This is a genomic window from Nesterenkonia suensis (assembly GCF_054782935.1).
The window spans coordinates 683,499-913,668 of record NZ_BAAGRN010000001.1; the positions used below are offsets into that span (position 1 = coordinate 683,499).

Below are 230,170 nucleotides of genomic sequence, written 5' to 3' on the forward strand. Positions count from 1 at the left end.
CAGTCTCGTCGGGCGGTCGCGGAGGAGACCGCCGTCGAGCCCACCCAAAGCTCCGTCGAGGAGCCGACGCTGCCCTCGGAGTGGCTCTCCATCCTCACCGAGGCCTACGAGGACGAACGAAGCTATCTCCAGGAGCTCGCGCAGATCGAAGGCCTGAGCGCGCCCGACTTCGGTCACGAGATCGACGGCATTCCCACTCAGCTGGCCTGGAGGAGGCAGCGCGTCGTCGTCACCTACGAGGTGGACGAGGCCCACGAGCTGCAGAAGGCCGGCTGGACCGCCCTGCCCACTGACGACGTCCCCGGCGTCCTGAAGGCGCTGAGCATCGGCCAAGGAAGAGAGGACTGACCCGTGCCCTTCGTCTCCATGGCCTCCACCAAGAACAAGGTGGACGGCTCCATCAAGAAGCGGATCTACGACTTCCTGCAGAAGCTCCAGGCCGATGACACCACGCCCGGCCTGCACATCGAGCCCATGAAGGAGCCCCAGGACCGCCGCGTCCGCACCGGACGGGTGACCCAGGAATGGCGCGCCGTGCTCTACAAGATGGAGGTCCCCGGCGAGGACGCCCATTACGTCTACTACGGCACCTGGCACCACGACGAGGCCATCAGGATCGCCCGCTCCACCGTGCTGCGGCTCAACCCCGCCTTGGGGACCCCGGAGTTCGAGGATCGAGGCGCGGCACCGCAGCCGCAGGAGGCTGCGGCGCCCCAGCGGACCGAGGCCCCGCCGGTTCAGGAGACGCCGCCGGAGGAGCCTGCGCCGGCGGCGACGGCAGCGGCCGTTGTCTCCGCTGCGACGGTTCCTTGGACCAACGCGCTGAGCACCGGGTGGACGGCAGACGCGCTGCATGAGCAGGCCGGCATCAACCCGGACCTGGCCTCCCGCGCCTTGGCTGCCACCAGTCAGGCGGAGTTCTCTGGAGTGGTCGACGACGCCCCGGAGTCCCAAGGGCTGGTGCTGCTGGGGCTGGCCAGCGGGGAGAGTCTGGATCAGGTGCGAGAGGACCTCAACCTGAGTCCGGCGGGCGAATCGACAGATGCCTCGCCGGATGTACAGGTGGTGGACGCCATCCGCCGCGGCAGCGCCGGCTTCGCCTACGTCGGCGACTCGGACGAAGAGCTGCGCACCGCCCTGGAGTCCATGGACATCGACCGGTGGCGGGTCTTCCTCCACCCCGAGCAACGGGTCTACGCGGAGAAGGCCACCACGGGCGCCTACCGCCTGTCTGGCGGAGCGGGCACCGGCAAGACCGTGGTGCTGCTGCACAGGGCGCGGCACCTGCACCGGCAGAACCCGCAGGCTCGCATCCTGCTCACCACCTTCACCAAGACGCTGACGTCCTCGCTGACCGAGAACCTGCGCCGTCTCGACCCCGAGATCCCCCTGGTCGGACTCGGCGAACCCGGCGTGGCGATCCTCGGCATGGACCAGGTCTCGGCACAGATCGTCCGGGACGCCTCCCCAGAGGAGGTCGACGCCGCCGTCGCACGGGTCCTGGGGTCCGGCAGGAACCGGCTCAGCAGCCGAGTCGCCAAGACCGCGGAACTGTTCGACGCCGCCGTCGAGCGGGTCCGGCCGGACCTGGCGGAGGAGCTGACCGCCCCGGCGTTCCTGGAGCAGGAATACACCACCGTGGTGCTGGCCCACCAGATCACCTCTGAACGTGAGTACGTGCGGGTCCCCCGTGCCGGCCGGGGCACCGCCCTGAACCGCGCCGCTCGTCAGCAGCTGTGGAAGGTATTCGCCCAGTTCCGCCAGACGAACCAGCTCGACGACGCCGCGACCTTCCCGGAGCTGGCGGTCATCGCCGCGCAGATCCTGGACGACCGCGCCGCCCGCGGCGAACGGCATGCGGTGGACCACGTGCTGGTGGACGAGGGGCAGGACTTCCACCCCGGCCACTGGATGCTGTTCCGGGCGTTGGCGGCCGAAGGGCCGGACGATCTGTTCATCGCTGAGGACTCGCATCAGCGGATCTACGGGCAGAAGATCGCCCTATCCCGCTACGGCATCAAGGTCCGTGGCCGCGCCCGACGGCTGCGCCTGAACTACCGGACCACGGCGGAGAACCTCGCCTACGCAGTGTCCCTGCTCTCCGGGGACACCTACCTGGACATGGAGGAAGAGCTGGAGCGCTCCGACGACTACCGCTCGGTGCGATCCGGACCCGCGCCGGTGACCATCTCCGCCGCCGACGTCGCAGGGGAAGTGGACGCCGTTGCAGCACGGATCCGCGGATGGATGGAGGCCGGGCACCGGCCCTCCGGCATCGGAGTGCTGGTCCGCAGTGAGAGGGCCCTGACCACGGTCATCGAGGCGTTCGGAGCGGTGGAGCTGACAGACGGCAAGGAGCCGGTGCGTGTAGTGGACGCGCGCCGGGCGGCGAGGCTGCGGCCCGACGAGATCCCTGCGATGACCATGCACGGTGCGAAGGGGATGGAGTTCGAGTGCGTGGCCGTCATGGGGGTGGGGGAGCAGGACATGCCCGCTCGGTGGACCCTGAGCCGTATGCCCGAGGCAGAGCACCAGGACGTCCTCATGCGCGAACGGTCCGTGCTCTACGTGGCCGCCTCCCGTGCCCGGGACGAACTGGTCGTCACGTGGTCCGGTCAGCCCAGCGCCCTGCTGCCGGAGATGTGAGGCCCGGACTTGTCAGCGCAAAACCGTAGCGTGGAGGAGAGGTAGACAACGACATGCGACGCAATCCCTTGGCAACGTTGGTTCCCGTACTGGGCATCACGCTCCTGGCCACGTCCTGTGCGCCGGAGGCAACGTCGCAGGATGAAGATGCCACGTCTGCAGCTGGCGAAGCCCCGTCGGCCGACCATGCGGCAGACCGGAGCGGTGAGGAAGCACAGGAGTTCGAAGACGGGGGGCCACAACCTGACGATCTGTATGCGGCGCCCCGGCCTCCCGCCAGCGAGGACCCGCCCATCTATGACTATGCCTCGGTGCCGACGCCTGAATCCCCGTTCGACCATGCCCCGATGGAGCGCGCGTGGTCGGATGCACTCGGGAACGGGGCTACCCCCGATGACACAGGACTGATCGAGCTTGACGAGCCGGCCACAGAGCTCACCATCGATGGCGAGACCTACACGGTGGAGGGTGTCATCGACCCTGGCAGTGCCACACCCCTGTATGAGGACCAACTCACCCAGGATGGCGTCGGGCCGCTGGCAGAGGAACTGACGAACGTTCCGTGGCATGACAGGCGCGAGGACGTCCTCCAGGACAATGCCACGGCGACAAGCTGCGGTGAAGAAACACAGCACCTCTGGGTGGCTTTCGACACGGACGAAGGGCCCACCTGTTTTGAGGAGCCGGGTGGCGTGACCGACCCGTACTTCCGTGGGATCAGCGTTTTCTGCACCAGGGATGGTGCTCCAGGAGCCAGGACCGTCTACATGGGCTTCGGAGGCGAGCAATCGTTCAATGCAGAATGGGGCGACCAGACAGGCTGGGACATGATGTATCGAGGGCCCAGGCTGGAAGGCGACAACAGCTGCTATGCCTTCACGGTCCCCGTCCGAGGGGCCACCACAGAGTAGAGACCCGCCGCTGCAGCGCCGAAGGAGACAGATGGTTCGCACGCTCCGTCGGGTGACGACAGACCGTGCCGGGGACAGCCTTCAGCTGATCCCCATGCTGGACATGACGTCGCGCTCGTCCACGGCTTCTGGCACCACTACGGCGTCCTTCAAAGAGGTCTTCTCCGCCATGAGATGGTTCAGGTTTTCGTCGAAGGACACGATCTCCGGGTCCGGGTGGATCGCCATCGGCAGGTACACGTGCACCGGCTTCTGCTGGCCAATGCGATAGACACGGTCGGTCGCCTGGGCCTCCTTCGCCGGATTCCAGTGCCGTTCCAGGTGGATTGCGTGGTTGGCCCCCGTGACGGTCAGGCCTCGGCCCGCGGCCACCGGCGACATGATGATCACGTGGAAGCCAGGCACCTGTTCGAACTCGCGGATCAGCTCCCCGCGGCTCCCAGATCCGGCGGGACTGCTGGTGGCTTTGGTGTCTCCGTTGATGACGCGGACTTGTCGTCCGTATCGCCGGCCCAGCCAGAGCGCCAACCGACGCTGCACGGCCTTGTTAATGACGAAGACGATCGCCTTCTCACCGTGATCCCGGATCTCGTCGAGGACCTGCATGAGGGCGATCATGCGCGCACCATCCGTCCATTGCGGGTCTTTGGCGTCCCACGACGTCTCTGACGCGTCTGGGTGCAGACTGATGGTGCGCAGCTTGCCCAGCGTCTTCAGGGCGGCCCCCTTGGTGGAGGCCCGAGCCCGATGCCCACTCAGCACCTGCGAGTAGCATTGAGCTTGCTTGTCCGGCATGGCGATGCGCAGCCGTTCGGTGAACTCAGCGCCCGGTGCGTGTGCCCCGGCATGGATCGTCTTGGTGGGGAGGTCCTGGAGGTGGTCCTCCTTATTCCGGCGCAGTATCAGAGGACGCGTCGCTTCAGCCAGTCGCAGGCCCAGGCGCTGCTTCTCCTCCATTCCGGCACCCCGGAGAGGCTGGACCCACCTCTGTCTGAACTCCAGCCAGGTGCCGAGCGCACCCGGCTGTGCGGTGTCCATCAGACACCAGAGATCTTGGAGGCTGTTTTCCACCGGCGTGCCGGTGGCCACCAGCTTGAACCGGGCCTGCAGGCCCTTGGCCGCCCGCGTGCGCAGCGCTTCGGGGTTCTTGATGTCCTGAGCTTCGTCGAAGATCACCGCGCCCCAGTGCACGCTCCCGAGCGAGAGCTGGTAGGAGGCCAGGGTGTCATAGGTGGTCAGCACCACGCGCCCCGGCTTGTCGAGCCGGTGCTCTCCAAACTGGTCTCCGACAGCGAGTGAGAGGCGCACGTCGGAGGTGTTGAGCATGCCGTCATCGAGCTGCGCGGCGCTGACCTCCGTCTCCCGGCGGCGACCCTGGAGGCGGAACCGCGTCAGATCCGGTCCATGCAAGGTCAGGACATCGTCGAACGGATCGGAGGTGAAGGACTTCTTCATCTCGTCGGTCCAGTTCTCCAGGAGTGTCAGCGGCAGCACCAGCAGGTGCGGCCTCTCCGGCTCCCCTTCCGCGCTGCGGATGTCTTGGATGAACTGCCGCAGCGCCACCAATGTCATGAAGGTCTTGCCGAGGCCCATGTCGTCGGCCAGGATCGCGCCCTGCACGCGATCGGGATCGTCGAAGGGCCTCGCCAAGGAGGCCCGCATGCGGGAGACCAACCATTCGATGCCCTCCCGCTGATGCGGAAACGGGGAGTACTTCAGGTCGTTCAGGTCGACGCCGGCGGTGGAGGCCGCTACGGCACGGCGGGCCTCGTCGAAGCCGGGTGACGAGGTGTCGTCATCTATCAGGAAACCCACAGAGACGGCGTCGTCCGGCTTCGCAGGAGCGGAGACTTTGGGAGGAGTCAGACGCCGCCGACACTCCTCGAGGACCCCGGTCACCTTCTCCCGGTCCGAGACGTCGATGAGGTGCTCCTCGTTGTAGGGGATCACGCTGCCACCCCGCTCCCAGGTGCGCTCGATGGTGTCCTCATGCTCGATGAGCGTTTCCATGTCCTGGATGAGGTCCACCAGCTCTTCTGGCTGGATGACCTCCTCAGTCTCGGAGAACCACTCCTGAGGCGCGTCAGAGGCAGCTTTGAACGTGACCGGTTCCAGTCGGCCGATAGCTCGGACCCGGATGCTGAACGTTTCGAGGTCGACTTCGGGGACCAGGGTGTCATCCTGCGGGCGGAGGTAGTCGCCCGGGGCACGGAGAAACTCCTGAGACCTGTCAGGTGGGATGTGCTGGTTGGTGTGAATGGTACGGATGGCCTGCAGCTGACCTCCAGTGATGGGGATCAGAGTGTTGCCGACCCGGAGAACGCCTCCATCCTGAGTGGACGTAGTCCGTAGCTGACTCCACCTAGAATTCAACTCCTCGGGTGTGTGCCCGGAGCCCAGGTCCGGGGTCAGCAGCAGAGACCCATCGTCGTGCTGGTCCACAGTGACCCGCACCCGTTCCGGCACGTGGGTGGTGAACTTCTCGAAGTGGTGAAGATTCATGGGGAATCGCGTGCCGGCGGTGTCGTCAGAGTCCCCATCCAGGTGGCCGGTGCGGCGCACGTCCTCGGCGAACACCGTAGTGAACTCTGCCGCCGACTCCCTGGCCTGGTGAAGCCTAGCCACCAGCCGCACGTTCACTTGCTCGGAGCGCCGAGCAGGCGGGATCTGGTGATGATCCTCGACGGCCCTCAGCGCATCGACCAGCGGAGCGGTGAGGCGGTACTCCTGCACGTGTTCACCGTGGCCGAGACTGAGGATCGCACCGGTGCGTCGATACGGCTCGCTGCGCCGACCCCGGCGTGCCTCCATGGTGAACTCGAAACGCGAGGTCGTGGTGTCACCGGTGATGCGTGTGTCGAACTCGCCGGCATATCGCGGTGGCAGGCTGAGAAGTTCGGCGACGTCATCGTCCAGATGGCCGACTGTGGTGACATCGAGGTGGAAGCTCTGCCCCTCCTGGCGGGCCTGGCCACGTTCCTCCAGCATCTGCAGGATGATGTGACGTTCGCTTTCCACCATCGGGGCAGTGCCGCTCTCAAGAGCTGACCACAGCGGCTCGGGGAAGGTGATCGTCGCGCCGTGCTCGTCCCAGGTCGTCTGCGCAGAGGGCAGGTCTTGGTCCGGGTGAGTGCTGGGCGACTTGCGGCGACGGGGGAGGATCTTGTCCAGAAATGACATGGTGCGGTCCTCAGAGGAGCTCGTAGGGGGTGCCGTGGATACGTCGGTACTCGTCATACGACTCCGGCGACATCAGGCGCTTGAGGGAGGGAATCGGTATGTGCCGGACCGCGAGGAACTGCAACGCGTTGACCTGCCAGGTGCTTCCTCTGTGTCTGAAGCTCTGCCTGACTCTCAGGCGCCCGGGGGCCCGAAGGTCAGCAGCCTCCGGCACATCCTGCCGGAAGAACGCGAGGCGCACTCCTTCCTGTGACCGGTCGAACAGCTCTTCCACCCTCGGCCCCGTGTAGGCCCATAGTTGAAAGTTATGGCTCCCTTCCACTAACTGAAATTCACCGCAGTCCATAGCAATGACGACGAGGGTGGCGACCTCGCCGCGCGCACCGAGAAGTGGTGTGATCGACGAAGCCAAGGAGCGGTCCACAAGGGTTTTCACATAGTCCCCGGCGACTTGCCCCATGAAGAGGCGAGTCTCGCGGACCATCCCAGCCTCGAGCAGTCCCTTGATGAAGTACTTCCGGTCCTCAAACATCCGACGTTCGTCGTCCAGGTTGGTGCTCTCAATGAAGTTTTCGTAAGCGTTCAGGAACAGCTCCAAGTCCCGCCGGCTGAGCCAGGAGGTCACGGTTCCCCGCGCTCCGTCATCGATTTCGCGCCACCACTGGAACCAGCTGGAGGAGTTCCGCAGGCGAGGATCGCCAGCGATAGCGAGGATCGCCTCGATCCATGCGTCGCACGGCACTGCGGCGGGCCTGCTCATCGCCTCCACGGCGTGATGCCCTAGGGCACGGCCGTCTGACATGATCGTGCCGTGGAGCGCCGGTTCCACGAGCTCCTGGAGGAAATCGTGGGGGACTGAGGGATCCGCGGAGGCGATCCTGGCCAGGAAGTACTCCGCCGCGAGCGCCGCGCCGAACTCGCTGTGTCGGTAGGAGCCCAAGTTCCATGAGCTGATCAGCTCATCCAGGGCTCGACCCCGCTCCTGCGCGTGGCGGGCGAGTGTGCGCGGCGCGGCCGCCGAGGCCAGCACAGGGGCGTTGCTGCTCAGAGCCTTGAGCAATCCCGAGACACGGCTGCCGGGGAGACGGGCCGCCTGTGACTGCAGAGCGCTCTGGACCGCGCGAGCCAGCTGTGGATCCCACTGCTGCAACGAAGTGAAGTACTCCAGGTGGAGTGTGAGCAGCTGCAGGACCCCCATAGGGGAGAGGTGGCTGCGTCTCCCTGCGACAGCACGGATTCTCTTCACCGTCATAGTCTGGCGGGCCAAATCCTTGTCTTCTCCCCACGCAGCGAGGACTGCGCGTCTCATTCCGGGCCCCTGCGCGATCAGGGCCTGCACGTGCTCCTCATCGTCGCGTTCGAGAGCCTTACGTGCCTCGGCACGGGCATCGACCAGATGGCCGCCGCTGTGCACCCGTTCGCGCAGCTTACGCGAGGACTCGACCAGCGGAGTCCATTCTTCGGGCAGCGAGTCCCAGTCGGCGAAGCTCCTGGCGGACGGAGGCGCGGGCAGCCAGCTCATCCCTCCTCCTCCCGGGTGAACTGCTCGCTGAGGTCCTCCATGTCGTCAGAGGAGGGACGCACGATGGTGAAGCGGATGTCGATGCGCCGATTGGCGGCCCGCTGGGCGTCGTCGTCCTGTTCTTCAGTGGCGGGACGAGTCTCGGCGTAGCCGGAGACCGAGAACAGGTTGTCGCCGTGGGCGCTGCGCAGCTGGCTGAGCCGATCGTCGGCCGGCAGCTGGTCCTCCCACAGGGACCACAGGGAGATCGCCCGGAACGTGGAGAGTCCCCAGTTGCCGGTGCCCTCCAGTCCGTCGAACGCCATGTTGTCCGTGTGGCCCTCCACGAACACGGTGTCCAGGTGTTCGAACCGCTCATCCTTCTGGATCGCCTGAGACACGGCGGTGCCGATGGCGAGTGTCACGTTCTCGTACTGCTCGCTGATTTCATACTCGGAAGCGGCGAATCCGAGCTGCTCGTTCGGGATGCTGAGCACCGAGTTGTTCTCGGTGACGTGGACCTCGATACCCTGGCGCTCCAATTCGTCCCGGATCTCGTCCACCAGCTCGGCGCGGACCTGTTCAGCGGACTGCAGCTCCTCGATCTGCTCCTCGAAGTCCTCGTGCTGGTCCTCCAGGGCGAGCTGCTGATCCTCCAGGGTGAGCTGCTGACGGCCGAGATTGAGGGCCAGAATCACCACGGCCAACACAAATACGGCCAGCAGGGCAGCCATCAGGTCTGTGAAGGAGATCCAGTATGAGCTGCCGTCCGGGGAGTCACTGGAGCTTCTGCGGCGCAAGATCCGCATTCTTCATGCGTCCTTTCAAGTCAGAGATCTCCTCGAGGGTGCCCTGAAGGCCCTCAGCGATGGCCTGCATGTTCTTTGCGTATTCCCGACTGTGGACGTTCCAGGTGTTCATGCGGTCGTCAGTCTGGGACTTGACGGTGGAGCCGTACTCGTCGAGCCACTTCCGCATCTGCACCTGCAGGTCCTCCACGTTCTCCTTGACTCGGGTGAGGAACGCGTCCTGCTGTTCGTGCAGTGACGCGTAGGTCTGAGCCGCCTCCGCGGTGGCGGCTTTCTGCGTCTCGGCGGCTTCGAGCACGCCAGCGGCGACTTCCCGCAGGCGCTGCTCATGGATGTCGAGCTGCTGGATGGAGCTGCTCTGGGCCTCGCTGATCCTGGTGAAGTCGTCGGAGAACTGGACGCGGTGCTCGTCCATGGACTCGGCGGACCGGGCCCACTGGTCCCCGACGGTCCGCAGATCCTGCGTGCTGGACCTCAGCGTGGTGCTCGACTCCTTCATGGATTCACCGGCGGTGCCGACCACACCGGCCAGGCGCTCGGCCAGCTCCACGCTGTGCTGCCGCTCAGTGCGCATGGCTTCCAGCAGAGCCAGGAGTTGGTCCTCGAACTTCTGGCTGCGTTCTTCCATGACGGCGACGCTCTGCTGGACCGCCGATTGGACGGTCTCTTGAGTCTGGGCACCCTGCTGCTGGATGGAGGCCAGTGTGGAGGAGAGCGCGGAGTTGATGGCTTCTGCCGAGGTGCTGAGGTCCTTGGTCGCATCGGAGAGCTGTTCGGCCTGGGCCGAGCCGAGCTCACGGAAGCTGCCCTCGAACTCGCGCATGAGCGACTCGAGAGCGCCGTGAGTCTGCTCGCTGGAGCGGCTGGAGATGTCCTGCAGCACGGGGGCGATGGCACTCTCCAATGCCGTGGTGACTGCCGTCTGCATGTCCCCTGCCATGCCCTGGATGGCCTCTTGGAGCTTCATTCCGATCTTCTCGTGGAGCTCGTTCAAAGACAGCGCAGAGTCTTCGGTGGCATGCTCGATCTTGACCAACGAGCTTTCCGGTGTGTGTCGATTGAACAGGCCATCGATACGGGTCTGGAGCCCGGCGACCTTCTCATCGCAGGACGCCGCACACGCGAACCGAATGACAGCGGTGATCAGACTGGCCGCGACGCCGGCGATGGACGTCAGGAAGGCTGCCGAGACGCCGGAGATGAGCTGCTGGACACCCGTCTGGAGTTCAACGATGTCACCCTCGGTGCTGCCGCCCAGCTGAAGCCCGTACAGACCGATGGCCAGGCCGAGGAACGTTCCCAGGACGCCGAGGGCGGTCATCGCAGACGGCATGAAGGCCAACCCACGGGAGTGGACCAGTTCCTTGGCGAGAGACTCTGAGTTGAACACGTCTCGAGCATCGACGGTGTTGAGCAGTTGGCTCCCCGAGCGATCCTCGACGAACGTTTCATCGAACTCCTGCCACAGGTGGCGGACATCCGCAGGCACGTCTGACGACTCCGAGGCTGCCAAGGCGCTGGACCTGCTGGCTCGTAATGCGGCCATATCCAGCTGGTCCACGATGACGTGCAGAGCCTTCACCCGCCTCCTGCACACAGACGTCCGACGAGTGATGGCGCTGAGTGCGCCGAGGAGCATCGCGCCCACGACCACCAGGAACCCCAGCACGACGAAGTCAGGTGGATCCTCCGGCGGCCACGGAAGCCATGCCCCCAGCGAGAATGCGAAGTGAAAGTGCATTCGGTTGCCCCTCAAGATGAACGTACGTGGCCCAGACCTCGAAAGTCGGACGACGTGATTGTGCAGTGCGAGTGATTGCTGAGAGACCTCGAGACAAGAATGGACTCGTCAAGAGTGCTCTGAGCAGGTGGAGGACAGAATACTCCGATTATCAGGCTGTGTTAGATGGAATTAGCTGTGAATCGTGTTGGCCGTACCTCGGCAAGTCTAGGATCGTGTGTGCGCGCAGGGACGGTGCTGGCTCTAGCAATGCGAGCGTCCGTCCCCAGAGGTGCTGTGCTGGGCTCGCGCTGAGGCCCAGCACAGCAACGCTAGGATCGTCGTCACTGCTCTCAGCACGTCACTGACGGACCCACTCGCTGCATCGAGAGGTCTCGAAGGCAACGTCGGACTCGGCGATGGTGACGAACCCTTGGCCGCTGACGTTGTCGTTGGTGATGATGTCGTTGAGTTCGCCGCTGAGCCCCGAGAGTCGGGCCCAGTAACAGCTGCGATCGCCTTCGAGGTTCATCCGATAGGTGCCCGGCTGGATGTCCTCACCTACCAGGTAGACCCCGCTGCCCGGGATCGTGTTCTCCTCGATTTCCAGCTCAGTGGCTGAGACATCCTCTTCCCGGGTCTCGAGTTCGCCTTCCAGCTCCTCCAGCTCCTCGGCCCACTCCTCGAGTTCCGCTTCGCGGGTGTCGAGTTCCTCATCCCGCTCGTCCGCCGCCTCGCGCTGCTCCTCGAGGTCCTCCGGCTCCACCTCGACCTCGACTTCGACCTCCTCGGTGACGGGTTCGGTCACCGTCTCGGTGACCACCTCCGGCTCCGCCTCGGTGCAGGCGGTCAGGGCGAAGGACGCCGCCAGCAGAGGGAGGGATCCTGCGGCGAGGCGACGGGGCGCCGTCGTCATGGACTGCGTGGGGGTGCTGAACGCAGTGCTGATGGGGGTGAACATGGTCTTCTCCTCACAGATCGGTACGGTGCATCATGCGCGAAGACCCGTCGCCGTCGATGGGGAAGCGGGTGACGGAATCACTCTCGAGAACCCGGTTCCTCGCGTACAGAAATCATCAGGCCCACCTCTGACATGTCTGCATGAAGAACTCTTGCGCCGAGGTCAGCGCCACCGTGTAGCGTCGAGGCGTCCCGACGGTTCGCGGCGCCGATGGCGCGCGGTGAGGAGAGAGTTGTCCACCTCTACCCAGATGACCGACCTTGAGCAGCGCATCCGCGAGCTCACCTCTGCCCAGCCCTTCGCGGTCCACTGGCAGATCCGCGACCTGACCTCCGAGGAACCCACCACGATCGGCGACGGCGCCCACGCCCAGGTGCCCTCCTTCAGCACCCGTAAGGTCAGCGTCCTGCTGGCCTGCCTCGCCTTGGTCCACCAGGGCAGGCTTTGCCTTGACCAGCGACTGCCCATCACCGAGGAACTCAACGACGGCGTCCAGGCCGGCATCATGAAGGACCTCGCCCCCGGTGTCGAGCTCACCCTGGAGGACCACCTGAGGCAGATGATGATCACCTCGGACAACATCTGCACCCAGCTGGTCTTCGACGCCATCGGCCAGGCTGTCCAGCCGACCAGCATGAACCAGGGCGACAGGCAGGAGGGCCGCGCCGCCGCCGCGCTGCAGCAGGTCAACGACTACTGCGCCTGGGTGGGCCTGCGGAACACCCTCCACCGGGAGATCTTCCCCCGCAGCGGTGAGTTGACCTGGCACCACAGCATCGAGCAGATGACCGTCACCACCGCCGCCGACCAGGCCCACCTGCTCGCCCAGCTCGGCCGCGGCACCCAGGACACCGATGCCGCCGAAGCCCTGCACCTGACCCCGGAGCTGTGCCGCGTCGCCGTCGAACTCATGCACGGGCTCCACACCCCGCTGCTCGGCGCGCTGACCACCCGGCTGCGTATGGCCGAAAAGAACGGCCGTGGGCTGCGCAGCCTCTCCCAGGTCGGGCTCGCCACCACCGACGACGGCGCCCCGGTCGCCGCCGTCGCGGTCTACGCCGAGACCATCCCCACCGAGCTGCCCGACGGCACACCCGGCCGGATCGCCGCCTACGAGCTCTTCGGGCAGATCGGGCAGGAGATCGAAGGCTGGTACGACGGAGTCGGCCGCGGGGAGGGGCGGCGCGCTGAGTCGGACGCGCGGGGCACGCAGACTGTCCGCGTCCCCAGCCTTTTCCGTATCCCCGACGACGTCCCCGGCACTGACGCGCAGCTGGAAGCCACCGCGGCCCACCCCGGCGTCCTTTCCGCCATCGGTGGGGTCACCGGCGGAGGGCATGACGGCGGCACCGTGGGTCGCGACGTCCTCGGCCACCGCGACTTCCACCCGCTGGCCGGCACAGGCAAACTCCTCGCCGCGCTGGCCCTGGCCGAGGTCGATGCCGCCGACCCTGGCCTGCTGGAGATGCCGGTGACCATCACCGCCGCACACCGGCTGGCCGCCGTCGTCGGGCCCCTGCGGCTGCCGCCAGGCTCCAGGGGACACGCAGGCGAGGGTGCCGCCGACCTGACGCTGGGTCTGCATGACGCTCTCGGACTCATCATCGGCACGTCCGACGCGGCCACGTCCTTGGCCGTCCGGGACGCCCTGGAGACCAGGGGAGTGGACCTCGCGGCGGAGGCCCGGGCATTCTTCGACAGGTTCAGGCTCCGTGACGAGCCCTCGTTCCATACCCAGATCACCGGGTTCGAGGACCCCGAGACCGCCCGCGGAGACCTGCTGACCGGGGAGACCTCAGCCCACGAGCTGCGCCAGCTGCTCATGATGCTGACCGCCGGTGGCGGGCTCGTCGGCGAGGATGTGTCGGACCGGGGAAAGCTCGGGCTGAACCCTACCGCCGCACATCGCGTCCTGGGCTGGATGTCTCAGGTGTTCGAACCCTCCGGACTTGCCTGGGCCCTGCCCGGCTATGGACCGAAGAAGGTGCCCCAGTGGACGGTCTCCGGACTGGAGTCCCGGGCCGCCCAGCACGGAGCAGCAGTCAGCGAAGGCTGGACCTCGGTGCTCATCACCCGCCGGCCCGGCGTCGCACCGACCGACGGGGGAGTCCTCTGGATGGCCGCCCACGTGCCGGCTCGCACGGGCAGGGACGCCTCCCGGATCCTCGGCGAACTCGGGCTGACCCTCCACCGGCGCGGACTCAGTCGGCCCACGCGTCGAGGGAGCGTGTCGCCGATGTACATCAGCGACAGCTGATCGTCATCGGCTGAGCAGCTCCTCAGTGTCGGTCCCGGGCACGGCCACCGAGACCTGGGTGCCCCACGGGTCCTCGGTGACCACGCGGTGCCCCTCATCGGCGAAGCTGATCCCCTGCGCGCGATACCGGGCCACCAGGGCGTCCAGGTCCTCGCGGCCCGGCACAGTGATCGCCAGATCACCCAACCCCAGGCGGGAGGACCGGGGCCCGGCCCCACGGCTGTTCCAGGTGTTCATCGCCACGTGGTGGTGATACCCGCCGGCCGAGGCGAAGAGGGCGCTGTTCCAGCTGGCGGTCGGATCGAAGCCCACTGCGCCCACATAGAACTCACGTGCCCGGGCGACGTCGCCCACCTGCAGGTGCACGTGCCCCACCCTGCCGGCGCGGGCGGCGCCGGCGTCGAGCACCTCCTGGTCCAGGTGGCGGCGCAGGTACGCGTTCGGGTCCAGCGGCAGATTGTCCATGCGGACCTGCGTCCCGGTGACCTCCCAGGTCTCCCGGGGCCTGTCCCGGTAGAGCTCGATGCCGTTGCCCTCCGGGTCGGCGAAGTAGAACGCCTCGCTGACCAGGTGATCGGCCGAGCCGACATACCGGGACCGCGGGTGCTGCGCGGCCCGGTGGACGGTCGCCGCCAGGGAGGCCTCGTCCTCGAACAGGAACGCCGTGTGAAACAGGCCCGCCTCATGCGGGTTCACCCCGGGCAGATCCGGGGTATGGATCAGCCGCACCATCGGCGTGGCACCGCGGCCCAGCACCCGGTGGACCTCCCGGCCCCGAGTGCGCTCCTGCAACGGTTTCATGACCAGGGCGGTCTCGTAGTAGGCGGACATCGCCTCCAGGTCACCCACCCGCAGGGTGACCGCGTCCATGGCGGTGGCGGCGTTCAGGGTGCGGCCATCGGCGGCCGGGATGGAGTCGGGGGAGACGTTCGGCATGAGAGCTCATCCTCGCGGCGTCGTCGGTGGACGCAGTCCGGCCACCGGTTGGTTGTTGCTACAAGTGTGAACGCGGAATCAGGGTGGTTTGTTCCGTACGTGCCGAGGCGCGTCAGGGGAGTGCCGGAGTGTGTCTCACCCCAGTCCGCCGGCCGACATCGCCACCAGCGCCTGCACACAGTCCTCCTCGGACCACTCCTGATGGGTGGTGTGCTGTTCGATGCTCAACGTCACCGCCGCCGAGAGCAGGGAGGTCGCCATGATCTCCAGCCGAGCCGACGACGACGGCGCCTCCGCGAGACCTTCGGCTACCTTCGCCGCATCGAGGCGGGCCAGCCGGTCGGTCAGCAGACCCACGATGGCCTCCTTCTCGGCGCGCAGCTGCTGGGACTCGTCGTCCCGGCGTCGGGCCAACGCATAGGCCACCAGCCCGGTGAAGGAGGGGTACTCGCGCAGGAACGCGAAGGCCGCACGGATCTGCGCAGTGAGGCTGGCCCGGACAGCGGCCAACCCCTCGCCGTCGTCGAGCTCATCCATGATGCGCTGCAGCTCCTCCGCCCCATGCACCAGCATCTGGCGCACCAGGTTCTCCTTGGAGCCGAACTGGTAGTACACCGAGCCCTTGGCCACACCCGCGATCGCGGCCAGCTCGTCCACCGAGTGCTCCTGCACGCTGCGGTGATCGTCCAGGGACATCAGCGCCTGCAGCAGCCGCACCCGGGCCGAACCGCGGCGCACCCTCCCGGTGGGGTGCTCCACCGTGTTCGCGCTCATGCCGCCTCCTCGATGGCCGGCTGGAGCCGCTTCAGGCTCCACATCTTCTTCTTCCGGATCGCCAGCACCAGCAGGGTCAGCCCCACACCGGTGGTGGCCAGCAGCGCGGCGATCACCGTGGACAGGGTGGCCAGGTCGGCACCGTAGATCACATGCCGCAGCCCGTCGACCACGTAGCTCATCGGCAGCACCGGGTGCAGCGCCTGCAGCGGCTCCGGCAGGGTCTGGGGCGGGAATGTGCCCCCGGAGGCCACCAGCTGCAGCACCAGCACCAGGATCATCAGCATCTTGCCCGGGTTCCCTAGCAGCGCCACCACACCCTGGACCAGGGCGGAGAACGCCATGGAGGCGGCGAACAGCAGCGCCAGCGCCAGCCACGGATGCGCCGGGGTCAGGCCCAGCCCCAGCACCACGGCGGTGTAGAGCAGCAGGCTCTGCGTCAGAGACAGCAGCAGGAACGGAATCCAGGACCCCAGGGCGATCGAAGCCGACGGCGCATTCGAGGCCAACACCCGGGGGGAGGTGGGCCGAAGCACCTGCAGCATCACCAGTGCACCGATCCACAGCGACAGCGCCAGGAAGAACGGCGCCATCCCGGCCCCGTAGTTGCCGGCCTCCGCCTGCGCGGTCTGATTGACCTTCAGCGGATTGCCGATCACCTCGCTGATCTCCTGGCGCTCATCCTCGTCAGGGTTAGGCACCTCGTCCGCGCCGTCGTCGAGTCCCTCAGCCAGCTCCTGGGTGCCGTCGGTCAGCTCCACCGAGCCGTCGGAGGCCTCGGCGAGCCCGTCCCGCAGGGCGATCGCGCCGTCGGAGAGTGCCGTGGCGCCCTCGTTGAGCTCGCCGGTGCCGGTGATCAGCTGGCCCACCCCCTGGTGGGCCTCATCGGCCCCGTCGGACAGGTCCGAGGCGCCGGAGCTCAGTTGCAGGGCACCATCACGGGCGGTGCCCACACCGTCGGAGAGGTCCGGGGTGGAGGCCGAGAGCTCAGCGGCACCGTCGGCCAGCGCCGAGCTTCCGGTCAGCAGCTCCGAGGCGCCGTCGGCGACCTCGCGGGAGCCGGCGGCCAGAGCGTCGATGTTCTCCTGCGCCTCACCCAGCTCGCTGCGGGCCTCCTGGGCTCGGGTCAGCAGCTCCGAATCCTCGGCCACCGAGCCCAGCGCCTCGTGCGCCTCCTCCACCTGCTCCTGCTCGATCACCCCGGCGTCCAGCAGATCCTGGACCGCCTGATCCACACGCCCCTCGGCCGAGGCCTCGAACTCGGAGATGATGTCATTGGCCTCATGGGAAGCCGCGGACAGCGCCTCATTGCCGTCGGCCACCTGCTCGGCGCCGTCGTGGAGCGTGCTGATCCCGGTGTTCAGTTCGGAGGCGCCGTCGGAGAGCTGCCCGGCGGCAGTGTCCACCGCATCCGCGCCCTCCTGCAGGTCAGACATGCCGGAATACAGCTCCGAGGCGCCGGTGGACAGCTGGCTCGCACCGTCGGAGAGCTGCTCGGTGCCCTCGGAAAGCTGCCCCAGGCCCAGGGCGAGTTCGTCCACGCCGTCGTCCAGGTCCCCGGCGCCGTCGGCCAGATCCACCGAGCCGTCATGCAGCTCGCTGATGCCGTCGCGCAGCTCCCCGGCGCCGTCATGGAGCTGGGTGGCGCCGTCGGCGGCGTCCACCAGCTGCCGGTGGATCTGCCCGAAGCCGGTCAGCATCGCATCAGCGGTCTCCTGCCCGACCTCGCTGGAGACCGACTCATGGATCTCCGAGGCCAGCACCGAGACGATGTTGCTCAGCAGATAGTTGTTCGCCTCATTGGTGGTGATGTCCAGGATCGCCTGATCCGCAGACTCGAAGCTCGACGGCGAGGCCAGCGCCTCCGAGAAGTCCTCCGGGATGATCAGCGCGAACTGGTGCTTGCCCGAGGAGACGCCGGCCTCCGCGGCCTCCCGGGAGTCGACCTCCTCCCAGCCGAAGGAGGCGTCGTCGATCAGCTCCTCGGCGACGTCGTCACCGATGGTGCGGTGCTCGCCCTCGAAGTCCGCGCCCTCATCCAGATTCACCAGTGCGGCGTCCACGCCCTCGAGGTTCTCGTAGGGGTCCCAGTTGGCGTAGAGGTAGATGCCCGCATAGAGCACCGGCACCAGGGCCAGCCCGAAGATGGTGATCAGCGGGGTGAAGCTGCTGGTCATCCGGGCGAACTCGGAGCGCACCAGGCGCAGGAACGTCATCGCTTGTCCTCCAGCAGGTCGTCCAGGTCGGTGTCCGGGGTTGTCTCGTCCGGGGTTGTCTCGTCCGGTGATGTGTCGTCGAGGGCGACCACCTCCGCGGCAGCGGCCTCGACGTCGTCGTCGGCTGTCTGGGTCACCGCTTCTGTCTCGGCCGCGGTATCTGTCTCACCCGCCACAGCGGTCTCGCCGGCAGCCTCTGCCTCGAGGTCCTCAGAAGACTCCGCGCTGAGCAGGAACGGCCCCTCGTGGTGCCCGGCGAACCCGCAGGGGATGTCCTCCCGGGTGGGCGCCTCCTCGAGGACTGCCAGCACGGCACGGTCGTGGTCCACGCTGCAGCGGTCCTCCAGGAAGTCCAGCAGCTGGTCGCGGTCCACCTGATGACGGTCGGGGGAGTCCACGACGGCGAAGCGCACCTGCGGGTCGGAGAAGGCCAGTTCCAGCAGCAGCCCGACGCGCTCCAGGGGTTCCAGCGTGTCGATCCGGGCCCCGGCGAGGTCCTCGGCGTCGTGCTCGGCGAGCCAGGCGCGGACCCCGATGCGGCGGGCCTCCTTGCCCACCCGGCTGCGCAGCGGGCGCAGCGCCAGGAACTCGGAGACCACGTTCTTCACCGTCATGTGGTGCTCGGGTGCCGTGATGGTCGGCGCGTCCACCAGGGCCGTGCGTAGCCGCAGCGGGCGCAGCTCGGCGACCCCGTCGATGCGCACCTCACCTGCATCGGGCGCCATCCGGCCCGAGGCGATCAGTGCCAGGGCGGTGCGCATCATGGCGGTGGGCGCCTGCAGGACGGCGAGCCCGCCGTCGGGAACGGAGAAGGAGGTCGGCTCGACCAGGCGGCCGTGATGACCGTCGAAGGCGACGTCGTGGAGTTCCAACATGCTCCCCAGTATACTCTTAAACTGACTGGTCAGTATAAAAATGTGAGGAACGGGTCATCGCCCCAGGGCCCGCGGAGAGGGCGGCCCCGGTCCACGGCAGGGCCGCCGCCGGAGGAACGTCAGACGCTCGGCGCCCCTGTGACGGTGTTCATAGGCACCAGCGATGCACAGTCCTAGACTCAGCCCGAGGCGGCCTCCGCCGAGGATCCGGTGCGTAGAGGCCGCGATCCGTCACGGAAAGGGGCACCTCCCATGCCGACAGCCGCACGCCACATCGTCGACACCCTCCACGCCAGCGGAGTGCAGCGGGTCTACGGGATTCCCGGCGACTCGCTCAACGGCTTCACCGATGCCCTGCGCGCCGCCGACACCCTCGACTGGGTCCAGGTCCGTCACGAGGAGACCGCCGCCTTCGCCGCCAGCGCGGAGTCCCAGATCACCGGCGAGCTGGCGGTCTGCGCCGGCAGCTGCGGTCCGGGCAACCTGCACCTGATCAACGGGCTCTACGACGCCCAGCGCTCGCGCACCCCGGTGCTGGCCATCGCCGCACACATCCCCAGCGAGGAGATCGGCTCAGGCTACTTCCAGGAGACCCACCCGCAGGAGCTGTTCCGAGAGTGCAGCGTCTACGTCGAACACGTCACCGACGCCGAGCAGCTGCCGCGGCTGCTGCGCATCGCCATGCGCGAGGCCCTGGAGAAGCGCGGCGTGGCCGTGCTGGTGATCCCTGGTGACGTCGCCCTGCAGGAGATCACGGCCACTCCGGAGATCATCCGCGCCACCAGCTCCGCGGTCACCCCGGCCGACGATGCCCTGGCCGCCGCAGCCGAGGCCCTCAACGGCTGCGACCGGGTGACCATCCTCGCCGGAGCGGGCACCGCCGGCGCCCACCCGGAGCTGCTGCAGATCGCCGAACGGTTGCAGGCCCCCATCGTCCACGCGCTGCGCGGCAAGGAGCACGTGGAGTTCGACAACCCCTACGACGTCGGCATGACCGGCCTGCTGGGCTTCTCCTCCGGATACCACGCCATGGAGGCCGCCGAGACGCTGCTGGTGCTCGGCGCGGACCTGCCTTACCAGCAGTTCTACCCGGAAGACGCCACCGTGGTGCAGGTGGACCTCCGCGGCGAGCAGATCGGCCGCCGCACGCCGGTCGACGTCGCGTTGGTCGGGGGAGTCCGGGAGACCGTCACCGCACTGCTGCCCCGGCTGGACGCCCACGCCAGCTCCAAGCACCTGGATTCGGCCACCAAGCACTATCGGCGCACCCGGAAGGACCTGGACTCGCTGGCCACCTCCTCGAAGCGCACCATCCACCCGCAGTACCTGGCCCGGCTGGTGGACCAGGCCACCGCCGAGGACGCCGTCTTCATCCCTGACGTCGGCTCCCCGGTGGTCTGGGCCTCCCGCTACCTGACCATGAACGGCCGACGCCGACTGATCGGATCCTTCACCCACGGCTCCATGGCCAACGCGCTGACCCAGTCCATCGGCGCGGCCTCCGCGGACCCGCGCCGGCAGGTGGTGGCGCTCGCCGGCGACGGCGGGCTGACGATGATGCTCGGCGAGCTGCTGACCCTCACCCAGGCGCAGCTGCCGGTGAAGACGGTGGTCTTCAACAATTCCTCGCTGAACTTCGTGGAGGTGGAGATGAAGGCCGCCGGCTTCGTGAACTACGGCACCGGGCTGACCAACCCCAGCTTCGCCGACATCGCCGAGGCGATGGGCATCCGCGGCATCCGGGTGGAGTCCTCCGAGGAGCTGCCGGCCGCGGTGGAGGAGCTCTTCGCCCATGACGGGCCGGCCGTGCTGGACGTGGTCACCGAACGCCAGGAGCTGTCCATGCCGCCGACCATCACCGCCGAGCAGGCCAAGGGCTTCACCCTCTACGCCATCCGCACGGTGCTCTCCGGCCGCGGCGACGAGCTGGTGGACCTGGCGCGGACCAACTGGCGCCAGCTGTTCTGAGCGGCCGCCTGGCCGAGCGCTCCGGACCGACCACCCCTGTGCGGGGCCGCCGGGCTTCGGTAGGGTCGTGACATGGGAGAACTTCTCGATGACCTCGCCGCAGCCCGGGCGGACTGGACCGCCTGGCAGCTGCAGGACTGGTACACCCAGGAGCGACTGCTGGCCCAGCTGCGCATCGCCCTGGAGCCTGATGCCGAACGCGTCGCCGACGCCGCCTTCGGGGCCGACGTCCGTGACCTCGTCCGGGCCGAGGCAGAGGCCTCCGCAGACGAGGTCTCCGTGGACGTCGAGGATCCGCTGATGTGGGCGGACCGGCGGATCACCCACGACGACGGCTGGTCGGTCATCGGGATCCGCTTCCGTGAGCGTGACCTCACCCGCCCCTTCGTGGAGGTCATCGCCTCCTCGCTGAGCCCCACCGCCGAGAACATCGCCAGGATCGCCGCCGAGGCCGCCGCAGATCTGGCGGAGTTCCAGCCGCTGAGCGTCCGCTTCACCGTCGGGGACCCGGAGGCGAGCCTCGCCGAGGTCGCGCAGGTGCCTGAGGTCGGGCCCTGCGCGGTGGACCAGCATCTGGTGGCCGGGCTCATCCGGGGGATCAACCACCGCACCCGGGTGGCGTCCTACCGGCGGGTGAGCCTGGAGCCGATGGACCCCACCCTGGCCGCCGCCCGCGTCGCGGAGATCTACGCCGCCCACCCGGAAGGCACCCGCTGGGCGACCCCGGCGGACCGGGAGGAGCTCCAGGAGGCCGCCGAGGACGAGGCGCTGTTCGAAATCTTCACCGAGGGTGAGCCCGCCGGGGTGGTCTCCGCCCCGCGCGACGATGACCACGGCCTCAGCGGTCACCTGGTCCAGGAGATCTGCCTGGACGAGGAGCACCGCGGCCGCGGCTACGGCCCCGCGGTGCTGCAGCGACTCTGCGAACAGCTGCCCCACCCGGAGCCGGGGACGGTGCTGTGGGGCAGCATCCACCCCGAGAACGTCCCCTCGTTGCGCAACGCCTACGCGGTGGGACGCATCACCGTGGGCGGGCAGATCTGGGTCGCCCCGCCAGGGTTGGCCGGGATGCCCTCCGCGCTGGCCCGCCCGTGGTGAGCTCAGGACCCCTGTCCGACCGACTGTTCGAATCCGAGGATCTTCTGTGACCACATCTGCTCTCCGCTCGACCGCCGCCGTCGAACGTCAGGCCCTGGTGAAGGCCCTGCGGGAGAAGGGCCCGACCGCCGACACCCTCTGTGAGGGCTGGACCACCCATGACCTCGCGGTGCATGTGGCGGCTCGTGACGCCCGGCCCCACCTGGTGTTCGGTCAGGAGCTGCCGGTGGTCGGGGCGAAGGCCCTGGAGCAGTACCACCAGTTCGAACAGATGAACTTCGAGCAGCTGCTGGACCGCATCGCCGCCGGCGTGCCCTCCTGGCATCCGGCACGGACCCGGGCGGTGGATGACGCGGTGAACACGGTGGAGTTCTTCGTCCACACCGAGGACGTGCTGCGCGCCGACGTCCGGGTGGCCTCCGAGATCACACCGGCCGAGACCGGGGACGGCGGCACTGCCGAGGCCGGACCTGGCGAGGACGACTCACCAGACGACGACGCCTCAGCCGGTGTGGGCACCGCCCTGCAGCCGCGCCGTCGCCGGGTTCTGGAGGAGGTCCAGGGGCGGCTGTGGCGGCAGGCTGCCCGGACCCTGTTCCTGGCCGCCGCACGGAAGCAGCGACGGCGGATCACCTTCATCAGTCCTGGATTCGGCTCGGTCACCCACGGGTCCTCCAAGGATCCGATGATCTCCCTGGAAGGTGCCCCGGGGGAACTGATCCTCTGGGCCTTCGGCCGGGAGGACGCCGCCGACGTCGTGCTGCGACGGCACTGAGCAGGGCCAGGGGCTCGCGCCCCGGTGACCCGGTCAGCCGCGCATGCCCAGGGCGAAGGGGAGCACCAGCTCGGCCCCGGCACCGCGCAGCTCCCGGGCCGCCACGGTGAGCGTCCACCGAGAGACCACCTCATCGTCGACCAGCAGCACCGCGGCCCCCTGCACCGGGGACGCCATCTCCTGCGGGACCCGGAACCGGCCGAGCAGCCCGGCCAGCCGGAAGGCGCTGTTGGCCTCAGGCGAGCTGGACGGGCCGCCGTCGACCGGCTCGAGGGACCCTGCGTAGGGAAGCCGCCCCACCTGGGCGACGCCCCGGGCCAGGGAGTCCACCAGCCGTGGGTGCCGCCGGGACGGCACCGAGACCACCACATCCGGGCGGCGCGCCCAGTCCCATTCGGCGAGCACCCGCACCACCGCAGAGGCCAGCCGGTCCGGGACCTCGGCGTCCTCACCTTGGACGGCCTCCCGGACCGTCGGCCCCCAGCCCAGATCGGACAGCCGTGCCAACGCCCGCCCCTCCTCGGCCAGCTCGCCCGGGCCCAGCCGGCCCTTCAACGAGATCCCCAGGGCCCCCAGCCCGGTGGGCCACTGCTTCCGCGGGGCGATCTCCACCCCCACCCGGTCCATCGAGGCCCGCGCCTGGGAGACCGAGTCCTGATCCAGCCCGGTCGGATACCAGGGCCCGGCACAGGTGTCGCACCGGCCGCAGGGTCTGGCGGCGTCGTCGTCGAGCGCGGCGGCCAGGTCCACCATCCGGCACTGCCCGGCCGGCAGCCGCTCATAGTCCAGCATCGCCTGCTGCTCGGACCGGCGCAGCCGCAGGATCGTGTCATAGCGCTCGGCGTCGTACCGCCACCCCGCACCGGTGGTCACCCAGCCGCCACGCACCCGGTGCACCGCGCCGTCGACCTCCAGCACCTTCAGCAGCAGCTCCAGCGGGGAGCGGCGGATCTCCACCATCGCCTCCAGCCGACCCACCGAGAGCGGCTCGTCCGGGTGCTCGGCCAGAGCGGCCAGCACCGCATCCGCCCGCTCCTGCGTCGGCATGGAGGCCTGTGCGAAATGCTCCCAGATCCGCACATCCTCCCGGCCGGGCAGCAGCAGCACATCCGCGTTGTCCACGGCACGGCCCGCACGGCCGATCTGCTGGTAGTAGGACACCGGCGACGACGGCGCCCCCAGATGCACCACGAAGCCCAGGTCCGGCTTGTCGAACCCCATCCCCAATGCGGAGGTGGCGATCAGCGCCTTCACCTGGTTGTCCTTCAAGGCGGCCTCCAGCTGGGCTCGCTCATCCGGATCTGTCTGCCCGGTGTAGGCGGCCACCTGGTGGCCATGCTCCCGCAGGTGCCGCGTGAGATCCTGGGCTTGCGAGACCGTGAGCGCATAGACGATCCCACTGCCGGTCAGCGACCCCAGATGCTGGGTCAGCCAGGCGATCCGCTGCTCCGACTCCGGCAGCTTCAGCACCCCCAGCCGCAGCGAGTCCCGGCTCAGCCCGCCACGCAGCACCATGACCTCCTTGCCGCTGGCATCCCCGGCCGGGCTCAGCTGGGCGGCGACGTCATCGACCACCCGGGAGTTCGCCGTCGCCGTGGTGGCCAGCACCGGTACATCCGCCGGCAGGTTCCGCACGATCTCGCCGAGGCGTCGATAGTCCGGGCGGAAGTCATGGCCCCAATCAGAGATGCAGTGCGCCTCGTCCACCACCAGCATGCCCAGTCGGTCCAGCAGGCCGGGCAGCACCTCATCCCGGAAGCGGGGATTGGCCAGTCGTTCCGGGGAGATCAGCAGCACGTCCAGCTCATCGGCGGCCAGGGCCTCCAGCACGGTGTCCCACTCGTGGGCGTTGGCGGAGTTCACCGCCTGCGCCCGCACCCCGGCACGGGTCGCCGCAGCGATCTGGTCCCGCATCAGGGCGATCAGCGGGGAGACGATCAGACTCACCCCGCGGCCCCGGCGGCGCAGCAGATGCGCGGCCAGGAAGTACACCGCCGACTTGCCCCAGCCGGTCTTCTGCACCACCAGCACCCGACGCCGCTGCTCCACCAGGGCGGCGATGGCCTCCAGCTGACCGGGCCGGAAATCTGCGTCCCGTCCGGTCAGGGCGGTCAGGCGCTCGCGGGCCTCGGCATGGAAGGCCGGGTCGACGGGGACGTCGGAGACGGCCGCACCGGCGCCGATGCCGGACGGGGCAGGCTCGGCAGCAGCTGCGGCGGCATGGGGGACGGAGGTCATGGCGGGGTCTGTGCTCTGCGTGTCGCTCACGCCGTTCACTCTGCCACAGGGGCCTGACACGCTCCTGAGGGGCCCTGATTCCGCCCGCCCGCGTGAGCGGACCCGCCGCCGTCTGGGCATCCCGAGGAGGGGCCCGCAGTGGTAGATTCACCACAACGGGGAGCCGCAGCGTCACACCGGTGCGCAGGCGGCACATTCCAGTGCAGGGAGGCACGATGCCGCGCTTCGAGCAGGAGACCTACCTTCCCTTCGCCCGGGACGACGTCTTCGCCTGGTACACCCGGCCGGGTGCGTTGACCCGCCTGGTGCCGCCCTTCGCCGGCGAGGTCCTGGAAGAGCCCGTCGACGGACCCGTCGACGGGGCCACCTCCCGGCTGAGCCTCACCGTCCCCACTCTGCTGGGCACCGGCGCCGACGCCGCCGCGGGCATGCTCGGCACCGTGCTCCCCGGCAGGATCCCCCGCCGGGTGACCTGGGAGTCCCGCCACGAGGACTTCCGCCCCGGCCATGGCTTCACCGACGTGATGGTCTCCGGGCCGCTGCGCAGCTGGCGGCACGAGCGTCAGTTCCACGACGACGGCCCCGGCACGGTGCTCCACGAGACCATCACCTACGAGATGCCCGCCGCCCCACGGCTTCCCGGACCGGTGCGTCGCCGCGCCCAGCGGGTCTTCGAGGCCGAGCTGCGCCGCATCATCGACCACCGCGCGCATCAGACCGTTCAGGACCTGGCCTTCCACCAGAGCACCGGCCACCTGGCCTCCCAGCAGCGTGAACGCCGTGCCCACCTCGACGCCGACACCGAGGACACCACCCCAGGGCCCCAGGTGGTCGCCGTCTCCGGCGCCTCCGGGATGATCGGCACCCAGGTGTGCGCGCTGCTCGGCGGAGCAGGGCTGGAGGTGCGGCGTCTCGTCCGCGGGACGGGCACAGATCCGCAGGACCCTGCCGAGATCCGCTGGGACCCTGACACCGGGCTGCTGGACGAGGAGGCGCTGGCCGACGTCGACGCCGTCATCCACCTGGCCGGGCACCCGCTGGCCGCCCGCTTCACCGAGGAGCACAAGCGCAAGGTTCGGGCCTCCCGCGTGGACGGCACCACCCTGATCGCCGATGCGCTGGCCCGCCTGGAGACCGCCCAGCCGCGCGGCAGGACGCTGATCAGCGGCTCGGCGATCGGCTGGTACGGGGCGACCCCGGATGACAGGACCCAGCAGACCGAGCTGCTCACCGAGGACCTGCGCTGCGGCACCGACTTCCTGGCCGAAGCCTGCCGGGCCTGGGAGGAGTCCGCCCGCCGTGCGGAGAGCTCCGGGGTGCGGGTGGTCACGGTGCGCACCGGCCTCGTACAGTCCCCCTCCGGAGGGGCGCTGCAGCAGATGCTGCCCCTGTTCGCCGCCGGCCTCGGAGGCCCGCTGGGGACCTCGCAGTGGCAGAGCTGGATCAGCCTGGACGACATCGCCGCGCTCATCGTCCACCTCGCGCTGACCCCGGCGGCCCGTGGCCCCGTCAACGCGGTCGCTCCGGAGCCGGTGACGGCCCGCGAGTACGCCCGCACGCTCGGTGCAGTGCTGCGCCGCCCGTCTCTGGTGCCGGTGCCTGGGTTCGGACCGAAGCTGCTGCTCGGAGCCCAGGGCACCCGAGAGCTGGTCATGGCCGACCAACGAGCCAGTGCGGAGAAGGCGCTCGAGCTCGGCTACGCCTTCCGCCACCACACCCTCGCCGAGGCGCTGCGTCACGTGCTGGGGCGTTGAGAGCCACCGTCGACACCGTGCCGAAGCCCTCTGATGACCCCGACGACCCCGAGAGGATCCCCCGTGACCCCTGCACCTCGCACCGCTGAACTCGCCGAACGGGCCGAGACCCTGCTACGTCTCCACCACCAGGACGCTCCAGTCATCCTGCCCACCGCCTGGGACGTCTGGTCCGCCCGGCTCATCGCCGACGCCGGATTCGAGGCGCTCACCGTGGGCAGCCACCCCCTCGCCGACTCCCTGGGAGCGGCCGACGGCGAGGCGATGAGCCTGGCACAGGCGCTCGAGGCCGTCTCGCGCATCACCGCTGCCGTGGACATCCCGGTCTCCGCCGATCTGGAATCCGGCTATGACACCCCGCCCACTGAACTGGTGGAGCGCGCTCTGGTCGCCGGCGTCGTCGGTCTGAACATCGAGGACACCGTCCACTCCCGGGGCTCCATGCGGGCACCTGAAGAGCACGCCGACTACCTCGCCGGCATCCGGCGGGCCGCCGACGACGCCGGAGTGCCCCTGGTGATCAACGGCCGGACCGACGTCTACAAGCACGCGCAGGACTTCGAGGACCCGCTCGCCGCGACCCTGCACCGACTGAGGCTCATGGAGCAGGCCGGCGCCGACAGCCTCTACCCGGTGGGCCTGCCCTCGGAGGAGGTGCTGATCACCATCCTCGACGAGGTCAGCACTCCGGTGAACGTCACCGCTCACCCGGAGCAGGGAGCGATCCCTGACGGACTCGGCCTGGCACGGCTGGGCGAGCTGGGCGTCTCACGGATCAGCTTCGGGCCGCTGCTGCAGAAGACCCTGACGGAGAAGGCCGAGGGAGTGCTGGCCGGCTGGACCGGCCGGTGAACCTGGCCGACCACGCCGACGCGCCCACACCTGCGTTACCCTGGCACCTTCTGGCACCGTGCCGCCGCTCCCGACCCGCCGTCGGGCGCACCGTCGACCCAGCAGGAGCACCCCCACCCCATGCGCGTGACCATCGATCCCCGCACCGAAGGCATCCTGAACTCTGATGCCGGATCCACCGTCCGCCGCACTGTGCTGCCCTCCGGGGTACGGGTGCTCACCGAGGCGATGCCGGGTCAGCGATCGGTGACCATCGGCTTCTGGATCGCGGTGGGCTCCCGGGACGAGGCCGCGCACCAGCACGGCTCCACCCACTTCCTGGAGCACCTGCTGTTCAAGGGCACCCCCAACCGCTCAGCGTTGGACATCGCGGCCGCCTTCGACGCCGTCGGCGGAGAGTCCAACGCGATGACCGGCAAGGAGTCCACCTGCTACTACGCCCGGGTGCTCGACGCCGACCTGCCCATGGCCGTGGAGGTGCTCACCGACATGGTCACCTCCGCCGCACTGGACCCCCAGGAGATGGAGACCGAGCGCGGAGTCATCCTCGAGGAGCTCGCCATGGCCGAGGACGACCCCGACGACGTCGTCCACGAGCGCTTCGCCGCCCAGGTGATGGACGGCCACGAGTTGGGCCGGCCCATCGGCGGCACCCCGGATGACATCCGCGCCGCCACCCGTGAGGACGTCCAGGCCCACTTCAGTCACTGGTACCGGCCCGACGAACTGGTGATCACCGCCGCCGGCGGACTCGACCACGACCAGCTGTGCCGGATGATCGACGACGCCCTGGGCGCCTCCGCCTGGGACGCCACGATCACTCGCGATCCGGCCGCCCGCCGGGTGGGCCACGAGCAGCAGATCCCGGTGCGCCCCGGAGTGGAGGAGCACCTCAAACCGGTCGAGCAGGCGCAGGTCATCCTGGGCGGGCGCGGGCTCTCCGCCGCCGATGAGGACCGCTTCGCCCTGTCGGTGATGCACGCGATCCTCGGCGGCGGGATGTCCTCCCGGCTGTTCCAGGAGATCCGGGAGCGCCGCGGCCTGGCCTACTCGACCTACTCCTTCTCCGCGGCCTACACCGACGCCGGCTGCTACGGCCTCTACGCCGGCTGCCTGCCGGAGAAGGTCGACAGCGTGGTGGAGGTGATGACCGCCGAGCTGGAGCGCATCGCCACCGAACCGGTCACCGAGGAGGAGCTCACTCGGGCGAAGGGTCAGCTGCGCGGCGGCACCGTGCTCGGCATGGAGGAGACCGCCTCACGGATGTCCCGGTTGGGCCGCGCCGAGCTGGTCCGCGGCGAGTTCGTCGACGTCTCAGACACACTCGCCCAGCTGCAGGCGGTCACCGCAGAGGATGTGCGCCAGGTCGCCCGCCGGCTGGCCGACTCACCCCGGGCGACCACTGTGGTCCGCCCCGCCCCGGGCTCCTGATCGTCAGGTCGCCGGCCGGGCGGGGCCCTGGTGACTCAGGGACCGTCCCGCTCCTACACTGAAGCTCGGGGAGCCGGTGAGGTCGGGGGAACGCCGGTGAGGACCGGCCACGACAGCCCGGCAGGAGGGGAAGGAGGCAGGATGAGTGATCGGACCACAGGCCACCAGGGCCAGCAACTGATCAGCGACGTCGGCCTGTCCCGCCGGCAGCAGCTGATCGCCGGCTTCGCCGCCGTCGGGGTCGCGCTGCCCGCCCTGGCCTGGGGATGGTCCACCGCCAGCGCTCTGCCCCTCCTGGGCGGGATCCTGCTGGCCTGCCTGATCTGCGCCTGGTCCGCGTCGCTGCGCGTGCAGCTCAGCGTGGTCGACGACGGTCTGCGCCTGCAGGCCGGGTTCTGGGCGGCCGAGACCGTCCGGTGGGAGGCCGTGCAGCAGATCCGCACCGGTGGCCGCACCCAGCTGATCGCCATATGGGGTCGGAAGTCCGGCGCGGAGACCACCCAGTACGTCGTCGAGGGCCCCACCCTGCGTCTGATCACCACTGAGCGGGACTACGTGGTCAGCGTGGAGGACCCGCGGGCGGCGATGCAGATGCTGAGCGCCCACTGGCCCGGAGAACACACGCTGCGCACCCTGGACCCACAGCCGAGGAGACCCTGATGAATGCCCGAGGGCCGGCGCACCCCACCACGGCGCACCCCACCACGGAGACGCTCGCCGCGGCGCCGCTCGCCGCTTCCGCACAGGCTCGCGGCCTCGCGCTCGCGGTCCCGCTGCTCGGCGCCCTGCTGCTGTCCGCATGCGCCGGTGGGGGAGAGGACCAGGCCCCCGATCCAGGGGCAGAGCCGGATTCCGACATCGCCCAGACCGACCTCGATGAGCCGACCGGCCCCGAGGATGGCGACGAGGACGGCGAGCGGGACGACGGCGCGGACGGCGACACGTCGCTGCCGGAGCCGACGCCGAGCCAGGTGGACGAGGCACCCGAGCTCGTCGATGAGGTGCTGGCCACCTGGGAGGACTATGAGGAGCTCTCGGAGACCGAGCTGGAGGTCAAGTTCTACTCCGGGAACCCCAGCTGCTACGGGGTCCGCTCAGTGGTGGAGGAGGACGCCGAGGAGGTCCGCATCGCCACGATCTCCGGCCGACTGCCCGAAGCCGGCGACCAGCCCTGCACCCAGGAGGCGCTCTATGTCTCCGTGGTGGTGGAGTTGGAGGACCCGCTCGGTGACAGGGAGGTCGTCGAGCTGCAGGACGTCGACCTGGACTGAGCGAGCCCGCTGAGAGACCAGGAGTCAGAATCCAGTACACCTCGCGGCCCTAAGACGTGTCAGGTTCCCGGAGACGTCCGGGGAAGTGACCCCTGGGCAGGCGGATGCCCCGAGATCGGCTCAGCCCCCGGCGAAGGGCGGCAGTACGTCGAGCTGGTCCCCGGGGGCCACCCGTGTGGTCTCCTTCGCAGCCCGGACCCCGTTGACCAGGAACGAGCACCGCCCCAGCACGTGGGCCAGTTGTTCGGCATCGCCGCCGTGCGCGCTGACCGGCAGATCCCGGAGCACCTCGGCCAGCGACGTCGTCCCGGCCAGCGGCAGCGGCACCTCCTCGGCACCGGCGGCCTCGGCCGCGGCGGCGAAGAGCCGCACGGTCAGCGTCCCGCCGGTGGCGGGCGGCTCGGGCCGTGCGCCGGCTGGCACTGTGCCGACCGACTCTCCACCGGCCGATTCTGCACCGACCGACCGTGCGTCGGACGTCGGTGTGCGGGTCATCCGTCTCATCCTCCGATCGCGGACATCGAACGGTCCGGGCGGGTGAAGCTGTCCAGTTCGAATCCGGGACGGTCGGTGCCATGGGCGGCCGGCTTGAGCCACATCGCCTCGGCCCACCGGCGGGCGACGGCGTCGTCGTCGGCGTCCGGATCGCGCAGGAGGTGGGCCAGGTCCACCTCCTGGTGGGAGAACAGGCAGCTCATCACCTTGCCCTCGGCGGTGATGCGAGTGCGCCGGCAGTCCGCGCAGAACGGCTCCGTCACGGAGGCGATCACCCCGACCCGGCCCAACGGGACACCGTCGAGGCTGAACACGTCGAAACGCTCGGCGGGGGCGCCGTCGCGGGGCATGGCGTCAGGGCGCAGCTGGAACCTCTCGGAGAGCAGCGCCCGGGTCTCGGCGGCCGAGACCGTGCCCTCGCTGCGCCAGTTCTGGTCGCCGTCGAGAGGCATCTGCTCGATGAACCGCAGCTCATAGCCCTGCTGAAGCGCCCAGGCCAGCAGGTCGGGGGCCTCACGGTCGTTGATCCCGCGCATCAGCACCGCGTTGACCTTCAGCGGGGTCAGCCCGGCTGCCGCGGCGGCCTCCACACCGGTGAGGACCTTGTCCAGGGAGTCCCGGCGGGTCAGCTGGGCGAAGGTCTCCCGGTGCACCGAGTCCAGCGAGATGTTGACCCGGTCCAGCCCTACCTGGGCCAGGTCCTGCGCCTTGCGCTCCAGACCGATCGCGTTGGTGGTCATCGCGATGGGCAGCCCTGGGTGGTCGGCGCGGATGCCGGCGATGATGTCTGACAGGTCCGCGCGCACCAGCGGTTCGCCGCCGGTCAGCCGCAGCTCGCGCACACCCAGGGTGTTCACGCCGATGCGCACCAGCCGGCGGATCTCCGCAGCGGTGAGCAGCTTCTCCTTGGAGAGCCAGGGGAGCCCGTCGGCGGGCATGCAATAGGTGCAGCGCAGATTGCACTTGTCGATCAGGGAGATGCGCAGGTCAGTGGCGCGCCGCCCGAAACGGTCCATCAGCCCCCGGGTCGGATCGGCCTCCTCGGCCCCGGGCAGCGGTGCACCGGGCCGGGCGGGCAGGCCTGGCATGCCCAGCGGCACGGAGCGTGCTCCGTTCGCGGGCCCGGCGTCAGCGGTCTGGGCGGCCAGTTCCTCCATGTCCCCATGCTACGGGGTCGAGTGTTTCACGCGCATGACCCCGTCCGCCCAGCTGCCGCACCGCCCGGACGAGCGGTCACCTTCAGTTTCGAGCGACTGCGAGGTCACCCTCGTCACAGCCGGGGACTACACTCACACCCATGGCGCCATCACCAGCACCAGCCCATACTGCCGAACCCGCCGCAGCCGCTCCCGCCACCCGGCGGGCCTCTGTGACCGAGCATGTGGAGCGGCTCCGCGCCGTCCTCGCCGAGGCCCTGGAGGACCCGGCACGTCCGCGCACGGAACGACGCCGGGTCACCGACTCCGGGCTGGTGGGCCGTGTGGCCGCCGTCGACGTCGACGCCCCCGGCCCGCTGCCCAGCTTCGACAACTCACAGATGGACGGATTCGCCGTCCGCACCTCCGATCTCACCACCGGTGCCGAGACCACGCTGCCGCTGGCCGGGGTGGTCCCCGCCGGCTCGCCGGCCCCGGAGCTTCCGGAGGGCGCGGTGCTGGCCGTGATGACCGGTGCGCCCATCCCGGAGGGCACCGATGCGGTGATCCCGGTGGAATGCACCACCGCGGGCCGTTTCGAGTGCATCCTTCCCGCCCGTCCGGCAGCCGGTGGGCCTGACGACGACGGCACCCCGGTACCGGTGACCTTCACCGGCCTCACCGACGAGGACCTGCAGCCGGGGCGATTCATCCGCCACGCCGGCACCGACGTCCAGGCCGGAGACGTGGTGCTCCGCGAAGGAGACGTGCTGACCCCTGCGGTGCTCGGCCTGATGGCGGCGTTGGGGCTGCCTGACGTCCAGATCCGGCCGCGGGTGCGCGCGCTGGTGCTCTCCACCGGCGACGAGGTCCGCCAGGCAGGGAGCCCGCTGCATCCCGGGCAGCTCTACGACGCGGACACCCCGCTGCTCATCGCGGCCCTGGAGCACCTCGGCGTCGAGGTCCAGGCCGCCTCGGCCACCGCCGATGATGTCGAGATGTTCACCGATGTGGTCGATGCCCTGCTGGCCCAGCACGATCCCCAGCTGCTGATCACCGCCGGCGGGATCAGTGCCGGGGCCTTCGAAGTCGTGCGTCAGGGGCTGGGCAGCCGTGGCGTGGAGTTCGGCTCCGTCGCGCAGCAGCCCGGCGGCCCCCAGGGCTGGGGGCTGATCCCCTCCCAAGGGCGCCGCCCCGCGGTGGCCGTGATCTGCCTGCCCGGCAATCCGGTCAGCTGTGCGGTCAGTCTCGAGACCCTGGTGCGCCCGGCGCTCGCGGCACTCGATGCCGCCTGCCCGCCGCCGCACCGGCTGACCGTCCGGCTGCAGGAGCCGGTGGACTCCAAGCCCGGGGTGACGCAGTACCGTCGTGCGATCTTCACCGCCGAGGACCAGGCGCCCGCGGACCCCTCGGAGGGACCCGCCGTGCCGAGCGTGCGGCTCGTCGGAGGGCCGAGTTCCCATCTGCTCGGCCACCTGGCCCGTGCCGACGTGCTGCTCGAACTGCCCGAGGAGGACGCCCACGTGCAGGCGGGAGCCGAGCGCGAGGCTGTGCTGCTGACCGGAAGGACCACGCCATGACAGGGACTGACACCACCGACGAACCGGCCCTGCCGACTGCGGGCCTGACCCACGTGCGCAAGGACGGCAGCGCACACATGGTGGACGTCTCCGCCAAGGAGGTCACCGCCCGCACCGCCCGTGCCCAGGCAGTGCTGCGCACCCGCCCGGACGTCACCGCCCAGCTCGCCGACGGAGCCCTGCCCAAGGGCGACGCGCTGGCCACCGCCCGGATCGCCGGCATCATGGCTGCCAAGCGCACCCATGAGCTCGTCCCGCTGTGTCATCCTCTGCCGCTGAGCAAGATCACCGTGGATCTCGACGTCGACCGGCCCGAGCCGGGATCAGTGCAGATCACCTCCGAGGTCCGCACCACGTCGCGGACCGGAGTCGAGATGGAGGCACTCACCGCGGCCTCGGTGGCCGGGCTGACTCTCTACGACATGATCAAGGCGGTGGACCGTGCCGCCGTGATCACCGATCAGCAGGTCATTCACAAGGCCGGCGGACGACATGGAGAATGGACCAGACATGACTGACCATCAGCACCCGCCGCAGCAGAGCGCCGGCGACGCGGAGAAGCCGGATCACCAGACGCCCGACCACCAGACGCCCGACCGTCAGCAACACGATCACGGGCGGCCCGATCGAGAACAGTCCGGCTATGACTACGATCACGAACGTGACCTCGAGCGGCTCATCGCCCCGGTGATCGTCTCCACCCGCGCCGCCCAGGGCGTGCGGGAGGACCAGAGCGCTCCGATCGTCGCCGAGTTCGCTGAGGCGATCGGTTTCGGATGCCGCCCTCCGGTGATCATCCCCGACGGTGAGGGCGTGCTCGCCGCGCTCTCCGAGCTGCTGGTCCAGGTCGCACCGGCGGTCATCGTCACTTCCGGCGGCACCGGGCTCACCCCCGATGACCTCACCCCGGAGTACACCCTGCCGCTGCTGGACAAGGAGATCCCCGGGATCATGGAGGCTGTGCGTGCCCACGGCCGGGCGCACAACCCGCTGGCCGCGCTCAGCAGGGGAGTGGCCGGCGTCGCCGAGGGCACGGTGATCGTCAACCTTCCCGGATCGCCGAAGGCGGTCCGTGAGGGGATGGAGGTGCTGGTGGACATCCTGCCGCACCTGTGCGATCAGGTCGCCGACCTGCGCCAGCATGACGAGTGGGGATCCTCGAATGACCAGTGAGAACCACCTGGCCGATGAGCCTCGGGGGACCAGTGGGCCGTGTGGCGCCGCAGCCGCGGAGACGCCGCCTGCTGCCGGGCTGACCCGCGAGGGCGTCCCGCACGACGCCGCCCCGGAACCTGCCGCACACCGTGTGGTCCGCGCCTGGCTCAGCGCTGAGCCCCTCGAGCCGGCCCAGGCGCACCAGGAGGTCTGGGCCTCTGCGGCCGGGGCCGTGGTGGACTTCGCCGGCATCGTCCGCGACCACGACGACGGCCGCTCCGTGGACCGCCTGAGCTACACCGCGCACCCGACGGCGGAGCGGAGGCTCACCGAGGTGGCCCGCACCGTCGCCGCTGCGCACCCGAGCGTGCGGATCTGGGCAGGGCACCGGATCGGAGACCTGCGTATCGGAGACCACGCCCTGGTCGCGGCCGTCTCCTCCGCCCACCGGGCCGAGGCATTCGCCGCCTGCGCTGAACTGGTCGAACAGATCAAGGCGGAGGTGCCGATCTGGAAGGAGCAGTTCTTCTCCGACGGGGCGAAGGAGTGGGTGGGCATCGCCTGAGAGACGGCGCGTGACGCGCCGTGACCCGCCGCTGGAGCCGATCCGATACTGTTGCATCAAGCAACAGAAGGTCGACTGCCCGGCCCCGCGCGTCAGAAGACGCCCGGGCGGCCCCTCACGTCGAAAGGACCCCGCGCCGATGAGCACCACCTACACCCACGCTGAGACGGCCACGACCCGCCCCACTCTGGAGGGGCGGTTCGGGATGTCGGCCTCCACGCATTGGCTGGCCACCGCTGCCTCCCAAGCGGTGCTCGAACGCGGAGGAAACGCCTTCGACGCCGCCACTGCGGGGGCCTTCGTGCTGCACGTGGTGGAACCCCATCTCAACGGACCCGGCGGGGACATGACCGGACTCTTCGCCACCGCTGAGGACCCCGGTGCGCCGCGGGTCCTCATGGGGCAGGGACCTGCTCCGGCCGGTGCCTCCATCGAACACTTCCGGCGCCTGGGCCTGGAGACCGTGCCGGGTGCCGGAGCCCTGGCCGCCGCGGTGCCCGGCGCCGTCGACGCCTGGCTCGTCCTGCTCCGCGACCACGGCACCTGGAGTCTGGGCGAGGTGCTCGAGTTCGCCATCGACCTGGCCGAAGACGGCGCCCCCGTGCTGGAGCGGGTCTCTGCCGCCATCAGCAGCGTCGCCGAGCTGTTCACCCAGCACTGGCCGAGTTCGGCGGCGCTGTGGATGCCGGAGGGCGAACCGCCCGCACCGGGCTCGCGCATGCGCAACCCGGACTATGCCGCCGTGCTGCGCGGGCTGCTCGCCGCCGGGTCTCAGGCTCAGGATCGGGTCGAGCAGATCGAGGCGGCCCGCACCGAGTGGAAGACCGGACTGGTGGCGCAGCGGACGGCCGCGTTCGTCAGCACGCCGCACCGGCATTCCGACGGCGCCGACTACGCCGGGGTCCTCACCGCTGAGGACTTCGCGGCCTTCGACGCCGGCTGCGAGGCTCCGGCCACAGCACAGTTCCGCGGCCACACCATCGCCAAGACCGCCGCCTGGGGCCAGGGGCCGGTGCTCCTGCAGGCGCTGAAGATCCTCGAGGGCTTCGACGACGCAGAGCTCGACCCCGGCACCGAGCGGGGGGCGCACCTGGTGCTGGAGGCGCTCAAGCTCGCCCTGGCGGACCGGGACGCCCACTACGGGCACGAGGACATCGATCTGGACCACCTGGTGTCCTCCGACTACGCAGCCGCCCGACGGGAACTCATCACCGAAGAGGCCAGTGCGGAATTCCGACCCGGGGAGCTGCCCGGACGAGACACGGTGCTCCCGCCGCTGCAGGAGGTCACCGACACCTCCACCGGTGGGGCAGGCGTGGGGGAGCCCACGGTGAGCGGCGCAGGCCAGTCCACAGTGGACCCCTCGGTGACCGCCGCCGCGATCCGCGGCGACACTTGCCACATCGATGTGGTGGACCGGTGGGGCAACATGATCTCCGCCACGCCCTCCGGCGGGTGGCTGCAGTCCTCACCGGCCATCCCCGGGTTGGGCTTCTGCCTCGGCACCCGGTTGCAGATGACCTGGCTGGACGAACGATCGCCCTCCCGGCTGCAGCCCGGACGGCGACCGCGGACCACACTCTCCCCGACCCTGGTGCTGACGGAGGGCCAACCGGTCATCGCCCTGGGAACACCCGGCGGTGACCAGCAGGACCAGTGGCAGCTGCCCATGCTGCTGCGGATGCTCCTCGGCGGACACACCCCGCAGCAGGCGATCGACGCGCCGAGTCTGCACACCACCTCCGCGCCCGGCTCCTTCTGGCCGCGCACCTGGGAGCCGGGCGGCGCCGTCGTCGAGGACCGCCTCGGTGAGCAGGTCATCGAAGGCCTGGTGCGCCGCGGTCACCGGATCACCCGGGCCGGCGACTGGTCGTTGGGACGACTCTCCTGTGTGACCCGAGACCCGGAGACCGGCGGGCTGAGTGCAGCGGCCAATCCGCGCGGAGCCCAGGGCTACGCCGCCGGCCGCTGATCGGTCAGCGCTGGCCTGCAGACCGCTCGGACGCGCTCGGACGCGCTCGGACAGGGCCAGCGGGGCCGGACAGGGTCAGGGAAGCGGTCCGGACTGCCACCGGCCCAGCACGGCGGTGACACCGAGCAGGCCGAGGAGCACCGCCGGAGAGAGCGCCACGATCCACCAGGGCACCACGACCTGTGCGGGAGGGAGCACCGGTGCCGGTTGCGCCAGCCCCGCCTCCAGGATGACCGCCCCGGTGGCCGGACGGCTGAAATAGGTCACGTGCTCCGCCCACCACGGCTGCCGCCGGTGCGCGGGCACATAGCGGACGCACACCGGGCCGGGCCCGCCGTCGTCATGCTCGGCGGCGGAGCCGGTGGAGCAGCCTGGCTGCCGGTCCTGCGCCTCGAGGCGGGAAGGGAACACCGTGCCCCAGGAGACGGGGTCCAGCAGAGACTTCACATGCCAGATCCTGCTCTCCGGGACCTGTCCGACGTCGGCGGGGCGGCGGCGCAGCCAGCGGATCACCCCGGCGGTGAGCCCGCCGTAGAGCAGCGCCGCCAGCAGCAGCACCCCCGCGCCGGTGACGGCCCCGGTGACCGTCCCGGCGGCGCTGTGGGGAAGGAGACCGCCTCCGCGGGTCAGCGCCAGGTGCAGGACGATCGGCCAGCCCAGGACGAACGGCCAGGCCATCAGCGGCAACCAGCCGCTCACCGCCGCCATCCGCACCGTGTTGAGGTGATGCTCCCCGGAACCGACCCAGACGCATCGGGCGGCTGTGGTGCGCAGCGCCACCCGACGGCTCAGCTCGGCACCCTGCGAATGCCCCACCAGGGCGACCCGATCGGCACGCGCGGAGGCGGCCTCCACCAGCCGGGTGAGCTGCGGCAGCACCGTGTCATCGAGCACCGCGGAGCGATAGAGCCAGGCATCACCGACGATCTCCACCAGCGGGTGGCGCAGCCGACGCCGCCATGGCGGCACCAGCCCGGCCAACGGCAGTCCGACCAGCAGCACCAGGCAGATCAGCGGCACAGCGGCAAGCATGGCCGCCGTGGTCAGCAGCGCGGCCACCCGGCCGGCCGCCCGGCGCAGCGGACCGACGCCGTCGGGAGCCTCTCGCCACCGGTCCCCGTACCAGCCGCCGACACCGCTGATCAGCGCGAACGGGGCGACCTCCAGCACCCACAGCAGCACCACCCAGAACTGCGGGGCACGCAGCCCGGAGGACCACCAGCCGTCATGGAATTCGGCCAGGTACGGCTCGTGGCCCGGCACCTCGATGCGGGCCCGATGTGTCAGCGCCGCCGGTGCGGCGGCCTCGACAGGCAGCTCGGTGAGCGTGCCGCCGGCGGCCTCCGCCCCCCGCCGGACGGCGTCGTAGGTCCGATCGGCCAGGTCCCCGGAGTCCGGGGAACCGACCCCGTGGATGCACACGTAGGCGGTGGTGCTGATCCCCTCGATGGCGCGGCTCACCGCCGGCGGTCAGTCGCGGGCCTCGGCCCGCTGCATCCTGATGGCCCGGCGCATCGTCTTGCGGGCGCGGGCACGGTCCGAGGCGACGTCATAGGCCAGGGAGAGCCGGAACCAGCTGCGCCAGTCCTCCGGGGCGGCCTCGGCCTCGGCGGCGTAGCGGCGGAACTGTTCGTCCGCCTGCTCACGGTCGGCCCGCCCCCCGGGGGAACGCTCCACCGTGTCCTCCGGCAGGCCGCCTTCTTCGGCGAGGAGACGGCCGAGCCGTTCCGAACCGAACCCGAAGAGCAGCTCGCGCAGCAGCACCCAGACGCCCAGAGCCACCACCAGCACGGCGCCGAGGCCGATGAGCTGGGCGACGGGCTCGGCAGAGGTGATCAGCCGCCAGGAGTTGTAGCCGGCCGCGCCCAGGAAGATCGCCAGGATCAGGATGACCAGGGAGGTCCAGATCTTCGCCGTCATCGTCAGCGCCTACAGACCCAGGTCGAGGTAGCCGTCGAGGCCATGGGTGAGGCCCGGACGGGAGGCGACAGTGCGCAGCCCCAGCAGCACTCCGGGCATGAAGGAGGCCCGGTCGAAGGAGTCGTGGCGCAGCGTCAGCTGCTCCCCGGGGGAGCCCAGCAGCACCTCCTGGTGGGCCACCAGCCCGCGCAGCCGGACCGCGTGGACGTGGATGTCCTCCACCACAGCCCCGCGGGCGCCGTCGGGATCATGGGCGGTCGCATCCGGCGAGGGGGCGACGCCGGCCTCGCGCCGGGCCTGGCCCATCAGCTCCGCGGTCCGTGCCGCCGTGCCGGAGGGAGCGTCGACCTTGTCGGGGTGATGCAGCTCGACGATCTCGGCCGACTCGAAGTACTGGGCGGCCTTGGCGGCGAAGGCGGTCGCCAGCACCGAGCCCAGGGCGAAGTTGGGGGCGATCAGCACTCCGGTGTCCGGATGCTGGGAGAGCAGCCCCTGCAGGCGGGTCAGGCGGTCGGCGTCCCAGCCGGTGGCGCCGACCACTGCGTGGATCCCCTGCTCGACGGCGAAGCGGACATTGTCCTCCGTGGCGTCCGGGATGCTGAGGTCCACCAGGTGGGTGGCACCGGAGTCCCGCAGCACCTGCAGGGAGTCGCCCCGCCCGAGCTGGGCGACCAGCTCCATGTCCTCCGCGCCGTCGACGGCCTGCACAGCTTGGGTTCCCATGCGCCCTCGGGCGCCGATCACCGCCACACGAATCTCAGCTTGGCTCATGGTCTCCAGCGTATCGTCCAGCGGGGACACCGGAGGACGAGCACCGGGGGACGACGAGCCCCCTGGGCAGGATGACGCACGGCGGACGCGGCCGACCCGCGCAGCACCGGATCAGTCCGGGCGCCGACCGGCGACGGCGACCCCGGCGCCATGGGTGAGGGCCTCCAGCGGTCCGCGGCGCCCGAGCAGCTGCTGCAGCGCCCCTCCGGCCAGCGCCGCGAGCAGCAGCACCACCATCATCTCCACCGGCCCGATCGCGGAGGTGTTGAGCAGGCCGTCCTCGGCGTGCCAGAGGTGCAGCACCAGCAGGTGCCCCACATAGAGGGTCAGCGGCATGGCCCCGGCACCCACCACCGGCGCGGCCAGACGTCCGATCCGCCGGGTCACCAGCAGGCAGACCCCCAGGACCAGCAGCGAGGTCCCCACCGTATGGAGCACATCGATCGACGTGCCGGAGTGCGGCGTCGGCAGCAGGTACCAGCGGGAGTCCTCGATGATCGGCAGCAGAGTGCCGGTGAGCAGCTCGCCGCGGACCTCGCGGTCGGACAGGCTGGAGAACCTGGCCAGATCGGCCACCACGTCGCTGGTGGCCAGCGTGATCCGGCCCGCCAGCCAACTGACCCCGGCCAACCCGGCCCCGGCCGCTGTCAGCCCCACCACCACCGCGGTGCTGTCCAGTCGCAGCCGTCCCACGGCCATCCCGGTGAACAGGTACGCCGGCCAGATGATCAGCGGATAGTAGCCTGTCACCGCCAGGTCCATGCCCAACAGCTGCGGCTCGGCCAGATCGGCGAATCCGGGGGAATGCCACAGCCGCCACCCGGAGGGAAACTCGTCGAGCCTCTCGGCCAGGAGGGTGTGCACTCCGCGCAGCACCAGCGGAGCCAGCAGCACCCAGCCCGCTGCCAGGGCGAACAGGGCCCGGGCCCCCAGCGAGAGGAACGGCAGGGCGAAGAGGAACAGGATCCCGTAGTGGACCAGGATGATGGCCACGAAGGTCTCCAGCTCCGCGACGGCGAGACCGATGACCATGATCAGCAGCGCCCGGACCGCGACCACCTTCCGGTTCCAGACCACCCGCTCCCGCGAACCCGCGCCGAGAGCTCCTCCGCTGAGCAGGGCCAGGCCCACGCCGGCCAGCAGCGCGAACAGCGCGGACGGACGGCCGGTGAACAGCCATCCGGCGAGCGTCGGATCGCCGGTGGCCTCGTCCGTGGTGGACAGCACATGGACCGCCATCATCCCCAGCAGGGCGAGGCAGCGGGCGGCGTCGACTCCGGAGATGCGGGGGGTGCGCCGGGGGCGGCCGCGACGCGGCGTCGCACCGGCGGTGCTGGGGCTGTCCACAGACGGTAGGCTACTGCCCATGGCGAGCGACAACGAGCTGACACACGAGTTCGACCTCCACCTGACCGAGGGCGAGGTCAAGCACCCCGATCAGACGGATCCGTTCTTCGGGCATCTGATCACCGCGATGGTCACGCCCTTCACCCAGGACGACCGGGTCGACTACGAGGCCTTCGAGGCGCTCGCCGTCAAGCTCGTGGAGGAGGGCAACGACTCGCTCGTGGTCTCCGGAACCACCGGTGAGACCTCCACGCTGGAGGACCACGAGAAGGAGGGGCTGGTCCGGGCGGCGAAGTCCGCCGTGGGTGACCGCGCGAAGGTCATCGCCGGCACCAGCACCAACCACACCTCCCATGACCTGGAGATGGCCCGCCGTGCCGAACGCGCCGGCGCCGACGGTCAGCTGGTGGTCACCCCGTACTACAACAAGCCCAGCCAGGACGGCGTGCTGGCCCACTACGAGGCCGTCGCCAACGCCGCCGACCTGCCGCTGATGATCTATGACATCCCGGGCCGCTCCGGCATCGCGATCGAGACGGAGACCATCCTCAAGCTCGCCGAGCACCCGCACATCATGTCGCTCAAGGATGCGAAGAACGACATCACCGCCACCACCGAGGTGCTCACCAAGACCGAGCTGGAGGTCTACTCGGGCGACGACCAGAACGTGCTGGCCTGGATGGCCATGGGCGCGGTCGGCGTCGTCTCGGTGACCTCCCACGTGGCCAGCCCCCACTTCCGCCGGATGATCGACGCCGTGCTGAACTACGACCTCAAAGAGGCCCGCATCGTCCACGGCGAGCTCGGCCCGGTCATCCGCGGCATGATGACCCGGGTCCAGGGAGCGGTCTCCTCGAAGCTGGTGCTGGACTGGCTCGGCTTCCCGATCGCCCCCGATGTGCGCCTTCCGCTGGTGCAGGCCAACGAGAAGGAGAAGGAACTCGTCCTGGCCGACCTTCGGGAGGCCGGCTGGAACCTCTGAGCCCTCCTCGTCCCCTGGGCCGGGCAGATGGTCCGCCTAGGTGGGGAGTCCACCGAGCACGTAGGCTCGGGATCACGTATATCGCAGATCTGAACACCGACCCAGGAGGGCCATCACCTTGGCACCACAGCGCCTGACCACCCCGCCGAAGCTGAAGAACGGCACGATGCGCATCGTGCCCCTCGGAGGCCTGGGAGAAGTCGGGCGCAACATGGCGGTGTTCGAGCTCGACGGCAAGATCCTCATCGTCGACTGCGGGGTGCTCTTCCCCGAAGAGGAGCAGCCCGGCGTCGACCTGATCCTGCCAGACTTCAGCTACATCGAGGACCGGCTCGACGACGTCGTCGGCCTGGTGCTCACCCACGGGCACGAGGACCACATCGGCGCAGTGCCGTACCTGCTGCGCAACAAGCCGGACATCCCGCTGATCGGCTCCACGCTGACGCTGGCCTTCGTGGAGGCCAAGCTGGCGGAGCACCGGATCAAGCCCTACACCCTCGAGGTCCAGGCCGGCGACGTCGAGGCGTTCGGCCCCTTCGAGTGTGAGTTCGTCGCGGTCAACCACTCCATCCCGGACGCCCTGGCGGTCCACATCCGTACCGAGGCCGGGTCCGTGCTGCACACCGGTGACTTCAAAATGGACCAGCTGCCGCTGGACGGCCGCATCACCGACCTGCGCCACTTCGCCAAGCTCGGCGAAGAGGGCGTGGACCTGTTCATGACCGACTCCACCAACGCCGACGTCCCCGGATTCACCACTCCGGAGAAGGAGATCGGCCCGGTCATCAACCAGTTCTTCTCCGACTCGCGACGCCGGATCATCGTCGCGTCCTTCTCCTCCCACGTCCACCGCGTCCAGCAGGTGCTCGACGCCGCGGCCGCCCACGGCCGACGCGTGGCCTTCGTGGGCCGTTCCATGGTGCGCAACATGGGGATCGCCGCGAAGCTGGGATACCTCGATGTGCCCGAGGGGATCCTGATCGACATGAAGAAGATCGACAACCTCCCGGACCACGAGGTCGTGCTGATGTCCACCGGCTCCCAGGGTGAGCCCATGGCCGCGCTTTCCCGCATGGCCAACGGCGACCACCAGATCCAGGTGGGGGAGGGTGACACCGTCATCCTCGCCTCCTCGCTGATCCCGGGCAACGAGAATGCGGTCTTCCGCGTCATCAACGGGCTGCTCAAGCTCGGCGCCGAGGTCGTGCACAAGGGCACCGCCAAGGTTCACGTCTCCGGCCACGCCTCCGCCGGTGAGCTGCTCTACTGCTACAACATCGTCCAGCCGAAGAACGTGATGCCGGTCCACGGCGAGACCCGCCACCTGATCGCCAACGGCAACCTGGCGATCGAGACCGGCGTGGACCCGGAGCGGGTGCTGCAGTGCGAGGACGGCACCGTGGTGGACCTGCGCGACGGCGTCGCCCGGATCTCCGGCCAGATCGAATGCGGCTATGTCTACGTCGACGGCTCCTCCATCGGCGAGATCACTGACGCTGACCTGAAGGACCGGCGCACCCTCGGCGAGGAGGGCTTCATCTCGGTCATCACCGTGGTCAACCGGCAGACCGGGCAGATCGTCTCCGGCCCGGACATCCACGCCCGTGGTGTGGCCGAGGAGGACAAGGTCTTCAAGGACATCAAGGCCAAGATCGCCCGGGCGCTGACTGAGGCCATCCAGGACAACAAGGAGCACACCACCCACCAGCTCCAGCAGATCGTCCGCCGGACGATCGGCTCGTGGGTCAACCGCAAGCTGCGCCGCAAGCCGATGATCGTCCCGGTGATCGTCGAGACCTGATCCCGGCGCGCGTCGTCGGGTGTGATGGCGTCGTCCGGTGTGATTCGGGGCCAAAGGCGTGGCCATCACGCCGGTCGGCGCCTGCGCGCGGTAGGTTGGCGGGTATGGCGACACGTACTTCCCCCTCGCGCGCCGCCAGCTCGGACGGACGGAAGAAGAAGTCCACCACCGGTGCTGACAGCCGCGCGAAGACGTCGAAGAAGACCACCCACCAGGCCCCGGACCGGGGGAACCTGGTGGCCGCCGCGTTGCGCGGGCTCTGGATGGCCTTCGCGACGCCGGTGGCCGCTGCGCTCCGCGGCATCGGCCGCCAGGTCAAGGTCGACCCCGAGGACCGCCGTGACGGCGCCGCCCTGGTGTTCATCCTGCTGGCTCTGATCACCGCCGTCGTCGACTGGTGGGGGGTGCGACAGCATGACCACTGGAGCATCGACATCGTCCACAACGGGACCGCCGGGACCTTCGGCTGGGCCGCTTCGCTGCTGCCGGTGGTGCTGTTCATCACCGCAGTGCGCTACATCCGACACCCCCAGGAGCACGAGGACAACAGCCGCGTCGCCATCGGTCTGACCCTCATCCTCTGCTCGGCGGCAGGCCTGGCTCACCTGGCCCACGGCATGCCCACACTCAACGCCGCCTTCGAGGACATGCTGGCCTCCGGGGGGATCATCGGATACCTGGCCACGGTGCCGCTGGCCAGCCTGGTCACCCCCTACCCCGTCTGGGTGATCCTCGCCCTGACGCTGCTCGCGGGCATCCTGGTGCTCACCGACACCCCGTTACGCCGGATCCCGCAGCGCCTCGCCGTCGCCAAGGCCTATGTGGTCGGGGAACGCCCGGAGCCGCTGCCCGAGACGAAGCCGCTGACCGAGGAGACCTCCGCGGACAGGAGCGCCCAGGAGGGGACCTCCCGGAAGCCCCGGAAGGCGCGGGCACAGCACGCGTCCGGCGAGGCCGCCGAGGAGACCGCCGTCTTCGAGGAGGAGCCCGAGCGTCCGAAGAAGGGCCTGCTCGCCAAGATCCTCGGCGCCAAGGCCGAGACCGCACTCCCTGACGAACAGCTCAGCTCCGAGGACGAGCTGCCGTCCCCGGCCGCAGAGGGCGCCTACGACAGCTCCGCCCTGGAGGAGGACTCCGCGCCGTCGGCCCCTGCCGTCCCACCGGGAGTGCGCCGCCCCACGGCCCAGGAGCTGGCGATCCAGCGGGCCCGGGAGAAGGCCGCCGAGTCCGGCCAGGTTCCCGATGGTCCCGCACCGTCGGCAGACTCCGGGGCCGCCCCAGCGGCCGGGGCCTTCGAGGGTGTTCCGGCCCAGCCGGACCCGCAGCCGGACCCGCAGCCGAACCCGCAGCCGAGCCCTCAGTCGAGCCCGCAGCCGCGGGCGGCCGTCGCGCCGACTGCCGCCGCCGCGGAGACTCCGGCGCCCGCCACGGATCTCCCGGTGCGTTCCGAGCAGCTCGAGCTGGCCGGCGACGTCACCTACACGCTGCCTGACCAGGCGATGCTGCCTGCCGGACCCCCGCCGAAGGAGCACACCTCGGCAAACGACGAGATCGTCGAGGCGCTGAACCAGACGTTCTACCAGTTCAAGGTCGAGGCACAGGTCACCGGGTTCTCCCGGGGACCGACGGTGACCCGGTACGAGGTGGAACTGACTCCGGGCACCAAGGTCGAGAAGGTCACCTCCCTGGAGAAGAACATCTCCCTGGCCGTGGCCTCGAACGAGGTCCGCATCCTCAGCCCGATCCCCGGCAAGTCCGCCATCGGCATCGAGATCCCGAACAAGGACAAGGAGGTCGTCGCCCTGGGCGACGTCCTGCGCTCCAACGCGGCCCGGAAGACCGAACACCCGATGGTCATGGGCGTGGGCAAGGACATCGAGGGCGGCTACGTGGTGGCCAACCTGGCGAAGATGCCGCACCTGCTGGTCGCCGGTGCCACCGGCGCCGGCAAGTCGGCCTTCGTGAACTCGATGGTGACCTCGGTGCTCATGCGTTCCACCCCGGACGAGGTCCGCATGGTCATGGTGGACCCCAAGCGGGTGGAGCTCACCGCCTACGAGGGCGTGCCGCACCTGGTCACCCCCATCATCACCGACCCCAAGAAGGCCGCCGAGGCGCTGCAGTGGGTCGTCAAGGAGATGGACAACCGCTACGACGACCTCGCCCACTTCGGGTACAAGCATGTCGATGACTTCAACAAGGCCGTCCGGGCCGGAAAGATCCAGCTGCCGCCGGACTCGAAGCGCGAGCTGCGGCCCTACCCGTACCTGCTGGTGATCGTCGACGAGCTGGCGGACCTGATGATGGTCGCTCCGCGCGATGTCGAGGACTCCATCGTGCGCATCACCCAGCTGGCCCGTGCCGCCGGCATCCATCTGGTGCTGGCCACCCAGCGACCCTCGGTCAACGTCGTCACCGGCCTGATCAAGGCGAACGTGCCCTCCCGGATGGCCTTCGCCACCTCCTCCGCCACCGACTCCCGCGTGGTGCTCGACTCGGTCGGGGCGGAGAAGCTGCTCGGCCAGGGCGACGCCCTGTTCCTCCCGATGGGGATGAACAAACCCATGCGCGTACAGGGTGCCTGGGTCAACGAGTCCGAGGTCCACGCCGTGGTCGAGCATGTGAAGTCGCAGCTGAAGGCGCAGTACAGCGAGGACGCCGTCGCCGCGATGGAGCCGAAGAAGCGGGAGATCGATGCCGACATCGGCGATGATCTCGACCTGCTGCTGCAGGCCACTGAGCTGGTGGTCACCACCCAGTTCGGATCGACGTCGATGCTTCAGCGCAAGCTGCGCGTCGGCTTCGCGAAGGCCGGTCGCCTGATGGACCTGATGGAGTCCCGTGGCGTGGTCGGGCCCTCCGAGGGATCCAAAGCGCGCGATGTGCTGGTCACCCCGGAGGAGCTTCCCGGGGTGCTGGCGACCATCGGAGGGGAGGAGCCGCCGACGGCGGCGCCGTCCGAGGACGCCCCCGGCGCTTACGAGGGCGCCCCGGTGGACCTCGAGCCGGCCCCCGGCGTCGCCACCGGTGCCCCGGCCGGGACCGGACCCACCGAGGCCGCTCCGCACCAGCCCCCGCAGGCCTCGCCGACGGGCCACCAGCCCGCAGATCCCAGTCCTGCCGGGCACCAGCCCCAGCGTGGGGCCCCGCCGGCCGGCGGCTCCACCATGTCCGGGCTGAGCTCAGCGGACCTGATCGCCCGGGATCTGGCCGAGCGCACTGCCTCCCTGCCCGAGGCGAGCGACTATCATGACGGTCACGACTCCACTGCCGGAGAGGACGCCTGGCAGCTCACCGGACGGTGACCTGCCGGATCCTGATCCCGGCTCCGCGCCCCGCCCCGCCGAGAAGAGGAACTGCGTGAGCTCGTCCACCCCAGAGCAGACCGACCCGGAGAAGCCCCCGCTGCTCAACATCGCCAATGCGCTCACGATGCTGCGCATCGTGCTGGTGCCGCTGTTCGTCTGGTTCCTGCTGCTGGACGCCGCGCCGGCGACCGCGGGCGGCTTCGAGGCGACCAACGGAGGCTGGCGCTGGGCCGCGGCGGGACTGTTCGCCGCGGCGATGATCACGGACAAGATCGACGGCGACCTGGCCCGTGCCAGGAACCTGGTCACCGATTTCGGGAAGATCGCCGATCCGATTGCGGACAAGCTGCTCATCGGTGCCGGGCTGGTCATGCTCTCGGTGCTGGGTGAGCTGCCGTGGTGGGTGACGATCGTGATCCTGGCCCGTGAGCTCGGCATCACCGTGCTGCGTATGGTGGTCATCCGCTATGGCGTGATCCCGGCCTCCCGCGGCGGCAAGCTCAAGACGGTCCTGCAGGCCGCCGGTCTGCAGCTGATGCTGCTGCCGCTGGTGGTCATCGCCGGGTGGCTGGCGGACGTCGCATTCTGGATCATGATGGCCGCTCTGGTGGTCACCGTGCTCACCGGGCTCGACTATCTGCTCTCGGCGCTGCGTCTGCGCCGCGCGGCCCGCTGAACGGCCAGGGGCGATCAAGATCGCCGGGCCGCCCGACCTGATCAGCGCGTTCCGACCCAGCGCGTTCCGACCAACCGTGGAGGAGGTTCAGCCCGTGAGCGGAGGACCCGGAGCGATGCCCCGCTCCAGCCGGGGGGAGAGCCCCGGGAGCTCTGATGCCCGCCGGGGAGAGCCGGAGCCGGTGCGCGCGCACCGACCCGAGGCGGGGGTCGCCCATGAACGCTGGACCCGGGATCAGCAGGAGATCGCCGGCCCCGCAGATCAGGTGGCCGAGGCGGCTGAACGCCGCACGGACCCGGTGGAGATCATCCAGCGCTGTGCTCACCGCCAGCTGACTCTGTCCACGGCGGAATCGCTGACGGCCGGATCGTTGGCGGCCCGGCTCGCCGACGTCCCGGGGGCATCAGCGGTGCTGCGGGGCGGCGTCGTGGCCTATTGCAATCCGGTGAAACACGAGCTGCTGGGCGTGGACGAGCATCTGCTGGAAGCCCGCGGTGCCGTCGACCCCACGGTCGCGGCGGCCATGGCCCGCGGCGCGGCCTCGGCGACGGGATCCGTGCTGGGAGTCTCCACCACCGGCGTCGCCGGGCCCGAGCCCCATGAGGGCAAGGACGTCGGCACCGTCTACGTGGGTCTGGCCTGCTCCCAGGACGCCGCTGAGCGGGTCGGGCTGCGACTGCCGGAGGCCTGCGAGGCCGACGCCGGCGTGTCCTCCGGAGGTCCTTCCGGAGGGCCTGCGATGGTCGCGGGGGAGCACTGGATCTCCGGGGCGGTGCTGCTCGACCTCGACGGGGATCGGGCCGCCATCCGGGAGGCAACAGTGGAGGCTGCGCTGAAGCTCGTCGAGGAGCTGCTGCTCACAGAGCCCCCAGGTGTCGGTGATCCCCGCTAGAGTGGGGAACAAAATCCGGGGAGATCGAGTTGCTCCGGATGAGGCGTCTGCTCTCGCACCGTTCACGGTCAGGCCCCAGGGTCGGACCGAGGAGCAGACGCATGAGGGCCATCGGAGTCCACGAAGGAGAGAGACCATGGTGAGACAGCCAGTCACCGTCAACGGAGTCACCCGTTGGAAAGACCTGGACGTCGACGCCGCGCCGGCCGCCGAGTCCAAGGAGGCCAAGGCCGTGGTCCTGCGTCAGGAGATCGGCGATGTCCTGCGCAGCATCCGCCAGGCCGAGGGCCGCACGCTGCGCGATGTCTCGCATGGGGCGAGGGTCTCGTTGGGATACCTGTCCGAGGTCGAACGTGGACAGAAGGAGGCCTCTTCCGAGCTGCTGGCATCGATCTGCGCCGCGCTGGACGTGCCGCTCTCGTCGATGCTGGGCCAGGTGGCCGAGCGTGTCGCCGTGGCGGAGGGGCTGCATGTCCCGGACACTGTGCCCACCGAGTTCCAGCGCGAGTTCGGCCACGGTGTGGTGCCCGACGGCATCCCCGAGGACTTCACGCAGGAGGAGCTCGCCCGCAGCTGCGGATGACATCGCCCTGAGTGTCTGAGCACAGAGGGTCGGTCCCACGGGGCCGACCCTCTGTGACGTCGGCGTCCCGCCTGATCTGTGATCGGCCTCGCGACCCCTTAGACTGACACGCATGGATACGCCCGACCGCCCTGCCCTGGTCCGCGAGCTGGAACGGGAGTTCAACCGGCTGTTCGTCCGCCGTCGGTTCAACGCCCTGCAGCTGGCTCGTCGGATCGACCCTGAGATCGAGCCCGCGTCCTATTCGGTGCTGGCCACCCTGCAGAACGAAGGGCCCGCGAGGATGACCTCCATCGCGCGGCACCTCGGGATCGGCAAGCCCACATTGTCCCGCCAGCTGACGACGCTGGTCTCGCGAGGGTGGGTGAGCAAGGAGACCGACCCTGCCGACGGCCGTGCGCAGACGGTCTCGCTGACCGCCGAGGGCCGGGAACGCCTCGAAGCGGCCCAGCAGGAGCGTGCCGAACGCTACCTGACGATGCTGCAGTCCTGGGACCAGGAGGAGATCGAGGCGCTCTGGATGCTGGTGGCCAAGCTGAACCGCACCTACGCCGAACAGGACCCCGCCGGACCCGGCTTCCCCGCCTCCGGGCAGGGGGGAGAAGGCGGACAAGGAGGCACCCCTCCGCCCGCCGAGAGCGCCTGATGTCGCAGACCTGTGCGGAGCCCCGCCGAGGGAAGGGGCAGCGCCGATGCAGCTGAGCAGATTCTGGTTCCTCATGGAGGGCGAGTTCGGCACCCGCTATGCGCACGTCCTCGCCGGTTCCCTGGTGCTCACCGGCCATCAGAAGACGGCCTCCGAGGCCCTGGCCTCCGGAGTGAGCCCACGGGAAGTCTGGGAGGCGATCTGCCAGCAGCAGGAGATCCCGGACGACCGGCGCCTGGGACGCGACATCCCTCCGAAGCGCTGACCCCGATCTCCGGATCGACCCGCAGGACGGCGCCCGACACGCACCTCTGCTTCGAAGGTATGTTCGAGGACGTGCGGTAGTGTTCTCCACAGTAGGTGTCGCGCACGGTGACCGCCACGCCCGATGGTCCACAGACCAGCACTCCCTGCTGGGACGTGTCAGAGGTGGTGCATAGTGTCGGAGGCGTCATCACAGCACCGCACTGGTGCCACAGAATCAGCACAGACGACGTCACAGAGGTGAATCATGGCAGTCAGCCCAGACCGGGAGAAGGCGCTCGAAGCGGCCCTGGCCCAGATCGACAAGCAGTACGGCAAGGGCTCGGTGATGCGCCTGGGCGACGAGACCCGCGCACCGATCGAGACCATCTCCACGTCGTCCATCTCGATGGACGCCGCGTTGGGCATCGGAGGCTTTCCCCGCGGACGTGTCGTCGAGATCTATGGCCCGGAGTCCTCCGGCAAGACGACGGTCGCCCTGCATGCGGTGGCCAACGCCCAGAAGTCCGGAGGCATCGCCGCCTTCATCGACGCCGAGCACGCCCTGGATCCCACCTACGCGGAGAAGCTCGGAGTGGACACTGACGCCCTGCTGGTCTCCCAGCCGGACACCGGGGAGCAGGCCCTGGAGATCATGGACATGCTGGTCTCCTCCGGGTCGCTGGACATCGTCGTGATCGACTCGGTGGCCGCGCTGGTGCCGCGCGCCGAGATCGAAGGGGAGATGGGAGACAGCCACGTCGGGCTCCAGGCCCGGCTGATGTCGCAGGCGCTGCGGAAGATCGCGGGGCGACTCTCGCAGACCAAGACCACCGCCATCTTCATCAACCAGCTGCGCGAGAAGGTCGGCGTGTTCTTCGGTTCGCCCGAGACCACCTCGGGCGGCAAGGCCCTGAAGTTCTACGCCTCGGTCCGCGTGGACGTCCGCCGCATCGAGACCCTCAAGGAGGGCACCAACGCTGTCGGGAACCGAACCCGGGCCAAGATCGTGAAGAACAAGATGGCGCCGCCGTTCAAGCAGGCGGAGTTCGACATCCTCTACGGCGAGGGAATCTCTCGCGAGGGCGGTCTGATCGACGTCGGCGTGGAGAACGGCCTGGTGAAGAAGTCGGGGGCCTGGTTCACCTATGACGGCGATCAGCTGGGGCAGGGCAAGGAGAAGGCCCGCCAGTTCCTGAAGGACAACCCGGACCTCGCCGATGAGATCGAGCGCCGTATCCGGGAGAAGCTGGGCATCATCGATGCCGAGTCGGAGGACGGCGGCCCGTCGCTGAAGGCCGTCGACGGCCCGGCCTGAGTCTGACCGATGAGTGTCAGCGAGGACCCCGCACCCGCCTCGGGGACCGGCGGCCATCAGCAGGACACCATCGCCGCCCTGCGAGAGTCTCTGGCCCGCCTCGAGGCGGGGGAGTCGTCGTCATCGCCGGAGACGGAGGACCTCGGCGGCCCCGCTGGGGAGGTGTCCGCTGAGCCGGCCCGGCCCAGGATCTCCGATGACTGCGGCGACGACTACGACCGGGCGCGCAACGTAGTGCTGCGCAAGCTGACCGGCTCGGCCAAGAGCCGTCATCAGCTGGCGGAGGCGCTCCGTGCCAAGGAGTTCTCCGAGGAGGTCATCATCGCGGTGCTGGACCGCCTCGAGGAGGTTCAGCTGATCGATGATGCGGCCTTCGCCAGGATGTGGGCACGGACTCGGCATGAGAATCGGGGGCTGGGCCGAGCGGCCCTGCGCCGTGAGCTCACGGAGCGCGGAGTCGCCGACGCGGAGATCGAGGAGGCGCTCGAGCAGGTCAGCGCCGACGACGAGGACGCCGCGGCGCGGGAGCTGATCGCCAGGAAGCTGCGTGGCGTGGATCTTCCCCCGGGGCACGATGCCGCGGCGCGCAAGGAGCGGGACAAGCACACCCGTCGGCTGGTCTCGATGCTCGCGCGGCGCGGACACAGCCCCGGCGCGGCGTTCCAGCTGGTGCGCGAAGCCCTGGACGAGCACATCAGCGGGGCCACCGGTGGGTGAAGCCCGCGGCACGGGGGCGTAGAATTGACCGGCAGCGCGGGTCCGCCCCCGCGAGTGCGCCCGAGGATGCCCCCCGAGACCGACCCTGTGAGATCTGCGAGCGTGACGATGACCGAGACGACCCTGGACCGCCCCGCACACGCACCGGCCGCCCGGAGCTCCGAGGAGGAGCCGGCACCGGCCCGCACCTATGACGTGCGCACGTTCGGCTGCCAGATGAACGTCCACGACTCCGAGCGGATCTCCGGTCTGCTGGAGGACGCCGGCTACAGCGCCGCCGCACCGGACGAGACTCCGGACCTGGTCGTCTTCAACACCTGCGCGGTGCGCGAGAACGCCGACAACAAGCTCTACGGACACCTGGGTCAGCTGCGCAGCACCAAACGGGAGCGGAAGGGCATGCAGATCGCCGTCGGCGGCTGTCTGGCGCAGAAGGACCAGAACACCGTCCTGGAGAAGGCCCCATGGGTCGATGTCGTCTTCGGCACCCACAACATCGGCTCCCTGCCGACCCTGCTGGAGCGCTCCCGGCACAACCAGGACGCGGAGATCGAGATCCTCGAGTCTCTGGAGACCTTCCCCTCCACATTGCCCACCAAACGTGATGCGGTCTACTCCGGCTGGGTGTCCATCTCGGTGGGGTGCAACAACACCTGCACCTTCTGCATCGTGCCGTCGTTGCGCGGCAAGGAACGGGACCGACGCCCCGGCGAGATCCTCGCCGAGGTCCAGGCCCTGGTCGACGACGGTGCGGTCGAGGTGACCCTGCTGGGCCAGAACGTGAACACCTACGGCGTCGAGTTCGGCGATCGCGGGGCCTTCGCGAAGCTGTTGCGCGCCTGCGGCGAGATCGACGGTCTCGAACGGGTCCGCTTCACCAGCCCCCACCCGGCCTCCTTCACCGATGACGTCATCGAGGCGATGGCGGAGACCCCGAACGTGATGCCGCAGCTGCACATGCCCCTGCAGTCCGGCTCCGACACCGTGCTGAAGGCCATGCGGCGGTCCTACCGGTCCAAGAAGTTCCTCGGCATCCTGGACAAGGTCCGGCAGCGCATGCCCCACGCCGCAGTGACCACTGACATCATCGTCGGGTTCCCCGGCGAGACCGAGGAGGACTTCGAGGACACCCTGCGCGTGGTCGAGGCTTCACGGTTCGCCTCGGCCTTCACCTTCCAGTATTCGCCGCGCCCCGGCACCCCGGCGGCGACCATGGAGGACCAGATCCCCAAGCAGGTGGTCCAGGAGCGCTTCGAGCGGCTCATCGCGCTGCAGGATGAGATCACAGTGGAGGAGAACCGACGACAGCTCGGCACGGTGCAGGAGCTGCTGGTCACCGCCGACTCCGGGTCCAAAGGCGCGGAGACGGGACGACTCTCCGGGCGTGCTCCGGACAACCGCCTGGTGCACTTCTCCGTCCCCGAGGGCGCTGAGCGGCCCCGGCCCGGAGACTTCGTCACAGTGACCATCTCTGGGGCCGGATCCCATCACCTGCTGGCCGACCCGGCCTCGCGGGAGGAGTACCGGCTGCGTCGATCCCTCGCCGGTGACGCCTGGGATCGCGCTCAGGCGGAGTCCTGCGGCGTGGGCACCACCCAGGTCGGCGGGGACCAGCCGGGGGCGGTCTCGTTGGGGATGCCGACCATGCGCCCGAACGGCTGAGCCGGTGACCTCCGCGCCTGGGCAGCTGCCGCTGCTCGTGATCGCCGGAGCCACCGCCGTCGGCAAATCCGCTCTCGGGGTGGAGCTGGCGCTGCGCCTCGGCGGGGAGATCATCAATGCCGACTCCATGCAGCTCTACCGAGGCATGGACATCGGCACCGCCAAGGTGGCCGAACACCAGCGGCGCGGAGTGCCGCACCACCTTCTCGACGTCCTCGACGTCACGGAGGAGGCCTCGGTGGCCGTCTATCAGCGGCACGCCCGAGAGCTCATCGGCGAGATCCGGTCTCGCGGCCGAGTGCCGATCATGGTCGGCGGATCCGGCCTCTACGTGCGCGCCGCCGTCGACGTCATCGAGTTCCCGCCCACCGATCCCGAGACCCGCCGCACGCTCACCCGGCGTCTCGAGGACGAAGGCCCCGAACGTCTCCGTGAGGAGCTGCGCGCCGCCGACCCCGAGTCCGCCTCAGCGATCCGCGACGACCGTCGGCTGGTCCGTGCCCTGGAGGTCGTCCTGCTGACCGGCCGGACCTTCTCCTCCTACATGCCGCAGAGAGTCCACGAGCCCGCCGTGGGCCCGGTGCACCAGATCGGGCTGACCCTGCCGCGCGATCAGCTGCGGGGCAGGATCGACGCCCGCGTGGAGACGATGGTCGCCCAGGGTCTGCTCGAAGAGGTCCGCACCCTCGAGGCGCAGGGCCTGCGCCAGGGGCGCACGGCGTCCCGTGCCATCGGCTATCAGCAGTTCCTCGACGTCCTGGACGGCCGGCTCAGCGAAGCTGCCGCCGTGGAAGAGACAGCCACCGCCACCCGGCGCCTCGCGAAGCGTCAACAGACCTGGTTCCGCGCGGACCCGAGGATCACCTGGCTGCCGGTGGACCTGGAGGCCGACGACGTCGTCGGGCAGCTGGCCGACCAGGCCCAGCTCACACTCAGGGAAGCAACGCGCATCCGCTGACGTTGACCCACAGCAGAACCACACACCCCTCCGCCCAGGAAGGCACCACCGTGGCCCATCACCTCCCCGCACTCGACGCTGTCAGCGGCGCCCGCTTCACCAAGGCCCATGCGACCGGCAACGACTTCGTGATGCTCGCCGACGCCGACGGTGAGCTGTCGCTCGACGCCTCGGTGGTCCGAGCGCTGTGTGATCGCCACCAGGGGATCGGCGGTGACGGGGTGATCAGGGCTGTGCCTGCCCGGCTGGCCGCCGACGCACGCCGGGTCCTCGAGGCGGAGGAGATCCCGCACGAGCCCGCCGACCAGCTCTGGTTCATGGACTATTGGAACTCGGACGGCTCGGTCGCGGAGATGTGCGGCAACGGGGTGCGGGCCTTCGCCCATTTCCTGAGCTCCGAAGGTCTCGTCGAACTCGCCGAGGGGGACCAGCTCGCACTGGTCACCCGGGCGGGGGTGCGGACGGTGCGCCGTGTGCCGGAGGGCTACGCCATCGGGATGGGCATCTGGTCCTTCATCGACCCCGAGCTGGCCCAGGCCAACGCCTCGGACTCCCTGGTCATCGCCCAGGGGCTGACCGACCCGCGTCCGGCGCTGAGCATCTCCCTGGGCAACCCCCACACGGTGGTGGCCCTGCCCGAGGAGGACGCGTTGGAGGCCCTGGACCTCCACACGGCACCGCAGGTGGATCCGGTGCCCCCGCACGGCACCAATGTGGAGTTCGTCGTCCCCTCCGACCCGCTGGTCGTCGACGGCATGGGGCAGGTGCGCATGCGGGTGCACGAACGCGGAGTCGGCGAGACGCTGTCCTGCGGGACCGGAGCCTGCGCGGCGGCGGCAGCCGTGCGGGTCTGGGCCGCCGAGGACGGCGCCGACGCCTGGACCGTCCAGGTCCCCGGCGGGGAGGTCACGGTGCGATTCCTGGCCCGGGAGGACGGCGCCGAGGATGTGGAGCTGTCCGGTCCGGCCGAGAACGTCTACAGCGGGGTCATCGCCTGACAGCGGCTCCGCAGCCCTGACAGTGGCCCGGCTGCTCTGACAGCAGTCGCTCAGCCCTGGCTGCGCCGGACGCGCAGCAGGCGGAAACCCTTGGCCGTCTCCGGCCGGTCGGCGGTGAAGTCATCGCCGACCGCCGCGACCATCGAGCGGATCCAGGTCAGCAGCGAGTCCGCGCCGAGGTTCTTCTGCACCACCAGCCACGCCTCGGCCTCGTCCTCCAGGCGCGGCAGCCACTGCTCCAACAGTTCGTGGAGGACAGCCTTGCCGACGCGGATCGGGGGATTGGACCAGATCGTGGAGAACCGGACGCCGACAGGGACGTCTTCAGGGGCCATCACCTCGAGGTTCCCCAGACCCAGGCGTCGAGCGTTCTCCGCGCAGAGTTCACGGGCTCGGGCGTTGACGTCCACGGCCCACACGGTCGCGTCTGGGGACTGCAGCGCCATGGTCAGCGCGATCGGTCCCCAGCCGCAGCCGATGTCGAGCAGGTGCCCTTCCCCGGCGGGCTCCGGCGCGTGCTTCAGCAGCACGGCGGTCCCCTTGTCGATCCCGTCCGGGGAGAAGATCCCACCGGCAGTGACCACGGAGACCTGCCGTCCGGCCAGCTCGACGTCGACCTCTCGGCGACGTGCCGGGCCGGAGGGGGCGGAGGAGAAATAGTGCTGAGAGCTCACAGGGAGATGCTATCGCCTCCGCACCAGCTGACCCCTGTGGCGCCAGATTCGCACGGGCGCGCAGGACACCGTAGACTCCTCTGCCATGTGGATCTTCTTCCTCTGATGCTCTCGTGCGACGCGACCCTCGCGTCGTCCACGGTCGAGCCCGCGGGTCGCCCTGTCGGACACCCGCAGACCATCACCCTGTCACGCTCCGGCCATCGACGTGCTCGACCCGCCCGTCGGCCTGAGATGATCACCACCTCTTGACTCCGCCACCCCGCCTGGCGTGGACGACCAACGGGCAGGAATCCGCCACCGGCGGACCGCCCGAAGGCCCTGGTCGACAGCCTCGACGGGAGCAGCCCCTTCCTCCACAGCTGAGACAGGCACCGTCGTCGTACTCCACAGTCGGCGGCCTCGGCTAGTGCCGCTCCAGCGCGGAGCCGTAGGATGGAAGGACCCCTCACCGGGGTTGCCGGAGCCGAGACCCGGCACAGAGGGAGCCGCCGATGACAGGTGGCCCCGACGAGGAGATTATGACGAACACCCATCACGACGACACCACCCCTGGCACGGGGGACGAACCGCGCGAGGACGCAGGCGCTGAGGCGCCGGACGCTCCGGAGAGCCAGGCTGTCGATGACCAGGCCACCGTGGATGCCACTATCGAGCGCATTCTGGCCGCCGATCAGGCCCGTGCCGAGAGCGTCAGCCGTGCCGAAGCACCTCGCGGGACCGGGCGGACCCGGATCATCGCCGACGCGGCGCACCGCCGGGACGGCGACACCGCCGAGGGGGCTCGCGGTTCTGTGCTTGAGGGGCAGGCTCGGGAGCTCGCTGACCTGCGGACCCGCCATACCGAGGCGGACGGCGACCAGTTCGACCTGCTGGAGCGGCGCTCCCTGCGCCGGGTGGAGGGGCTCTCCACCGAGCTGGAGGATGTCACCGAAGTCGAGTACCGCCAGCTACGCCTGGAACGTGTGGTGCTCGCCGGGCTGTGGAGCACCGGCCCCGTCACCGAGGCGGAGCATTCGCTGCGGGAACTGGCCGCGCTGGCTGAGACCGCAGGCTCGACAGTGCTGGACGGCTTCCTGCAGCGCCGAGCCACCCCCGACCCCGGCACGTTCTTCGGATCAGGCAAGGCCGAGGAGATCCGCCAGGCGGTCGCGGACCTGGGAGCAGACACCGTGGTGGTGGACTCCGAGCTGGCGCCGTCCCAGCGGCGCGGTCTGGAGGACATCGTCAAGGTCAAGGTCATCGACCGCACCGGACTGATCCTGGACATCTTCGCCCAGCATGCCAAGTCCCGCGAGGGCAAGGCGCAGGTGGAGCTCGCTCAGCTCGAGTATCTGCTGCCGCGGCTCCGCGGCTGGGGTGAGTCGATGTCCCGCCAGGCCGGTGGGCAGGTCGGCGGCGCCGGCGCCGGAATGGGCTCCCGCGGACCGGGTGAGACGAAGATCGAGCTGGATCGTCGACGCATCAACACCCGGATGGCGAAGCTGCGTCGGCAGATCGCCGGAATGAAGCCGGCCCGTGAGGCCAAGCGCGCCAACCGCAAGCGCCACGCCGTGCCGTCGGTCGCGATCGCCGGCTACACCAACGCCGGGAAGTCCTCGCTGCTCAATCGGCTGACCGACGCCGGGGTGATGGTGGAGAACGCGCTGTTCGCGACCCTGGATCCCACAGTGCGCAAGGCGTCCACACCCGATGGGATCGGCTATACGCTCTCGGACACCGTCGGCTTCGTGCGGCAGCTGCCCACCCAGCTGGTGGAGGCGTTCCGCTCCACCTTGGAGGAGGTCGCCGATGCGGACCTGATCCTTCACGTGGTGGACGCCTCTCACCCGGAGCCGGAGGGGCAGATCAGCGCCGTGCGCACGGTGCTGGCGGAGGTCGACGCCCACGAGGTCCCGGAGATCATCGTGCTGAACAAGGCTGACATGGCCGACGACGTCGTCGTCGAGCGGATCCGGCGCCGGGAGCCGCGCACTGTCCTGGTCTCGGCCCACACCGGTCAGGGCATCGACGAGCTGCGCGAGCTGATCAGCGAGTCGATCCCGCGCCCGAATGTGAGCCTGGAGCTGCTGATCCCCTACTCCGACGGAGACGTGGTCTCTCGGCTGCACGGTGCAGACGCCGAGATCCTCAGCACCGAGTACCTGGCCGAGGGCACGCGGATGAGTGTGCGAGTCCGTCCGGACCTCGCCGCCGAGCTGCAGGAGCACGTCCTCACGGACGAGCCGGGCGCCGCATGAGTCCGCAGGCGCCGACCACCCGGTCCACCGGGCATCTGCGGTCCACTGAGCTCCTCGACCATGCCGTCACCGCCATGGGAGGGGTGCACCGGGAGGGCCAGATGGACATGGCACGCCATGTGGACCACGCCCTGCGTCGTCGGCGGCACCTGTTGGTGCAGGCGGGCACCGGGACCGGCAAATCGCTGGCCTATCTGGTCCCCGCCGTGGTGCACGCCCTGGACAGCGAACGTCCGGTGCTGATCTCCACCGCGACGCTGGCCCTGCAGGCCCAGATCATGGGGCGCGATCTTCCCCGGCTGCTGACGCATCTGGACGGGGAGCTGGAGGATGAGGTCAGCATCGCGCTGGTCAAAGGCCGGGCGAACTACCTCTGCAAGCACAAGCTCGACGGAGGCTTCCCCCAGGAGGATGAGGAGCAGGCGCTGTTCTCCTTCGGTGAGGAGCCTGTAGGGGAGTCCGCACCGGAACCGGGCTCCCGGCTCGGCCGGGAGATCGTCCGGCTGCGGGAGTGGGCCGAAGAGACCGAGACCGGTGATCGGGACGACCTGCCGGAGGGCGTCTCGGACCGAGCGTGGCGTCAGGTCTCGGTCAACGCCGTGGACTGCATCGGACCGCGGAAGTGTCCGATGGCCACCGAATGCTTCTCCGAGCTGGCCCGTGAGCGGGCACAGGACGCTGACCTGGTGGTCACCAACCACGCGATGCTGGCCATCGATGCCTTCGAAGGTCTGCAGGTGCTGCCTGAGCACGACGCGGTCATCATCGATGAGGCCCACGAGCTGGCCGACCGCGTGACTTCGGCGGTGACGGCCCAGCTGTCAGTGCAGATGATTCAGACGGCGGCCAGCTCGCTGCGCCGCCACACGAGCCTCAGCGGCGAGGACCTGCAGGCGGCCGCCATCGCGGTCGACGCGGCCTTCCATGCGAAGGAGTCCGGGCTGCTCACCCGGGGGCCGGACCCGCAGCAGACCCAGGCTCTGGAGATCACCCGCAATGCGGCCCGCACCGCCCTGTCGGACAGCAAGCCATCCGGTGAGTCCGAGGGGGACACCGGGCGCGCCACCGCCCGGGCCCGAGTGCAGGCGGTCCAGGAGACTGCGGAGCGGATGCTGCAGTCCGCGGAGACACCTGACGTCATCTGGCTCACCCGTCCCGGCAGCTTCACCCCTGGCGTCGGCTACCGGGAGGCCGACATCACCGAACCCCCGATCCTGCATGTGGCGCCCACCTCGGTGGCGGGTCGGCTGCGGGACGGGCTGTTCGGCGACAGGACGGTGGTGCTGACCTCGGCGACGCTGACGATCGGAGACAGCTTCGAGCCGGTGGCCGGAGCGCTCGGACTGGGCGGGGAGAAGGCCCCCTCCTGGGACGCCGTCGACGTCGGCAGCCCCTTCGAGTACCCGAAGCAGGGGGTGCTCTACGTGGCGAAGCATCTGCCCGCGCCGTCGCTGAAGACCGCCGAGCAGCAGCGTGACGAGCTGGCTGAGCTCATCGAGGCCTCACGGGGGGCCACATTGGCCCTGTTCTCCTCACGGCGCGCCGCCGAGGAGGCCGCGGAGGACCTGCGTGGTCGGTTGGATGTGCCGATCCTGTGCCAGGGTGACGCGACGATGTCCGCTCTGGTGCGCGAGTTCGCCGAGGACGAGGAGTCCTGCCTGTTCGGCACGATGAGCCTGTGGCAGGGCGTCGACGTCCCCGGCCGGTCATGCCGGATGGTGGCCATCGACAGGATCCCCTTCCCCCGTCCCGATGATCCGCTGATGAGCGCACGCACCCAGGAGGTGGCGCGCAACGGCGGCAACGGCTTCATGCAGGTGGCGGCGACCCATGCGGCGACGCGACTGGCCCAGGGGGCGGGACGGCTGATCCGCAGCGCCGACGACAGGGGAGTGCTGGCCATTCTGGACTCCCGGCTGGCGACCGCCCGCTACGGAGGGTTCCTGAAGAAGTCGATGCCGGACTTCTGGCCGACGGTCAGCGGCGACATCGCGCGCGGGGCCCTGCGCCGACTGGCGGATCAGCACACCGGAGACAGGTGAGTCGCCACCCGCTCCAGGTCGTGACGTCCGTGATGTCCGGCGCTGAGAGCTGCGTGCGGGTCAGAGGCTGCGCAGCACCGTGACGACCTTGCCCATGATGGTGGCCTCGTCCCCCAGAATCGGTTCGTAGCTGCGGTTCTGCGGCAGCAGCCACTGGTGACCGTCCCGTCGGCGAAGGGTCTTCACCGTCGCCTCGTCGTCGAGCAGCGCGGCGACGATGTCCCCGTTCTCCGCGGTCTGCTGCCGACGGACCACGACCCAGTCGTCCTCGAAGATTCCGGCCTCGATCATCGAGTCTCCCCGGACCTGGAGCATGAACAGCTCGCCTTCGCCGGTGAGCTGACGCGGCAGCGGCATGACGTCCTCCACATGCTGCTCGGCCAGGATGGGGCCGCCGGCCGCGATGCGTCCGACCACCGGGATGTCGGTGGTGCGGCTGTCGTTCTGCTCTCGGTAGGCATCCAGATCCACCACGGCGCTGTCGGCCCCCTGGGGGCGCGCCGTCGTCTCGTCCGAGCGTGCGGCGGCCTGCTCCGGCGCCACCTCGGAGTCCGGGGCCAGCAGGCGGCCTGCTGAGTCCCGGATGACCTCCATGGCACGAGGCTTGCCCGGCACACGGCGCAGATAGCCCATCTGCTGCAGGCGAGCCAGCTGGTGAGTCACCGAGGACAGCGAGGCGAGTCCGCAGGCGTCGCCGATCTCGCGCATCGACGGCGGGTAGCTGCGCTCGGCCAGGGACTGCTGGATCACATCGACGATGCTGCGCTGCCGATCCGTCAGGCGGGGAGCCTCCTCCTGCGTCCGCTGGGCGGCTCCGGTCTCCTCGGCTGGTCGCTTCTCCACGGCCATCACTCACGCCTCTCTGTGCAGGGTCTGGACTTGTCCGCCGCCTGGCTCGGCTCTGAGACACCCGATGCGGGACTGTCCATGTCAGAGGATCCTGATGGACTCTGAGGCATGGAGACCCGATCGAACATCGCATCCGAAACTGGGTTCGAACATGTGCTTCAGGCTACGGGACCACAGGTTGCCAAGCCAGCATATTCGAGCGCATGTCTGGCCTCATGTCGAACGAGTGTGCTAGAAATAGAACACAGATTCGAACAGTCTTCGATTCGGCAGCCAGCACGAGAGAGGTCTTTTCCCATGCGTCCCTCGCACGCCTCCTTCACCAGCAGTCGGTCCACTGCGTCTCCTGGCGACGCCGGGCACTCCGCGCCTGCCGGGCAGGGCACGACAGTGACGCTGACCCGCCGGGGGCGGCTGCTGTTCGTCGGGCTGCCGGCACTGGTGCTGCTGGCGGCAGCCTTGGTCGGCCTCGCCCTGCTGGTGGGCAGCTTCACGAACCTGGCTCAGGCCTCCGGCCAGGAGGCCCTCGGGGTCGAGGCGATCGAGGTGACCGTCACCCCCGGGGACACGCTGTGGAGCGTGGCGTCCCGTGTGGACTCCGAAGAGGACATCCAGGTGCTGATCACGCGGATCGCCGAACTGAACGATCTCTCCTCCTCGGAGCTGCACCCGGGGCAGACTCTCGATGTCCCGGTGGTGGACTGACCACCAGCATCCCGGAGCGGACGCGCAGAGAGGGCGATCCACCATGACGCGAGACGTCAAGATCGCGGAAGATGCTGACTCGGGTCCCAGCGCCGCGAGTAGGATGGCCGAGTGACTTCTCAGCAGAACGGGGCAGGCGGCGCGACGCCGTCGACGGCGACCCCCAGCCGATCCGAACGCCTGGCGCGGCTTCCGCTGCGTGACGAGTTGCGGGGGCAGGAACCCTATGGGGCGCCTCAGTTGACCGTGTCGGCGATGCTCAACGTCAACGAGACCACCTATGGCGTGCCCGCCGACGTCGTGGATGCGATCACCGCAGAGGTCCGCGCCGCCGCGCAGTCCCTGAACCGGTATCCGGACCGCGAGTTCACCCGGCTGCGGGAGAAGCTCGCCGACTACCTGGGGCACGGGCTCAGCGCCGAGAACATCTGGGCCGCCAACGGGTCGAATGAGATCATGCAGCACATCCTGCAGGCCTTCGCCGGTCCAGGGCGTTCCGTGATGGCGTTCCCGCCGACCTATTCGATGTATCCCCTCTATGCCCGCGGGACCTACAGCGAGTACATCGCCGGCACCCGGGCGGAGGACTTCACGCAGAGCCCCGAGGACGTGGCCGGTCAGATCCGCACCCACCGTCCCGATGTGGTGATCCTCTGCTCCCCGAACAACCCCACCGGCACTGCGCTGGGTCTCGACGTCGTCGAGGCCGCCTATGAGGCGGCCCTCGAAGGGGACACCATGGTCGTCGTCGATGAGGCCTACGGGGAGTTCCGGCAGAACGGCACCCCGTCGGCGCTGGAGCTGCTGGACGGGCGGGAGCGGCTGATCGTCTCGCGGACCATGAGCAAGGCGTTCGCGTTGGCCGGCGGACGGCTGGGCTACCTGGCCGCCGCCGAGGAGGTGACCGATGCGCTGCGTCTGGTGCGGCTGCCGTATCACCTCTCCGCGGTCACTCAGGCGACTGCGGAGGCCGCACTGGATCACAGCGAGACGCTGATGGCCAATGTGGAGCGCATCAAGGGTCAGCGGGACCGCATCGTGGAGGCCCTCACCGCGTTCGGCCTCACTCCCGCGCCGTCCGACGCGAACTTCGTCTTCTTCGGCGGTCTGCAGGACGAGAAGGCGGCCTGGCAGCATCTGCTCGACACCGGAGTGCTCATCCGAGACATCGGGATCCCCGGCCACCTGCGGGTGACCGCCGGCACCGAGGAGGAGACCACCGCATTCCTCGAGGCCCTGGGACGACACCTGGGCCGCTGACTCGGCGGACCGGTGACGGCCGCACCTCTGTCCAGCGGCTGAGACCGCCGCCGACGCCGCGGACCCCGTCTGCGGTGATGCGTAGACTGGAGGCGGCGTCATCAGACCCCACCCCCGTACCCACGAGCAGGAGCCATGGGAGCAGAACTGATCTCGGGCCGCACGGCCCAGATGGAACGAGTCACCTCCGAGTCGAGTGTGCGCGTGCGCATGGATCTCGACGGAACCGGCACCTCGGAGATCTCCACCGGCGTGCCGTTCTTCGACCACATGCTCACCGCGTTGTCGAAGCACGCCCTGATCGACCTGCAGATCGAGGCCACCGGGGACACCCACATCGACGTCCACCACACAGTGGAGGACACCGCCATCGTCCTCGGCGAGGTGCTGCGCACCGCCCTGGGGGACAAGGCGGGAATCCGCCGCTTCGGCGAAGCCACGGTTCCGCTGGACGAGGCCCTGGCCCAGGCGGTCGTCGACGTCTCGGGGCGCCCCTACCTGGTGCACAGCGGCGAGCCTGAGGGCCAGCAGTACCACCTCATCGGAGGGCACTTCACCGGGTCGATGACCCGGCACGCCTTCGAAGCGATCACCTACCACGCCGGAATCTGCCTGCACATGCGCGTCATGGCTGGCCGCGACCCGCACCACATCGTGGAAGCGCAGTTCAAGGCCTTCGCCCGTGCCCTGCGGGCGGCCGTGGAGTCCGACCCGCGGGTGGAAGGCATCCCCTCGACCAAGGGAGCGCTGTGATGGCGAAGCCCGAGGTCGTCGTCCTCGACTATGGCTCCGGCAACGTCCACTCGGCGGTCCGTGCCCTGGAGCGCGTCGGCGCCCAGGCGACCCTCACCCGGGAGCCCCAGCAGGTCCTCGCCGCCGACGGCCTCGTGGTTCCGGGCGTGGGCGCCTTCGCCGCGGTGATGGATGCGTTGAAGGAGATCGACGCTCCGCGCTGGATCGGGCGTCGGGTCGCCGGCGGGCGCCCTGTGCTGGGCATCTGTGTGGGGCACCAGATCCTGTTCGAGCGCGGTGTCGAGCATGGCATCGCCGCCGACGGGATGGGGGAGTGGCCCGGGGAGGTGACCGCCCTCCCGGAGGACGTCGTGGTCCCGCACATGGGCTGGAACACCGTCCGCGCCGCGGAAGGATCTGTGCTCTTCGACGGGCTCGCAGACGAGCGCTTCTACTTCGTACACTCCTACGCCGTCCAGCAGTGGGACTTCGATCAGACGGTCGACTCCATGGTCGCCCCGAAGGTCACCTGGTCCCACCACGGTGCGGACTTCATCGCCGCCGTGGAGAACGGTCCGCTGGCGGCGACCCAGTTCCACCCGGAGAAGTCCGGTGATGCCGGCATGCAGCTGCTGAAGAACTGGATCGAGAGCCTCTGAACGTCAGGCCGGCCAGCACCGATCCGGCCCTGATACCCCACCACCCGCAGGAACATCGCCGCAGGAAGAGAGACCCGACGCCATGGCCGAGAACGCCCCCGAGACCGCCACAGTGCCCGCCCTGGAGCTGCTGCCCGCCGTCGACGTCGCTGACGGTCAAGCCGTCCGCCTGGTCCAGGGGGAGGCGGGCTCCGAGACCGGCTACGGCGACCCGCTGGAGGCCGCACTGACCTGGCAGCAGCAGGGAGCAGAGTGGATCCACCTGGTGGACCTGGATGCGGCCTTCGGCCGCGGGCACAACCGCGATGTCCTGGCCCGCGTGGTGCGGGAGCTCGACATCAGGATCGAACTCTCCGGCGGCATCCGTGACGATGAGTCCCTCGACCGGGCCCTCGAGTTCGGGGCCACCCGGGTCAACCTGGGCACGGCCGCGCTGGAGGACCCGGAGTGGACGGCTCGAGCCATCGAGCGCCATGGCGAGGCCATCGCAGTGGGGCTCGACGTCCGGGGCGAGACCCTGGCGGCGCGCGGCTGGACGCAGGAGGGCGGGAACCTGTGGGAGGTGCTGGAGCGGCTGGAGGAGGCCGGCTGCCCACGGTATGTGGTCACCGATGTCACCAAGGACGGCACGCTGCGCGGCCCGAACACCGAGCTGCTCGCTGAGGTCTGCCGCCGCACGGCCAAGCCGGTGGTGGCCTCCGGCGGGATCTCCTCCGTCGAGGATGTCTCGGCGCTGGCGCAGATGGTCTCCCACGGTGTGGAGGGCGCAATCATGGGCAAGGCGCTCTATGCCGGACGATTCACCTTCCCCGAGGCGCTGAAGGCGGCCTCCGCCTCGGCATGACGCACCACCAGGGCGAGCACCACCAGAGCCAGCGGGGCCACTCCGCGTCCCGGGACGGCGCCGCTGAGACCTCGGGCCGTGCGCTGCCCGCGCACATTGCGAACCTGCTGGCCCGCCAGTCGAGTACCGCTGACGGCCGGGCCGGGGACTCCGCCGGGATTCCCTGGGACGGGCGGGACCTCTCCGGGGACGGGAACCCGCTGCACACCTTCGACGGTGACGACGGCCGGATCACCCGACAGGTCGCCGCGGCGCGCGACGGGCTGCTCGATGGCGCACTGGACGAGGCCGGGTTCGTCAATGCGTTGCGGGGCGAACGGTTGTTCGTCCCGGTGATCGCCACGGTCGCGGATCAGGGGCAGGCCCACGACGGCGCCCCGGCCGGGGACAAGGAAGCTGACATCGCGCTGGTGAGCATCACCTCGGCCTCCGGGCGCTCCACGATGCCGGCCTTCACCTCGGTGGAGGCGCTGACCGCCTGGCATCCTGAGGCGCGTCCGGTGGCCGCCGAGGCCGAACGGGTCATGCTCGCCGCGCTCGGGGAGAGCGCCGAGCTGGTCGTGGTGGATCCCGGAGCTGAGCTGACCTTCGTGCTGCGCCGCCCGGCCGTGGTGGCTCTCGCCCAGGGTGCACCGTGGACACCGTCGTACCAGTGCCCGCAGGTCGCTTCCGCGTTGGAAGGGATCGTGGGGCAGTGTCTCGGAGTGACCCGTCTGGTCATGGCACCGGGGAAGGGCGTGGGCACGGTGACCGCCTCTGGTGACCCGGTCTCCGGTGGTGGAAGCGGCCCGGAGCTGAGCATCGGTGTGGTGCTCGAGCCCGGACTGGATGCGGTCGACGCGCGCCTGGCGCTGGCCAGTGTGCAGGCGTCCCTGGAGCACCTGGAGGTGCTGGCCGAGCGCGCCGACTCGGTGGAGGTCGTGCTCGCCCGCGAATCCGGCTGACGGCTCAGGCGGCGGCACCGGCGGCACTGTCCGCTCTCGGTGACATCGCGCGGATCGTCAGGGTCAGGGCGTCACCGCAGTTCGGTCTCCCTGGCGGTCGCCAGCAACTGATGGCAGATCTGTTGCAGCGAGGCGGCCTCGGCGTCGTCGACGGAGTCGTGGAATATCTGCCGGATGTGCTGGGCGTGGACCTGGGAGGCTTCCTGGAAGATCCGTCGACCCTCATCGGTGAGAGCCGCAGTCATTCCGCGGCGGTCGGAAGGATCGGCGCACCGGGTGATGAGGCCCCGGGCCTGCAACGACTTGGCCTGGTAGGACAGCCGGGACGGAGAGAAGATCATCCGCTCGGCGAGCTCACCCATGCGCAGCTGGTTTCCCTCCGCCTCGGACAGGACCAGCAGCAGGTTGTAGTCGGCGAGGCGCAGACCTGTGGTGGCGTGAAGGCGCTTCTCCATCTTCACATTGATGGTCGCAGCGGTCTCCACGAACGTGCGCCAGGCGCGTGCCTTCGGAGAGGACCCGGTGAGGTCCCGGGCCGGGGGACGGGCCTCCGTAGAGTTCCCTGGGGCGCTGTGGCCTTCGACGGCGGTCACGCGGCCACCTCCTGCGTGCGTCGGTCGTGCGGGTGATGCGAGTCCGCTCAGTCTACGGCACCCGAGGGGACACCAGGATGTCGCGATGCCCGCCCGACGACGGCCTCAGTCGTCCACGTCGAGGACCTCGGCCGAGGTGACGTCCACCATGAGGTCGTGGCCATTGTCGAGCTCGATCTCCCAGACGACGACGCCGTCCTCGGTGTCGAGTTCGGCCTCGTCGATGAAGACCCCGGAGGCGTCATCGGCGTGCTCCTCGGCGGCTCGCAGAGCCTCGGCGAAGTCGACCTGGATCGCCTCGATCTCCCGCAGGTCGTCACCGTCCGGGGCGTCGTCGTCCTCGGTATGGACGATCTCCCCGGTCGCCTGGTCCGTGTGGACCTCGCGCTCCACTCCCTCGACGAGAACGTGCCACTCGTAGAGGCCGTCGTCGGCTTCCACCGCGAAGACCACCCCGTCGGGGTGCTCGGCCTGGACGGTGTCGAGCCCACCATAGGCCGGGTGGTCAGCGTCGGCGGAGTCTGAGGACGCTGCGTCGTCAGTGCCGTCGTCAGAGCCGTCCTGAGTGGTGTCCTCAGCAGTGTCGTCCCCGGCGTCGCTGTCTTCGCCGATCGTCACCGTCGTGTCCTCCCCCTCCTCGGCAGGGTCATCCGGTCCGCAGGCGGTCAGCGACAGCGCCATCAGCGTCGCCACGGACGCTCCGGTGACCGTCCTGGGGGCGAGCAGCCGGGAGGTCGGGGTCATGGGCAGGGGCATGCTGATCTCCTTCAGGGATGTGCTCCGGTGGATGCGGGAGCGGGTCGCGCACACCACGACCCGGGCTCGTCAGTCGGGCTCGTCAGTCGGTGTCGTCGTCCATGGTGTCGGGGTCGCCGCCGATGTTGTTCTCCTCCACGGGGCTGGGTCCCTCCGGCACGATGGCGCCGTTGCGTGCGTCGATGATCACGGTGTTCTCGGAGTCCGGACCTTCCACCGTGATGCTCCAGACGATGAGCTCCCCGTCACGGTCCTCCAGCTGGGCGCTGAGGACCAGACCCGAGGATTCGGTGCGGGCGATCTGCATGGCGCGCAGCAGGGGGACGTCGGCCTCGGCGGCCCGAGCCTGCAGGTCCTCGTCTGCCGCACCGCCGTCGTGGGTCTCGGACTCAGCGGTGCCCTCCGGATCGGTGACGACGATGCGGATCTCCTCTCCGCCGACCAGGACCTCGACGCTCATGCCACGCTCATCCGCACCGGTCTTGTCGAAGGCGACTGCTTTGCCCTCCTCCGCATCCACCGCGGTGTTGACCGCCTGAAGCGCCACGTCGAGGGTGAAGTCGATGTCATCGACGTCGTGGGGATGCTCCGCCGAGGGTTCGTGCGAGGGAGCGAGGGTGCCCTCCTCGTCGGCCGCCTCGGGCGGGTCGGGAGTGTCGTCAGGGGAGCCGCAGCCGGCCAGCAGACTCGCCGAGACGGCGATCGCGACCAGGGCGGCAGAGCTGCGGGATGTACTGCGCATGACTCCATCTCTATCGTCGCGACCTTCATGGATCCTGGACGTCTGCTCACCAGCTCCACCGATCAGGCGGTTCAGCCCGAAAGGGCCCACTGGACCATCCGGGGACCTTCCGGTCGCAGGTGGACGGCCCGGCCGGGGATGGGGCGCGGGAGCACCGGGACGTTCACCGCGAAGAAGTCCGCCTGAGACCGGTGGAGGGGGCTCAGCAGCATATTCGCAGGGGAGGACCGTGCGTGGTGTGACCAGGGGATCTGCGAGTACAGCGCGCTGCTGGGCTGCGCCGTGCCGACCACCCGCGTCCCCGACTGGATCCACTGGTCGATGATCCGGTGTTTCTCGGGCCCCAGTCGGTCCGCGTCGTCCAGCAGCACCGTCTGTGCTCCTGGACCGTCGGACCAGGCCGTCGCCGAGCTCAGCAGCACGGCGTCGTCGAGCTGCTGGGCCAGCACCTCCAGGCAGTTGGACCGTCCCGTGCCCGCGGCGCCGAGGATCAGCGTGACCGCGGCATCGTCCCACGCCACCGGTCGCCGGGTGAACTGCTCCACCCCGATCACGGCGCAACCTGCCCCGGCAGCGCCCGGCACCGTGTCCGCGGTCTGGCGCACCTGGTCGAGCCGGATGAGCTCAGGCAGGGGGTGCACGGTGATCTGTGGTCGCCTGATCCGTGGGTCCCCGGCGCCGACCGAGGTCCGCGCCGGCGGATCCGGCGCGGGGACGGTCACCAGCTGGATCTCCGTGCCAGGGGAGGGGTGCTCAGCGTCGAGGAGGACGCCGCGGCCCGGGATGGGGTCCACCGGTCGCAGCTTCGGCCACAGCATCCGGGTGTCCTGGGAGACGCCGTGCGGCAGATACACCCGACGTGGCAGCCGAGAACCGACCCTGCCGCTGGCCAGCTCGCGACCGCCTGCGAGGAGTACGGAGATCCCGACGTCGGCTCCCTCGCTGATGAGGGTGCCCAGCAGATGTTCCATCATCCCGCCGGCCGGCCCTTGGGCGGCCTGGTGCCATTGGGAATAGCCGCTGATGAGCACCACGATCTCGGAGTCGTCGGTGCGGTCTCGCAGACCGCGGGTGCGCCGGGCGGTGAGCTCCTCCTGGAGCCGCTGCAGCAGGTGGTCCACCTCTGCGGCGTGCTCGTCGGTGAGCCAGCTGCCCAGCCCGGGACGGTCGGCGAACTGCTGCAGGGAGCGGTCACCGTCGAGCAGGTGCACCTCCCATCCGGGATGATCGGGCCCGCAGGGGTCGCTGAGCAGCTGAGAGGCCAGGGCGACGACGGCCTCTCGACCTCCGGAGCCGCCCTCACCGATCAGGCCCAGGCTGCCGTCGCGGGCCGGGTCCCACCACAGGGGCCGTTGGTCCTGCTCTGGCGGGAGATCCAGCCGTCCCAGCACTGGTGGGCCCTCGGCGGTTCCGCGGGCTGTGGCGGGGTCGAGCTCCTCGACGAGCGGAGGCAGCAGGGGAGTGTGACGACGCGATCTGCCCGCCGCCCGGCAGGCTCGATCGAGAGCCTGGACCACGTCGCGGGTGGCCGCGCCGCCGGTCGCGGTCCCCGCCTCTGGGGCATGACGGGATCGGACCGGAATCAGGGTCAGCTCCTCTTCTGCGCTGGTCAGCAGACCAGTCTGGAAGAGGATCGGCGGCTCACCGGGGCGGCGCAGGATCCCCCGGCCGGGCAGGTGGCGGGGAAGCCTGCCGGCTTCCACAGTGCCCACCAGATCGCGAGACTCGTCCTCGCTGCGCAGCCGCAGGGTGACGATGCTGCCGATGTTGGCGCGGATGTCTGCGGTGACCACGCCCTGCGGACGCTGGGTCGAGAGCACCAGGTGCAGGCCCAGTGAGCGTCCCAGCGTGGCGAGCCGCATGAGCTCGTCCATGGTCTCCGGCAACTCATGGGAGAAGATGCGGAACTCGTCGATGACGACCAGGATCCTCGCCAGCGGCTCAGCCGGCCGAAGCCGACGGTATTCGGGGTAGTCCCCGGCCCCGGCGTCCAGGAACAGCCGCTCGCGTCGCACCAGCTCCGAACGGATGCCTGCCAAGGTGCGTTCCGCCTGAGCCTGGGAGAGATCGGTGATCAGCCCCAGGGAGTGCTCCAGCTCGGCCAGGTGCTGGAAGGTGGCACCGCCCTTGAAATCGAAGAGCACCAGGGAGAGCTCCTCGGGGCTGTACCGGGCGGCCCAACCCAGGATCAGGGATTTGAGCAGCTCGGACTTTCCCGAGCCGGAGGTCCCGGCGAGCAGAATGTGCGGCCCGTCCTCCACCAGGTCCAGGGGCTCCTCGCCGGAGACGCTGCGGCCCAGCACCGAGACCAGGGAATCAGCGGCGGACTGTGTGAGCATCTTGGACGGCAGCGGGATCTCCAGACGGTCCGGAACGGTTCCCTCGACGTCGAGTACCGCGCAGTGGGGCAGGGCCAGGCGCAGGTGCTCCTCCATGCTCGTGCGGGACAGACCGTCGACCACCAGTCCGTGGGCCCGCCCGGGCGCCGGCGCGGCTGCGGCGGCCTCCGTCGAGTCTCCCGGGGCGTCGGAAGGGACGCTCGTGGAGCTGGGGCTGCGACGAAGCATGCCGTCGTCGAGGTCGATGTCCCATCCGGATCGATCGCGCCATGGGACTGGTGCGGATTCGGGGGGATGGACGGCGAGGACGCACCATCGGTGGCGCAGTGCCTGATCGAGGACCTCTGCGGTGACCGACGCCTCGGCCACCAGGACGCCCGGTGCCTGGGCAGCGGCGAGGATGTCGGTGAAGGCCTCATCGGGGGAGTGGAAGGCCACACCATGGTCCTCCAGGAGCGACGACCAGCGGGCAGGATCCCCGACCACGTGGACCGCAGGGCGGGATGCAGCCTCTCGAACGACGAGCTGGACGAGAATCCAGCGCAGCAGGCGCCGGGCGGCGCGTCGAGGGCCATGGATCGTCACCTGTTCGCCGGGCCGCAGCGACATCCCGACGCTGCAATGGACGTAGACCTCCTCCTGCCGTCGGGTCGTGGTGGGCACATCCACCACCGGTACCACCACGCCGTGCCCCAGACGCACCACTGGCGCTGTCGGGGACGAGATGTCGTCGGCGGAGGGGGTCTGCTCCTGCGGCGAGGAGCTGACCGGTGCGCCGTCGTCCGGGCCGGTCGCACGGAGCCTGCGGATGAGCACACCGGGGGTGTCCAACTGCGCGTCAGCCAGGTCGGCCCACTGGGAGGCCGCCGTGTCCACCGCCGCGCGGAAGCGACGACGGCGGCGGGCTGCGTCAGCCATCGTGGCCGCAGCCACCAGCGCGGACACGGCGCTGAACAGCAGGAAGAACCACATTCCGGTGACGAACACCAGCACGATGCCGATCACCAGGGGGACGCAGGCCATGAGCAGCATCATTCGGTGCTTGCCCTCGGGAGGATCCTCACCCACCGGCACTTGAGGAGGAGGCCAGGAGCTCGGCGAGGCAGGAGCGGGACTCTCGGTCACCAGCCGCAGGACGGAGTCGCCGATCTGAAGCGGTTCACGGTTCGTCCACGGAGCCTGTCGGTGCTTCGACCGGCGGTCCTGGGCGGGGTGGGTGGACGAGACGGTCACGGCGCGGGCGCCGACGGCGATGGTGCAGTGCTCCCGGCCGATCCCGGGATCGGCCAGCGAGATGTCCACCGGCCCCCTGCCGACGGCATGGCTTCCCCGGGTCAGGGGGATGAGGCGGCCGGCGTCGGGGCCTTCGTCCACACAGAGCTGCAGGGGCAGGTGAGCGCCACGACCTCCCGCGGGGCCCCTCTCTGAGCCGTTCTTCGCCGTCGGCGAGTCCGCAGGGTGGAGGACCACCACCATGCCGGGGTGGATGCGGGGGGATCCGGAGGGCACTGTCGCCAGGGGGTGGCCGTTGACTGAGGCCCGGAGGGCCCCGGAGGACGTGCCCACCCAGGTGAGCAGAGCGTCTTCCAGCTGCTCGCCGGAGGGCCGGGACGCACCCTGCACCCGAAGTCTGGCGTCATATGCGCCATGCCCCGGCGCAGAGCGCCGCAGGATGTCCCACCGCTGCTGGCACAGAGCGCCGGGAGTCAGGGCAACTGTCAGGGTCAACGACATTCTTCCTCCTCAGCGGCGTCGGTGAATGCCTCAGCGGGCCCAGCGTATGTGCCAGAAGCCCACCAGGGCGCCCATCGATGAGGAGCCTGTGGATAACGCGGGGAGAGGCTCCTGTCGCGTGTGGTTATCCACAAGCTGTGTCATCTATCTGGTCCCGGTGCCCCCTGCTGGCTAGGGTGTTGCCCTGTGAAGGCCACTGGGAGCGGGCCGGGCCGCGACGGCGGGTGAGTCGCCATGTGGCCCTCGGTACGAGGCTCACCAGGTGTGCGAACACAGCACGCAGAGCACGAGAACGAGGGGGAGTGAGGCGTGGAGGCTCTGGCCATCGTGGAGGAGGAGGTGCGGGAGCAGGTCCGTCTTCGCGGACTGGACCCGTCCGAAGACCGGGGTGGTCTGCGGGAGCTGGTCGAAACGGCCGTCAATGAGTACGACAGGCGATCCATGGTCAGCGCCCTGCCGTTGATCGGTGGCCTCGACGCAGCGGTCAAGCACGTCGTGGACTCGGTGGCAGGGTTCGGGGAGCTCCAACCCCTGCTCGAGGACGACACCGTCGAGGAGATCTGGATCAACGGACCGCAGGAGGTCTTCGTCGCTCGAGGCGGACGCTCGGAGCTGACCTCGATCACCCTCACGGAGGAGCGGGTCCGTGATCTCGTGGAGCGCATGCTCAAGACCTCCGGGCGTCGTCTCGACCTGTCGTCGCCGTTCGTGGACGCGGCGCTGCCGGACGGCTCCCGCCTCCATGTGGTGATCCCGGACATCACTCGGCGCCACTGGGCCGTCAACATTCGTAAGTTCATCGCGAGGGCCTCGAGTCTGGACGGCCTTGTGCATCTCGGCTCCCTGTCACCGGCTGCGGCGCGGTTCCTCGAGGTCTGCGTGGCCAGCGGGATGAATGTGCTGGTCTCCGGCGCCACGCAGGCGGGAAAGACGACCCTGCTGAACTGTCTGGCCTCTGCCATAGGCCCTCGGGAGCGCGTCATCACCGTCGAGGAGATCTTCGAGCTGCAGCTTCCGCTGCGTGATGTCGTGGGTCTTCAGTGCCGCCAGCCGAATCTGGAGAACCAGGGGGAGATCCCGTTGCGGCGCCTCGTGAAGGAAGCGCTGCGCATGCGTCCCGATCGGCTGATCGTCGGTGAGGTCCGTGAGGCGGAGAGTCTGGACATGCTCATCGCACTCAACAGTGGACTCCCAGGCATGGCCACTGTCCATGCCAACGGTGCCCATGAAGCTCTGACCAAGATCTGCACGCTTCCGCTGCTGGCCGGGGAGAACATCGGCCGGGGCTTCATCGTGCCGACGGTGGCCTCCTGCGTGGACCTGGTGGTCCACTGTGCGCGTGACGGGCAAGGACAGCGGCAGGTGGAGCAGATCGTGGCCGTGGGGTCACGGGTGGAGGCTGAACGCATCGAGACCTCGACCCTGTTCGCCCGGACCGGTGGGGAGCTCGAGATCAGCCCGAGCGCGGCCTTCGAGCTGCCTAAGCTCACGGAGGACGGGCGCCGTCAGCTCAGGCGTGCCGGGGTGCTGGGATGAGCCTGCTGTGGGGGACGGCGCTGGGGATGGGCCTGCTGCTGATCTGGTGGTCATGGTGGCCGCGCCGGCCGGTCAGGATCCGCGGTGGCCTGAGGCGCCCGGGGCGCCTGCGCCGGCTGCTCGCCGAAGCCGGCCACCGACGGGTGGGAGTCTCCGGAGTCGTGACGGCCATCGTGGCCTGTGCGCTGGTCGCCTTCCTGCTGGTGATGCTGCTGACCGCCGCTGTGCCGGTCGCGCTGTGCTTCGCCCTGTTCGCCGCCGCCGTCCCTGTCGTGGTGCTGCGTTGGCAGGCGGCCAGACGCCGGGCGATGCTGCGAGAGATCTGGCCCGATGTCGTGGACCACCTGCGGTCGGCCGTGCGGGCAGGAATGTCTCTTCCGGAGGCCATCATGCAATCACGCATGTCAAGTAGACGTATGATGAAGTAATGCGAGCCGCGATCTACACCCGACTGTCGTACGACCGCCACGGCGACGAGTTCGGCGTCCAGCGACAAGAAGAGGACTGCCGCGCCATTGTCGAGCGCCGAGGCTGGACCCTGGCAGGCGTCTACTCCGACAACAGTCTCTCAGCCTACAAAGAGTCGGTGAAGCGTCCCGCCTACGAACAACTGCGCGAGGACTACGCTGCGGGCAAGTTCGACGCCCTGGTGTGCTTCGACCTCGACCGCCTGACCCGACAGCCCCGGCAACTCGAGGACTGGATCGACGCCGCCGAAAGGTCCGGCCTAGCCCTGGTGACGGCTAACGGAGAGGCGGACCTGACGACAGTCAACGGGCGCACGTTCGCCCGAACGAAGGCCGCATTCTCTCGCGGGGAAGTCGAGATGAAGTCATTCAGACAGAAACGCGCCGCGAAACAACGCGCCGAGCAGGGCAAGCCGTGGGGCGTTGAACGACCATTCGGATACTGCAAGGACAAGGTCACCCCCGAACCTCGGGAGGCCGAAGCCGTACGGCGCATGTACGCCGACTTCCTCGCCGGTGTCCCACAGCACGAGCTGGCCCGTCGTCTCAACGCACAGGGCATCCGCACGACACGCGGCTACGAGTGGACCCAAGGCGGCGTCCGTCGAGTGCTACAGAATCCGCGCTATGCGGGCCTGGCCCAGTACAAGGGACAGCTGACCGGCACAGAAGCGCAGTGGCCGGCGCTGGTGGAGCGAGACACCTGGGAGGCGGCTGTGTCGATGATGCAGCATCGCAGGGTCGGGCCGGGACACAATCGCGTGAAACATCTCCTGTCCACCGTCGCCGAGTGCGGTATCTGCGGGGCGGGCCTCCGCTCGAAGAACCGTAATGACAAGGTCCGCTACTACACCTGTCCCACTACCGGGCACGTCTCCCGGAAAGCCGACGCCCTCGACGTCATGGTGACCGAGTTCGTCCTCGGCTACATCCAGCGCCACGGACTCGCCGCCGCCCCACAGCCCGACGCGCCCGACCGAGAGGTCCTGGTCGCTAAGGCCGAGGTTCTGAGGAAGCGCGAGGCTCAGCTCGGAACGGAGTTCGCCGATGGAGAGCTGACCGCGCCTCAACTACGGGCAGCCAACGAACGACTGCGAGAACAGATGGAGGAGATCAACCAGCAATTGGCCGCGTCCTCGAAAGCCCCAGGACTAGAGGCCCTGGCGGACGCCGAGGATATACGCGCCGTCTGGGACTCTCTCGACCTCCACCGGCGGAGGGGAGTTGTGAAGGCGCTCGTGCGCGTCATCGTCAAGCCGCATTCCCGGCCCGGCTCCAAGCGGTTCATCCCCGAAGACGTCGACATAGTGGTGCGAAACTGACCCGCCCCAGCGAGACCGCCACAATGGTCGCTGCGTCCCCTTATCGGTTGCTGAATCACCAGCTGTCCCCTAGTATCTAACTAGGTTGTCAGACGTGGATAACGTCGCAACAGGCCCGTATATCCCTGACGTTCGCGTCTCGGCGGGCAGTCGGGAGGGTTATGCCTATCACCCGATGCAGGCCGCGCAACTGTTCGCAGCGCCCGTACACCCTTGGGTTCGTCCCTCGGCGGGCATGAGAGTAGTTGCGCCCGGCTCGCGTCCGCCGCGAGCGTAGAAAGGCTAAGGGGGCACCTGTGTCCCCAACCCAAGACGTCGACGGACGCCGGCCCTACGGCCGAGAAAGCCAAGTCGACGCGCCAAACAACTGCATGACCCCCGAGGGCTGACCCCACACGGTCGGCCCTTTTTCTATGCCCAAGCGAGCCCCGCCACACACGTGACGGGGCTCGACCTACTTAACGCCCCTGACCGATCCGGTCGGGGGCGCATCTAGTTAAGGGAGGTTCCCGTGACCACGACCGAAGAGACCCCCGGACGAGTCAGCCCGGAACAGCTGGCCGTCCGCTTCAACGTCCACCCCAAGCTGATCCGGCAGCTCGTCCACGACGGCACCATCCCCCACATTCGCCTCGGACCGCGGACAGTCCGCATCGACCCCGACGAAGCAATCGCCGCCCTGCAGGGAGACCACAGCCGTGACTGATCTCAGCATCCGCGACCACGTCGCAAAGCTCCTCGACGAGGCCCCGCCGCCCACCGAGCAGCAGCGGACCCAAGTCCGAGCACTCCTCACCACAACCTCAGAACAGAGAGCCGCCGCATGAAGTCCACGAACCCGTACGAGCGGATGGAGTGGGCATACTCCATCCCCGACCTGAGCCCCACGCAGAAGTCGGTTCTGCTGAACCTCGCGTTCCGGGCGAACAGCACCACCCGGAGGACCTGGCCGTCGCTCGGGAAGATCGCCGACGACGTGTTCAAGGCCGCGGAGGTGCTCGGCGTCGAGACTGCCGAGCTCGCCGAGGTCATCGCCCACGCCGAGGAGGTAGCGGCATGACGGAAACACACATCGTCCAGGTTGCCGACGAGACCCTGACAGACCTGCCGGTTGTGGTCTCACAGGTCCGCACGGCAGACGGATCGCCCCGCTACCAGCGCCGGGTGCATCTGACCCTGGCCAGCGCACAGCGGGCCGTGAGGCGGGCCCAGGAACGCGGCTGTGACGCCACGATCCGCCTCTGCCGCCTGGTGCCGGTCGATCCGGAAGGCGGTGCCCATGACTGAAATGCTCCCGGCCCCCAGCAGTGAGCGCGAGGTCTCGATCTACCAGACCGGCTATCACTTCGGAGTTGCTCAGGGCGTCCGCCTTGGCCGCGCACAGCTCACCGACGAGCAACTGGCGTTCCAGGCCGAACAGGCCCGTCTGAACCCCTTCCCCGCCGAGGACAAGATCAAGTCCCTACGCGCACACCGGGCACGGACGCAGGGCCGCACACGACGGGAGGCAGCATGACAGCAACTGAGACTGATCCGCTGAGCGGCGCGTTCTCCGCAGAATGGCTCATGGACCAGCAGTTCCCGCCGATCCAGTACGCCGTAGAGGGCATCATCCCAGAGGGGACCGTCGTGATCGTCGCGCCCCCGAAGCTCGGCAAATCCTGGCTGGTGCTGGACGTGGCGCTCAATGTCTCCGTAGGCGGCTTCGCCCTGGGATCGGTGACAGTTGAGCGTCGGCCTGTGCTGTACGCAGCGCTGGAGGACGGACCGAGACGACTGCAGTCCCGCCTACGGATTCTGGGCTGTGCCCTCGGCTCGGCGGACCTGGAGTTCCTGACCGAGCTGACCGCGAACCCCGTAGAGACCATCCTCGCCTACCTGGAGCGCCGAGGCTCTGAGCGACCGCTGATCATCATCGACACCCTGCAGAAGATCAGACCCGTCTACTCCGGTTCGGACCAGTACGGGCACGACTACTCACAGCTGGGACAGCTCAAGGCCGCAGCCGACAGCACCCCCGGCGCATCCCTGGTGCTGGTCCACCACACCCGGAAGAGCAAGGGCGACGGCGGCGACTTCGTCGAGTCCGTGTCTGGCACGCAGGGCATCGCCGGGGCAGCGGACACCATCATCACGCTGACCCGTGATCGTCACGACGGCGCAGGGACGCTGAACGTCACCAGCCGGGACGCCGCAGAAGGTCAGTACGCGGTGAACTTCGCAGAAGGCCGATGGACGCTAGAGGGCTCCACGCTCGCCGAGGCCGCGCAGGCCGTCCAGCAGCGCGAGGCCACCGACGGAGTAGGCGACGACATGAGCACCATCGTCGGTGTCGTCTACCAGCACCCCGACGGGATCAAGCGCGGCGACCTCATCTTGGAGGCGGGTCTCCCCGCGAGTGTTGTGGACGTGTGCCTCACTCGTGCGGTGAAGGCGCAGCGGATCGCCCGAGCCGGTCGAGGTCTCTACACCCCTGTAAGAAGTGAAAGTTCTGCAAGGTTCGGGGAAGAGTCCGCCTCCGATCTTGCAGACCTTACACACCTTTCAGGGGGTCTGGACGACCACTGTGGCGCTGAACCGAACTGGACCGGACGCATCGTGAAGCTCGACAAGGCCCGAGGAGGCATCGACTCATGAGCCACAACATCACCCCCGCATCAATCCGCGACGCACTGGGGTACATGCAGCTATGGGACACAGCCGATGCCGAAGCCCGCGAGGAGCTTCTGCGCATGGGAGGCGTCGCCATGGTCGACACCATCGTGCTCATCTTCGCCGACGTCGCCGAACAGCACGGCAAGCACCTACCCACCCTGGCCGGACGCTGGCGACTCACACACGAGGCCACCGCCGACGCCACCGACTGCGACGGCCTCACCACTACCGACCGGGAGGACGCATGAGAATCATCCGATGCCGCGCCTGCGGACAGGTCATCTACCTACCAACCACAGCCCCCACGGCCCCCGAACCCCTCTGTGGAGCCCACAAGACCGACACACCCCGGCAGGCCGAGGCCGCAGCACCAGAGACGGCAGCACAGCGGGAGCCGGTGCCGGAGCTCGACAAGCTGAAACGCCCCCAGCTGGCCGCACTGGCAGTGCGCCGCGGACTCGCCGCCGACGAGGACGACCTACAAGGTCTGACCCGTACTGATATCCGCCACATGATCGAACAGCAGGAGGCCGCCCAATGAGCAGCGCAGACGGCACACCCGAGACCCCACTGCCCACTGCGGTCCCCCACGACGAGGACCACATCATCCACCCCCGAGACAGACGGGCCGAGCGTCTGGCAGAGCACCAGGGCACCGCCCACCAGCAGCCGAATGGAGACACCACACGATGAGCACCAACACAGACTGGTTCACCACCACCCCGGCCGCCGCACTGCGCGCCGAGGGCATCATGCACGCCTTCCGAGAGCGGCGCATTGAGGACATCGGGGACATGCTGAGCATGGACTACCTCGACGCTGAGGCAAACAACCCTCTGCATCTGCTGGTGGCACTGATCAGCATCGCCGACCGCCTCGGCGACTGCGCCGCCCAGCTCATCGAGCAGGGCGAGTCCACCGAAGACACGGCAGGGCGTGACACCACCATCGCGGCCCTGACCCGCGAGGCCGCCCGCGTCGTCGCCGAGGCCGCCCACGACATCCACGACGACCAGGAGGACGCGAACGATGAGTGAGACCACCGAGACACCCGAGGCCACCGAGCACGCCGAGGAGCACCAGCAGGAGCCCGCGACGACGCCCGAGGCAGTGCAGGACCACACGGACCCCGTTGACGCCTCCGTGGACCACACCGACGGCGACCAGGACGACGCGCCGGAGGATGACGACACCGATCCTCGAGTGTCCAAGCTCCGCCAGGAGTCCAAGCGCTACCGGCAGCGGCTCCGCGACGCAGAGGCCCAGCGAGACCACCTCCAGCAGCAGTTGCAGGCCGCCCGCGGCGAGAACGTCACCAGCGCACTGACAGCAGCGCTCGACGGCCGCGCCGTCATCCGCCCCTCAGATGTCTACATGCTCACCAGCACCACCGCGGAGGACTACGTCACCGAGGACGGCACCACCGACACAGACGCCATCGAGACCACCGTCTCGGAGTTGCTGCAGCAGCGGCCCGAACTCGCCGAGCGCAGCACACGGTTCGACTCCGCCCGCGGCAAACAGCGGTCCAGCAGCCCCGAGAAACAGACCATGGCCGACGCGTTCAGACCACCGGAGAATCGCCAGAGCTGACCCCGCGTGTCAGACCTCTGAGATAGACTGAGAGCTGGGAGCACCGTCCAGGCCCGGAGCCATGGACCACGCTCCCAGCTCTCCCCCTCTCACAGGCGGGGAACCCGGATAGGCCCCGGCGGCCACCAGGCAATGACACCGATCATCGCTAGGTGGCCGTACGCGCATCTGCAGGCCACCGGAAAGGACAGCTCATGTCCACCATCACCACGAACACCAGTGACAAGGCATGGTCCCCGGACCGGGTAGCCATCGCCGCCGACGACGCCGTACCCGAGGCGCTGCTGCTGCAGGCCGCCACCGTGCACGGCTCCATCAACGGTGACGAACCCGCCGTGCGAGTCCCCTGGGTGGACGACGCCGCCGCTGATTTCGTCGTCGAGGGCAACACCATCCCCGAGGCGGACCCCGCGCTGAACGAGGTCGTCGTCACCACCGGAGCCGTCTCGCAGCTGCTGCGGATCTCCCGCGCCCAGTACCAGCAGGAGCACACCGCGAACCTGCTCAACAACTCGGTGCGCCGCGCAGTCACCCGCAAGGCCGACGAACAGTTCATGAACGCCGACGGCACCAACAACGCCGGACTGCTCGGAGTGCTGCAGGCCCCCGGCGTCATCGACGGTGGCACCATCGACACCGACCTCGACCCGCTGGCCGACCTGCTCGCCACCATCGAGCAGAACAACGGCGAGCCTGACATCATCGTCGCCAGCCCCACCGCATGGGGGTCTCTGCGCAAGCTCAAGACCGCCACCGACTCCCACGAGTCCCTGCTTGGAGCAGGCACCGACGACCAGGCCAAGCGACTGCTTGGAGTCCCCGTTGTCACCTCCCCTGCGGTGCCCGCCGATCAGCTCGCAGTCATCGACTCCCGGGCCATCGCCGCAGCCGCCGGACAGGTCAACGTCGCCACCAGCGAGCACGCCTACTTCGACAGCGACTCGGTGGGGCTCCGCGTGACCTGGCGCATCGGCTGGGCACCGCAGCACGCCGAGCGTGTGGGCAAGCTGACCACCGGGACGGCCGCCTGACACCCCACCCCTCATGACACCCCCCTGGGGTATGATGGGGGTGGTGGTACTTCCAGTCAGTCAAGGTGGAAGCGAGACCCCCAGACCATGGGCGCAACGCCCGAGAGTCTGGGGGTCTCTTCATGCCCCACCACCCGCAGCACAACGCCGCCTCCGACGGACCGCAGCTCGCGCCACGGATCGACAACAACACTCAGAGCGCGTGAACAGAACTCATCGATACAGCGCACAGCGACACCTCACAGCCGCCCACACTCCACCGCGGACCAGCACAGCGCGGACCTGCACCACAGCCGCAGCGACGCGACGACAGCAGCCGACCGCCGCACAGACTCACCAGAGCCACGAGACGACCAGCTCGGCAACCATCAACACCAGCAGAACGACACTCACAGAAGCGCTCAGAGCTCCACAGAGCGACGAGCACAACGCCGCCGCACCAGCCACCACACGAGCACGCACCAAGGCCACAGGGCGGCGCACGACGCCAGCATGAGCCACCAGGGGCAACAGAAGGGTGGGGGTACCCCCTACCGGGCCGTGAATGTCAGCCGCCGGGCAGGAAAACTCGCACCGCCGGGGGTTTTACCTTTTCTGGCGGGTGGGGTCAGAGGAGGTCACACCATGGGTGCACACAGACCCTTCCCTGAGGGGCATAGAACACAGGGGGCTGCAGCTTTCCTGATGGTGTTGCAGTAGCCGTCGAGACTCTGAGTCGGACGCGTTGCGCCTGTGATGACCAGCGCGGCCCAGCAGCAACCGACGTCCAATACACAGCCGAAAGCATTCAGCCCTACCGTCAGGTACATCCCAGAGCTTAGCGTGGGCCGTGATGCCCCGCCCTGGGGCTTAGCGCGAGCAGAAAGGGAGACACATGGACGAGCCACACGCGAGCTTGAACGACTTGTACAACCAGAATGAGGCCATCATTGGCCTTCTGGAACGCTTGAACGAGAATGTGCATCTCATCCGCGAGGCCACCTATGGGCAGACGGCCTCCGAGTCAGGCAAGCCCTACGAGAACCCGAAGCACGGCCATTGGGGGATGACTGATGCGGATCAGATCCAGTCCCTCGAACAGGTCCTCCATCAGATTGCCGACGGACTATCCGCGCTGACATCGCGCTGAACTCCGAGGATCAGGGATATGGCCAAGAAGCCGCACAACTTCCAATGGCTCGGGTTTACCGACGAGCAGATCAAGCTGCTTGATCTCATCGACCATGTAGGGAACAACGGATGGGCCCGCAATAGCCAGACCGAAGAGATGCTGCCCAACGTCTTGGCCCATTGCGCCAAGGAAGGCCTCACCATCGACCAGGTTGTAAGCGCAATGGAGTCCATTGGCTACGACCGGAGGACGACCCACCAATTGGTGCGATGGGACAGGAAGCGCCGCACCGGAAAGTTCGGCAAGTAGGTACTCGACGACGACACCCGTACACAGGAAACTCGTTCGACCCTTGTCGGGCGTCCCGCGGGGCACACGCTGAGGCCCCTGGATGAAGTCACCATCCAGGGGCCTCGTTGCGTCCGAAAGTAGGGACGGTCGCATTTGAAATGCGACCCTTAGACACAAGTCGGCCCCGGCACTCATGGCCGGGGCCTAGACTCGTCCAACTAAGAGCAATAGCCGTGACGCCTCATCCACGTTTCCAGCGCTTCCACAACTGTGCAGTCATTCTCGACCGCGTATATCTTGAGGTCATCCACGTAGTACACGTCGCTGATGGAGTCCATAGTTCCTCCCGGATAGATAGCGGACCCGCCTGCGGCGGGACTGGAGCTTGTCATGATCCCCTTCCCCAAGAAAGCCCGACACCACCGCCCCCGCTCTGCGCCATTCGCCCCACGACTACTAGACCCCCCGCTGTAGCGGAGCGTCGAAAGCTGTGGGCCTAGCCGCCGCTGGCCTGCGGCGGCTCCTCGTCCTGGTACCACGAGGTTCGGAAGGGTGTAACCAGAGATCCTGATGAGGGCGGGGACCCGATCGAAAACGCCCGGAGAACCTGTCTCAACGGGCCTTTCCCCGCCTGCCAGTGCTGGCTACACTGGAAGCGATGAACCGCCCGTCTTGCGGTTCTCCTGACCCCCGGAGGTTCCCGCCTCGCGGGGGTCTTTCATGTGCTGTTGCGTGTCTAAGAATCGCTCATGCAGCTCGGCAGCTCCGGGCCGGAGCCGTTGCGCGAACCTTTCGTGGAGTTCTCCCGGGACTACCGCGCCGGGCAGAACATGCAGACCTGCTTGCGCCGCCTGAAGGATCGGCTGGCTGATCCTGTTGGAGACCGAATCATCGTCGCACTGACGATCACGCGGGAGGTCGGCGGCACGGACTTGGGACGGCTGCTGGGGACATTGGCCGAGTTCCTTCGGGAGAACGCCCGCACGCGCAGCGAGCTGGAGGCTCGGCAGTCATGGACGGTCAATGCCGCGAAGCTTGCCGTCTCTGCCCCATGGATCGTGGTGCTGCTGCTGTCCACTCAGCCCGAGGCCGCTGCGGCCTATCGCGGCATGACAGGCTTGATGGTGCTCGCCGTCGGGTTGGTGGTGTCCATGGTCTGTTATCGGCTCATGCTGCGCATCGGCGCCCTGCCGAGGGAGGGGCGGGTGCTGCTGTGAGCGTGACGATCACCTGGGCGGTCATCGCCGGGCTGGGCCTGGGACTGGGGCTGGTGACGGCGATCTTCTCCCTGCCCGTGCTGAACAGGCCTCGATTCGTGGACAGGGTCTCTCCTGCCCTGCGATCCACGGGGGTCGGAGAAGGCCTGTTCACCAGCTCGGGACGGCCTCTGGTCCAGATCGGAGCTGTCGGGCGCATCTTCATCCCGCTGGTCAAGGCGACCATCGTCCGCCTGGATCGGTTCAGCATCGACGTCGCCGCGCTCCAACGGCGGCTGGACCAGGCCGATTCCATCGTCTCTCCTTCGGAGTTCCGGCTTCAGCAGCTGATGATGGGAGCGGCAGGCGCGGTGCTGGGTGCGGCGGTGAACCTGTTGGCCCTGATGTCCGGCCAGTTCCATGGCGTGCTGGCTGTGCTGAGCGTGGTGGTGCTGGCCGTGCTCGGCTTCGCCCTCCGTGACAACCTCCTCACCGTCCAGATTCGTCGTCGACAGAGCCGGATGCTTGCGGAGTTTCCCACGGTCGCCGAGATGATCGCCCTGGCAGTGAGTGCCGGGGAGAGCGCTCCGGGGGCCTTCGAGCGGGTCAGTCGGGTCTCCCAGGGTGAGCTCAACGTCGAGCTCACCCGAGTGCTGCACCAGACTCAGGCAGGCTCCCCCTTCTCCCAGGCGTTGAAGGAGATGTCGCTGCGCGTCCAGTCTGCTCCGATCTCTCGTTTCCTGGAGGGCATCATCGTGGCTATGGACCGGGGGACCCCGCTGGCCGAGGTGATGCGGGCACAGGCAGAGGACGTGCGGGACCTCTCCAAGCGTGACCTGATGGAGACCGCCGGCAAGAAGGAGATCTCGATGCTCATCCCCTTGGTCTTCGGGGTGCTGCCGTTGACGGTGATCTTCGCCGTCTATCCCGGACTCGAACTGCTCTCGATCGGAGTGTGACCTCACCACCGCCATCACCTGCTCATCTGCCCCGCTGATCGTCCCGTGCCTCGACGCACTGCGGCGACTGAACGAACCGACCATCATCCACCACCGAACCGGAGAGGAACACCACCATGCACGAAGACGAGACCCCGACCCAGGCGCCGCACACCCGAGGTTCTGCGGAGATCGAGCCGACCGGCGGCCTGTCGGCGCTGCTGACCCGTCTGCAGACCGAGGAGCGCGGCGATGTGCCCGGTTGGGTGATGATCACTCTGATGAGCGCGGTGCTCGTTGCGGGGCTCCTCGCTGTCGCTCAGCCGGCCCTGCAAGGTCTGTTCAGCGACGCCATCCAGCAGGTGTCGCGCTGACCGTCGGTGACGCAGCGATGCGGACGACGGGAACCCCGGGCGCAGGGCAGCAGAGCCCGTGGCGCGGGGCTCGCCTGCAGGAGGAGCGAGGTGCGGCCACTGCGGAGTTCACCATGGTGGCGGTGCTGCTGATCGTGCTGACACTGGCGGTAATCCAGCTCACCACCTTCGTCCACGTGCGCAACGCCGTGATCGATGCGGCCTCTCAGGGGGCCCGCTTCGGCGCCCTGCACGATCGGACCGCCGAGGACGGTGTCGCCCGGACGCAGTCTCTGATCCGCTCGTCGGTCGCCGTCGGCCACGCTGACCAGGTCAGCTACAGCTACGTCGAGGAGGAGGAAGGTCGCACGCTGCGGATCACCGTCCGCGCGGCGGTTCCGCTGATGGGGATCGGTCCCGGAGTCGGGACTCTCGAGGTGCAGGGGCGGGCCTATGAGTTCGAGTGAGCTCTTACCGTCAGACGCGCAGCCTCACCTCGGACGGGCACGGCCGCGGGGAGCCCTCGCACGGGCCGTGGCCGCCCTGCGAGGCCGCCTCGGTTCGACGTCCGCCCAGGACGGTTCGTCGATCGTCGAGTTCATCATGCTCGCGGTGCTGCTGCTGATCCCGATCATCTACTTCGTGGTGGGCGTCTCCACCGTCCAGGGCGCCACCTACGCCGCGGCCGGAGCGGCAGACCAGGCGGCGAAGATGTACGTCTCCACAGAGGGAGGCGATCCGCAGGCGGAGCGCCGCAGTGAGGCCGCCGTGCTGGCGACTCTGCAGGACTTCGACATCGACCCCGCGCGAGCCACGGTCACGCGCAGCTGTCCGCAGGGCACCTGCACCGCCGACGGCGATCTTGTGGCCTTCACCGTCGAGATCCAGGTGCCTGTCCCGCTGATCCCGGACATCGGCGGCTGGTACCCCACGTTGGTCGCCGTGTCCGCCACATCGGTGCAGATCCAAGGAGGGTGAGTGCCGTGATCGTCACGTCCCGAGACGCCCACGGATCGCGGCTGCGCCGCCTGAGGTCCCGGGCCCTGAGAGTGCACCGTGAGGAGTCCGGCCAGTCCACCGTGCTGATCCTGGGCATGATCCTGGTGGTGCTGATGCTGGTCTCCGTGGTGGTCGGCGCCACTTCGGTGAACCTCGAGGCCCGCAAGCTCCTCTCTGCGGCCGACGGTGCTGCCTCCGCGGCCGCGCAGAGCGCCACGACGGCGGGCACGTCCCCCGCACTGACCTCCACCCAGGTCCGGGCTCAAGCTCAGGACTACCTGGAGGCATCCGGCGCCCCCGGCCGCCTGATGCACCTGGAGGTCACCGACGCCTGGGTCGCCGACGGCGGGGAGACCGCCCATGTGCGGCTCGGCGCCTCGGCCGAGCTGCCGATCCTCAGCTGGTTCCTGCCGGCCGAGGTCCCCGTCACCGCCGAGTCGCATGCACGTGTCAGCCTCAACCGTTGAACCTCCGTCCCCGGTCCGCCCGAGCTGTCCGCTCCGACTGCGGCCCGTCCGCCCGGCCGGCCCGCACGTCGCGTCTCGTGGGTCGGAGGCGGAGGCGGAGGCGGAGGCGGTGGCGGTGGCGGTGGCGCGGCAGACGAACCTCGGCGCCAGCCGGTAGGGTGGTGTCGTTATGGCAGAGACTGATTTCCCCACCGAGCTGCGCTCCCTGCGCTCCACCCTGACCCGCATCACCGACGTCACCGACGTGGACAAGCTCCGGGACGAGGTGGCGGAGCTCAGTGAGCGGGCGGCCGCGCCGGATCTGTGGGACGACCAGGCCAACGCCCAGAAGATCACCTCCCAGCTCAGCCACAAGCAGACCGAGCTGGAACGCCTGACCAAGCTCGCCGGTCGCATCGACGATGTCGAGCTCATGGTGGAGATGGCCCAGGAGGAGGAGGACGACGACGTCCTCGCCGAAGCGGTCCAGGAGATCGAGTCCATCCGCAAGGCTTTGGAGTCCTTGGAGATCGTCACCCTGCTCGCCGGAGAGTACGACGAGCGCGACGCCGTGGTGACCATCCGCTCGGGGGCCGGAGGGGTGGACGCCGCCGACTTCGCCGAGATGCTGCTGCGCATGTACACCCGCTGGGCCGAGCGGCGCGACTGGACGGTCAAGGTCCTCGACACCTCCTACGCCGAAGAGGCCGGGCTGAAGTCCGCCACTTTCGAGATCAAGGCGCCGTACGCCTTCGGCACCCTCTCGGTGGAGGCCGGCACGCACCGTTTGGTGCGGATCAGCCCCTTCGACAACCAGGGCCGTCGCCAGACCTCCTTCGCCGCCGTCGAGGTCATCCCGCTCATCGAGGGCACCGACAGCATCGACATCGACGAGAACGACCTCAAGATCGACGTCTACCGGTCCTCCGGCCCGGGCGGACAGAGCGTGAACACCACCGACTCGGCGGTGCGCATCACCCACCTGCCCACCGGCACTGTGGTCTCGATGCAGAACGAGAAGTCCCAGATCCAGAACCGCGCCGCCGCCATGCGCGTCCTCGAGTCCCGACTGCTGCTGCTCAAGCAGCAGGAGGAGGCCGCCGAGAAGAAGGAGATGGCCGGCGACATCAAGGCCTCCTGGGGTGACCAGATTCGCTCCTACGTGCTGCACCCATACCAGATGGTCAAGGACCTGCGCACCGAGCACGAGGTCGGCAACACCTCGGCGGTGCTCGACGGCGACCTCGACGGTTTCATCGACGCCGGCATCCGCTGGCGCGCCCAGTCGCTGCTGGAGAACTGACCCGCCCGTGGGTCCGACGGCGGCAGGAACTTCCGGCACGCCGTCGCTGATGGGCTGAAAGCACCCATTGCTGAACTAGAGTCAGAATGCGCCGGTCCGTCTTCCCCGACCTGTGCCCCGAACGGCCGGTGCGCGCCGGGGCAGCTGGTGAGAGATGATCCGTTTCGAACACGTCACACGGCGCTATGAGCCGGGAGGCCGTCCGGCCCTCGACGACGTCTCCGTGGAGTTCCACCGTGGCGACTTCGTCTTCCTGATCGGCGCCTCCGGCTCCGGGAAGTCGACGCTGCTGCGCATGATCCTGCGCGAGGGGCTGCCGCAGCAGGGCAAGGTCACCGTGGCTGGACAGAACCTCGGCCTCATGCTCGAGCGTCGGGTGCCCGACTATCGCCGCAGCGTCGGCATGGTCTTCCAAGACTTCCGCCTGCTGCCGGACAAGACCGTCTTTGACAACGTCGCCTTCGCCATGCGAGTCATCGGGGCGAAGCGCTCGCAGATCCGTCAGCGGGTGACCGCCGTGCTGGAACGGGTCGGTCTTGAGGACCTCTCCCACCGGTATCCTCATGAGATCTCCGGCGGCGAGCAGCAGCGCGCCGCCATCGCCCGCGCCATCGTCAATGAGCCCGCCATCGTGCTCGCGGACGAACCCACCGGAAACCTCGATCCGCGCGCCTCGGACGAGGTCATGAAGATCCTGCGCTGGATCAACGCTTCCGGCACCACCGTCATCATGGCCACCCATGACCGTGTCATCGTCGATCGCATGCGCCGCCGGGTGGTCCAGCTCCACGACGGCGCCCTGGTCCGTGACGACGAGCGTGGTTCCTATGACCCCCCGCGCGGGTCCCACGCCTGGAGCATCCTCCGCGACGAGGAGACCAGTGGCGGACTCCGAGCCCAGGACCCCCGCCCTGCGCCGGAGCCGGCGCCGCACACCGTCACCGCAGACGCCGCCCGCAGCGCGGGGCACCCCGTGCCCTCAGCAGCAGAGAACGCAGAGAACGCAGAGAAGCCAGAGAACGCAGAGAAGGCAGAGGACGCATCAGCGACTCGCACCGGCGCGGAGGGCGACCAGGACCGGGACCCGGCCCCCGCGGCCCAGGATGAGGGGATTCGGGTGACCTGGCCGGAGCACCTGCGCAGCCAACAGGTGGAATCCGGGCTCCCAGAACCCACCGGCGAGTTCGACGGCGCCGAGATGCCTGACCTGGGCCGTGACGGATACACCATGCCCGAGCCCGAAGGTGAAGGCGCGGATCCGGAGCGACTGCGGGACGCGCTGCGTCAGGCGGTCTCCTCCCACACGCAGATGTCCGCCGGGCCCGAAGGCGTGGCCGAGAAACCGAAGCTCTCCTGGCTCGCGCACGCCTCCGGGGGAGCGGTGGATCGCCCGGGCAGCGCAGTCACGCCGGCAGCGCCAGGGTCCGAGCGTGCTCGACGTGACGAGATCGAGGACGCCCGGTTCCGCACGCAGAGCGGCGATGATGAGCCGCCTGTCCACGAGCCTGAGCATCCGGCCCACCGGGGGCAGGGGCCTCGACGACGGCCCCCGGTGCTGCCGGCCGGCCCTGCTGGGGGTGACCCCGCGGCGACTCCGGACGAGCGCGAGGAGCCGGTCCCCGCTGACCCGGAGGCGTCGGGCTCGGCCCCTTCCGGCCCGGCGCCTGGCCCGCAGGCTGACCGGGATGTTCCGGAGATCGGACTCGATGCGCTGCGCGAGGCGGTCTCTTCTCACACGCAGATCTCGGCCGGACCGGAGGGTGTCGCCGAGCACCTCCATGAGTCCTGGTTCACCCACGCCGCGCCGGGCCTGGTCGATCGCGCCGGCAGCGCTGACTCGCCGGCGCCCCCGGGTTCCGCCCGGGCCCGACGTGACGAGATCGAGGACGCCCGGTTCCGCACGCAGAGCGGCGATGATGAGCCGCCTGTCCACGAGCCTGAGCATCCGGCCCACCGGGGGCAGGGGCCTCGACGACGGCCCCCGGTGCTGCCGGCCGGCCCTGCTGGGGGTGACCCCGCGGCGACTCCGGACGAGCGCGAGGGAGAAGGGGGTGACGACCTGCCGCCGGAGGAGGGTCAGCCCGAGGAGGTGGACGGCGATGCGGGCGATGACCGCGATGCGGGCGCGGGCCAGCGGGCATCCTCGGATCGGGGTGACCCCGCGGCTGATGACGCCCCCACGGATGAGTCGGGGCAGGTTCCCCGGCCACGCTCGTCAGCCTCGCAGACCACGTACACCGACACCCGCCGCACTGCCGAACAGCTCGGGGTCAGCGGTGAGCGTCGCTCCTTCTGGCGACGACTGAGGAGGAACAGATGAATCGCCTGCTGTATATGCTGCGCGAGACGTTCACCTCGCTGCGCCGCAATGTGGCCATGGTGGCCTCGGTCATCCTGGTCACCTTCATCTCTCTGACCTTCGTCGGGGCCGCCGCCCTGATGCAGACCCAGGTCGATCAGATGACCGACGACTTCTACGACCGTCTCGAGGTCTCGGTCTTCCTCTGCACGGACAACTCCGCCCAGTCGACGTGTCCCACCGGGGCGATCAGCCCGGACCAGCGGGATGCGCTGGAGCACTCGTTGGAGGACGGCGCCGCCAGCCAGTACGTGGCCAGCTTCCGCCACGAGTCTCAGCAGGAGGCGCTGGAGAACTTCCTGGAGTCCCGGGGGGAGAGTGCCCGCACTGCCTCGCTGGAGGTTGCGGACATGCCCGAGTCATTCCGGGTGCTGCTCCACGAGCCCGAGGAGTACCCCATCGTCACGGAGCTGTTCTCCTCGGCGCCCGGGGTGGAGAACGTGGCCGATCAGCAGGAGGTCCTCGACCAGATCTTCGCGATCCTCAACGGGCTGACGATCGTCGCGCTGATCATCGCGGCCGTGATGCTCGTCTGTGCGGTGCTGCTGGTCTCCACCACCATCCGCCTCTCCGCCTTCAGCAGACGCCGCGAGACCGGCATCATGCGCCTGGTCGGGGCCTCCAAATCGATGATCCGCCTGCCCTTCGTCTTCGAAGGGGTGATCGCCGCCGTCGTCGGCTCCCTGCTGGCCTGCGCGGCGACCTGGGTGATCGCGGAGTTCCTCCTGGGCCAGTGGCTCTCCCAGCAGGTGCCGGGCATCCAGTTCCTCGACGCCTCCGCCTCCTGGCTCATCATGCCCGGGCTGGTTCTCATCGGTGTGCTGCTGGCGGTGCTCTCCTCCTGGCTGACGGTCCGGCGCTACCTGCGCGTATGAGCTCGGACGGGCGGCCTACGGGCTCTGCCGGGAATATTGTGGCCCGGGGGCCGGTTGTCGTATACTGAAAAACCTGCTCCGCACAGGCTGTGCGGCAGGATCGATGATTGACAATCACACATGGGGACGATCGGTTTCGACGATCTGAGTTGAGCATGGGGAAGCGGGCCGAGGATGCAGGGTGCCCTCGTTAATACCATTCTGCAACCCAATAAGTGCCGATTCTAAGCGCACTGACTTCGCCCTCGCTGCCTGATAGCAGCGACCGCGAGTCTGTCAGCCTGAGGTCGCTATCGCCTCAGCAGCTGGCATCAGCTAGATAGCCACTGGAGCGCCGCCTTCGTCGTGGGGGCGTCGCTCGACAATCACACGACTGGGCCCGGGTCAGCCACTTGTCTGCACGATGGCTGGGGCCGAGCAACACCCGAAGCGCAGACTGCGCCCGGAGAAGTCCATGTGATGCCAGATCGGACGCGGGTTCGATTCCCGCCGTCTCCACCACCGCAGAAGGGCCGTCGGCCGATGAGGAACTCCTCGTCAGCCGGCGGCCCTTCGTCGTGTCGTGTGGTGTGTCATGGGGCGCGGCGCCTGTCCGCCGTCAGCAGCAGTCGCTCAGGCGGCGCCTCGGTTGCGGTAGCGCATCGCGCGCTGGGCGTCACGCTCGTCCTGCTTGCGGCGCAGCGTCTCCCGCTTGTCGAACTCCCGCTTGCCTCGGGCGATGCCGATTTCGACCTTCGCCCGGCCGTCCTTGAAGTACAGCTGCAGTGGCACGATCGTATTGCCCGACGACTCGATCTGCCGGGTGATCTTCACCAGCTCCTTGTGATGAAGCAGCAGCTTCCGCTTCCGGCGGGCGCTGTGGTTCGTCCATGTGCCGTTGAGGTACTCGGGAATGTGGACCTGCTCCAGCCACAGCTCCCCGGAGTTCGAGAACGCGGCGAAGCCGTCGGTCAGGGAGGCCTGCCCCTCCCGCAGGGACTTCACCTCGGTGCCGGTCAGCACCAGCCCCGCCTCATAGCGATCCAGGATCGTGTAGTCATGCCGTGCGCGCCGGTTGGTGGCGACCACGTGGTTGTTGGGATCCTTCTGCGCCTTGCCGGCCTTCTTCTTCGCCATGGTGCCACCTCCTCGCAGTTTCCTCGGTGTCAGTCTCTGCGGCCGCATGGCCGGCCGCCGAGCCGACTGTCCATGATACACCCAGCACCTCAGAGGTGGGCGGTCTCACGTCGTGCCCCTGAGCCGGTCGCAGGCGTTGCCACGCGCAGGCCGGGGGAGCGGTCAGGGAGCCAGCAGCCCGGAGATCGCGATGCCCAGTCCGGCGGCGAGGACGCCGCAGACGATGTTGACCAGCCAGATCCAGGCGGCCTGCAGGCGGTGGCCGTCCGCCCACCGTTGGGCGGCGCGCAGCGACACGGTCGCGAAAGTGCTCAGCGCCCCGATGAGTCCGTAGCTGAGCACGGTGAGCACTCCTGGCGAGAAGACGCCGGCCTCCGGAGCCGGCTGCACGGCGGTCAGGGCGGAGAACTCCCCGTAGAGGAAGCCCAGCACCAGGCAGCCCAGCGTGTTGGCCACCAGGATCCCGTAGCGCACATAACGGTCCAGCAGCAGGCGCAGCACGGCCCCGCCGGCCCCGCCGACGGCGACGCCGAGCACCAGGGCGACGGAGAGCGTCGTCGTCATCGAAGGTCACCTCCGCGGCTCGACTCCCGCGCACCGGTAGCGACGGCGTAGGGGTCCTCCACGCAGCCGCACATGGCCCGCCCCACCGTGATCCCCGCTGCGGCCGCACCGGTCGCGGCGATGACGCTGATCAGCAGATAGGAGAGCATCTCCAGAGTTCCCGGATTCACATAGGTCACTGCGCTGAGCTCCTCGAAGACTCCGCCGGGCACAGCGGGCATCACAGAGAGGACCACCAGGGAGAAGGTCGAGTAGGAGCCCAGCAGCCCGGTGCCCAGCACCGGCACGGCCCAGCGTCGCAGCCAGGGACGCACCGAGGCCACCCCGGTGAGCACGCCCAGCAGACCGGAACCGGAGATGTTGATCAGCAGCGTCGTCCACGGGAACTTCATACCGTGCTCAGGAATGATGTGCCCCAGGGCCAGCCGCAGCAGGGCACCCACCGCCCCGGCACAGGCGACCAGCAGGATCAGCGCCACCAGCGGTGGGGCTGATGGCGTGGCGGAGGCTGAGGGGGGATCGACTGGCGAGGACACCGTCCAAGCCTAATACGCCGCGCCGCCGACGCCGGCCAGCCAGGCCATGGGGCCCCTGGATCAGTCGTCGTCACCGGAGGCAGGCGCCCCCGGAGCGGAAGGCCGCACCACCGAGACGCGCATCGCATGGGCCAGCTCATGGGCGAGCCGGATGCCTTCGCCGGCTTCGGTGCGGGCCACCACGACGTCGCCGGCCTCCGACTCGGTGACCTGCACCTGCGCGCCGATCTCCACCTGCTGCTCCGCCAGCACGCGCAGGGCGTCCGGGACGCCGTCGTCGACCTGCTCCAGACGGACCGCAGAGGACGCCGGCACCCGGCACAGCAGCTCAGTGTCCGGATAGTCCAGGCTCAGGTCCGGGGCGGGGATGGGGTCCCCATGCGGATCCACCCGCGGATGGCCCAGGCGGTCATCGAGCCGATCCACGAAGTTCTCCGAGACGGCGTGCTCGAGCCTCTCTGCCTCCTCATGGACCTCGTCCCAGCCATAGCCGAGCTCGCGCACCAGCCAAGTTTCGATCAACCGGTGCCGACGGACCATCGCCAGGGCCAGTTGGCGGCCCTGCTCGGTCAGCCGGATCGGCGCATAGGGCTGATGATCCACCAGGCCGAGATCGGCCATCTTGCGCACCATCAGCGTCACCGAGGGGTTCGACACCCCGAGGGTCCGAGCCAGGGCGGAGGCGGTGACCGCGGCGTCATCCCACTCGGCCAGCCCATAGATGGTCTTGGCGTAGTCCTCCACCGATGTCGTCGCCGAGGCGGTGCGGGTGGAGCGTCCCTGGGCGGAGGTGCGCGGGGTCATGGGATCCTCTCGGTCAGCGCAGAAGCCTGATCAAGTCTAGAGGTCACCGGGCGACGGCGCCTCTGCGTCACCCGGCCCAGCAGCCCCCTCCGTGGGGCGAACAGATAGGCCAGGGTGAACTGCACCGCCTGGACCAGCACGATCGTGCCTCCGGTGGCGATGTCCAGCCAGTAGCTCGCATACACCCCCACCAGGGCGGAGAGCACCGCGGACGACGACGCCACGGCCAGCATCCGGCCCACCGTGCGGGCGAGCAGCTGGGCGGTGGCTCCTGGAATGACCAGCATCGCCACCACCAGGATGATGCCCAGGGTCTGCAGGGCCGTCACCGTGGTCAGCGCCAGCAGCATCAGCAGCACGGTGGACAGGCCGGCGGCGGAGAGCCCGATGGTGTGGGTGAAGGTGCGGTCGAAGGCCAGCAGCGTGAAGTCCCGGCGCTTGATCAGCAGGATCGCCGCGGTGAGAGCACCCAGGGCCAGCACCTGGTAGAGATCCGTTCGGGAGGTCCCCAGCACATTGCCGAAGAGGATGTGCTGCAGGTGCGTCTGGCTGGGAGTCCGCGAAATGAGCACCAGACCCAGCGCGAACAGCGAGGTGAACACCACTCCGATGGACGTATCATGCTTCAACGTCGCGGACGTGCTGATTCCGCCGATCAGGGCGACTGCCAGCATGCCGAACACGAAAGCGCCCACCGCCATCGGCACCCCGAAGATATAGGCCAGCACGATGCCCGGCAGGATGGAATGGGCCACGGCCTCGCCCATCAGCGACCAGCCCATGAGCACCAGCCAGCAGGACAGCAGGCCACACACTGCCGCCGCCACCACGGAGACGAGCAGGGCGTTCTGCATGAAGCCGAACTCCAGGGGCCCCACCAGCAGGTCGGTCAGCGCCGTCATCGCCCAGCCTCCGGCTCGTGCGTCTGCGGGCCGTGCACCGGTGGCCCCAGGCCCAGCACCGTGCCGAAGGCTCGGGCGAGGCGCTCCTCGGTGAGCACGTCCTCCGGGGTTCCGGAGGCGAGCACTGTGCGGTGCAGCAGGACCACCTCCTCGGCGAGCTCCGGAATGCCTTCGAGGTGGTGGGTGGAGATCAGCAGCGTGGTGCCGGCGTCGCGCAGCTGGTGCAGCACGGAGACGAGGAGCGCCTCCGAGACTCGGTCCACCCCGGCGAACGGTTCGTCCAGCAGCATCAGCGGTGCCTCTTGGGCGATCGAGCGGGCCAGAAAGGCTCGCCGCCGCTGCCCGCCGGAGAGCTCACCGATGGTGCGCGCCCGCAGTTCGGTCAAGCCCACCTGCTCCAGGGCCGCATCGACCCCGACGCGGTCGGCTGGGCGGGGGCGTCGGGTGAAGCCCATGTGCCCATAGCGGCCCATCATGACGGTCTGCTCCACCGTGATGGGAAAGGCCTGGTCCACCTGATCGTGCTGGGGGACGTAGCTGACCAGGTTCCGCCGGCGGGCCGTCTGGGGGGCGCGGCCGAAGAGCCGCACCCGCCCGGCGGCGGGGGAGCGAAGCCCCAGCAGAGTGGAGAACAGCGTGGACTTGCCCGAGCCGTTGGCGCCCACCAGGGCGCACAGCCGTCCGGGGCCGACCTGCAGATCGACCTGCTCGAGGGCCAGCACCCCGGGGTATCCGGCGCTGAGACCCTCGACTGCGATGGCGGCTGGGGTTCGGTCGCTCACCGGTCGGCTTCCTCAGGGTCCGCGTTGTCAGGGTCCGCGTTGTCAGGGTCCGCTCCGTCGAGGATCAGCTCAAGGCCATGCCGCAGCAGGTCCAGATAGCTCGGCACCGGACCGTCCTCCGCGGAGAGCGAGTCGACGTACAACGGGTCACCGAGCTGGGCCCCGGAGTCCTCGGCCACTTGCTGTTGGGCGGCCTCGTTGACCGTGGACTCGCAGAACACCGTGGGCACCTCGTGCTCGCGGACGTATCGGATCTGGGCCTCGATCTGCTGCGGTGTGCCCTCGTCGTCGGCGTTGATCGGCCACAGGTAATGCTCGCCGAGATCCAGATCCTGCGTCAGGTAGCTGAACGCCCCTTCGCAGGTGACCAGGTGGACGTCGTCGAGCTCGGCGGCACGTTCGCGTGCTGCGGCGTCAAGGTCCTCCAGCTCCCCACGCAACGCCTCGGCGTTCTCGGCGAAGACCTCGGCGTCCTGCGGGGACAGCTCCGTCAGGGCGGCCTCGACGCCGTCCACATAGGTCACGCCCTGCCGAGGAGACATCCACGCATGGGGATTGGTCGGCATCTCGGACGACTCGTCCGGGTGCTCGGGCAGCCGGGTCACCGGCAGCGGATCGACATCCTCGGTCACGGTCACCGTGGGGGCCTCGGACTGAGCGAGGAACTGGTCCAGCCACGCCTCCAGACCCAGGCCGTTGGCGAGGATCAGGTCGGCCTCGGCGGCATCGCGCACATCGCCCGGGGTGGGGTCGTACTCGTGGATCTCTGCGCCCAGCGGGGTGATCGAGCGGACGTCGACACGGTCACCGCCGACCGTCTCGGCGATGTCCTGCAGCACGGTGAAGGTGGCCAGCACCACGGGCCGATCCTCGCCGGCCTCCGGGGCGCCGGTGTCGTGGCCGCCGGCGTCTGGGTCGGCGGATCCGTCGGCGGCGCAGGCGCTCAGGGCCAGGGCGCCGAGGGCGAACAGGGACGTCGTCGTCATTGAAGTGCGCAGCATGCCCCCCAGTATGGTTTAGGCATACCTAAAGTTGCAAGCGGTGCTCGCGGGTCGTGACAGATCCGACCTCCGGTCAGGTCTCGCGATCGTCCTCCGCCCACGGCGTCGGGGCGTCCGGTGCGAGTGCGCCCAGCGCCGCCTCATGCAGCAGACCGTTGGTGGCCAGCGCGTTCTTCCCGGTGCAGCCGGGCTCTCCGTCCAAGGAGGTGAACTGTCCTCCCGCCTCGGTGACGATCGGCACCAGGGCGGCCATGTCATGCAGCGCCAGCTCCGGCTCCGCGGCCAGATCGACCGCACCCTCGGCGACCATGCAGTAGGACCAGAAGTCGCCGTAGGCACGAGTCCGCCACACCGTATCCGTGAGCTCCAGGAAGTTCTGGATGCGGCCGACCTCCCGCCAACCGGTCAACGACGAATAGGAGAAGGAGGCGTCCGTCAGCGAGGAGACCTTCGAAACCCCCAGCTGGGTGGCCGCCGCGAGCGATTTGCCGGTATAGGCGCCACCGCCCTGGGCCGCCCACCACCGACGATTCAGCGCAGGGGCGCTCACCACTCCGACCACCGGTTCGCCGTGCTCCACCAGGGCGATCAGCGTAGCCCAGACCGGCACGCCGCGGACGAAGTTCTTGGTCCCGTCGATCGGGTCGATCACCCACCGCCGCGGTCCCGAACCGGTCGAGCCGTACTCCTCACCGTAGATCGCGTCCCGGCCGCGCGTGCGGCTCAGCTGAGTCCGGATGATCTCCTCGGCCCGACGGTCAGCGTCTGTCACCGGCGTCAGGTCGGGTTTCGTCTCCACCGCGAAGTCCATGGACTGGAAGAACGACATGGTCTGGGAGTCCACGGAGTCGGCGATCATATGGGCCAGACGGAGGTCCTCGGTGTACGGGCTCGTGCGGTGGTTCATGGGGACAACCCTAGTCGTTTCTCCTCCTGCTCCTGCGCAGACCCGGCCAGGGAGGAGAGCAGGCCACGCAGCGACGCCAACCGCGCTTCACCGTGCTCGCCGCCATGACCTGCCTGCACCCAGGCGTCCAGGGCGCACCCGCCCTCGGGCGCGGCGTGTGCGCAGCCAGGTTCACAGTCGACCGATCCCTCGACCAGATCTTCGAAGGCGGCCAGCACATCATCGGGATCCACATGGGCCAGGCCGAACGAGCGCACCCCGGGGGTATCGATGATCCAGGACTCCCGCGCGGCATCCTCATCCACCGGGGCCTCAGGGTCGTCCGAGGGCGCCAGATTCAGCGCCACCGCGGAGGAGGAGGTGTGGCGCCCCCGGCCGGTGACGGCGTTGACGCCTCCGGTGGCGCGGTCAGCCCCGGTCAGGGCGTTGACCATGGTGGACTTCCCCACGCCGGAATGGCCGATCATCGCGGTGACGTGCCTGCGGAGCAGGCCCCGCAGGCGCGTGACGGCGGAGGGCTCCAGGGTCGGGGGCGAGCAGGCGCCGGGGCCTGCCGCGGCCTCGGTCGTCCTGGGTCGCTCGGATGTCTCTGGGGCTTCTGGCGTCTCTAGGGTCTCTGGGGTCTCTGGGGTCGCTGACTCCTCGGACGTCGGCGTGGCGTGTCCGGAGATGACCATGGTCAGGCTGAGCTCGGCATAGTGGCTGACCAACCCGGCCGGATCCTCCGGGTCCTGGGCGAGATCGGCCTTGGTGATGAGCAGGATGGGCTCGATGCCGGCGTCGTAGGCGGCCACCAGGGCGCGATCGATGAAGCCCGTCCGCGGTGCGGGATCGGCCGCGGCGACCACGATGAGCAGCTGATCGGCGTTGGCGACCACGACCCGCTCGGCGTCATCAGTGTCGTCAGCACTGCGTCGCAGCAACGTTGAGCGTTCCTCGACCCGCACCAGACGGGCCAGAGCACCGTCCTCACCGGAGGTGTCACCCACCAGTGCGACCACATCACCGGGCACCACCGGGGTGCGGCGCAGCGCCTTGGCACGGACAGCCACCACGACGCGCTCCCGAGCCGCTGGGCCGCCGGCGGAATCCGCCTCCTCGAGTCGGTGCATACGCACGGTGTAACGTCCGCGGTCGACGGTGACCACGCGTCCCAGCTCGGCGTCGGGATAGTCCGGGGTCTCCTTGGTACGTGGACGGGAACCGCGCTTGTTCGGCCGGACTCGGACGTCGGACTCATCCCAGTCCCGGCGGGAGGACCAGCGGCGGCTCATGGCGTCTCCGCGCCCCCAGCGTGTCCAGGGGAGATCAGATCCCGCCACAGCTGAGGGAAGGTCGGCATGGTCTTCGCCGTGCAGCCGATGTCCTCGACCTCCACCCCGTCCGTCGCCAGTCCCAGGATGGCCGCAAAGGTCGCCATGCGGTGGTCGGCATAGCTGCGCACCAGCCCGCCGTGCGTGATGGGGGCCAGGACCCGAAAACCGTCGTCGGTCTCCTCAGCCTCTCCGCCCAGTCGGCGGATCTCGGCGACCAGGGCGGCGATGCGATCCGTCTCGTGGCCGCGAAGATGAGCCACTGAGGTGAACGTCGTCTCGCCGGGGCAGAGTGCCGCCAGGGCCGCCACCGTGGGGGTGAGCTCCGCGGTGCCGTCGACGGTGCCCGGAGTGGTCAGCTGCCGCGGACCCCGCACGGTCAGCGTCACCGTCTCCCCGCTGGGCTCATCGACGCTCGAGACCTCAGCGCCGAAGTTGGCCAGCAGCCGGGTCCAGCGGCGCCCGATCTGCGTGGAGGTCTTCGGCCAGCCGGGAACCGTCACCTCCCCGCCGGTGACGGCGGCGGCGCAGAGGAAAGGCCCGGCGTTGGAGAGATCCGGCTCCACCCGGACGGTGAACGGGGTGATCGGTCCGGGCTCGACACGCCAGGTGTAGGGCGCCGGGGAGCTGACCGTCACCCCGAGCTGCTCGAGCACCGTCAGGGTCATCTCCACATGTTCCAGGGACGGCACCGAGGTGCCGGAGTGCCGCAGGGTCAGGCCGTGAGCCATGCGAGGAGCGGCCAGCAGAAGTCCCGAGACGAACTGTGACGACCCCGAGGCATCGATGGCCGTCTCGCCGCCGTCGAGCCCGCCGGGGGCGCGCAGCGTGAAGGGCAGGGTGGAGGGAAGGGCGGCCGACAGGGCGCCAGCGGACTCTCCCGACTCTCTCGACTCTCTCGACTCTCCCGACTCTCCGTGTGCGGACCCCGCGTCCGCGCTCACCTGGACGCCGAGGGTGGCCAGCCCGTCGAGCACGGCCCCCATGGGACGCACCCGTGCCTCCGGATCACCGTCGAAGTGCACAGTCCGGCCGGTCAGCGCGGCCACGGCCGGCAGGAACCGCATGACGGTCCCGGCCAGCCCACAGTCCACCTGGAGGTCCGGACCCTGCGCGTGCTGGCCCAGCGGCAGCGGGGTGATCCGCACGGCGGGCTCCTCGGTGCCGTCGAAGGCGGCGAGATGCTCCACAACGGCCCCCAACTGTTCCAGGGCGGTGAGCATCAGCGCGGAATCGCGTGACTGCAGAGCATTGACCACGACGGACGGCCCATCCGCCAGAGCGGCCAGCAGCAGAAGGCGATTCGTCAGCGACTTCGAGGCCGGGACGATGACCTCTCCACGCACTGGTGCCCCCGCACGCGGCGCGGGCCACGGGGTCGGGGGCACCGGGGGAGCCTCAGCAGACATCGTGGTGCTCAGAGCGCGTCCTCGGCCTTCTTCTTGCCTTCCTTGGCGGCTGCGGAGATGGCCTTCACGGCTTCCTTCTCGGCCCGCTTGAAGGTCTTCGCGGCGTCGCGCTCCAGAGCCTTGGCGGTCTTGACGGCGTCATCGCCGAAGTCTTCAGCCCACTGGTGCGTCTTGTCCTTGAACCGGGCGCCCTTCTTCCGGGTCTGCCTGGTCAGGTGCTCGGCGCGCCAGCCCAACGACGGCCTGCCGTCCAGGTCGGCGACGGCCAGGCCCAGACCGCCGAGGATGGCCAGATTCTTCAGCAGCGTGTCGCGCTGGGAGGTCAGGTCTTCGACAGAGTCCAGGCCCGCACTGCGCAGCTCCACATAGCTGTTGAGCTTGTGCACCCCGATCAGGCCGAACGCCGCCAGACGGGGGCACTTCCCGATGGCCAGGGCCAGGCCCGCGACGACCTCGATCCCGCCGAGCACCTGGGCGGTGCGCCGCGGATCAGCGGTGACGATCTCCGCCTGGGGGACCAGCGAACCGAGCTCCTGCAGGGTGGGCTCCAGCTTCTCGGCGGCCTCCTCCGTGTTGCGGAGGCGGTCGATGCCGTCGGCGATGAAGCCGGCGCCGAGCAGCGGGCGGGCGACTTTGCGGATCAGAGACATGAAATCCTCCTGTGGCGCCGAGGAGCCGGGGTCTTCACCCGGCTCCGCGTGCGTGTGAACTCGGTTGAGCTGTGCTTGCCGGACATCGAGGCGTTCGGCATCGTCCAGAAGACAATCTACCCAATCAGTCCCGGTCGGGGAATTGTGGACCGGACTTCTTCGTTGTCCTGTCCATGACCACAGGCACGCTGGAGCACCGGACCCCGGCCGCGGCCCGCCCCGGGGGCGTAGACTCCTCTGTGATGGAAGACCGTGACGAGAACGTGAACGTGGCCGAGGAGACCGACGCGCAGCGGCGTGCGCGCTTCGAGTCCGAGGCGCTGCAGTACGTCGACCAGCTCTACTCGGCGGCGATGCGGATGACGCGCAACCCACAGGACGCCGAGGACCTGGTCCAGGAGGCCTACACGAAGGCCTACTCGGCGTTCCACCAGTACAAGCCCGGCACGAACCTCAAGGCCTGGCTCTACCGGATCCTGACCAACACCTACATCAACATCTATCGGAAGAAGCAGCGGCAGCCGCAGCAGGCCAACACGGACACCGTGGAGGACTGGCAGATGGCCCAGGCCGCCGAGCACACCTCCACCGGGCTGCGCTCCGCCGAGGCCGAGGCGCTGGACCACCTTCCGGACTCCGACGTCAAGGACGCCCTGCAGCAGATCCCCGAGGAGTTCCGGCTGGCCGTGTACTTCTCCGATGTGGAGGGCTTCGCCTACAAGGAGATCGCCGAGATCCTCAACATCCCCATCGGCACGGTGATGTCTCGGCTCCACCGTGGACGCAAGCTGCTGCGCGAACTGTTGACCGACTACGCCCGCGAACGAGGCTTCAAGAAGCAGGAGGCTCGAAAATGAGCGAAGACCGCAGCACGGAGGACTGCCTCGGTGGGGACTGCCGCGAGACCCAGGAGCGGATGGAGCGGATCTACGAGTATCTCGACGGTGCGCTCAGCCGCAGCGATCTCGAGGAGGTCCGCTCCCATCTGCACGACTGCCCTGAATGCGCCTCCGACTACGACCTGGAATGCATCATCCGGTCAGTGGTCCGCCGGTCCTGCACGGAACGTGCCCCGGAGACTCTGAAGGTCACCATCTTGGAGCGGATCAGCGAGATCCGCGTCGAGGCCGGGCACGAGAGCCGCCGCTGAGGCGAGGAGCCCGGAGACTGGGACGGCCCCCGCAGGAGTGATCCGGCGGGGGCCGTCCCAGTCTCCGGGCTCAGGCCCGGACATGGTCAGGAGTTGGGCCGCTTACCGTGGTTGGCGTTGTTCTTGCGGCGGTCCTTGCGCTTGCGTCCACGCTTGCTCATCGTGGAGCTCCTTTCGTCGGCTGGATCTCATCTTAGCCGACTCGGCGCTCATGCCGCGGGTTCGCGCAGTCCCAGCCACTGATACCAGCCGCGGTGGAGCACCAGCCAAGCGATCAGCCCGTAGCCGGCCTGACCGGGGACCCCGTCGTTGCTCGCGAGATCGTGGCGCCACTGGTCGTGCTGGACCAGCGGGGTGAAGGTGTCCACGTAGACGTGCGAGCGGCGAGAGGCCACGTCCTGGTAGGCGGTGTTGAGCTCGGCCAATCGCTGATTGCGCTCGGGATCCAGCCCAGGAATGGGCCCGACGACCAGGCAGCGGATGCCCTCCTGACTCGCCCGGTCCAGAATATTGGCCAGATTGAGCCGGGAGCGCGCCGAGGAGCTCGTGCTGTCGAGGTCGATGTCGTTCAGGGCCACCATCAGATGGTTCTCCGCGTCCTCGTCGAATCGGGGAGCGGCTTCGGCCTGCCACCGGTGGGACAGGGCCTCGGTGCCTTCCCTCGGCATGGCCAGCACGTAGTGCTCCAGGTGCACGGAGTCCGTGGGGGTCTTCGCCAGCACCCGACCGAGCCACCCCAGTGCGCGGGGATCCCCCGCTCCGGTGAGCAGCTCATTGCCGACGGCGACGATTCTGATGCTGCGTTCCACGTCGTCCCTTCCTCTGTGGCACCGACCAGACGCTGAGCGCCGGGGCGGCTGACGGATACCGACTTTCCTCTCCCTGACGTTACCCCCTTCGCCGTGTGCCGACGGCGTCGGACGCGCCACGGGACCCCATCGGGAGAAGCCGCTGCGGCAGAGCCCTCCGGCGTCCGCCAGCGCGGCCTCAGCTGTCCGAGCGAAGACGGCGGAGGCCGCCGACCCGAGAGATGGACGGCCTCCGCCGACTGCGAGGCACTGGGCTCAGCGATGCGACCCGGTCACAGGTTCAGGTGCGGGAACGCCTGGGCCAGGAGCGTGTCGAGCTCCTTGGCGTGGCGGCGCGCCTGACCCACAGAGGTCGCCGCCGACTCGCGACGTGAGATCAGCTGCAGGTCCTGGTCCAGCAGGGGCACCAGGTTCATTCCGAGGAAGGGCCAGGGCCCCTGGTTGGCCGGCTCGTCCTGTGCGTAGACGAAATCCGCCTCCGCCGGGTAGCTGGCCAGCTCCTCGCGCAGCTGATCGACCGGCATCGGGTAGAGCTGCTCGAGACGCACGATCGCCGTGGTGTCGTCCTTGTGCTTCGCCCGGGTCGCCACCAGGTCGTAGTAGAGGCGCCCGGAGGTGACCAGGACTCGCTTCACCCGAGACTTGTCGACCGCCGTATCGCTGATGACCTCTCGGAAGGTGCCGGTGGTGAAGTCCTCCACCGAGTTGGCCGCAGCCTTGAGCCGGAGCAGCTGCTTCGGGGAGAAGACGATCAGCGGACGGCGCGGGCGGGCCACGGCCTGGCGGCGCAGCAGGTGGAAGTAGTTCGCACCGGTCGACGGCATCACCACGGTCATGTTGTCCTCGGCGCAGAGCTGCAGGAAGCGCTCAGGGCGACCGGAGGAGTGGTCCGGCCCCTGACCCTCGTAGCCGTGCGGCAGCAGCATCGTCACCGAGGACCGCTGGCCCCACTTCTGCTCGGCGGTGGCGATGAACTCATCGATGACGGTCTGCGCACCGTTGACGAAGTCGCCGAACTGGGCCTCCCAGAGCACCAGCGCCTGTGGGTTCTCCACCGAATAGCCGTACTCGAAGCCGAGGGCGGCATACTCCGACAGAAGCGAGTCGTAGATGAAGAACCGCGCCTGATCCTCGGTGAGGTTCTTCAGCGGATACCACTCGTCGCCGTTGACGCGGTCGTGGAAGACGGCATGGCGCTGGACGAAGGTCCCCCGCCGAGAATCCTGACCCGCCATCCGGACCTCGATGCCCTCCATGAGCAGGGAACCGAAGGCCGCGACCTCCGCGAAGCCCCAGTCGATCCCACCCTCACGGGCCATCTTGGCGCGCTTCTCCAGCAGCGACTTCAGCTTCGGATGCGGAGAGAAAGTCTCGGGGATGTTGGTGTGGACCTCTCCGATGTGGGCCAGCGCCTCCTCCGAGATGGCCGTGTCGGTGGCGGCACGGGCCGGGACGTCCTCTTCCAGCTCCGAGGCGGTGGGTGCGATCACGTCGTCGTCCCCGGTGCTGGAGAGGGTCGAGATCGGCTGCGTCTGGGCGGCGTGGGTCTCGGTGAACACCCGCTCCAGGCGCTGGCGGTAGTCCTGGAGAGCCTGGTCCGCCTCATCCTGGGTGATGTCGCCACGTCCTACCAGGTTCTCCGTGTAGAGCCGGCGGGTGGAGCGCTTGGCCTCGATGAGGTTGTACATCTTCGGCTGGGTCATCGAGGGGTCGTCGCCTTCGTTGTGCCCGCGACGCCGGTAGCACACCAGGTCGATGATGACGTCCTTGTTGAACCGCTGGCGGTACTGGAACGCGAGCGACGCCGCGCGGGCCACCGACTCCGGGTCGTCGCCGTTGACGTGGAAGATGGGCGCCTGGATCGCCTTGGCCATGTCGGTGCAGTAGGTCATCGATCGGCCGGAGTTCGGGGCGGTGGTGAAGCCGACCTGGTTGTTCACCACCACATGGACCGTGCCCCCGGTGCGGTAGCCGCGCAGCTGGGACAGGTTCAGGGTCTCGGCGACGACGCCCTGCCCGGCGAAGGCCGCGTCCCCGTGGACCAGCAGCGGCAGCACGGAGAAGGCGTGGGCCCCCTGCGGGCCCTGGTCCAGGCGGTCCTGCATGGCACGGACGATGCCTTCGAGCACCGGGTTGACTGCCTCCAGATGGGAGGGGTTGGCCGCCAGGTAGACGCTGGTGGAGTTTCCTCGGTCGGAGGTGAAGGAACCGCGGGTGCCCAGGTGGTACTTGACGTCTCCGGAGCCGATGCCGGCTTCCCGGCCCTCGAACTCGCGGAAGATCTGGGAGTAGGTCTTCCCAGCGATGTTGGCCAGCACGTTCAGCCGCCCGCGGTGGGCCATGCCGATGGCGACCTCTTCCAGGCCTTCGTCGGCCGACTCGGAGAGGATCACATCCAGCAGCGGGATGAGCGACTCGCCGCCCTCGAGGGAGAAGCGCTTCTGCCCGACGAACTTGGTCTGCAGGAACGTTTCGAACGCCTCGGCGGCATTGAGCCGCCCCAGGATGCGGAACTGCTCGTCACGAGAGGGCTTCTCATAGGGGTGCTCGATCTCGTCCTGGAACCACTGGCGCTCCTCGGGCGACTGGATGTGCATGTACTCGATGCCGGTGTTGCGGCAGTAGGTGTCACGCAGCACGCCCAGGATGTTGCGCAGCGGCAGCATCTGCTTGCCGCCGAAGCCGCCGGTGGGCCAGTCTCGATCCAGGTCCCACAAGGTCAGGCCGTGGGTCTCGATCTCCAGGTCCGGGTGCTCACGCATCCGATACTCCAGCGGATCCACTGAGGCCATGAGGTGGCCGCGGACGCGGTAGGCATGGATGAGCTGCTGGATCCGCGCGACCTTGTTGATCTGGTCCTCGGGGTTGACCTGGATGTCGGCCGACCAGCGCACCGGACGGTAGGGGATGCGCAGGGCTTCGAAGATCTCGTCGTAGAAGCCGTCCTCGCCCAGCAGCAGCTGATGGATGGTCTTCAGGAACTCCCCGGATCCGGCCCCCTGGATGACCCGGTGGTCGTAGGTGGAGGTCAGGGTGATGACCTTGGAGACGGCCAGTTTGTTCAGCGTCTTCTCCGAGGCGCCCTGGAACTCTGCGGGGTACTCCAGGGCCCCGACGCCGATGATGCACGCCTGGCCCTTGGACAGGCGCGGCACCGAGTGCACGGTGCCGATCCCGCCCGGGTTGGTGAGCGAGACGGTGGTGCCGGAGTAGTCGTCCGGGGTGAGCTTGTTGTCCCGAGCCCGCTTGACGACGTCGTCATAGGCGGCCCAGAACTCGGTGAAGCTCATGTCCTCGGCGGCCTTGATGTTCGGCACCACCAGGGCGCGGCTGCCGTCCGGGCGCGGCATGTCGATGGCCAGGCCGAAGTTCACATGGGCGGGCTGCACGGCGGCCGGCTTGCCGTCCTTGGTGTCGTAGACCACGTTCATCGACGGGTGGGCGCGCAGGGCCTTGACCATGGCGTATCCGATGATGTGGGTGAAGGAGACCTTGCCGCCGCGTGTGCGTTTGAGGTGATTGTTGATCACGACGCGGTTGTCGATCAACAGCTTCGCCGGCACGGCGCGGACGGTGGTGGCGGTGGGGACCGAGAGCGAGGCGTCCATGTTGGCGGCGATGGCCTTGGACATGCCCTTCAGGACCGTGACCTCGTCCTGCTTCTGCTCCTTGGGGGAGTCGTCGCTCCGGGCGGTGGAGGGCTCGGAGGGGATCGGCGTCGTCCCGGAGTCCTTGGCCTTCTTGGTGGTCGGCTGCTTGGGAGCCACCGGTCGGCTTCCCGTGGTGGTCTTCTCCCCGGTGGGCTTCTGCAGGTAGTCAGGCTCGGCAGGCTTGGCCGTGACCGGGGTGCTCTCGCTGCGCGGGTCCTTCTGGTTCGCGGCGGCGGGGCGTGCCTCGGTGGCGGAGTCGGCGTCGGACGGCGTCGTCGCAGTGCCCGTGGAGCGGGTGGGAGAGGCTGCTGCTGGCTGCTGCGCGGCCCCGTTGCCGGGCTGAGCCTCAGCGATCCCTGACGGTGCCTCGCCTTCGAGCCGGCGGAAGATGTCGGCCCACTTGCGGTCCACGGAGTCAGGATCCGCCTTGTACTTGTCGTATATGTCGGCGACCAACCATTCGTTTCCGGGGAACTCCTCCGCGAGACGGCTGGACGTTAGCTCTGGCACTGTGGATACGCCTCTTCCATATGTGTTGTGTCGGTTCGCCGCACCGCCGTACCTTCATCCCGGGCCGAGGTGCTCGGCCTGCGGTGCGATATTCCCACCTTCGAGGGTCACGACGACGGCGTCCTCACCGCCTGCGAGGCTCACACCCCGGCCGGCCGGAGACCCTCTCGGTCACCTCGTCCCAGCATAGTGACTTTCCCGACGGGGTCGCCACCGCGCGCGGTATCGTGTCTGATGCCGTGCGATGCATCCGAACCGATGCCTCCCCGCGGCGCGAGCGCCAGACCACGAAGGGTGGACGACGACCCCATGAAGTTCATCAACGAGCCCACCACCGATCTGACCTACGCGGACGTGTTCCTCGTGCCGTCCCGGTCCGACGCGATGTCTCGCATGGAGGTGGACATCTCCGCCGACGACGGTACCGGCGCCTCCATGCCGCTGGTGGCGGCCAACATGACCACGGTGACGGGGCGGCGGATGGTGGAGACCATGGCCCGCCGTGGCGGGCTCGGGGTGCTGCCCCAGGACATCCCGCTGGAGGTCATCCGTCAGGTGACCAGCTGGGTCAAGTCCTGTCACCCGGTCTTTGAGACCCCGCTGAAGGTCGGCCCTCAGGACACCCTGCTCGACGTGCTCCACCTGCTGGACAAACGAAACCACCACACGGTCTGCGTGGTGGATGAGGATCTCCGGCTCGCCGGGGTCGTGAACGCCGAGGACGGTGAGGGCCAGGACCGCTTCTCCTCGGTGGGATCGGTGATGCGCATGCCCCAGGTCCGTTTCACCACCGCCGAACTCGGCCTGGCGGAGCGCGCGGATGCGCAGGATGCGGAGGCGCTCGACGCCGGCCTGCGCCAGGCGTTCCTCGCCATGGAGGAGGCCGGCTGCGACTATGCGCCGGTGACCACCTCCGATGGAACCCTCGCCGGGGTGCTCACTCCGCGCGGGGCGCTGCGCTCCACGCTCTACGCGCCGAACGTCGACGCCTCGGGGCATCTGAAGGTGGCAGCCGCAGTGGGCATCAACGGTGATGTCGCCTCCAAGGCGGAGGGTCTGCTCGACGCGGGCGTCGATGTGCTGGTCGTCGACACCGCCCACGGCCATCAGCGCCGGATGGTCGAAGCCCTCAGCACTGTGCGTCGGGTGGTGGACTCCCGGGCGGGCGAGCGTGGCGCCGTCCCGGTGGTGGCCGGAAACGTCGTCTCGGCCCAGGGCGTGCGGGACCTCGTGGAGGCGGGGGCCGACATCGTCAAGGTCGGGGTGGGGCCCGGCGCGATGTGCACCACACGGATGATGACGGCGGTGGGCCGTCCTCAGTTCTCCGCCGTGCTCGAGTGCGCCGCCGCCGCCCGTGAGCTGGGTCGGCGGATCTGGGCCGACGGCGGGGTGCGGCACCCTCGTGACATCGCCCTGGCCCTGGCCGCCGGGGCCTCCCAGGTGATGGTCGGCTCGTGGTTCGCGGGCACTTTCGAGAGTCCCGGAGACCTGATCAGCGAGGCGGACGGCCGGCGATACAAGGAGAGCTACGGCATGGCCTCGGCCCGTGCCGTCCAGCACCGCACAGCCGGGGAGGACGCCTTCGCTCGGGCGCGGAAGGGGCTCTTCGAGGAGGGGATCTCCTCCTCGAAGATGTACCTCGACCCGCAGCGTCCCGGGGTGGAGGACCTGCTGGACACCATCACCGCCGGTGTCCGGTCCTCGATGACCTACGCCGGTGCGCGGGATCTCGCCCAGTTCCGGGAGCAGGCCGTCGCCGGGGTGCAGTCCGCCGCCGGCTATGAGGAGGGCAAGCCGGTCCCCACCACCTGGTGACCCCGGGGGCCGGGCCTCGGCCCTCAAGTGGTGCGTCGGAGGCGTCGCGCTGTACACTGCGAAGCCTTATGGAGTATCGACAACCGGGCTCGCGCCTGATTCTCACTGTTCCTGATCGCCAGCCGGCCCGGTCCGCCCTGATCCAGGCACCGATCCGCCGCCCTGCGGCATCACCTCGCAGCCCCGCCCGCCCCGCGGCACCGGTGTGTCGCCCTGCGGAGTCGCGGAGGTGCAGCTGACACCGTGGAATGGATCCTCCTGGGCGTCGGACTCCTGCTGATCCTCGGCACCGGCTTCTTCGTCGCCGTCGAATTCTCCCTCGTGGCGCTCGACCAGCCCACCGTCCAACGCGCCGTCGACCATGGCGACCGACGTGCCGTGCCGCTGATGCGGTGCCTGAAGTCGCTGTCCACACAGCTGTCCAGCTGTCAGTTGGGCATCACACTGACCACACTGCTGACCGGCTACGTGGCCGAGCCTGCCCTGGGGGTGCTGCTCGCCGGCCCGATCCAGCTCCTCGGAGTGCCCGATCAGGCGGCGGGGGCAGTCTCACTGACTGTGGCGATGATCATCGCCACTTTGGTGACGATGCTCATCGGGGAGCTGGTGCCGAAGAACCTCGCCATCGCCGAAGCCTTCCGCATCGGTCGTGCCTTGGCGCGTCCTCAGCTGATCTTCACCGCCCTGTTCCGACCGTTGATCGTGGTCCTCAACGGCTTCTCCAACCAGGTGCTGCATCGTTTCGGCCTGGAGGTCAAGGAGGAGCTCTCGGGCGCGCGCACTCCGGAGGAGCTGTCCTCGATGGTGCGCCGGTCCGCCATGCTCGGCACTCTCGACGAGGGCACCGCCGCCTATCTCGACCGCACCCTGCGGTTCTCCGAGCGCACGGCGGCCGACGTGATGACGCCGCGTCCTCGGATGATCACGGTCGACGCCGACGCCCCGCTGACCGCACTGATCGATGTTGCCCGCCGGACGGGGCACTCGCGGTTCCCCGTGCTGGGAGAGTCGGTCGACGAGGTCCGCGGCGTCGCGCATCTGAAGAAGGCGGTGGCCGTCCCGCGTGACAAGCGCGAAGGGCTGGTGGCCGCGACGGTGATGACCGAGATCACCCGCATCCCGGAGACCATCCATCTCGACGCGCTGCTCTCGGTTCTGCGCGAGTCTCCGCTGCAGGTGGCCGTGGTGGTCGATGAGTACGGCGGCACCGCCGGTGTGGTCACCCTGGAGGATCTCATCGAGGAGATCGTCGGGGAGGTCGCCGATGAGCATGACCGGCTCACTCCCGGTGTGCTCCAGGCCGCCACCGGCGACTGGTACTTTCCGGGGCTGCTGCGTCCTGACGAGATCAACGTCCAGGTCCTGGAGCTGGAGGTTCCGGAGGATCCGGCCTATGAGACGGTGGCGGGCTTCATGCTGGACCGGCTGGGCCGGATCGCCGCCGTCGGCGACGAGGTGGAGGTCCACGGCGGGCGGCTCACCGTGGTCGGTGTGGAGGGGCGGCGCATCGATCGTCTCCGGTTCACCCCCGACCCTGAGGCACGTCGGCTCGCTGCCGAGGCCGCCGCTGAGCGCGCGCGCCGAGCGGCCGCCGAACGGGCGGAACACATGCGGGCGGCCGCGGATCGCAACGGGGGTGGTCGTCGATGACGAGCGATGTGATGGGAATCGTCTGGCTGGTCGTGCTGCTGGCTGGCAATGCTTTCTTCGTCGCCGGGGAGTTCGCGGTGATGAGCGCTCGTCGCAGCCAGATCGAGCCGCGGGCCGAGGCCGGGTCCAAGGCGGCGCGCACGGCGCTGTACGCGATGGAGCATGTCTCGCAGATGCTGGCCATCGCGCAGCTGGGGATCACCGTGTGCTCCCTGCTGATCCTGCAGGTCTCCGAGCCGGCCATCCACCATCTGCTCACGGATCCGCTCACCCTGGTCGGGATGAACACCACCGCGGCCTCCATCACCGCCTTCCTGGTGGCCCTGGCACTGGTCTCCTTCCTGCACGTCACGCTCGGCGAGATGGTGCCGAAGAACTTCGCCGTGTCGGTGGCCGATCGCGCGGTGCTCATGCTGGCCCCTCCGCTGGTGGTGCTCTACCGGATCCTCAAGCCGGTGATCCTGCTGCTGAACCACGCGGCGAATGCCGTGCTGCGGCTCGTCGGGGTCACGCCCCGTGACGAGGTGGTCTCCACCTTCACCTTGGAGGAGATGCAGTCAATCGTCGCCGAGTCGACCCGTGGAGGCACCGTGCATGATGATGCCGGGGTCATCGCGGGAGCCCTGGTGTTCTCCGACTACACCGCGGACTCTGTGATGGTGCGGGTGGACGACGTCGTCACAGTGCCTTCCGAGGTGACCCCTCGGCAGGTGGAGAAGGCCGTCGGCCGGACCGGCTTCTCCCGGTTCGTGGTCGTCGACGAAGAGGGGGACTTCGCCGGTTACGTGCATCTGAAGGATGTGATGAGTCTTCCCGAGTCCCAGGTGGGGGAGCCGATCCCGGTCACCACGGTGCGTTCGCTGGGCAACATGGCCTGCGCGGACGAGATCGAGGACTGCCTGGCGCAGATGCAGCGCACCGGGTCCCACCTGGCGCGGGTGATCGACGACGACGGCGTCACTCGAGGAGTCCTCTTCCTGGAGGACGTCCTGGAGGTCCTGGTCGGTGAGATCCACGATGCGACGCAGGCACGGGACTCGCGGCGCCAGCACACCGTCGGCGAGGATGGGTGAGCCGTTCGGCGGCCTGTGGGAAGGATCACGCGGAATACCTGAAGATGAGATTTGTTCGCAACAGTGTGCAGGCGTACGCTGAAGTCCGCCACCGGCGCTGACGCGCTGCGCCGGATCAGCCCCGCGACTCAGGAAAGACCACACCATGCCCGACATCTCCCGCCCCGATGCAGGATCACCCGCCGCACTCCGCCGGGGAGCTGGCCGTCGGCCTCCGCTGGCCCGGGCGGCCGGCCTGCTCGGTGCTCTCACGCTGGCGCTCACGGGATGCGGGGGCGGCCAGGACGGCGGGAATGACGGCGCGCAACAGCCGACGTCGGCGGACGGGGAGGACACCGGCCTGGTCATCGTGGCCTCCACCGACGTGTACTCCGATCTGGCGGAGAAGATCGTCGGGGACACTGCCGAGGTGGAGGCGATGGTGGACAATCCCGCCATGGATCCACACTCCTATGAGGCAACTCCGCAGGACCGGCTCAGCATCGAGAACGCGGATGTGATCATCGCCAACGGCGGTGGCTATGACCCCTTCATCACTCGGCTCGCCGCTTCTGCCGACAAGGATGACCTGGTGTATCAGATCATCGAGGGGGAGAATCATCATTCGCATGAGTGGACCGGCAGCTACGAGAACGAGCATGTCTGGTACGACCTGGCCCTGATGGCAGAGGTGGCCCGCGACTTCGGCGAGCACATGGGTGACCTCGCACCGGAGAACGCGGACCTCTACGCGGAGAACGCGCAGCGGCTGGTCGAGGAGATCGAGGCGCTCGATGAGCGGAACCGTGCCCTCGGCGCCGAGGGTCTGGCGTATCTGGCCACGGAGCCGGTCTCGCAGTTCCTGCTGCTCGACGCCGGTTTCGAGGACCTCACCGAGGAGCGGTTCCTCGCGGCGGTGGAGCACGGCGACGACGTCGCCCCGCGTCTGTACCAGGACGCCCTGGACATCGTCACCAGCGATGACATCGACATGCTGGCCTACAACGAGCAGACGGAGACCAACCAGTCCCTGCAGATCCGGCTGGCCGCCGAGGATGCCGGCCTGCCGGTCCTGGAGTTCTCCGAGACTCTGCCCGATGACATCGACGACTTCCTGGAGTGGATGGAGCACAACATCGACCAGGTCGAAGACATCGTGGAGGACCGGCGTGGCTGATTGTGCGGCACCCCCTGCCGTCCTGTCGCTGAATCGGGCAGGTATGGCCTTTCACGGACGCACGCTGTGGAAAGGGGTCGATCTCGACCTCTCCGCCGGGGAGTTCCTCGCGGTGCTTGGTCCCAACGGGGCCGGGAAGTCCACACTGCTGAAGGTGCTGCTGGGCCTGCAGAAGCTGAGCTGGGGTGAGGTGAAGGTTGCCGGGCGCTCGGTGCGCCGCGGCAGCAGCGCCGTCGGCTACATCCCCCAGCAGCACGCCATGCCGGCGGAGACGCCGCTGCGCTCCCGGGATCTGGTGGCACTGGGTCTGGACGGACATCGCTATGGCTTCCGGCTGCGCCCGCGTGCTCAGCGTCGTGAGGTTGACTGGCTCCTCGAACAGGTGGGGGCCACCGACTACGCGGACATGCCGGTGGGTCTGCTCTCCGGTGGGGAGCAGCAGCGCCTGCGCGCGGCCCAGGCCCTGGCCTCCGATCCGGCGGTGCTGCTCTGCGACGAGCCGCTGCACTCGCTGGATCTGCACCATCAGCAGGCCATCACGGATCTGATCCAGCGGCAGGCCAGTGAGCGTGGGTCTGCGGTCGTCTTCGTCACGCACGAGATCAATCCGATCGTCGAGCATGTGGACAGGGTGCTCTATCTGGCCCGTGGCCAGCACCGGATCGGGCCGACCCGTGAGGTCATGCGGTCCGAGGTGCTCAGTGAGCTCTATGACGCCCCGATCGATGTGATCGAGCATCGTGGCCGGCTGGTGGTGATGTCCCATCATCTCGAAGGGCATCACTGTGCTCCGGGCCATGGGGCTGACGGGGAGGTCGGTCAGGGCACCGAGGGGCCATCGCGGGCCCCGGAGGACCCGCGGGTGGGGGTCGGTCCGCATGTCCACGACGATGACCACGAGCCGCATAGTCATCCCGGCCCTCCGCGCGGTGACGCGGAGCAGGCCCCTGAGGGGCGTCGGATGGGAGCGGCCCGATGATCGAACAGGTCACTTCATCGTTCAGTGTGGACGGCTATTGGGAGCTGTTCTCGCTGGTGCGGAACTCGGTGATCACGGCGGCGGTCCTCGGGCTGATGGGCGGGGTCATCGGAGTGCTCATCATGCTGCGCCGCACCGCCCTGGTGGTCCACGGCATCGCCGAGATCTCCTTCGCGGGGGCGGCTCTGTTCCTGCTGATCGGCCTCGACGTCGTGCTCGGTTCCGCGATGGGGGCCATCGGGGCGGCTGTGCTGATCGGGGTGTTGAGCCTGAAGGACAAGGACACCAGTGCGGTCACCGGTGTGCTGATGCCGTTCGGCCTGGGGCTGGGGATCCTCTTCCTCTCGCTGTATCAGGGCCGGTCGGCCAACCGGTTCGGGCTGCTGACAGGACAGATCGTCGGGGTCGACGACATGCAGACGCGCACGCTGGTCACCGGCGCGCTGGTGATCACCGCGCTGCTGGCGGTCGTCTGGCGGCCGATGCTCTTCTCCTCGATCGACCCGCAGCTGGCTCAGGCCCGCGGTGTGCCCGTCAACGCGCTCTCGCTGGTGTTCATGGTGCTGCTCGGAGCCGCCGTGGCGATGTCTGTCCAGGTGGTGGGCGCCCTGCTGGTGCTGTCCCTGGTGGTCGTCCCGGCCGCTGCGGCGTTGAAGGTCACCGCCCGGCCGGTGATGGCCGTGGCCCTGTCCATGGTCTTCGCGCTGATCTCCTCAGTGGGCGGGATCATGCTCGCGATCACGGGGCAGATTCCGATCAGCCCCTATATCACCACGATCTCATTCCTGATCTATCTGGTGTGTCTGCTCATCGGCCGTGGCCGTCGGCTGCGCCGTCAGGAGCAGGCGGCTCGCGTGATGGCGGTCCCGGCCGGCTCCTGACCAGCCCGACCTCTCGGAGGGCCTCAGGCTTCGGCGCGGCGGTGAGCGGCACAGGCCTCGCAGAGGCCGAAGACCTCCAGGGTGTGCCTCACGTCGATGAAGCGGTGCTCGGCGGCGAGCTGCTCGGTCCACTGCTCGATGTCCGGGGCTTCGAACTCCACAGTCAGGCCGCAGCTGTGGCAGACCAGGTGGTGGTGGTGCTCCTCGCGGGCGCAGAGCCGGTAGATCGCCTCGGTGTCGTCGGGGCGCAGGACGTCCACCAGACCCTCCTCCTGATGGGCCTGGAGGATGCGGTAGACGGTCGCCAGGGAGACCTTCTCGCCACGGTCCTCGAGTATGCGGTGCAGGTCTTGAGCGCTGACGAAGTCCTCCAGCGAGCTGAGCGCGGCCCAGACGGCGCGCTTCTGGCGCGTGGAGCGCCCGCGCACCGGGGGTGTGGCGGTGTTCTCAGCAGTCACAGGTCTCGTCCTCCCTGCGCAGGGGTGGGCTCCGGCATGTCCCCCAGAGTAACAGCGTCACCTGGGGGCCGACGGCCGGTGCGGGGCGTCAGGGCACGTCATGTGCGGTCTCTGGTGAACGTCTCAGCGTCGATGCTCTTGACGGGGGGTCCTCTGTCGACTACTTTATCGATAAATCATTGTGATCCACGCAACACTCGGAGGGGATTCCATGAGACGACGGACCCAGATGGCCGGATTCGCCGCCGCAGCCCTGGTGCTGCCGCTGGCGGGCTGCGGGGAGGGGGGAGGTGAGGAGCCTCTCCAGTTCTGGAACCTGCTCAGCGGGGACGACGGCCGGTTCATGCAGCAGATCGTCGAGGACTACAACGCCACCGATCCGGAGATCCCGGTGGCGTTCCAACCCGCACCGCGGGACGACATGTACATGCGGATGTATTCGGTGGCCCGAGCCGGCGCGGACATCCCCGATGTGGTGCTCGTGCACAACCTGGCCATCGCGGAGCTGGCGAGCAACGAGATCCTCACGCCGATCGAACCGCTGCTGGAGATGGCGCCGGGGCTCGCCCCGGAGAACTACCTGGAGCCGGCCTGGGAGGCGGGGGAGTATGACGGTGCCCAATGGGCGGTCCCGTTGGACCTCCATGGGCTGGTCACCTATTACAACGATGAACTCCTGGAGGAGCTGGATCTCGAGCACATCCTCGACGACGACCTCGTCACGGTCGACGAGATCATGGAGCTCGAGGATCAGCTCCCGGAGGGGATCTACGCCACCACGACCTTCTTCGCGCCTCTGTTGGTCTACAACTGGCAGTACAACATCGGCGACGGCGTCGGAGACACCGCCGAGGACATCGACTTCTCCGCGGAGCCCTATGTGCGGGCTCTGGACGCGATCCAGGGCATGCAGGAGGCCGGGCTGATGGCCCCGGAGGACGCCGACTCCGCCCAGGTCTTCCGCAGCGGACGGGCGCTCTTCCACCCCTCCGGCACCTGGGAGATCAGCGGCCACGACGACGTCGAGGGCTTCAGCTGGGATCTGACCCACAGCATGCAGATCGATCCGGACAACGCTGTGAACCACTTCGAGTCCCATGCCTTCGTCCAGATGGACGACGACGGCCGCGACCCGGAGCGTGACCGCGCGGTCGCAGACTTCCTCGAGTTCGTCCGGACCCATTCGTTGGGCTGGGCCGAGGCGGGGCAGATCGTCGCGAGCCGTGACACCTTCGACAGCGAGGCCTATCAGGAGCACCCGCAGTCCTTCTTCACCCGTCCCGAGAACGAGGAGCTGATGGTCACGGACAACTTCGAATTCGCCCCCTACGTCGGGGAGGCGATCTGGGATGAGACACAGAACGTGGCCTTCGGGCGGCACAGCATCGAGCAGGCCGTCGAACGCATGAATGAGACCACCCAGGCCCGCATCGAAATGGTGGAGGCGCCATGACCACGACGACGACCCCACGAGCGCAGCACCGTGGCGCACGCCGCAGCACCCCGCCGCCGAGCCGTCTCCCGCAGGGGCTGCGGGCCTGGTTCCGCGCGATCCCCTTCATGGGGCCTCACCTGGTCCTCTTCGCCGTCTTCGGGCTGTTCCCGGCCTGCTTCGGCATCTATGTGGCCTTCACGCAGTGGAACCTCATCGGGGATCCGCAGTGGGTGGGACTGGACAACTTCCGGGTGCTCTTCGACACCGACCACGCCTTCCACCGCATCTTCATGAACGGCCTGTGGAACACGATCCTCTTCGTGGCCGTCGGCGTTCCGCTCCTGATCGCTGTGCCCCTGGTGCTGGCAGTCCTGCTGTCACGCAAGGATCTGCGGGGAGCCAACGTCTTCCAGGGCATCTTCTTCGTGCCCGGCCTGATCGCGGTCTCCGCCGCGGCGATCGCCTGGAACCTGGTGTTCAATCGCGAGTTCGGCCCGATCAACCACTATCTGGGCACGGACATCAGCTTCACGACGACTCAGCCGTGGGCCTGGATGACGATCTTCGTGCTCACCGTCTGGGCCGGCATCGGCGGCAATCTGATCATCTACCGATCCGCGATCTCCGCGGTGCCGCAGGAACTGTACGAGGTGGCCTCGATCGACGGAGCAGGGGCGGTGCGCTCCTTCTTCAACGTCACCCTGCCCTCCATCCGGCTGCCGCTGCTCTACACCACGGTGATGACCACCACCGTCTCATTCAACGTCTTCGCCCAGCCGCTGATGCTCACCAACGGCGGCCCCGCCGACAGCACCACGGTGCTGATGATGGAGGTCCGCGACCTGGCCTTCGGCGGTGGCCCCTCGATCGCGGGCGTCGCCTCCGCCATGGCCGTGCTCCTCGGCCTGGTGCTCATGGCGATCTCCGCGATCCAGTTCTTCATCATGTACAGGAGGACCGATGTCTGACATGGCCGTCATCCAGACCGACCAGCGGGCGCCCGGCCGTGGCGGCGCCGACGGCGTCCCCGGGCAGCCGCAGCCCGTGCCGAGGCGTCCCAGGCCGGGGAGAGGTCCGAGCCTCGGCAGTCCCATGCGCTCGAAACTCGCCCTGTCCATCACCTATGCGGTGCTGCTGGCGCTGGCGCTCATCTGGCTGCTTCCGGTGGTCTTCGCTCTGTCCACCTCCTTCAAGTCGCCCACGGAGTTCGCCTTCGAGTCGTTCCGGCTGCTGCCGGCCCAATGGGTGGCCGACAACTACGTCTCGCTGCTCAACGATGTGGCCGGATACCCGGTGCTGCGGTGGTTCTGGAACTCCATGTTCATCTCCACCACGCATGCGCTGCTGACCGTGGTGGTGGTGTCCGTCGCCGGCTACGGATACTCCCGTCTGGACTTCCCGGGCAAGGATGTCCTGTTCTTCACGCTGCTGGCGATCTCGCTGTTCCCGGTCATCGCGAACCTCATCCCGCTCTATGAGATCGTCTCCCGGTTGGGATGGGTGAACTCACCGTGGGCGATGATCGTTCCCGGTCTGGCGGGAGTGGCGAACATCTTCCTGGTGCGGGCCTTCCTGGCCGGGATCCCCAAGGAGATGGACGACGCCGCGCGCATCGACGGCGCCGGCGACTTCCAGATCTTCTTCCGGATCGTGCTGCCGATGATCCGTCCGATCCTCATCGTCATCTTCCTGTTCGCCTTCACCGGGTCCTGGAACGACTTCCTCTGGCCGCTGATCGTGTTCAACGACGTGGACCAGATGCCCATCACGGCCGGGCTGCAGCTGCTGCAGAACATGCTGGCCGAATACGACCGGACAGGTCAGCTCATGGCCTCCGCCGTGATGGCGATGATCCCGACACTGGTCCTCTTCCTGGTGGCCCAGAAGTACTTCGTCAGCTCGCTGAGCATGTCCTCCGGGATCAAGGGGTGAGCGCCATGAGCGCCCTCCGCACACGCCGTCCCCGGGGGGCGGGGGCCGTCCGTCCGCCGCAGCGCCGTGCGGAGCGGGTGCTGCTGGCCGGCGCCGCCGGCTGGAACGCGCTGCTGGCGGTGCTGACCCTCTTCCCGTACCAGTACTGGTTCGCCTCCAGCGGCTATCAGGGGCTGCAGGACGCCGAAGCCCTCGGCTCGGCGTCGATGGTCACCGAGGTGGCCGCCGTCGTGCGCACCTACGGCATCGCCGTGCTCCTGGGGGCGCTGCTGACAGCGGTGGTCGCCTGGCGGCTGAAGCTCCAGCACAGCCGTGCGGTCACCTGGTGGCTGATCGCCTGCGTGATCGGGACCTTCCTGACCCGGGATGTGGTCAGCGTCCTGCTGTACAGCGTCTGCCTGGCGCTCTACCTCTCCCGCTCCCGGGCGCTGCGGCTCCATGCCCAGTCCCAGTCCCAGGCCCAGTCCCAGGCCCAGGCCCAGGAGCAGGCGGCGCCACCGACCGCTCCGCACCCCCTCACCCCCGAGCAAGGAGACCGATGACCTCCCCTGTGACCACCCGAGAGACGACTGCAGCGACACCTTCTGGCGAGTCCGCTGTGAGTCCCGATCCGACCCCTGCCCTGACCGCCGTCGTCGACGTCGACGTCCCCGGCCCCACCATCAGCCGTCATCTCTACGGGCACTTCGCCGAACACCTCGGGCGGTGCATCTATGACGGATTCTGGGTGGGGGAGGGCTCCGAGATCGAGAACATCGGAGGCATCCGTGCCGACGTGGTGGAGGCGTTGCGGGCCATCGAGATCCCCAACCTGCGGTGGCCTGGAGGCTGCTTCGCCGATGAGTATCACTGGACCGACGGAATCGGGCCGCGGGGTGAGCGTCCACGCATGGTCAACACCCACTGGGGTGACGTGGAGGAGAACAACCACTTCGGCACCCATGAGTTCATGGCGCTGTGCGACCTGCTCGGCGCTGAGCCCTACATCTCCGGAAACGTCGGTTCGGGGACGGTGAAGGAGACGAGCAACTGGGTCGAGTACCTCACTCGCGCGGGAGACTCGCCGATGGCTCGGCTCCGTGCCGAGAACGGCCGTCGGGACCCCTGGGATGTGACCTTCTTCGGCATCGGCAACGAGCCTTGGGGCTGCGGCGGCAACCTGACCGCCGACCAGTTCAGCACGCTGGCCCGGCAGCATGCGACCTACGCCCGAGACCACGGGCAGGCGCGTCTGTACCGTGTGGCGGCCGGAGGGAACGAGGGAGACTATGCGTGGACCGAGGTGCTCATGAAGCAGCTCACCGGTGGCCTGGGAGATCCGGCGCCGCGGGATCTGTACCAGGCGATCTCCTTCCACTGCTACACGATGTCCGGCTCGTGGATGGACAAGGGCTCGGCCACAGAGTTCACAGACCAGGAGTACTGGGCGACGATGGCCCGCGCCCACCGGGTGGGGGAGCTGATCGCCGGTCATGCCGCGGTGATGGACGCCTACGACCCGACGAAGAAGGTCGGCCTCGCCCTGGACGAATGGGGCACGTGGTGGAACGTCGAGCCGGGCACGAATCCCGGCTTCCTGCACCAGCAGAACACGCTGCGCGATGCGCTGGTCGCGGCCGTGCACTTCGACGCGTTCCATGCCCATGCCGATCGCCTGAGGCTGGCCAACATCGCCCAGACGGTCAACGTGCTGCAGTCGATGGTGCTCACCGACGGGCATCAGCTGGTGCTCACTCCGACCTATCACGCCTTCGCGATGGACGTGGGCCATCATGACGCCGCCCATCTGCCGGTGCGCCCGGTGGGAGACGTCACGCAGCGCGAGGCAGACGGGCGGACCGTGCCCGCGGTGACGGCGACGGCCTCCACCAAGGAGGGCGCCGTGACGGTGACGGCCGCGAATCTCGACCCCGACTCCGCGATGACGGTGGAGCTGCGGCTGCGGGGGCACGGACCTCTGGAGCTCGCGGGGGCCACGGTCCTGACGGCGGCCGACCCCCGGGAGCACAACACGGCCCAGGAGCCGGATCGGGTGGCGCCCGCGCCGTTCGAGGGGGCGAGATGGGTGGAGGGCACGCTGCGCCTGGAACTGCCGCCTTCAGCCTATGTGAGCATCCGACTCGCCGCCTGAGTCGGGCCGGTGGTGCGGTCAGGCCATTGACCGAATGAATCGATCCAATTACTGTATCGATCAGGCCGTGAGGAATCTCACAGATGTTCGCGGGGTCGTGTTCGACGTCGACGATCCTCCATCGGCTGCACCGCACCACCCATGTTCGTCGAGAACCCCGTCGGCCTGGGCCGGCGACGAGACACTGAAGAGGAGCACGTCATGAGGACCAGCACCGCCAGCACCGCCAGCACCGCCAGCACCGCCAGCACCGCCAGCACCGCCAGCACCGCCAGCACCGCCAGTACCGCCAGATCTCTAGGGCGCGCCAGGACAGCCCGGGGGGCTCGTCTCACCGCGCTCGGATGTGCCGGAGTCATCGCCCTCACCGCCTGCGGCAACGGCGCAGACGCAGGCGGCGACGACGGCGACGTCACCCTCCGCTTCGCCTGGTGGGGCGCGGAGCACCGCAACGCGATCACCGAGGAGGTCGTGGATCTCTACGAGGAGCAGAACCCGCATGTGACGATCTCCACCGAGTACAGCGACTGGGAAGGCTACTGGGACCAGCTGGCCACGCAGACCGCCGGCGGGGGAGCCCCCGACATCATCCAGATGGACGACACCTACCTGCGCGAATATGCGGACCGCGGGGCGCTGCTGCCGATGGACGATCTCGACACCTCCGGGTTCGACCAGGACGTCGTGGACAACGGCACCACCGAAGACGGGCTCATGGGGATCACCACCGGCATCAACACCATCACGGTGCTGGCCAATCCGGACCTGTTCGCCGAGGCCAACATGGAGATCCCCGACGACACCACCTGGACATGGGAGGACTACATCGATCTCACCGCAGAGCTCAATGAGACGCTCGGTGACGGATACTGGGGCGATGGCGGGGTCCCGCAGACCGTGGACCTGCAGGTCTGGCTGCGGCAGCATGGCAAGCATCTGACCACCGACGACGGCGAGCTCGGATTCACCGTCGAGGACGCCGAGGAGTACCTCGAGTTCCAGCAGGAGCTGCTGGAGCGGGGCTCCTATCCGCCCGCGTCGGTCATGCAGGAAGAGTCCAACGCCGCGCCCGGAGAGTCGATCTTCGAGCAGAGCGAGCAGGCGGTCGGGCGGTGGTGGAGCAACATGGTTCCGGGTCTCTCGGATCTCGCCGGCGTCGACTTCGAGCTGCTGCGCTACCCCTCGGTCACCGGAAGCAGCGAGGACAACGGTCTGTGGTTCAAGGCCACGATGATGTTCTCGGTGACGTCCCAGACCGAGTACCCGGAGGAGGCGCAGGCCTTCGTGGACTTCCTGGTGAACTCCGAGGAGGCCGCCGCGGCCACCGGAATGGACCGGGGACTTCCCGCCAATGTGGAGAACCGCGAGATGGTGCTCGACGAGCTCCAGGGCCAGGAGCTGGCGGTGGCCGAGTTCATCAACGAGATCGAAGACGAGATCGGCGAGGCCGAACCGGTGCCGGCCCTGGGCTTCTCGGGACTGCAGGACATCGCCTATCGGTACTGCAACGAGATCTTCTTCGAGCGGCAGTCGCCCGCCGAGGCGGCGGAGCGGATGCATGCGGAGATGGAGGAAGCGATCGGCTGACCGGAGCACCTCGGCGGGGCCGCGCGCGTCTGGGATTGCTAGCATGCGAGGTGTGCGCGGATCCCGTCGAGACGTGTGGTCGGCGCCAGGACGGCGAACAGGAGGCACAGCCGGTGGGCACGGTGAGGATGAGCGACGTCGCGCGAGCCGCTGGGGTCTCCACCATGACGGTCTCCAATGTCGTCAACGGTCGGCCGGGAGTCAGCGAGGAGGTGCGGCGGCGCGTGCTGCGCCAGCTCGCCGACTCGGGCTATCGGATGAACGTCTCCGCGCGAAACCTCCGTTCGGGCCGCAGCGGAGTGATCGGCCTGGCGGTCCCGGGCCACGACATCCCCTATTTCGGCTCGCTCGCCATGCATGTCGCCAGGGCGGCGGAGGAGCGCGGCTACCGGGTGGCCGTGGAGCAGACCGGTGCGCAGGAGGCCGGAGAGGTCGCCGCGATCCAGTTCTCCCGCGCGATGGACTATGACGGGCTCATCCTGAGCACGGTCGGGATGGATCTGGACAAGCTCGAGGTCGCCGCCGGCCTTCCCATCGTGCTGCTCGGGGAGCGCGAGAACCCCACCGCCGCGGACCATGTGGTCATGGCCAACGAGGACGGCTCCCGGGCCGCCGTCGCGCATCTGCTGGCACAGGGAGCGCGGCGCATCGCCTTCATCGGCGGACCTGAGACGCAGGACCAGACCATCCACAGTCTGCGCATGTCCGGATACCGCGAGGCGCTGGCGCAGGCCGGCCTGGAGGTCGATCCTGCACTGCTCGTCGAGGCTCCGGAGGTCACGCCCGAGGCCGGCCGTCGTGCGGGCCATCGACTCGCCGAGACGATCCACGCCGCCCGTGCGGCCGGCCGGGTCGCTGTCGATGCGGCCTTCGCCCTCACCGACACTGTGGCCTTCGGAGTGATCCGCGGACTGGCTGATCATGGGCTCGACGTTCCCGGGGACGTGCTGCTGGTCGGCTTCGACGACATCCCGGAGGCACAGTTCATGGTGCCCTCGCTCAGCTCGGTGGCGCCGGACCATGCCTGGACGGCCCGGCGTGCCGTGGAGCTGCTGTTGGAGCGGATCGACGCTTTCGGCGGGTCGGCCGAGCGTCCCGCGCCGGAGGCCCGCGAGGAGGTCATCCCGTGGTCGCTGGCAGTCCGGGAGTCCTCCTCGCCGGTACCATCACCGAAGGGGAACACGGCGGTCCGGCGCCCTGAGCGCCAGGAGGTCTCGACGGAGGTCGAACCTGCGGAGCCCTCCGCCGCGCATCCCCGGTCATCGTCGTCCACTCCGACAGGAGCCGCACCATGAGCACCGTGTTCACCAAGATCATCGAGGGCGAGTTGCCCGGCCGCTTCGTCTGGCAGGACGAGGTCTGCGTCGCGTTCCTCAGCATCGCGCCGCTCGCCTACGGCCACGCCTTGGTGGTGCCGCGCCAGGAGGTCGACCGCTGGACGGACGCCGACGGCGACCTGGTCGCCCATCTGATGCGTGTCGCCCACCGTATCGGCAAGGCCCAGGTGGAGGCCTTCGGATCAGCTCGTGCGGGGCTGACGATCGCCGGCTTCGAGGTGGAGCACCTTCATCTCCACGTGTGGCCGTCGAACTCGATGGAGGACCACGACTTCGGTCGTGTGCTCACCGATCCGGATCCGCAGACGATGGACGAGGCCGCCGAGAAGCTGCGCGTGGCGCTGCGGCTGATGGGCGACTCGGACACCGTACCGGTCGACTGAGCGGCGGCGCGATGACGATGGCCTCGGGGCGCTCCGGCGAGCGGGCCCCTTCCATGGTCGACGTCGCCCGGGTCGCGGGGGTGTCCCATCAGACCGTCTCCCGGGTGCTGAACTCCCCGGACGTCGTCCGGCCGGACACCCGCGAACGGGTGGAGAAGGCCATGCGAAGCCTCGGCTATCGCCGCAACAGCACCGCCCGGGCGCTGAAGACTCGGCAGACCGGGCTGATCGGGGTGGTCAGCCCCGGGGACTCGACGTTCGGGCCCAGTCGGATGACGGCGGCGATCGAGTCGGCTGCGCGCGAGGCGGGATACGCCACAGCGCTGAGTGTGGTCCGTCGGCCGGGTCCGGAGACCGTCGACGAGGCGTTGGAGTTCTTCCTGGACCGGGGGATCGACGGCATCGTGGTGATCGCCCCGGTGGTTGCCATGGCCGAGGCCGCCCGCCAGATTTCGCGCACTGTGCCGGTGGTGGTGCTGGCCTCTGCCGCCGAGGCCTCGGCGGACATGCAGGTGGTCGGCATCGACCAGGTTGCCGGTGCCCGGCGGGCCGTGCGGCATCTGCATGAGGCTGGGCGGCGGCGCATCGCGCATGTCTGCGGACCGGAGGACTATCTCGACGCGCAGGGGCGCATCGTGGGGTGGCGCGAGGAGCTGCAGGCGGAAGGGCTCGACCTGCCGCCGTTGGTGCGTGCCGACGGTTGGGCGGCGGCCGACGGGTATGCCGCGGCGGGACGGATGCTGGCCGCGGGGATCTGCGAGAGTGCCGGCGGCGAGGCTCGGCAGCTCCCGGACGCCGTCTTCGCGGGGAATGACCACCTGGCCCTGGGGATCATCCAGGCCGCGCGGGAGTCTGGTCTCCGAGTGCCGGAGGACCTGGCCGTGGTGGGGTTCGACGACGTCGACGGCGCGGACTTCTTCTCTCCTGCGCTGACCACTGTGCGTCAGCCCTTCGAGGAGGCCGGGGCGGCGGCGATGGCTGCGCTGTTCGGAGGCGGCGATCCGGGAACGGGTGCCGGAACGGGTGCCGGAGCGGGTGTCGGCGCGGCTCCGGACGGGGACCAGGGGCGCGTCGCGATCCTGCCACGGCTGGTGGTGCGCCGCTCCGGTTGAGTGCTCGCCGACCGTCCGGCTCCTGCTGGTCCGGGCCCCTCCTGGGCTGCGCCTGGGCTGCTCGTGGGTTCGATGAGACGTCCGATGACGGGCTCGATCACAGTTCGGATGACGGGGTGGCGTACGCCACAGCAGAATGTTAACGTTAACATCATCATGTCCGGGGCTCCCTGGGACCTCCGCCTCGGAGGCGCTCCCAGGAGCTGGACAGCATCCCTGCCGACCCCGAAGGAGCCAGCTCCCGATGACCTCTCCCGATGCTGTGGTGATCGGTGTCGACTTCGGCACCCTCTCCGGCCGTGCCCTGGTGGTGCGCGTCCGCGATGGTGCCGAACTCGGCAGCGCCGTCCACGAGTACCGCCACGCGGTCATGGACTCGGCCCTGACCGCCCACCAGGGTGAGCCCCTGCCGCCGGACTGGGCGCTTCAGCTGCCCGCCGACTACGTCGACGTGCTGAAGAACGCCGTGCCCGCTGCGCTCGAAGCCTCCGGAGTCCCGGCCGAGCACGTCATCGGCATCGCCACCGACTTCACCGCCTGCACCATGGTCCCCACCACCGCCGACGGCACCCCGCTGAACGAGCTTGAGGCCTTCGCCGACCGTCCTCATGCCTACGCGAAGCTGTGGAAGCACCATGCCGCCCAGGGGCAGGCCGACCGCATCAATGAGCTCGCCCACTCCCGTCAAGAGGCGTGGATCAGCCGCTACGGCGGCTTCATCTCCTCGGAGTGGGAGTTCGCCAAGGGGCTGCAGATCCTCGAGGAGGACCCGGAGGTCTACGCGGCGATCGAGCACTGGGTCGAGGCGGCCGACTGGATCGTCTGGCAGCTGACGGGCCGCTACGTCCGCAACGCCTGCACCGCCGGGTACAAGGGCATCTACCAGGACGGCTCCTATCCGTCGAAGGACTTTCTGGCCGGGCTGAACCCGGACTTCGCCGACTTCGTCGAGGACAAACTGGACCACGAGATCGGTCAGCTCGGCGACCGCGCGGGTGGGCTCTGTGCCCAGGCCGCCGCGTGGACCGGACTGCCCGAGGGCATCGCAGTCGCCGTGGGCAACGTCGACGCCCATGTGACCGCACCGGCGGCCGATGCCGTCGAACCCGGCCAGATGGTGGCGATCATGGGGACCTCCACCTGCCACGTGATGAACGCCGAGGTGCTCGCCGAGGTCCCGGGCATGTGCGGCGTCGTCGACGGCGGGATCCTCGCCGGAGCATGGGGCTATGAGGCCGGCCAATCCGGCGTCGGGGACATCTTCGGCTGGTACGTGGAGAACCAGGTGCCTGGAGCGTACGCCGAGGAGGCTGCCGCGCGAGGGCTGAGCCTGCACGAGCTGCTCACGGAGAAGGCCCAGGCCCAGCCGGTCGGGGCTCATGGGCTGGTGGCGCTGGACTGGCACTCGGGCAACCGGTCCGTGCTGGTCGACCACGAGCTCTCCGGGCTCGTGCTCGGCCTCACCCTGAGCAGCAGGCCGGAGGACGTCTACCGGGCGCTTCTGGAGGCCACCGCCTTCGGCACCCGCACCATCATCGAGGCCTTCGGCGCCTCCGGAGTTCCGGTCCGCGAGCTCGTCGTCGCCGGCGGACTGCTGAAGAACTGCTTCCTCATGCAGCTCTACTCGGACATCACTCAGCTGCCGATCTCCACGATCATCTCCGAGCAGGGCCCGGCGCTCGGCTCGGCCGTCCACGCCGCCGTCGCCGCAGGCGCCTTTCCGGACGTGCGCAGCGCCGCCCCGGTGATGGGCGGACGGGTCGTCGAGGCCTACACGCCGGACCCGGTGGCGGCGCGGGCCTACGATGTGCTCTTCGCCGAGTACCAGGCGCTGCACGACCATTTCGGCCGCGGCGGCGACGACATCATGCGCCGGCTGAAGCGGATCCGCCGCGAGGCCCACGCCGTCGCACAGGACGACGCCCAGCGGACAGCAGAGAGCCAGCAGGGCGTACGGACCCAGGAGGTGCCGGCATGATCCGACTCGTCGAGCAGAGCAGCGAACTCCAGGAGGCCGTGGCCCGCACGCGCAACAAGGTCGCCGCACTCCACGCCGAGCTGCCCCGCAACGAGCTGGTGGTGTGGACCGCCGGCAACGTGTCCGAGCGGGTGGAGCCCCCCGCCGAAGCCGACGGCGGCCCGGGACTGTTCGTCATCAAGCCGTCAGGAGTCTCCTATGACGAGCTCACCGGCGAGAACATGGTGGTCTGCACCCTCGACGGGGAGAAGATCGACGACGGCACCCCGGACCGGCTCAGACCCTCCTCCGACACCGCGGCCCACGCCTATGTCTACCGTGAGATGGATGGCGTCGGGGGAGTGGTGCACACCCACTCCACCTACGCCACCGCCTGGGCCTCCCGCGCGGAACCGATCCCGTGCGTGCTGACCATGATGGCCGACGAGTTCGGCGGCGACATCCCGGTCGGACCCTTCGCGCTCATCGGTGACGACTCCATCGGCCGCGGCATCGTCGAGACCCTGCGCGAGTCCCGTTCGCCCGCGGTGCTGATGGCCCAGCACGGTCCCTTCACCATCGGCGCCGATGCGAAGGCGGCCGTGAAAGCGGCCGTGATGTGCGAGGAGGTCGCCCGCACCGTCCACTTCGCCCGGGCCTACGGGGAGCCGCCGCGCATCGATCAGGCGCAGATCGACTCCCTGTATGACCGCTACCAGAACGTCTACGGCCAATAGGCACCCGAGACCGACCCTGTTCCCGCCCACCACCTGCTCCAGGAGAACCCACCCATGGCATCCCCGTTCACCGGCAAGACGATCTGGTTCCTCACCGGATCCCAGGGCCTCTACGGCGAGGAGACCCTGCGCCAGGTCGCCGAACAGTCCCAGCGTGTGGCGACCATGCTCGACGGCGCCGAGGACATCCCCGTCACCGTCGAGTGGAAGCCCGTCCTCACCGACCGTGACGCGATCCGCCGTGCCGCGCTGGACGCCAACTCCGATCCCGACTGCCTCGGCGTGATCGTCTGGATGCACACGTTCTCTCCGGCGAAGATGTGGATCCAGGGGCTCCACGCCCTGGACGTCCCGCTGCTGCACCTGCACACCCAGGCAGACGCCGCGCTGCCGTGGGCGGAGATCGACATGGACTTCATGAACCTCAACCAGGCCGCCCACGGCGACCGCGAGTTCGCCTACATCGCCACCCGGATGGCCACGCCGCGCAAGACTGTGGTCGGCCATGCCTCCGACCCCCGCGTCACCTGGCGCATCGGCACCTGGGCTCGTGCGACGGCCGGATGGGACGCGCTGCGGAACCTGAAGCTGGCCCGCTTCGGGGACAACATGCGCAACGTGGCGGTCACCGAGGGGGACAAGACCGAAGCCGAGATCCGCCTGGGCGTCTCGGTCAACACCTGGGCGGTCAACGAGCTGGTCGAGCGGGTGGACGCCGTCGAGCAGTCGCAGGTGGACGCCCTGCTGACCGAATATGACGAGCTCTACGACGTCGCTGAGGAGCTCCGCGCCGGTGGTGAGCGTCGCGAGTCGCTGGCCTACGCGGCTCGTCAGGAGGCCGGGATGCGCTCCTTCCTCACCGAGGGCGGATTCGGAGCCTTCACCACGAACTTCGAGGACCTCGGAGGGCTGCGGCAGCTGCCCGGTCTGGCGGTGCAGCGGCTCATGGCCTCCGGGTACGGATTCGGCGCCGAAGGGGACTGGAAGACCGCCCTGCTGGTGCGCGCGGCCAAGGTGATGGGCCACGGCCTGCCCGGGGGCGCTTCGCTGATGGAGGACTACACCTACGAGATGACTCCGGGGAAGGAGAAGATCCTCGGAGCGCACATGCTGGAGATCTGCCCGTCGCTGACCACGGCGAAGCCCCGGGTGGAGGTGCACCCGCTGGGCATCGGCGACCGTGAGGACCCGGTCCGCATGGTCTTCGACACCGACCCCGGCGAGGGCGTCGTCGTCGCGATGGCCGACCTGCGTGAGCGGTTCCGGCTGACCGCCAACGTGGTCGACATCGTCGAGCCCGAGGCGGAGCTGCCGCACCTGCCGGTCGCCCGGGCCGTCTGGGAACCGCGCCCTGACTTCGCCACCTCGGCCGAATGCTGGCTGACCGCCGGGGCCGCACACCACACCGTGCTGACCACTGCTGTCGGCCTGGAGGCCTTCGAAGATCTGGCCGAGATCGCGGGCATGGAGCTCGCGGTGATCGACGAGGGCGCGACCGCCCGCGGATTCGCCCAGGAGCTGCGCTGGAACGCGGCCTACCACCGCCTCATCCCAGGACTGTGAGCGTCGTCAGCTCCGGCGGGCCGGCCCGCCACGTGCGGAGACGTGGGGGACGGCCCGGATCCCTGTCAGCGTGATCCCTGTCAGCGTGATCCCTGTCAGCGTGATCCCTGCGCGATGGCGCGGCGGATCCGTTTGGCCGAGACGGTCTGCGCGGTGCCCAGCTGCTGAGCGAAGAGATTGACCCGCAGCTCCTCCAGCATCCACTTCACCCTGGCGAGCTGCTCGGGCACCGGAAGCTGGGCGGGCACCGCCTCGACCGCGGCGTCGTAGGAGTCTTCCAGCTGCTGGACCAGTGCCATGTCCTCAGCGTCCTTGGTGAGTCCCTGTCCGGCCTCGAGCCGGTCCAGACGCACGGACATGGCCTGCAGGTACCGGGGCAGATGCCGCAGCTGTGCCGCGCCGGTGGCGGAGACGAAGCCCGGATGCACCAGCACCCCCAGCTGGGCGTGCATGTCGCTGACCGCCGGCTTCAGGGACGCAGACCCGGCAGAGTCCAGTCGTGCGGCCACCTCGGAGGCCGAGCCGAGCACCTTGGCGACGACGTCGGTCAGCTCCAACACGGTCTCGATCAGCTCCGCGCGGGCTGCGCGGGAGATCCTCTCGAACTCGGTGGCGCTGAAGGGCAGCTCCTCGGGCACCAGGTGGTCCAGAGCGGCCGTGGTGCAGTCGGCCACCAGGGACTCCACGGTCCCGTGCGGCGAGCGGCCGAAGGCCAGTCGCTCACGGTTGCTGAGATGATCCACCACATAGCGCTGCGGCGAGGGCAGGACCTCGCGCAACAGGGCGACCACACCGGACCGGTGCACCCGGCGCTGGTCGGCGGCGGAGTCCTGGATGGTGCAGCGGACCCCGCGGCGCCCTGGCGGCTCCTCGGCCAGAGCCGGATACCCGGTCACCTCGCGGCCGCCGACGGTGCGGCTGATCTGCGGGGGGAGGTCGCCGAAGGTCCAGGCGGTCTGCTCGCGCTGGTCCGGCACCGGCGAGGGAGCCGCGCCGGCGCCGCCGTCGGCGTCGCCCCGGCCTGCGCGCCGCTGCTTCCCGGACGTTCCCGGTCTTCGCGCCTGTCCCGGTCGGCCAGGTCCCCCGGAGGGTCCGGACTGTGCGGCAGAGGTGTCGCCGGGGCCCGTGCCGGTGCTGGAGACCTCGGCGCCGCCGCCGGCCAGGGACCGACTGATCGCTTCACGGTTCTGCTGAGCGAAGCGCAGCTGCAGCTCCTCCAGGTTCTGCGAGCTGTCCAGCACACGCCCGCGCTCGCTGATCACCGCGTAGGTGAAGCGCAGGTGGGCCGGCAGTCGGTCGAGCGCGAGGTCCTCGGGATCCACCCGCACGCCCCGCAGGCGCTGCAGCACGGCGGCCAGGGAGGGAGCCAAGGGATCCTCCCCGGGAGAGAACTCGTCCTCCACGAGCTCCCGCGCCTGGGCCGCCACGTCCGGGGCGGGGACGAAGTTCTTCCGCAGCTGCTTGGGCATCGACCGGATCAGCTGGGTGATCAGCTCAGCGCGCAGCCCGGGGATCAGCCAGTCGAAGTGTTCGCGACGCAGCTGGTTGAGGAACAGGACCGGGATGCGGACGGTCACGCCGTCAGCGGTGCCGCTGCGAGACTCGCCGACGCTCCAGGTCGTGGGATTGAACTCATAGCGCAGTTCAAGGCGCAGTCCCTCGAGGTCCAGGTGCTCGGGGAAGGCGTCGATGTCGATCTCCTCGGCGGCTTCGCCGAGCAGCAGCTCGTCGGTGAGGTCGAGCAGCTCCGGCGTCTCGTGGCGCTGGGTCTTCCACCAGGCGTCGAAATGCCGCTGCGAGACGATCGTCTTCGGCACACGCTCATCGAAGAAGGCGAAGAGCTGCTCCTCCGAGGCGCGCAGATCCCGGCGCCGGGTGCGGTTCTCCAACTCGTCGAGCTCCTGGAACCGCTGCCGATTGCGTCGGTCGAAGTGATGGCGGGTGGTCCAGTCACCCTCGATCAGTGCCCGACGGATGAACAGCTCCCGGCTGTGCTCGGCGTCGATGCGTCCGAAGAGCACCTGGCGGTCGGCCACCACCGGGACCCCATAGAGGGTCACCTTCTCGGTGGCGACGGCGGCTCCCTTCCGGGAGGACCACCGGGGCTCGGAATGGGTCCTCTTCACCAGATGCGGCGCCAGTTCCTCGACCCACGCCGGGTCGATGCGAGCCACGGTCCTGGCCCACAGGCGAGAGGTCTCGACCAGTTCGGCGGCCATCACCCAGTCATGGGACTTCTTGAACAGCCCGGAGCCTGGGAAGACGGCGAACCGGGTGCCGCGGGCCCCCTGGTAGTCGCGCGTCCGAGGCGAGTAGAGACCGATGTGGCTCAGCAGTCCGGCCAGCAGCGATCGGTGGATCGCATCGTGGCGTGCCGCCGGCTCCACCGGCATCTGGCTACGTCGCGGCGGCCGGGCGAGCGGTCCCACGTCCGCCTGCTTCGCGAGCTCGGCGAGCTGGACCACCAGGTCCTGCCATTCGCGGACCCGCAGATAGTTCAGATGCTCCCGCCGGCACATCTTGCGGAACTGGTTGCCGGAGAGCTCCTGCTGCTGGTCCAGCAGGTGCCGCCAGAGGTTCAGCAGCGCGGAGAAGTCGGAGGCGTCATCGGCGAAGCGCCGGTGCATCTCGTCGGCCTGCTGGCGGACCTCGGCGGGGCGTTCGCGGGGGTCCTGGATGGACAGCGCGGCCACCAGCACGATGATCTCCTCAAGGCAGCCTCGCCGCCCGGCCTCGACCATCATCCGGCCGAGTCGCGGATCCACCGGCAGCTGAGCGAGAGTCCGCCCCACCGGGGTGATCGAGCCGCGTCGTGGAGGGCGGTCTGCGCCCCGGTCTGTGTCTCGGTCTGTGCCCCGGTCCGCGCTGTTGTCCCGGCCGCCCGGGTGCAGAGCCCCCAGCTCGGTCAGCAGTCGGACGGCATCGGTGACGGCCTTCGCGTCAGGCTGCTGGACGAAGGGGAAGTCCAGCAGCTCCTCCGGGGTGCGGGTGATGCCCATCGACGACATCTGCAGCAGCACCGAGGCCAGGGAGGTGCGCAGGATCTCTGGGTCCGTGAACTCCGGGCGCGACTCGTAGTCCGCCTGCGAATAGAGCCTGATGCAGATGCCGTCGCTGGTGCGGCCGCAGCGCCCCGCCCGCTGGTTCGCACTGGCCTGGGAGATGGCCTCGATGGGGAGCCGCTGAACCTTCGTCCGGGTGGAGTACCGCGAGATCCGAGCGGTGCCGGTGTCGATGACGTACTTGATCCCGGGCACCGTCAGGGAGGTCTCGGCGACGTTGGTGGCCAGCACGATCCGGCGTCGGCCGCCGGGGGAGAAGACCCGCTTCTGCTCGGACAGGGAGAGCCGCCCGAACAGCGGAAGGATCTCGGCACCGGCGAGCCGTCGGTCACGCCGGGTCACCTCAGCCAGCGCGTCCGCCGCGTCGCGGATCTCCCGCTCGCCGGGGAAGAAGATCAGCATATCGCCGTCGGGCTCCTCGGCGAGCTCCAGCACAGCGTCGCCGACGGCGTCGATCATGTCCCGCTCCTCGGCGGAGCCTGCGCCGGAAGTGTCCTGGTCGAACTCGTCCTCCTCGGCGGCGTCGACGTCCGGCCTCAGCGGTCGATAGCGGACCTCGACCGGGTAGGTGCGCCCCGAGACCTCGATGATGGGCACGGTGGGGTTCTGCGGATCCGAGCTGAAGTGCTGGGCGAATCGCTCCGGATCGATCGTCGCGGAGGTGATGACGAGCTTCAGGTCGGGCCGCTTCGGCAGCACCGATTTCAGGTAGCCGAGGATCACATCGATGTTCAGGCTCCGCTCATGGGCCTCGTCGATGATGATCGCCGAGTAGCGGCGCAGCAGGGGATCACGGCGCAGCTCGGTCAGCAGGATGCCGTCGGTCATCAGCTTCACGGCGCTCGACTCGGAGACCTCGGAGGTGAAGCGGACCTGGTAGCCGATGTCCTCCCCGATGCCGGTGCCCAGCTCCTCGGCCAGGCGTTCGGCCACGCTGCGGGCCGCCAGACGTCGAGGTTGGGTGTGCCCGATCATGCCCTGGTCCTGCAGACCGAGCTCGAGGCACATCTTCGGCAGCTGAGTCGTCTTTCCCGAGCCGGTCTCTCCGGCGACGACGACCACCTGGTGCGTGCGCAGCGCCTCCATGATGGGCTCGCGTTCACCGGTCACGGGCAGCTCAGCGGGGTAGTTCAGCTCCTCCGCGGTGAAGCGCCGCCGTTCGGCGTGGCGCCGGGGTCCACTGGTCGCCGCTCCGGCGTCCGGACGGGGGCGGCGGCGGGAGGAGGTGCGCGTGGAGTCAGGCATGGCGTCTCCGAGTCTATCGAGTCTGTGGACCCTGGCGGATCGGATGAGTGGCAGCACGACGGGTGCTCGTCGGGGTCGGCAGGTTCCTCCACGACGGGTGCGTCCATCACCCAGGGGGCGCGTCCATGGGAGCATATGTCTCGATCCCTCAGGCGGGCCTCGGGTCGCCGACGCCGGGATCCCCATCCGAGACAGTGGAGGAGGACCACCATGTCCAGGGTCCAGGCAGGAGCTGCTCGTCGCAGGCTCCGAGGAACGGCGGGGCTCGCCGCGATGACGTTGATGCTGACCAGCTGTGGTGCCGACGGAGGCGGTGAGGATCCCGCCGCGTCGGCGGAGGAGCAGAGCTTCTCCATCGGCATCGCGCAGCCGGTGGCGCACCCTTCGCTCGACGCCACCAGGGAAGGCTTCCGGGCCGCTGTCGAAGACTCCGGTGCCCAGGTGGACTGGGAGGAGCAGAACGCTCAGGGGGATCCTTCCACCGAGGCAACGATCGCCTCGCAGCTGGCGGGAGGGGGCCATGACCTCATCGCCACCATCGCGACCTCTCAGTCCCAGCAGGTCGCCACTGCGACCCAGGCCGGGGACACCCCGGTGCTGTTCATGGTCATCACCGATCCGGAGGCGGCGGGGCTGGTGGAGTCCTGGGAGGCCCCCGGTGGACATATGACCGGCACCTCGGATGTGAACCCGGTCGACGAGCAGCTGGAGCTGATCACCGAGATCGACCCCTCCGTGACGACGCTGGGGATCCTCTACGCCTCCGGGGAGACCAACTCCCAGGTGCAGGTGGACCTGGCCGAGGAGGCCGCCGAGGATCTCGACCTGGCGATCCGTACGGCCACTGTGACCAATTCTGCGGAGGTCCAGCAGGGAGTCGAGGCGCTCGCCGACGTCGACGCCCTGTGGATCCCCACCGACAACGTGGTGGTCTCGGCTCTGGAGTCCGTCATCCAGTTCGGCCAGCAGCGTCAGATCCCGGTCTTCGCCGCTGACGTCGATTCCGTCGCCCGCGGCGCCGTGGCCACGTTCGGCGTCGATCACCACGCCATCGGTCGGCAGTCCGGCGAGATGGCGCTGCGGATCCTGGTGGACGGAGAGGACCCGGCGACGATGCCGGTGGAGATGACAGAGGAGCACGAGCTGCATGTGAACCGCGAGGCCGCTGAGCGCATGGGCTTGGAGCTCCCTGAGGAGCTGCTCGACGTGGCCGACGTGGTGGTGGGAGAGGGAGGCTGACTCCGGACTGCACTGCGACAGAGCTGTCACTGGGCTGTGACAGGCGTCACGGTTCCTCGATTAGGCGCCCGGCCGAGCTTGTGGTTAGGATGGATATCGCTGTTCGACGGAGTGAACGGAACGAGGCTTGCCGGTGACGGCGGGATAACGGTCCCGGATGCTCCTGAGGCGGCAGCTCGCGCGAGTGGCGGAATTGGTAGACGCGCTGGCTTCAGGTGCCAGTGCCTTCACGGGCGTGGGGGTTCAAGTCCCCCCTCGCGCACGAGTGCCGAGAAGGGCCCCGGAGAGAATCTCCGGGGCCCTTCTCGTGTGCTCGCCGAGTGGTGGTGTGAATCTTGACACAGGGGTGTGCCATAAATAGTCTTTTGGGAGGACAAAAAATGGTGAGATGCTCCTCGATCGGGCTCCACGGCATTGTGCGGGGGAGCAGAGTCGATCTTCCCGCGTGCTCCCGAGGGAGTCGCGGTGTTCCTCAGCGATCCCGGCCGGGCGACGGCTTCACCCATGGTTGTCTTGCTCATGCACTCGACCCCAGGAGGACCCATGCCAACGCAGACCACCAGGCCTCGACTCACGGCCGCCGTATGTGCCGGGATGATGGCAGTCTCGCTCGGAGCGATCGCTGTGCAGCCCGCGGCGGCGGCCGCACCGGCTGGCAGCATCTATGCGGAGCGCGAAGCCCCGGGCACTTCGGGCAGCGTCGGTCGCCCCGACAGCCCTGGGAACTCCGGCGACGCCGGTCGGCCTGACGGCCCGGGCAATTCGGGAAGCGCCGGTCGGCCTGACAGTCCCGGGAACTCCGGAAACGCCGGTCGCCCGGGGGAGGTCGACGAGGCCGCTGAGTGTGCCTTCGCTCCGGAGGGTGGTCGCACCGCCTACGACGCCGACCGGGACTCGCTGCGCGCCCACAGCGACGACGACATCCGCATCGGCAATGTCGCGGCCGGCGGCGGCCACCACGGCGATGAGGAGTACCCGGATCCCTTCCCGGACGACGCCGACTACCGGGAGCACTTGGCCGAGGAGTACTCCTCCATCACTCACGAGAACTACCTGAAGTGGGAGTTCGTCCACCCGGAGGAAGGGGTCTATGACTTCGAGGCCGCCGACGCCGTCGTGGAGTTCGCCCAGGCCCATGACATGGACGTCCGCGGCCACGCGCTGTCCTGGCACTCGCAGAACCCCGACTGGCTGGAGGAGGGGGAGCACAGCCCTGAGGAGCTCCGCGAGATCCTGGAGGACCACGTGCGCACTGTGGTCTCCCGCTACGCCGGCTGCATCCAGCAGTGGGATGTCGCCAACGAGATCTTCGGTGACGACGCCGAGGCTACGATCCGGGACGAGGAGAACATCTGGATCCGCGAGCTCGGTGTGGAGATCCTCGACGACGTCTTCCGCTGGGCCCACGAGGAGGACCCCGACGCGCTGCTGTTCTACAACGACTATAACGTCGACGGCATCAATGCCAAGTCTGACGCCTACTACGACCTCGTCCAGGAGCAGCTGGAGCGCGGCGTCCCAGTCCACGGCTTCGGTGCCCAGACGCACCTGAGCATGAACTACGGCTTCGACGAGACCTATCAGGAGAACCTCGAGCGTTTCGACGCGCTCGGACTGCACACCGCAGTGACCGAGATCGATGTTCGCGGAGACGTCGGCGAGGACGACAGGATGAGCGATGAGGACCGCGCCGGCGCCGCCGAACGGTTCGAGACCGTCCTGCAGGCCTGCCTGGAGGTGGAGAACTGCCACTCGTTCACCGTCTGGGGCACCTTGGATGCCCACAGTTGGGTCCCCAACACCTTCCCGGGCGAGGGTGACGCGACCCTGCACGAGGGTGACTACGAGCGCAAGCCCACCTACTGCATCCTCCAGCGCACGCTGGTGGAGCACCAGGAGGGCGCTGCGGCCTGGGCTGAGGACGCCGCCTTCGAGGAGTGCCGCGGCATCCTCGACGAGGCAGGTGTCTGAGCGGGGGTCAGGCCTCGCCGGACTCCATGCGGCGTTTCACATCGGCTGCGTACCGGTCCACGTACTCCTGCCCGGAGAGGCGCATGATCTGGTACATGATCTCATCGGTCACGGCACGTTGGGCGAACCGGTCCTCCGTATGGCCGTGATAGGCCTCGAAGGTCAGCGGCCGACCGATGATCATGCCGACCCGACGGATGGAGGGGATCTTCCTGCCGGTCGGCTGGACCTTGTCCGTGCCGATCATCGCCACCGGGATCACCGGCACCTGTGTGCGAAGTGCCAAGCGACCGACGCCGAGCTTGCCTCGGTAGAGCCGTCCGTCCGGGCTGCGCGTGCCTTCGGGGTAGATGCCGAGCAGTGCTCCTTCCCGCAGGGCCTGCTCTCCGGCATCCAGAGAGTTCTGGCTGGCTCGTCCGCCTGAGCGGTCCATCGGGATCTGGCCGGTGATGTCGAAGAACTTCTTGGTCACCCACCCGGTCGGTCCCCGTCTGACGAAGTAGTCCTTCTTGGCCAGGAAGCGGACCGGCCGCGGGACCTTGACCGGCAGGAAGACCGAATCGGAGAACGAGAGGTGATTGGAGGCCAGGATCGCCGGTCCCTCGTCGGGGATGTTGTCCAGCCCCTTGACCCAGGGGCGGAAGACGGCATTGACTGCCGGACCGACGGCAAAGGTCTTCGCGACGTAGTAGAACACGGGCCGGGGATCCTTCCTCGGGGCTGGGGCCGGGGCTGGGGCGGGTCGTGCGTGGGGGCGCACTCGGACAGGCCTCTCCGGGGCGGCCTCGGCCGGGCTCGCCCGAGATCCACTGTAGACCGTCGATCAGCGGATAGGGTGGTGTCATGGCTCACAGCAGAGTGCCGGTCGAGGGTGACTCCTCGTCCTCGGAGACGTCGGCGGCTCCCTCCCGGGAGAGGCTGGGAGTCCTGCTGCTCCACGGCTTCACCTCCACGCCGGCCTCGATGGAGCCGGTGGCCTCCGCCCTCCGCGAGGCGGGCTGCGACGTGCAGGTTCCGACGCTTCCCGGCCATGGGACACGCTGGCAGGACCTCAATGCGACGTCGGCCGAGCAGATCCTGCGTGCGGCGGTGGCGGGTTGGGACCGACTCGCCACCCGTCGTCGGCGGGTCGCCGTCGTCGGGCTCTCGATGGGTGGCGCCCTGGCCCTCCATGTGGCGGCACGGCGCAGTCCCGCGGCCGTGGTGGTGATCAACCCCTGCCTGCGGCTGAAGCCCGTCCAGCTGGTGTTTGCCCGACTGGCCGGGAGAGTTCTGCCCTCCGTGGCCCCGGTGGCTGGAGACATCGCCAGGCCCGGGGCGACGGAGGAGGCCTATGATCGCACCCCGCTGCGCGGGGTGGACATGCTGGGGCGGCTGATCGCCCGAGTCCGTCGGGAGCTGGGCGAGGTCCGTGCCCCAGTCCTGCTGCTGCGTTCGGCGACCGACAATGTCCTTCCCCGGGTGTCAGCGGATACCCTGGGGAGGACCATGGATCCGGGGCAGCTGACCGAGGTCGTGCTGGAGCGTTCGCGACACGTGGCCACCCTGGACCATGACGCCGACGCCATCGGACGGCTCGCGCTCGATTTTCTGGGCGTCGCCGACAGGAACCACGAGCCGCCGACCGGCCGGCCCGAGAAGCCGACACTCTCAGGGGAGGACGAATGACCCGCCACCGCGATGACGACCCCAGCGCGATCTTCAGCCGTCGGGGGGCGGCCCGTCCTGTGGGCAGCCCGGGGAAAGGCCCCCGGGACTGGACCGTGGACGAGGCCGCGCTCGACGACGCCGACGACTTCCGTCCGCCCAATCCGAAGAATCCGCTGGCCGGAGCCAAGCCCGGTGTGGTGCTGGGCGCCCTGCTGGCCGTCGGAGGGCTGGTGGCGATCCTGGTGCTGACGTGGCTTCCCTCGACGCCGCCCTCCTGGGTCGCTCCGGCGCTCATCGGTGTCATCCTCGTCGGCCTGGTCACCCTCTTCCTGCAGATGCCGAGGAACCGAGCAGGATCGGGGGACGGAGCCCAGGTCTGAACGGGGCCGACGCACGAGACGGCCGCGTGGACAGGAGGCCCCCGCGGTCACTAGTGTGAGTCGGACCACATGGTTGTTACCATCAGGTAGAACCGCACGGCGGGAGCCGCATCGCGCCCCTGCCGCCACCGCAACGGTCTGTCGACAGAGGAGTCCATCCGTGAAGGAATTCGCCGCCCCCCGGGCCATCGAGGTCCCTGCCGAACTCAACATCACCGACCTGCTGGAGCGTCAGGTCGACGCGGACTCCACGAATGTGCTCTTCGGTCGGCAGCTCAGCCCCGGAGAGTGGACCGACATCACGGCCGGCGAGTTCCGCAAGGACGTCGTCGCGCTCGCCAAGGGCCTGGTCGCCCGCGGAATACAGCAGGGCGACCGGGTGGCCATCATGGCCCCCACCCGCTACGAGTGGACTCTGCTGGACTTCGCCATCTGGTACGCAGGCGCTGTGACGGTGCCGATCTATGAGACGTCCTCGCCGTCCCAGGTCGCCTGGATCGTGGAGGACGCCGAAGTGCGCCTGGCCTTCGTGGACAGTGCCCCGCATGAGAAGGTCGTCGACCGAGCCGTCTCCCAGGAGAAGCTCGAGTGCCTCACCGGGGTGCTCCGCCTCGACAACGAGGACATCACGGAGCTCCGTGCCGCCGGCGCCGACGTCGACGAGGCCGAGATTGAGAGGCGCCGTTCCAGCGCTGGCCTGTCCGACCTGGCCACGGTCATCTACACCTCGGGGACCACCGGGCGTCCCAAGGGGTGCGAGCTCACCCATGGGAACTTCACCGAGCTCTCCCTGCAGACGACGCACTCTCTGGGGCATGTCGTGCACAGGGACTCCTCGACGGTGCTGTTCATCCCGCTGGCGCACGTCTTCGCCCGCTTCATCTCAGTGTTGTGCGTGGCCGCCGGGGCTCGCGTGGGTCACACCTCGGACATCAAGGACCTCGTCGACGACCTCGGCACCTTCCATCCGACGTTCCTGCTCGCCGTGCCCCGCGTGTTCGAGAAGATCTACAACGCGGCGATGATGAAGGCCGAGGCCGACGGCAAGGGGAGCATCTTCCAGAAGGCCGCCCAGACCGCGATCGACTGGTCCACAGCGCAGGAGTCCGGCAAGGTGCCCTTCGGGCTGGCCCTGAAGCACAAGCTCTTCTCCAAACTGGTCTATTCGAAGCTTCATGCCCGTATGGGCGGGCAGGTGACCCATGCCGTCTCCGGAGGCAGCCCGTTGGGTGCGCGGCTGGGCCATTTCTTCCACGGCATCGGGGTGACCATCATGGAGGGCTACGGACTCACCGAGACCACGGCCCCGATCACGGTCAACACCCCGGAGAAGCTCAAGATCGGATCCGTCGGCACCCCGCTGCCCGGCTGTGCGGTGAAGATCGCCGAGGATGGAGAAGTTCTGGGCAAGGGGGTGTGCGTCTTCGCCGGGTACCGCAACCGACCGGATCTGAAGGCGGAGGCCTTCACGGAGGACGGCTGGTTCCGCACCGGAGACGTCGGCTCGCTGGACGACGAGGGCTTCCTGACCATCACCGGTCGCAAGAAGGAGATCCTGGTGACGGCGGCCGGAAAGAACGTGGCCCCTGCTCAGCTGGAGGACCAGATCCGCTCCGATGCGATCGTCTCCCAGGTGGTCGTGGTCGGGGACGGGCGGCCGTTCGTCGCCGCACTGATCACCCTGGATCCCGAGACCCTGCCGCAGTGGCTCGAGCGGCACGGCATCGACCCGCAGACTCCGATGAGCGAGCTCATCACCCGGGAGGAGATCATCGCCCATGTGCAGGGTGTGGTGGACCGGGCGAACGAGTCGGTCTCTCGGGCGGAGTCGATCCGTACCTTCCGTCTGCTCGAGGAGGACTTCACGATCGAGTCCGGGCACCTGACGCCGTCGATGAAGATCAAGCGGCCCAGCGTCATGAAGGACTACTCCGACGTCGTCGACGACCTCTACGCCCAGGCGGCGGCTGCGCGCGATCGCTGACCCGACGCGGCGGCGGCCAGGCTCCCCGGGCGCGCAGTCCAGCATCTGGACTGCGCGCCCGGGGCATTGGGTCGACCGCCCGTATGAGTCTTAGGCTGGAGACGTGACTACTACGCCAGAGAAGACGCCAGCCCAGACCCCGTTGACCGCGCCCGGTGAGATTCTGCACACCGGTGCCGCCGACTATCCGGGTCTCGACGAGTGGCGTCGGCTGCCCATCAAGCAGCAGCCCGACTGGCGGGACCACCCTGACTTCGACGCGGCCATCTCCGAGCTGTCCTCCAACCCTCCGCTGGTCTTCGCCGGAGAGGTGGACAAGCTCAAGCGACGCCTGGCCAAGGTCGCCTCCGGGGAGGCCTTCCTGCTGCAGGGCGGCGACTGTGCGGAGACCTTCTCCGGTGCGACGGCGGACAAGATCAGCGCCCGGGTGAAGACTCTGCTGCAGATGGCGGTGGTGCTCACGTACGGCGCCTCTCTGCCGGTCGTGAAGATGGGCCGCATGGCGGGCCAGTTCGCGAAGCCGCGCTCCTCCGACATGGAGACCCGCGGTGATGTGACGCTGCCCAGCTTCCGGGGCGAGATCATCAACGGCTTCGACTTCACCGAGGCCTCGCGGGTTCCGGACCCGAAGCGCATGGTCCGGGCTTACCACACCTCCGCCGCCACGCTGAATCTGGTGCGGGCGTTCACGGAGGGAGGTTTCGCGGACCTGCGGGCCGTCCAGCAGTGGAACAAGGGTTTCATGGAGAACCCGGCCCACGCCCGCTACGAGTCCATCGCTGGTGAGATCGACCGTGCCGTACGGTTCATGGAGGCCTGCGGCGCCGACTTCGACGCTCTGAAGCGCACGGAGTTCTACGCCGCCCACGAGGCTCTGCTGCTGGACTATGAGCGGGCTCTGACGCGGATCGATTCGCGCACCGGAGAACCCTACGTAACCTCCGGACACTTCGTCTGGATCGGGGAGCGCACGCGGGAGCTCGACGGGGCGCACGTGGACTACCTCTCGCGCGTGCACAACCCGTTGGGCGTCAAGCTCGGCCCGAGCACCACGGTGGAGGACCTGCTGGCGCTCATCGAGAAGCTCGACCCCCAGCGCGAGCCAGGTCGCCTGACCTTCATCACCCGGATGGGAGCGAAGAACATCCGGGAGAAGCTGCCGCCGCTGGTCGAGGCGGTCCGGGACTCCGGCGCACAGGTCGTCTGGGTCACGGACCCCATGCACGGCAACACCATCACGGCCAAGAACGGCTACAAGACGCGGCAGTTCGACGATGTCATGGACGAGGTCCGCGGGTTCTTCGAGGTGCACCGTTCGCTCGGGACGTACCCCGGAGGGCTGCATGTGGAGATGACCGGTGACGACGTCGCAGAGTGCCTGGGCGGATCGGACATCATCGACGAGTCGGCCTTCGACGCCCGCTACGAGTCCTTGTGCGACCCCCGACTGAACCACAAACAGTCCCTGGAGCTGGCCTTCCTGGTTGCGGAGGCCCTGACCCAGTCGCGGAGGTCCTGACCCGGATCAGACGCCGACGCCCCGGAGGTCCATGGCCGACAGCGCCGTGGGCTCCGGGGCGTCTCCGTCTCCCAGGCTGGGGATGATCTCTGGGCTCAGCCCGAGGTACCAGGCGAAGAGCACCAGCAGAGCGCCGCAGATCATGATGACGGCGATGGTCAGCCAGGTGCGGGTGGGCGTCGGACGTGCCAGCTCCACCGTCGGCCGCTGCCGACGACGGCGATCATCATGGGGGTGGTGGCGACGACGCCGCACCCAGGCGAGTGGGCCGTGATCGGCCGACACGTCGTCGTGCTCCGCCTCGGGGCGGCTCCTCGGGAGGGCAGGCCCCACGGCCGAGAACTCGGTGGTCTCCTCCGCGGCGGGGTGTGGTGGAGCATCGGCGGCCCAGGTGAAGACCTCGGTCGCTTCGGACGCCCGGTGGTCTTCGGGACTGTGCGCCTCAGCACCGGTCGCCTGCGACATCTCCGTCGTGGCCTCGTCCGGGGCGGCGGTCTCCGGCACCTCTGGGGTCTCCACGGAGCGGAACGCCTCGGTGGGCACCTCGGCGACCGTCTGCCGTTCCGCGACGTCGAGCGTGGCGCCGGCCCGGGCATGGAGCAGGGCGGCCGCGACATCGTCGTCCCACGCGTCGGCCTCCACACGCGTAGGGAACTCCTCCCTGGTATTCAGCGCGAGGGTGTGGTCCTCACCCTCCTGATCGTCGCGGAGCGGTGCCGGGTCCTCCGGCTCGTCCTGCTGCACGGCGTGCGCGTCCCGTTCCTCGGCGTCCGGGCTCACCGCGCCGCCCCATGCTTCGTCGGCGATGCTTCCCCCGACGGGCAACACCGAGGTGCCGGCGGGCGCGGCGGACGGCGTCGGGCCGGGCTGGGCGTCGGTGGGTGGAGCAGCGGGGGCCGGGAGGTGGTCGAGCTCCTCCTCCCGGAGCCCCTCTCGGCACCGGGTGACCAGGGAGAGGAGCTCGTCGGCATGCTTGGGCCGCTCGTCGACTGTCGGACGCGTGGCGGCTCTGACGATCTCGTCCAGCGCGGGGGAGAGCCCCGGCACTGCGGCCGAGGGCGCCGGAACCGTGGAGTTCACATGCTGGAACGCGACCCGCACCGGAGAGTCCCCGGTATAGGGCTGCACTCCGGTGAGCATCTCGTAGAGCAGGATCCCGACCGCGTAGATGTCGGCCCGTTCGTCGGCCCCTTCACCGGAGAGCAGCTCGGGGGAGATGTAGGCGACAGTGCCCATCAGGGTGCTCGTGCCGGAGTGATGGGTGGCGGCCCGAGCGAGGCCGAAATCGGCGAGCTTGATCCGGCCGTCGCGGGAGACCAGCACGTTCTCGGGTTTGATGTCGCGGTGCACGAGGCCGGCCCGATGGGCGGCGCCGAGCCCCTGCAGGATCGACTCCGTGTAGGTCAGCGCCAGTCGCGGCGTCATCGGTCCCCGCTTGAGCAGGGTGCGCAGAGTCGCACCGGGGACGTGCTCCATCACCAGATAGGCGGTCTCTCGAGTCTGTCCCTGGTCCAGGACCTGGACCACGTTGGGGTGAGAGATCAGGGCCGCGTTGCGAGCCTCCTGCTCGAATCTCTCCACAACCTTGCGGTCCTCGGCCAGATGCGGGAAGAGCACTTTGAGGGCCACGTGGCGGCCCAGGCGTCCATCGCGCGCCAGATAGACCGTGGACATGCCGCCTCGGGCCACCCGGTCCTCGATCTCATAGCGTCCGTCGACAGTGGTGCCCATCCACGGATCAGGCAGTTCGGTGCTCACCTGGTCCAGCCTAGCGAAGACGGGCCGGTCCTCATCGACTGCGCCGCACCAGACGGTGGCTGACGTCGCGCAGGTCGACCAGGACGTCCTCCGCCACACCCATGTCCTGCAGCCGCTGGGTTTCCTCCCGGCTGCGCAGCATCAGGGACTCGATGCTGCTTTCGACCTCTGCGACGGCTCCGCAGGCGGTGAGGATCTCTCGGGCGCGGTCCACTGCGTCCGTGGAGAGGTCGGGATCGCCGAGCATCGACTCCAGCTCACGTGCCGCGGCCTCGGGGGAGCGGAAGAGGCCGTAGGCGATCAGCTCGGTCCGCTTGCCCTCACGCAGATCGTCGCCTACCGGTTTGCCGGTGGTCTCGGGGTCCCCGAACACGCCGAGGAGATCGTCTCTCAGTTGGAAGGCCTCACCCACGGGCAGTGCGGCGGCGGCGAGCCGTCGTCGCAGTGGCTCCTCAGCGCCGGCCAGAGCCGCACCCAGCACCACGGGGTGCTCGGTGGAATAGCGGGCCGCTTTGTAGCGCAGCACCTTCCGCGCACGGGTCACCGCCTGGTGCTCGTCGGCGGCGGGGGGTGCGACCTCGGCGTGGATGTCGAGGTACTGACCCGCGATGACGTGGGTGTGCATCTGCTGGAAGCTGTGGCGGGCCGCGGTGAGCGCAGCAACGGAGGGGTGGAGCGTCCGTGCGGCGTCCTGAGCCTCAGCGAACGCCTCACCGGCCCAGGACAGGGCCAGGTCACCGGCCAGGATCGCTCCGGAGGTGCCGAAGTGTGCCGGATCTGCGGCGAATCCCTGGTCCCGGTGCAGGGCCTCGAATCGGCGGTGAGTGCTCGGTCGGCCGCGGCGAGTGGCCGATCGGTCGATGACGTCGTCGTGGATCAGGGCCGCCGCCTGGAAAAGCTCCAGGGAGACGGCGAGACGGTCCAGCGCTGTGTGCGGTGCGGCGGTGCCTCCGGCAGCGCGCCACCCGATCCAGGCGAGCACCGGTCTCAGCCGCTTGCCGCCATCGGTGAGCTCGGTCAGGAAATCGGCCACCGGGGCAGCGTCACCGGAGACCTCCGCGACCTCCTGCCGACGTGCCGCCAGATGGTGGGCGCAGCAGGAGGAGACGTGGGAGATGAAGTCAGGGGTCCGCATCTGAGGGTGTCCTCCGGGTGTCGGGCTGCTGGCCGCGCGACGTCGCCGGCCTCGATCGTGGCTGGCCTCGCGGGCGGCCGACGCCAGCCTATCCCGTCAGCGGGACGTCGCGTCAGCGGCGCTGAGTAGGCTGGGAGCATGCAGGCAGGCACGTCCCCACGGGGGACTCGACGACAGCGGGTCCTGGCGCACGTCGACATGGACGCCTACTTCGTCGAGGTCGAGCTTCTGGAGCGCCCGGAGCTGCGTGGGAGGAAGCTGATCGTGGCGCAGGACTCGGGCCGCTCCGTCGTGCTCTCCGCGTCCTATGAGGCGCGGGCCGACGGGGTGCGCTCGGCCATGCCGCTCGCCCGGGCGCGGCAGCTGAGTCCCCGCGCGCTCATCCTGCCGCCGCACCCTGCCCGATACCAGGAGTGGTCGCACCGGATCATGGAGTACTTCCGCACGGTGACCGACGCTGTGGAGCAGGTCAGTGTGGACGAGGCCTTCCTGGACCTCACCGGGGCCCGACGGCGTCTCGGCACCTCGGAGGAGATCGGGCGGACCATCCGCCGCCAGGTGCGCGAACGCTTCGGGCTGCCCTGCACTGTGGGCATCGCCGATCGCAAGTTCATCGCCAAGATCGCCTCCACTCGGGCCAAGCCCGACGGGCTGCTGGTCGTGTCGCCGACGGCGAGGCTCGAGTTCCTGCATGGCCTCCCGGTCCGGGCGCTCTGGGGCGTCGGCGGGAGCACCGCCGCCGCATTGGAGCAGCTGGGCATCACCACCGTGCGGCAGCTGGCGGAGACCTCCGAGGATCTGCTGCGTCGGCGCTTCGGTGTCAACGGACCGCATCTGCGCCGGCTGGCCTGGGGCGAGGACGAGCGCGAGGTGGAGTCTCGACGCGAGGAGAAGAGCATCGGGGCCGAGGAGACCTTCGCCCAGGACGTCTCGTCGACCGAGGTGCTCCACGAGGAGATCCTGCGTCTCAGTCATCGGATCGCGGCGCGGCTTCGGGCCGCCGGGGCGTCCGCCCAGGGAGTCAGTCTCAAGCTGCGCTACCGGGACTTCGAGACGCTGACTCGCAGTGCCACGCTGACGCATCCCACGCAGTCTGCCCTGACCCTCCGATCGCGTGCGGCCACGCTGCTGGATCGGCTCGGCCCGCGACCCCAGCCGGTCCGGCTGATCGGTGTCCGGGCTGAGCGCCTGCACCATGACGGCGGGGCGCTCCAGCTCAGCTTCGACCGGGCGGAGACGAACTGGATCGAGGCGGAGCACGCACTCGACGCCGTGGCTCGCCGCTTTCCCGGAGCGTCAGTGGGGCCAGCTTCCCTGCTGCGTCCGGAGGCGAATGCCCCAGAGGCGCCCGGCGCCGGGGGAGCCTCGGGGGGCGATGCCGACCCCGACGCCGGTGCGGGACACTGACACGGCACCCTGCTGCGCGGCCCAGTGCCTCCATCGCGGCCGCGGCCTCGTCCGACCTGGGGTGAAGCAACCCTTGACGAGAGCTGAACGTCGGGTCACAGCACAGTTACGGCAGGGGTCACAGCTAGGTCTCGGGCGCGTGGAGACGGTAGAATGAGATTCCAGGCGTACCAGCTTGGACCCTGTGCGAAGAAGGACGTCCAGGGAGAGCGACCGCCGGCGAACTGCAAGGAGCCTCACGATGCCACTCTCGGAGCGAGAACAGCGCATGCTGAAGGAACTGGAGGAGCAGCTCCAGTCCGAGGACCCGAGTTTCGCGACGTCGATGCAGGAAGCGCCGACCGGAAAAGTCAATGTCCGGAACCTCGTGCTCGGGCTCCTGGTCGCCGTGCTGGGGCTCGTCGTCCTGCTTTTCAGCATCTACAGCCAATGGATCCCGGTAGGGGTCGCCGGCTTCCTCATCATGGGTGCCGGAGTCTATTTCGCCACGACCGGCGGCACCGGTTCCGGGGCGAATCCCGGATCCGGCGGACACGGCGGCGGTGGTGGAGGTGGCGGCGGTCCCCACGGGACGTCACCGAGCCCCTCCGGCTCATTCATGAGCGGACTGGAGCAGCGTTGGGAAGAGCGGCGCCGTCAGGATTGAGCGGCCGACGGCCAGCGGGTGACCCGCCCTGACCGATCCGAGGCCTGCTGAAGCCCTCCTGGGAGATCTCCCAGGAGGGCTTCTTCGTGCCCGGGGGAGGATCACCTCGCGGCCCTCCACTGCCTACCACCGGGGTCCTCCACTTTCCACCACCGGGGTCCTCCACCTCTGACCACCGGGGCTCCTCCGGCCGATCCTGCGGCGTCAGGGGAGGGGCTCCCATGCCCCGGAGGCACTCCGTGCGGGGGAGTCCCACCACCAGTGCGCCTCGCGCCCTCCACTGTGCTCCACCGCATGAATCCCCAGGTCAGAGCCGCTCTTTGGGCTTCCCTCCGGGTGATGGGTGCGACGCCGGGAGGTATATGGGTTGAAAGTGGGGGAAAGTGGGGTAAAGTGGAGTGCGTCAGAGGGAAGAGGGTTCCTGGAGGGCGATTCAGCACGAACATGTGAGGCGGTGGGCGCTGTGTTCCTCGGCACCTACACCCCGCGCATGGACGACAAGGGTCGCCTGATCCTTCCCGCGAAGTATCGAGACGAACTGGCCGACGGCCTGGTTCTCACCCGCGGGCAGGAGCGGTGCATCTACGTGTTCAGCACGGAGGAGTTCCAGAACGTGCATCGGCAGATGCGCCAGGCGCCGCTGACCTCGCGACAGGCACGTGACTACATCCGCGTGTTCCTCTCCGGCGCCTCCGACGAGACGCCGGACAAGCAGGGCCGCATCACGATCCCGGCGGCGCTGCGGGACTACGCGGGGCTCGACCGTGAGGTCACGGTGATCGGCGCGGGAGACCGGGCTGAGATCTGGGACAGCGCGGCATGGAACGCCTACCTGGAGGAGAAGGAGTCGGAGTTCTCGTCGACGGACGAGGAAGCCATTCCCGGGCTCTTCTAGACGCGGCATCCTCAGGGGGTCACAGCGTGCGGCATGCCGTACGGAACCACGAACAGGCGAGAGGGTCCTTGGGCGAGTTCTCCAGCCGCTCCGAGTGCATCCTGACATCCCTTCCCCGGTGTCAGGCGGCACCGGCGCGGAGGGGGAGCTGGGTCAAGGATCCTCTCCGGCATCTGGAGGCGAACATGACTGAGCGGGCCCCCGCCGACCGACATGTGCCGGTGATGCGTGATCGCTGCGTCGAGCTGGTGCTCGGAGGTGCCGACGCCGTCCGCCAGGCAGGACGAGCTCCGGTGGTGATCGATGCCACCGTGGGGATGGGGGGCCACGCTGAGGCGATGCTCTCCGGCTCCGAGGACCTCCGCGTCATCGGGCTCGACCGAGACACTCAGGCGCTCGACCTGGCCGGCCGACGACTCGCTCCCTTCGGCGACCGGTTCCGCGGGGTCCGCACGGTCTATGACCGAGCGGACGCGGTCGCCCAGGAGCAGCTGGCCGCAGACGAGGTGCTGGCAGGGATCCTCTTCGACCTCGGCGTCTCCTCCCTGCAGCTCGACGAGGCCGAGCGGGGTTTCGCCTATTCCTACGACGCCCCGCTCGACATGCGCATGGACGCGGCCGCCGACTCCGACGATGAGACGGCCGCGGAGCTGCTGGCCCGAGTCTCCGAGTCTGAGCTGCGCCACCTGCTCAAGGAGTACGGGGAGGAGCGCTTCGCCGGGCGCATCGCGGCGCGTCTCGTCGCCCGTCGAGAGAGTGCGCCGTTCACCTCCACCGCGGACCTGGCCGCCGTCGTGGACCAGGCGGTTCCAGGAGCTGCCAAACGCACCGGCGGTCATCCCGCCAAGCGGACTTTCCAGGCGCTGCGCATCGCGGTGAATCGTGAGCTCGATGTCCTGGCCGACGCCGTGCCCCGAGCCATGGACGCGCTGGCCCCCGGTGGACGGATCGTCGTGCTGAGCTATCACTCGTTGGAGGACCGGCTGGTGAAACGGGCCATCACTGCGCGGACGAAGTCCTCCGCGCCCCCTGGGCTCCCCGTGGAGCTGGAGGAGCACCGGCCGACCTTCCGCGCCGTGACCCGCGGTGCGGAGATCCCGGACCAGCAGGAGATGGCGATCAACCCGCGAGCCGCCTCCGCGAAACTGCGATCAGCTGAGAAGATCGGTGCGAGGAGGATCACAGGATGAGCACACAGGCTGTTCCTGACGTGGAGCTGTCTCCGGCTCGCTCGACCGAGCAGGTGCAGGAGCCGCTCGGCCTCGCGGCACCGGCCCTGCGTGCGCTGCCCAAGGTGCGGCGTCGTCATCGGGGCCTCACCGCCGGAGTGATCGCGCTCATGGTGGCCGCCCTGGCCGTGGTCCTCGCCGTCAACATCCACGTCTCCAACACCCAGTACCGCGTGGTCGAACTCAGCGCTCAGCACCAGCAGCTCGTCCAGCAGAACCAGGCGCTCGAACAGCAGGTCCTCCATCTGCAGTCGCCTCAGGTGCTCTCTGACTCGGCGGTCTCCCTGGGCATGGTCATGCCCTCCGAGGCTGGAGCCTTCGCCCTTGCCACCGGTGAGGTCAGCGGCACCGCGGAGGCCGCGGAGTCGGGAGACCGGCCCTCGAGCTTCGTCACGACACCGGTGCAGCCCGGAGACGAGATGGCGCCGTCGTTGGAGGTCTCCGAGCAGGCCGGCAGCGCGCCCTCCGGGATGCTCGGCTCCGGCGCGTTGAACACCCTCACCCTGCCGGACCCGGGGCACAATGGACAGCAGACGCCGGAAGACTCTGCTGCCGAAAGCGGCCAGGGGTTCGGCCCTCAGCAGCTCAACGGCGGGACGATCCCCGCCCCCGGCCTCGACTGACGGCGGTCTGTCGTCCGGCCCTGTCGCGTCGGCGTCCGGATCGGACCGTCGACCGCCCCACAGACCTCGGAGGACCTCAGCATCGATGGTGACGCCGAACCAGAGCACGGACGACTTCCGGTCGCGCGAGGGGAAGATCGTCTCCCAGCGCATGCGGATCGGCCTCGCCGTCCTGATCGCCCTGCTGCTCGTGCTGGGGCTCCGGCTCTTCCACGTCCAAGGCCTCGACCCCTCCGGCCACGCTCAGGCGGCCGTCTCAGAGCGTCTGCGCAGTGTGCCGCTGCCTGCCGAGCGAGGGGACATCCTCGACGTCGAGGGGCGCACTCTGGCGACCAGCGTGCAGCGCTACGACCTGGTGGTCGACCAGCGCCTCGTGGACGACTTCCGGGTGCGGGACGAGGTCACCGGCCTGTGGACGACCATGCCGGTGGAGACGGCCATCGCCGACCTGGCGGAGATCCTCGACGCGGAGCCGATGGACCTTCAGGAGCGGATGATCGGGGACCGTCCCTATGCGGTGATCGCACGGTCGATCACCCCGGATGAGCGCCAGAGCGTGCTGGATCTCGACATTCCCGGGGTCTACGCGGAGCCGGTCTCCCAGCGCACCTACCCCTCCGGTGAGGTCGCCGGCTCCATCCTGGGCTTCGTCGGCTCAGACGGCACCCCGCTGGACGGCATCGAACTGGCCCAGGACGGCGCCCTGTCCGGGGTCGACGGCGAGCGGACGTTCGAGATCGCCGCCGACGGCGTCCGCATCCCCACCGCACCCTTCGAGGAGATCCCCGCCGAGGACGGACAGGACGTGCGGCTCACCGTGGACCAGGATCTGCAGTGGTTCGCGCAGGAGGCCATCGCGCAGAAGGCCAACGAGTACAGCGCAGCGTGGGGCAACGTCACCGTCATGGACGTCACCACCGGTCAGATCATGGCGATGGCGGACTCCGAGACGGTGGATCCCGCCGACCCGGGGGCCACCGACGAGCTGTTCCGCCGACCCATCGCCCTGACGCAGGATTTCGAGCCGGGCTCCACGGGCAAGGGTGTGACCTTCGCCATGGCGCTCGAGGAGGGGGCGGTCCTGCCGACGGATGCGTTCACCGTGCCGAACCGCCAGGAGTTCGACGGCCAGGTCATCAACGACTCGATGCGCCACGAGACGTTCGAGATGACCGCGGCCGGGATCTTCGCCCGGTCCTACAACACCGGCACGGTGATGATCGGCAATGAGCTCTCAGAGCAGGAGCGCTATGACTGGATGCGGCAGGTCGGCCTCGGTGAGGAGATCGACGTCGGCCTGACCTCCTCGGCCACCTCGGTGCTGCGTTCCCCGGAGGAATGGGACGCCCGCCAGCCCTTCACCACCCAGTTCGGCCAGGGCTACACCACCACGGTGCTGCACAACATCAGTCAGTTCCAGATCTTCGCCAACGACGGGGTGCGCGTCGCCCCGACGCTCATCGACGCCTACATCGACCCCGACGGGGTCGAGCACCCCGTCGAAGGAGACTCTGACCGGGTGTTCTCCTCAGAGACCTCTGAGGAGATGCTCAAGCTGCTGGAAGGCGTGGTGGACCATGGCACGGCCACTGGCGCGCAGATCCCCGGCTACCGCGTCGGTGGAAAGACCGGCACCGGTCAGGCCGCGGGCGAGAGCGGCGGGTTCGACGGACACACCACCTCCTTCATCGGGGTCGCGCCACTGGACGATCCCCAGTACCTGGTGGCCGTCACAGTCCACCGTCCGCAGGGCGAATGGCGCGACTGGACGGTCACCGACACCTTCTCCGATGTGATGTCCTATGTGCTGAGCACGCGGAACGTGCCGCCGTCCGGGGAGGAGTCCGAGTCCTATGACGCCTTCGTCGGAGACGATCAGGATCGGCCGTGGTGACCCCGCAGCGCGCCGTGCCGCGGCGGTCGGCACCGCCGCCGGCGGGAAGAATCTGGTCGGTGTCATGCAGATCGCATCCCGTCGGGACTCTCGGGGCGCTCCCGCCGTGATAGAACTTTCAACGGTTCAGCCCACCCGACCCATCCACCGGAACGAGAGATCCGATGCCCCCATCAGACGCCACGCTCTCCGTCGCGGAGCAGGACAGCGTGTTCAGGCCCCGGCAGGTGCACGGCACCACGGTGGGAGCCCTCGCCGAGGAGCTCCAGGCCGCCGGCCACGAACCGCTGCTGACGCCGGTGGGACAGCGCGAACATGAGACGCGGCTGACCGGAGCCGCCATGAACCCTCAGGCCGTGGGCCCGGGGGACCTGTTCGTGGCGGTCAGCGGTGCCAGGGCCCATGGTGCGGACTTCGCCCGGCAGGCGATCGACTCCGGCGCCGCCGCGGTGCTGACCGACGCCGCCGGAGTGGACCGAGTCCGGGCACAGGCGGGCTACCGGGTCCCCGTGCTGCAGGTCCACCGGGTCCGGGAGGCCGCCGGGCCGGCCGCGGCGGTCATCTATGGCAACACCCAAGCCTCTGCCCCTGCGCTGTTCGGGGTGACCGGCACCAACGGGAAGACCACCACCACCTATTTCCTGCGTTCCCTGCTCGAGGCGCTGCATGCTCCGCACGGCCGGCGCACCGGACTGATCGGCACCATCGAGATCAGTGCGGGTGGGGACACCATCCCCTCGCAGCTGACCACGCCCGAGGCGGTCCAGCTGCACAGCCTGATGGCGCTGTTCCGGGAGCGTGACGTCGCCGCGGCCGCGATGGAGGTCTCCTCCCATGCGATCAGCTATCGGCGCACGGCAGGGCTCTTCTACGACGTCGCGGGCTTCACGAACCTCACCCAGGACCACCTGGACCTGCACGGCTCGATGGAGGAGTACTTCACCGCGAAGGCGGAGCTGTTCACCCGGCGCCGCACCCGCACCTCCGTGATCACCGTGGACGACCCCTGGGGTCACCAGATGGCCTCGGTGGCGACCGGACGTGTGGTCACACTGGCCACCGCGGGGCAGGCCGCGGAGGTCGACTGGCAGGTGGTCGACGTCGAGCCCCACGGTCTGGGACACCGGTTCACCCTCCACCACGCGCGCAGCGGAGAGCGAATCCGCACTCGGACCGGTCTGCCGGGGCTCTTCAACGTGTCGAACGCCGCCCTGGCCGCCGTCATGGTCCTCGAGGCGCCGGAGGCGCCCTATGGTCGCCAGGAGGTCATCGCAGCCCTGGAGGACCGCGACCCCTTCACCATCAGCGTGCCGGGCCGCATGCAGGTCATCTGTGAGAGGCCCGCGGCCATCGTCGACTTCGCCCACAATCCGGATGCGATGATCCGCACCCTCGACGCCGCCGCCGCGTCGAAGGGCCAAGGGCGGATCATCCTGGTCATCGGTGCCGCCGGGGAGCGCGACCGGAGCAAGCGCCCGACCATGGGGGCGATCGCGGTCCGCATGGCTGACCATGTCATCATCAGCGATGATGATCCCCATGCCGAAGACCCGGTGCAGATCCGCGCGGAGGTCATGGCCGGCGCCCGTGAGGCTGTGGAGTCCGGCGGGCTGTCCACCGTGCTTCAGGAGGTGACTCCCCGTGCTGAGGCGATCGAGCGTGCCGTCGCCGCCGCCTCGGCGCAGGACACCATCATCCTGGCCGGGCGGGGCCACGAGGTCCATCAGGACTTCGCTGGGGAGCACCGTCCCATCGATGATCGGGTCGAGCTGCGTCAGGCCCTGCTGCGCCACGGGCATGTTCCGCTGGAGATCGAGGACACCACGGTCCTGGAGGACGCGCCCGAGCAGTCCGGAGACCACCGGTGAGGACCTGCACCACGACTGCACTGACCGCCATCACCCCACAGATCGGATCTGAGACAGCATGATCGAGCTCTCTGCGGCTGAGATCGCCGAGATCACCTCTGGCCGGCCGTCCGGCCTCGATGACCCGCGTGCGGTGGTCGTCTCCGCCGCGGAGACCGACTCTCGCGCCATGGAGCCCGGCTCCCTGTTCATCGCCAAGCCGGGTGAGATCACCGACGGCCACCTGTTCATCGACGCCGCCCTGGCTGCCGGCGCCACCCTGGTGCTGGCTGAACGGGAGACCGCCGATTCGGCAGGCAGGCCCCATCCCGCGGTCATCGTCGACGACGTGGTCGAGGCCATGGGGCACCTGGCCGCGGAGATCGTCGCCCGGATCAGAGCCCACTCGCCGACCACCGTCATCGGCATCACCGGGTCCGCCGGAAAGACCACCACCAAGGACCTGCTGCGTGCGGTCCTGGAGGCCGAGGGCCCCACAGTGGCGCCTCGAGGCTCCTACAACGGTGAGGTCGGAGTGCCGCTGACGGTCTTCACCGCCTCTTTGGACACCCGGTGGCTCGTGGTCGAGATGGGAGCGGACGGCCCCGGCAACATCCGCCATCTGGCGCAGATGGTGCGCCCCGATGTGGGCGTGGTCCTGATGGTCGGCTCCGCACATGCCGGCAAGTTCGGCGGTGCCGACCGAATCGCCGAGGTGAAGCAGGAGCTGGTCGAGGAGGTCGGCGCCGACGGCGTGGTCATCCTCAACGACGACGACCCACAGGTCCGGCGGATGGCCGACGTCGCCTCCGCTCCGGTCATCTGGTTCTCCGCGGACTCCATGGACGCCGTCGGGGACGCAGTCACCGCCAAGGAGGTCCGCCTCGATGAGGACGGCCACCCGAGACTCCTGCTGTCCTTCGGCGAAGAGATGCACGAGCTCACCAGCGGGCTCACCGGAACCCACCATGTGACGAACATCCTCGCCGCCGCGGCGGCGGCCCGGGCCGTTGGGGTCTCCGGCGAGCACGTCGTGGAGCGTCTGAGGGGACTGGGGCCGAGCAGCCGATGGCGCATGGAGCGCACGGAGCGGCCCGACGGGGTGACGGTGATCAACGACGCCTACAACGCCAACCCCGAGTCGATGCGCGAGGCGCTGCGGACCCTGGCCATGCTCACCCGGCCGACGAGCCGACGCTCGGTGGCGGTTCTGGGGCCGATGCTTGAGCTGGGAGAGGAGTCGATCCTCCGGCACACTCAGCTGGGCGAGACGGTCGTGCGGCTGAACATCGACCAGCTGCTCGTCGTCGGCGAGGAGGCCTACCCGCTCTATCGAGGCGCGGTGGCCGAGGGCAGCTGGGGCGACGAGGCGCATTGGGTCGCCACCGCCGAGGAGGCGGAGGCGCACCTGGAGGAGCAGCTGCGCAGCGGCGATGTCGTGTTGTTCAAGTCGTCGAACGGGGCAGGACTTAGACTGCTGGGAGACCGGATCGCTGCGAAGGGATCCGAGGACGTCGACGGTGGGAAGGCAGGTGCCTCGTGGTAGCAGTGGTGATCGGCTCGGTCCTGGGCCTGATCCTGACCCTCCTCGGCACTCCGCTCTTCATCCGGCTGCTGGTGAAGCGTGGCTACGGCCAGTTCATCCGCGACGACGGGCCCACCACCCATCACGTCAAACGTGGCACGCCGACGATGGGCGGTGCGGTCATCGTGCTCGTGGTGGTGGTCGCCTACTTCGCCACTCACCTGTTCCTGCTCGTGACACGGGATCAGACCTCCGGCCCCACCGCTTCAGGCATGCTCCTGCTGCTGCTCATGGTGGGCATGGGACTGGTGGGCTTCGCCGACGACTTCTCGAAGATCAGCAGGAAGCAGTCCCTGGGGCTGACCCCGTGGGCCAAGATCACCGGCCAAGGAGCGGTCGGCGTGCTCTTCGCCGTGCTCGCGCTGAACTTTCCTGATCCGCGGGGGATCACCCCTGGCTCCACGGCGATCTCCTTCGCCAGGGAGACCGCTGTGGACCTGGCCTTCGCCGGTCCGATCATGGGGCTGATCCTGTTCGTCGTCTGGGCCAACCTCATCGCCACCGCGACCACGAACGGGGTGAACCTCACCGACGGCCTCGACGGTCTCGCCACTGGAGCCACCGCGATGGTGACTGCGGCCTACACGATCATGTCCATCTGGCAGACGAACCAGTCCTGCGGGGCGCCCCGGGCGGTAGACTCGGTCTGCTACCTGGTGCGCGACCCCATGGACCTGGCGCTGCTGGCCGGCATCATCACCGGCGCGCTGATCGGATTCCTGTGGTGGAACACCTCACCGGCGAAGATCTTCATGGGGGACACCGGATCGTTGGCCCTGGGCGGGGCGCTGGCCGCCTTCGCCATCCTGAGCCACACGCAGCTGCTGTTCGTCATTCTGGGCGGGCTCTTCGTGCTGATCACGCTCTCGGTGATTCTCCAGGTGGGCTTCTTCAAGATCTCCGGCGGGCGCCGGGTGTTCCTGATGGCGCCGCTGCAGCACCATTTCGAACTCAAGGGATGGGCTGAGGTGACTGTGGTGGTGCGCTTCTGGATCATCGGTGCCCTGGCCGTGGGGCTGGGTCTTGCGGTGTTCTACGGCGAATGGGTGCTGACCCAGTGAGCGGAGCCCCGGACATCCACCACGGCTCGGAGCCCACCGAGTCGGGCCGACGCCCGCACGTGAGACCGGATCTGATCGGATGGGATGCGCCCTGGGAGGGGCTGCGGGTCGTGGTCACCGGTCTGGGCGTCTCCGGCTTCGCGGCCGCCGACACTCTCGCCGAGCTGGGTGCGCAGGTCGTCGTCGTCGACGGCGGCGACGGCGAGTCCCGGCGTCGGGACGCTGAGACCCTGGAGATCGTCGGCGTGACCCAGGTGCTGCTCGGTGCTGAGCACACGGAGACGCTTCCTCCGGTGGACGGCGCACCCGCCGATCTGGTCGTCACGTCCCCGGGCTGGCGTCCTGATGCGCCGCTCATCGTGGAGGCGGCGGAGCGGGGTGTGCCGGTCTGGTCCGAGGTGGAGCTGGCCTGGCGCCTCGGGGCGCGCCCAGGAGCCCGGACGCCTCGGTGGCTGGTGCTGACGGGCACCAACGGGAAGACCACCACGGTGGGCCTGCTGGAGTCGATGGTGCGCGCCGAGGGACTACGTGTGGCCGCGTGCGGAAACGTGGGCACTCCGGTGCTGGATGCGATCCGGGACCCGGAGGGGTTCGATGTGCTCGCGGTGGAGCTGTCGAGCTTCCAGCTCCATTACACGGAGCTGCTGGATCCTGTGGCCTCCCTGGTGCTGAACATCGCCTCCGACCACGTGGACTGGCACGGCGGGTTCGAGCAGTACTGCGCAGACAAGGCCCGGATCTATGAGAACACCCAGGTCGCCTGCGTCTACAACGTGGACGATCCGATCACCGAGCGGATGGTCGCCGCAGCCGACGTCCAGGAGGGCTGCCGGGCGATCGGCTTCACGACGTCGGCTCCCGGGCTGTCCATGGTCGGCCTGGTGGAGGACATCCTGGTGGACCGCGCCTTCGTGGCTGACCGCCAGCGGCAGGCGCTGGAGATCGGCGAGCTTGCCGACTTCGGAACGGCGGCCCCTCCGCATCTGGTGGCCAACGCCCTGGCGGCGGCCGCATTGGCGCGAGCCGCCGGAGTCGCTCCGGAGGCGGTGCGTGAAGGAATCCGGCGTCATGAGCCGGGAGAGCACCGGATCCAACCGGTGGCCAAGTCGCAGGACGTGTTGTGGGTCAACGACACGAAGGCGACGAACCCGCACGCCGCGTCGGCCTCGCTGAAGACCTTCTCTGACGTGGTCTGGATCGCCGGCGGCCTGCCGAAGGGCGTCGTCTACGATGAGCTAGTCGCCGAGGTGGCTCCCCGCCTCCGGCAGGTCATCCTGGTCGGCACGGACTCCTCCCAGCTGAGATCCAGCCTGGAGCGACACGCGCCCGGCGTGCCGGTGGTCGGCGGACGGGTGGGGGAGGATGGGGGCGACGGCCCGCTCTCCCCGCTGGAGCGGCGACTCCGCGGGCGTGACGGGGCCGATGCCATGCGCGCAGCGGTCGAGACGGCCGCTGAGCTGGCTGAGCGGGACCAGACGGTGCTGCTCGCCCCTGCGGCGGCGTCGATGGACCAGTTCGCCTCCTATGTGGCGCGCGGAGAGGCCTTCATCGAGGCCGTCGCGGCGCTGATGGAACGGCGCTCGGCCGCCGATCTCCACACGTCCCAGGAGGGCGGGCGGGCCGCCGAGGGTCGCGGGGAGTCAGGACAGGGGCGGTCTGCCGACCGCTGAGGAGATCACCAGGGAGAAGGAGGACGGCATGGACGACCGACGACCGCGTCTCCCGTCCGTCCGGCGCTCTCCCGTCGACACGGTGGAGGATCCCGTCGGAGACGCCGCCGAGAGCGCCCCGACCGAGTCGCCGGCGCCAGAGATTCCGGAGGGCGCCTCCCACGGGGCGGAACCGAGCGGCTCCCCCACGCCGGAGGAGCTGCGCAGCCGACTCCGCGTGGTCGAGGCGGAGGTTCCGGCCACGGAGGAGGCCCCGGGTTCGGACGCTTCCGAGGAGCCCGGCGGATGGAGGGCCGCGAGGCGTGCACGCTGGTCGCAGCGGATCGGCCGGTTCTGGAGGTTCACGGAGGGCGGCAGCGCCCATACCAACTTCTGGCTGGTCCTCGGGTCGACGCTGGCCCTGACGGTGATCGGTCTGACCATGGTGCTGTCCTCGTCCTCGGTCGACGCGTTCGGCAACTCCGGAAACTCCTTCGCCCTGTTCTCGCGCCAGGCGATGTGGGCCGTGGTCGGGCTGATCGGCATGTTCGTGATCTCCCGGCTGCCGAACCGATCCCTGGGGCTGCTCGGATGGGTGCTGATGATCCTCTCCGGGGTGCTGCTGGCGCTGGTGGTCTTCACCCCCCTGGGCCACGAGGTCAACGGTTCCAAGAACTGGATCCGGCTGGGCCCCGTCCAGGGGCAGCCCTCGGAGCTGGCCAAGCTGGCGCTGGTGCTCTGGGGTGCGGCCGTGCTGACTCGGAAGGGGCGGCTGGTCCGCCACTTCGTCCACTGGGTCATGCCGCTGGTGCTGCCCGGTGCCCTGTCCATCCTGGTACTGGTTCTGCTCGGCGGGGATCTCGGCACGAGCCTGATCATCCTGCTCATGGTGGGGACACTGCTGTTCACCGTGGGCGTCTCCTGGCGCTACTTCGCAGTGACCGCGATGTCAGCGGTCGTCGCGGTCCTGCTGCTGGCGTGGACCAGCTCCAACCGGCTGTTCCGCATCCAGGCCTGGTTGGGGATGAACTGCGACCACCCCTCGGACCCCTGCCATCAGTCTCAGCACGGCATCTACGCGCTCGCCACAGGAGGATTCTGGGGCGTGGGTCTGGGGCAGTCGCGGCAGAAGTGGCACTACATCCCGGAGGTGGAGAACGACTTCATCCTCACCATCCTGGGCGAGGAGCTGGGTCTGCTGGGCACGCTGGTGGTGCTGCTGCTCTTCGGTGCCCTCATTCTGGGCATCTTCCGTGTCGCCAGCACCAGCGACGACCGGTTCGCGCAGCTGGCCTGCATGGGCATCGCCGCCTGGCTGGTGGGTCAGGCGTTCATCAACATCGGTATGGTCACCGGCCTGCTGCCGGTGATCGGCGTGCCCCTGCCGTTCATCTCCTACGGAGGCTCCGCGCTGACCTGCGCTCTGCTCGCCGTGGGGGTGGTGCTGAACTTCGCCCACCGGCGGCGCCGTGAGGTCCGGGCACGCCACGGGGGCGATCCCCCTCACGCCGAGATCCACAACGACGGGGACCCGTCCGGGAGTCCGCACGTCGATGTCGCACGCAGCCGGCGATCCGCCGGCCAGATCAGGAAGAAGGCCGCCTCTCCATGAGCACACCCTCTGTGGTCCTCGCCGGCGGAGGAACCGCCGGCCATGTCAGCCCCATGCTCGCCGTGGCCCGAGCTGTCGAGCGGCTCTGCCCGGAGGCGGCGGTGACGATGATCGGCACGGAGTCGGGGCTGGAGACTCGTCTGGTGCCCGAGGCCGGTTATGCGCTCGAGACGATCGAGAAGGTCCCCATGCCGCGACGTCCGTCACGGGATCTGCTGCGCTTCCCCGGCCGTTTCCGTCGGGCGGTCGACGACGCCGCGGGGGTCCTGACCCGTCACGACGCCGCGGTGGTGATCGGCGTCGGGGGTTACGTCTGCACTCCGGTCTATCTCGCGGCGCGTCGGCTGGGTGTGCCGGTGATCGTCCATGAGGCCAATGCACGGCCCGGTCTGGCCAACCGACTCGGGGCCCGCTGGGCGAGGTTCACCGGTGTCGCCTTCGAAGGCACCCCGTTGAAGGGTGCCCACTGGGTGGGGATGCCCATGGCCCGGGAGATCTCCCAGCTGGATCGTGCCGCGGTGCGCGACGACGCTCGTCGGGAGCTCGGGCTGGACCCCGAGCGGGCGACGTTGGTCGTCACGGGCGGATCCTCCGGGGCGGCATCGGTGAATCAGGCGGTCGGCGCCTCACTGGACGACCTGTTGGCCACCGGCGCCCAGGTGCTCCATCTGACCGGCCGGGACAAGACGGTGCGCGACGCGCAAGGGGCCCCGCTGCAGCGTGAGGGCTACCACCAGCGGGAGTATCTCGATGGCATGGAGCTGGCCTATGCGGCCGCGGACCTCATCATCGCCCGGTCGGGTGCGGCCACGGTCTGTGAGGTGGCGGCGGTGAGCCTGCCCGCGGTCTTCGTGCCGCTGCCCATCGGCAATGGCGAGCAGGAGCTCAATGCTCGGGAGCTGGTCGACGCCGGCGGGGCCCTGCTGGTCAAGGACGAGCACCTCACCCGAGACTGGCTCAGCCGCAACGTGGCGCCGCTGCTGGCCGACCCACGGTTGCTGCGCACCATGGAGGAACACTCTGCCGCACGCGGGATCACCGATGCGGATGAACGTATGGCGCAGGCCGCATTGGACGCGGCCGGTCGCCGGGAGGGAGAGCGATGAGCACCGGAGCGGGCCCGGAGGGATCGGAGCACGAGCCGCTGACGCTGCGGCAGCTGGGCCGGGTCCACCTGCTCGGCCTGGCCGGGGTCGGTGTCTCCGCCGTGGCTCGACTGCTGCATGCCGCAGGGGTGCCGATCTCGGGCACGGACGGCAAGGAGCTGCCGGTGCTCGACGAGTTCCGGGCTGCGGGAGCACCGGTGCGGGTCGGCTATCGCGCCGAGAACATCGCCTCGGTGGAGGAGGAGACCGGAGAGCCGATCAGCACCATCATCGCCTCCTCCGTCGCGGCTGCCGGCAATCCGGAGTACGAGGAGGCGCGGCGCCGCGGTCTGCGGGTGCTGCACCGCTCCGAGGGACTGGCCGCTGTGATGACCGGCCGCCGCTCGGTGGCGGTGGCCGGGACCCACGGCAAGACCACCACGTCCTCGATGACGACGGTCCTCCTGGAGCAGGGCGGTCTCGAACCGAGCTTCGCTGTGGGCGCGACGGTGGCCGGCCTCGGAGTCAATGCTGCCGCCGGAGAGGGCGACTGGTTCGTGGCGGAGGCCGACGAGTCGGATGGCTCCTTGCTGAACTACCGGCCCGAGGTGGCCATCATCACCAATGTCGAGGCCGACCACCTGGACCACCACGGCACTGCGGAGGCGGTGCATCAGGTGTTCGTGGACTTCACCGAGCGCATCCTCGACGGCGGGGAGCTCATCATCTGCCGCGACGATGTCGGTGCCGTGAACCTGCTCGACCAGGTGGCGACCGACCTCCAGTCCCGCGGGGTGACCGTGACGACCTACGGGCGGTCTCCCGAGGCGGACCTGCGCCTGGAGGGCCATGCCGACGCGGCCGTGGGGACTCTCGGGCAGCGGTTCTCCGTCAGCACCGGTGGGGCACATGCGCAGGTGCCGGCCGAGGTGACTCTGGCTTTGCCGGGCCTCCACAACGCCCTGAACGCGTTGGCGGCGGTGGCAGTGGGCCTGCGTGCGGGACTGGACCTGCACGAGTGCGCGCAGGCGTTGGAGCACTTCCAGGGCGCGGCGCGGCGATTCGACCACAAGGGCGAGCATCGTGGAGTGCGGGTCTATGACGACTACGCACACCATCCCACCGAGGTCGCGGCCGTGCTCTCCGCCGCCCGCTCCGCAGTGGCACCGGCCGGTCGGGTCCACGCGATCTTCCAACCGCACCTGTTCAGCCGCACCCGCCTCTTCGCCGGTGAGTTCGCTGCGGCTCTGGCCGCCGCCGACACGGTGGCGGTGCTGGACATCTACCCGGCTCGGGAGGCACCTCTGGCCGGAGTCACCTCGGAACTCATCACGGCGGACCTGTTCTCCGGTCACAGTCCGCCCGCGGGCGGACTCATGGGGCCCGAGGAGGCGGTCCGTGCCGCCGCCGCGGCCGCACAGCCCGGAGACATCATCCTCACCCTCGGCGCCGGTGATGTCACCGCGCTGGGCCCGCTTCTGGTGGAGGCGCTGCGCGAATGAGCCCCCGACGTCCCCGAGCACCGTATGCCTCGGAGCGCCGCGAAGAGTCTCCTGCCGAGGATCTGGCGCCCCAGGAGCGCCCCGGCGGGGAGGCCCCGGGTCCCCTCCTCGCGGATGCTGCTCCCTCCTCTGTCGGGGAGGGGAGGGTCGTCGCATTGAGTGCGGAGCGACCGCGACGGGCGAGGATCACCGCGGCGGAGGCCTTCGACGACGGCGATGGACCCGAGGAGGGCGCCTCCGGGAGCCCCGGTGGACCGAGGGAAGCCGAGGAGGAGCCCGCTGAGCCGGTGGATGTCGACCTGCTGCCGTTTCCCGAACCGGAGGTCGTCGGGGCGCGCCGACGACGTCGTCGGCGCATCGGCTGGACCGCCGGTGCGCTGGGGCTGCTGGTCGCAGTGGTCGCGGTGCTGTACTACTCTCCGCTGCTGACCATCGAGCAGGTTCAGGTGGAGGGCAACGAGCTGCTCACCGAGACGCGGGCGCAGGAGCTGCTCCAGCCGCTGTATGGTCGTCCGCTGCCGCAGGTGGGCAACGCCCAGGTCCAGGAGCTGCTGGCCGAGGAACCCGTGGTGGAGGACGTCGTCGTCCAGGGAGAGCTTCCGAACACCCTGTCGGTGGATATCGTCGAACATCCGCCGGTCGCCGAGGTCCGCGACGGAGACGGACTGCTGTTCTACAACGAGCACGGTGACGTGATCCGACGATACGACGATGCTGGGGCCGAGCACGCTCAGGGCTATGCCACTCCCCAGATCAGCAATGAGGCGGCCCTGCAGGATGAAGCGGTCTTCGGCACCATCGTCTCCGTGCTGGGTCAGCTGCCTGCGGCGGCGCGGGAGACGATGGACTCGGCGACTGCGGAGTCCATCGACTCGGTGCGGCTGATCCTCGACGACGGACGCACGGTGGTCTGGGGCGGGGAGGAGCTCGGCGAACAGAAGGCCACGGTCCTCGAAGCGATCCTCGCCTCGGAGGCCGAGGACTTCACCGCCGCCGACGTCATCGACATCTCCACACCGGACACGCCTGTGATCCGATGATCTGCCCCGCGGCGTCCCCAGGGTGGCCTCGCGTCGTCCCCAGGATGTCCCTCGGGGGAGGCGCGCTGACGCGCCGGTCGGCCGATGGCCGGGCCGTGTCCAGGCTGCGGCGGTAGAGTGGCGTCGAAGGCAACCTTCGACCCAGGTCGAATGTTCGTGAGTGACCTAAGGTTCAAGTGCAACGTGAACGTTGCCGAGGGTTGTGGACCACCAGAAGAATGACATGCGTACGGAGGCTCCCGTCTGCTCGACGAGCCGCTGCGACGTCGGTGTTCCCCGATCACCGGCCCGGTGTGACCGCGAACCACACCGGTCCGGCCGGAGAGCCTGACGGGTCGGCGGGACCCGCCGCTTCGGCGGCGGATCCCGCAGATGGACAGTGAGGAGTCGCGCCGCGGCTCACCGGGCAGCGGGGGTCTCCGTGCCTATGACGTGAGAGACGAGCAAGGGACACACAACGTGGCAACACCGAACAACTACCTGGCCGTGATCAAGGTCGTCGGCATCGGTGGTGGCGGCGTCAACGCCGTCAACCGGATGATCGAGGTGGGCCTGCGGGGCGTCGAGTTCATCGCCATCAACACCGATGCCCAGGCCCTGCTGATGAGCGACGCCGATGTGAAGCTGGATGTCGGCCGCGAGCTGACCCGGGGTCTCGGCGCGGGCGCCAACCCCGAGGTGGGCCGACAGGCCGCCGAGGACCACGCCCAGGAGATCGAAGAGGTGCTCACGGGTGCTGACATGGTCTTCGTCACCGCCGGCGAGGGTGGTGGCACCGGCACCGGTGGTGCTCCCGTCGTCGCCCGGATCGCTCGTTCCCTGGGCGCGCTGACCATCGGTGTGGTCACCCGTCCGTTCACCTTCGAGGGACGCCGCCGCGCGAGCTCCGCCGAAACCGGCATCGAGGGGCTGCGTGACGAGGTCGACACCCTCATCGTGATCCCGAACGATCGCCTGCTCTCCATCTCCGACAAGAACGTCTCGGTCCTCGACGCCTTCCGCTCCGCGGACCAGGTGCTGCTCTCCGGTGTCCAGGGCATCACCGACCTGATCACCACGCCAGGCTTGATCAACCTTGACTTCGCCGACGTGAAGTCGGTGATGCAGGGCGCCGGATCGGCGTTGATGGGCATCGGGTCGGCCAACGGTGAGGATCGAGCGGTCAAGGCCGCCGAGCTGGCGATCGCGTCGCCGCTGCTGGAGGCCTCGATCGATGGTGCCCACGGCGTGCTGCTCTCCATCCAGGGCGGCAGCGACCTGGGGCTGTTCGAGATCAACGAGGCGGCCCGGCTGGTCCAGGAGGTCGCTCACCCGGAGGCCAACATCATCTTCGGTGCGGTCATCGACGATGCCCTCGGCGACGAGGCTCGGGTGACGGTGATCGCCGCCGGATTCGACCAGGTCGACGCGACCTCGGCTCCGCAGCAGGCGCCGGCCCAGGCCTCCGCGCCTCAGGCGCCGCGGGCGTCGTCTCCGGCGCCGGCGACGCGTCCTGCGCCGTCGACGACGGTGCCGGGCACGACCCCGATCCACCAGTCTGCTCAGGCCGCTCCCCAGCAGCAGGCCGGGGAGCAGGACACTGCTCCGCAGCAGCCGATGCCGCGACAGCACCAGGCGGGATCCCAGGAGCAGCAGGACATCCCGGACATCGTGGAGTCGGACTACACCGGCAGCCGCAGTGACGACCTGGACGTCCCTGACTTTCTGAAGTGAGGGTCGTCAGATGACGACCACAGGCGACGTGGACTCTCCTTTCTGGTGGCGCGGGACGGCCGCCGAGGGACGGGTCCACGTCGCCTTCACGTCGGTGCAGGCTGGGAACCTCGCCCGTCACGTCGGTGAGGAGCCGGAGGAGGCGGTGACCCGTCGCCGCCGGAGCCTTGAGGCGCAGATGGGAGTCCGCGCCGACACGCTGTGCTTCCTCGAGCAGGTGCATTCCGCGGTCGTCCACGAAGCCTCCGGACACCCTGCCGACTCCGGACGAGCACCAGTGGGCGACGCCTGGATCTCCCTGGGCGCGGCCCAGCCGTTGGCGGTGATGGTCGCCGACTGCCTGCCGGTGCTGCTGGTGGGGCAGGGGGACGGTGATGCCCCGCTGATCACCGGGGCCGCCCACGCGGGTCGCACCGGCCTGCTGGAGGGAGTGCTGGAGAACTCGGTGACTCTGATGCGTGAGCACGGAGCCGAGCGGGTGCAGGCCTGGGTGGGGCCCGGTGCCTGCGGATCCTGCTACGAGGTCTCGGCGACCATGCATCAGGAGCTGGGATCCCAGCGGCCTGCCCTGGCCTCCCAGACGAGTTGGGGAACCCCGGCTCTGGATCTCCGATCCGAGGCTGAGGAGGTGCTCCGTGAGCTGCGGGTGAACATCGCGGAGCTCGCCGGGTGCACCATCGAGGATGAGACGCTCTTCTCCCATCGGAGGGCTCCCGGGCAGGGGCGGTTCGTCGGGCTTGTCTGGCGCGCCCGCTGAACTCCTCAGCACGGCCCCCAGGGTCGCCTAGAGTGGAAGGGTGGACGTGAACAGCATCTCCGTGCCCCCGATCGACGACCCGCGCACCCAGGAGCTTCGGACCCGCCTGGCCGCCGTGCAGCAGCGGATCGATCGGGCCGTGGCGCGGGCAGGACGCGCCGATCGGCCTCAGCTGATCGTGGTCACCAAGTTCTTCCCGGCAGAGGACGTCCTGCGGCTGCTGCGGCTCGGCGTCGCGGATGTGGGCGAGAATCGGGACCAGGAGGCCTCGGTGAAGGCCGAGGAGGTCGAAGCCCTGCTGGAGGCGCATTCCGCGGCCCATCCCGAGGCCCCGCTGAGTCCGCCGTGCTGGCACTTCATCGGTCAGCTGCAGTCGAACAAAGCCCGCTCTGTGGCACGGTATGCCGCGGCCGTGCATTCGGTGGACCGTTCCTCGCTGCTGAAGGCGCTGCGTCGGGTCGCCGACGTCGGCTCCCCGTTGGACTGCCTCATCCAGGTCGACCTCCGGCAGGAGATCCCGCAGGACTCACGCGGCGGGGCGACCCCGGCGCAGGTGCCGGAGCTGGCTGCGTCGATCGCGTCGTCGGAGAACCTGCGCCTGGCCGGGCTGATGGCGGTCGCTCCGCTCGGGGAGCCCCCGGCTCCCGCCTTCGAGCGCCTGGGCGAACTGGCTGCTGGTCTCCACGCTGAGCACCCCCAGGCCGACATGATCTCAGCGGGCATGAGCAATGACCTCGAAGAGGCGGTGGCCCACGGCGCGACACACCTGCGGATCGGACGCGATGTCCTCGGGAAGCGACCTCTGCCGCGATAGTGTCAGAGACGCGCAGTGACAATCCCAGGACCTTCAGCTCAGAGCCCGTCACCTGCTCGTGACGGACTCAGCCGTCCGAGGTCCAGACTTCCCCAGGAGAATCCTCATGGCCGGTGCATTCAAGAAGACCATGATCTACCTCGGCCTCGCCGATGGAGATGACTACGAGGACGACCGCTTCGGCGCAGCCGATCGGGGAGCCGCACGCGGCGAGGCGGAGTCCTCCGCGTCTGCGGCTCCCCGTCAGTCCTCCCCGGCGGCGGCCCGCAGCGCGGAGCCGACGGCGGCGTCCTCGCGCAGCGGGTCGCTCTCGGCCGCCCCGGCGGGTGCGAGCTCCCGCGGCCCCGAGGTCGTATCCCTCGACGCCGCGGCCCATGAGTCCGTCGGCTCGGCGGCGTCGACGTGGGCCGGCGGGTCTGACCGCGGCGCGGAGGAGGGCGTGGGGGAGTCCGGGCGCTACAACAGCTCCAGCCTCGCTGTGGATCCCGAGTACCGGGCTCCGGTGACCCCGATCAAGCGTGCCCCCTCTTCCCGGGATGAGAGTTCCGCCATGCGTAGAATCACGACCGTCCACCCGCGCTCCTACAACGATGCTAAGGTCATCGGTGAGTCTTTCCGCGACAGCATCCCGGTGATCATGAACGTCACCGATATGGGGGAGGCGGAGGCCAAACGCCTGGTCGACTTCTCCGCAGGCCTTGTCTTCGGTCTGGGCGGGTCGATCGAGCGGGTGACGAACAAGGTCTTCCTGCTGACGCCCAAGAACGTGGAGGTGCTCGCCGAAGAGCGCGCAGCCGGCGATTCGCCGTCCTCCGCGCAGTTCTTCAACCAGAGCTGAGCCTGAGGCTGACATGATGTCCCCAGGGCCCGGCTTCTGAGACCTGAGACGACCCTGCCCCTGATCAGAGGAACGACGCCGAACTGTGGACCTCATCGCCGCCCCGATCTATCTGCTGCTGACCGTCTTTCAGCTGGCCCTGGTGATCCGGATCATCTTCGACATCACCCAGCAGTATGCCCGCCAGTGGCGGCCCAAGGGGCTTCCCCTGGCCCTGGCCATCGGGGTCTACGCCGTGACCGACCCGCCGATCCGGTGGCTGCAGAAGCGCATCCCGCCGTTGAATCTGGGAGGGATCGCTCTCGACATGGGGTTCATCATCGTCTTCCTCGGTGTCGTCATCGCCAAGATGGTCGCCCGGGGCATCGGGATGGCCTGAGCCTGCCCTCGACGGGGAGCGCGGGGGAGCGTTCCAAGCCTCGCTTGAAGGTTGAGGTCGAACCTGGAGGCGACGACGGGGTATCCTTGCCCCTGACCACCTGATATTCCACAGGACGCTGTAGGTCCGCGGGCCGATGCTGGGCGCCGCGCCTTCACGCTGAACCGCTTCTCGATGAGGTGACACTGCATGGCCCTTACTCCCGACGACCTTCTGAACAAGGAGTTCCCGGAGACCAAGTTCCGTCCCGGCTATGAAAAGGACGCGGTCGACGACTTCCTGGACGACGTCGTCGTCGAGTTTCGTCGGCTGATCCAGGAGAGCGAAGACCTCAGGGCGCAGGTCGCCGCACTGGAGGCGCAGATCGAGGAGAACCCGGCTGATCTGGAGCCGGATGAGCTCAAGGACGCGGGGCTGTCGGGCTATGCCGGGACCGCCGCCGAGGTGACCGGCACCTTCTCCCCGGTGACCGAGAGCGACGAGCCGGAGGCCGAGAGCGACGAGCCGGAGGACGAGGAGGCCCCGGCGTCCGAGGAGTCCTCCGAGGCGCCGGCTGAGGACCTCAGCTCCGTCACGGCGTACCCGGAGTACCCGTTGGGGACCCGCCCGGCCGAGCCCGCACCTGAGGGGCAGCAGACCGCACCGGCCCAGGACGATGACGCCTCCGCCCAGGGCGCCGACGGTGTGGCCTCGACCGCCACGGGTGTGCTGGCCATGGCGCAGAAGCTCCACGACCAGTACGTGGCCGAAGGTGAGCAGACCCGTGCGGCGTACATCGCCGAGGGCGAGGAGACCCGTGCGGCGTACATCGCCGAGGGCGAGGAGACCCGTGCGGCGTACATCGCCGAGGGTGAGCAGACCCGTGATCAGTTCATCGCCGAGGGTGAGCAGACCCGTGCGGCGTACATCGCCGAGGGGGAGAACACCCGGGCCGAGTACATCGCGGAGGCGGAGCGTCGCCGCGCGGAGATCGTGACCGAGGCGGAGACCCGTGCCGAGAACATGATCGAAGAGGCTGAGCTCACCTCGTCCCGCACGTTGTCCGTGCTGGAGCGGAAGAAGGCGGACCTGGAGACGAAGGTCAGCGAGCTCACCAGCTTCGAGCGCGACTACCGTGCCCGTCTGAAGGACTACATCGAGGGTCAGCTGGCGGACCTCAACAGCCGTGGATCCATCGAGAAGGAAGCCACCGGCGCCGAGCTGTGAGCCCCGAGCAGCTCCCGTCCGTGTCTGAGCAGGCCCCCGTCGCCCGGCCCAGCCGCCGCGCGGCGATCATGACCGCTTCGGCGGTCGCTCTGGTCGCCTGGGGCCTGGACCAGCTCACCAAATGGTGGGTGGAGTCCACGATGGTCCTGGGTGAGCAGATCGAGGTGCTCCCTCCGGTCCTCTACTGGCGGTACCACCTCAACCCGGGGGCTGCCTTCTCCATGGGGACGGACCACACGTGGTTCTTCACCCTCGTGATGACCGGCGTGCTGGGCTTCGTCATCTGGCATTCCCGGCGTCTCGGCGGCTCCTGGCTGTGGGCCCTCGGGCTGGGCGGACTGGCCGGAGGAGTGGCAGGGAATCTCACTGACCGGCTCTTCCGCCCGCCGTCCTTCGGCCTGGGGGAGGTCGTGGACTTCATCGCAGTGCCCCACTTCGCCATCTTCAACATCGCAGACTCGTTCATCGTCTGCTCGATGATCGGGGTCTGCGCGATGATGATCTTCGGGCTGAACATCGACGGCACCCGGGAGACGAAGCACAGCCGAGAGGCCCAGGACCCGGATGTCGACGAGGATCCCGTGGAGGGAGAGGGCCGATGACCGGCGAGGACCCCGCTGTGGTGCTCCTCGAGGTCCCCGCCGACCAGGACGGCGCCCGCGCCGATGCGGTGATCGCCGCCCGGTTCGGGCTCTCCCGCACGGCGGCGGCCGCCTGGCTGGCGGACGGGGCCGTGCGGCACGGCACCGGAGGCCGTGCCGGACGGCCGGTGAAGAAGTCCGAGAAGCTGCCCGAAGGGACCGAGCTGACGGTGACGGTCCCTGACCCTGAGGATCCTCTGGAGGTGGTCCAGGAAGTCGTGGAGGACCTGCACCTGCTGCACCAGGATGACGATCTCGTCGTTGTGGACAAGCCGGTGGGCGTCGCCGCCCACCCCTCTCCGGGATGGACCGGCCCCACGGTCATCGGCGGACTGCTCGGCCTGGGCGTGGAGATCTCCACCTCCGGCGCGCAGGAGCGTCGCGGCATCGTCCACCGGCTCGACGTGGGAACTTCGGGAGCGATGGTGGTGGCCAAGACCGAGCGCGCCTACAGCGTGCTCAAGGAGGCCTTCCGCGCCCGCACCCCCTCCAAGATCTACCACGCACTGGTCCAGGGGCTTCCGGACCCGGTCGACGGTACGATCGATGCGCCGATCGGTCGTCACCCCGGCCATGAGTGGAGGTTCGCCGTCGTCGAGGAAGGCCGCGCATCCCGGACGCACTACCGGCTGCTGGAGGCCTACGGGCGCGTCAGCCTGATGGAGGTGCGGCTGGAGTCCGGCCGGACACACCAGATCCGAGTCCATTTCTCGGCGCTCGGCCACCCCTGCGCCGGTGACCTGACCTACGGGGCAGACCCGGGGCTCGCCGCTGAGCTCGGACTGACGAGACAATGGCTGCACGCCCGTGAGCTCGGGTTCACCCATCCCGGTTCCGGGGAGTGGGTCAGCTTCCGCTCGGAGTACCCGCAGGATCTGACCGGGGCTCTGCGTATCCTGGAGGAGGGGTAGATCATGTCCGGCGATTTCGTGCACCTGCACAATCACACCGAGTACTCGATGCTCGACGGCGCCGCGAAGATCGGAGAGCTCTTCGAGGAGACCCAGCGGCTGGGCATGCCGGCGGTGGCCACCACGGACCACGGTTTCCTCTTCGGCGCCTACGAGTTCTGGAAGACGGCCCAGCAGTATGACGTCAAGCCCATCATCGGCCTGGAGGCCTATCTGACGCCGGGGACGCACCGTTCAGAGCGTCGCCGCGTGAAATGGGGCGAGGGCCTGGCCGGGGAGAAGGACGTCTCCGGCGGCGGTGCCTACACCCACATGACGATGTGGGCCGAGGACACCCGTGGCATGCACAATCTCTTCCGGATGGGGTCCCTGGCCTCCATCGAGGGCTATTTCTACAAGCCGCGCATGGACCGTGAGATCCTGCAGACCTACGGGAAGGGGATCATCGCCACCACGGGCTGCCCCTCGGGGGAGATTCAGACGCGTCTGCACCTGGGCCAGTACGAGGAGGCCAAGCGGGCCGCGGGGGAGTTCCAGGACATCTTCGGCAAGGAGAACTTCTACTGTGAGCTGATGGACCATGGCCTGGAGATCGAGCGCAAGGTCAAGGGGGACCTGCTCAAGCTGGCCAAGGAGATGAACCTCCCGCTGCTGGCCACCAACGACCTCCACTACACCCATCAGCACGACCACAAGGCGCACGGGGCGCTGCTGTGCGTGCAGTCGAACTCCACCCTGGACGATCCGAAACGGTTCAAGTTCGACTCCGAGGAGTTCTATCTCAAGTCGGCCGCGGAGATGCGCCAGCTCTTCCGCGACTTCCCGGAGGCCTGCGACAACACTCTCGAGATCGCCGAGCGCTGCCAGGTGGAGTTCAACGAGTCGGCCTCGTACATGCCGCGCTTCCCCGTCCCGGAGGGCGAGACTGAGGAGTCCTGGTTCATCCAGGAAGTCGAGCGGGGGCTCGCCTACCGCTACCCCTCCGGCATTCCGGACAAGGTCCGGCAGCAGGCCGAGTACGAGATCGGCGTCATCACCCAGATGGGCTTTCCCGGTTACTTCCTGGTCGTGGCCGACTTCATCAAATGGGCCAAGGAGAACGGCATCCGCGTCGGCCCCGGGCGTGGCTCCGGCGCCGGCTCGATGGTGGCCTACGCGATGCGCATCACCGACCTGGACCCGTTGCAGCATGGACTGATCTTCGAGCGCTTCCTCAACCCGGACCGTGTGTCCATGCCCGACTTCGACGTCGATTTCGACGACCGTCGCCGCGGCGAGGTCATCGACTATGTGGTGCGCAAGTACGGCGACGAGCGTGTGGCGATGATCGTCACCTACGGCACCATCAAGTCCAAGCAGGCGCTGAAGGACGCCGCTCGGGTGATGGGCGAGCCCTTCTCCACCGGTGACCGGCTCTCCAAGGCCATGCCCCCGGACGCCCAGGGCAAGCCGACGCCGCTGTCGCACATCTACGACGAGAAGGCCGAGCGCTACTCCGAGGCAGTGGACATGCGAGAGACTCTCGCGTCGGACCCGCGGCTGAAGGAGATCTTCGACCTGGCCACCGGACTCGAGGGCCTGAAGCGTCAATGGGGTGTGCACGCAGCCGGGGTCATCATGTCCTCGGATCCGCTGATCGACATCATCCCCCTGATGAAGCGCGAGCAGGACGGCGCGATCATCACCCAGTTCGACTACCCGATCTGTGAGTCGCTGGGTCTGATCAAGATGGACTTCCTCGGGCTGCGGAACCTCACGATCATCTCCGATGCGCTGGAGAACATCCGCAACAACAAGGGTGTCGACGTCGACCTCGAGACTTTGGACCTGGAGGACCGTCCGGCCTACGATCTGCTGGCCAAGGGTGACACCTTGGGTGTGTTCCAGCTCGACGGCGGCGGCATGCGTTCGCTGCTGCGGCTGATGCGCCCGGACAACTTCGAGGACATCTCCGCGGCCCTGGCGCTGTATCGTCCCGGGCCGATGGGGGCCAATTCGCACACCAATTATGCGTTGCGCAAGAACGGCCAACAGGATGTCAGCCCGATCCACCCGGAGCTCGAAGAGCCGCTGGAGGACATCCTCAGCACGACCTATGGGCTGATCATCTACCAGGAGCAGGTCATGGCGATCGCTCAGAAGGTGGCCGGCTACACCCTGGGTCAGGCGGACATCCTCCGGCGTGTGATGGGCAAGAAGAAGAAGGCCGAGCTGGACAAGCAGCAGGTGGGGTTCTTCGCCGGCATGAAGGAGAGCGGCTATTCCGAGGAGGCCGCCCAGGCGCTGTGGGACGTCCTGCTGCCCTTCTCCGACTATGCGTTCAACAAGGCTCACACCGCCGCCTACGGTCTCGTGGCCTATTGGACCGCGTATCTGAAGGCCAACTACCCCGCGGAATACCTGGCGGCTCTGTTGACCTCTGTGGGCGAGAACCGCGACAAGCTCGCGCTCTATCTGGCGGAGTGTCGCCGCATGGGGATCACGGTCACCCCGCCGAGCGTGAACGACTCCACGCTGAACTTCACCCCTGTCGGCGACGACATGATCCGTTTCGGCATGGGCGCGGTCCGCAACGTGGGCGCGAACGTGGTCGCCGGCCTGGTGGAGGCTCGGGAGGAGCAGGGGGGCTTCGACTCGTTTTCAGACTTCTTCAAGAAAGTGCCTCAGCACGTGTGCAACAAGCGCACGATCGAATCGATGATCAAGGCCGGGGCCTTCGACGAGATGGGGCAGACCCGGCGGGCGCTCGTGCAGATCCACGAGCAGGCTGTGGATCAGGCGGTGAAGCAGAAGAAGGACTCGCTGCAGTACGAGACCGACATCTTCGGGGCGATGTCCACCGGAGACGACGGCATGGACGATTTCGACGCGGTGCAGGTGCCGGATCTGCCGGAGTGGGACAAGAAGGACAAGCTCGCCTTCGAGCGCGACATGCTCGGTCTCTACGTCTCGGACCACCCGCTGCAGGGACTCGAGCGCGTCCTGGCGCAGCATGCTGACCGGTCCATCTCCTCGCTGCTGAGCGAGGAGGGCCCGCCGGATGGGGCGACGGTGACGATCGCAGGCATGATCACCACGTTGCAGCGACGCATCGCGAAGTCGTCGGGGAATCCGTATGCGAAGGTCGAGGTGGAGGACCTCGCCGGGTCGATCGAGGTCATGTTCTTCGGGAAGGCCTATCAGCCGATCTCCACAGTGCTCGCGGAGGATCTCGTCGTGGCGGTCAAGGGGCGACTGCAGCGGCGCGAGGACGGAGGGGTCTCCATCTCCGCCCAGGAGATGATCGTGCCGGAGCTGGACGGCGAGGCGGCCAGTGGGCCGGTGGTGCTCACGGTGCCCAGTCAGCGGGCCAGCGAGAAGGTCGTCACCCAGCTGGGGGAGGTGCTGATGCGTCACCGTGGCTCCAACGAGGTGCACGTGCAGCTGCTCTCCGGAGACACGGTCGAAGTGATGCGCCTGGGCCCGGAGTACCAGGTGACGCCCTCACCCTCGCTCTATGGAGACCTGAAGGTTCTGCTGGGGCCGAGCTGTCTCCAGGGATGACACCACTCAAAGCACAACATCTTGTGCTTGAGTTTTTGTTGCAGGCTATATGTTGTGCGTAGAATAGTGGTGTCATCCACAGTCGATGACTCGGTGTGCCCAATGAGGACGAGAGGAGGGTGCCGAGATGTTCTGCCCCTATTGTCGGCATGACTCCTCCCGGGTCGTGGACTCGCGGACGCTCGAGGACGGCTCCGGAATCCGTAGGCGTCGGCAGTGTCCGCAGTGCTCCAAGCGATTCACCACGATGGAGACGACCTCGCTAAACGTCATCAAACGTTCCGGAGCCGCGGAGCCCTTCGACCGCTCCAAGGTCATCACCGGTGTGCGCAAGGCCTGTCAGGGCCGCCCGGTGTCCAATGATGATCTGGCGGTGCTCGCTCAGGAGGTGGAGGAGGCGGTCCGCGCCTCCGGCAACGCCGAGGTGGACGCCAATGACGTCGGACTGGCGATCCTGCGCCCCCTGCGCAAGCTCGACGTCGTCGCCTATATGCGTTTCGCCTCCGTCTATCGGGGGTTCGACGACCTGGACGACTTCGAGGAGGCCATCGCAGAGCTGCGGCGCGAAGAGCTGCACCCGGCCGGAGGCGATGGTGCCACCGTGGTGCAGCCGCGGTTCGGTTTCCGCTAGACTCTCAGCTGTACCGGCGGGGCTCTCTTCAGGGGAAGGTCGAGAGTCCCGCCGGTTCTTTCATGCTCGGAGAGGATCAGTCTCTTCCATCAGTCCTTCAGCAGGGCCCGCAGATCCGCGATGGCGGCATCCGGGTCATCGGCCGAGTAGACGGCCGACCCCGCCACGAAGGTGTCTGCTCCCGCCTCGGCGGCGCGCAGGATCGTCTCGGCGTTGACTCCGCCGTCGACCTGGATCGCGATCTCACCACCGAGGTCGTCCACGGCGCGGCGCGCCCGTCGGATCTTGGGCAGCACGAGGTCGAGGAACGCCTGGCCGCCGAACCCGGGCTCCACGGTCATCAGCAGCAGCATGTCCAGCTCACCGAGCATATCGAGATACTGGTCGATCCCGGTGGCCGGCTTCAGCGCCATCGCGGCCTTCGCCTGCTGGGCGTGCAGCTCGCGGGCCAGACGCACCGGGGCTTTCGCCGCCTCGGCGTGGAAGGTGACAGATTCGCAGCCCAGCTCGGCGTACTTCGGTGCCCAGACATCGGCATCCTCGATCATCAGATGGATGTCCAGCGGGAGGTCGGTGGCCTTCCGGATCGACTCCACCACGGGCAGCCCGAGGGTCAGGTTCGGCACGAAGTGGTTGTCCATCACGTCCACATGCACCGCGTCGGCGGTGCTGATCCGGGAGAGTTCGCCCGCCAGATTCGCGAAGTCCGCGCTGAGGATGCTCGGGTGGATGCAGGCGGTGCGGGGGCGTGGTGTGGAAGTCGTCACGAGTCGATCCTCGGGGTCAGGCCTCAGCGGCGGGACGGAACAGCAGGGCGAAGAACATCGCGTCAGTGCCGTGGACATGCGGCCAGAGCTGCACCATCCTCTCGGCTGTGTCGGCTGTGTCAGTTGTCTCGGCTGTCTCGGCCGGCGGGACGGGGCCGTCCGACTCCGCGGCGATGGTCGGCATCAGCAGCCGGGCCCCTTCCGGCGTCGCCGTGTGGCGCATCGCGTCGTGGGCGTCGAGCAGGCGCAGCCAGGGTCGGCGTCGCAGCAGGTCCTCGACCTGCACCACGGACTCGGCGACGTGCGGCGAGCAGGTCACGTATCCCAGCAGGCCTCCCGGAGCGAGCACGTCAGCGGCGGCGTCGAGCAGCTCCTCCTGCAGCACGGTCAGTTCGGCCAGATCTGAGGGGCGGCGTCTCCAACGTGCCTCCGGCCGACGTCGCAAGGCTCCCAGGCCGGTGCAGGGGGCGTCCACCAACACCCGATCGAAGCCGCCCCGGTCTGCCATGAGTCGGCGCACCTGCGGGTCGTCGCCGATTCCGCGGCCGTCGCCCTGTCGCACAGACCAGGCAGCCTCGGGCACCGGGGACAGCGCACGGCGGACCAGGTCCGCCCGATGTGCGGTCGGCTCGTTGGCCAGCAGATGCGCCCCGCGCCCGGAGGCGAGCGCGGCCAGCAGTGCGGCCTTTCCTCCGGGTCCGGCACACAGGTCCAGCCACTGTTCCCCGGCGACCTCTGGGCCTGGGGCGGCCGGGGCTGCGGCCCCGGCGAGGGCTCGGGCGACCCACTGGGAGCCGATGTCCTGGACGCGCAGCTCGCCCTCCCGGACGCCGGGCAGCCGTCCGACGTCGCCGCCGCGGAACACCGCGGCGCCGGTGAGCAGCTCGCTGCGCTCGGCTCCGGCCTCCACGGCGGAGGCCAGGCGGGGCTGTCCTGCCTCCGGGAGGTCCACCAGATGCACCACCGGGGCGTCGTTGTCTGCGGCCAGCAGGTCGGGAAGCTCCTCGGCGCGGTCGGCCAGGCGCAACGACTGCTTCAGCGCACGGACCACCCAGGCCGGGTGGGCATGACGCAGACCGAGCTCCTCATCGGAGCCTGCGGCAAGGCCGTGCTGGTGGATCAGCTCGGCGAGCCAGGCCTCCCGGTCCTGGGCGCTGACCCGACGCAGCACGGCGTTGACGAACCCTCCGGGGCCGGCGCCGATCTCGCCGCGGACCAGGGCGACGGTCTCTGAGACGGCGGCGTGGGAGTCCACCCGCATGCCCAGCAGCTGGTGGGCACCGAGGCGCAGCGCATCGAGCACCTGGGCATCGAGCTCCTGCAGCGGTCGGTCCACGCAGGCGGAGAGGATCTGATCATAGGTGCCCTGGCCTCGCAGGGCGCCATAGGCGAGCTCTGTGGCGAAGCCGGCGTCGCGGCGGTCGAGCCGGGCCCGGCGGATCTCGGTCGGCAGGGTGAGATTGGCGTAGGCGTGGTCGCGGCTGACGGCGCGCAGCACCCGGAATGCGGTCAGGCGGGCGGCATCGGCCTGCCGACGCCGACGGCTCGGGGCCTGCTCACCGCGGCGGGGCGGTCGGGAGCCGTCGGCACCGCCCCGATGGCGCTGGTGCCCGCCGGCATCGCGTCGCCGGTCCGTGGCGCGCTGTCCGCGATCCTCGCCGGGACGCTTCCCGGGGCTGTGTCGTGCGTTCATGCGGTGGACTCCTCCTCGTGTGCGCCCAGCACGACATGGCCGCGCTGACCGCGCAACCAGTCGGCGGCGCTGAGCATCCGTTTGCCGGCGGGCTGCACGGCGCTGAGGACGACGCCGCCATCGTCCGTGCGCAGCACCACCAGGGGGTGCGGGGACTCCCGGTCGGGCGGCGCCTGGGCGACGTCGCCGGGCCGGGCCTGTGCCAGGTGCTCGGGCAGCTCCGTCTCATAGACGCGGGCGGGGCCGAGCTTGACCCGGTGCTCACCGTGCAGGGTCCAGGCGCCGGGTTCCGGGATGGTGGCGTTGATCCGTGCCGCCGCAGCCTCGGCCTCCTGCCGTGGGTCGATGAACGCGTCCTCACGGTCGAGCTTGCCGGCGAAGGTCGGCTCGCCGCGCTGCGGCACCGGCTCGGAGGCGCCGTGCAGCAGCTCGGGCAGCAGCACGGTCAGCAGTGCCGAGCCGAGCCTGGTGAGATCCTGCAGCACGGCGCCGGCGCTGGTCCCATGGCCGAGCGGCACCTCGCACATCGCGTGGATGGGCCCGGTGTCCAGTCCGGTCTCGAGCTGGAACACCGTCGCCGCGGTCGTGGTGTCGCGCGCGAGGATCGCGTGCTGCACGGGAGCGGCGCCTCGGTGCCGGGGCAGGGCGGAGTAATGCAGGTTGACCCACCCGTGGGGCAGGGCCTCCAGCGCGGCCCGGGGGAGCAGGGCGCCGTAGGCCACGACGATGCCCAGATCGACGTCCCAGGCGGTGAGCGCCTCCAGGGTCCCCTGATTGATCCGGTCGGCCTTGACCACGGGCAGGCCGGCCGCGTCGGCCGCCTGAGCCACCGGGGAGGGGGTGAGACGGCGGCGGCGCCCCACCGGGGCGTCGGGGCGGGTCAGCACCCCGACGACAGCCACGCCGTCGGCGAGCAGCGACTGCAGACAGTCGGCCGCGATCTGCGGGGTGCCGGCGAAGAGCACCCGACCTTCGTGGGGACCGGCGGAGAGCTGATCGCGGGTGACGGCGCCATGGGCCTCGTGGAGCTCATCCTCAGTGAAGAGTCGGGGGCGCGCGGCGGGGGTCATCGGGTCCTCTCGGATGTGGAACCTGGACGGGTCGGTCTCTGGGTCGGTCACGGGGTCGGTCTCTGGGTCGGTCTCTGGGTCGGGCGAAGGAAGCTGCTGCCGGAGCCGGAGCCGGAGCCGGAGCCGGAGCCACGCCCGGTCGGGGCGGGTCTGCCGACGTCGGGTCTGGTCGCCGCCGCGCCGAGGGCCTGCTGCTCACGCAGGGTGCGCATCGCCTGGCGCCGGTCGTCTCCGGTGAGCCGATCGATGAACAGCCGACCGTCGAGATGGTCGATCTCGTGCTGGAAGCAGGCGGCCAGCAGGCCGACGGCCTCCAGACGCAGGGAGGAGCCGTCCGGTGCAGTGCCGGTGAGCAGGACCCGCTGGGCTCGATCCACGGGCGCGTACACACCGTCCACTGAGAGGCATCCCTCGCGCAGCAGATTCTGCCCCTCGGCGGGATGGTCGGGGTCGCGTGGGGTCGGCCCCGTCGTCCCGGCCAGGGTGAGCTGCGGGTTGACCACCGCCCCGCGGGCTCCCGCGGCGTCGTACGTGAAGATCCTCAGTCCCACGCCGATCTGCGGTGCGGCCAATCCGATGCCGCCGGCCGCATCCATCGTCTGATACATGTCGGAGATCAGCTCGTCGATGCGGGCGTCGAACTCGTCCACCGGATGCGCGGGGGTACGGAGGACGGGGTCGCCGATGGTGCGGAGCGGATGAACTGCCATGGGCACGATCCTACTGCCGACCCGAGGGGTCGCCCGCGCCTCAGGCGGCCGGTGTGACAGGTGGCACGGGGGGAACGGAGGCGGCGTCGGCGTCGGGGCCGCTCCGCGACGCCGCCTCGGCCCGGGAGGGCGGAGGGGCCAGTGGGCGCAGGGCAGGCCCCGCCTCGGTGGCGCGGCGGCTGTGCTCCCAGACCTGACGCAGGGCCCAGAACTTGTGCCAGTGGGACTTCAGCGCCTCCGGCGATGCCTGGACGGGGACCACTTCGGCCGCGGAGATCGCCACCGCCATCAGGAGGCAGTCCCGGCGGTAGGTCCAAGGCTCCCAGATCCCAGCCTGCGCATCGGTGAGGCGTTCCTCGGCCTGCATGCCGGCGACCAGCTGCATCACCACGGACTCGCTGAGCGGCTTCGCCCGTCCCCGCCGGTCCAGACCCTTGGTCTTGAAATCGATCACGCAGAGGCGTCCGCCGATCTCGGCGACCAGGTCCAGGGTGCCGGCGTAGCCGACGGTGTGGTTCCACACCGTGACCTCGGCGGCGATCGGGCGGACCTCGTAGAGCTCCCACCATTCGTCGAAGCGGTCGGCGAAGGCTGTCTCTCCGTGCTCGGCGAGCACCGCGCGGGCCGCTGACGCCTCCTGGGGGCGCCCCAGCGCCTGCAGTGCGACCTGTTCGGCGTAGTGGTGGACACGGTCTCCGCGGCGGGCTGCGGCGTCCCGGAAACGCTCCGCGGCCGAGGAGGCGTGCCGGGCCAGCGTCCGCAGCTGGGAGGCTGAGCCGACGGCGGCCGACAGCCGGTCGTCCTGGATCAGCTCTGCAGTGGCCAGGTGCCCGGCCCATCCGGTGAGGTCCTTGTGCTCCTGGCCGATCACCGTGGTGATCGAGGGGACCTCGGGGGCGGAGGTGAGAGACCGGGAGTACATCCGGCCGAACTCAGTGGCATGAGCAAGTGAGGGCTGTGTCATCACCGACCAGTCTGCCATGGGGAGCTGTCGGTCGCCGGGGGCGGCCACGTCGTGTCCCGGGGCCGTGAGGGCGGATTCTGCAGCGGCTGATCCCCGGCATGACGCGGATCATCCTGGTCACAGCGGTGTCTGTGACGGCGGACACGTCGCCTCGATTGGACGAGGGGCCACGGCCTGGGCTAGAGTTTCATGTCGTCGGAAAGCGGACATTCGGGCAGGCCGAGAGGCTCGTTCGGAGGTCAGCTGGAAACCGATGTGCGGATGTAGCTCAGCTGGCTAGAGCATCACCTTGCCATGGTGAGGGTCGCGAGTTCGAATCTCGTCATCCGCTCGATGGGCTCGAAATGGAGTCGATCCCGACACCCGGCGACGGGTACGGTGGGGTGGCCGAGTGGCGAGGCAGCGGCCTGCAAAGCCGTCAACGCGGGTTCGATTCCCGTCCCCACCTCGCTCGGGCCGCTCAGCGGGCCGAACAGTTGAATAGGCGCGATTGGCGCAGCGGTAGCGCGCTTCCCTGACACGGAAGAGGTCACTGGTTCGATCCCAGTATCGCGCACTGGGTGGTCTATACTGATCACCCATGCGGATGTAGCTCAGCTGGCTAGAGCATCACCTTGCCATGGTGAGGGTCGCGAGTTCGAATCTCGTCATCCGCTCCAGCACGAAGGCCCGGAATCCTCTGGATTCCGGGCCTTCTCTGTGTCTGTGGCAGACTGGTCCTCGACACACTTCGTGCTCCGGGGTCGGTGAAAGTCCGAACCGGCGGTGAAAGTCCGCGACCCGAGGCCGTTCGCGGCCCCGGTTGAACCGGTGGAACTCCGGTACCGACAGTCACAGTCTGGATGGGAGAAGCACGAAGGTCGGTCCATCACCGGAGCGCCGTGAGCATCCCCGGAAGGATCGGCCGCCGCGCAGGCCTCGTCGTCCCCGGAGCCGACTCCACCCTCGGGTCTGGGAAGGACACACGGCTGATATGGACGCCCTGCGCCGACTCTCCTCTGTCGAGCACCTGCTCACAGCACCCCCACGTCCCGCTGCTCCCGTCGTCGCCGCTCCGTCGGACGCCTCGACGGAGGCCGCCCGGGAGAGGGGCGGCCATGGCTGAGCACCGGGACGAGAGCTGCATGCGTCAGGCGGTGGAGGCGGCCTACCAGGGGCCCCGCGGCGCGAACCCGCTCGTCGGAGCCGTCCTGGTCTCCGCGGAGGGGGAGGTCCTGGCAGTGGGCCACCATCGCGGTGCCGGGCATCTCCATGCTGAGCGCGACGCGCTGCGCCGGATCGCCGACTGTGCACCGGAGGTCGACCTCTCGTCCGCGACGCTGTACTGCAGCCTGGAGCCCTGTCGCCACCACGGCCGCCAGCCTCCGTGCACCGAGGCGATCCTCTCCGCCGGCGTGGGGCGGGTCCTCTACGGCGTCGATGATCCGACTCCGGACGCCTCCGGCGGAGCCGAGGTGCTGCGCGCCGGCGGTGTCGAGGTCGCCGCCGGGGTCCTCGCTGAGGACTGCCGGGCGATCAACCACCGCTGGGCCCAGGCGCGTCGCCAGGGCCGTCCCTTCGTGACCGTCCATCTGGCCCAGAGCCTCGACGGTCGCATCGCTGCGGCGGACGGGACCAGCCAGTGGATCACCTCGGCCACCTCGCGGCAGCACACTCATCGCATCCGTCAGCGGATCGACGCGATCCTGGTCGGCAGCAACACCGCGGAAGTGGACGACCCCCGCCTCACCGCCCGGCTGCCCGACGGCACGGGCGCCGATCGCCAGCCGCTGCGCTGTGTCATGGGCTTCAGGCCGCTGCCAGAGAGCGCTCGGCTGCGTCAGGGCCGTCCGGAGGGACAGGGATGGGTGCAGCTGCGCACCCATGATCCGCTGGAGGCCCTGCAGCGCCTGGGGGAGATCCAGCATCAGGGTCACCCGGTGCGCCATGTTCTCGTCGAGGGCGGCTCACGGGTGCTGGCCGCATTCTTCGCCCAGGACCTGGTCGACGAGATCTTCGCCTACCAGGCACCGCTGATTCTTGGTGCAGGGCCGTCCAGCGTCGGTGACATCGGCGTCACCACGTTGGCACAGGCCCGTCGATTCACCCTGGACCCCGCCGAGGGGGGAGCGGTCGGCGTCCTCGACGACGACGTCTGCGTCCACCTCCAGCCGGTGGTGGGCGCCGGGGTCTCGCCGACGTCCCCGCCGACATCCTCGCCGACATCCTCGCCGGCATCCCCGCCGACAGCACAGGCACCGGTCGACCCGAGCGGTGCCCAGACAGACAGGAGCAGCTGAACAGCATGTTCACCGGAATTGTGACAGGCCTCGGACGGGTGCTCTCCCGGCGGCCGGACCCGGCCCGGGGGGTCGAGCGACTCACCTTCGACGCACCGGGCCACGTCGAGGGGCTCGCCCTGGGCGGCTCCATCGCCGTCAACGGCGTCTGCGTGAGCGCCACCGACATCGACGGCGAGACGGTCACCGTGGACCTCATCGCCGAGACTCTCAAGCGCACCACGATGGGACAGCTCGACGTCGGCGACTGGCTCAACCTGGAACGGTGCCTGCCGTCGGGCGCGCGGCTGGACGGGCATGTGGTCCAGGGCCATGTCGACGGGATGGGCACGCTCCTCGACCGGGACCACCACGACGGGCGGCATCGCTTCGCGGTGGATCGTGAGCTGGCCCCGTTCATCGCGGAGAAGGGATCGATCGCCGTCGACGGGGTGTCGCTGACGGTCACGTCCGTCTCCGCTCCCGGGGCCATCGAGGCGTGGTTCGAAGTGGGGCTGATCCCCACCACCTTGGCCGAGACCACGTTGGGCGGCCTGCCCGAGGGCGGTCAGGTCAACCTCGAGGTCGATGTGCTGGCCAAGTACACCCGTCGGATGCTCGACCTGGACGCGGCAGACGCCCCAGCGCTGACCGACGCGGCGGGTACGACCGGCGTGGAGGGTACGGTCAGCGCGGAGACTACGGTCAGCGCGGAGAGCGCCGCGTCGCCGGTGCCGGCCGTCCGTCGTCCGGAGACCCCGTCCCCGGTGCTCGACCCGATCGAGGTCGCGCTGAACCAGCTGGCCAAGGGGCGCCCCGTCGTCGTCGTCGACGACGCCGACCGGGAGAATGAGGGCGACATCATCTTCCCGGCGGCCGCGGCCAGTGAGGAGCTGATGGCCTTCGCCGTGCGTCATTCCTCCGGGGTGGTCTGCGTGCCGATGAGCCGGGAGCGGGCCGACCACCTGCGGCTGCCGCCGATGGTGCAGGCCAACGAGGACCCGAAGGGCACCGCCTACACGGTCAGCTGCGACGCCGCCACCGGGGTCACCACAGGCATCAGCGCCGCCGATCGGGCGCGCACCGCCGCGCTGCTGGCCGACGCCGCCACCGGTGCTGAGGACCTGACTCGGCCCGGGCACCTGTTCCCGCTCATCGCTGACGACGCCGGGGTGCTGGGCCGCGACGGTCACACCGAGGCCGCGGTCGACCTCTGCCGACTCTCCGGACACCCGGAGGTCGGGGTCATCGCCGAGCTGGTCCACGACGACGGCCGGATGATGCGCCTGCCGGCGCTGCGCGAGTTCGCCGACGACCACCAGCTGGCCCTGATCTCGATCGCTGACCTGATCGCCTACCGTGGCGGCGAGCCGAACCCTGACGCCGTCATGGATGCTGTCCAGGCCTCCTGGGAGAACCCGGAGGAGGAGTCCAGCGCGCTGGTCACCCCGGGTCCGCTGGTCACCCTGCCCACCGACCATGGCATCTTCGCCGCCCAGGTGTGGACCGAGCACGCCACCGGCCACGAACACCTGCTGATCTCCGCGCGCTCGCGCCCGGCCTCCGAATCCGGGCCCGCCGAGGAGCGGCCGTTGATCCGCATGCACTCCGAGTGCGTCACCGGGGACGTGCTGGGCTCCCACCGATGTGACTGCGGGACCCAGCTGGCCTCGGCGCTGGAGTCCATCCAGCGCGACGGCGGCCACCTGCTCTATCTCCGCGGCCACGAGGGCCGCGGCATCGGACTGGCCAACAAGCTGCGCGCATACCGCCTCCAGGAGGACGGGGCGGACACGGTCGAGGCCAATGAGATGCTGGGGCTGGCCGCTGAGCTGCGCGACTACACCGGTGCCGCGGCGATCCTGCACAGCTGCGGGATCACTCGGCTGACCCTGCTGACGAACAACCCGGACAAGGTGGAGTCTCTGCTGAAGGCGGGCCTCGATGTCGAACAGGCCCCCTCCAACGGAGTGGTCCATGAGGAGAACCGGCGCTACCTGCGCACCAAACGGGACCGCATGCGTCACCTGATGGACCACCTCGGCCTGGAGGACCGCGGAACCCGCGACCTCGACGAGCCCGCCGCGGCGGAGGAACAGGTCACCGATCATGAGGACCCGGCGGAGCGTACGCGTCCGCTCGATGAACAAGGAGAGAGATGAGCAGCACCGGAACCCCTGAGATCGACGCCGCCGAGCTGGAGCAGCTGCGGGCCGCCGCGGCCGAGAGGCCGCTGCGCGTGGCCGTGGTCGCCTCCCGCTGGCACACCGAGGTCATGGACGGCCTCATCGCCGGCTCCCGCCGCTTCCTGGACGACGTCGGGATCCATGATGTGACGCTGATCCGGGCGCCGGGGAGCTTCGAGCTGCCGGTGATCAGCGCCGCCGCGGCTGCTCGGCACGACGTCGTCGTCGCCCTGGGCGTCGTCATCCGTGGCGGCACCCCGCACTTCGACTATGTCTGCCAGGCCGCCACCGATGGTCTGCTGCGGGTCGCCCTGGACGCTGGAGTGCCCGTGGGCTTCGGGCTGCTGACCTGCGACGACGAGCCGCAGGCCCTGGACCGTGCGGGCCTGGAGGGATCACAGGAGGACAAAGGGTTCGAAGCTGCGCACGCCGCCGTCTCGGCCGCCGTCGAGGTGGCCCGGATCACCTCATGACCGGGGATGTGACGCGTCACGGGGCGGAGTCGTCCTCGACCCGCAGAAAGGCATACCCTGGGACGGTGAAGAACTTCGACCAGCTCTACGCCGAACTCGCGGAGAAGGCGGCAAGCCGCCCCGAGGGGTCGGGCACCGTCGCCGCGCTCGACGCCGGCGTCCACAGCATCGGCAAGAAGATCGTCGAGGAGGCCGCCGAGGTGTGGATGGCCTCCGAGTACGAGTCCGACGAGGCCGCCGCGGAGGAGATCTCCCAGCTGCTCTATCACCTCCAGGTCATGATGCTCGCCAAGGGGCTCAGCCTCGAGGACGTCTATCGACATCTCTGATCCGCCGGCGACGCCGGTCACTCCATGACCCCACTGGCACGACATCCGAACAGGGAACGACACCTCCATGCTCCGTGTAGCTGTACCGAACAAGGGCGCCCTCTCCGAGGCCGCCATGGCCATGCTCTCCGAGGCCGGATACGTCCAGCGCCGTGACAAGCGTGAGCTGGTCATGATCGACGAGGAGAACGGCGTCGAGTTCTTCTATCTGCGTCCCCGGGACATCGCCGTCTATGTCGGCTCCGGGACTCTCGACGTCGGCATGACCGGCCGGGACCTGTTCCAGGACGCCCGGGTGGACCATGGCGCCGAGGAGATCATGGGACTCGGCTTCGGCGGATCCACCTTCCGCCTGGCCGGACCCGCCGGCCGGTTCCGCACCGCCGAGGACCTGGCCGGCAAGCGCATCGCCACCAGCTATGACGGCCTGCTGAGCCGCTGGCTCGAGGAGCAGGAGCTCGACGACGTCGAGGTCGTCCACCTCGACGGTGCGGTCGAGACGGCGGTCCGTCTCGGGGTGGCGGACGCGATCGCCGACGTCGTGGAGACCGGAAACACGCTCAAGGCCGCCGGGATGGAGACCTTCGGCGAGCCGATCATGCGTTCCGAGGCGATCATGATCTCCCGCCACGGCGAGCGTCCCGCCGGCATCGACCGGGTGTCTCGGCGTCTTCAGGGCGTCTTGGTGGCCCGCCAGTACGTGATGATGGACTATGACATCCGCCGTGAGCACCTCGAGGCGGCCAGCGCCGTCACCCCGGGGCTGGAGTCGCCGACCATCTCGCCGCTGGCCGATGAGAACTGGGTCGCGGTGCGCTCCATGGTGCCGGCGAAGAAGACCAACCAGCTGATGGACGAGCTCTATGAGCTCGGGGCCCGGGCCATCCTGGTCACCTCCATCCACGCCTGCCGGGTCTGAACAGGGAGGGGGACCGAGATGACATTGGCGATCAGGGTCATCCCCTGCCTCGACGTCGACGCCGGCCGAGTGGTCAAGGGCGTGAACTTCGAGAACCTGCGCGACGCCGGAGACCCGGTGGAGCTCGCCCACCGCTACAACGATGCCGGAGCGGACGAACTGACCTTCCTCGACGTCACCGCGTCCTCCGCAGATCGGGAGACCACCTATGATGTGGTGACCCAGACTGCCGAGGAGGTCTTCATCCCACTCACCGTCGGCGGCGGGGTCCGCACCCAGGAGGACGTGGCCCGGCTGCTGCGTTGCGGGGCGGACAAGACCTCCATCAACACCGCGGCGGTGGACCGTCCCGAGGTCATCGACGAGATCACCGATCGTTTCGGCTCCCAGGTGCTGGTGCTGTCCCTGGACGCCCGGCGCACGGAGGATCCGCAGGTCTCCTCGGGCTTCGAAGTCACCACCCACGGGGGACGCCGGGGGACGGGGATCGACGCCATCGGGTGGTGCCGGGAGGCTTCCGAGCGCGGCGTGGGGGAGATCCTGCTGAACTCGATCGACGCCGACGGCACCCAGGACGGATTCGACGAGGAGCTGATCCGCACCGTCCGTCAGGTCACCACGGTCCCGCTGATCGCCTCGGGCGGGGCCGGGCGCCCGGAGCATTTTCCGGCGGCGATCGACGCCGGCGCCGACGCGGTGCTGGCGGCTTCGATGTTCCACTTCGGCCCGGTCGACATGATCGCCCGGGTCAAGGAGGCCATCCGCGCCGCCGGGCATCCCGTCCGCTGAACCGGTCTACTGAACCGGTCCGCCCTGCCATCCGCCCACCTGTCGAGGACCTCGCCATGACCCAGACCCCGCTTTCCGCCGAGATCCGTGAGAAGGTCGCCTTCAACGACGCCGGTCTGGTCCCGGCCATCGCTCAGGACGCCGCCACCGGGGAGGTGCTGATGCTGGCGTGGATGAACGAGGACGCGCTCGCGGCCACTCTGTCCTCGAAGCAGGCCACCTACTGGTCCCGGTCGCGCGAGGAGCTGTGGCGCAAAGGGGAGACCTCCGGGCATGTGCAGCAGGTCCGCCAGGTGTCCCTGGACTGTGACGGGGACACTGTGCTGCTGACCGTGGACCAGACGGGTCCGGCCTGCCACACCGGCACGCCGACCTGCTTCACCGGGCGCGAGGTCGCCCTGGAGGGAGGTGCCCATGAGCAGGCCTGACCGACGTTTCGGCCTCGTCTCCCCGAGTGCGGAGGACTTTGCGGATCTGGCCCGGGACCACCGTGTCATCCCGGTGACGATGCGGCTGCTCGCCGATGGGCACACCCCGTTGAGCATCTACCGCACCCTAGCCGACGGCCGCCCCGGCAGCTTCCTGATGGAGTCGGCGGCCCCGGGTGCCGCCTGGTCCCGGCACTCCTTCATCGGTGTGCGCTCGCAGGCCACCCTGTCGGAGCGCGACGGCCGGGCGGTCTGGCTGGGTGAACCGCCCGCCGGGACGCCGGAGGCCGGCACCACGGCCGAGGTGCTCCGGGCCAGCCTCGACTTCCTCGGCGGTGACAACGGACGGGCCCGCACCGGGCAGCTGCCGCACCTGACCTCCGGGCTGGTCGGCTACGCCGGTTGGGAAGTCGTCCGACACTGGGAGAGGCTCCCGCACCCCCCGGTGGATGATCTGCACGTTCCTGAGATGGCGATGAACCTGGTCAGCGACCTGGTCGTCCACGACAATCGCGACGGCACCGTCACCCTGGTGGCCAATGCCTTCAACCGTGATGGGCGCGACACCGGTGTGGACCAGGCGTACGCCGACGCCGTGGCCCGACTGGAGCAGATGCGCGCCGCGCTCGCCGAGCCGGTCCAGCCGGGGGTCGCTGTGGCCGCCCCGGACTGGCAGGAGGCCGTGGAGCAGGACTTGGAGGACCGGGTCGAGCTGGCCTGGGACCAGGACGAGTATCTGGCCACGCTGGGGAAGGCCAAGCAGGCGATCGTCGACGGCGAGGTCTTCCAGATCGTGGTCTCCCGTCGCTTCGAGGTGGCCACTGATGTGGATGCACTGGCGGTCTATCGGATGCTCCGGCTGCTGAACCCCAGCCCGTACATGTATCTGCTGCACTTCGAGACGCCTGACGGCGACCCCTATCAGGTGGTGGGGGCCTCGCCGGAGGCGCTGGTCACGGTGGAGGACGGCACTGTGGTGACCCATCCGATCGCCGGCACCCGTCCGCGGGGCGACACCCCGGCGGAGGATCAGCGGCTGGCCGAGGACCTGCTCGCCGATGAGAAGGAACGTGCCGAGCACATCATGCTGGTCGATCTGGCGCGCAACGATCTGGCGAAGGTCTGTGTGCCGGGGTCGGTGCAGGTCACGCGATTCATGGCGGTGGAGCACTTCAGCCATGTGATGCACCTGACCTCGCACGTGCAGGGTGAGCTGGCGCCGGGAGCCTCGTCCTATGACGCCCTCGCTGCGACGTTCCCGGCGGGCACACTGTCCGGTGCGCCGAAGCCTCGGGCGCTGCAGCTGCTCGACGTCTGGGAGCCGACACGTCGGGGCGTGTACGGGGGAGTGGTCGGGTACTTCGACTTCTCCGGTCGGATGGACGCCGCCATCGCGATCCGCAGTGCGCTGCTGAAGGACGGTCGGGCCTATGTCCAGGCCGGCGGCGGGATCGTCGCGGACAGCGACGACGAGGCCGAGCGTCTGGAGACCGTGAACAAGGCGGCCGCCCCGCTGCGTGCCGTGCTGGCCGCGGATCGTGTGGAGGAGGGACGATGAGCCGCCGCGCCGTGGTGCTGGCGGGCCTTCTCGCCGGAGTGCTGCTGCTCGCATCGGCCACGCAGACTTGGGTGATCGCCTCCGGTCTGGGTGACGTCTCGGCGATGGATCGGGTGGAGATCCCCGGTTCCGACATCGCCGACACGGTCACCGCGATGGCGCTGGTGGGTCTGGCCTCCGCGGTGGCGGTGACGATCGCCCGGCGCATCGCACGGTTCGTGATCGGTCTGCTGATGCTCGGCGCCGGCGCGCTGGTGACCGTGACCCTGCTGCAGGTGGTCCTCGCCCCCGGAGAAGCATCACTGGCCGCACTGGGGGAGGTCACGGGGACCACTGAGCTGGCCCGGCAGTATGCCCTCGGCCCAGCCGTGTGGGTCGGTCTGGCCGGTGCGGGGCTGCTGGTGCTGACCGCGCTCGCCCTGCTGATCTTCTCCCGGAGCTGGCCGGACCGGAGGTCGAAGCGCTATGAGACGTCTCGTCCCGGTGAGGGGGCCGCTGACGGGGGCGCGAAGGGTGTGACGGAGGACGACGGGGAGGACGACGACGCCGGTCCCGACGAGTTCGATCTCTGGGACGGCCTCAGCGCGGGGGAGGACCCCACCGCCGAGCGTCGCAGCTGAGCGGCGTCAGCTCACCGCCTCCACTGCGAGCTCCGGGTGCTGGGACCACTGGCTGAAGCTGCCCGGGTAGAGCGCGGCGGTGAAGCCGGCCAGGTGCGCCGCGAGTGTGGCGTGGGCGGCGTTGACGCCGGAGCCGCAGTAGCTGACCACCGGGCGTCCCTCGAGCGCTCCGGCGGCCCGCAGCCGCTCGCGCAGCTCCTCGGGAGCCAGGAAGCGCCCGTCGTCGTCGACGTTGCCCGCGGTGGGCAGGTTCACGGCACCGGGGATGTGCCCGGCCCGCGGATCGATCGGCTCCTGCTCGCCGGTGAACCGCTCGGGGGCGCGCGCGTCCAGCAGCGTCGCCTCCGCGGGGCGTCCAGCCTGCAGGTCGGCGGACAGCCGACGTACGGCCTCGAGGTCGACGGCGGCTGTGGCCGTCAGCCCGGACGGGTCATGTCGCGGATCCCGGAGGGTGATCGTGCCCGGGGGAGGGAGCACCTCTCCGACTTCCAGAGGCAGTCCGGCCTTCCTCCAGGCTCGCAGGGCGCCGTCGAGCACCCGGACGTCCTCGACTCCGGCACGGCGCAGCAGCCACCAGGCGCGCGCCGCGGCGAGATTGTCCAGGTCGTCATGGACCACCACGGTGGACCCCGGGTGCAGGCCCCAGCGTCGGGCCGCCTGGTGCAGCGTGCTTCTGCGCGGCAGCGGGTGCCGTCCCTGATCAGGGTGCTCCCCGTGCTCGCTGAGTTCGTGGTCCAGGTCCACGTAGACCGCCGTCGGAATGTGCCCGGCCCGATGGTCGGCGCGGCCGTCCGGGCGGTCCAGGCGCCACCGGACGTCCAGCACGGTGGGCGGTGTGGGGGAGGACAGCAGCGTCTGCAGCTCGTCGGCGCTGATCAGTGTCGGCAAAGTCGGCATGGCCCCAGCCTGGTCCGTGGCCGCGGCGCTGTCCAGCGTTCACGGGCCCTCTGGGCCCTCTCCGGACCGCTCCCCGGGGTGATTCCATGCGGGGAAACGTGGTCGGACTCCAGAGGGCGGGCATGGCAGAATGGAGGCTGAGCAGACGTGACCGAGAGAGGACTCTGATGACCACCACGCAGCAGCGGACCGTGCGCGACGTCGAGCAGCAGCCTGAGGCCGGCGAACAGCCCGGCGATGCCCACATCCATCTCGACCACATCGGGCATGGGTCGACTCCTGCCGCCTGGGCGCTCAGCCTCACCCTCATCGTGGGCTCCATCATCGCCGGCATCGGCTTCGTGATCGAGGTCTGGGCGCTCGCCTACATCGGGGCCGCCTGCGTGCCGCTCGCGCTCATCCTCGGCTGGGGTCTGAAGAAGGCCGGCTACGGGGTGGAGATGGACAGCTGGTCCGTCCTGGAGCGTGGTCAGGATCCCCGTCATCACCAGGGCCCCGCCATGCCGGACAACACCGCAGGCCCGGGCGAGCGGGCTCCGCACGCCTCGACCAGCTGAGCCGCCGGTGACTGCTCAGAGTTCAGCCTCCGCCGCCGGGACAGGCGCCGGGACCGGCACTGTCCTGGACACCATCATCGCTGGAGTGCGGGAGGACCTCGCCGGTCGTCGAGCGGTGACACCGCTGTCGGAGCTGGCCTCCCGCATCGCCGACGCCCCGGCCCCGAGGGACGGTCTGGCCGCCCTGCGCGGGGGACGGAACGACGCCGCCGGTGTGCGCATCATCGCCGAGGTCAAGCGATCCTCACCGTCGAAGGGGTCCCTCGCCGCCATCGATGATCCCGCCGGGTTGGCCCGTGCCTACCAGGCCGGCGGCGCTGCGGCGGTCAGCGTGCTGACGGAGCGTCGGCGGTTCGGGGGATCCCTGGCGGATCTCGACGCGGTCCGCTCGGCGGTCGACGTGCCGGTCCTGCGCAAGGACTTCATGGTCGACGAGTACCAGTTCCATGAGGCACGCGCCCACGGCGCCGACCTCGTGCTGCTCATCGTCGCCGCCCTCGACGACGCCCAGCTGCGGGACTTCCTCGCCGTGACCCACGAGTTGGGCATGGAGGCGTTGGTCGAGGCGCATACCGAGGAGGAGATCGCCCGCGCCGTGGACGTGGGCGCGCGCATCGTGGGTGTCAATGTGCGCAATCTGAAGACCCTCGACGTCGACATCGCCCATTACGGGACCATGGCGCGCCACCTGCCGGAGGGGGTGGTCCGCATCGCGGAGTCCGGAGTGGACGGTGCCGGGGTCGTCGCCGACTATGCCGCCCAGGGCGCCGACGCGGTGCTCGTGGGAGAAGCACTCGTCCGTGACGGTGAGCCGGCCGCTGCGCTGGGTCGCTTCCGCGCCGCCAGCCGCATCTGATTCTGCACGTCAGCCGATGCAGGCCAGCGGCACGTCTCATGATCTGAACAGGAGAACCACATGTCTGCAGAGTCCGCCGCCGCGAGCTTCCGTGAGGCCGCGGGCCCGTACTTCGGGCCCTATGGGGGCCGTTGGATGCCGGAGTCTCTGGTCGCGGCTCTCGACGAGGTCGAGAAGACCTTCCTCGAAGCTCGCGAGGACGAGGAGTTCACCGCGGAGTTCCAGCGGCTCTGCCGGGACTACACAGGACGGCCTTCGCTGCTGGCCGAGGTGCCGCGCTTCGCCGCGGAGCAGGGCGCGCCCCGCATCTTCCTGAAGCGGGAGGATCTCAACCACACCGGCTCGCACAAGATCAACAACGTCCTCGGCCAGGCGTTGTTGGCCCGCAGGATGGGCAAGAGCCGGCTGATCGCTGAGACCGGGGCAGGCCAACACGGAGTGGCGACGGCGACGGCGGCCGCGCTGATGGGCATGGAGTGCGTGGTCTACATGGGCGCGGAGGACACGCGCCGTCAGGCGCTCAATGTGGCCCGTATGCGCCTCCTCGGGGCCGAGGTCATCCCGGTGGAGCACGGGGCCAAGACGCTGAAGGACGCGATCAATGAGGCTCTGCGGGACTGGGTCGCCTCCGTGGAGACCACCCACTACCTGCTCGGCACTGTGGCAGGTCCTCATCCCTTCCCCGCGATGGTGCGCTGGTTCCATCAGGTGATCGGCGAGGAGGCGCGCGAGCAGATCCTCGAGCAGACCGGGCGGCTGCCGGACGCCGTCTGCGCCTGCGTCGGCGGAGGGTCCAATGCGATGGGCATCTTCCACGGGTTCCTCGACGACACTGACGTCGCCCTCTACGGTTTCGAGGCCGGCGGCGACGGGGTGGACACCGGCCGGCACGCCGCCGCGATCACCCTCGGCCGATCCGGCGTGCTGCATGGGGCCCGTTCCTTTCTGATGCAGGACGCCGACGGGCAGACCGTCGACTCCCACTCGATCTCCGCCGGTCTGGACTACCCCTCCGTCGGGCCTGAGCATGCCCACCTGGCCGATGTCGGGCGTGCCGTCTACGAGCCGATCACCGACGCGGAGTGCATGGTGGCCTTCGAGGCACTCTGCCGGACCGAGGGCATCATCCCGGCCATCGAGTCGGCCCATGCCCTGGCCGGTGCCGCCCGGCTCTCCGCCCGGTGGACCCAGGAGGCTCCGGAGGCCGCCGCGGAGCGGATCATCATCGTCAACCTCTCCGGTCGCGGGGACAAGGACGTGGCGACCGCCGCAGAGTGGTTCCGGCTGCTCCCCGGGCAGGGTGACGACACCGACACCACGCAGAGCGACGAGGAGCCCGGCCGTGCGCCGGAGACGGGAGTGCAGGCATGAGCGCGGAGACCAGCGGGGGGACCGCCTCAGCGGCGGAGAACGCACCGGCATCCCGGACGGCCGCCAGGATCGAGGCGGCTCGGGCCGCAGGACGGCCCGCCTTCGTGGGGTACCTGCCGGCGGGCTATCCGGACAAGGACTCCTCCATCGCCGCGGCGATCGAGCTGGCGCGCAACGGCGCCGATGTCATCGAGATCGGCATCCCCTACTCGGATCCGGTGATGGACGGCCCCGTCATCCAGCAGGCCACCACAGAGGTGCTCGGACGAGGATTCCGGATCGACGAGGTCTTCGAGATCGTCCGGGCCGTCACCGAGGCCACCGATGCCGCCGTGCTGGTGATGACCTACTACAACCTGATCGACCGCATGGGTGCGGCCGAGTTCGCCCGCCGTCTCGCCGAGGCCGGGGGAGCGGGGGCGATCACTCCGGATCTCATCCCTGACGAGGCGGAGGAGTGGATCGCCGCCACTGAGGCCCACGGACTGGACCGTGTGTTCCTCTCGGCGCCGACCTCATCGCCCGAACGGGTCGCGAAGATCGTCCGGGCGTCCCGGGGTTTCGTCTACGCGGTCTCGCTGATGGGCGTCACCGGCGCCCGCTCGGCCGTCTCCGATGCGGCGGAGCGGGTGGTCACCGCCGCGCACGAGGCGGGAGCGGAGCGGGTCTGCGTCGGGCTGGGCGTCTCCACCCGTGCGCATGTCGAGGAGATCGGCCGGTATGCCGACGGTGTGATCGTCGGGACTGCGCTGGTGGCGGCGTTGCGCGACGGCGGCCCCGAGGCGGTGGGTCGGCTGGCCGGAGAGCTCTCCGGCAGGCCTGCCTGATCGCGCCACCCCGGCCTCAGCGCCTAGACTGCATCCCGGTCCGCTCCGTGTCAGCGGCGGGCCGGCATCCACCACGGAGAGGACGACGCGTCAATGACTTCCCCCGCAGCGGCGGCCACGAGGGACGGCGACCTGCTCGCCGGATTCCCTGCGCCCCCTTCGAGCGGCCTGGACCTCGGGCCCATCACGGTGAACTTCTACGCCCTGTGCATCGTGGCGGGGATCGTGGCCGCGATCCTGCTGACCTCCAAGCTGTGGAAGTCTCGCGGCGGAAGCTCCGAGAATGTCATGGACGCCACGCTGTGGGCGGTGCTGCTGGGCATCGTCGGCGGACGGCTCTACCATGTCTTCTCCTCTCCGGACGCCTATTTCGGCCCCAACTTCGACGGTTCGGGCGACCTCTCGCTGATCCCGCAGATCTGGCTGGGGGGACTGGGCATCTGGGGGGCGATCCTCCTCGGTGCGGTCGGCGTCTGGTTCGCCTGCCGCCGATATGGGATGAAGTTCGCCGGGTTCGCCGACGCCGTGGTCCCGGGGGTCCTGCTCGCTCAGGCGATCGGGCGCTGGGGCAACTGGTTCAACCAGGAGCTCTATGGCGGTCCGACGAACCTGCCTTGGGGACTCGCCGTGGACATGGATCGGCGCGTGCCGCAGGTCGCGCATATGAGCGAGTCCACTCTGTTCCACCCCACGTTCCTCTATGAGAGCATCTGGAACCTCCTGGGTGTGGCGGCCCTGCTGCTCCTGTACCGCCGCTTCCAGTTCAAGCAGGGCCTGCTGGCCTGGACCTATGTGGCCTACTACACGCTGGGCCGCTTCTGGATCGAGAGCCTGCGCATCGACGAGCTGGACAAGTCGACCCAGTTCATCAACATCTTCGGCCTCACCTGGCGTCTGAACATGTGGGCTTCGGTCCTGACCTTCCTTGTCGCTGTGGTGATGCTCTACGTGCTGTGGTCCAAGCGGCCCCGCACCGCCGAGCAGCTGGCTGAGGAGCAGCACGTCTTCCGCCCTGGTCACGGTCCCCGCGCGGCGCACGCCGACACGGAGGCCGACATCGCCGACACTGCCGCCGACGACGGCACCTCCGACGACGGCACCTCCGACGACGGCACCTCCGACGACGTGGACGACACCGCCGAGAGGAGCCCGGCCTTTTCGGATGCTGAGACGACGCCGTCGGATCCGCGCGGGGACGGGGCAGGAGCCGCGGCGAAGGAGAGCTGAGCCACGCGATGTGGCTGCCGGGCGTTCCAGATCCTGAGATTCGATTTGCCTCCACGGGACCTTCACGCGGAAGATTGATGTGATCAGCCTGAGACTCAGGCAACACTGGCGTGCCCGTCGACTCGCACCCGTTGGCGGCGGTCACCCGAAGCTGGCCACGGCCCATGGCGGCGCGCGCACCACGGCGCCCGGCCTGTGAGCCGCTCAAGCAATGAGACGCACGACGAGGGCGCCCGGCCCGTTCGCCAGGAACAGCAGCGGGCGGTGCGGCCGCCCCGGCGGAACGCGTCCCTCCAGCACACAGGGGTCGATGATGTCCCCTCCCATGGAACGTCCGTATGCGGAGGAAGGAACACCGTCATGTCCACACTGGGATCGCCGGGCACGTACAGCCCCGCTCCTGCTGACATCGCGCAGGCCCCCGACGAGGGCGTCATCAGCCCGTTCGTGCGCTTCTCCGCCTATCCGGAGAAGGCCGGGCTCTACGACCCGGCCAACGAACATGAGAACTGCGGCATGGCCGCCGTCGCCACCCTGCGTGGGGAACCGGGTCACGACATCGTCGACCACGCCCTGGTGGCGCTGCGCAATCTCGAGCACCGTGGTGCCGTCGGCAGCGACGTCGGCACCGGAGACGGGGCGGGGCTGCTGACGCAGATCCCGGACGAGTTCTTCCGGGCCGTCGTCGACTTCGACCTGCCCGATGTCGGCGAGTACGCCGCAGGGACCGCGTTCCTGCCGCAGTCCGAGTCGGAGCGGGAGCAGATGCGCACCTCGCTGGAGGACCTGGCCGCCGAGCAGGGGCTGGTGGTGCTGGGGTGGCGTGAGGTGCCCATCGACGATTCGATGATCGGCACTTTGGCCCGTGAGTCGATGCCGCACTTCGAGCAGCTCTTCGTGGCCCTGGCTGAGGAGGACTCTGAGGAGTTCCGCTTCGCGGCGCCGGGAACCTTGGACCAGCGGGCCTGGCGGCTGCGCAAACGCGGGCAGAACCGTCTGGGCGTGTATTTCCCTTCGCTGTCGTCGAAGACGATCACCTATAAGGGCATGCTGACCACTGCGCAGCTCGAGCCCTTCTTCCCGGACCTCTCCGACGAGCGTTTCAAGACGACGCTGGGGATCGTCCACTCGCGATTCTCCACCAACACGTTCCCGTCCTGGCCGTTGGCCCAGCCGTTGCGCAACATCGCCCACAACGGAGAGATCAACACGGTCAAGGGCAACCGCAACTGGATGCGTGCCCGGCAGTCCATGATGGCCGGCGAGCTCTTGGGGGAGGACCCGGAGTACCTGTTCCCGATCTGCACCCCGGGGGCCTCGGACTCCACCTCCTTCGACGAGGCCGCCGAGCTGCTCATGCTCTCGGGGCGCCCTCTTTCGCAGGCGATGCGCATGATGGTCCCGGAGGCGTGGGAGAACCATGAGTCCATGGACCCGGACCTGCGGGCGTTCTACCGCTACCATTCCATGCTCATGGAGGCCTGGGACGGTCCGGCTGCCATCGCCTTCACCGACGGTCAGCAGGTCGGCGCCGTGCTGGACCGCAACGGCCTGCGTCCGGCCCGCTATTGGGTCACCGACGACGGCCTGGTGGTGATGTCCTCCGAGGTCGGCGTCGTCGACCTGGAACCGTCGTCGATCGTGCGCAAGGGCCGTGTGGCCCCCGGCATGATGTTCCTGCTCGACACGGTCGAGGGGCGGATCATCGAGGACGAGGAGATCAAATCCGACTTCGCCTCCGCCCAGCCGTGGCAGGAGTGGGTGGATGAGAACCTCATCGAGCTCGAGGACCTTCCGGAGCGGCTGCACGTGCGCCACCCGAAGGAGTCCGTGCGGCTGCGCCAGCAGACCTTCGGCTACACCCACGAGGAGCTGCGGATCCTGGTCGGCCCGATGGCCTCCACCGGAGCGGAGCCGATCGGCGCGATGGGCACTGACACGCCCATCGCGGTGCTCGCCGACCGTCCGCGGCTGCTCTTCGACTACTTCGTGCAGAACTTCGCCCAGGTGACCAACCCGCCGCTGGACGCGATCCGCGAGGAGCTGGTGACCTCGCTGGGCCTGCACATCGGCCCGAACGGCAATGTGCTGACCAGTGAGAAGGTCGGTGCCAAGCAGGTGGCCCTGGACTTCCCCGTCATCGACAACGACCAGCTCGCGAAGATCTCCAACATCCGCAGCGACGAGGGCCGGAAGATCGCCATGAAGGTGCGGGGCCTCTACCGGGTCGGCAGCACCGAGGAGGAGTTCCGCCAGCGCATCCGTGACCTGTGTGAGCAGGTCTCGGCGGCGGTGAACCGCGGGGTGAGCTACATCGTGGTCTCCGACCGTGACTCCAACGCCCAGTGGGCCCCGATCCCGTCGTTGCTGCTGCTCTCGGCGATCCACCACCATCTGCTGAAGTCCGCCAACCGAACCCGGGCCTCCCTCATCGTGGAGGCCGGCGATGTCCGCGAGGTGCATCATCTGGCCTGCCTGATCGGTTACGGCGCGGCCGCGGTCAACCCCTACCTGGCCATGGAGTCGGCGGAGGACATGGTGCGTCGTGGCGAGATCACCGGCGTCTCGGAGTCCCAGGCGGTGCACAACCTGCTGACCGCGCTGGGCAAGGGCGTGCTGAAGATCATGTCCAAGATGGGCATCTCCACTGTGGCCTCCTACTGCGGCGCCCAGACCTTCGAAGCGGTCGGCCTGGCGCAGAACGTGGTCGACCAGTACTTCTCCGGGACCCACTCGCCGATGGGCGGAGTCGGACTGGACGTCATCTCCGCGGAGACCATGGCCCGGCACGCCAAGGCGTACCCGCCGGACGGCAACGACCTGGGCCGCGGCGATGAGCTGGAGATCGGCGGTGAGTACCAGTGGCGGCGCGAGGGCCCGCCGCATCTGTTCAACCCGGAGACCGTCTTCAAGCTGCAGCACTCCACGAAGAGTCGGCGCTACGACATCTTCAAGCAGTACACCAAGGCCGTGGACGACCAGTCGGCGGCCCTGATGACCCTGCGTGGGCTCATCAGGCTGAAGGGCGGCCGGCCGTCGATCCCGATCTCCGAGGTCGAGCCGGTCAGCGAGATCGTCAAGCGGTTCAACACCGGGGCGATGAGCTACGGCTCGATCTCCCAGGAGGCCCACGAGACGCTCGCGATCGCCATGAACCGTCTGGGGGCGCGTTCCAACACCGGTGAAGGAGGCGAGCATCCGGCGCGCCTGGCGGACCCGGAGCGGCGCAGTGCGATCAAGCAGATCGCTTCCGGCCGGTTCGGTGTGACCAGCCAGTATCTGACCCACGCGGACGATCTGCAGATCAAGATGGCCCAGGGCGCCAAGCCCGGCGAGGGCGGCCAGCTCATGGGCAAGAAGGTCTACCCCTGGGTGGCCGAGACCCGGCACTCCACTCCCGGAGTCTCGCTGGTCTCCCCGCCGCCGCACCACGACATCTACTCCATCGAGGATCTCGCCCAGCTGATCTATGACCTCAAGCGGTCGAACACCGGTGCGCGGGTCCACGTGAAGCTCGTGGCGCTCCACGGAGTGGGCACGGTGGCCGCCGGCGTGACCAAGGCCAAGGCCGACGTCGTGCTGATCTCCGGTCACGACGGCGGCACCGGCGCTTCGCCGCTGAACTCGCTGAAGCATGCCGGGGCCCCCTGGGAACTCGGCCTGGCCGAGGCCCAGCAGACCCTGATGCTCAACGGCCTGCGGGAGCGGGTCACCGTCCAGGTGGACGGTCAGCTCAAGACCGGCCGCGACGTCGTCATCGCCGCGCTGCTGGGTGCTGAGGAGTACGGCTTCGCCACCGCGCCGCTGGTGGTCTCCGGCTGCATCATGATGCGCGTGTGCCACTTGGACACCTGTCCGGTGGGGGTGGCCACGCAGAACCCGACTCTGCGGGACCGCTACACCGGTAAGGCCGACCATGTGGTGAACTTCTTCGAGTTCATCGCCCAGGAGGTGCGTGAGTATCTCGCGGAGCTGGGCTTCCGCAGCCTCGACGAGGCGATCGGGCACGTCGACGCGTTGGACCTCGACGACGCGAAGCGCCACTGGAAGACCGAGGGGCTGCACCTGGACTCCGTGCTGGGCGGGTACGACCCCGAGGATCCGGCCGTCCGTGAGACGCTGCGCCGCACCGGGGAGCAGGACCACGAGCTGGAGAAGCACTTCGACGTCGCGCTGATCGAGCAGGCCCAGTCGGCGATCCGTCGGGGGCAGCACGTCAGGATCGAGCGCAAGATCATCAACACCGATCGTTCCGTGGGGACGATGCTCGGCCACGAGGTGACCAAGGCGCTGGGTCTGCGGACTCTCGACCCGGACACCATCGAAGTGGATCTGGTCGGCGAGGCCGGCCAGTCCCTGGGGGCCTTCCTGCCGCACGGGGTCACTCTGCGTCTCTCCGGCGACGCCAACGACTATGTCGGCAAGGGCCTCTCCGGCGGACGCGTCGTTGTCCACCCGGACTCTGAGGCGCCGCTGGTGGCGGAACGTAACGTCATCGCCGGCAACGTGATCGGCTATGGGGCGACCGCCGGGGAGCTGTTCCTCCGTGGACAGGTGGGGGAGCGGTTCCTGGTGAGGAACTCCGGGGCCACGGCTGTGGTCGAGGGCATCGGTGACCATGGCTGCGAGTACATGACCGGTGGCCAGACGCTGATCCTGGGCCCGACCGGGCGCAACTTCGGCGCCGGCATGTCGGGCGGCACGGCCTTCGTGCTGGACTTCGACGAGGACCGGATGAACACCCAGGCCCGCTACGCCGGTGACCTGCTCCTGCTGCCGCCCGACGAGGAGGATCAGCAGATCATCCTAGACCTCCTCCGTCGCCACCTGGAGGAGACCGGCTCGGCGGTGGCCGAGCGCCTGCTGGACGACCCGGCCGGCACCTTCGGGCGCATCACCAAGGTGCTGCCCCGCAACTACGACGCCGTGCTGCGTGCCCGTTCCTCCGCCCTGGACGAGGGGCTGGACCCGGACGGGGACGAGACGTGGCAGAAGATCCTGGAGGTGACCCGTGGCTGACCCGCGCGGATTCCTGAAGCACCGTGAGCGGCAGGACAGGCCCTCACGCCCCGTGCCCGTGCGCATCATGGACTTCAAGGAGGTCTATGAGCGTCAGCAGAAGGGGACCACTCAGACACAGGCCAGCCGGTGCATGGACTGCGGCATCCCCTTCTGCCACACCGGCTGCCCGCTGGGGAACCTGATCCCGGAGTGGAACGACCTCATCTGGCGGGACCAGTGGGAGGAGGCCTCCTCCCGGCTGCATATGACCAACAACTTCCCGGAGTTCACCGGTCGCGTCTGCCCGGCGCCCTGCGAGACCTCCTGCGTGCTGGGGATCAACCAGCCGGCGGTGACGATCAAGCAGTCCGAGGTCTCCATCGCCGACGAGGCCATCGCCAACGGATGGGTGGAGCCGGTCCTTCCGCAGCGGCTGACCGGCAAGACCGTGGCCGTGGTGGGATCCGGTCCGGCGGGTCTGGCCGCGGCCCAGCAGCTGACCCGTGCTGGGCACACCGTCGCGGTCTACGAACGCGACGACCGGCTGGGCGGGCTGCTGCGCTACGGCATCCCGGACTTCAAGATGGAGAAACACCACGTCGACTTCCGGATCGAGCAGATGGAGGCCGAGGGCACGCGCTTCTACACCTCCACGGCCATCGGCGAGGACATCACCTGGGATTCGCTGCGCGAAAGCTATGACGCCGTGGTGGTCGCCACCGGTGCCATGGTGCCCCGCGACCTGTCGATCCCGGGCCGCGGCCTGGACGGGGTGCACTTCGCGATGGAGTACCTGGTGCAGTCGAACCGGGCGACCCATGGAGACGAAGTCCCCGAGCAGATCCACGCCGAGGGCAAACATGTGATCGTGCTCGGCGGCGGGGACACCGGTGCGGACTGCATCGGCACCGCGCACCGGCACGGTGCCGCCTCGGTCACGACGTTGGCGATCGGCACCCAGCCCCCGGAGTCGCGGGCGGCGCATGAGCCGTGGCCGATGGACCCGAAGGTCTTCGAGGTCACCTCGGCCGACGAAGAGGGGGGCGAGCGTCGCTACCTGGCGTCCACTGTGGAGTTCCTCGGGGACGAGACCGGCCGCGTGCGGGCGCTGCGCGTGGCGGAGACCCAGTACAACGAGGACGGCTCCCGCACCCCGAGGCTGGGCACCGAGCACGAGATCCCGGCGGATCTGGTGCTGCTGGCGCTGGGCTTCACCGGCGCGGAGCAGGACACCCTGTCCGGCCAGATGGGCGCCGAGTTCGACCGTCGTGGCAATGTGGCCCGTTCCGAGGACTACATGACCTCCTCGGACGGCGTCTTCGCCGTCGGCGATGCCGGGCGAGGAGCCTCGCTGGTCGTCTGGGCGATCGCTGAGGGACGGGCGGCCGCCAAGGAGGTGGACGAGTACCTGGAAGGAACCTCGCGACTGCCGGCGCCGGTCAAGCCCTCTGACCGGGCGATCTCGCTCGGCGGGTGAGTGACCCGTGAGTTTCTCGCGATCTGTGAGATAGGCTCATGATGTCGGCCGCCGGAGATTCGGCGCGCCCTCCAGCTGGCCCAACGTCGTGCCAGGGGATCAGCAACTTGACCGTCCTATACGACAAAGGGTGAGGCATGAGACACGCGAAGATCGTCGCTACGTTCGGCCCGGCGACCGCCGGCTATGAAGTGACGCGCCAGCTCATCGAGGCCGGGGTGGATGTCGCCCGGGTGAACATGAGCCACGGTGACTACACCGTCCACGAAGAGACCTACCGGACCGTCCGGGAGGTGTCCAAGGATCTCCGCCAGGCGGTGGCCATCTTCGCTGACCTGCAGGGGCCGAAGATCCGTCTGGGGCGTTTCATCGAGGGCGAGCACGAACTGGCGGAGGGTGACCGGTTCACGATCACCATCGACGACGTCGAGGGCACCAAGGAGCGGTGCTCGACGACCTTCAAGGGTCTGCCCGGCGATGTGAAGCCCGGAGACACTCTGCTGATCGACGACGGCAAGGTCGCCCTGCGCGCCCTAGAGGTGACCGACACCGACGTCGTGACGGAGGTCGAGGTCCCCGGCAAGGTCTCCAACAACAAGGGCATCAACCTGCCCGGTGTGGCGGTCTCCGTGCCGGCGCTGAGCGAGAAGGACGAGGAGGACCTGCGCTGGGCCCTGCGCATGGGCTTCGACATGGTCGCCCTGTCCTTCGTCCGTGACGCCGCTGACATCGAGTCGGTGCACCGCATCATGGATGAGGAGGGTCGGCGCGTCCCGGTCATCGCCAAGGTGGAGAAGCCGCAGGCGGTGGACGCGCTGCAGGACGTGGTCGACGCCTTCGACGCGATCATGGTCGCCCGCGGTGACTTGGGCGTGGAACTTCCGCTCGAGGAGGTTCCCGTGGTGCAGAAGCGTGCGATCGAGCTGGCCCGCCGCTGGGCCAAGCCGGTCATCGTGGCCACCCAGGTCTTGGAGTCGATGATCGACAATCCGCGTCCGACCCGAGCCGAGGCGTCGGACTGCGCGAACGCTGTGCTCGACGGGGCCGACGCGGTCATGCTCTCCGGGGAGACCTCGGTGGGCAAGTACCCGATCATGACGGTGGAGACCATGGCCGCCATCATCGAGGCCACGGAGCGCAAGGGTCTGGGGCGGATCCCTCCGCTGGGATCGACACCGCGCACTCGCGGCGGCGCGGTCACCCGCGCGGCCGCTGAGATGGCTGAGCAGCTGGATGTGAAGTATCTGGCCACCTTCACCCGGTCGGGCGATTCCGCCCGGCGTCTCTCCCGTCTGCGGCGGGAGCAGCCGATCTTCGCCTTCACCCATGTGGAGCACACACACAACATCATGTGCCTGAGCTGGGGCGTGCAGCCACGCTGGGTGGAGTTCGCCTCCCACACGGACAAGATGACCGCCCAGGTGGACAAGCTTCTGCTCGAGGAGGGCATCGCCCAGCCGGAGGAGCTGGTCATCATCGCCGCCGGTTCGCCTCCCGGCCAGGCCGGCACCACGAACATGGTCAAGGTGCACCGCATCGGCGACATCACGGACGCGGCGGACATCGATTCGCTGCGGCGCGGTGACGCACCCCCGAACCGTGAGCCTGTGGGGCCGTGGCCGGCCCGCAGCGCCAACAGCGCACTCTGAGGGTCCCACCCCCTTCGGGATGACGGAGCCCCGCGGCGATCTCGCCGCGGGGCTCCGTCATGTGCCGGGTGTACCCGGGGCATCAGGGGCTCTCGACTGCGGGCGTCGTCTCGGGGGCTGTGGCGTCATGTGCCGGGGTAGTGCGGTGCCCAGGCCAGGAAGAGAAGGCCGACGCCGAGGCCGAGCAGACTGCCCAGTGTCAGGTCCAGCACGCTGTGGCGGCGCATGGCGAGCCGGGACCAGCAGGACAGCGCCCAGCAGGCTGCGCCGATGGCCCACCAGGCGGTGTGGGGGAGTCCGGCGGGGATGACGCTTGCGGCCAGCGCGGCCGACAGTGCGTGGATGCTGATCGTCACACGTGTGTTGATCACCATGATCGCCGCCAGAGTCCCCACGGCCAGCACGGCGGCGAGTCGGAGGTCGGCTGAGGTCGGCACAAGCAGGAGCGCCGTGCCGCCCAGGAGCATGGATCCCAGGGCCAGGGCGTAGAAGAGGTGGCGCTGGTCGCGGTGCCGGAAGAACCGGTCAGTGGCCCGGCCGCGACGCACCATCATCACGGAGGTCAGCCACGGGATCCCGGCCAGAAAGGTGACACAGGTCAGGGCGGACCACCACCACGTGGGATCGGTGAGTACGGCGACGTGTGTGAGCAGCACCGCCACCAGCAGGAAGGGGCTGAACACTTCGGTCACCAGGTGGGCGAATCGGTGACTGGCACGGCGCCGCATGGTGAACGAGCCTATGCCACCGAGAGCAAGGCCGATGTGAGGGCACGCCCGCGAGACGGGCCCACGGACCTCGCCTGCGACGCGGAAGCATCCCACCCCACTCAGCTGGTGACCAGCCGGAGGCCGGGATCCGCTCAGGGGCGGCTCCTAGACTGGCGGGGCCTCTTTAAGGTGCGAGTGATTCGGGCCCCCGGGTCTGGCCGAGACAGCGTCCCCCTCACGCTGGCCAGCTCCGGGGGCCTTCTCTCTGCCGGGGGCAATGTGCCCGGCACTCTTCGTGGAGCAGCGGTCTGTCAGGTCACCACTGACGATGAGCGTCAGACACCCTGGGTACTCTGAGGGGATGGATCACTGGTGGAAGACCGGCGTCGGGGCGGCCGGTATCGGAATGCTCGCCCTCACTGGATGCGTCGGAATGACTGAGGAACAGCCGGTGCCGACGCCGGATGAAATTGCAGAGCGGGCTGAGGAGCCGAGTCCGGACGTGACTGAATCGCCGGCGGAATCGGAAGGGCCGGACGCGACGGAAAGCCCGGACGATGGCGAACCTGACGAGGAGGTCGATGAGCCGGAGCAGGGCGAGCTCAACAGCCGGGGGAACTTGCCGATGCCTGACTCGTCACCACAGGAGTTCATTGACACGGCTACGGGGGATCAGATCGCAGTCCTCGATGCGTCCGACGTCCACACGGACTTCACATGCAATCGAGTCTCCGCGATAGAGCCCGATGGGACGTTCTTCGCCATCGATTTCGAGGTTTCGGTCCCCGAGGAAGCCTCACCGCATCTGCCCGATGGGTTCCTGCTGAATACTCCGCATTTCGAGATCATCGACAGTGACGGGAGCATCGTCGGGGACAGGCCCACGACGCATGCGGCGAACAACTGCCTGGACGATTCGAGCAAGTACCCTCGCGGATCGGTGCGCCCGGGATCGACCGCATCCGGCCCCATAGTCTTTGAGACTCCCGTCGAAAGTGGGTACCTCGTGTATCGCGAGATGTACACGGGATCGTACTACGAGTGGGAGTTCAACCTTGAGTGACAAGAAGATGGAGCGCGGAGACTATGAGCCTGGTGGAGGGCTCATCGTCTGCTTTTACATCTCCACCGTCATCGCGGTACTCGCTACAGCGGGAACAATCTGGAGCGGAACTCCAGATGGAGCGACCCTCGGGATCATGCTCTTGGCTGGGCTCGCCTCATTGGCATTTGGGCTGTCTTACGTCTGCACGGTGGCCTTGTATCGCCTGCGCAGGATCGACAAGTCGCTGGCTCGCATGGGTGACGACTAGATTTCCACGGGCGATTGGTAGACGGGCACGTGCAGCAGCCCCGGCTCTGTCGCCCCGTCTTTGCCACGTGAGTATCTCTCGGCCTGCGCGACGGCGGCCTCGGCGAAGCAGTACTTCCGCTGCGCCTCGGCCCGCTCCTCGGAGCGGCACACATCGCGGGGGTAGCCGGAATGCGGGCGCAGGCCCCGCCGGTACAACGTCCAGGCCAGCATGCCCACCCGGTTCCTGGAGGTGGCGTCCTCGTCGGCCTGCCTCGCCTTGAAACCCGCCGGGTGACGCCCCCATGATTGGATGGCCCGGGAAGTCAGCCGGCCACGCACCGGCTGACGCCGACGCACTGACATCTCGCCCACAGATCGAGGAGTCTCGCCAACAATCTGGCTTCGATCCGCGTCATTCCGGTGCCCGAAGCGGGACTCGAACCCGCACACCAGGGGTACCGCATTTTGAGTGCGGCGCGTCTACCAATTCCGCCATTCGGGCTGGTGCTTGCACCTCGTGGGATCTGTTCGCCCGATGGAGGCGACCCTGAGGTGCCCCAACAGCATACCGGGCGATACCCTGAGGGGGACAACTGGCCCGTCCATCTGTTGTCGGCCTGTGCCGGCAACGATGACCTCATCCAAGGAGAACGGTGACTGAAGAGCAGCAGGCCGCCCCGACAGGCGATGCCCCCGCAGAGACCCAGGGCCGCCGGGTCCTCGTCGCAGAGGATGAGACCCTCATCCGCCTGGACATCGTCGAGATCCTCACAGGTGCCGGATACCAAGTGGTCGGTGAGGCGGACAACGGCGAACAGGCCGTGGAGCTGGCCCGAGAGCATGAGCCTGAACTCGTCGTGATGGATGTCAAGATGCCGAAGATGGACGGCATCACCGCGGCGAAGGTGATCGCGGAGGAGCGCATCGCGCCGGTGGTCATGCTGACCGCCTTCTCCCAGCGGGATCTGGTGGAGTCGGCACGTGAAGCCGGGGCGATGGCCTATGTGGTCAAGCCGTTCACGGAGAACGACCTCATTCCCGCCATCGAGGTGGCGGCCGCCCGGTTCGACGAGATCCGTGCGCTCGAGGAGGAGGTGACTGATCTCGCCGACAAGTTCGAGACCCGCAAGCTGGTGGACCGGGCGAAGTCGCTGCTGACCACCAAGATGGGGCTGACCGAGCCGGAGGCCTTCCGCTGGATCCAGAAGACCTCGATGGACCGACGGCTCTCGATGCGTGAGGTCGCCGAGACCGTCGTCGACCAGATGGGCTGAATCCCTGGCCCGGTGGGGCCCCGGGAGATCCTGACGCAGCGCCCCTCAAGAGGCGGGTCCGCGTCTCCTGCAGGACGTGTCAGGGGTCGTGCCTAGTGTGTGAGACATGGACACGGTAGCGCCTCACACCCTGTGGCAGGACCCCGGCACGGACGCCGTCCGACGTGCCACGCGGGCGCTCCGGTGTGCCGAAGCGGAGCAGCTCCGTGCAGCCCTCCAGGTGATCGACGACGCCGACCGGCACCTTGCCGCCCAGGACCTGAGCGTGGAGCTCCGCGAGGTGGAACGACGGGCGGTCCGTGCGCGGATCGCCGAGGCGATGCGGCTGAGCGAGCTCGCCGTCGTGACCCTGCTGGGACAGGCCCGCACCGCACGTGAAGAGCTGCCGTGCACCTGGCGGGGCTTCTGTGAGGGACGGCTCGACGCCCGTACCCTGCGCCGCATCGTGGAGACCGCAGAGCAGCTCGTCCACCCGGCCAGCGTGGAGGCACTGGACGAGCGGGCCGCAGCGTGGGTCGAAGAGCGGCGTCCTGCGCAGATCGACGCCTGGCTACGCCGATTCGTGGCCGTACGTGAGCCGGAGGAGCACCGACGTCGGGCGCAGGCCGCCACACGCGGCCGGGGCCTGTGGCTGGAGCACCTCGACGAGGGGATGAGCTATCTCCATGCGCTGCTCCCCACGCTGACCGCCGAGGCCATCCGCAACCGGCTGCGTGCGGTGGCCGTCAGCCCGGTCCAGCCGGTTCCGCACCATCCGACAGTCACCTTTGAGCAGCCAGAGGGCCCTGGCCGGAGGGGACAACCCGCCGAAACCCGCGCTGGAGGTGATCCGCGCACTCTTGCCGAGCGTGAAGCTGACATGTTCGCCGCCTGGCTGCTGACAGGTCGCACCGTGGATGATGTCCCCGTCGACGCGACTGTGGCCGTGATGGTGCCGCTGGAGACCCTCACCGGGCAGAGCGATGCCCCGGCGGTGATGCGCGACCGGTCGCGCCCGCTGCCGCCGGACCAGCTTCTCGGGCTGTTGGCTGATCCAGCCACCCGACCACGATGGCACACGATGATCGTGGATCCGATGGGATCCGATGATGCCCCGCCGGATCCGCCCGCCGATCATCCACCCTCGGGTGATCGGCACAGGAACGATGCCCCGGGGGCGGAGCATGGCCCGGAGCCGCCGGAGCCGCCGCCTCACCTCGGCTCCTCCCTGTCGCATCCCGCACTCGGCCCGACAGGGGTGGAATTCGAGGTGCTCGCCCACGAATACAGCGGACGGTTCGTGCCGCGTGTGCTGCGGGACGCCGTGTCGTTCCGTGACGGCACGTGCCAGGCACCGGGCTGCACCGTGTCCGCGGAACGATGCGATGCCGACCATCGGCTGGCCTGGCCTGCGGGCCCCACCTCGGCGGAGAATCTGCAGATGCTGTGCCGGCGGCATCACCGGATGAAGTCGCACGGCGTGCTGCCCCGGGAAGAGGACACGGGCGAGCAGGGCTCCGAGGAGCAGGGCCCCGAGGAGAAGAGCCTGCATGAGGGCGGGACCGCCGTCGGGCCACCCGCTCGCACCGTGGATCTGCGCTTCCCGCGGCGGCAGATGGAGTACGTCGTCGCCGTCTGAGCGGTCAGCTCAGCCCTGCGTGCCCGCCTCAGCTCGGGGTGCCCACCTCGAAGTACACCGGGTGGTGTCGGCTGCACCCGGGGTTGAACGCGGCGCCGCAGGCCGAGCATCCGTCCACCTGGAGGTATTCCGCGATGCTGAACTGCCGGCGGCACACCCCACAGAGCATCGCTCGGGCGGTGTGGAGTTCGGCGGGCCAGGGGAGCACCTCGTGGTCCTCCGCCTCGTCGTGGCAGTGCAGGCACGGGTACCAGCGGCCGCAGCAGTAGAAGCGGATCGCCACCACGTCCAGCGGAGTGGCGTAGTGGGCACAGCGGGTCTCGTCGTCGACCATCGCACCGGCCACCTCTCCCGGGGCGGGGTCGCGGTGGGCGGCCTCGAGCTCCGCTCCGGTCTGCTGCAGCAGGCCCGTCACAGTGCGCACGGCCAGCCGGGCGCCCCGGTCCGGGCGACTCATCGCCACGATCGTACGCTGCGCGCGTACTCCGGTCAGCGGCCGCAGCACGAGGCCCGCACGGGGACGGGTGGTGAATCCGGGCAGCAGGGCCGCTCCCAGCCCGGCGCGCACCAGCGATTCCACCAGACGGTTGTCTCGCAGCCGTACGCTACGTGACAGGGTAGCGCCGTACTCGTTCTCCAGCGCCACGAGCGCGGTGTCGAAGGGATACCCCGGTGGTACGCCGATCCACTCCAGCGCCCCCGCCTCGTCGGGACCGATCGTGTCGGCGCTCGCCAGCGGGTGGCGCGCCGGTAGCGCCACGACCAGCGGCTCACGGGCCAGCCGGGTGATCTCCAGCCCCGTGGTGCCCGCTGGCACGTCCCCGCGGAGGCTGTGGGCGATGACGATGTCCGCGTCGTGGGCACGGGCGGCATAGTCGGCCTCAGCCAGGTCGAAGTCATCGAGGTCCAGATCGATCCGCGTCTCCGCCAGGCGTGCCACAAGCCCGGGCATCAGCGCCTCTCCCGCGCTGGGCAGGGTCCCTACCGAGACTGTTCCCGCCGGCGAACCCCGGCGAGCGTCCAGCTGGGCCTGCAGTCGAGCGATGCGCTCGGCGATGTCCTCCGCGCCGGTAGCCAGCAGCTCTCCCTCCGGCGTCAGGCGCACTGTCCGCGACGCCGGTTCCACAAGTCGGACCCCCAGGTCTCGCTCCGCCGCCCGCAGCTGCTGAGACACAGCGGACGGAGACCGGTGGGTGGCCTCGGCCACGGCGGCCAGCGTTCCCCGGGCGGCGATCTCTCGGAGGAGTTCAAGATGTCGGTGCTCCATAGGACGCATCATCGCACTGTGACTTCAGTTCCGCTTCACTGAGGATGCAGAACAATGCGCTGGTGTGAATGAGTCGGCGGGGCAAGACTGGAGAACATGCCCATGCGTCATCTCCTCCTCGCGCTGACCGTCGCGGTGCTCTGGGGCGTGAACTTTCTCGCCATCCACTTCTCCCTGGAGCAGTTCCCGCCGCTGTTCCTGGTCGCGTTGCGCTTCACGGTCCTGGCCGTGCCGACCCTGCTGCTGGTGCCGCGCCCCGATGTCCCGCTGCGGTGGCTGATCGGCTATGGGCTGGGCTTCGGCACGCTGCAGTTCTTCGGTCTGTACCTCGGCATGGCGGCGGGCTTCCCGACGGGGCTGGCCTCCCTGGTGCTGCAGTCCTCGGCTCCTTTCACCGTCCTGCTCGGCGCGCTGCTGCTCCACGAGCGGCTCGGTCCGCGGCGGACGGTCGGCGTCTCTGTCGCGGTGGCGGGGTTGGTCGTCGTCGGACTGACCCGAGGGGGTCTCGACGGGTGGATGCCCTTTCTGCTGGTGGTGCTCGGCGGCTTCGGCTGGGCGCTGGGGAACCTCGCCTCTCGTCAGGCGCGCGCCGAGAAGCCCATGCGTCTGGTGCTGTGGATGACGGTCATCCCGCCGGTGCCCATGGTCGCCCTGTCGCTGGCGCTGGAGGGCCCGGAGGAGATCGCCGGGGCCCTGGCCTCCTCCTTCACCGCGGGGGCCGTCCCCGCCTGGCTCGGGCTGTTCTACACCGTGACGGTCGGGACCCTCATCGGCTCCGCAGTGTGGGTCTGGCTGATGGCGCGGCATCCGGCGAGCACCGTCGCGCCGTTCTCCCTGCTGGTCCCGGTGGTGGGCATCCTCACGGCCTGGATCGGACTCGGCGAGGTACCGATGCGGGGCGAGCTCCTGGGCGGGGGACTGGTCATCGGCGGCGTGCTCTGGGCCAACGGCACGGCACGGCGTCGCTCACCGAGGCAGCCGGTGCCGGGGCCGGCACCAGCGACGTTGCACGAGCCGGCCTCTGTGCCGGAGGGTGGGAAGGCTCAGGTGCCGGTCGGCGTCTCACATACCAGAACGACGGCGAGGCTCCCCCCGACACATTCCGCCGCGGGTATACGATCTGGCTATGGCACAGAGCACCAGTGAGGACACTCCGTTCACCCCGCCGCAGCCGGTCACCGGCCCGTCCACTGCGGAGAAGCCCCGCAGCTGGCAGGTCACCGACGGCTATACCCGCGCTCCCGCTCGTGGCATGCTCCGCGCCGTGGGCATGGGGGACGACGACTTCTCCAAGGCGCAGATCGGCATCGCCAGCTCCTGGAACGAGATCACCCCCTGCAACCTCTCGCTGGACCGCCTGGCCCGTGCTTCCAAGGAGGGCGTCCACTCGGGCGGCGCCTACCCGCTGGAGTTCGGCACGATCTCCGTCTCGGACGGCATCTCCATGGGACATGAGGGCATGCACTACTCGCTGGTCTCTCGTGAGGTCATCGCCGACTCGGTGGAGACCGTCATGCAGGCCGAGCGCCTCGACGGCTCCATTCTCCTGGCTGGCTGCGACAAGTCCCTTCCGGGCATGCTCATGGCCGCGGCGCGCCTTGATCTCTCCTCGGTGTTCCTCTATGCCGGCTCGATCATGCCCGGCATCGCCCGCTTCTCCGACGGCACGGAGAAGGAGGTCACCCTGATCGACGCCTTCGAGGGAGTCGGCGCCTGTGCCCGCGGTGCGATCAGCGAGGAGGACCTCGACGTCATCGAACGTGCCATCTGCCCCGGCGAGGGAGCCTGCGGCGGCATGTACACCGCGAACACCATGGCCGCCATCGGCGAGGCCCTGGGCATGTCCCTGCCGGGCTCCGCGGCCCCGCCCTCGGCGGACCGCCGCCGAGACACCTTCGCCCACCGCTCGGGCGAGGCCGTGGTGAACCTGCTCCGTCAGGGGATCACCACCCGGGACATCCTCACCAAACCGGCCTTCGAGAACGCCATCGCCGTGACCATGGCCTTCGGAGGATCCACCAACGCGGTGCTGCACCTGCTGGCCATCGCTCGGGAGGCCGGCGTGGACCTCGCCCTGGAGGACTTCAACCGCATCGGGGACAAGGTCCCGCATCTCGGCGACCTGAAGCCTTTCGGTCAGTACGTGATGGCCGACGTCGACCGGGTCGGTGGCGTGCCGGTGGTCATGCGCGCCCTGCTCGACGCCGGGCTGCTCCACGGTGACTGTCTGACGGTGACGGGGCGGACCGTGGCCGAGAACCTCGAAGCGATCAACCCGCCGGACATCGACGGCAAGATCATCCGCTCGCTGGACGACCCGATGCACCACAACGGGGGCATCGCCGTGCTGCGCGGATCCCTGGCCCCGGAGGGTGCGGTGGTGAAGTCAGCAGGCTTCGACGCCGAGGTCTTCGAAGGGACCGCCCGCGTCTTCGAACGCGAGCAGGCCGCGCTCAAGGCGTTGGAGGAGGGGAAGATCCAGGCCGGCGACGTCGTCGTGATCCGCTACGAAGGCCCCAAGGGTGGTCCCGGGATGCGGGAGATGCTGGCGATCACCGGTGCGATCAAGGGTGCCGGCCTGGGCAAGGATGTCCTGCTCATCACCGACGGGCGCTTCTCCGGAGGCACGACGGGTCTGTGTATCGGGCACATCGCCCCGGAGGCCGTGGACGGCGGCCCCATCGCCTACATCGCCGACGGCGACACCATCCGCGTGGACATCGCCGGGCGCTCCATCGAGCTGGTGGTCGATGAGGACGAGCTGGCCGGCCGGAAGCAGGACTGGAGTCCGCTGGAGCCGTATGTGACCACCGGGGTGCTCGGGAAGTACGCCAAGCTCGTGGGCTCTGCGGCCGAAGGGGCCTACTGCGGCTGAGCGGTCCACACAGTGAGACGGGTGTCTGGTCTGTTGACACCCGTGACACGCCCGGGAAGCATGGGGGTCATGCGTCACCTGCTACGAGTAGCCGTACTCGCCGCCGGGGGAGACGTGGAGTGATCCACTCTCCTCAGGGCGGCCCGAATCCTGCTCGCTGCGGGCAGGACGACGGTCGCACCTTGAGCTGACGCACACGCTCGACCCCGGTAGAGAGCCCCAGCAGGGACGCTTTTCTGTCGGGGTTTCTTCTTTCCGGGTTCCCGCATCACCCGCCCAGGGACAGGACAACAGGAAGTCAACGATGAGCACACCAGCTGCGACGAGCCCCGCGGCGCTGGCCGCGAAGAAGCCGCGCACCAGTCATACGACCTCGGCCGATCGTCGTCTCTATGGCCCCGGCCAGCCGGTCGAGCCTGTGGAGGTCACCGGTTCCCAGTCGATCATCCGGAGCCTGGAGGCGCTCGGTGTGACGGATGTCTTCGGCATCCCCGGCGGCGCTATCCTGCCCACCTACGACCCGCTCATGGACTCCGACACGGTGAACCACATTCTGGTCCGCCACGAGCAGGGCGCGGGTCACGCGGCGCAGGGGTACGCCATGGTCACCGGTGAGGTCGGCGTCTGCTTCGCCACCTCCGGCCCGGGCGCCACCAACCTGGTCACCCCGTTGGCGGACGCCCACATGGACTCGGTGCCGATGGTCGCGATCACTGGTCAGGTCAACGCTCAGGTGATCGGCACCGACGCCTTCCAGGAGGCCGACATCGTCGGCATCGCCACTCCGATCACCAAACATTCGTTCCTGGTCACCGACGCCGACACCATCCCGCAGGTGATGGCGGAGGCCTTCCACCTGGCCTCCTCCGGGCGGCCCGGTCCGGTCCTGGTCGACATCACCAAGTCTGCCCAGACCGCAAGGACGACGTTCTCCTGGCCGCCGACGATCGAGCTCAACGGCTACCGTCCGGTGACGCGGGGACATGCGAAGCAGGTTCGGGAGGCCGCGAAACTCATCCAGCAGGCCCGTCGTCCGGTCTTCTACATCGGCGGCGGTGTGATCAAAGCCGATGCCTCCGAGGAGTTCGCCGCGCTGGCTGAGACGGTCGGGGCGCCGGTGGTCAACACGTTGATGGCCCGGGGGGCGTTCCCCGACTCGCATGGCCTCAACGTCGGCATGCCGGGCATGCACGGCACCGTCTCCGCCGTCGCGGCCCTGCAGCGAGCAGACCTGCTCATCACCCTGGGGGCCCGCTTCGACGACCGTGTCACCGGCCAGTTGGACTCCTTCGCCCCGGAGGCCAAGGTCATCCACGCTGACGTCGACCCGGCCGAGATCTCGAAGAACCGGCTGGCGGACGTCCCGATCGTCGGCTCGCTGAAGGAGATCATCCCCGAGCTCGACACTGCTGTCGCGGACATCTTCGAGAAGGAGGGGCACCCCGACTACGACGGCTGGTGGCGTCAGCTGGGCCGCATTCGGGAGACGTACCCGCTGGGATGGACCGAACCGGAGGACGGAGCGATCGCCCCGCAGAAGGTCATCGAACGCATCGGCCAGGCAGCAGGCCCGGAGGGCGTCTATGTGGCCGGAGTCGGCCAGCATCAGATGTGGGCCGCCCAGTTCATCGACTATGAGCGCCCCCGCCAGTGGCTGAACTCCGGTGGTCTGGGGACCATGGGCTATTCGGTCCCGGCCGCGATGGGAGCCCAGGTCGGCAATCCTGAGCGTGTCGTCTGGGCGATCGACGGAGACGGCTGCTTCCAGATGACCAATCAGGAGCTGGCCACCTGCGCGATCAACAACATCCCGATCAAGGTCGCGGTGATCAACAACTCATCCCTGGGCATGGTGCGCCAGTGGCAGACCCTGTTCTACGAGTCCCGCTACTCCAACACCGACCTCAACACGTCGCTGAACCCCTCCGGCGAAGAGATCGTCCGCATCCCGGACTTCCTCAAGCTGGCGGAGGCCTACGGCTGCGTGGGGCTGCGCTGTGAGCGCGAGGAGGACCTCGACGACGTCATCGCCCAGGCCATGGCGATCAACGACCGTCCCGTGGTCGTGGACTTCGTGGTCAGCCGGGACTCGATGGTGTGGCCGATGGTCCCCGCCGGAGTCTCGAACAGCGACATCCAGGTCGCTCGCAACATGACGCCGGACTGGGACGAGGAGGAGTAGACCATGACCAGCCCTCAGCCGAACCCCGGCGCCCAGCGCCGCACCCTGTCCGTGCTCGTCGAGGACGTCCCCGGAGTCCTGACCCGGGTCTCGGGCCTCTTCGCCCGACGGGCGTTCAACATCGACTCGCTCGCGGTCGGCCCCTCCGAGATCGACGGGCTGTCCCGCATCACGGTCGTCGTCGACGCCGACGCGGAGCTCCTCGAGCAGATCACCAAGCAGCTCAACAAGCTCATCAACGTCATCAAGATCATCGAGCTGGCGCCGGAGAACTCGGTGCAGCGCGACCACCTGCTGATCAAGGTCAAGGCTGACTCGCCGACCCGACTCCAGGTGACCCAGGCGGTGGACCTCTTCCGCGCCAAGATCGTGGACGTCTCCGTGGACTCGCTCACCATCGAGGCCACCGGCGCCCCGGACAAGCTCAACGCCCTCCTGGAGGTCCTCGAGCCCTACGGGGTGCGCGAGATCGTGCGCTCCGGAACCCTGGCCATCAGCCGCGGGTCGAAGTCCATGACCGACCGGGCGCTCCGCTGAGCGGCCGACCCCATACGACATCTGAACCACTCACCCATCATCCAAGGAGATCTCGACGTGACTGACCTCTACTACGACGACGACGCAGACCTGGCGGTCCTCAGTGACAAGAAGGTGGCCGTCATCGGCTACGGCTCGCAGGGCCACGCCCACTCGCTCTCCCTGCGCGACTCCGGTGTGGACGTGCGGGTCGGCCTGAAGGAAGGGTCCAGCTCCACGGCCAAGGCTGAGGAGCAGGGGCTGACCGTCAAGCCGGTGGCCGAGGCCGCCGCGGAGGCCGACGTCATCATGATCCTGGTCCCGGATCAGCATCAGGCCGAGGTCTACTCCTCCCAGATCGCGCCGCACCTCAAGGCCGGGGACGTGCTGCTGTTCTCGCACGGCTTCAACATCCGCTACGGCTTCATCACTCCCCCGGAGGACGTCGACGTCGCCATGGTCGCCCCCAAGGGCCCGGGTCACGTGGTGCGCCGCGAGTACGAGGCCGGCCGCGGCGTCCCGGCGCTGATCGCCGTGGAGCAGAACCCGTCGGGGCAGGCCAAGGACATCGCCCTGGCCTATGCCAAGGGGATCGGCGGCACCCGGGCCGGCGTCATCGAGACCACCTTCACCGAGGAGACCGAGACCGATCTCTTCGGTGAGCAGGCCGTGCTCTGCGGCGGTGCTTCCCAGCTGGTGCAGTACGGCTTCGAGACCCTGACCGAGGCCGGTTACAAGCCCGAGATCGCCTACTTCGAGGTCCTCCACGAGCTGAAGCTCATCGTCGACCTCATGGTCGAGGGCGGTCTGACCAAGCAGCGCTGGTCGATCTCGGACACCGCCGAGTTCGGCGACTACGTCTCCGGCCCGCGGGTCATCTCCCCGGAAGTGAAGGAGAACATGAAGGCTGTGCTGGTCGACATCCAGGACGGCAGCTTCGCGAAGCGTTTCATGGACGATCAGCGCAACGGCGCCGCCGAGTTCGCCGAGCTGCGGAAGAAGAACGAGGCGCACCCGATCGAGTCCACCGGTCGCGAGCTGCGCAAGCTGTTCTCCTGGATCACCCAGGAGGACGACTACACCGAGGGCACGGCCGCCCGCTGAACGGCTAGAGTGTATGGGGTCGGATCGGCGGACGATCCGACCCCATACTTCTGACCGGAGCAGACCAGACCATCATCACCGAGAAGAAGGACACTGTGAGCATCAACCGACCCGTCGTCGTACTTGCCGAGGAACTCTCACCCGCCACTGTCGAGGCCCTCGGGCCGGACTTCGAGATCCGTCAGTCCGACGGGACCGATCGCCAGCGTCTTGTCACCGACCTCGCTGATGCGGATGCGCTCATGGTGCGTTCGGCCACCACTGTCGACGCCGAGGTGCTCAGCCACGCGCCCCGGCTCAAGGTCGTCGCCCGGGCCGGCGTGGGCCTGGACAACGTGGACATCAAGGCCGCCACCGCGGCCGGGGTCATGGTGGTCAACGCGCCGACGTCGAACATCATCTCGGCCGCAGAGCTGACCTGCGCCCACATCCTGGGGCTGGCCCGACACATCGCGCCGGCGACCCACGCGCTCAAGGGAGGGGAGTGGAAGCGCTCGAAGTATTCGGGCGTCGAGCTGCAGGACAAGGTCCTCGGTGTGATCGGACTGGGCCGCATCGGCGGGCTGGTCGCCGAGCGCATGAAGTCCTTCGGCATGGAGCTCATCGCCTACGACCCCTACGTCACCTCGGCGCGCGCCCACCAGATCGGCGCCCGGCTGGTCACCCTCGATGAGCTGTTCGCCAAGGCCGACGTCATCACCATCCACATGCCGAAGACCCCCGAGACGCTCGGGATGCTCAACCGTGCGGCCTTCGAGAAGATGAAGGATTCCGCCTTCGTGGTGAACGTGGCACGCGGGGGACTCGTCGACGAGTCCGACCTGGAGGTCGCTCTGGCGGAGGGCCTCATCGGCGGTGCGGCGATCGACGTCTTCGCCTCAGAGCCCTCCACGGACCTGCCGTTCTTCGGTCGGGAGAACGTGGTGGTCACTCCCCATCTGGGGGCCTCCACCTCCGAAGCGCAGGAGAAGGCGGGCGTCTCTGTGGCCCGCTCCGTGCGTCTGGCCCTGGCCGGGGAGCTGGTGCCCGATGCGGTCAACGTCGCCGGCGGCGCCATCGACGAACTGGTCCGCCCGGGCATCCCGCTGGTCGAGAAGCTGGGCCGGGTGCTCAACGCCCTGGCCTCCGACGCCTTCACCGACATCGAGACCGAGGCCGCCGGCGAGATCGCCGAGCACAACGTCGACGCCCTGCAGCTGGCCGCACTGAAGGGCGTGTTCACCGACGTCGTCTCGGAGCAGGTCTCCTATGTCAACGCCCCGGTGCTGGCCGAGCAGCGCGGGATCGCCACGCGACTGACCACCACGCCCGACGTCGAGGACTACCGCAACGCGCTCACCGTGCGGGGCGCCACCGCCTCCGGAGTCAACCTGGAGGTCCGCGGCACGCTCACCGGACCCAAGCAGATCGAGAAGATCGTCGGCGTCAACGGCTACGACCTGGAGATCCCGCTGACCGACCACCTGGTCATCTTCGAGTACGCCGACCGCCCTGGGGTGGTCGGTGCCCTGGGCCGGATCCTGGGCGAGGCCGAGGTGAACATCGCCGGGATGCAGGTCTCGCAGGACACCCGGGAGGAGCGGGCCCTGGCCGTGCTGGCCGTGGATGCCGCCCTGCCCAGCGGCGTGCTGGACACCATCGCCCGGGAGGTCGGTGCGGCGCTGGCCGCCGAGGTCGACCTCGAGGACCGGAACTGAGAGGAACTGAGGGGCGACCACCGATGTCACGACCCACGTACTATGTCACCACGGCGATCACCTACCCCAACGGGGAGCCGCACATCGGGCATGCCTACGAGTACATCTCAGCCGATGTGATGGCGCGCTTCAAGCGCCTCGACGGGTACGACGTCCGGTTCCTCACCGGCACCGACGAGCATGGTCAGAAGGTGCAGCAGACCGCGGAGCGTGAGGGCATCTCTCCCTATGAGCTGGCCACGCGGAACGCCGAGGCGATCCGACGTGTCGACGACGAGGTCCTCGGCATCTCCTATGACCGATTCATCCGGACCACCGACGCGGACCATTACGCGGCCTCGCAGGCGATCTGGCGGCGCATGGTCGAGGCCGGCGACATCTACCTCGACACCTACGCCGGCTGGTACTCCGTGCGGGACGAGCGCTTCTTCGCCGATGACGAGATCGAGCGGGGACAGGACGGTGGACGCTACGCGATCGAGACCGGAACCCCGGTGACCTGGACCGAGGAGGAGAGCTACTTCTTCCGGCTCTCCGCCTACCAGGAGAAGCTGCTCGAGCTGTACCGGACCCAGCCGGAGTTCGCCGCGCCCGCCAGTCGGTTCAACGAGGTCATCCGTTTCGTGGAGAACGGGTTGGAGGACCTGTCCATCTCCCGGACGACCTTCGACTGGGGAGTGCCGGTGCCGAAGGACCTCACCGCGGACCAGACACAGCTGGACCACGTGATGTACGTCTGGGTGGACGCGCTGACCAACTACCTCACCGGAGTCGGGTTCCCGGACGTCGAGTCCGAGGCGTTCCGGCGTCACTGGCCGGCCGATCTGCACATCATCGGCAAGGACATCTCCCGGTTCCACTGCATCTTCTGGCCGGCCTTCCTGATGAGTGCCGGCCTGGAGCTGCCGCGCCGGGTGATGATCCACGGCTTCCTGCACAACGCGGGGGAGAAGATGTCCAAGTCGGTGGGCAACGTGGTCGCCCCGGCGGAGTGGACCGAGACGTACGGCCTGGATGCCGTGCGGTTCTTCCTGCTGCGGGAGTTTCCCTACGGCCAGGACGGCTCCTACACCCATGAGGCCGTCGTCGGGCGCAAGAACTCGGATCTGGCCAACAACCTCGGCAACCTGGCGCAGCGGTCGCTGTCGATGATCGTGAAGAACTGCGACGGCGCACTGCCGGCGCCCGGTGAGTTCACCGACGCGGACCGGGCGATCCTGGACCAGGCCTCGGGACTGTTGGAGATCAGCCGCGCCGCCTACGAGAAGCAGGACTTCCATCGGGCGCTGGAGCGCACCTGGTACGTGTTGGGGGAGGCCAACGCCTACTTCGCGGAGCAGGCACCCTGGCAGTTGAAGAAGACCGACCCGGGGCGGATGAACACCGTGCTGTGGGTGACCGCCGAGGTGGTCCGCCGGGTGGCGCTGCTGATCCAGCCGGTGATGCCGGGATCGGCGACCCAGCTGCTGGACGCCCTGGGAGTGGCGGCCGCCGGCGACGCCGGTGCCACCCACGTCTCCACCACTGGCCCACGCAGCTTCGCCGCCTTCGACGAGCAGCTCGTCGCTGGCACTCCGATCGAGAAGCCGCAGCCGATCTTCCCTCGTCATGAGGAGTCCGTCGCGGTCTGAGCGCCGACGGCTCCTGAAGGGTCTCAGATGCTGAGAGCGCGGGTGCTCCCCTCGCCGCGAGGCGGGGGAGCACCTAGCCTGAGTCTCATGTCTGACTCTGTTGCGCAGCACGCCACCGGCACCACGTTCGACATCGCCGTCATCCCTGGTGACGGCATCGGACCTGAGGTGATCGCCGAGGCCCGACGCGTCCTCCAGCGCGTCCTGGACTCGGCCTCTGTGAACGTCACCTGGACCGAGTACTCGCTCGGCGCCGCCCACTGGGCACAGACCGGGGAGACCCTTTCGGAGGAGACCCTGGAACGGCTGCGCGGCCATGACGCGATCCTCTTCGGCGCGGTGGGCGCCGACCCGCAGGACACTCGCGTTCCCTCGGGGCTCATCGAGCGGGAGCTGCTGCTGAAGCTGCGCTTCAGCCTCGACCACAGCATCAACCTGCGCCCCGCGCGCACCTACCCAGGCACGGCCACCCCGCTGTCCGGTGATCCCGAGATCGACTTCGTCGTGGTCCGTGAAGGGACCGAGGGTCCATATGTCGGCAACGGGGGCGCGATCCGTCGCGGCACCGCCCACGAGATCGCCACCGAGGTGTCGTTGAACACTGCGCACGGGGTGCGCCGTGTCGTCGCCGACGCCTTCGCCCGAGCCGCGCAGCGCCGCGGCAGGCTGACCCTGGTGCACAAGCACAATGTGCTCACCCACGCCGGGGACCTGTGGCGCCGCACTGTGGAGGAGGTCGCCGTCGGGCACCCGGAGGTCAGCTGGGACTACATGCACGTCGACGCCGCCACGATCCACATGGTGCAGGATCCCGCGCGCTTCGACGTCATCGTCACCGACAACCTCTTCGGCGACATCCTCACCGATCTGGCCGCAGCGGTCACCGGCGGCATCGGCCTGGCCGCCTCGGGCTCGATCAACGTCGAGGGCTCCGCACCGTCGATGTTCGAGCCGGTGCACGGTTCCGCGCCGGACATCGCCGGGCGGCAGATCGCCGATCCCACGGCCGCGGTGCTCTCCGGGGTCCTGATGCTGGAGCACCTCGGTCTGACCGAGGCCGCTGCGCGGCTGGAGCAGGCCGTGCAGGCCCAGCTGGCTGAGTGGGCCCGGGACCCGCAGGCCGCGCGTGGGCTGAGCACCGTCCAGCGCGGTGACGCGGTGCTGGCCCGTCTCAGCTGAGGGCCTCAAGGGGCCTTGGTCGGCGGTAGAGTGGATCGCACGCACAGATCGAGCGAAAGGCTGCTCCCATGACGTTCGACGTCACCTCACATCCTGAGCCGACGACGGAGGCCCGTCGCCAGCAGATCCTGGCCGACCCGGGCTTCGGCACGAACTTCACCGACCACACCGCGGTGATCGACTGGACCCAGGACGCCGGCTGGCACTCCGCCCGCGTGGAGCCCTATGGGCCCATCACTCTGGACCCGGCCGCCGCCGTGCTCCATTACGCCGAAGAGATCTTCGAGGGGATGAAGGCCTACCGGCATGCCGACGGCGGCGTCTACACCTTCCGCCCCTTCGCCAATGCGCGCCGCATGAACCGCTCCGCCCGCCGGATGGCCATGCCGCAGCTCGACGAGGAACTGTTCGTGGAGTCCCTGGAGGCGCTGGTCCGGGTCGACGCCGACTGGGTCCCTTCCGGCGAGGGCGAGGCGCTCTACCTGAGGCCCTTCATGTTCGCCACCGAGGCCTTCCTCGGAGTGCGCCCGGCCCGCGAGTTCAGCTACCGCGTGATCGCCTCTCCGGCGGGGAACTACTTCGGCGGTGAGCTCAAGCCGGTCCGCATCTGGGTGTCCCGGGACTTCACCCGTGCCGCACCCGGCGGCACCGGGGCGGCGAAGACCGGAGGCAATTACGCCGGTTCGCTGGCCGCGCAGGCGCAGGCGACCGAGAAGGGCTGCGACCAGGTGCTGTTCCTCGACCCGCTGCACGACGACGCCATCGAAGAGCTGGGCGGGATGAACGTCTTCCTGGTCTCCTCCGACGGTCGGCTGATCACCCCGGAGCTGACCGGCACGATCCTCGAGGGCATCACCCGGGCCTCCGTCATCCAGCTGGCGAAAGACCGTGGCCTGCAGGTCGAGGAGCGTCGGGTCACCCTCGACGAGTGGGACCGCGGTGTGCGGGACGGCACCATCACGGAGGTCTTCGCCTGCGGCACCGCCGCGGTCATCACCCCCATCGGCGAGCTGCTCGACGGCGACCGCACCATCGCCTCCACCGGCACCGGTGAGGTCACCCAGTCGATCCGCGAGGAGCTGCTCGGGATCCAGACGGGGACCGTCGAGGACCGCCACGGCTGGATGCACCGGCTGGCCTGAGGTCCGCGCGATAGGGTGGGGAGCATGCGCATCGCACGTTTCGTCACCGACGCAGAGCCCACCTTCGGAGTCATCACGGGAGATCCCGGGCAGGAGACCGTCACCGAGCTGGTCGGAGACCCCTTCTACCAGGGGTTCCAGCAGACGCAGACCGCCCATGCCCTCGAGGACGTGCGGCTGGTCGCCCCGATCATCCCGCGGAGCAAGGCCATCGGCGTGGGCCGCAACTATGCGGACCATGCTAAGGAGATGGGCCACGACGTCCCCGTCTCGCCGCTGCTGTTCCTGATCCCCAACACCGCCGTCTCGGGTCCGAACGAACCTGTCACCCTGCCCTCCTTCTCGGAGGAGGTCAGCTACGAGACAGAACTGGCGGTAGTCATCGGCCGCATCTGCAAGGACGTGCCTGTCGAACGGGTCGGTGACGTCATCTTCGGTTACACCGTCGGCAATGACGTCACCGCTCGGGACGCGCAGCGCACCGACGGCCAGTGGGCCCGGGCCAAGGGATTCGACGGGTCCACCCCGTTGGGTCCCTGGATCGAGACCGAGCTGGACCCCGAGGGCCTGCGCATCACCGGGCGCCTCAACGGGGAGACCGTCCAGGACGGCACCACCTCGGACATGATCTTCGGGATCCCGGAGCTGGTCGCCTACGTCTCGCAGGCCTTCACCCTGCTGCCGGGCGACGTCATCCTCACCGGGACGCCGGCCGGCGTCGGATCGGTCTCCTCCGGGGATCGTTTCGAGGCCGAGATCGAGGGCATCGGCACCCTGGTCACTCACTTTCGTCGCTGACCATCCCCGGCTGACCACCCAGCCGCTGATCTTCCACAGGAGTCACCACACCATCATGAGCATCCCCGTCGTCGACGCCTCCACCCCGGTCCGCGTCAGGTTCTGTCCCTCGCCGACCGGCACACCGCACGTCGGCCTGATCCGGACTGCGCTGTTCAACTGGGCCTACGCCCGGCACACCGGGGGAAGACTGGTGTTCCGCATTGAGGACACCGACGCCGCCCGTGACTCCGAGGAGTCCTACCAGCAGCTGCTGGAGGCGCTGCGCTGGCTGGGGCTGGACTGGGACGAAGGCGTGGAGGTCGGCGGCGAGCACGGCCCGTACCGGCAGTCCCAGCGCGGCGAGATCTATGCCGATGTGCTGGAGAAGCTGAAGACCGCAGGTCATGTCTATGAGTCCTTCTCCACTCCCGGGGAGGTCGAGGAACGCCATCGTGCCGCAGGGCGGGACCCCAAACTGGGCTATGACAACGCCGATCGGCACCTCACCGAGGTGCAGGTCGCGGCATTCCGTGCCGAGGGGCGCGAGCCGGTGCTGCGTCTGCGTATGCCGGACGAGGACCTCACGTTCACCGACCTGGTGCGCGGAGAGATCACCTTCTCCGCCGGGTCGACCCCGGACTTCGTGGTGGCGCGTGCCAACGGGCAGCCGCTCTACACCCTGGTCAACCCGGTCGATGATGCGCTGATGGGGATCACCCACGTGCTCCGCGGGGAGGACCTGCTGTCCTCGACGCCGCGTCAGATCGCCCTGTACCGAGCGTTGCACGACGTCGGCGTCGCCCAGCACATCCCGCTGTTCGGACATCTTCCCTACGTGATGGGGGAGGGGAACAAGAAGCTCTCCAAGCGGGACCCGGAGTCCAACCTGTTCCACCACCGGGATCGCGGCTTCATCCCGGAGGGGCTGCTGAACTACCTGGCGCTGCTGGGGTGGTCGCTGTCGGCAAACGAGGACATCTTCACGGTCGATGAGCTGGTCGAGCACTTCGACGTCGCCGACGTGCTGGCCAATCCGGCCCGCTTCGACACGAAGAAGGCCGAAGCGATCAACGGTACCCACATCCGGCGCCTCGAGCCCGGTGACTTTCGGGATCGCCTGGTGCCCTACCTGCAGGCGCTGGGGCTGGTCGGCGAAGAGCTCACCGACCGGGAGGCACGGGTCCTCGACGGCGCCGCCCCGCTGGTCCAGGAGCGCATTGCACTGCTCGGCGAGGGCGCGGACATGATGGCCTTCCTCTTCGTCTCCGACGACGATCTGGAGATCGAGCCCAAGGCCTTCAGCGGTCTCGGGGAGGACGTGCTGGGCACGCTGGACGCGGCGATCGGAGCGCTCGAGGGGTTGGACGAGGATGAGTGGACCACCGAAGCGGTCGAAGAGGCTCTGCGGGCGGCGCTGATCGACGGTCTGGGGCTGAAACCTCGCAAGGCTTTCGGTGCGGTGCGTTCGGCGGTCTCCGGTCGCAAAGTCTCACCACCGCTCTTCGAGTCCATGGAACTGCTGGGAAGGGAGTCCTCCCTGAACCGCCTGGGACGGTTCCGCTCCGCAGCCGAGGCTCGATGAGTCCCGCCGGCGTGCTCTTCGACGTCGACGACACTCTCGTCGATCTCAGGAGCGCCATGCGGTCAGCCTTCCGTGAGCTGGCGTCTGCTCATCTCCGCCGGGAGAGGGTCGTCTGGGAACCTGCCGCCTGGGAAGCGGCGGAGAGCAGCTTCTGCGAGGATGCCGGCCAGCAGTATGCCCGGTACCTCGCCGGGGAGCTGAGCTTCTGGGGACAGCGGGTCGCCCGCGTCCGGGACGCCTATCGCGCGGCAGGTTCGGCCGTTCCGGACGCGGAGGGCCTGATCGCCTGGGAGGACGAGTACGAACGGGTGGTGCGTCAGCGCTGGCGGCCCTTCGATGACGTGCCCGAGGCGCTGGCCCGGCTGCGCTCCGCTGGCGTGGCCGTCGCGGCCGTGACCAACAACGTGGCCTCCTATCAGCGGGAGAAGCTGAGCATCGCGGGTCTGGAGGGCTTCGACGTGGTCGTCGGCACTGACACCGTCGGCGCGGTGAAGCCTGCCCCGGAGATCTTCCTCGAGGGCGCCCGGCGACTGGGGCTGGACGCCCAGCAGTGTGCCTATGTCGGTGACGATCCCTGGGCGGATGGAGTGGGGGCGCAGGATGCCGGGCTGGAGTCCGTGCTGGTGGACCGGCGTGGAACGGTGGAGGCCCCTGACGGTGTGACGAAGGTCGCCACTGTGGAGGCCGCTGTCGATTTTGTGCTCAAGGCACCTGCTCGTGTAGAGTAGTTTCCCGTTGCGGGGCGCACAGAAATCCCGGAGGAGCGATCCTCCGAGACTCTGTCACTGAGCAGCGGCCGATGGGCTATGGTGTAATCGGCAACACAGCGGTTTCTGGTACCGTCGTTCTAGGTTCGAGTCCTAGTAGCCCAGCGCGATTCGATTTGCGGATCGAAAACCCAGCCGATAGGCTGGTGCAGCCCTCGGAGACGGGGGCATCATAATGATATAGGGCCCCATCGTATAGCGGCCTAGTACGCCGCCCTCTCACGGCGGTAACGCGGGTTCGAATCCCGCTGGGGTCACGGTCGATGGTCTCTTCCTCCTCTGCTGGGGAGTGGAGGCCATCTCTCCGTCAGTTGCCGTCCCGGCGGCTGAAGAACTGAATATGGCCCCATCGTATAGCGGCCTAGTACGCCGCCCTCTCACGGCGGTAACGCGGGTTCGAATCCCGCTGGGGTCACCATATTCTGAAATGCCTCGGATCATCAGATCCGGGGCATTTCGTCTTCCCTGCGGGATTCCTTCTTTCTGCTCTGAGGTGGGAGCATCTGACCGGAGGATCAGTCATCCCGGAGGATCATGGGATCATGGGATCCATGCGAGAGACCACCCCTGCCAGTCCCGCCGGTCCTGCCGGTCCTGTCGGTCCTGTCGACTCTGACACGGTCGGGCACCTCGGGGAGGACAGTGTCCTCGCGGCTCTGCGTGAGGTGATCGAGGCGCACAACGCGTCCGCGGCGGCCGCGTCCGGCATTCCGGGGGGACTGAGGCTCGGTCCGGGTGACGACGCTGCGGTGTTCCATCTCCACCAGCCAGGGCTGGTCGCCACCACCGACACCATGTCCCAGAACCAGGACTTCCGGCTCGGCTGGTGGGACGACCCGCTTCAGGCTGCGCGCGCCGTCGGTATCAAGGCTGCGGCCCAGAACCTCTCCGACATCAGCGCCATGGGCGCGCGCCCCACAGCGCTGCTGGTCAGCCTCACCCTGCCGCCGCAGACGCGCCTGGACTGGGCGGTGGGGATCATGGGCGGAATCGCCGAGCAGTCCACAGTCCCCGGTGCAGAGGGCTGCGTGATCGCCGGGGGAGACCTCGGGTCCGGTGAACTCGTCGCGGTGACCATCACCGCCCTGGGCGTCCCGGTCGCCAGAGAGGCCCTGCTGCGTTCCGGGGCCCGTGGCGGTGACGTGCTGGCCGTCTGCGGGCCGCTGGGGCGGGCCGCCGCCGGTCTGGACATCCTCGAAGGGCATCTGGAGTCGGCCGCGCGTGATGAGGAGCTCCTGGACCTCTGCTTGGCGGCTCAGCGTCGTCCGTCTCCTGACCTGACGGCGGGCCCCCGTGCCGCAGCCGCCGGAGCGACGTCGGGACTCGACGTCTCGGACGGGCTTCTGCGCGACGCCGACCGACTGGCCCGCGCCTCCGGGGTGAGGATCGATCTCGACGAGCAGAGGATCGAGGAGGAGGCGGCGCTGCTGAGCCACCTGGACCCGGGACGCGCCCGGCAGTGGGTGCTGGGAGGAGGAGAGGACTATGCCCTGCTCGCCACGTTCCCGGCGGGGACCCACCTGCCCGAGGGCTTCCGACCGATCGGTGCGGTGCGGGACCACCCTGACGACCCCGGTGTGTGGGTCGAGGGCGTCAGCAGTCCCGGATGGGATTCCTTGCGCTGAGGGCTGCCCCTCAGCGTGTTCCGGCGCGCACATCTCGGCGCGCTCTTCTCGGCGCGGTCAGTCGGGTCAGCCCTGCGGGAAATGGCGCCCCAGCTGGGCGAAGGTCCAGCCGGCGCGCTCCCACTGGTCGGCGTCGAGCACGTGGCGCGCGTCCAGGAAGTTTCGGGTGGCCACCACGCCCTCGAGGTCGGCGGGGGTGAGCGCCTTGAACTCGTGCCATTCGGTGGTCAGCACCACCAGGTCGGCGTCCTTCGCGGCCTCGGCGAGGGAGTCCACATAGCTGAGGCGGGGGAAGCGCCGCTGGGCATTGGCGCTGCCCTCCGGATCATAGATGAACACGTCGGCCCCGGAGTTGAACAGCCGATTGGCCACGTCCAGGCCTGGGGAGTCCCGCACATCGTCGGAGAGCGGCTTGAACGTCACGCCGAGCACCGCGATGCGGCGGCCGGTCAGATCGCCCAGGATCTGCTCGGCCAGTGTGACGACCCGTTCACGGCGGCGGAGGTTGATCTGGTCGACCTCATTGAGGAAGTTCATGGTGTGGTCGAGGCCCAGCTCCGAGACCCGCGTCTGCAGCGCCCGGATGTCCTTGGGCAGGCAGCCTCCGCCGAAGCCGACTCCGGCGTTGAGGAACTTCCGACCGATGCGGGTGTCATGGCCGATCGCGTCCGCCAGGGTGCGGATGTCGCCGCCGACGGTCTCCGTGACCTCGGAGAAGGCATTGATGAAGGAGATCTTCGTGGCCAGAAAGGCGTTCGCCGCCACTTTGACCAGCTCCGCAGTCTCGAAGTCCGTGCTGACCCACGGAGTCTCGCGCCCGAGCGCCTCGGCATAGACCTCACGCAGCACAGCCTCGTCTTCCGGGTCACTCGTGCCGACCACCAGCCGATCGGGGCGAAGAGTGTCCTGCACCGCGAAGCCTTCGCGGAGGAACTCAGGGTTCCACGCCAGCGAGACCCGGACGTCGTCGCGGGACTCCTGCGCGACCAGACCGCTCAGGCGCCGGGCGGTGCCGACCGGCACCGTGGACTTGCCCACGATGAGCGAGTCCTTGCTGATCGCCCGGGCCAGCTCCGCAGTCGCCGTGTCGACGAAGGTCATGTCCGCCCCGGTCCCGCCGGCCAGCTGCGGGGTCCCCACGGCGATGAAATGGACGTCCGCCCAGCCGCCGACCTCCTCGAGGTCGGTCGTGAAGCGCAGGCGCCCTGAGTCCACATGGCGGCGGATGAGCTCCGGCAGGCCGGGCTCGTGGAAGGGCAGATCTCCGCGGGAGAGGAGGTCGATCTTCTCCGGGTCGACGTCGACGCCGAGCACGTCGAAGCCGAGCTCGGCCATGCAGGCCGCGTGTGTGGCGCCCAGGTATCCGGTGCCGATGACACTGATGTTCTTGATCACGGCCCCATCATAGGTGGGTGCGGATCACAGGGCGGTGGGGAGCGGACACCGGGCGTGCCGCGTGCGCGGGCCGAGCCCTCGTGCCCTGTCACGCGTGTGGCATGTCCTCAGGGGCGTCCGGGGTCCTCTCCGAGACCATGCTCGGCGGCATCGGGGTTCTTCCGCACCAGTTCGGTCAGCTGATGGGCGGCCTGCACGACCACTTCGGCGTGCTGCCGACCCGGCTGACGGGTGAGACGCTCGATGGGCCCGGAGATCGAGACGGCGGCGATCACCCGACCTGACGGGCCGCGCACCGGTGCGGAGACCGAGGCCACGCCGGGCTCACGTTCCCCCAGCGACTCGCCCCAGCCGCGCCGGCGGACCCCGGCCAGCACCGTGGGGGTGAAACGTGCCCCCTGCAGGCCCTCGACGAGGCGTTCATGATCCTCCCAGGCAAGCAGCACCTGCGCGGCGGATCCGGCCTTCATCGACAGCTGCGTGCCGACCGGGATCGAATCACGCAGTCCGATGGGCCGTTCCGCCGAGGCCACGCACACCCGAGCGTCGCCCTGCCGACGGTACAGCTGGGAGCTCTCACCGGTGGCATCCCGCAGCTTGAGCAGGATAGGCCCGGCGGCCGAGACGAGGCGGTCATCTCCGGCGGCCGAGGCGAGCTCCGCCAGCCGGGAGCCGATCACATACCGGCCCCGCACGTCTCGGCTGAGGAAGCGATGGTGGATCAGCGCCGAAGCCAGCCGGTGGACCGTGGGGCGGGCCAATCCGGTGCACTCGACCAGCTGAGCCAGGGAGGCCGGTCCGGCCTCCAGGGCGTCGAGGATCATGACCGACTTGTCGACCACGCCGATGCCGGAGGGAGAGTGCAGCGGGCGCGGCGGATCCGGCTCCATGGGTGCCTGCGGGGACAGCGGCTGCTGCGTCGGCGGCGGAGTCCCGGGCGCGGTGGGTCGGGGGGCGCGGGATCGGGGAGCACCAGATCGGGGAGCGCCTGATCGAGAGCTGGACATGGAGATCATCATACGGGGAACAGGGGGCAAAGTCTCAAATAGTGAGACCCTGGGGCGTCACGGGTGGCGGGCTGAGAGCGCCCCAGGGGTGGGCCGCGGTTCAGATAGTGAGACCTGGGCCTGTGCCTCTGGATACCCTCTGGCATCGGTGCTTCTGTAGTGGTATAAGGCCGACTTCAGGAGGACCCCATGGTGGAGAAGCCGCTGACGATGGCGGAGAAGGTGTGGCGCGATCACGTCGTCGTGCTGGGTGAGCAGAAGGGCGATCAGCGTACGCCCGATCTGCTCTACATCGACCTGCACCTCGTCCATGAGGTGACCTCGCCGCAGGCCTTCGAGGGGCTGCGGCTCGCCGGACGTCCTGTGCGCCGTCCCGACCTCACCATCGCGACCGAGGACCACAACACCCCGACGCTCGAGATCGACAAGCCGATCGCCGACCCGATCAGCCGCAAGCAGGTGGACACTCTGCGCGCCAACGCGGAGGAGTTCGGCATCCGGCTGCACTCCCTGGGCGACGACGACCAGGGGATCGTCCACGTGGTGGGCCCGCAGCTCGGGCTCACCCAGCCGGGGATGACCGTGGTCTGCGGAGACTCCCACACCTCCACGCACGGAGCCTTCGGTGCGCTGGCCATGGGGATCGGCACCTCGGAGGTCGAGCATGTGCTGG

General features: G+C 68.9%; 198 protein-coding genes, 9 tRNA genes, 1 other RNA gene, 1 pseudogene and 1 riboswitch (2 of these 210 only partly in view). Of the genes and pseudogenes, 156 read left to right on the forward strand and 53 right to left on the reverse strand.

What is annotated here, in order from left to right; all coding sequences use genetic code 11:
- The 3 genes in view from ACYVKI_RS02925 to ACYVKI_RS02935 are tightly spaced (at most 53 nt apart) and all read left to right on the forward strand, a layout consistent with a single transcriptional unit that may run on beyond the window.
- Positions 1-348 carry the final stretch of a DEAD/DEAH box helicase gene (locus tag ACYVKI_RS02925; protein WP_460688839.1) on the forward strand. The gene continues 6,201 nt to the left of window position 1, outside the view, so 348 of the gene's 6,549 nt are visible here — the last part of the coding sequence; the start codon falls outside the window, past its left edge; the stop codon is at positions 346-348.
- Positions 349-351: 3 nt separating this feature from the next.
- Positions 352-2,646, forward strand: a complete 2,295-nt coding sequence (locus tag ACYVKI_RS02930) for a UvrD-helicase domain-containing protein (RefSeq protein ID WP_460688840.1) — start codon at positions 352-354, stop codon at positions 2,644-2,646.
- 53 nt (positions 2,647-2,699) lie between these two features.
- Positions 2,700-3,557 (forward strand): hypothetical protein, encoded by an 858-nt coding sequence (locus ACYVKI_RS02935; protein WP_460688841.1) that lies wholly within the window; start codon positions 2,700-2,702, stop codon positions 3,555-3,557.
- An 81-nt stretch (positions 3,558-3,638) separates the two neighbouring features.
- On the opposite strand, the gene ACYVKI_RS02940 is transcribed toward ACYVKI_RS02935, so the two are convergent.
- The 5 genes from ACYVKI_RS02940 to ACYVKI_RS02960 form a co-directional block, all read right to left on the reverse strand.
- Positions 3,639-6,737 carry a DEAD/DEAH box helicase gene (locus tag ACYVKI_RS02940; RefSeq protein WP_460688842.1) on the reverse strand — a complete coding sequence of 1,033 codons (3,099 nt, stop codon included), beginning with the start codon at positions 6,735-6,737 and terminating at the stop codon, positions 3,639-3,641.
- Positions 6,738-6,747: 10 nt separating this feature from the next.
- Positions 6,748-8,259, reverse strand: coding sequence for an EH signature domain-containing protein (locus ACYVKI_RS02945; protein ID WP_460688843.1), 1,512 nt, complete (start codon positions 8,257-8,259; stop codon positions 6,748-6,750).
- Positions 8,256-8,972, reverse strand: a complete 717-nt coding sequence (locus ACYVKI_RS02950) for an OmpA/MotB family protein (protein WP_460688844.1) — start codon at positions 8,970-8,972, stop codon at positions 8,256-8,258. Before ACYVKI_RS02950 ends, ACYVKI_RS02945 begins: the two co-directional genes overlap by 4 nt.
- A 43-nt stretch (positions 8,973-9,015) precedes the next feature.
- Positions 9,016-10,788, reverse strand: coding sequence for an anti-phage ZorAB system protein ZorA (gene zorA, locus ACYVKI_RS02955; protein ID WP_460688845.1), 1,773 nt, complete (start codon positions 10,786-10,788; stop codon positions 9,016-9,018).
- Positions 10,789-11,128: 340 nt separating this feature from the next.
- Positions 11,129-11,728, reverse strand: a complete 600-nt coding sequence (locus ACYVKI_RS02960; RefSeq protein WP_460688846.1) for a hypothetical protein — start codon at positions 11,726-11,728, stop codon at positions 11,129-11,131.
- 232 nt (positions 11,729-11,960) lie between these two features.
- On the opposite strand from ACYVKI_RS02960, the gene ACYVKI_RS02965 reads away from it, so the two are divergent.
- Positions 11,961-13,985: a serine hydrolase gene (locus tag ACYVKI_RS02965; RefSeq protein WP_460688847.1), complete on the forward strand. Its 2,025-nt coding sequence runs from the start codon at positions 11,961-11,963 to the stop codon at positions 13,983-13,985.
- A 3-nt stretch (positions 13,986-13,988) separates the two neighbouring features.
- Here ACYVKI_RS02965 and ACYVKI_RS02970 read toward each other — a convergent pair whose 3' ends face one another.
- The 4 genes from ACYVKI_RS02970 to ACYVKI_RS02985 all read right to left on the reverse strand — a co-directional run bounded on the left by ACYVKI_RS02970 (position 13,989) and on the right by ACYVKI_RS02985 (position 18,786).
- Positions 13,989-14,921, reverse strand: a complete 933-nt coding sequence (locus ACYVKI_RS02970) for a VOC family protein (protein WP_460688848.1) — start codon at positions 14,919-14,921, stop codon at positions 13,989-13,991.
- A 135-nt stretch (positions 14,922-15,056) separates the two neighbouring features.
- Positions 15,057-15,695, reverse strand: a complete 639-nt coding sequence (locus ACYVKI_RS02975) for a TetR/AcrR family transcriptional regulator (RefSeq protein ID WP_460688849.1) — start codon at positions 15,693-15,695, stop codon at positions 15,057-15,059.
- Positions 15,692-17,911: a YhgE/Pip domain-containing protein gene (locus ACYVKI_RS02980; RefSeq protein ID WP_460688850.1), complete on the reverse strand. Its 2,220-nt coding sequence runs from the start codon at positions 17,909-17,911 to the stop codon at positions 15,692-15,694. The genes ACYVKI_RS02975 and ACYVKI_RS02980 overlap by 4 nt, the downstream gene beginning before the upstream one ends.
- Positions 17,908-18,786, reverse strand: a complete 879-nt coding sequence (locus ACYVKI_RS02985; protein WP_460688851.1) for a hypothetical protein — start codon at positions 18,784-18,786, stop codon at positions 17,908-17,910. The genes ACYVKI_RS02980 and ACYVKI_RS02985 overlap by 4 nt, the downstream gene beginning before the upstream one ends.
- A 252-nt stretch (positions 18,787-19,038) precedes the next feature.
- Here ACYVKI_RS02985 and poxB point away from each other — a divergent pair, with 252 nt between their 5' ends.
- From poxB to ACYVKI_RS03000, 3 genes are all read left to right on the forward strand, one after another.
- Positions 19,039-20,754 carry a ubiquinone-dependent pyruvate dehydrogenase gene (gene poxB, locus ACYVKI_RS02990; protein WP_460688852.1) on the forward strand — a complete coding sequence of 572 codons (1,716 nt, stop codon included), beginning with the start codon at positions 19,039-19,041 and terminating at the stop codon, positions 20,752-20,754.
- Positions 20,755-20,826: 72 nt separating this feature from the next.
- On the forward strand, positions 20,827-21,852 hold the full coding sequence (locus ACYVKI_RS02995; RefSeq protein WP_460688853.1) for a GNAT family N-acetyltransferase: 1,026 nt from the start codon (positions 20,827-20,829) through the stop codon (positions 21,850-21,852).
- Positions 21,853-21,898: 46 nt separating this feature from the next.
- Entirely contained in the window at positions 21,899-22,627 is a 729-nt protein-coding gene (locus ACYVKI_RS03000) for a TIGR03085 family metal-binding protein (RefSeq protein WP_460688854.1), read from the forward strand.
- A 33-nt stretch (positions 22,628-22,660) separates the two neighbouring features.
- On the opposite strand, the gene ACYVKI_RS03005 is transcribed toward ACYVKI_RS03000, so the two are convergent.
- Positions 22,661-24,865, reverse strand: a complete 2,205-nt coding sequence (locus tag ACYVKI_RS03005; RefSeq protein WP_460689389.1) for a RecQ family ATP-dependent DNA helicase — start codon at positions 24,863-24,865, stop codon at positions 22,661-22,663.
- A 215-nt stretch (positions 24,866-25,080) separates the two neighbouring features.
- On the opposite strand from ACYVKI_RS03005, the gene ACYVKI_RS03010 reads away from it, so the two are divergent.
- The 5 genes from ACYVKI_RS03010 (at position 25,081) to ACYVKI_RS03030 (ending at position 30,173) form a co-directional block, all read left to right on the forward strand.
- Complete coding sequence (locus ACYVKI_RS03010) at positions 25,081-26,619, forward strand: TIGR01777 family oxidoreductase (protein WP_460688855.1); 1,539 nt, start codon at positions 25,081-25,083, stop codon at positions 26,617-26,619.
- A 63-nt stretch (positions 26,620-26,682) separates the two neighbouring features.
- Complete coding sequence (locus ACYVKI_RS03015; RefSeq protein ID WP_460688856.1) at positions 26,683-27,471, forward strand: isocitrate lyase/PEP mutase family protein; 789 nt, start codon at positions 26,683-26,685, stop codon at positions 27,469-27,471.
- Between the two features lie 120 nt (positions 27,472-27,591).
- Positions 27,592-28,902, forward strand: coding sequence for a M16 family metallopeptidase (locus tag ACYVKI_RS03020; protein WP_460688857.1), 1,311 nt, complete (start codon positions 27,592-27,594; stop codon positions 28,900-28,902).
- Between the two features lie 141 nt (positions 28,903-29,043).
- A complete protein-coding gene (locus ACYVKI_RS03025) occupies positions 29,044-29,562 on the forward strand; it encodes a hypothetical protein (protein WP_460688858.1) in 519 nt (172 codons plus the stop codon).
- A complete protein-coding gene (locus ACYVKI_RS03030) occupies positions 29,562-30,173 on the forward strand; it encodes a hypothetical protein (RefSeq protein WP_460688859.1) in 612 nt (203 codons plus the stop codon). Before ACYVKI_RS03025 ends, ACYVKI_RS03030 begins: the two co-directional genes overlap by 1 nt.
- A 120-nt stretch (positions 30,174-30,293) precedes the next feature.
- Here ACYVKI_RS03030 and ACYVKI_RS03035 read toward each other — a convergent pair whose 3' ends face one another.
- Positions 30,294-30,668: a MoaD/ThiS family protein gene (locus ACYVKI_RS03035; RefSeq protein WP_460688860.1), complete on the reverse strand. Its 375-nt coding sequence runs from the start codon at positions 30,666-30,668 to the stop codon at positions 30,294-30,296.
- A gap of 5 nt (positions 30,669-30,673) precedes the next feature.
- On the reverse strand, positions 30,674-31,756 hold the full coding sequence (gene moaA / locus ACYVKI_RS03040) for a GTP 3',8-cyclase MoaA (RefSeq protein ID WP_460689390.1): 1,083 nt from the start codon (positions 31,754-31,756) through the stop codon (positions 30,674-30,676).
- A gap of 209 nt (positions 31,757-31,965) precedes the next feature.
- Between moaA and ACYVKI_RS03045 the strand changes: the two genes are divergently transcribed.
- The 5 genes from ACYVKI_RS03045 (at position 31,966) to ACYVKI_RS03065 (ending at position 37,076) form a co-directional block, all read left to right on the forward strand.
- On the forward strand, positions 31,966-33,384 hold the full coding sequence (locus ACYVKI_RS03045) for a molybdopterin molybdotransferase MoeA (protein ID WP_460688861.1): 1,419 nt from the start codon (positions 31,966-31,968) through the stop codon (positions 33,382-33,384).
- Positions 33,381-33,902 (forward strand): cyclic pyranopterin monophosphate synthase MoaC, encoded by a 522-nt coding sequence (moaC, locus tag ACYVKI_RS03050; RefSeq protein WP_460688862.1) that lies wholly within the window; start codon positions 33,381-33,383, stop codon positions 33,900-33,902. Before ACYVKI_RS03045 ends, moaC begins: the two co-directional genes overlap by 4 nt.
- Entirely contained in the window at positions 33,895-34,557 is a 663-nt protein-coding gene (locus ACYVKI_RS03055; protein ID WP_460688863.1) for a MogA/MoaB family molybdenum cofactor biosynthesis protein, read from the forward strand. The genes moaC and ACYVKI_RS03055 overlap by 8 nt, the downstream gene beginning before the upstream one ends.
- A gap of 79 nt (positions 34,558-34,636) precedes the next feature.
- Complete coding sequence (locus ACYVKI_RS03060; protein ID WP_460689391.1) at positions 34,637-35,104, forward strand: molybdenum cofactor biosynthesis protein MoaE; 468 nt, start codon at positions 34,637-34,639, stop codon at positions 35,102-35,104.
- Between the two features lie 139 nt (positions 35,105-35,243).
- On the forward strand, positions 35,244-37,076 hold the full coding sequence (locus tag ACYVKI_RS03065) for a gamma-glutamyltransferase family protein (protein WP_460688864.1): 1,833 nt from the start codon (positions 35,244-35,246) through the stop codon (positions 37,074-37,076).
- A 75-nt stretch (positions 37,077-37,151) separates the two neighbouring features.
- Here ACYVKI_RS03065 and ACYVKI_RS03070 read toward each other — a convergent pair whose 3' ends face one another.
- The 4 genes from ACYVKI_RS03070 to ACYVKI_RS03085 form a co-directional block, all read right to left on the reverse strand.
- Positions 37,152-38,537 carry a hypothetical protein gene (locus tag ACYVKI_RS03070; protein WP_460688865.1) on the reverse strand — a complete coding sequence of 462 codons (1,386 nt, stop codon included), beginning with the start codon at positions 38,535-38,537 and terminating at the stop codon, positions 37,152-37,154.
- A 9-nt stretch (positions 38,538-38,546) separates the two neighbouring features.
- The gene (locus tag ACYVKI_RS03075) at positions 38,547-38,996 is read right to left on the reverse strand and encodes a hypothetical protein (RefSeq protein ID WP_460688866.1); all 450 of its coding nucleotides are present in this window, start codon (positions 38,994-38,996) and stop codon (positions 38,547-38,549) included.
- A 9-nt stretch (positions 38,997-39,005) separates the two neighbouring features.
- The gene (gene dapB / locus ACYVKI_RS03080) at positions 39,006-39,767 is read right to left on the reverse strand and encodes a 4-hydroxy-tetrahydrodipicolinate reductase (RefSeq protein ID WP_460688867.1); all 762 of its coding nucleotides are present in this window, start codon (positions 39,765-39,767) and stop codon (positions 39,006-39,008) included.
- Positions 39,768-39,878: 111 nt separating this feature from the next.
- Complete coding sequence (locus tag ACYVKI_RS03085) at positions 39,879-41,114, reverse strand: heparan-alpha-glucosaminide N-acetyltransferase domain-containing protein (RefSeq protein ID WP_460688868.1); 1,236 nt, start codon at positions 41,112-41,114, stop codon at positions 39,879-39,881.
- A 127-nt stretch (positions 41,115-41,241) separates the two neighbouring features.
- On the opposite strand from ACYVKI_RS03085, the gene dapA reads away from it, so the two are divergent.
- The 13 genes from dapA (at position 41,242) to dapF (ending at position 55,898) form a co-directional block, all read left to right on the forward strand.
- Positions 41,242-42,096, forward strand: coding sequence for a 4-hydroxy-tetrahydrodipicolinate synthase (dapA, locus tag ACYVKI_RS03090; protein WP_460689392.1), 855 nt, complete (start codon positions 41,242-41,244; stop codon positions 42,094-42,096).
- Positions 42,097-42,262: 166 nt separating this feature from the next.
- Positions 42,263-43,897 carry a ribonuclease J gene (locus tag ACYVKI_RS03095; RefSeq protein ID WP_460689393.1) on the forward strand — a complete coding sequence of 545 codons (1,635 nt, stop codon included), beginning with the start codon at positions 42,263-42,265 and terminating at the stop codon, positions 43,895-43,897.
- A gap of 104 nt (positions 43,898-44,001) precedes the next feature.
- Entirely contained in the window at positions 44,002-47,202 is a 3,201-nt protein-coding gene (locus ACYVKI_RS03100) for an FtsK/SpoIIIE family DNA translocase (protein WP_460688869.1), read from the forward strand.
- Between the two features lie 55 nt (positions 47,203-47,257).
- Positions 47,258-47,881: a CDP-diacylglycerol--glycerol-3-phosphate 3-phosphatidyltransferase gene (gene pgsA / locus ACYVKI_RS03105; RefSeq protein WP_460688870.1), complete on the forward strand. Its 624-nt coding sequence runs from the start codon at positions 47,258-47,260 to the stop codon at positions 47,879-47,881.
- A gap of 94 nt (positions 47,882-47,975) precedes the next feature.
- Positions 47,976-48,773: a CinA family protein gene (locus ACYVKI_RS03110; RefSeq protein WP_460688871.1), complete on the forward strand. Its 798-nt coding sequence runs from the start codon at positions 47,976-47,978 to the stop codon at positions 48,771-48,773.
- Between the two features lie 136 nt (positions 48,774-48,909).
- A complete protein-coding gene (locus ACYVKI_RS03115; protein WP_460688872.1) occupies positions 48,910-49,356 on the forward strand; it encodes a helix-turn-helix domain-containing protein in 447 nt (148 codons plus the stop codon).
- A gap of 112 nt (positions 49,357-49,468) precedes the next feature.
- Positions 49,469-50,002, forward strand: coding sequence for a MarR family winged helix-turn-helix transcriptional regulator (locus ACYVKI_RS03120; protein WP_460688873.1), 534 nt, complete (start codon positions 49,469-49,471; stop codon positions 50,000-50,002).
- 46 nt (positions 50,003-50,048) lie between these two features.
- Complete coding sequence (locus tag ACYVKI_RS03125; RefSeq protein WP_460688874.1) at positions 50,049-50,267, forward strand: DUF3046 domain-containing protein; 219 nt, start codon at positions 50,049-50,051, stop codon at positions 50,265-50,267.
- 246 nt (positions 50,268-50,513) lie between these two features.
- Complete coding sequence (gene recA, locus ACYVKI_RS03130; RefSeq protein ID WP_460688875.1) at positions 50,514-51,563, forward strand: recombinase RecA; 1,050 nt, start codon at positions 50,514-50,516, stop codon at positions 51,561-51,563.
- Between the two features lie 9 nt (positions 51,564-51,572).
- Positions 51,573-52,280: a regulatory protein RecX gene (locus ACYVKI_RS03135; RefSeq protein ID WP_460688876.1), complete on the forward strand. Its 708-nt coding sequence runs from the start codon at positions 51,573-51,575 to the stop codon at positions 52,278-52,280.
- Positions 52,281-52,388: 108 nt separating this feature from the next.
- Positions 52,389-53,942, forward strand: coding sequence for a tRNA (N6-isopentenyl adenosine(37)-C2)-methylthiotransferase MiaB (gene miaB / locus ACYVKI_RS03140; protein WP_460688877.1), 1,554 nt, complete (start codon positions 52,389-52,391; stop codon positions 53,940-53,942).
- 4 nt (positions 53,943-53,946) lie between these two features.
- Positions 53,947-54,900 carry a tRNA (adenosine(37)-N6)-dimethylallyltransferase MiaA gene (gene miaA / locus ACYVKI_RS03145; protein ID WP_460688878.1) on the forward strand — a complete coding sequence of 318 codons (954 nt, stop codon included), beginning with the start codon at positions 53,947-53,949 and terminating at the stop codon, positions 54,898-54,900.
- A 50-nt stretch (positions 54,901-54,950) separates the two neighbouring features.
- Positions 54,951-55,898 carry a diaminopimelate epimerase gene (dapF, locus tag ACYVKI_RS03150; protein WP_460688879.1) on the forward strand — a complete coding sequence of 316 codons (948 nt, stop codon included), beginning with the start codon at positions 54,951-54,953 and terminating at the stop codon, positions 55,896-55,898.
- Between the two features lie 50 nt (positions 55,899-55,948).
- Here the strand turns inward: dapF and ACYVKI_RS03155 are convergent, their stop codons facing one another.
- Positions 55,949-56,572, reverse strand: a complete 624-nt coding sequence (locus ACYVKI_RS03155) for a class I SAM-dependent methyltransferase (protein ID WP_460688880.1) — start codon at positions 56,570-56,572, stop codon at positions 55,949-55,951.
- Positions 56,573-57,066: 494 nt separating this feature from the next.
- On the opposite strand from ACYVKI_RS03155, the gene hflX reads away from it, so the two are divergent.
- Both hflX and ACYVKI_RS03165 read left to right on the forward strand, forming a co-directional pair.
- Positions 57,067-58,812 carry a GTPase HflX gene (hflX, locus tag ACYVKI_RS03160; protein WP_460688881.1) on the forward strand — a complete coding sequence of 582 codons (1,746 nt, stop codon included), beginning with the start codon at positions 57,067-57,069 and terminating at the stop codon, positions 58,810-58,812.
- The gene (locus tag ACYVKI_RS03165) at positions 58,809-60,854 is read left to right on the forward strand and encodes an ATP-dependent DNA helicase (RefSeq protein ID WP_460688882.1); all 2,046 of its coding nucleotides are present in this window, start codon (positions 58,809-58,811) and stop codon (positions 60,852-60,854) included. Before hflX ends, ACYVKI_RS03165 begins: the two co-directional genes overlap by 4 nt.
- Positions 60,855-60,914: 60 nt before the next feature.
- Here the strand turns inward: ACYVKI_RS03165 and lexA are convergent, their stop codons facing one another.
- Positions 60,915-61,703 (reverse strand): transcriptional repressor LexA, encoded by a 789-nt coding sequence (gene lexA / locus ACYVKI_RS03170; RefSeq protein ID WP_460688883.1) that lies wholly within the window; start codon positions 61,701-61,703, stop codon positions 60,915-60,917.
- 297 nt (positions 61,704-62,000) lie between these two features.
- On the opposite strand from lexA, the gene ACYVKI_RS03175 reads away from it, so the two are divergent.
- From ACYVKI_RS03175 to ACYVKI_RS03200, 6 genes are all read left to right on the forward strand, one after another.
- Positions 62,001-62,408 (forward strand): LysM peptidoglycan-binding domain-containing protein, encoded by a 408-nt coding sequence (locus ACYVKI_RS03175; RefSeq protein WP_460688884.1) that lies wholly within the window; start codon positions 62,001-62,003, stop codon positions 62,406-62,408.
- Between the two features lie 111 nt (positions 62,409-62,519).
- Positions 62,520-63,668, forward strand: coding sequence for a histidinol-phosphate transaminase (locus ACYVKI_RS03180; protein ID WP_460688885.1), 1,149 nt, complete (start codon positions 62,520-62,522; stop codon positions 63,666-63,668).
- Between the two features lie 135 nt (positions 63,669-63,803).
- On the forward strand, positions 63,804-64,421 hold the full coding sequence (hisB, locus tag ACYVKI_RS03185; protein ID WP_460688886.1) for an imidazoleglycerol-phosphate dehydratase HisB: 618 nt from the start codon (positions 63,804-63,806) through the stop codon (positions 64,419-64,421).
- On the forward strand, positions 64,421-65,059 hold the full coding sequence (gene hisH / locus ACYVKI_RS03190) for an imidazole glycerol phosphate synthase subunit HisH (protein WP_460688887.1): 639 nt from the start codon (positions 64,421-64,423) through the stop codon (positions 65,057-65,059). Before hisB ends, hisH begins: the two co-directional genes overlap by 1 nt.
- An 82-nt stretch (positions 65,060-65,141) precedes the next feature.
- Complete coding sequence (gene priA, locus ACYVKI_RS03195) at positions 65,142-65,903, forward strand: bifunctional 1-(5-phosphoribosyl)-5-((5-phosphoribosylamino)methylideneamino)imidazole-4-carboxamide isomerase/phosphoribosylanthranilate isomerase PriA (protein WP_460688888.1); 762 nt, start codon at positions 65,142-65,144, stop codon at positions 65,901-65,903.
- Positions 65,900-66,847: an SseB family protein gene (locus ACYVKI_RS03200; protein ID WP_460688889.1), complete on the forward strand. Its 948-nt coding sequence runs from the start codon at positions 65,900-65,902 to the stop codon at positions 66,845-66,847. Before priA ends, ACYVKI_RS03200 begins: the two co-directional genes overlap by 4 nt.
- Positions 66,848-66,918: 71 nt before the next feature.
- Here ACYVKI_RS03200 and ACYVKI_RS03205 read toward each other — a convergent pair whose 3' ends face one another.
- The 4 genes from ACYVKI_RS03205 to ACYVKI_RS03220 form a co-directional block, all read right to left on the reverse strand.
- Positions 66,919-67,440, reverse strand: a complete 522-nt coding sequence (locus ACYVKI_RS03205; protein WP_460688890.1) for a MarR family winged helix-turn-helix transcriptional regulator — start codon at positions 67,438-67,440, stop codon at positions 66,919-66,921.
- A 105-nt stretch (positions 67,441-67,545) separates the two neighbouring features.
- Complete coding sequence (locus ACYVKI_RS03210; protein ID WP_460688891.1) at positions 67,546-68,196, reverse strand: PepSY domain-containing protein; 651 nt, start codon at positions 68,194-68,196, stop codon at positions 67,546-67,548.
- A gap of 82 nt (positions 68,197-68,278) precedes the next feature.
- Complete coding sequence (locus ACYVKI_RS03215) at positions 68,279-68,938, reverse strand: PepSY domain-containing protein (protein ID WP_460688892.1); 660 nt, start codon at positions 68,936-68,938, stop codon at positions 68,279-68,281.
- Between the two features lie 71 nt (positions 68,939-69,009).
- The gene (locus ACYVKI_RS03220) at positions 69,010-73,011 is read right to left on the reverse strand and encodes an FtsK/SpoIIIE domain-containing protein (RefSeq protein WP_460688893.1); all 4,002 of its coding nucleotides are present in this window, start codon (positions 73,009-73,011) and stop codon (positions 69,010-69,012) included.
- Positions 73,012-73,320: 309 nt separating this feature from the next.
- Between ACYVKI_RS03220 and ACYVKI_RS03225 the strand changes: the two genes are divergently transcribed.
- From ACYVKI_RS03225 to ssrA, 26 genes and pseudogenes are all read left to right on the forward strand, one after another.
- A complete protein-coding gene (locus ACYVKI_RS03225) occupies positions 73,321-74,547 on the forward strand; it encodes a CpaF family protein (protein ID WP_460688894.1) in 1,227 nt (408 codons plus the stop codon).
- Positions 74,544-74,975 (forward strand): type II secretion system F family protein, encoded by a 432-nt coding sequence (locus ACYVKI_RS03230; RefSeq protein ID WP_460688895.1) that lies wholly within the window; start codon positions 74,544-74,546, stop codon positions 74,973-74,975. Before ACYVKI_RS03225 ends, ACYVKI_RS03230 begins: the two co-directional genes overlap by 4 nt.
- On the forward strand, positions 74,975-76,336 hold the full coding sequence (locus ACYVKI_RS03235) for a recombinase family protein (RefSeq protein WP_460688896.1): 1,362 nt from the start codon (positions 74,975-74,977) through the stop codon (positions 76,334-76,336). Before ACYVKI_RS03230 ends, ACYVKI_RS03235 begins: the two co-directional genes overlap by 1 nt.
- 511 nt (positions 76,337-76,847) lie before the next feature.
- Complete coding sequence (locus ACYVKI_RS03240) at positions 76,848-77,042, forward strand: excisionase family DNA-binding protein (protein ID WP_460688897.1); 195 nt, start codon at positions 76,848-76,850, stop codon at positions 77,040-77,042.
- A gap of 117 nt (positions 77,043-77,159) precedes the next feature.
- The gene (locus ACYVKI_RS03245; RefSeq protein ID WP_460688898.1) at positions 77,160-77,396 is read left to right on the forward strand and encodes a hypothetical protein; all 237 of its coding nucleotides are present in this window, start codon (positions 77,160-77,162) and stop codon (positions 77,394-77,396) included.
- A complete protein-coding gene (locus tag ACYVKI_RS03250; protein WP_460688899.1) occupies positions 77,393-77,623 on the forward strand; it encodes a hypothetical protein in 231 nt (76 codons plus the stop codon). Before ACYVKI_RS03245 ends, ACYVKI_RS03250 begins: the two co-directional genes overlap by 4 nt.
- Positions 77,616-77,852, forward strand: a complete 237-nt coding sequence (locus tag ACYVKI_RS03255; RefSeq protein ID WP_460688900.1) for a hypothetical protein — start codon at positions 77,616-77,618, stop codon at positions 77,850-77,852. Before ACYVKI_RS03250 ends, ACYVKI_RS03255 begins: the two co-directional genes overlap by 8 nt.
- The gene (locus ACYVKI_RS03260; RefSeq protein WP_460688901.1) at positions 77,849-78,973 is read left to right on the forward strand and encodes an AAA family ATPase; all 1,125 of its coding nucleotides are present in this window, start codon (positions 77,849-77,851) and stop codon (positions 78,971-78,973) included. The genes ACYVKI_RS03255 and ACYVKI_RS03260 overlap by 4 nt, the downstream gene beginning before the upstream one ends.
- Entirely contained in the window at positions 78,970-79,239 is a 270-nt protein-coding gene (locus ACYVKI_RS03265) for a hypothetical protein (protein ID WP_460688902.1), read from the forward strand. The genes ACYVKI_RS03260 and ACYVKI_RS03265 overlap by 4 nt, the downstream gene beginning before the upstream one ends.
- Complete coding sequence (locus ACYVKI_RS03270) at positions 79,236-79,532, forward strand: hypothetical protein (RefSeq protein ID WP_460688903.1); 297 nt, start codon at positions 79,236-79,238, stop codon at positions 79,530-79,532. The genes ACYVKI_RS03265 and ACYVKI_RS03270 overlap by 4 nt, the downstream gene beginning before the upstream one ends.
- Positions 79,529-79,684 (forward strand): hypothetical protein, encoded by a 156-nt coding sequence (locus ACYVKI_RS03275; protein ID WP_460688904.1) that lies wholly within the window; start codon positions 79,529-79,531, stop codon positions 79,682-79,684. Before ACYVKI_RS03270 ends, ACYVKI_RS03275 begins: the two co-directional genes overlap by 4 nt.
- Complete coding sequence (locus ACYVKI_RS03280) at positions 79,681-80,028, forward strand: hypothetical protein (protein WP_460688905.1); 348 nt, start codon at positions 79,681-79,683, stop codon at positions 80,026-80,028. Before ACYVKI_RS03275 ends, ACYVKI_RS03280 begins: the two co-directional genes overlap by 4 nt.
- A complete protein-coding gene (locus ACYVKI_RS03285; RefSeq protein WP_460688906.1) occupies positions 80,021-80,584 on the forward strand; it encodes a hypothetical protein in 564 nt (187 codons plus the stop codon). The genes ACYVKI_RS03280 and ACYVKI_RS03285 overlap by 8 nt, the downstream gene beginning before the upstream one ends.
- A gap of 194 nt (positions 80,585-80,778) precedes the next feature.
- Positions 80,779-81,615, forward strand: coding sequence for a phage major capsid protein (locus tag ACYVKI_RS03290; protein ID WP_460688907.1), 837 nt, complete (start codon positions 80,779-80,781; stop codon positions 81,613-81,615).
- Positions 81,616-82,489: 874 nt separating this feature from the next.
- Positions 82,490-82,744 (forward strand): hypothetical protein, encoded by a 255-nt coding sequence (locus tag ACYVKI_RS03295; RefSeq protein ID WP_460688908.1) that lies wholly within the window; start codon positions 82,490-82,492, stop codon positions 82,742-82,744.
- Positions 82,745-82,762: 18 nt separating this feature from the next.
- Positions 82,763-83,035 carry a hypothetical protein gene (locus tag ACYVKI_RS03300; RefSeq protein ID WP_460688909.1) on the forward strand — a complete coding sequence of 91 codons (273 nt, stop codon included), beginning with the start codon at positions 82,763-82,765 and terminating at the stop codon, positions 83,033-83,035.
- Between the two features lie 722 nt (positions 83,036-83,757).
- A pseudogene (locus tag ACYVKI_RS03305) lies at positions 83,758-84,234 on the forward strand (type II secretion system F family protein); the annotation flags it as partial.
- Positions 84,231-85,172 carry a type II secretion system F family protein gene (locus ACYVKI_RS03310; RefSeq protein ID WP_460688910.1) on the forward strand — a complete coding sequence of 314 codons (942 nt, stop codon included), beginning with the start codon at positions 84,231-84,233 and terminating at the stop codon, positions 85,170-85,172. The pseudogene ACYVKI_RS03305 and the gene ACYVKI_RS03310, both read left to right, overlap by 4 nt.
- A 116-nt stretch (positions 85,173-85,288) precedes the next feature.
- Positions 85,289-85,525: a hypothetical protein gene (locus ACYVKI_RS03315; RefSeq protein WP_460688911.1), complete on the forward strand. Its 237-nt coding sequence runs from the start codon at positions 85,289-85,291 to the stop codon at positions 85,523-85,525.
- A gap of 17 nt (positions 85,526-85,542) precedes the next feature.
- Positions 85,543-85,971 carry a TadE/TadG family type IV pilus assembly protein gene (locus tag ACYVKI_RS03320; protein ID WP_460688912.1) on the forward strand — a complete coding sequence of 143 codons (429 nt, stop codon included), beginning with the start codon at positions 85,543-85,545 and terminating at the stop codon, positions 85,969-85,971.
- Positions 85,972-86,038: 67 nt separating this feature from the next.
- Entirely contained in the window at positions 86,039-86,482 is a 444-nt protein-coding gene (locus ACYVKI_RS03325) for a hypothetical protein (RefSeq protein WP_460688913.1), read from the forward strand.
- A 5-nt stretch (positions 86,483-86,487) separates the two neighbouring features.
- Positions 86,488-86,970, forward strand: a complete 483-nt coding sequence (locus ACYVKI_RS03330) for a pilus assembly protein TadG-related protein (protein ID WP_460688914.1) — start codon at positions 86,488-86,490, stop codon at positions 86,968-86,970.
- Positions 86,971-87,139: 169 nt separating this feature from the next.
- On the forward strand, positions 87,140-88,252 hold the full coding sequence (gene prfB, locus ACYVKI_RS03335; protein ID WP_460688915.1) for a peptide chain release factor 2: 1,113 nt from the start codon (positions 87,140-87,142) through the stop codon (positions 88,250-88,252).
- Between the two features lie 154 nt (positions 88,253-88,406).
- Positions 88,407-90,572, forward strand: coding sequence for a cell division ATP-binding protein FtsE (gene ftsE, locus ACYVKI_RS03340; RefSeq protein WP_460688916.1), 2,166 nt, complete (start codon positions 88,407-88,409; stop codon positions 90,570-90,572).
- Entirely contained in the window at positions 90,569-91,486 is a 918-nt protein-coding gene (gene ftsX, locus ACYVKI_RS03345; RefSeq protein ID WP_460688917.1) for a permease-like cell division protein FtsX, read from the forward strand. Before ftsE ends, ftsX begins: the two co-directional genes overlap by 4 nt.
- 122 nt (positions 91,487-91,608) lie before the next feature.
- Positions 91,609-91,987: a transfer-messenger RNA gene (ssrA, locus tag ACYVKI_RS03350) on the forward strand.
- A gap of 111 nt (positions 91,988-92,098) precedes the next feature.
- On the opposite strand, the gene smpB is transcribed toward ssrA, so the two are convergent.
- From smpB to ACYVKI_RS03405, 11 genes are all read right to left on the reverse strand, one after another.
- Positions 92,099-92,602, reverse strand: coding sequence for an SsrA-binding protein SmpB (gene smpB / locus ACYVKI_RS03355; RefSeq protein WP_460688918.1), 504 nt, complete (start codon positions 92,600-92,602; stop codon positions 92,099-92,101).
- A 162-nt stretch (positions 92,603-92,764) separates the two neighbouring features.
- Positions 92,765-93,166: a fluoride efflux transporter FluC gene (locus ACYVKI_RS03360; RefSeq protein ID WP_460688919.1), complete on the reverse strand. Its 402-nt coding sequence runs from the start codon at positions 93,164-93,166 to the stop codon at positions 92,765-92,767.
- Entirely contained in the window at positions 93,163-93,702 is a 540-nt protein-coding gene (locus ACYVKI_RS03365; RefSeq protein WP_460688920.1) for a fluoride efflux transporter FluC, read from the reverse strand. Before ACYVKI_RS03365 ends, ACYVKI_RS03360 begins: the two co-directional genes overlap by 4 nt.
- A 60-nt stretch (positions 93,703-93,762) precedes the next feature.
- Positions 93,763-94,506, reverse strand: coding sequence for a metal-dependent transcriptional regulator (locus ACYVKI_RS03370; protein WP_460688921.1), 744 nt, complete (start codon positions 94,504-94,506; stop codon positions 93,763-93,765).
- Positions 94,503-95,408, reverse strand: a complete 906-nt coding sequence (locus tag ACYVKI_RS03375) for a metal ABC transporter permease (protein ID WP_460688922.1) — start codon at positions 95,406-95,408, stop codon at positions 94,503-94,505. The genes ACYVKI_RS03370 and ACYVKI_RS03375 overlap by 4 nt, the downstream gene beginning before the upstream one ends.
- The gene (locus ACYVKI_RS03380) at positions 95,405-96,190 is read right to left on the reverse strand and encodes a metal ABC transporter ATP-binding protein (protein ID WP_460688923.1); all 786 of its coding nucleotides are present in this window, start codon (positions 96,188-96,190) and stop codon (positions 95,405-95,407) included. The genes ACYVKI_RS03375 and ACYVKI_RS03380 overlap by 4 nt, the downstream gene beginning before the upstream one ends.
- Positions 96,187-97,191 (reverse strand): metal ABC transporter solute-binding protein, Zn/Mn family, encoded by a 1,005-nt coding sequence (locus tag ACYVKI_RS03385; protein ID WP_460688924.1) that lies wholly within the window; start codon positions 97,189-97,191, stop codon positions 96,187-96,189. The genes ACYVKI_RS03380 and ACYVKI_RS03385 overlap by 4 nt, the downstream gene beginning before the upstream one ends.
- Positions 97,192-97,264: 73 nt before the next feature.
- Complete coding sequence (hisN, locus tag ACYVKI_RS03390; RefSeq protein ID WP_460688925.1) at positions 97,265-98,098, reverse strand: histidinol-phosphatase; 834 nt, start codon at positions 98,096-98,098, stop codon at positions 97,265-97,267.
- Positions 98,095-99,372: a ribosome small subunit-dependent GTPase A gene (rsgA, locus tag ACYVKI_RS03395; RefSeq protein WP_460688926.1), complete on the reverse strand. Its 1,278-nt coding sequence runs from the start codon at positions 99,370-99,372 to the stop codon at positions 98,095-98,097. The genes hisN and rsgA overlap by 4 nt, the downstream gene beginning before the upstream one ends.
- On the reverse strand, positions 99,369-100,799 hold the full coding sequence (locus tag ACYVKI_RS03400) for a 3-phosphoshikimate 1-carboxyvinyltransferase (protein WP_460688927.1): 1,431 nt from the start codon (positions 100,797-100,799) through the stop codon (positions 99,369-99,371). Before ACYVKI_RS03400 ends, rsgA begins: the two co-directional genes overlap by 4 nt.
- A gap of 29 nt (positions 100,800-100,828) precedes the next feature.
- Positions 100,829-101,470, reverse strand: coding sequence for a DoxX family protein (locus ACYVKI_RS03405; protein WP_460688928.1), 642 nt, complete (start codon positions 101,468-101,470; stop codon positions 100,829-100,831).
- Positions 101,471-101,712: 242 nt separating this feature from the next.
- On the opposite strand from ACYVKI_RS03405, the gene ACYVKI_RS03410 reads away from it, so the two are divergent.
- The gene (locus tag ACYVKI_RS03410) at positions 101,713-102,327 is read left to right on the forward strand and encodes a sigma-70 family RNA polymerase sigma factor (RefSeq protein ID WP_460688929.1); all 615 of its coding nucleotides are present in this window, start codon (positions 101,713-101,715) and stop codon (positions 102,325-102,327) included.
- A complete protein-coding gene (gene rsrA / locus ACYVKI_RS03415; RefSeq protein WP_460688930.1) occupies positions 102,324-102,620 on the forward strand; it encodes a mycothiol system anti-sigma-R factor in 297 nt (98 codons plus the stop codon). Before ACYVKI_RS03410 ends, rsrA begins: the two co-directional genes overlap by 4 nt.
- 86 nt (positions 102,621-102,706) lie before the next feature.
- Here the strand turns inward: rsrA and ACYVKI_RS03420 are convergent, their stop codons facing one another.
- The 3 genes from ACYVKI_RS03420 to ACYVKI_RS03430 all read right to left on the reverse strand — a co-directional run bounded on the left by ACYVKI_RS03420 (position 102,707) and on the right by ACYVKI_RS03430 (position 107,589).
- Complete coding sequence (locus ACYVKI_RS03420; protein ID WP_396415568.1) at positions 102,707-102,781, reverse strand: 50S ribosomal protein bL37; 75 nt, start codon at positions 102,779-102,781, stop codon at positions 102,707-102,709.
- A gap of 48 nt (positions 102,782-102,829) precedes the next feature.
- Positions 102,830-103,429, reverse strand: coding sequence for a GDSL-type esterase/lipase family protein (locus ACYVKI_RS03425; RefSeq protein ID WP_460688931.1), 600 nt, complete (start codon positions 103,427-103,429; stop codon positions 102,830-102,832).
- Positions 103,430-103,701: 272 nt separating this feature from the next.
- Positions 103,702-107,589: a multifunctional oxoglutarate decarboxylase/oxoglutarate dehydrogenase thiamine pyrophosphate-binding subunit/dihydrolipoyllysine-residue succinyltransferase subunit gene (locus tag ACYVKI_RS03430; protein ID WP_460688932.1), complete on the reverse strand. Its 3,888-nt coding sequence runs from the start codon at positions 107,587-107,589 to the stop codon at positions 103,702-103,704.
- A 309-nt stretch (positions 107,590-107,898) separates the two neighbouring features.
- On the opposite strand from ACYVKI_RS03430, the gene guaB1 reads away from it, so the two are divergent.
- The 6 genes from guaB1 (at position 107,899) to ACYVKI_RS03460 (ending at position 115,143) form a co-directional block, all read left to right on the forward strand.
- Positions 107,899-109,404 (forward strand): GMP reductase, encoded by a 1,506-nt coding sequence (guaB1, locus tag ACYVKI_RS03435; RefSeq protein WP_460688933.1) that lies wholly within the window; start codon positions 107,899-107,901, stop codon positions 109,402-109,404.
- Positions 109,405-109,647: 243 nt separating this feature from the next.
- Positions 109,648-111,054 carry a hemolysin family protein gene (locus ACYVKI_RS03440; RefSeq protein WP_460688934.1) on the forward strand — a complete coding sequence of 469 codons (1,407 nt, stop codon included), beginning with the start codon at positions 109,648-109,650 and terminating at the stop codon, positions 111,052-111,054.
- Positions 111,051-112,127, forward strand: a complete 1,077-nt coding sequence (locus ACYVKI_RS03445) for a hemolysin family protein (protein ID WP_460688935.1) — start codon at positions 111,051-111,053, stop codon at positions 112,125-112,127. The genes ACYVKI_RS03440 and ACYVKI_RS03445 overlap by 4 nt, the downstream gene beginning before the upstream one ends.
- Before the next feature lie 145 nt (positions 112,128-112,272).
- A complete protein-coding gene (locus ACYVKI_RS03450) occupies positions 112,273-113,283 on the forward strand; it encodes a metal ABC transporter solute-binding protein, Zn/Mn family (RefSeq protein WP_460688936.1) in 1,011 nt (336 codons plus the stop codon).
- A gap of 43 nt (positions 113,284-113,326) precedes the next feature.
- On the forward strand, positions 113,327-114,262 hold the full coding sequence (locus ACYVKI_RS03455) for a metal ABC transporter ATP-binding protein (protein WP_460688937.1): 936 nt from the start codon (positions 113,327-113,329) through the stop codon (positions 114,260-114,262).
- On the forward strand, positions 114,259-115,143 hold the full coding sequence (locus ACYVKI_RS03460; protein WP_460688938.1) for a metal ABC transporter permease: 885 nt from the start codon (positions 114,259-114,261) through the stop codon (positions 115,141-115,143). Before ACYVKI_RS03455 ends, ACYVKI_RS03460 begins: the two co-directional genes overlap by 4 nt.
- Positions 115,144-115,166: 23 nt before the next feature.
- Here the strand turns inward: ACYVKI_RS03460 and ACYVKI_RS03465 are convergent, their stop codons facing one another.
- A complete protein-coding gene (locus tag ACYVKI_RS03465) occupies positions 115,167-115,601 on the reverse strand; it encodes a Fur family transcriptional regulator (protein WP_460688939.1) in 435 nt (144 codons plus the stop codon).
- A 211-nt stretch (positions 115,602-115,812) separates the two neighbouring features.
- On the opposite strand from ACYVKI_RS03465, the gene ACYVKI_RS03470 reads away from it, so the two are divergent.
- From ACYVKI_RS03470 to araA, 12 genes are all read left to right on the forward strand, one after another.
- Positions 115,813-117,054, forward strand: coding sequence for an extracellular solute-binding protein (locus ACYVKI_RS03470; protein WP_460688940.1), 1,242 nt, complete (start codon positions 115,813-115,815; stop codon positions 117,052-117,054).
- The gene (locus ACYVKI_RS03475; protein ID WP_460688941.1) at positions 117,051-118,004 is read left to right on the forward strand and encodes a carbohydrate ABC transporter permease; all 954 of its coding nucleotides are present in this window, start codon (positions 117,051-117,053) and stop codon (positions 118,002-118,004) included. Before ACYVKI_RS03470 ends, ACYVKI_RS03475 begins: the two co-directional genes overlap by 4 nt.
- Entirely contained in the window at positions 117,997-118,968 is a 972-nt protein-coding gene (locus ACYVKI_RS03480; protein WP_460688942.1) for a carbohydrate ABC transporter permease, read from the forward strand. Before ACYVKI_RS03475 ends, ACYVKI_RS03480 begins: the two co-directional genes overlap by 8 nt.
- Before the next feature lie 5 nt (positions 118,969-118,973).
- Entirely contained in the window at positions 118,974-119,510 is a 537-nt protein-coding gene (locus tag ACYVKI_RS03485) for a hypothetical protein (protein ID WP_460688943.1), read from the forward strand.
- Positions 119,507-121,099, forward strand: a complete 1,593-nt coding sequence (locus ACYVKI_RS03490) for an alpha-N-arabinofuranosidase (protein ID WP_460688944.1) — start codon at positions 119,507-119,509, stop codon at positions 121,097-121,099. Before ACYVKI_RS03485 ends, ACYVKI_RS03490 begins: the two co-directional genes overlap by 4 nt.
- A 201-nt stretch (positions 121,100-121,300) precedes the next feature.
- On the forward strand, positions 121,301-122,686 hold the full coding sequence (locus tag ACYVKI_RS03495; protein ID WP_460688945.1) for an ABC transporter substrate-binding protein: 1,386 nt from the start codon (positions 121,301-121,303) through the stop codon (positions 122,684-122,686).
- A gap of 128 nt (positions 122,687-122,814) precedes the next feature.
- On the forward strand, positions 122,815-123,981 hold the full coding sequence (locus ACYVKI_RS03500; RefSeq protein WP_460688946.1) for a LacI family DNA-binding transcriptional regulator: 1,167 nt from the start codon (positions 122,815-122,817) through the stop codon (positions 123,979-123,981).
- The gene (locus ACYVKI_RS03505; protein WP_460688947.1) at positions 123,978-124,406 is read left to right on the forward strand and encodes an HIT family protein; all 429 of its coding nucleotides are present in this window, start codon (positions 123,978-123,980) and stop codon (positions 124,404-124,406) included. The genes ACYVKI_RS03500 and ACYVKI_RS03505 overlap by 4 nt, the downstream gene beginning before the upstream one ends.
- Before the next feature lie 11 nt (positions 124,407-124,417).
- Positions 124,418-125,518: a LacI family DNA-binding transcriptional regulator gene (locus ACYVKI_RS03510; protein WP_460688948.1), complete on the forward strand. Its 1,101-nt coding sequence runs from the start codon at positions 124,418-124,420 to the stop codon at positions 125,516-125,518.
- A 244-nt stretch (positions 125,519-125,762) separates the two neighbouring features.
- The gene (gene araB / locus ACYVKI_RS03515) at positions 125,763-127,496 is read left to right on the forward strand and encodes a ribulokinase (protein ID WP_460688949.1); all 1,734 of its coding nucleotides are present in this window, start codon (positions 125,763-125,765) and stop codon (positions 127,494-127,496) included.
- Positions 127,493-128,212: an L-ribulose-5-phosphate 4-epimerase gene (locus tag ACYVKI_RS03520; protein WP_460688950.1), complete on the forward strand. Its 720-nt coding sequence runs from the start codon at positions 127,493-127,495 to the stop codon at positions 128,210-128,212. The genes araB and ACYVKI_RS03520 overlap by 4 nt, the downstream gene beginning before the upstream one ends.
- 54 nt (positions 128,213-128,266) lie before the next feature.
- Positions 128,267-129,775, forward strand: coding sequence for an L-arabinose isomerase (gene araA / locus ACYVKI_RS03525; protein ID WP_460688951.1), 1,509 nt, complete (start codon positions 128,267-128,269; stop codon positions 129,773-129,775).
- Between the two features lie 95 nt (positions 129,776-129,870).
- Here araA and hrpA read toward each other — a convergent pair whose 3' ends face one another.
- A complete protein-coding gene (gene hrpA / locus ACYVKI_RS03530) occupies positions 129,871-134,082 on the reverse strand; it encodes an ATP-dependent RNA helicase HrpA (protein WP_460688952.1) in 4,212 nt (1,403 codons plus the stop codon).
- Positions 134,083-134,292: 210 nt separating this feature from the next.
- Between hrpA and ACYVKI_RS03535 the strand changes: the two genes are divergently transcribed.
- The 3 genes from ACYVKI_RS03535 to ACYVKI_RS03545 all read left to right on the forward strand — a co-directional run bounded on the left by ACYVKI_RS03535 (position 134,293) and on the right by ACYVKI_RS03545 (position 137,292).
- The gene (locus ACYVKI_RS03535) at positions 134,293-135,321 is read left to right on the forward strand and encodes an ABC transporter substrate-binding protein (protein WP_460688953.1); all 1,029 of its coding nucleotides are present in this window, start codon (positions 134,293-134,295) and stop codon (positions 135,319-135,321) included.
- Between the two features lie 178 nt (positions 135,322-135,499).
- Positions 135,500-135,583: transfer RNA gene (locus tag ACYVKI_RS03540), tRNA-Leu, on the forward strand.
- A gap of 281 nt (positions 135,584-135,864) precedes the next feature.
- Positions 135,865-137,292, forward strand: coding sequence for an endo-1,4-beta-xylanase (locus tag ACYVKI_RS03545; protein ID WP_460688954.1), 1,428 nt, complete (start codon positions 135,865-135,867; stop codon positions 137,290-137,292).
- Between the two features lie 7 nt (positions 137,293-137,299).
- Here ACYVKI_RS03545 and ACYVKI_RS03550 read toward each other — a convergent pair whose 3' ends face one another.
- On the reverse strand, positions 137,300-137,989 hold the full coding sequence (locus ACYVKI_RS03550) for a lysophospholipid acyltransferase family protein (protein ID WP_460688955.1): 690 nt from the start codon (positions 137,987-137,989) through the stop codon (positions 137,300-137,302).
- Between the two features lie 146 nt (positions 137,990-138,135).
- Between ACYVKI_RS03550 and ACYVKI_RS03555 the strand changes: the two genes are divergently transcribed.
- The 4 genes from ACYVKI_RS03555 to ACYVKI_RS03570 all read left to right on the forward strand — a co-directional run bounded on the left by ACYVKI_RS03555 (position 138,136) and on the right by ACYVKI_RS03570 (position 142,825).
- Positions 138,136-138,960, forward strand: coding sequence for an alpha/beta hydrolase (locus tag ACYVKI_RS03555; RefSeq protein WP_460688956.1), 825 nt, complete (start codon positions 138,136-138,138; stop codon positions 138,958-138,960).
- Positions 138,957-139,322 carry a hypothetical protein gene (locus tag ACYVKI_RS03560; protein WP_460688957.1) on the forward strand — a complete coding sequence of 122 codons (366 nt, stop codon included), beginning with the start codon at positions 138,957-138,959 and terminating at the stop codon, positions 139,320-139,322. Before ACYVKI_RS03555 ends, ACYVKI_RS03560 begins: the two co-directional genes overlap by 4 nt.
- A gap of 160 nt (positions 139,323-139,482) precedes the next feature.
- Positions 139,483-141,306 carry an AMP-dependent synthetase/ligase gene (locus tag ACYVKI_RS03565; protein ID WP_460688958.1) on the forward strand — a complete coding sequence of 608 codons (1,824 nt, stop codon included), beginning with the start codon at positions 139,483-139,485 and terminating at the stop codon, positions 141,304-141,306.
- 142 nt (positions 141,307-141,448) lie between these two features.
- Positions 141,449-142,825 (forward strand): class II 3-deoxy-7-phosphoheptulonate synthase, encoded by a 1,377-nt coding sequence (locus ACYVKI_RS03570; protein WP_460689394.1) that lies wholly within the window; start codon positions 141,449-141,451, stop codon positions 142,823-142,825.
- A 6-nt stretch (positions 142,826-142,831) separates the two neighbouring features.
- Here ACYVKI_RS03570 and ACYVKI_RS03575 read toward each other — a convergent pair whose 3' ends face one another.
- Positions 142,832-144,583: a protein kinase domain-containing protein gene (locus ACYVKI_RS03575; RefSeq protein ID WP_460688959.1), complete on the reverse strand. Its 1,752-nt coding sequence runs from the start codon at positions 144,581-144,583 to the stop codon at positions 142,832-142,834.
- A 31-nt stretch (positions 144,584-144,614) separates the two neighbouring features.
- Entirely contained in the window at positions 144,615-145,718 is a 1,104-nt protein-coding gene (locus ACYVKI_RS03580) for a polyprenyl synthetase family protein (protein ID WP_460688960.1), read from the reverse strand.
- Positions 145,719-145,856: 138 nt separating this feature from the next.
- On the opposite strand from ACYVKI_RS03580, the gene dinB reads away from it, so the two are divergent.
- The 24 genes from dinB (at position 145,857) to nrdR (ending at position 175,226) form a co-directional block, all read left to right on the forward strand.
- Complete coding sequence (gene dinB / locus ACYVKI_RS03585) at positions 145,857-147,125, forward strand: DNA polymerase IV (protein WP_460688961.1); 1,269 nt, start codon at positions 145,857-145,859, stop codon at positions 147,123-147,125.
- A 241-nt stretch (positions 147,126-147,366) separates the two neighbouring features.
- Complete coding sequence (locus ACYVKI_RS03590; protein WP_460688962.1) at positions 147,367-147,771, forward strand: DUF3040 domain-containing protein; 405 nt, start codon at positions 147,367-147,369, stop codon at positions 147,769-147,771.
- A 463-nt stretch (positions 147,772-148,234) separates the two neighbouring features.
- Entirely contained in the window at positions 148,235-148,666 is a 432-nt protein-coding gene (gene mraZ, locus ACYVKI_RS03595) for a division/cell wall cluster transcriptional repressor MraZ (RefSeq protein ID WP_460689395.1), read from the forward strand.
- Between the two features lie 185 nt (positions 148,667-148,851).
- Positions 148,852-149,856 (forward strand): 16S rRNA (cytosine(1402)-N(4))-methyltransferase RsmH, encoded by a 1,005-nt coding sequence (rsmH, locus tag ACYVKI_RS03600; protein WP_460688963.1) that lies wholly within the window; start codon positions 148,852-148,854, stop codon positions 149,854-149,856.
- Positions 149,853-150,518: a hypothetical protein gene (locus tag ACYVKI_RS03605; protein ID WP_460688964.1), complete on the forward strand. Its 666-nt coding sequence runs from the start codon at positions 149,853-149,855 to the stop codon at positions 150,516-150,518. The genes rsmH and ACYVKI_RS03605 overlap by 4 nt, the downstream gene beginning before the upstream one ends.
- A gap of 85 nt (positions 150,519-150,603) precedes the next feature.
- The gene (locus tag ACYVKI_RS03610) at positions 150,604-152,412 is read left to right on the forward strand and encodes a peptidoglycan D,D-transpeptidase FtsI family protein (RefSeq protein WP_460688965.1); all 1,809 of its coding nucleotides are present in this window, start codon (positions 150,604-150,606) and stop codon (positions 152,410-152,412) included.
- Positions 152,413-152,576: 164 nt separating this feature from the next.
- Entirely contained in the window at positions 152,577-154,280 is a 1,704-nt protein-coding gene (locus tag ACYVKI_RS03615) for a Mur ligase family protein (protein ID WP_460688966.1), read from the forward strand.
- A 58-nt stretch (positions 154,281-154,338) separates the two neighbouring features.
- Entirely contained in the window at positions 154,339-155,805 is a 1,467-nt protein-coding gene (locus ACYVKI_RS03620) for a UDP-N-acetylmuramoyl-tripeptide--D-alanyl-D-alanine ligase (RefSeq protein WP_460688967.1), read from the forward strand.
- Positions 155,799-156,905: a phospho-N-acetylmuramoyl-pentapeptide-transferase gene (gene mraY / locus ACYVKI_RS03625; RefSeq protein ID WP_460688968.1), complete on the forward strand. Its 1,107-nt coding sequence runs from the start codon at positions 155,799-155,801 to the stop codon at positions 156,903-156,905. Before ACYVKI_RS03620 ends, mraY begins: the two co-directional genes overlap by 7 nt.
- Positions 156,887-158,575: a UDP-N-acetylmuramoyl-L-alanine--D-glutamate ligase gene (murD, locus tag ACYVKI_RS03630; RefSeq protein WP_460688969.1), complete on the forward strand. Its 1,689-nt coding sequence runs from the start codon at positions 156,887-156,889 to the stop codon at positions 158,573-158,575. Before mraY ends, murD begins: the two co-directional genes overlap by 19 nt.
- A gap of 28 nt (positions 158,576-158,603) precedes the next feature.
- On the forward strand, positions 158,604-160,166 hold the full coding sequence (gene ftsW, locus ACYVKI_RS03635; RefSeq protein WP_460688970.1) for a putative lipid II flippase FtsW: 1,563 nt from the start codon (positions 158,604-158,606) through the stop codon (positions 160,164-160,166).
- The gene (gene murG, locus ACYVKI_RS03640) at positions 160,163-161,272 is read left to right on the forward strand and encodes an undecaprenyldiphospho-muramoylpentapeptide beta-N-acetylglucosaminyltransferase (protein ID WP_460688971.1); all 1,110 of its coding nucleotides are present in this window, start codon (positions 160,163-160,165) and stop codon (positions 161,270-161,272) included. Before ftsW ends, murG begins: the two co-directional genes overlap by 4 nt.
- Entirely contained in the window at positions 161,269-162,753 is a 1,485-nt protein-coding gene (gene murC, locus ACYVKI_RS03645; protein WP_460688972.1) for a UDP-N-acetylmuramate--L-alanine ligase, read from the forward strand. The genes murG and murC overlap by 4 nt, the downstream gene beginning before the upstream one ends.
- Positions 162,750-163,793 carry a cell division protein FtsQ/DivIB gene (locus tag ACYVKI_RS03650; protein ID WP_460688973.1) on the forward strand — a complete coding sequence of 348 codons (1,044 nt, stop codon included), beginning with the start codon at positions 162,750-162,752 and terminating at the stop codon, positions 163,791-163,793. The genes murC and ACYVKI_RS03650 overlap by 4 nt, the downstream gene beginning before the upstream one ends.
- 459 nt (positions 163,794-164,252) lie before the next feature.
- Positions 164,253-165,506, forward strand: coding sequence for a cell division protein FtsZ (ftsZ, locus tag ACYVKI_RS03655; RefSeq protein WP_460688974.1), 1,254 nt, complete (start codon positions 164,253-164,255; stop codon positions 165,504-165,506).
- 10 nt (positions 165,507-165,516) lie between these two features.
- A complete protein-coding gene (locus tag ACYVKI_RS03660) occupies positions 165,517-166,263 on the forward strand; it encodes a polyphenol oxidase family protein (protein WP_460688975.1) in 747 nt (248 codons plus the stop codon).
- Positions 166,264-166,303: 40 nt separating this feature from the next.
- On the forward strand, positions 166,304-167,077 hold the full coding sequence (locus tag ACYVKI_RS03665) for a YggS family pyridoxal phosphate-dependent enzyme (protein WP_460688976.1): 774 nt from the start codon (positions 166,304-166,306) through the stop codon (positions 167,075-167,077).
- A 106-nt stretch (positions 167,078-167,183) separates the two neighbouring features.
- The gene (locus tag ACYVKI_RS03670) at positions 167,184-167,915 is read left to right on the forward strand and encodes a cell division protein SepF (RefSeq protein ID WP_460688977.1); all 732 of its coding nucleotides are present in this window, start codon (positions 167,184-167,186) and stop codon (positions 167,913-167,915) included.
- 85 nt (positions 167,916-168,000) lie between these two features.
- On the forward strand, positions 168,001-168,294 hold the full coding sequence (locus tag ACYVKI_RS03675) for a YggT family protein (protein ID WP_460688978.1): 294 nt from the start codon (positions 168,001-168,003) through the stop codon (positions 168,292-168,294).
- Between the two features lie 189 nt (positions 168,295-168,483).
- Positions 168,484-169,500 (forward strand): DivIVA domain-containing protein, encoded by a 1,017-nt coding sequence (locus ACYVKI_RS03680; protein ID WP_460688979.1) that lies wholly within the window; start codon positions 168,484-168,486, stop codon positions 169,498-169,500.
- Positions 169,501-169,520: 20 nt separating this feature from the next.
- Complete coding sequence (gene lspA, locus ACYVKI_RS03685; protein WP_460688980.1) at positions 169,521-170,102, forward strand: signal peptidase II; 582 nt, start codon at positions 169,521-169,523, stop codon at positions 170,100-170,102.
- Positions 170,099-171,052 (forward strand): RluA family pseudouridine synthase, encoded by a 954-nt coding sequence (locus ACYVKI_RS03690; RefSeq protein ID WP_460688981.1) that lies wholly within the window; start codon positions 170,099-170,101, stop codon positions 171,050-171,052. Before lspA ends, ACYVKI_RS03690 begins: the two co-directional genes overlap by 4 nt.
- Positions 171,053-171,055: 3 nt before the next feature.
- Positions 171,056-174,595 (forward strand): DNA polymerase III subunit alpha, encoded by a 3,540-nt coding sequence (gene dnaE / locus ACYVKI_RS03695; protein WP_460688982.1) that lies wholly within the window; start codon positions 171,056-171,058, stop codon positions 174,593-174,595.
- A 127-nt stretch (positions 174,596-174,722) separates the two neighbouring features.
- The gene (gene nrdR / locus ACYVKI_RS03700) at positions 174,723-175,226 is read left to right on the forward strand and encodes a transcriptional regulator NrdR (RefSeq protein ID WP_460688983.1); all 504 of its coding nucleotides are present in this window, start codon (positions 174,723-174,725) and stop codon (positions 175,224-175,226) included.
- Between the two features lie 89 nt (positions 175,227-175,315).
- On the opposite strand, the gene rpe is transcribed toward nrdR, so the two are convergent.
- The 5 genes from rpe to ACYVKI_RS03725 are packed head-to-tail and all read right to left on the reverse strand — an operon-like array spanning position 175,316 to position 180,430.
- A complete protein-coding gene (gene rpe, locus ACYVKI_RS03705; protein WP_460688984.1) occupies positions 175,316-175,993 on the reverse strand; it encodes a ribulose-phosphate 3-epimerase in 678 nt (225 codons plus the stop codon).
- A 16-nt stretch (positions 175,994-176,009) separates the two neighbouring features.
- Entirely contained in the window at positions 176,010-177,686 is a 1,677-nt protein-coding gene (locus tag ACYVKI_RS03710) for an RsmB/NOP family class I SAM-dependent RNA methyltransferase (protein WP_460688985.1), read from the reverse strand.
- Complete coding sequence (gene fmt, locus ACYVKI_RS03715; protein ID WP_460688986.1) at positions 177,683-178,756, reverse strand: methionyl-tRNA formyltransferase; 1,074 nt, start codon at positions 178,754-178,756, stop codon at positions 177,683-177,685. The genes ACYVKI_RS03710 and fmt overlap by 4 nt, the downstream gene beginning before the upstream one ends.
- Before the next feature lie 47 nt (positions 178,757-178,803).
- On the reverse strand, positions 178,804-179,466 hold the full coding sequence (gene def, locus ACYVKI_RS03720; RefSeq protein WP_460688987.1) for a peptide deformylase: 663 nt from the start codon (positions 179,464-179,466) through the stop codon (positions 178,804-178,806).
- 40 nt (positions 179,467-179,506) lie between these two features.
- Complete coding sequence (locus ACYVKI_RS03725) at positions 179,507-180,430, reverse strand: PD-(D/E)XK nuclease family protein (protein WP_460688988.1); 924 nt, start codon at positions 180,428-180,430, stop codon at positions 179,507-179,509.
- Between the two features lie 257 nt (positions 180,431-180,687).
- On the opposite strand from ACYVKI_RS03725, the gene ACYVKI_RS03730 reads away from it, so the two are divergent.
- The 13 genes from ACYVKI_RS03730 to ACYVKI_RS03790 all read left to right on the forward strand — a co-directional run bounded on the left by ACYVKI_RS03730 (position 180,688) and on the right by ACYVKI_RS03790 (position 189,990).
- Positions 180,688-180,761: transfer RNA gene (locus ACYVKI_RS03730), tRNA-Gly, on the forward strand.
- A gap of 46 nt (positions 180,762-180,807) precedes the next feature.
- A tRNA-Cys gene (locus ACYVKI_RS03735) sits at positions 180,808-180,878 on the forward strand.
- Between the two features lie 36 nt (positions 180,879-180,914).
- Positions 180,915-180,986 (forward strand) — tRNA-Val (locus ACYVKI_RS03740).
- 26 nt (positions 180,987-181,012) lie between these two features.
- Positions 181,013-181,089, forward strand: a tRNA-Gly gene (locus ACYVKI_RS03745).
- A gap of 69 nt (positions 181,090-181,158) precedes the next feature.
- Positions 181,159-181,289, forward strand: a riboswitch (FMN riboswitch).
- Positions 181,290-181,527: 238 nt separating this feature from the next.
- Entirely contained in the window at positions 181,528-182,709 is a 1,182-nt protein-coding gene (ribD, locus tag ACYVKI_RS03750; RefSeq protein WP_460688989.1) for a bifunctional diaminohydroxyphosphoribosylaminopyrimidine deaminase/5-amino-6-(5-phosphoribosylamino)uracil reductase RibD, read from the forward strand.
- Between the two features lie 5 nt (positions 182,710-182,714).
- Complete coding sequence (gene ribB / locus ACYVKI_RS03755; RefSeq protein ID WP_460688990.1) at positions 182,715-184,850, forward strand: 3,4-dihydroxy-2-butanone-4-phosphate synthase; 2,136 nt, start codon at positions 182,715-182,717, stop codon at positions 184,848-184,850.
- Positions 184,847-185,347, forward strand: coding sequence for a 6,7-dimethyl-8-ribityllumazine synthase (gene ribH / locus ACYVKI_RS03760; protein WP_460688991.1), 501 nt, complete (start codon positions 184,847-184,849; stop codon positions 185,345-185,347). The genes ribB and ribH overlap by 4 nt, the downstream gene beginning before the upstream one ends.
- A 65-nt stretch (positions 185,348-185,412) precedes the next feature.
- Positions 185,413-185,676, forward strand: coding sequence for a phosphoribosyl-ATP diphosphatase (locus ACYVKI_RS03765; protein ID WP_460688992.1), 264 nt, complete (start codon positions 185,413-185,415; stop codon positions 185,674-185,676).
- Positions 185,677-185,743: 67 nt separating this feature from the next.
- Entirely contained in the window at positions 185,744-186,595 is an 852-nt protein-coding gene (gene hisG / locus ACYVKI_RS03770; RefSeq protein WP_460688993.1) for an ATP phosphoribosyltransferase, read from the forward strand.
- 18 nt (positions 186,596-186,613) lie between these two features.
- Entirely contained in the window at positions 186,614-187,384 is a 771-nt protein-coding gene (gene hisF, locus ACYVKI_RS03775; RefSeq protein WP_460688994.1) for an imidazole glycerol phosphate synthase subunit HisF, read from the forward strand.
- Between the two features lie 56 nt (positions 187,385-187,440).
- The gene (gene hisI, locus ACYVKI_RS03780; protein WP_460688995.1) at positions 187,441-187,812 is read left to right on the forward strand and encodes a phosphoribosyl-AMP cyclohydrolase; all 372 of its coding nucleotides are present in this window, start codon (positions 187,441-187,443) and stop codon (positions 187,810-187,812) included.
- Positions 187,799-189,370: an anthranilate synthase component I gene (locus ACYVKI_RS03785; RefSeq protein WP_460688996.1), complete on the forward strand. Its 1,572-nt coding sequence runs from the start codon at positions 187,799-187,801 to the stop codon at positions 189,368-189,370. The genes hisI and ACYVKI_RS03785 overlap by 14 nt, the downstream gene beginning before the upstream one ends.
- Positions 189,367-189,990: a Trp biosynthesis-associated membrane protein gene (locus ACYVKI_RS03790; RefSeq protein ID WP_460688997.1), complete on the forward strand. Its 624-nt coding sequence runs from the start codon at positions 189,367-189,369 to the stop codon at positions 189,988-189,990. The genes ACYVKI_RS03785 and ACYVKI_RS03790 overlap by 4 nt, the downstream gene beginning before the upstream one ends.
- Before the next feature lie 6 nt (positions 189,991-189,996).
- Here the strand turns inward: ACYVKI_RS03790 and ACYVKI_RS03795 are convergent, their stop codons facing one another.
- Positions 189,997-190,887: a sulfurtransferase gene (locus ACYVKI_RS03795; protein ID WP_460688998.1), complete on the reverse strand. Its 891-nt coding sequence runs from the start codon at positions 190,885-190,887 to the stop codon at positions 189,997-189,999.
- Positions 190,888-191,054: 167 nt separating this feature from the next.
- Here ACYVKI_RS03795 and ACYVKI_RS03800 point away from each other — a divergent pair, with 167 nt between their 5' ends.
- The 8 genes from ACYVKI_RS03800 to pyk all read left to right on the forward strand — a co-directional run bounded on the left by ACYVKI_RS03800 (position 191,055) and on the right by pyk (position 203,852).
- Positions 191,055-191,444 (forward strand): HGxxPAAW family protein, encoded by a 390-nt coding sequence (locus ACYVKI_RS03800; protein WP_460688999.1) that lies wholly within the window; start codon positions 191,055-191,057, stop codon positions 191,442-191,444.
- 7 nt (positions 191,445-191,451) lie between these two features.
- Positions 191,452-192,300: an indole-3-glycerol phosphate synthase TrpC gene (gene trpC / locus ACYVKI_RS03805; RefSeq protein ID WP_460689000.1), complete on the forward strand. Its 849-nt coding sequence runs from the start codon at positions 191,452-191,454 to the stop codon at positions 192,298-192,300.
- Positions 192,301-192,360: 60 nt separating this feature from the next.
- Complete coding sequence (gene trpB / locus ACYVKI_RS03810; RefSeq protein ID WP_460689001.1) at positions 192,361-193,671, forward strand: tryptophan synthase subunit beta; 1,311 nt, start codon at positions 192,361-192,363, stop codon at positions 193,669-193,671.
- The gene (trpA, locus tag ACYVKI_RS03815; protein WP_460689002.1) at positions 193,668-194,498 is read left to right on the forward strand and encodes a tryptophan synthase subunit alpha; all 831 of its coding nucleotides are present in this window, start codon (positions 193,668-193,670) and stop codon (positions 194,496-194,498) included. The genes trpB and trpA overlap by 4 nt, the downstream gene beginning before the upstream one ends.
- 93 nt (positions 194,499-194,591) lie before the next feature.
- Positions 194,592-195,725 carry a prolipoprotein diacylglyceryl transferase gene (gene lgt, locus ACYVKI_RS03820; RefSeq protein WP_460689003.1) on the forward strand — a complete coding sequence of 378 codons (1,134 nt, stop codon included), beginning with the start codon at positions 194,592-194,594 and terminating at the stop codon, positions 195,723-195,725.
- Positions 195,726-196,085: 360 nt separating this feature from the next.
- Positions 196,086-200,744 carry a glutamate synthase large subunit gene (gltB, locus tag ACYVKI_RS03825; protein ID WP_460689004.1) on the forward strand — a complete coding sequence of 1,553 codons (4,659 nt, stop codon included), beginning with the start codon at positions 196,086-196,088 and terminating at the stop codon, positions 200,742-200,744.
- The gene (locus tag ACYVKI_RS03830) at positions 200,737-202,203 is read left to right on the forward strand and encodes a glutamate synthase subunit beta (protein ID WP_460689005.1); all 1,467 of its coding nucleotides are present in this window, start codon (positions 200,737-200,739) and stop codon (positions 202,201-202,203) included. Before gltB ends, ACYVKI_RS03830 begins: the two co-directional genes overlap by 8 nt.
- Before the next feature lie 137 nt (positions 202,204-202,340).
- Complete coding sequence (gene pyk, locus ACYVKI_RS03835; protein WP_460689006.1) at positions 202,341-203,852, forward strand: pyruvate kinase; 1,512 nt, start codon at positions 202,341-202,343, stop codon at positions 203,850-203,852.
- Positions 203,853-203,977: 125 nt separating this feature from the next.
- Here pyk and ACYVKI_RS03840 read toward each other — a convergent pair whose 3' ends face one another.
- Complete coding sequence (locus tag ACYVKI_RS03840; RefSeq protein ID WP_460689007.1) at positions 203,978-204,580, reverse strand: hypothetical protein; 603 nt, start codon at positions 204,578-204,580, stop codon at positions 203,978-203,980.
- Between the two features lie 343 nt (positions 204,581-204,923).
- Here ACYVKI_RS03840 and ACYVKI_RS03845 point away from each other — a divergent pair, with 343 nt between their 5' ends.
- The gene (locus ACYVKI_RS03845) at positions 204,924-205,625 is read left to right on the forward strand and encodes a DUF4352 domain-containing protein (protein ID WP_460689008.1); all 702 of its coding nucleotides are present in this window, start codon (positions 204,924-204,926) and stop codon (positions 205,623-205,625) included.
- A 246-nt stretch (positions 205,626-205,871) separates the two neighbouring features.
- Here ACYVKI_RS03845 and ACYVKI_RS03850 read toward each other — a convergent pair whose 3' ends face one another.
- Both ACYVKI_RS03850 and ACYVKI_RS03855 read right to left on the reverse strand, forming a co-directional pair.
- Entirely contained in the window at positions 205,872-206,228 is a 357-nt protein-coding gene (locus tag ACYVKI_RS03850; RefSeq protein WP_460689009.1) for a hypothetical protein, read from the reverse strand.
- Positions 206,229-206,277: 49 nt separating this feature from the next.
- A tRNA-Leu gene (locus ACYVKI_RS03855) sits at positions 206,278-206,358 on the reverse strand.
- Positions 206,359-206,509: 151 nt separating this feature from the next.
- Between ACYVKI_RS03855 and ACYVKI_RS03860 the strand changes: the two genes are divergently transcribed.
- Entirely contained in the window at positions 206,510-207,130 is a 621-nt protein-coding gene (locus tag ACYVKI_RS03860; protein ID WP_460689010.1) for an ANTAR domain-containing response regulator, read from the forward strand.
- Between the two features lie 106 nt (positions 207,131-207,236).
- A complete protein-coding gene (locus ACYVKI_RS03865; protein WP_460689011.1) occupies positions 207,237-208,748 on the forward strand; it encodes an HNH endonuclease signature motif containing protein in 1,512 nt (503 codons plus the stop codon).
- A gap of 28 nt (positions 208,749-208,776) precedes the next feature.
- Here the strand turns inward: ACYVKI_RS03865 and ACYVKI_RS03870 are convergent, their stop codons facing one another.
- Positions 208,777-210,015: a LysR substrate-binding domain-containing protein gene (locus tag ACYVKI_RS03870; RefSeq protein ID WP_460689012.1), complete on the reverse strand. Its 1,239-nt coding sequence runs from the start codon at positions 210,013-210,015 to the stop codon at positions 208,777-208,779.
- Between the two features lie 96 nt (positions 210,016-210,111).
- Between ACYVKI_RS03870 and ACYVKI_RS03875 the strand changes: the two genes are divergently transcribed.
- The 16 genes from ACYVKI_RS03875 to thiL all read left to right on the forward strand — a co-directional run bounded on the left by ACYVKI_RS03875 (position 210,112) and on the right by thiL (position 227,095).
- Positions 210,112-211,161: an EamA family transporter gene (locus ACYVKI_RS03875; protein WP_460689013.1), complete on the forward strand. Its 1,050-nt coding sequence runs from the start codon at positions 210,112-210,114 to the stop codon at positions 211,159-211,161.
- The gene (gene ilvD / locus ACYVKI_RS03880) at positions 211,142-212,890 is read left to right on the forward strand and encodes a dihydroxy-acid dehydratase (RefSeq protein ID WP_460689014.1); all 1,749 of its coding nucleotides are present in this window, start codon (positions 211,142-211,144) and stop codon (positions 212,888-212,890) included. Before ACYVKI_RS03875 ends, ilvD begins: the two co-directional genes overlap by 20 nt.
- A gap of 304 nt (positions 212,891-213,194) precedes the next feature.
- Positions 213,195-215,072, forward strand: a complete 1,878-nt coding sequence (locus tag ACYVKI_RS03885) for an acetolactate synthase large subunit (RefSeq protein WP_460689015.1) — start codon at positions 213,195-213,197, stop codon at positions 215,070-215,072.
- A 3-nt stretch (positions 215,073-215,075) separates the two neighbouring features.
- Positions 215,076-215,609, forward strand: a complete 534-nt coding sequence (ilvN, locus tag ACYVKI_RS03890; protein WP_460689016.1) for an acetolactate synthase small subunit — start codon at positions 215,076-215,078, stop codon at positions 215,607-215,609.
- Positions 215,610-215,666: 57 nt separating this feature from the next.
- Complete coding sequence (ilvC, locus tag ACYVKI_RS03895; protein WP_460689017.1) at positions 215,667-216,692, forward strand: ketol-acid reductoisomerase; 1,026 nt, start codon at positions 215,667-215,669, stop codon at positions 216,690-216,692.
- Between the two features lie 95 nt (positions 216,693-216,787).
- On the forward strand, positions 216,788-218,389 hold the full coding sequence (serA, locus tag ACYVKI_RS03900; RefSeq protein WP_460689018.1) for a phosphoglycerate dehydrogenase: 1,602 nt from the start codon (positions 216,788-216,790) through the stop codon (positions 218,387-218,389).
- A gap of 23 nt (positions 218,390-218,412) precedes the next feature.
- On the forward strand, positions 218,413-220,020 hold the full coding sequence (gene metG, locus ACYVKI_RS03905) for a methionine--tRNA ligase (protein ID WP_460689019.1): 1,608 nt from the start codon (positions 218,413-218,415) through the stop codon (positions 220,018-220,020).
- Between the two features lie 87 nt (positions 220,021-220,107).
- A complete protein-coding gene (locus tag ACYVKI_RS03910; RefSeq protein WP_460689020.1) occupies positions 220,108-221,199 on the forward strand; it encodes a 3-isopropylmalate dehydrogenase in 1,092 nt (363 codons plus the stop codon).
- Positions 221,200-221,267: 68 nt separating this feature from the next.
- Positions 221,268-222,341, forward strand: coding sequence for a branched-chain amino acid aminotransferase (locus ACYVKI_RS03915; protein WP_460689021.1), 1,074 nt, complete (start codon positions 221,268-221,270; stop codon positions 222,339-222,341).
- Between the two features lie 24 nt (positions 222,342-222,365).
- Positions 222,366-223,139: a fumarylacetoacetate hydrolase family protein gene (locus tag ACYVKI_RS03920; protein ID WP_460689022.1), complete on the forward strand. Its 774-nt coding sequence runs from the start codon at positions 222,366-222,368 to the stop codon at positions 223,137-223,139.
- A gap of 55 nt (positions 223,140-223,194) precedes the next feature.
- The gene (gene gltX / locus ACYVKI_RS03925; protein ID WP_460689023.1) at positions 223,195-224,703 is read left to right on the forward strand and encodes a glutamate--tRNA ligase; all 1,509 of its coding nucleotides are present in this window, start codon (positions 223,195-223,197) and stop codon (positions 224,701-224,703) included.
- Positions 224,700-225,431: an HAD family hydrolase gene (locus tag ACYVKI_RS03930; RefSeq protein WP_460689024.1), complete on the forward strand. Its 732-nt coding sequence runs from the start codon at positions 224,700-224,702 to the stop codon at positions 225,429-225,431. The genes gltX and ACYVKI_RS03930 overlap by 4 nt, the downstream gene beginning before the upstream one ends.
- 72 nt (positions 225,432-225,503) lie before the next feature.
- Positions 225,504-225,575, forward strand: a tRNA-Gln gene (locus ACYVKI_RS03935).
- A gap of 79 nt (positions 225,576-225,654) precedes the next feature.
- Positions 225,655-225,727, forward strand: a tRNA-Glu gene (locus ACYVKI_RS03940).
- An 85-nt stretch (positions 225,728-225,812) separates the two neighbouring features.
- A tRNA-Glu gene (locus tag ACYVKI_RS03945) sits at positions 225,813-225,888 on the forward strand.
- Positions 225,889-226,012: 124 nt separating this feature from the next.
- Positions 226,013-227,095 carry a thiamine-phosphate kinase gene (gene thiL, locus ACYVKI_RS03950; protein ID WP_460689025.1) on the forward strand — a complete coding sequence of 361 codons (1,083 nt, stop codon included), beginning with the start codon at positions 226,013-226,015 and terminating at the stop codon, positions 227,093-227,095.
- A 66-nt stretch (positions 227,096-227,161) separates the two neighbouring features.
- Here thiL and ACYVKI_RS03955 read toward each other — a convergent pair whose 3' ends face one another.
- Complete coding sequence (locus ACYVKI_RS03955; protein ID WP_460689026.1) at positions 227,162-228,490, reverse strand: UDP-glucose dehydrogenase family protein; 1,329 nt, start codon at positions 228,488-228,490, stop codon at positions 227,162-227,164.
- Between the two features lie 107 nt (positions 228,491-228,597).
- Entirely contained in the window at positions 228,598-229,380 is a 783-nt protein-coding gene (locus ACYVKI_RS03960) for an IclR family transcriptional regulator (RefSeq protein WP_460689027.1), read from the reverse strand.
- Between the two features lie 306 nt (positions 229,381-229,686).
- Between ACYVKI_RS03960 and leuC the strand changes: the two genes are divergently transcribed.
- Positions 229,687-230,170, forward strand: partial view of a 3-isopropylmalate dehydratase large subunit gene (gene leuC / locus ACYVKI_RS03965; protein WP_460689028.1) — the 5' portion only. Its footprint extends 962 nt past the window's final position; only the first 484 of its 1,446 coding nucleotides appear in the window; its start codon is at positions 229,687-229,689; its stop codon lies beyond the right edge, outside the window.

What these genes read in the sequence shown, in the direction of transcription:
- ACYVKI_RS02935 (WP_460688841.1), top strand. Translation starts at nt 2,700, where the DNA reads ATGCGACGCAATCCCTTGGCAACGTTGGTTCCCGTACTGGGCATCACG.
- ACYVKI_RS02940 (WP_460688842.1), bottom strand. Translation starts at nt 6,737, where the DNA reads ATGTCATTTCTGGACAAGATCCTCCCCCGTCGCCGCAAGTCGCCCAGC.
- ACYVKI_RS02945 (WP_460688843.1), bottom strand. Translation starts at nt 8,259, where the DNA reads ATGAGCTGGCTGCCCGCGCCTCCGTCCGCCAGGAGCTTCGCCGACTGG.
- ACYVKI_RS02950 (WP_460688844.1), bottom strand. Translation starts at nt 8,972, where the DNA reads ATGGCTGCCCTGCTGGCCGTATTTGTGTTGGCCGTGGTGATTCTGGCC.
- zorA (WP_460688845.1), bottom strand. Translation starts at nt 10,788, where the DNA reads ATGCACTTTCACTTCGCATTCTCGCTGGGGGCATGGCTTCCGTGGCCG.
- ACYVKI_RS02960 (WP_460688846.1), bottom strand. Translation starts at nt 11,728, where the DNA reads ATGTTCACCCCCATCAGCACTGCGTTCAGCACCCCCACGCAGTCCATG.
- ACYVKI_RS02970 (WP_460688848.1), bottom strand. Translation starts at nt 14,921, where the DNA reads ATGCCGAACGTCTCCCCCGACTCCATCCCGGCCGCCGATGGCCGCACC.
- ACYVKI_RS02975 (WP_460688849.1), bottom strand. Translation starts at nt 15,695, where the DNA reads ATGAGCGCGAACACGGTGGAGCACCCCACCGGGAGGGTGCGCCGCGGT.
- ACYVKI_RS02980 (WP_460688850.1), bottom strand. Translation starts at nt 17,911, where the DNA reads ATGACGTTCCTGCGCCTGGTGCGCTCCGAGTTCGCCCGGATGACCAGC.
- ACYVKI_RS02985 (WP_460688851.1), bottom strand. Translation starts at nt 18,786, where the DNA reads ATGTTGGAACTCCACGACGTCGCCTTCGACGGTCATCACGGCCGCCTG.
- poxB (WP_460688852.1), top strand. Translation starts at nt 19,039, where the DNA reads ATGCCGACAGCCGCACGCCACATCGTCGACACCCTCCACGCCAGCGGA.
- ACYVKI_RS02995 (WP_460688853.1), top strand. Translation starts at nt 20,827, where the DNA reads ATGGGAGAACTTCTCGATGACCTCGCCGCAGCCCGGGCGGACTGGACC.
- ACYVKI_RS03005 (WP_460689389.1), bottom strand. Translation starts at nt 24,865, where the DNA reads ATGACCTCCGTCCCCCATGCCGCCGCAGCTGCTGCCGAGCCTGCCCCG.
- ACYVKI_RS03010 (WP_460688855.1), top strand. Translation starts at nt 25,081, where the DNA reads ATGCCGCGCTTCGAGCAGGAGACCTACCTTCCCTTCGCCCGGGACGAC.
- ACYVKI_RS03020 (WP_460688857.1), top strand. Translation starts at nt 27,592, where the DNA reads ATGCGCGTGACCATCGATCCCCGCACCGAAGGCATCCTGAACTCTGAT.
- ACYVKI_RS03025 (WP_460688858.1), top strand. Translation starts at nt 29,044, where the DNA reads ATGAGTGATCGGACCACAGGCCACCAGGGCCAGCAACTGATCAGCGAC.
- ACYVKI_RS03030 (WP_460688859.1), top strand. Translation starts at nt 29,562, where the DNA reads ATGAATGCCCGAGGGCCGGCGCACCCCACCACGGCGCACCCCACCACG.
- ACYVKI_RS03035 (WP_460688860.1), bottom strand. Translation starts at nt 30,668, where the DNA reads ATGACCCGCACACCGACGTCCGACGCACGGTCGGTCGGTGCAGAATCG.
- moaA (WP_460689390.1), bottom strand. Translation starts at nt 31,756, where the DNA reads ATGCCAGGCCTGCCCGCCCGGCCCGGTGCACCGCTGCCCGGGGCCGAG.
- ACYVKI_RS03045 (WP_460688861.1), top strand. Translation starts at nt 31,966, where the DNA reads ATGGCGCCATCACCAGCACCAGCCCATACTGCCGAACCCGCCGCAGCC.
- moaC (WP_460688862.1), top strand. Translation starts at nt 33,381, where the DNA reads ATGACAGGGACTGACACCACCGACGAACCGGCCCTGCCGACTGCGGGC.
- ACYVKI_RS03055 (WP_460688863.1), top strand. Translation starts at nt 33,895, where the DNA reads ATGACTGACCATCAGCACCCGCCGCAGCAGAGCGCCGGCGACGCGGAG.
- ACYVKI_RS03065 (WP_460688864.1), top strand. Translation starts at nt 35,244, where the DNA reads ATGAGCACCACCTACACCCACGCTGAGACGGCCACGACCCGCCCCACT.
- ACYVKI_RS03075 (WP_460688866.1), bottom strand. Translation starts at nt 38,996, where the DNA reads ATGACGGCGAAGATCTGGACCTCCCTGGTCATCCTGATCCTGGCGATC.
- dapB (WP_460688867.1), bottom strand. Translation starts at nt 39,767, where the DNA reads ATGAGCCAAGCTGAGATTCGTGTGGCGGTGATCGGCGCCCGAGGGCGC.
- dapA (WP_460689392.1), top strand. Translation starts at nt 41,242, where the DNA reads ATGGTCACGCCCTTCACCCAGGACGACCGGGTCGACTACGAGGCCTTC.
- ACYVKI_RS03095 (WP_460689393.1), top strand. Translation starts at nt 42,263, where the DNA reads ATGCGCATCGTGCCCCTCGGAGGCCTGGGAGAAGTCGGGCGCAACATG.
- ACYVKI_RS03100 (WP_460688869.1), top strand. Translation starts at nt 44,002, where the DNA reads ATGGCGACACGTACTTCCCCCTCGCGCGCCGCCAGCTCGGACGGACGG.
- ACYVKI_RS03115 (WP_460688872.1), top strand. Translation starts at nt 48,910, where the DNA reads ATGGTGAGACAGCCAGTCACCGTCAACGGAGTCACCCGTTGGAAAGAC.
- ACYVKI_RS03120 (WP_460688873.1), top strand. Translation starts at nt 49,469, where the DNA reads ATGGATACGCCCGACCGCCCTGCCCTGGTCCGCGAGCTGGAACGGGAG.
- ACYVKI_RS03125 (WP_460688874.1), top strand. Translation starts at nt 50,049, where the DNA reads ATGCAGCTGAGCAGATTCTGGTTCCTCATGGAGGGCGAGTTCGGCACC.
- recA (WP_460688875.1), top strand. Translation starts at nt 50,514, where the DNA reads ATGGCAGTCAGCCCAGACCGGGAGAAGGCGCTCGAAGCGGCCCTGGCC.
- ACYVKI_RS03135 (WP_460688876.1), top strand. Translation starts at nt 51,573, where the DNA reads ATGAGTGTCAGCGAGGACCCCGCACCCGCCTCGGGGACCGGCGGCCAT.
- miaB (WP_460688877.1), top strand. Translation starts at nt 52,389, where the DNA reads ATGACCGAGACGACCCTGGACCGCCCCGCACACGCACCGGCCGCCCGG.
- hflX (WP_460688881.1), top strand. Translation starts at nt 57,067, where the DNA reads ATGACAGGTGGCCCCGACGAGGAGATTATGACGAACACCCATCACGAC.
- ACYVKI_RS03165 (WP_460688882.1), top strand. Translation starts at nt 58,809, where the DNA reads ATGAGTCCGCAGGCGCCGACCACCCGGTCCACCGGGCATCTGCGGTCC.
- lexA (WP_460688883.1), bottom strand. Translation starts at nt 61,703, where the DNA reads ATGGCCGTGGAGAAGCGACCAGCCGAGGAGACCGGAGCCGCCCAGCGG.
- ACYVKI_RS03175 (WP_460688884.1), top strand. Translation starts at nt 62,001, where the DNA reads ATGCGTCCCTCGCACGCCTCCTTCACCAGCAGTCGGTCCACTGCGTCT.
- hisB (WP_460688886.1), top strand. Translation starts at nt 63,804, where the DNA reads ATGGGAGCAGAACTGATCTCGGGCCGCACGGCCCAGATGGAACGAGTC.
- hisH (WP_460688887.1), top strand. Translation starts at nt 64,421, where the DNA reads ATGGCGAAGCCCGAGGTCGTCGTCCTCGACTATGGCTCCGGCAACGTC.
- priA (WP_460688888.1), top strand. Translation starts at nt 65,142, where the DNA reads ATGGCCGAGAACGCCCCCGAGACCGCCACAGTGCCCGCCCTGGAGCTG.
- ACYVKI_RS03200 (WP_460688889.1), top strand. Translation starts at nt 65,900, where the DNA reads ATGACGCACCACCAGGGCGAGCACCACCAGAGCCAGCGGGGCCACTCC.
- ACYVKI_RS03210 (WP_460688891.1), bottom strand. Translation starts at nt 68,196, where the DNA reads ATGCCCCTGCCCATGACCCCGACCTCCCGGCTGCTCGCCCCCAGGACG.
- ACYVKI_RS03215 (WP_460688892.1), bottom strand. Translation starts at nt 68,938, where the DNA reads ATGCGCAGTACATCCCGCAGCTCTGCCGCCCTGGTCGCGATCGCCGTC.
- ACYVKI_RS03220 (WP_460688893.1), bottom strand. Translation starts at nt 73,011, where the DNA reads ATGTCGTTGACCCTGACAGTTGCCCTGACTCCCGGCGCTCTGTGCCAG.
- ACYVKI_RS03230 (WP_460688895.1), top strand. Translation starts at nt 74,544, where the DNA reads ATGAGCCTGCTGTGGGGGACGGCGCTGGGGATGGGCCTGCTGCTGATC.
- ACYVKI_RS03235 (WP_460688896.1), top strand. Translation starts at nt 74,975, where the DNA reads ATGCGAGCCGCGATCTACACCCGACTGTCGTACGACCGCCACGGCGAC.
- ACYVKI_RS03245 (WP_460688898.1), top strand. Translation starts at nt 77,160, where the DNA reads ATGAAGTCCACGAACCCGTACGAGCGGATGGAGTGGGCATACTCCATC.
- ACYVKI_RS03250 (WP_460688899.1), top strand. Translation starts at nt 77,393, where the DNA reads ATGACGGAAACACACATCGTCCAGGTTGCCGACGAGACCCTGACAGAC.
- ACYVKI_RS03255 (WP_460688900.1), top strand. Translation starts at nt 77,616, where the DNA reads ATGACTGAAATGCTCCCGGCCCCCAGCAGTGAGCGCGAGGTCTCGATC.
- ACYVKI_RS03260 (WP_460688901.1), top strand. Translation starts at nt 77,849, where the DNA reads ATGACAGCAACTGAGACTGATCCGCTGAGCGGCGCGTTCTCCGCAGAA.
- ACYVKI_RS03265 (WP_460688902.1), top strand. Translation starts at nt 78,970, where the DNA reads ATGAGCCACAACATCACCCCCGCATCAATCCGCGACGCACTGGGGTAC.
- ACYVKI_RS03270 (WP_460688903.1), top strand. Translation starts at nt 79,236, where the DNA reads ATGAGAATCATCCGATGCCGCGCCTGCGGACAGGTCATCTACCTACCA.
- ACYVKI_RS03275 (WP_460688904.1), top strand. Translation starts at nt 79,529, where the DNA reads ATGAGCAGCGCAGACGGCACACCCGAGACCCCACTGCCCACTGCGGTC.
- ACYVKI_RS03280 (WP_460688905.1), top strand. Translation starts at nt 79,681, where the DNA reads ATGAGCACCAACACAGACTGGTTCACCACCACCCCGGCCGCCGCACTG.
- ACYVKI_RS03285 (WP_460688906.1), top strand. Translation starts at nt 80,021, where the DNA reads ATGAGTGAGACCACCGAGACACCCGAGGCCACCGAGCACGCCGAGGAG.
- ACYVKI_RS03290 (WP_460688907.1), top strand. Translation starts at nt 80,779, where the DNA reads ATGTCCACCATCACCACGAACACCAGTGACAAGGCATGGTCCCCGGAC.
- ACYVKI_RS03295 (WP_460688908.1), top strand. Translation starts at nt 82,490, where the DNA reads ATGGACGAGCCACACGCGAGCTTGAACGACTTGTACAACCAGAATGAG.
- ACYVKI_RS03300 (WP_460688909.1), top strand. Translation starts at nt 82,763, where the DNA reads ATGGCCAAGAAGCCGCACAACTTCCAATGGCTCGGGTTTACCGACGAG.
- ACYVKI_RS03315 (WP_460688911.1), top strand. Translation starts at nt 85,289, where the DNA reads ATGCACGAAGACGAGACCCCGACCCAGGCGCCGCACACCCGAGGTTCT.
- ACYVKI_RS03320 (WP_460688912.1), top strand. Translation starts at nt 85,543, where the DNA reads ATGCGGACGACGGGAACCCCGGGCGCAGGGCAGCAGAGCCCGTGGCGC.
- prfB (WP_460688915.1), top strand. Translation starts at nt 87,140, where the DNA reads ATGGCAGAGACTGATTTCCCCACCGAGCTGCGCTCCCTGCGCTCCACC.
- ftsE (WP_460688916.1), top strand. Translation starts at nt 88,407, where the DNA reads ATGATCCGTTTCGAACACGTCACACGGCGCTATGAGCCGGGAGGCCGT.
- ftsX (WP_460688917.1), top strand. Translation starts at nt 90,569, where the DNA reads ATGAATCGCCTGCTGTATATGCTGCGCGAGACGTTCACCTCGCTGCGC.
- smpB (WP_460688918.1), bottom strand. Translation starts at nt 92,602, where the DNA reads ATGGCGAAGAAGAAGGCCGGCAAGGCGCAGAAGGATCCCAACAACCAC.
- ACYVKI_RS03360 (WP_460688919.1), bottom strand. Translation starts at nt 93,166, where the DNA reads ATGACGACGACGCTCTCCGTCGCCCTGGTGCTCGGCGTCGCCGTCGGC.
- ACYVKI_RS03370 (WP_460688921.1), bottom strand. Translation starts at nt 94,506, where the DNA reads ATGACCCCGCGCACCTCCGCCCAGGGACGCTCCACCCGCACCGCCTCG.
- ACYVKI_RS03375 (WP_460688922.1), bottom strand. Translation starts at nt 95,408, where the DNA reads ATGACGGCGCTGACCGACCTGCTGGTGGGGCCCCTGGAGTTCGGCTTC.
- ACYVKI_RS03385 (WP_460688924.1), bottom strand. Translation starts at nt 97,191, where the DNA reads ATGCTGCGCACTTCAATGACGACGACGTCCCTGTTCGCCCTCGGCGCC.
- hisN (WP_460688925.1), bottom strand. Translation starts at nt 98,098, where the DNA reads ATGAACCACCGCACGAGCCCGTACACCGAGGACCTCCGTCTGGCCCAT.
- rsgA (WP_460688926.1), bottom strand. Translation starts at nt 99,372, where the DNA reads ATGAGCCGCCGCTGGTCCTCCCGCCGGGACTGGGATGAGTCCGACGTC.
- ACYVKI_RS03405 (WP_460688928.1), bottom strand. Translation starts at nt 101,470, where the DNA reads ATGTCTCTGATCCGCAAAGTCGCCCGCCCGCTGCTCGGCGCCGGCTTC.
- ACYVKI_RS03410 (WP_460688929.1), top strand. Translation starts at nt 101,713, where the DNA reads ATGGAAGACCGTGACGAGAACGTGAACGTGGCCGAGGAGACCGACGCG.
- rsrA (WP_460688930.1), top strand. Translation starts at nt 102,324, where the DNA reads ATGAGCGAAGACCGCAGCACGGAGGACTGCCTCGGTGGGGACTGCCGC.
- guaB1 (WP_460688933.1), top strand. Translation starts at nt 107,899, where the DNA reads ATGAAGTTCATCAACGAGCCCACCACCGATCTGACCTACGCGGACGTG.
- ACYVKI_RS03445 (WP_460688935.1), top strand. Translation starts at nt 111,051, where the DNA reads ATGACGAGCGATGTGATGGGAATCGTCTGGCTGGTCGTGCTGCTGGCT.
- ACYVKI_RS03450 (WP_460688936.1), top strand. Translation starts at nt 112,273, where the DNA reads ATGCCCGACATCTCCCGCCCCGATGCAGGATCACCCGCCGCACTCCGC.
- ACYVKI_RS03455 (WP_460688937.1), top strand. Translation starts at nt 113,327, where the DNA reads ATGGCCTTTCACGGACGCACGCTGTGGAAAGGGGTCGATCTCGACCTC.
- ACYVKI_RS03460 (WP_460688938.1), top strand. Translation starts at nt 114,259, where the DNA reads ATGATCGAACAGGTCACTTCATCGTTCAGTGTGGACGGCTATTGGGAG.
- ACYVKI_RS03470 (WP_460688940.1), top strand. Translation starts at nt 115,813, where the DNA reads ATGAGACGACGGACCCAGATGGCCGGATTCGCCGCCGCAGCCCTGGTG.
- ACYVKI_RS03475 (WP_460688941.1), top strand. Translation starts at nt 117,051, where the DNA reads ATGACCACGACGACGACCCCACGAGCGCAGCACCGTGGCGCACGCCGC.
- ACYVKI_RS03480 (WP_460688942.1), top strand. Translation starts at nt 117,997, where the DNA reads ATGTCTGACATGGCCGTCATCCAGACCGACCAGCGGGCGCCCGGCCGT.
- ACYVKI_RS03485 (WP_460688943.1), top strand. Translation starts at nt 118,974, where the DNA reads ATGAGCGCCCTCCGCACACGCCGTCCCCGGGGGGCGGGGGCCGTCCGT.
- ACYVKI_RS03490 (WP_460688944.1), top strand. Translation starts at nt 119,507, where the DNA reads ATGACCTCCCCTGTGACCACCCGAGAGACGACTGCAGCGACACCTTCT.
- ACYVKI_RS03495 (WP_460688945.1), top strand. Translation starts at nt 121,301, where the DNA reads ATGAGGACCAGCACCGCCAGCACCGCCAGCACCGCCAGCACCGCCAGC.
- ACYVKI_RS03500 (WP_460688946.1), top strand. Translation starts at nt 122,815, where the DNA reads ATGAGCGACGTCGCGCGAGCCGCTGGGGTCTCCACCATGACGGTCTCC.
- ACYVKI_RS03505 (WP_460688947.1), top strand. Translation starts at nt 123,978, where the DNA reads ATGAGCACCGTGTTCACCAAGATCATCGAGGGCGAGTTGCCCGGCCGC.
- ACYVKI_RS03510 (WP_460688948.1), top strand. Translation starts at nt 124,418, where the DNA reads ATGACGATGGCCTCGGGGCGCTCCGGCGAGCGGGCCCCTTCCATGGTC.
- araB (WP_460688949.1), top strand. Translation starts at nt 125,763, where the DNA reads ATGACCTCTCCCGATGCTGTGGTGATCGGTGTCGACTTCGGCACCCTC.
- ACYVKI_RS03520 (WP_460688950.1), top strand. Translation starts at nt 127,493, where the DNA reads ATGATCCGACTCGTCGAGCAGAGCAGCGAACTCCAGGAGGCCGTGGCC.
- araA (WP_460688951.1), top strand. Translation starts at nt 128,267, where the DNA reads ATGGCATCCCCGTTCACCGGCAAGACGATCTGGTTCCTCACCGGATCC.
- hrpA (WP_460688952.1), bottom strand. Translation starts at nt 134,082, where the DNA reads ATGCCTGACTCCACGCGCACCTCCTCCCGCCGCCGCCCCCGTCCGGAC.
- ACYVKI_RS03535 (WP_460688953.1), top strand. Translation starts at nt 134,293, where the DNA reads ATGTCCAGGGTCCAGGCAGGAGCTGCTCGTCGCAGGCTCCGAGGAACG.
- ACYVKI_RS03545 (WP_460688954.1), top strand. Translation starts at nt 135,865, where the DNA reads ATGCCAACGCAGACCACCAGGCCTCGACTCACGGCCGCCGTATGTGCC.
- ACYVKI_RS03555 (WP_460688956.1), top strand. Translation starts at nt 138,136, where the DNA reads ATGGCTCACAGCAGAGTGCCGGTCGAGGGTGACTCCTCGTCCTCGGAG.
- ACYVKI_RS03560 (WP_460688957.1), top strand. Translation starts at nt 138,957, where the DNA reads ATGACCCGCCACCGCGATGACGACCCCAGCGCGATCTTCAGCCGTCGG.
- ACYVKI_RS03580 (WP_460688960.1), bottom strand. Translation starts at nt 145,718, where the DNA reads ATGCGGACCCCTGACTTCATCTCCCACGTCTCCTCCTGCTGCGCCCAC.
- dinB (WP_460688961.1), top strand. Translation starts at nt 145,857, where the DNA reads ATGCAGGCAGGCACGTCCCCACGGGGGACTCGACGACAGCGGGTCCTG.
- ACYVKI_RS03590 (WP_460688962.1), top strand. Translation starts at nt 147,367, where the DNA reads ATGCCACTCTCGGAGCGAGAACAGCGCATGCTGAAGGAACTGGAGGAG.
- rsmH (WP_460688963.1), top strand. Translation starts at nt 148,852, where the DNA reads ATGACTGAGCGGGCCCCCGCCGACCGACATGTGCCGGTGATGCGTGAT.
- ACYVKI_RS03605 (WP_460688964.1), top strand. Translation starts at nt 149,853, where the DNA reads ATGAGCACACAGGCTGTTCCTGACGTGGAGCTGTCTCCGGCTCGCTCG.
- ACYVKI_RS03610 (WP_460688965.1), top strand. Translation starts at nt 150,604, where the DNA reads ATGGTGACGCCGAACCAGAGCACGGACGACTTCCGGTCGCGCGAGGGG.
- ACYVKI_RS03615 (WP_460688966.1), top strand. Translation starts at nt 152,577, where the DNA reads ATGCCCCCATCAGACGCCACGCTCTCCGTCGCGGAGCAGGACAGCGTG.
- ACYVKI_RS03620 (WP_460688967.1), top strand. Translation starts at nt 154,339, where the DNA reads ATGATCGAGCTCTCTGCGGCTGAGATCGCCGAGATCACCTCTGGCCGG.
- murD (WP_460688969.1), top strand. Translation starts at nt 156,887, where the DNA reads ATGGGTGCTGACCCAGTGAGCGGAGCCCCGGACATCCACCACGGCTCG.
- ftsW (WP_460688970.1), top strand. Translation starts at nt 158,604, where the DNA reads ATGGACGACCGACGACCGCGTCTCCCGTCCGTCCGGCGCTCTCCCGTC.
- murG (WP_460688971.1), top strand. Translation starts at nt 160,163, where the DNA reads ATGAGCACACCCTCTGTGGTCCTCGCCGGCGGAGGAACCGCCGGCCAT.
- murC (WP_460688972.1), top strand. Translation starts at nt 161,269, where the DNA reads ATGAGCACCGGAGCGGGCCCGGAGGGATCGGAGCACGAGCCGCTGACG.
- ACYVKI_RS03650 (WP_460688973.1), top strand. Translation starts at nt 162,750, where the DNA reads ATGAGCCCCCGACGTCCCCGAGCACCGTATGCCTCGGAGCGCCGCGAA.
- ACYVKI_RS03660 (WP_460688975.1), top strand. Translation starts at nt 165,517, where the DNA reads ATGACGACCACAGGCGACGTGGACTCTCCTTTCTGGTGGCGCGGGACG.
- ACYVKI_RS03670 (WP_460688977.1), top strand. Translation starts at nt 167,184, where the DNA reads ATGGCCGGTGCATTCAAGAAGACCATGATCTACCTCGGCCTCGCCGAT.
- ACYVKI_RS03680 (WP_460688979.1), top strand. Translation starts at nt 168,484, where the DNA reads ATGGCCCTTACTCCCGACGACCTTCTGAACAAGGAGTTCCCGGAGACC.
- ACYVKI_RS03690 (WP_460688981.1), top strand. Translation starts at nt 170,099, where the DNA reads ATGACCGGCGAGGACCCCGCTGTGGTGCTCCTCGAGGTCCCCGCCGAC.
- dnaE (WP_460688982.1), top strand. Translation starts at nt 171,056, where the DNA reads ATGTCCGGCGATTTCGTGCACCTGCACAATCACACCGAGTACTCGATG.
- nrdR (WP_460688983.1), top strand. Translation starts at nt 174,723, where the DNA reads ATGTTCTGCCCCTATTGTCGGCATGACTCCTCCCGGGTCGTGGACTCG.
- ACYVKI_RS03710 (WP_460688985.1), bottom strand. Translation starts at nt 177,686, where the DNA reads ATGAACGCACGACACAGCCCCGGGAAGCGTCCCGGCGAGGATCGCGGA.
- fmt (WP_460688986.1), bottom strand. Translation starts at nt 178,756, where the DNA reads ATGACCCCCGCCGCGCGCCCCCGACTCTTCACTGAGGATGAGCTCCAC.
- def (WP_460688987.1), bottom strand. Translation starts at nt 179,466, where the DNA reads ATGGCAGTTCATCCGCTCCGCACCATCGGCGACCCCGTCCTCCGTACC.
- ACYVKI_RS03725 (WP_460688988.1), bottom strand. Translation starts at nt 180,430, where the DNA reads ATGACACAGCCCTCACTTGCTCATGCCACTGAGTTCGGCCGGATGTAC.
- ribD (WP_460688989.1), top strand. Translation starts at nt 181,528, where the DNA reads ATGGCTGAGCACCGGGACGAGAGCTGCATGCGTCAGGCGGTGGAGGCG.
- ribB (WP_460688990.1), top strand. Translation starts at nt 182,715, where the DNA reads ATGTTCACCGGAATTGTGACAGGCCTCGGACGGGTGCTCTCCCGGCGG.
- ribH (WP_460688991.1), top strand. Translation starts at nt 184,847, where the DNA reads ATGAGCAGCACCGGAACCCCTGAGATCGACGCCGCCGAGCTGGAGCAG.
- hisG (WP_460688993.1), top strand. Translation starts at nt 185,744, where the DNA reads ATGCTCCGTGTAGCTGTACCGAACAAGGGCGCCCTCTCCGAGGCCGCC.
- hisF (WP_460688994.1), top strand. Translation starts at nt 186,614, where the DNA reads ATGACATTGGCGATCAGGGTCATCCCCTGCCTCGACGTCGACGCCGGC.
- hisI (WP_460688995.1), top strand. Translation starts at nt 187,441, where the DNA reads ATGACCCAGACCCCGCTTTCCGCCGAGATCCGTGAGAAGGTCGCCTTC.
- ACYVKI_RS03785 (WP_460688996.1), top strand. Translation starts at nt 187,799, where the DNA reads ATGAGCAGGCCTGACCGACGTTTCGGCCTCGTCTCCCCGAGTGCGGAG.
- ACYVKI_RS03790 (WP_460688997.1), top strand. Translation starts at nt 189,367, where the DNA reads ATGAGCCGCCGCGCCGTGGTGCTGGCGGGCCTTCTCGCCGGAGTGCTG.
- ACYVKI_RS03795 (WP_460688998.1), bottom strand. Translation starts at nt 190,887, where the DNA reads ATGCCGACTTTGCCGACACTGATCAGCGCCGACGAGCTGCAGACGCTG.
- ACYVKI_RS03800 (WP_460688999.1), top strand. Translation starts at nt 191,055, where the DNA reads ATGACCACCACGCAGCAGCGGACCGTGCGCGACGTCGAGCAGCAGCCT.
- trpB (WP_460689001.1), top strand. Translation starts at nt 192,361, where the DNA reads ATGTCTGCAGAGTCCGCCGCCGCGAGCTTCCGTGAGGCCGCGGGCCCG.
- trpA (WP_460689002.1), top strand. Translation starts at nt 193,668, where the DNA reads ATGAGCGCGGAGACCAGCGGGGGGACCGCCTCAGCGGCGGAGAACGCA.
- lgt (WP_460689003.1), top strand. Translation starts at nt 194,592, where the DNA reads ATGACTTCCCCCGCAGCGGCGGCCACGAGGGACGGCGACCTGCTCGCC.
- gltB (WP_460689004.1), top strand. Translation starts at nt 196,086, where the DNA reads ATGTCCACACTGGGATCGCCGGGCACGTACAGCCCCGCTCCTGCTGAC.
- pyk (WP_460689006.1), top strand. Translation starts at nt 202,341, where the DNA reads ATGAGACACGCGAAGATCGTCGCTACGTTCGGCCCGGCGACCGCCGGC.
- ACYVKI_RS03840 (WP_460689007.1), bottom strand. Translation starts at nt 204,580, where the DNA reads ATGCGGCGCCGTGCCAGTCACCGATTCGCCCACCTGGTGACCGAAGTG.
- ACYVKI_RS03845 (WP_460689008.1), top strand. Translation starts at nt 204,924, where the DNA reads ATGGATCACTGGTGGAAGACCGGCGTCGGGGCGGCCGGTATCGGAATG.
- ACYVKI_RS03865 (WP_460689011.1), top strand. Translation starts at nt 207,237, where the DNA reads ATGGACACGGTAGCGCCTCACACCCTGTGGCAGGACCCCGGCACGGAC.
- ACYVKI_RS03870 (WP_460689012.1), bottom strand. Translation starts at nt 210,015, where the DNA reads ATGGAGCACCGACATCTTGAACTCCTCCGAGAGATCGCCGCCCGGGGA.
- ACYVKI_RS03875 (WP_460689013.1), top strand. Translation starts at nt 210,112, where the DNA reads ATGCCCATGCGTCATCTCCTCCTCGCGCTGACCGTCGCGGTGCTCTGG.
- ilvD (WP_460689014.1), top strand. Translation starts at nt 211,142, where the DNA reads ATGGCACAGAGCACCAGTGAGGACACTCCGTTCACCCCGCCGCAGCCG.
- ACYVKI_RS03885 (WP_460689015.1), top strand. Translation starts at nt 213,195, where the DNA reads ATGAGCACACCAGCTGCGACGAGCCCCGCGGCGCTGGCCGCGAAGAAG.
- ilvN (WP_460689016.1), top strand. Translation starts at nt 215,076, where the DNA reads ATGACCAGCCCTCAGCCGAACCCCGGCGCCCAGCGCCGCACCCTGTCC.
- metG (WP_460689019.1), top strand. Translation starts at nt 218,413, where the DNA reads ATGTCACGACCCACGTACTATGTCACCACGGCGATCACCTACCCCAAC.
- ACYVKI_RS03910 (WP_460689020.1), top strand. Translation starts at nt 220,108, where the DNA reads ATGTCTGACTCTGTTGCGCAGCACGCCACCGGCACCACGTTCGACATC.
- ACYVKI_RS03915 (WP_460689021.1), top strand. Translation starts at nt 221,268, where the DNA reads ATGACGTTCGACGTCACCTCACATCCTGAGCCGACGACGGAGGCCCGT.
- ACYVKI_RS03920 (WP_460689022.1), top strand. Translation starts at nt 222,366, where the DNA reads ATGCGCATCGCACGTTTCGTCACCGACGCAGAGCCCACCTTCGGAGTC.
- gltX (WP_460689023.1), top strand. Translation starts at nt 223,195, where the DNA reads ATGAGCATCCCCGTCGTCGACGCCTCCACCCCGGTCCGCGTCAGGTTC.
- ACYVKI_RS03930 (WP_460689024.1), top strand. Translation starts at nt 224,700, where the DNA reads ATGAGTCCCGCCGGCGTGCTCTTCGACGTCGACGACACTCTCGTCGAT.
- thiL (WP_460689025.1), top strand. Translation starts at nt 226,013, where the DNA reads ATGGGATCCATGCGAGAGACCACCCCTGCCAGTCCCGCCGGTCCTGCC.
- ACYVKI_RS03960 (WP_460689027.1), bottom strand. Translation starts at nt 229,380, where the DNA reads ATGGAGCCGGATCCGCCGCGCCCGCTGCACTCTCCCTCCGGCATCGGC.